The following is a 226,615-nucleotide window of genomic DNA, read 5'->3' as shown; positions in this document are numbered from 1 at the left end:
CTACCTCGAACGCAAACGCGCCGAGGAACCCGAACGCGCCCGCCAGGCGCTGGAGAAGAAGAAGCAGTACCCCGACCCCGAGCGCAACGACACCAGCGACCCGCGCAACTACAACGCGCCGGACTGGGCCGACGACCTCGACAGCCGCACCTACGGCGACGCCGACGCCGGCGACGGCTTCTGGGCGAGCCGCGACCGCAACCCCGCTCCCAACTGGCGCAACGAGTCCTGGCTGCGCTACCAGGAACAGATCACCGGCACCCAGCGCGGACACGAGTACGTCGTCCCGCACACCGACCCGGACGTCCCGGACGTCGAGTTCGACGGCTGGGACTCCTCCCGCCAGACCTATCTGGAGGCCAAGAACGGCTACGACAGCTTCCTGAGCGCCGACCGCACCGAACTCACCCCCTCGGGCAAGGAACGGCTTCTCGCCGAGGCACGCAGGCAGACCGAGGCGGCACGCGGCAAGGACGTCGAGTGGCACTTCTCCAACGAGGAGGTCGCAGACGCGGCCCGCGACGCGTTCGAGGACGCAGGCCTGGACATCGAGGTCGTCCACACCACCCCCGAACCGATCGCGGGCGACCGCCGCCCCGAGGCCTTCGACTGACGGGGCGGCGGGGCACGTACGACCTAGGGTGTGAAGCCGGACACGGGCGGCGGAGAGCGGGAGAGAGGGAACGGGACATGCGACGCGTGGTGCGGGGTTTCTGGGGCCCCCGGCAGGAGTCGGCGGCGGAACTCGCCGCACGATGGAGCATGACACTGGACCGGTTCGCCAGGCTGCTGCCGGAGCTGACGGGCACCTGGCACACCGTGCCCGCCTCCGGATCCGGCGAGACGATCCGGCCGGACGAAGCGTCCCTGCTCGCCGCCCTGCGTACGGCCCAGGCGGCCGACGACTGGTCGGCGGCGGACGGCACCTCGCTGCGCCTCCTCGCCGACACCGCCGCCCCCGGCTGGAAGGTGGAGCTCGCCGCACTCGCGGGCGGAACCCCGCAGTACCTGCTCCAGTCGCTGGTGGCCACGATCGTGTCCCCCGACGACGCGCCCGGCCTCCCGGACGCCGAACTTCTCGCGGCCGTCGCGGAGTCATGGGATCCGGACCACGGCGACGTCGGCGACCGGGCGGTGACGTCCGCGCTGAAGAAGGAAGCGGGCTACAGGATCGGGACACCGTCGGTCGGCTGGGTGGGCTGTCTGTCCGCAGGACGTGTGGCCCGTACGCCGTCCGAAGCGCTGCCCGAGCGCAGGGAACTCCCCACCGGCGGCACCCTCTTCACCATCGCGGCCCCCGGAGACACGGCGAGCGTCGTCAAGGCGTACCAGACCCTGAAGGCGTCGGGCGCACTCGAGCCGCTGCCCCAGCCGATGACCCGGCCGGCGCTGTGACCGCCCGCGAGGGCGAGCCCTTCGACCTGCCCCGCGCGGTGTCCGCCGTCGAGTCCGCGCTGTCCGCCGCACTCCCGGCTTCCGGACCGACAACCGATCAGGGGGAACCGGGGACCGGCGCATGGGCGTCGACGCACGGTGAGGGGTTCCTGCTCCTCCCCGTCTGGGAGAGCGAAGCCCTCACGGGCGTGTACGGCCGCGAATGGAACGAGGCGGAGGAGAGGGCGGAGATGCACCTGACGGCACTGGCGGCGCATCTGGACGCCCGCTTCGGCCCGCACCGCACACTGGTCATGCGCCCGACGGGAGTTGCCCGCCCGGAACCCTTCCGCACCCTCCTGGCCAAGGACTGTCTCGGGGACCTGAAAGTCTGGGGCCCCTCGCCGTCCGGCCGTTGGACCGCGCTCTCCCTCAACCAGTCCGACGGGGACGCCCCGATGATCCTCACGGCCCTCATCACGGACCGCCCGCTCAGTTGACCCCAGCCACTCTGGTGCCTGTACTCACCCAGCCGATAGCTTTGGATTCGCTGAAGAGAAGCCTCGCCCTCCCGGGAGCCGACTGTGAACCGCCGCCCCACCCTGCTCGCAGCGCTCGCGCTGACCGCCACCGCGGCCCTGACGCTGTCCGCGTGCGGTAGCGACGACAGCCCGTCCAAGGACAAGGACAACGACAAGATCGCGGGAGCGGACACGGGGGGTGAGAAGTCGGCGTCCCCGAGCGCCGACGCCCCGGACTCCGGGGGACGCCCGAAGATCACGTTCCCTTCCGACGCGAAGAACGTCTTCGAGGGCGACAAGACAGGCGATCCGGTGAAGGACGCCGTTCTCGCCGACAACGCTCTCGGCGTCAATGCCGTCGACGAGGCGATTTTCCAGGGCAGTACGGACACCAAGGCGCTCGGCTTCTACAACACGGAGAAAGCCCTGGAATCCTCGATCACCTACGCGCAGCGCTATATCGACGGCAACGACACGTGGACGGGCGTGACGCGGTACTTCAACCGCAAGGCGACGCTGGACGGCGCCGACAAGGCCTATGTCACGTACTGCTCCGACGAGAGCAAGTCGTTCATCAAGAGCAAGAAGACCGGCAAGGTCGACAAGTCGGCGGCCACCTCGGACAGTTACGTGCTGTACAACACCGCGCTCAAGAGGAACGCCGACGGCGTCTGGCAGACCACCAACATCGTGTCCGAGAGGGGGGCCGACGAATGCCAGCCGTAAGGAACGTTCGGCGGGCGGCGGCGACGGTTCTGGCTACCGTGTGTGTTTCCGCCCTCTTGTCCCAAGCGGCGTACGCCGGCCGGGACAAGTACGGAAACAACGGCGACAAGCAACAGACCGCCAACGCCGACGACAAGGGCAACCTCTCCGTCCAAGTGGGCGGCGTCAAATTCGACTACTCCAAGAACGGCACCGGTGACAAGGCCGGCGCCCTGGCCTCCTCCACCTCCTGGAGTCCTCCCCCCTGCTGGTACGCCCCCATGTTCACCCCCGAGCAGCTGCAGAACTACCTGGAGCCGATCTGGGAAGCCGGCTCCACGGGATACGAGTGGGACGCCAAGCAGCGGGAGAAGTACGACGCGGACGACGAGAAGAAGGGCTTCAACAAGGACAAGTCCGGCAAGGGCTACTGGTGGGGGTCGTACGTCGACCGGAGCTTCCCGCCGGGCTGGGACTCCTGCACGAAGGACTACTTCTGGGTGGACACGGGCGACGCCCCGCCCGCCGACGTGGAGAACGCCGTCACCCCCGAGATCCTCGCCGAACTCGCCTACGCCCAGATCCGTGTTCCGGGTACGGAGGTGACGCTGGCCCCCGCCGAGGAGACCAAGGTGAACCTTCCGACGTGGGCGTGGCTGGACGGCGCGGAGTTCAAGCCGGTGTCGGTCACCGCGTCCGTCCCGGTGCTGGGTATGAACGCGACGGCCACGGCGGAACCGGTCTCCCTGGAGATCAAGGCGGGCACCCCCGACGCGGAGACCTATCCGGCGTCCGGCGTGTGCGAGATCAACGACGGCCGGATCGGCGAGAAGTACGAGAAGGGCAACGCGGACCGGACCCCGCCGTGCGGCGTGAAGTACCTGCGCTCCTCGGGCGAGGGCACGTTCCCCCTCCAGGCGACGGTCACGTGGGAGATCCACTGGACCGGCTCCGGAGGCGCGGGCGGCGACCTCCCGGACGGCCAGTTCGGCGCGACCCAGGACGTCACGGTCCAGGAGATCCAGGCCATCAACCGCTGACCCGTCCGGCCCGTTTGAGCCCGTGGCCGTACGTGGGTAGGAACCCCGCATGACCACACTCGGCGCAGTCTTCCGCCCCCAGCTCGCTCCCGAGCGGCTCCGTTCCGTCGCCCGGCTCGCCGATGACAGCGGGCTCGAGGAACTCTGGCTGTGGGAGGACTGTTTCCGGGAAGGCGGGATCTCCACGGCCGCCGCCGCGCTGGCGTGGACCGAGCGGGTGCGGGTGGGCGTCGGGCTGCTGCCCGTGCCGCTGCGGAACGTGGCGGTCACGGGCATGGAGGCCGCCGGGCTGTACCGGATGTTCCCGGGGCGCCCGATCCTCGCCGTGGGGCACGGCGTACAGGACTGGATGGGGCAGGTCGGGGCGCGGGCCGAATCGCCGCTGACCCTGCTGCGCGAGCATCTCGCCGCGCTGCGGGCCCTGTTGCGTGGTGAGCGCGTCACCACCGAGGGGCGGTACGTCCGGCTCGACGACGTCGCCCTCGACTGGCCGCCGCAGGAACCGGTGCAGGTGCTGGCCGGCGGCACCGGACCCAGGACCGTGCGGCTCACCGGTGAGGCCGCCGACGGGACCGTCCTCACCGCCAACACCTCACCCGAGGGCGTGCGACAGGCGCGCCGGCTCGTCGAGGAGGGGCGCGCCGCCGCGGGACGTACCGCCGAACCCCACCGAACCGTCGTCTACCTCCTCGCCGCCACCGGGCCCGGCGCGGCCGCGCGGCTGCGCGCCGAACTGGTCGCCGAGGGCGTCGGCGGGGAACCGGAGATCGGGGTCGCCGGGGACGCGGAGGCCGTCGCCAAGGCCGTACAGCGGCTTGCCGAAGCCGGGGCGGACTCCGTCGTCCTTCAGCCGACCGGTGACGAACCCGACCCGGAGGGCTTCGTGCGGTTCGTGGCGGAGGAAGTGCGCCCACTGGTGCCGTCATAACGGAGAAGACAGCACGCGGCCGCTCCCGGCATGATCGGTGCATGACCGACAAGGCGAGCGGGCGGACCTTCGAGGACCTCGTCGAGGAGGGCGCCTCCGTGCCCACCGAGGGGTGGGACTTCTCCTGGTTCGAGGGGCGGGCGAGCGAGGCCCGGCCCTCCTGGGGGTACGCCACGGCGGTGGCCGCCCGGCTGGGCGCGGCCGAGGCCGTACTCGACATCCAGACCGGGGGAGGGGAGGTGCTGGACTTCGCCCTCGCCCACGCTCCCCGGCGGCCCGGGCTCGCCGTCGCCACCGAGGGCTGGCCGCCCAACGTCGCCAAGGCCACGGCCGTACTCCGGCCGCGCGGTGTCGCCGTCGTCGCCTCGCCCGAGGACGCGTCCCTGCCCTTCGCGGACGGCGCCTTCGACCTCGTCGTCAGCCGGCATCCCGTGGAGGCCCGGTGGCAGGAGATCGCGCGGGTGCTCGCCGACGGCGGCGTGTACTTCGCCCAGCACGTCGGACCCGGCAGCGTCCACGAACTCGTCGAGTACTTCCTCGGCCCCCAGCCGGACGAGCGGCGCGACGCGCGGCACCCGGACCGTGAACGGCGCGCGGCCGAGGCCGCCGGACTGGAGATCGTCGACCTGCGGGCCGAACGGCTGCGCATCGAGTTCTACGACATCGCCGCCGTCGTCCACTTCCTGCGCAAGGTGATCTGGATGGTCCCCGGGTTCACCGTCGACGCGTATCTGCCGCGGCTGCGCGCCCTGCACGAACGGATCGCAGCCGAGGGGCCCTTCGTGGCCCACAGCACCCGGCATCTCTTCCACGCCCGCAAGGGCACGGGCGCCCGCTCCGGACAGGTGTGAGTTTCCGCATCGTTATCGGATGCGGCTGGTCTCCGGAGCGGGCCGTCGCATAGGTTCGGACCAAGTTGATTCGCGTCAGCAAAGCTGCGCGGGATGGCGGTACCGCGCGGTGGAGGGGGCTGCGCGGTGCCCCGATTCACGTCTCCTCGCACCCTCCCGGGTCAACCCGGTGACCCTGCCCGGGTCGTCCGTCGGAGGGAAGGCCGAAAGTGCGGTCACCCGGTCGGCGGCAGGTGTCCCATCCGGCACAGAGCCCCCTCACCGCACGCTTTTCACGCGATTCAGCCGGTTTTCGGCCACCTCGAACCCCGGAATGATGCCTTCCGTGCCCCTCTGCGCGTCGCCGGGCGACTTCGGAGAGTAGTTGTGTCGCGCCAATGTACGCAGCATCACTTACGAAGGGTTATGGTGGAAACCCCCCCTCGGGCCGGTCCGTATCCCCCCCCCACGGACCGGCCCGTTTTTTCTTGCCCCGAACCGGGGCCCCGCCCAGCCGCACGCAGCAACCCGCCCAGCCGCGGGCAATCGTGCCGCTGGGGCGGCACGGGTGGGCGCGGCGGCACCCGGCAAACCCCCTCGGCCCCCGTACGCCCGACGGCCACCCCCGCCCCGGACGTTGAGGACCCCTGCCCCCGCGGGGGTAGGCTTCGCCTTCGGGGACCGCCAACGGACAGGGGCCGCCCGCGGCCGAGACCGGGCCGCTTGCCGCGTGAGGCGGCGGGGAGCGCCGAGCCTGTCCGATCCGTACGGAGGGGCTGACGATCACGTGAACCTGCGCGACAAGCTGCGTGGCCTGCTGGTCAGGCTGTACGCACGCCGGGTGGAAGGCCACCTGGACACCGCTCAGGTGCCGGGGCACATCGGCGTCATCATGGACGGCAACCGCCGCTGGGCGAAGGCCTCGGGTTCCAGTACCGTCCACGGCCACCGGGCCGGCGCGGACAAGATCGGCGAGTTCCTGGGCTGGTGCAGCGAGGCGGACGTCGAGGTCGTCACCCTCTGGCTGCTGTCGACGGACAACTTCGACCGGCCCAAGGACGAACTCGTCCCCCTCCTCGGCATCATCGAGGACGTGGTCCGCACCCTTGCCGCCGACGGACGCTGGCGGGTCCACCACGTCGGCACGCGCGATCTCCTGCCCTCGGGGATGCAGACCACCCTCAAGGAGGCCGAACAGGCGACCGCGGACGTCAAAGGGATAGTGGTCAACGTCGCCATCGGCTACGGCGGCCGCCAGGAGATCGCCGACGCCGTACGGTCCATGCTGCTGGACGCCCAGGAACGGGGCACCTCGATGGACGAGCTCGCCGAGGCCGTCGACATCGACATGATCGGGCGTCACCTCTACACCCGCGCCCAGCCCGACCCGGACCTCGTCATCCGCACCAGCGGCGAACAGCGGCTGTCCGGATTCATGCTCTGGCAGACCGCGCACTCGGAGTACTACTTCTGCGACGTGTTCTGGCCGGCCTTCCGCAAGGTCGACTTCCTGCGCGCACTGCGCGACTACGCCGCCCGCCACCGGCGCTACGGCGGCTGAGCACCCGCTTTCCCACCGCGCACCCATCGCGCGTCACACGGAGTTCACCGGCGCGCCGTCATATGCCGTGGCATGGCGGCGCCTGTTCGAGGGCATAAGCCAGACAGGTCGACACCCGAACCACGGGTGTCGGATCTCAGCGGGCGGCGCAGAGCCGTCCGCCCGGGAGGCCCTTTGCACCAGCCCGACCGTGCGGTCACGGCACGGAAGAAGCGGCGGAGGGCCGGTTCCCGGCCCGCTGTGCAAGCGGGCCGTCGACCGGTCCAGTCCCGCCTCGTCGCTCCCCGACCTCATCCGAGGGGGTACGTCCTTCCGTGGTGACCAGCGCAAAGCGCCACAAGCCAGACCGGCGCACCTACGTTCTCGACACCAGCGTCCTGCTGGCCGACCCCAACGCCCTCACCCGCTTCGACGAGCACGAAGTCGTGCTCCCCGTCGTCGTGGTGACCGAGCTGGAGGCCAAGCGGAACCACCCCGAACTCGGCTACTTCGCCCGCCAGGCACTGCGCCTGCTGGACGACTACCGGGTGCGGTACGGCCGTCTCGACGCCCCCATTCCGACCGGGGACGTCGGCGGGACCCTGCGGGTCGAGCTCAACCACTCGGACCCCAGCGTGCTGCCCAGCGGCTACCGCCTGGGGGACAACGACTCCCGCATCCTCGCGGTCGCCCGCAATCTGCAGGCCGAGGGGTTCGACGTCACCGTGGTGTCGAAGGACCTCCCGCTCAGGATCAAGGCGTCCTCCGTGGGCCTCCTCGCCGAGGAGTACCGGGCGGAGCTCGCCATCACGGACTCCTCCGGCTGGACCGGAATGTCCGAACTGACCCTGCCCGGCGAGCAGGTGGACATCCTCTTCGAGGAGGGGCACGTGTATGTGCCCGAAGCCGCCGGCCTGCCCGTGCACACCGGGCTGACCATCCAGTCGGAGCGCGGCAAGGCGCTCGGCCGGGTCACGGCCGACGGCAGCGTCCGGCTGGTGCGCGGCGACCGGGAGGCGTTCGGCATCAAGGGCCGCAGCGCCGAGCAGCGCATCGCGCTCGACCTGCTGCTCGACCCGGACGTCGGGATCGTGTCCATGGGCGGCCGGGCCGGCACCGGCAAGTCGGCGCTGGCCCTGTGCGCGGGCCTGGAGGCGGTGCTGGAGCGCCGTCAGCACCAGAAGGTGATGGTCTTCCGTCCGCTGTACGCGGTGGGCGGCCAGGAGCTCGGCTATCTGCCCGGCTCCGAGGCGGAGAAGATGAGCCCCTGGGCGCAGGCCGTGTTCGACACCCTGTCGGCGGTCACGAGCCGGGAGGTCATCGAGGAGGTCACCGCGCGCGGCATGCTGGAGGTCCTGCCGCTCACCCACATCCGGGGCCGCTCGCTGCACGACGCGTTCGTCATCGTGGACGAGGCCCAGTCACTGGAGCGGAACGTCCTGCTGACCGTTCTGTCGCGGATCGGGGCCAATTCGCGGGTCGTTCTGACCCACGATGTCGCCCAGCGGGACAATCTGAGGGTCGGTCGGTACGACGGTGTGGTCGCCGTCGTCGAAAAGCTGAAGGGGCATCCGCTGTTCGCGCATGTCACCCTGACGCGGTCCGAGAGGTCCCAGATCGCCGCGCTTGTGACCGAAATGCTCGAGGACGGGCAGATCTGACCCCCGGAATCCAACAAGGGTCGGTTACGCGGTAGTTGGCGCCGTCCGGAAAGGCGTAGAGCCTAGCCGGGCGGCGTCGGCGTGTGTGGGGATTTCCGGGATTCCCTGGGGCCAAACGAGATGTGAGCTTTCACACGCAACGGAGAATTGCCTTGCGCCGCCGTGTTACGGCAGAGTCTCACTCCTGTCAGGCCCCGCATACGACACAGCTGTGCCCCTGGGGGTGCCGCCCACGCCCTTAAGGCAGTGGGGGAGGTACGGCGCCTCAGTTTTAACTCCATAGCGTCGTCGTATGCCGCCCGAGCACCACGCGGCGCTCCTTCCGCAGGAGTTGCCCACCGGGCCCGTGCCTCCCGTGACCAGTAGTGGGGGAGGCCAGTGGCAAGGGGCACGATTGCGTCCGCGAGGGTCACCGAAGCGGGCGATGCTGGAAGGAAACCGTGTGAGCCGGATGTCGGTCCGGGGATTCGCAGTGGCCTCGGCCACGGCGGTCACCGCTGTCGGAAGCGTCGTCGGTGTTGCCTCGGGCAGCGTCGCGCAGAACAACGACGCCGAAGCGACGGCAAGCGGCACCACGCTGCTCGCGGACATCCCCGCGGGCCAGCAGGCCCAGGTGCAGACCGCGTCCCTGACGCAGCAGGCCGAGACGATGGCCATCGCGGCGGACGCCAGCGCGAAGAAGGACGCGGAGGAGGCCGCCCGCAAGGCCGCCGCCGAGACCGCGGTCGCGAAGAAGCAGGAAGCGGCCGAGAAGGCCGAGCAGGAGGCCAAGGAGCGCGCCGAGGCCAAGGCCGCCGCCAGCCGCTCCGCCACCCGTGACGCGTCCAGCTTCGCTGTCCAGTCGTCCTACACCATCGCCGAAGTGCAGGCGATGGCCCGGCAGATCGTGCCGGCGGACCAGTTCCAGTGCTTCAGCACCATCGTGGACCACGAGTCCAGCTGGAACTACCAGGCCGACAACCCCACCTCCGACGCCTTCGGCCTGATGCAGGCGCTCCCCGGTTCCAAGATGGCCTCGGCCGGAGCCGACTGGGCGACCAACCCGGCCACCCAGATCAAGTGGGGCCTCGGCTACATGAACGACCGCTACGGCAGCCCGTGCGACGCGTGGAACTTCTGGCAGGCGAACCACTACTACTAGAAGTACCCGAGCCGGCCGCCTCACCGCCCCGCTCAACCCTGGCGCAGCCCCGCACCGTCCTACGGTGCGGGGCTTTCGCCATGTACGGTCTGACCGACGACTCCAGGGGTGAGTGGTGGGGAGAAACGGGGGAAGAGGACGGATCATGTCGCGAGTGCCAGGATGGCTCGGCCGGGTCGGAGCCGGACTGACCGAGGTCAGCAAGCGGTTGGAGGAGCGCCGCGCGGAGGTGGAGGGGGAGCGCCGTCCGGACCCGGCTCCCGAACCCGAACCCGTAGCCGGACCCGTACCGGAGGACGCGCCGCCGTCCGGCCAGGAGCCGGCCCCGCGCGAGTACGCGGCCGCCCCGGTGATCCCGGTCCGCCCGGATCCGGCGCAGGCCGTGCCCTGGGGCGTACGGGTCGCCGCCGAGGCCGGCTGGCGGCTGCTGGTGCTGGCGGGCACGGTCTGGGTCCTCATGCGGGTCATCAGCGCCGTACAGCTGGTCGTGCTGGCGTTCGTCGCCGCGCTGCTGATCACCGCGCTGCTGCAGCCGACGGTGACCCGGCTGAAGCGGATCGGCGTGCCGCGCGGCGCGGCCACCGCGCTGACGGCGCTGTTCGGGTTCGTCGTGATCGGCCTCATCGGCTGGTTCGTGACCTGGCAGGTCATGGAGAACATCGACCATCTCTCCGACCAGATCCAGGACGGCATCGACGAACTGCGCAACTGGCTGCTGAACAGCCCCTTCCACGTCACCGACAAACAGATCAACGAGATCGCCAAGAACCTGCGGGAAGCGGTCGGCGCCAACACCGAGCAGATCACCTCGGCGGGCCTGGAGGGCGTGACCGTCGTGGTCGAGGCGCTCACCGGCATCCTGCTCGCGGTCTTCTCGACGCTGTTCCTGCTCTACGACGGCAAGCGGATCTGGGAGTGGTCGCTGAAGCTCGTGCCCGCGGCGGCGCGTCCGGGGGTCGCCGGGGCGGGTCCGGCGGCGTGGCGGACGCTCACGGCGTATGTGCGCGGCACGGTGATAGTGGCTCTGATCGACGCGATCTTCATCGGGCTCGGGATCTACTTCCTCGATGTGCCGATGGCGGTGCCGCTGGCCGTGTTCATCTTCCTGTTCTCGTTCATCCCGCTCGTGGGCGCGGTGGTGTCGGGGGCGCTGGCGGTGGTCGTCGGGCTGGTCACGCAGGGCGTGTTCACCGGCGTGATGGTGCTGGTGGTGGTGCTCGCGGTGCAGCAGATCGAGGGGCACATCCTGCAGCCGTTCATCCTGGGACGGGCGGTGCGGGTGCATCCGCTGGCGGTGGTGCTGGCGGTGGCGTCGGGCGGGATGGTGGCGGGGATCGGCGGTGCGGTGGTCGCGGTACCGCTGGTCGCGGTCACGAACACGGTCGTCGGCTACCTGCGGCGCTACGCCCACGACAGCGCGCTGTCCCACACCCCACGCCCCCATGGCGCAACGGCCCTCTCAGCAGCGCGAACCCCCACACCCCCCGAGGACGAACCCCCGCCCCCCACCGAAAAGTAGCGCCGCGGTCCGCGCGGCTGCGGCCAGTCGTGCCGCTGGGGCGGCACGGGTGGGCGCAGCGGCACCCGGCAAGCGCCGGCGAGTGAGTCCACCCCCGCACTCCGCCGCAGCTGCGGGCAGTCGTGCCGCTGGGGCGGCACGGGTGGGCGCAGCGGCACCCGGCAAACGCCGGCGAGTGAACCCACCCCCGCCCCGCACGGGTCAACGGTGTGGGTGCGGGACGGGGGGGAGCCGCGCGGCCCGGCGCTGACGGGGTGCCGTCGCGCCCACCCGTGCCGCCCTGCGGCACGCCTGCCCGCGGATCGGCGGGGGCACCTGCCCGCGGATCGGCGGGCTGGCCTGCCCGCGGATGGGCGGGGACGCCTGCCCGCGGATCGGCGGCACGCCTGCCCGCGGATGGGCGGGGGCGCCTGCCCGCGGATCGGGCGGCGGAGTGTGGCGGCATGCGCGTGGGCCCGCTCACCGAGTGGTGGGCGGGCCCGGGGGAAGCGGGGCGGAGCTAGTCCGCCAGCGCCGCCTCCGCGTCCAGCGTTGCCGCGACCGCCTGGATCACCGCGGCGATCTTGAACGCCTCCTGCACGACCTCGCGCGACACGTCGGCCTTGCGCAGCACCTGCTCGTGCGAGTCGAGGCACATCCCGCAGCCGTTGATCGCGGAGACGGCGAACGACCAGAACTCGAAGTCGACCTTGTCGACGCCCGGGTTGCCGATGACGTTCATCCGCAGCCCCGCGCGGAGCGTGCCGTACTCGTGGTCCGACAGCAGATGACGCGTCCGGTAGAACACGTTGTTCATCGCCATCACCGCGGCCGCGGCCTTCGCCGCCGTGTACGCCTCCGGCGACAGATTCGCCTTGGCCTCGGGCTCCAGCTCACGCAGCACGATGGGCGAGCGCGAGGCGATCGCGGTCGACAGCACCGTGCCCCACAGCAGCTGGGCCGGCAGGTCGGAGTTGCCGATGACCGAGCCCAGGTTGAGCTTCAGGTCCTTGGCGTAGTCCGGTATACGGGACTTCAGGGAGTCGAGGGACATCCGCGTTCACTCCCCCGACAGCAGCGCGACCGGGTCAAGGGTCTCGTCACCCTTGCTCCAGTTGCACGGGCAGAGCTCGTCGGTCTGCAGGGCGTCCAGGACCCGCAGGACCTCCTTGGGGTTACGGCCGACGGAACCGGCGGTCACCATGGAGAACTGGATCTCGTTGTTCTGGTCCACGATGAACACCGCACGCTTGGCGAAGCCGTCCTCGCCCTCGATGCCGAGGTCGCGCATCAGCTCGTGCCGGGAGTCCGCCATCATCGGGAACGGCAGGTCGCGCAGGTCGTCGTGGTCCTTGCGCCAGGCGTGGTGGACGAACTCGGAGTCGCCGGAGAAGCCGAGGACCTGGGCGTCACGGTCGGCGAACTCGTCGTTCAGCTTGCCGAAGGCGGCGATCTCGGTCGGGCACACGAAGGTGAAGTCCTTGGGCCACGCGAACACGATCTTCCACTTGCCCTCGTAGGTCTTGTGGTCGATCGTCTCGAACTCCTTGCCCTTCTCCAGCGAGACACAGGCCGTCAGTTCGAACTCGGGGAACTTGTCACCGACAGTGAGCACAGGCTCTCCTTGCAGCGAGGAAAACCCCAGGATCGTGGGGATTTCCCATGGGTTGGACTGGAAATGATGTTGGCACACCGTGCATTGATTAGTGAAATAGCTACACTCGGTCGTGTTGATCGGAGGTAGCTATCAGTGACGGTGGGTAACAGGCGTAGACAGCCGAGCCTGGCGCAGCTCCGCGCGTTCGCCGCGGTGGCCGAGCATCTGCACTTCCGGGACGCCGCCGGGGCGATAGGGATGAGCCAGCCGGCGCTGTCCGGGGCCGTGTCGGCGCTGGAGGAGACGCTCGGGGTCACGCTCGTGGAGCGTACGACGCGCAAGGTGCTGCTCTCACCGGCCGGTGAACGGCTCGCCGCCCGCGCCAAGGCCGTACTCGCGGAGGTCGGGGCGCTGATGGAGGAGGCGGACGCGTTGCGTGCGCCGTTCACGGGGGTGCTGCGGCTCGGGGTGATCCCGACCGTGGCGCCGTATCTGCTGCCTACGGTGCTGGGGCTCGTTCATGACCGGTATCCGCGACTGGATCTTCAGGTGCATGAGGAGCAGACCGCGAATCTGCTGGACGGGCTCGCCGGGGGGCGGCTGGATCTGCTGCTGCTCGCGGTGCCGCTGAGGGTGCCCGGGGTCACCGAACTGCCGCTGTTCGACGAGGACTTCGTGCTGGTCACTCCGCTCGAGCATGAGCTCGGGGGGCGGGTGGGGGTGCCTCGGGCGGTGTTGCGGGAGCTGAATCTGCTGTTGCTCGATGAGGGGCATTGCCTGCGGGACCAGGCGCTTGACATCTGCCGGGAGGCGGGGCGGGCGGGGGTGCCGGCGACGACGACCGCGGCGGGATTGTCGACGTTGGTGCAGTTGGTCGCCGGTGGGTTGGGGGTGACGTTGCTGCCGCGGACGGCGGTGCGGGTGGAGACGGCCCGGTCGGTGGGGTTGTTGACCGCGTCGTTCGCGGAGCCGGCGCCGAGTCGGCGGGTCGCGTTGGCGATGCGGACGGGGGCGGCGCGGGGGGAGGAGTACGCGGAGCTTGCTGTGGCGTTGCGGGAGTCGATGCGGGGATTGCCGGTGCGGACGGTGGGGTGACGGGGGAGTTTTCCGCCCCTGTCACCCCTTCCCGTCCCCGGGGGGGGCGATGCCCCCCGGATCCCCGCTCCTCAGAACGCCGGAGGGGCTGAACTCACTCCGTCCGCAAGCCGTCCGGGCGCATCATCCGCAACAGGGGCGGGAGGCTCAGCAGCGTGACCGCCAGGACCACCCCCGCTCCGATGCCCGTCATCTGGAGCACGCTCGTCCAGTCCACCGTGACCGGGGTCGAGGTCATGCGGAGCAGGACCGTGCCCAGGGTCGTGCCCACCGTCGCGGCCAGGAGCAGGCCCAGGCCGATCGGGATCGCCGTCTGCCACAGGACCGACAGGCTCAGGGTGCGCCGGCGGGTGCCGAAGGCGACCAGGGCCGACAACAGCTTGCGGCGTTCACGCAGTTGCTCCAGCTGGGAGACGAGCAGGCTCGCCCCGATCAGCGCCAGCACCGCCACCGCGCCCGCGAACAGGCCCGTACGGATGGAGTCGAAACGCTCGGAGCGTTCCGTGGCGGACCACGTCATCGGCTGGGACATCGGATCGATCTCCGCGGCCGTGTTGCGTACGTGCTCACGCGCGTCCGGCACCGACTCGTCGAGCGCCAGATACAACTGCCCGCGGACCTCCCGCTCGACGGCCGGCGGTACCGATGCCGGGGTCATCAGGAAGCCGCCGCGCTTCGATCCCGTCGGGTCGTCGACGGAGTCGGCCGGGGTCAGGATCTTCGGGAGGGTCCAGACGACGTCCTCACCCCTGTCGCCACCGGGGACGGTGGTCTCCAGATACAGCTTCCGGCCCGGCTTGCTCAGCGCGGGGGTGTCGGTGTCGTACTCGCCGCCGCTGACGGTGAACACGTCCCCGTCCTCGCACCTGGGCAGCTTCGCCACCTCGCGCAGGGCCGAGCAGCCCCCGATGGTCAGCTGGGCGCCGCGTTCCGGCTCGTCCTTCCAGGGTTCGTCGGCGAGGTAGCCCTCGGACAGCGCGTACACCTCGCGTACGCCCTTGGTCTTCTCGAACTTCGCGGCGGTGGACGCCATGTCGGTGCCCTCGGGGACCTGCATCTGCATCTGGGCGCGTGTGGTGTCGTAGCCGGTCGACTTGGTGTAGTCGCCGTCGACGCCGGCGAACAGCATCTGCAGCGCGATCGCGCCGGCCACCGCCACCGCGATGCCGTTGACCATCCGGGCCGCCGCGCCACTGCTCAACTGCAGGCGTCGTACCGCCAGTTGCCAGGAGAGGCTGCCGGCGCCGAGCCGGGCGACGACCGCCTCCACGATCCACGGCAGCAGCGCGGTGATGCCGACGAGGAGGCACATGACGCCGCTGACGACGAGATACTGGTTGAAGTCCCCGCCGTCCCGGCCCTGGCCGATCATCGGCAGCAGCAGGCCGACCCCCGCCAGCGGCAGCAGCAGCCGCCACCAGAGGCGACGCCGTGCGGGCCGTGCCGTACGGACCACGCCCAGGGGCTCGATGACCACGCCGCGCAGTGCGAACAGCGTCACCAGCACCGCGGCCGCCGGTACCGCCACCGCGACGAGGAGCGCCAGCAGCGGGGAGGGGTTGAGATAGCTCGGGAAGACACTGATCCCGAAGACCTCGACCGAGGCCGCCGCCTCCCGCCCGGCCAGGAAGAAGCCGGTGCCGAACACCAGCCCCAGCAGCGCCCCGGCCAGTGCCTCACCGGCGGCGATCCGCCGGGTCATACGGCTGTCGGAGCCGACCAGCCGCAGTGCCGCCAGCCGGCGGTCCCGCCGCTCGCCGCCGAACCGTACGGCCGCGGCGATGAACACGGCGACCGGCATCAGCAGCACCACGAAGACGACCAGTACCAGCAGTACCAGGACCGGGTCCGTCTCCTGCTCCATGGGGTTGGGATTGCCGAAGGCGTCGATACGGGCGGTCAGGGCGTTGTCGATGTGCGGCGCGAGGTCGTCGACGCCCGCGTAGTAGGCGAGTTCCCGGGAGCCGATCAGGCCCTGCTCGCCGATCGTGCCCACGACGTCGTACGGCAGCCGCTCCCGCAGCAGCCGTCCCCCGTCCGAGTCGAGGAGTTCCTTCAGCGCGGGGGAGACCACCATCTCGCCCGGCGCCGGATACTCCCGCAGGCCCGGCGGCAGCGGGGCCTTGTCGCCCTCGGGCTGCACCAGCCGGCCGCGCACCTCCTGGTCCCGGTAGTCGGTGTCGAGATCGGAGATGACCAGGGTGTCGTCGGCCTTCTCGGGGGTCTCCGCGCTGTACGTGTAGTCGAGGCGGGCGTCCCCGCGCCGGTCGCGTTCCGCCAGCGCGCCCGGCAGGGCGGTGGTGAGCAGCAGCAGCGCCACGCCCAGGCCGACGCCGACGGCGGTGAGCAGCGCCCTGATCCAGCCCTCGCGTCCGCCCGAGAAGGCGAACCGGGTGCCCATCGCGAGATCCCGCGCCCACTGCGTCCCGCTCGTACGACCGCTCATACGACGCGCTCCATGTCCCGGGACTTGCCGTCGCGCACGACGACCTCGCGGTCCGAGTACGCGGCCACCCGCGCCTCGTGCGTGACCAGGACGACGGCGGCGTTCGAGGACCGGGCGGCGTCGGTGAGCAGCTCCATCACCCGCTCGCCGTTGAGCGAGTCCAGCGCGCCGGTCGGCTCGTCGGCGAACAGCACACGGGGTCCGGTGACCAGCGCCCGCGCCACGGCGACCCGCTGTCCCTGACCGCCGGAGACCTCGCCGGGCCGCTTGGCGCGGACGTCGTCGACCTCCAGCCGCTCCATCCAGGTCAGCGCGGCCCGCTCGGCCTCCTTGCGGGAGGTGCCGCTCAGCCGCAGGGGGAGGGCGACGTTCTCCACACAGGTGAGCTCCGGGACGAGCTGCCCGAACTGGAAGACGAAGCCGAACTCCGAGCGGCGCAGCGCACTGCGCTCGCCGTCGCTCATGGTGGTCAGCTCACGCCCGTTGTACGTGATCGATCCGGAGTCGGGGGTGACGATGCCGGCGAGACAGTGCAGCAGCGTCGACTTGCCGGACCCGGAGGGGCCCATCACGGCGACGACCTCGCCCGGGTGGATGGAGAACGCGGCGCCGTCGAGGGCGGTGGTCGGGCCGTAGGCCTTGCGCAGGTCCTGTGCCGTCAGCAGGGAACCGGGCGGAATGGGTGTGGTCATCGGATTACCGCCTCACGGAGCTTGTCGAGGCGCGCGGCGGTCAGTTCCAGCCAGCGCAGATCGGCCTCGAGGTGGAACAGGGCGTGGTCGCAGATGAGCTGGTCGGCGAGATCGCCCTTGCGCTTGCGGTCGGTGAGGATCCGCATGCTGCGCAGATGCTCCGAGCGCTGCGTGTCGAGGATGTCGGCGGCGTCCCGGCTGGTGAGCAGGGCGAGGACGACCTTGGTGTAGAGCGTCGACTGGAGGTACGGCTCCGGCTTCTCCGGTGTGGCGAGCCAGCGCTCGACATCCGTGATGCCGGCCTCGGTGATCGCGTACCGCTTGCGCTCGGGGCCGCCGCCGGCCTCGATGCCGTCGACTTCGACGAGGCCGTTCTTGAGGAGGCGGGACATCGTCGAATAGACCTGGCCGTAGTGCAGGGGCCGGTCGTGACCGAACTTCTCGTCGAAGGCGCGCTTCAGGTCGTAGCCGTGGCGTGGGCCGGACTCCAGGAGCCCCAGGAGGGTGTGACCGATGGACATGAGCTGCACTCTACACACGGTGTATACGCGGTGTGTATACGCGGGGTGCGCGGGTGGGTTCGGGGCGTGCGACGCCGCTGGTGGGGCGCGATTGTCACGGTTCTGCTACCGCATATCGATACGGCCCCGCGCCCCTGGGCGGGCTGCTGTGCCGGAGCGGAGGGTCATGGGGTCAGGGTGATGGGGGCCGGGGGCCGCCCTCGGAGTCGCCACGCCCTCCGGGGGCGCCGGGGCCGCCGGGGGTCCCTGGGCCTCCGGCGGCCCGAGGTGGCCGCCCCCTGCGGGGGATCGGGGGTGTGTCGCCGGGGAGGCGGCCCGACTCCGACAGGGCTCGGCGCAGCAGGAACTCGATCTGGGCGTTCGCCGAGCGGAGTTCGTCGTTGGCCCAGCGGGCCAGGGCCTCGTACACCGACGGGTCGAGCCGCAGCAGTACCTGCTTGCGCTGCGGCCGACCCCGGGGGGAGGACGCCGTCACTGGTAGAGCGTCCCGGTGTTGAGGACCGGCTGCGCCGAGCGGTCGCCGCACAGCACCACCATCAGGTTGGACACCATCGCCGCCTTCCGCTCCGGGTCCAGCTCCACGATGTCCTGCTCCTGGATCCGGGCGAGCGCCGACTCGACCATGCCCACCGCGCCCTCGACGATCTGCTGCCGCGCCGCCACGACCGCGCCCGCCTGCTGCCGCTGGAGCATCGCCGACGCGATCTCGGGGGCGTAGGCGAGGTGCGTGAACCGGGACTCGATGATCTGCACGCCGGCCGCCTCCACGCGCGCGTGCAGTTCGACCGCGAGCTTCTCGGTGATCTCCTCGGCGTTGCCGCGCAGCGAGAGGCCGTCCTCGTCATGGGCGTCGTACGGGTACTCGATGGCGATGTGCCGCACGGCCGCCTCGGTCTGGGTGGAGACGAACTCGATGTAGTCGTCCACCTCGAAGGTGGCCTGCGCGGTGTCCTCCACCCGCCACACCACGACCGCGGCCAGCTCGATCGGGTTGCCGTAGGCGTCGTTCACCTTCAGGACGGCGGTCTCGTGGTTGCGTACCCGCGTCGAGATCTTGGTACGCGAGGTGAACGGGTTCACCCAGCGCAGCCCGTCCTGCCGGATCGTGCCCCGGTAGCGGCCGAAGAGCTGCACCACGCGTGCCTCGCCCGGCGCCACCATGTTCAGCCCGCACATCGCGAGGAACGCGGCGATGGCGACCAGGATGCCGGCGATGATCAGCGCGGCCTTGGCGCCCGCCCCGTCGACCGCGCCCGAGGCGGCGATCAGCGCCGCGCCGATGAGCAGCCCGACCATGCCGAGCAGCAGTGCGAGCCCGCCGCCGATGCTGTGCGCCGTGACCTCCCGCACGCGCGGGGCCGGCATCTCCGGCACATCGGCCGTGACCTGCGTGTCGTGAGTGGACATGGGTGATCCCCCGCTCCTCCGGGCGCCTGCCGAACGGCTAGCGCCTTCCTAGCTAAGTGATATCAGATTACCCTCTCCCGGCAACCTTGAACCCCCTTCGAACGTCGGTTCCAGTGGTGCGGGTGCTGATTGTCACGCCCGTAAAGGCCGGATCGGACGCCCTTTGTCACAGCCACCGGTGTTAGCTTTCCAAGCTGACCTCGGCGGCGAACTGGTGTGGCGGCTGAGCACACACGAACGAAGCGGAGCGGAACGGACGCATGGGACGAGCGGAAGAAAGACGCGCACGACAGCGCGGTGGGCGCCGAGCGGCACCCAAGGGCCGCTCCTCGGACGGGACCGGCCGCAGCGGCATACGCCGCCTCTTCACCTGGAAGAAGATCCTCGGCACGTTCTTCGGCCTCTGCCTGCTCGGCATGGGCGCCTTCATCGTGCTGTACATGGTGATCGACATCCCCGAGGGGAACGCCGACGCCGAACTCCAGGGCAACGTCTACAAGTACAGCGACGGCTCGATCATGGCCCGCCGGGGCTACAACCGCGAGATCGTCGACCTCGCCAAGGTGCCCAAGGAAGTCCAGCGCACCTTCGTCGCCGCCGAGAACAAGTCCTTCTACAAGGACTCCGGCGTCGACCTCAGGGGCACCACGCGCGGTCTGCTCAACACGGTCTCCGGCAAGGGCGCGCAGGGCGGTTCGACGATCACCCAGCAGTACGTCAAGAACTACTACCTGACGCAGGAACAGACCGTCACCCGCAAGCTCAAGGAACTGGTCATCTCCCTGAAGCTGGACCGGGAGAAGTCCAAGGACTACATCCTCGCCGGCTACATCAACACCAGCTACTACGGCCGCGGCGCCTATGGAATCCAGGCCGCCGCGCAGGCCTACTACCGTGTCGACGCCGAGGACCTGAACGTCCAGCAGGGCGCGTACCTCGCCGCACTGCTCCAGGCGCCGAACCAGTACGACTGGGCGATCGCCAGCGACACCGGCAAGCGGCTCGTCCAGGAGCGCTGGAACTACGTCCTGGACAACATGGTCGAGCAGGACTGGCTGGACGGGGCCGACCGCCGGGGCCTGAAGTTCCCGGTTCCCAAGGAGCCGAAGGCCGCCCCCGGTCTCGAGGGCCAGACCGGTTACCTGGTCGAGGCCGCCAACGCCGCGCTCAAGCAGCAGCTCGTCGAGCAGGGCACCGCCGAGGACCTGGAACAGGCCAAGGCCATGGTCGACCTCGGCGGCTACACCATCACGCTGAACATCGACAAGAAGAAGCAGAAGGCGCTGGAGCAGGCGGTCAAGGAGAAGCTCACCAGCAAGCTCGACCCGAAGAAGCGCGACGTCGACGCCGACGTCCAGGCCGGTGCCGCCTCCGTCGACCCGAAGACGGGCGCGGTCGTGGCGATGTACGGCGGTGTGGACTACGTCAAGCACTACCGCAACAACGCCACCCGCGACGACTACCAGCCCGCCTCCACCTTCAAGCCGGTGATCCTCGCCGCGGCCGTGGACCAGGACGCCGAGACCCAGGACGGCGTGCCGATCACGGCGAACACGCTGTACGACGGCACCAGCGGGCGCCCCGTGATGGACGGCACCAGGAAGGTCGGCTTCTCACCGCCCAACGAGGACGACCGGGACTACGGCGACATCGACGTGCAGGAGTCGATGAACAAGTCCGTCAACTCGGTCTTCGCGCAGATGGGCATCGACGTCGGCATGACCGAGGTGGTGAAGGTCGCGGGCGAACTCGGCATGGAGACCGAGGGCATGGCCCCGCTGCCCGCGCAGACCCTCGGCACCATGGGCGCGAGCCCGCTGGAGATGGCCGGCGTCTACGCCACCCTCGACAACCACGGCAAGAAGGTCACCCCGGCGGTCGTGAAGTCGGTCGAACACAAGGACCGCCAGGTCGAGTTCCCGGACCCGATCGGCGACCAGGTGATCAGCCGCGAGGCCGCCGACACGGTGACCTCCGTACTGACCGGTGTGGTCGACGACGGTACGGCCCGGGTGTCCGTGAAGGAGAACCCGCTGCGCGACGGCCAGGTGGTCGCCGGCAAGACGGGCACGTCCGACAACAACAAGTCGGCCTGGTTCACCGGCTTCACCCCCGGACTGGTCACCTCGGTCGGCCTGTTCGGCGAGGACCCCAAGAGCGGCAAGCAGGTCCCGATGTACGAGGCGGCCGGCGTCGACTACCGCGTCAACGGCGGTGGCCCCCCGGCGGAGATCTGGGCCGCGTACACCTTCGGTGTCATGGACGAGGTCACCAAGTTCGACCTGGACACCAAGCAGGGCGCCGCGGTGAAGCCGAGCAAGTCCCCGTCGGTGTCGCAGTCGCCGTCCCAGACGCCGAGCAACGAGCCGACGAGCGAGGCACCGACCACCGAGGCGCCGCCGGAGACCTCCGCACCGCCGACGTCCGAGGCACCGAGCCCGCCGCCGACGTCGGAGGCGCCGCCGACCCCGCCCACCTCCGGACCGCCGACCACCGAGGCCCCGGGTGGCGACGACGACCCGGAGAACGCCGACGCGGAACGGTAGACAACGAAAAAGGGGCGCCCGGTGTGACCAGCACACCGGGCGCCCCTTCTCGTACGCCCGTTCAGCCGCGGTTCAGCTCGAACCACACCACCTTGCCCGTGCTCAGCCGGGTCGCGCCCCAGCGCCGGGCCAGCCGGTTCACCAGGTACAGCCCGCGCCCGCCCTCGTCCGTGGCGCGCGCCTGCCGCAGCCGGGGCAGCTGCGGCACGTCGTCACCGACCTCGCAGCGCAGCACGTCGGTACGCAGCAGCCGCAGCGTGACCGGCCGCGTCGCATACCGCACCGCGTTCGTCACCACCTCACTGACCAGCAGCTCCACCGAGTCGCTCAGCTCCTCCATGCCCCAGCGGGACAGCGCCCGCCGGGCGAGACGGCGGGCCCGGCCGGGGGCCGCGTCCTCCGGCTCCAGGAACCAGTACGCCACATCGCTCGGCGCGATCCCGTCGAAACGGGCGGCGAGCAGCGCGATGTCGTCGTCCCGGTCGCCCGGACCGAGCATGTCGAGCACCTCGTCGCACAGCGCCTCGAGCGGCGGCGGATGGTCGGGGCCGGTCAGCTGCGCGGTCGCGGCGAGCTTCTCCCGCAGCTGCTCGATCCCGGTCCACACGTCCCGCAGCCGGGACTCCACCAGACCGTCCGTGTACAGCAGCAGGGTCGCCCCGGCGGGCGCGTCCAGCTCCACGGCCTCGAAGTCCACCCCGCCCACACCGATCGGCGCGCCCGCGGGCACCCGCAGCACCTCGGCGCGGCCGCCCAGCTCCAGCAGGACCGGCGGCGGATGTCCGGCGTTGGCGATGGTGATGCGGTGCGCTACCGGGTCGTACACCGCGTAGAGGCAGGTCGCCATGCGGTCCACGCCGAGCCGCTGCGCCTGTTCGTCGAGGTGGTGCAGCACCTCCTGCGGCGGCAGGTCGAGCCCGGCGAGGGTCTGCGCGGTGGTACGCAGCTGGCCCATGATCGCCGCCGAGGTCATGGAGTGCCCCATGACGTCACCGACGACCAGCGCGACCCTGCTGCCGGGCAGCGGGATCGCGTCGTACCAGTCGCCGCCCACCCGCGCGGTCTCGGCGGCCGGCAGATACCGGGACGCCAGCCGTACGCCGGTGCAGCGCGGCAGGTTCTCCGGCAGCATCGTGCGCTGCAGCTCGTCCGCGATGTACGCCTCCCGCCCGTACAGCACCGCCTTGTCGATGCCGAGGGCGCTGTGCGTGGCGAGCTGGGCCGCGACCAGCAGATCGTCGGCCTCGAACGGGATGCGCTCCGGACGGCGCAGGAACAGCGCCGCGCCGATCACCCGCCGCCGCCCGCGCAGCGGCGCGAGGACCGCCCGCTGCCCGTCCGGTACGGCCGACGCGCCCTCCTCGCCGAGGAGCTCGGGCAGCGCGGCCCGCGCGGCGGGCGCGTCCGTGAACACCGGCCGCACCCCGCGCAGCACCTCGGCGAGCGCACTGCCGGGCCGTACGGTGCACAGCTCCGCGCCGACCGAGTCCAGCTCGGACGGCTGCTCCGGCGGGGCGATCGGGGCGAACCCGCCGTCGGTGTCCCGCTCGGCCGGGATCCGGTCGGTGCGGCGCAGCCGCAGCACCAGCGGGCCCGTGGGCCGCTCGTCGCCGACCGGCAGCGGATCACGCAGATAGACCAGGATCGCGTCGGAGAAGGTGGGCACGGTGGCCCGGCACAGCCCCATCACGATCTCGTCCAGGTCGATGCCGCGGGCGATCCGCCGGGTCGCGGCGCCCACGAACCGCAGCCGGTCCCCGTCCCGCCGCATCGGCGTGGGCCGCCCCGGCTGGGCGATCTGCCCGGTGCGGCGCTCCCTGCCGTCGGGCCGCCCGTGATCGGCGGCCGGCTGCACCGGGATGCCCTCGGGCGCCGGACGCGGCCGGTGGGTGTCGGGGCCCGCGCCCTGGCCGGCACCCGGCTGGGAGTGCTCGGAGCCGGGCTCCGTCGCCGGGTCCTGCCCCGTACCGCCGGGTGTCACGGTGTCCGGCGAGGCGGGAGGCTCACCGCCGGAACGGCTCTGCAGAGGTAAAGCGGCTCCGGCGCCCGGCACACGCAGGAGCGCCCCGCGAGGATCCGCGGGGTCGGCGCCCGGCTGCGGGCGCTCGAAGGAGGTCGGCTGCTCCGTCACGCGTGTCGAGTCCATCCGTCCGGCGCACGCCGTGCGCGCGGTTCGTCCCGCCGAAACTCCGATACCCGGAATACCTGCCCCCGGAACGGATTTCCCGCGTGGTCAGAGGTTGTGCCTGCTGCGCCGGCCGGCCGATGCCCGCCGGCGCCGGTGTTTCCGTACCCCTCGCTCACGTCCTGCCGCCCCTCGGTGACGATCGGTCAAGCCCGTTCTGCTCTCCGGTGGTTGCTGCCCCGCGCCTTGCGGAGGACGATCCTACGTTTCCCGCCCGGGGGTGCAGCAAGGGTCTCACGAGGACACTTGCGCGGGAGTGCGGTCCCAGTCCTGTGGCAGTGACGGTACCGCCCATGACGGATCGGGGCGCCAGTTCTCCCACCCGTCCGAGAACGGCGGCCCCCAGGCCTCGATCACCGCCACCGCGGCCCGCCCGGCCTCCCGCACCCTTTTGGCCAGCGCGGAGTCCACCAGACCGTCCCGCCGGGCCTGCGCGAACTCGTCCTCGTCGAGCCAGCGCCAGCTGCGGTCCGGGTGCACGGAGATGTCCAGGAAATGATCCTCGGAGTCCACCCCGCCCGCCCAGCGGACCATCGGCTCCTCCAGATTCACGTACCAGTTCTTGAAGCGCCAGCCCGGATTCCAGAACAGCCACACCGACCAGGGCTCGCCGGGCCGGACCAGCTTCAGCACACCGGTGCCGGACCAGCGGTCCCGCCGTACCGTGCGCGGCTTGGTGTACCGGGTGCCCAGCGGCTCCTGGTGCACCGGCGACCCGTCGGCGAGCACCGGCTTCACACACTCGGTCCCGGGCGCCATCCACACCGCGAGCAGCCCGTCGTCGTCGCGCACGACCGTGACGGGGCGCGCGATGTGGACGCGCGGGCCGCCGTTCTCCCGGTACCGCCACAGGATCCGTGTCCCGGGCGCCCAGTGGCCCGTCGTGCCGTCGGTGTCCTCGCGCACAGTTGCTCCGTCCTCCGCCATGGCCAGATATGAGAGTGCCATGGCCATACGACGCCGCTTTCCCCGTCACGGTTCACACGCACCGGGGAGCCGTTTCACGGCCTTGTCATCCGCAGGACGTCCAGCGCCGCGTCGAGCTGCTCGACGGTGAGGTCGCCGCGTTCGACGTAGCCCCCCTCCAGGACCACCTGACGAATGGTCCTCCGCTCGGCCAGCGACTTCTTGGCGACCTTGGCGGCCTCCTCGTAGCCGATGTACTTGTTGAGCGGGGTGACCACCGACGGCGAGGACTCGGCGTACTCCCGGGCGCGTTCGCGGTCCGCGACGACGCCGTCGACCGTGCGGTCGGCCAGCAGCCGGGAGACGTTCGCGAGCAGCCGCACCGACTCCAGCACGTTCTTCGCGATGACCGGCAGCATGACGTTGAGCTCGAAGTTCCCGGAGGCGCCCGCCGCGGCGACCGTCGCGTCGTTGCCGGTGACCTGCGCGCAGACCATGAGCACGGCCTCCGGGATCACCGGGTTGACCTTGCCGGGCATGATCGAGGAGCCGGGCTGCAGGTCGGGCAGGCTGATCTCCGCGAGGCCGGTGCGCGGCCCGGACGCCATCCAGCGCAGATCGTTGGCGATCTTCGTCAGCCCGACGGCGATGGTCCGCAGCTGCCCGCTGGTCTCCACGATGCCGTCCCGGGCGCCCTGCGCCTCGAAGTGGTCGCGTGCCTCGGTCAGCGGCAGCCCGGTCGCGCGGGCGACCTCCTCGATCACGGCGGCGGAGAACCCGGGCGGGGTGTTGATACCGGTACCGACGGCGGTCCCGCCCAAGGGCAGCTCGGCGAGGCGGGGCAGGGAGGCGTTCAGACGCTCGATCCCGTACCGCACCTGGGCCGCGTACCCGCCGAACTCCTGGCCCAGCGTGACCGGTGTGGCGTCCATCAGATGCGTACGCCCGGACTTCACGACGTCGGCGAACTCCTCCGACTTGCGCTCCAGGGACGCGGCGAGATGGCCGAGCGCCGGGATCAGATCACGGGTGACGGCGGCGGTCGCGGCGATGTGGAGCGACGACGGGAAGACGTCGTTGGACGACTGCGAGGCGTTGACGTGGTCGTTCGGGTGCACGTCCCGTCCCAGCCGCTCGGTGGCGAGCGTGGCGACGACCTCGTTGGTGTTCATGTTGGACGAGGTCCCGGAGCCGGTCTGGAACACGTCCACGGGGAAGTGCTCGTCCCAGCGCCCCTCGGCGACCTCACCGGCCGCCTCCTGGATCGCCTCCGCGATGTCCTCGTCCAGCACCCCCAGCCGGGCGTTCACCTTCGCGGCGGCGCCCTTGATCCGGGCGAGGGCCTCGATGTGGGCGCGCTCCAGGCGCTGCCCGGAGACGGGGAAGTTCTCCACGGCGCGCTGCGTCTGCGCGCGCCACTTGGCGTCGGCCGGTACCCGTACCTCCCCCATGGAGTCGTGCTCGACGCGGTAGTGCCGGTCGTCGTCCGTGGTCGTCATCGTCGTACCTCCGAAGAGCACAGCAGCGGTCCCCGACGAGCGTATTCCCGTACGAAGGCCGCCGCCCCGCCGCAGAGGGATCACGGCGGGGCGGAGCACCCGTGGGGGGTGGTCAGTCGCTCTCCAGCGTGACGTCGTCCACGACGAAGCCCGTCTGCAGAGAGGAGTCCTCGGTGCCGGTGAAGGTCAGGGTGACCGTCTGGCCCGCGTACGCCGACAGGTCCACCGACCGCTGCGCGTAACCGCTGCCGGCGTCGGCGTTGGACAGCGTGGCGAGCGTGGTGGAACCGGCCTTCACGGTGAACCGGTCGTACGGCGTCGAGCCGGTCTCGTCGGTGTCGATGTGCAGCCAGTAGCGCAGCTCGGCCCGCGCGCACCCGGCCGGCACGGTCACCGACTGGCTGATCGACTCGGTACGGGTCGAGCCGTACCCCGACAGCCAGGCGAACCGGGTGCCGGTGTGCGCGGACTGGCCCGAGTGCGCGCCGATGGCTCCGGTACTCCCGGTCCACGGCGAAGTCCCGCTCTCGAAACCGCCGTTGGCGACCACTCCGGCGGTGTCGCAGGTGCTGCCGGTGCCGGTGTCCACGGCCCGCTGCCACAGGGTGTACGCGATGCCGTCGGACGCGCGGTCCAGGCCGGTGGTGTTGATGTTGGTGAGCGTGTCGCAGGAGGAGTGGTAGCAGGGGTCGTACGCCCGGCTCGCCGTCCCGCCCCACTTGGCGGCCTGCGCGGAGGTCTTCCGCGCGCTGGCTCCCATCGCGTAACCGGAGGTGGGGATGGAGTACTGCTCGAACGAGTAGTCGTCGCTGCGGCCGGCGCCCTCGGTGTTCTCCTCGGGCTGGAGGCCCAGCGAGTCCCAGTACGCCTTCATCGGCGCGGCGGCCGAGGAGGTGATGTGGTTGATGAAGTAGCCGCCGTTGGTGGAGGCGATCATGTCGAAGTTGTAGTACGCCTTGATCTTCGAACGCTCGGTCGAGGACAGTGAACGCACATAGAAGTCGGACCCGTTGAGCCCCTGCTCCTCGTCGGTCCACCAGGCGAAGCGGACCCGGTTGCGCATGGCCGGGTTCTGCTGGGCGAGCGTCAGGGCGTTCTCGAGCAGGGCGGCGGAGCCGGAGCCGTTGTCGTTCATACCGGGGCCGGCCGAGACGCTGTCGAGGTGGGCGCCGAACATGTACACGTTGTTGGCGTCGCCCTTGAGCCACTCGGCGATCAGGTTGGGCCCGGCGCCGCTGGTGCAGCCGGAGGTGCAGGGCTGCTCGGTGACGGTGTAGCCGGCGGCCTGAAGCCTGCCCTTCACATAGGCGACGGAGTCGTCGTAACCCTGGTTCGTGGAGCGGCGGTTGCCGCCGTTCCTGGAGGCTATGGCGCTGAGTTCGGTGAGGTGCGCCTTCACCTTGTTCACGTCGACGTCGGGTGCGGCGAGGGTGTCCGCGGTGGGGGTGGTGGCCGCGGCGGGGAGTGTGCCGCTGCCGAGCACGACGGCGAGGGCGATGCCCGCGATGGCGAGTCTTCGGTTCACCTGGTCTCCTCGGGGATTGACATGGCATGTGCATGTCGGAGCGCCGAGAAGACTCACAGTGTTGGTTGAGCGAGTCAACGGAACGGGCGGGCTGACAACGAGGTTGTCCGAAAGCGGTACTCGAAGTCCGCTATGCGGAGAGGTGGAGTCCTCAACCCCGTCCGGCGAAGATCAGCCCCTCCGGCGTTTGAGGAGCGGGGTCCGGGGCGGAGCCCCGGGGTGGGACGGGAAAGGGCGGCGGGGGCGGAGAACCACCCCAGCCGCCCCGCGGGAGCGAACGCGCGCTACACCAGCCCGGGCCCCCGCACGGGAATCGACGTGAACGTCGGCTGCTGCGGCGAAGGATCCTGGAAGAAGTCATTCCCCTTGTCGTCGACGACGATGAACGCGGGGAAGTCCTCCACCTCGATCCTCCACACCGCCTCCATCCCCAGCTCCTCGTACTCGACGACCTCCACCTTCTTGATGCAGTCCTGGGCCAGCCGGGCCGCGGGCCCACCGATGGACCCCAGATAGAACCCGCCGTGCGCGTCACACGCGGACGTGACCTGCTGGGACCGGTTCCCCTTCGCCAGCATCACCTTGGACCCGCCCGCCGCCTGGAACTGCTCGACGTACGAGTCCATCCGCCCGGCCGTCGTCGGCCCGAACGACCCCGACGCGTACCCCTCGGGCGTCTTGGCGGGCCCGGCGTAGTACACGGGATGGTCCTTCAGGTACTGCGGCATGGACTCACCCGCGTCCAGCCGCTCCTTGATCTTCGCGTGCGCGATGTCCCGCGCCACGACCAGCGGCCCGCTCAGCGACAGCCGCGTCTTGACCGGGTACTTGGTCAGTTCGGCGAGGATGTCGTCCATCGGCTGGTTGAGATCGATCCTGACGACGTCGCCCTCGGACTCCAGCTGCTCGTCCGTCGTCTCCGGCAGGAACCGCGCCGGATCCGTCTCCAGCTGCTCCAGGAACACACCCTCGGCGGTGATCTTCGCGACGGCCTGCCGGTCCGCCGAGCAGGACACCGCGATGGCGACCGGACACGACGCCCCGTGCCGGGGCAGCCGCACCACCCGCACGTCGTGGCAGAAGTACTTGCCGCCGAACTGCGCCCCGATCCCGATCCGCTGGGTCAGCTCGAAGACCTTCTCCTCCAGCTCCTTGTCCCGGAAGCCGTGCCCGAGCTCCGACCCCTCGGAGGGGATCTCGTCCAGGTAGTGCGCGGAGGCGTACTTCGCGGTCTTCAGCGCGTACTCGGCCGACGTACCGCCGACGACGATCGCCAGGTGGTACGGCGGACAGGCGGCCGTGCCCAGCGAACGGATCTTCTCCTCCAGGAACTTCATCATGGAGGCCTCGTTCAGGACGGCCTTCGTCTCCTGGTACAGGAACGACTTGTTGGCCGAGCCGCCGCCCTTCGCCATGAAGAGGAACTTGTAGGCGCCGCCGTCGGTGGCGTACAGCTCGATCTGCGCCGGGAGGTTGGAACCGGTGTTCTTCTCCTCCCACATGGTGAGCGGAGCCATCTGGGAGTAGCGCAGGTTCAGGTTCTTGTAGGCGTCGTAGATGCCCTTGCTCAGGGCCTCCTCGTCGCGCCCGGACGTCAGCACGTTCTGCCCGCGCTTGCCCATGACGATCGCCGTACCGGTGTCCTGGCACATCGGCAGCACGCCCGCCGCCGCGATGTTCGCGTTCTTCAGCAGGTCCAGCGCCACGAACTTGTCGTTGGACGACGCCTCGGGGTCGTCGATGATGCGGCGCAGCTGCGCCAGGTGGGCGGGGCGCAGATAGTGCTGGATGTCGTGGACGGCCTCCTCGGCGAGCTTGCGCAGCGCCTCCGGCTCCACCCTGAGGAACGTCCGTCCGTCGGCCTCGAAGGTGGAGACACCTTCGGAGGTCACCAGCCGGTAGGGGGTGGTGTCCTCTCCCATGGGGAGCAGATCGGCGTACTCGAACTCAGGCATCTCGCCCATTCCTCACTCGACGGAAGACCGCCCGCCTCCATCGGCGGGCGCTCACCAGCGTAGGACCTGCCGCCGGCGGTGAACTTGTGAGGTTGTCCTCAGTTGTCCCCGCCGGGGGGTAGTCGCGATCTATCGCGTTTGGGTACGCTGCTGTCGTGGACCTTCAGAAGCACGCCCAGCAGCCGGACACGGCACCGCGGACGGCCGAGCTGCGCGCCTCCGACGCCGACCGGGACCGTATCGCCGACCTCCTGCGCGAGGCCCTCGCCGAGGGCAGGCTCACCGCCGACGAGCACGCCGAGCGCGTCGAGGGCGTGCTGGCCGCCAAGACGGTCGGCGAGCTGGACGTGTTCGTCCGGGACCTGCCGATAGCCCACGAGCGGCGCACGGCCCCCGCCTCCGCGCCCAGCCGCCCCACGACGGGCGCGATACCGATGGACGCGGATGACAACGTCGTCGCGGTGTTCAGCGCCGCCGCCCGCAAGGGCCGCTGGCGCACGGGCCGCCGTATCCACGCGTACGCGATCTTCGGCAGTGTCGACATCGACCTCAGCGAGGCGCTGTTCGACCACCAGCAGGTCATGATCAAGTCGTACGCCGTCTTCGGCAGCGTCGACATCCGCGTCCCGGAGAACGTGTCGCTGCGCGGCATGGGCGGCGGTGTGCTCGGCTCCTTCGAGGTGGACACACTCAACGCGACCGATGACGAGGCCCCGGTGGTCTTCGTCGACGGCTGGGCGGTGCTGGGCAGCATCGAGGCGCGGCCCAGGCGCGGCCGGCTGGTGGCGGACATCCTGGACCGGGTGCAGCGCAAGGTCGACAAGAGCATGCGCAGGCATCTGGGCCACTGAGGGCTGCCCTACGGCCGTGGCGCCGCCGGGAGTTCGACCGTGACGCGGAGTCCGCCGGCGGGGTGCGGGACGAGGGTGAGCGTTCCGCCGTGTGCCCGGGTGATGGACCTGACGATGGCCAGGCCGAGGCCGACACCCGCGTGATCGGTGTGGACGCGCTCGGTGCCGCGCTGGAAGGGCTCGGTGAGGGTCGGGACCCGCTCCGGGGCGACCGGCTCGCCGGTGTTCTCCACGGTGAGCACCACGCTCGTCGGGCGGATCCAGGTGCTCACCCACACGCCGCCCCCGTCCGGCAGGTTGTGGACGATCGCGTTGTGCATGAGGTTCGTGGTCAGCTGGAGCAGGAGCGCCGGCGAGCCGATCGTGGGCGTGATGTCGCCGTCGGCCGCCAGGGTGACGCCGTGCTTCTCGGCGAGGGGGAGGAGTGTCTCCGCGGCCTCCTCCGCGACGAGGGACAGATCGACGTGTTCCCGGGTGAAGGACTGCCGGTTGGCCCGGCTGAGCAGGAGCAGCGCCTCGGTGAGGTCGATGGCCCGGGTGTTGACGGTCTGGAGGCGGTCCAGGATCGCGTCGGTGTCCTGTGACGGATCGGTGCGGGCCACGTCGAGGAGCGACTTCGAGATGGCCAGCGGGGTGCGCAGTTCGTGCGAGGCGTTGGCCGCGAACCTCTGCTGCTCGGCGAGGTGTGCCTCCAGCCGGGCGAGCATCGTGTCGAAGGCGTCGGCGAGTTCGCGGAACTCGTCCTGGCGGCCCGGCAGCCGGATGCGGTGCGAGAGCGACCCCATGGCGGCCGTGCGGGTGGCGTCGGTGATACGGGCCAGCGGCGCGAGCATGCGCCCGGAGAGGATCCAGCCCCCGAGGAGGCCGAACACCAGCAGGAACAGCATGAGCCAGGCCGCCACGGGCGTGAAACCGCGGATGAAGCTGGTGCCCGGTCCGGCTTGCCACGCGCCCTGCTCGTTGGTCCGCAGCCATCCCTGCCGCACCAGGAACACACCCACGGCGGCGAGCAGCAGCGCCCCGGCGAGCATGAGGAACCCGGCATAGCTGAGGGTGAGCTTGAGGCGGACGCTCAGCCCGGGCGGCCTACCCACCGCCCTCTCCCTCGTCCGTGACGTTCCTGGTGTCGATGCGGTAGCCGACGCCGGGCACGGTGGCGATGAGCCAGGGTTCGCCGAGCCGCTTGCGCAGCGCGGAGACCGTGATGCGTACGGCGTTGGTGAACGGGTCGGCGTTCTCGTCCCAGGCCCGCTCCAGGAGCTTCTCGGCGCTGACGACACCGCCGTTCGCGGCGACGAGGACCTCGAGCACCGCGAACTGCTTACGCGTGAGCGCCACATAGCGCCCGTCCCGGTAGACCTCGCGGCGGAACGGGTCCACGCGCAGCCCCGCGATCTCCCGCACCGGGGGCCGGGCGTGCGCACGCCTGCGGTCGAGCGCCCTGAGCCTCAGCGCGAGCTCCCGCAGTTCGAAGGGTTTCGTGAGGTAGTCGTCGGCGCCGAGGCCGAACCCGGACGCCTTGTCGTCGAGACGGTCGGCCGCGGTGAGCATCAGGATCGGCATACCGCTGCCGGAGGCGACGATGCCCTTGGCGATCTCGTCACCGGAGGGGCCGGGGACGTCGCGGTCGAGGACGGCGATGTCGTAGGTGTTGACGCTCAGCAGCTCCAGCGCGGTGTCGCCGTCGCCCGCGATGTCGGCGGCGATCGCCTCCAGCCGCAGACCGTCGCGGATGGCTTCCGCCATATAGGGCTCGTCCTCGACGATCAGCACACGCATGGCTCCCAGGCTACGAGCGGTCGCATATCGCCGGCGTATCGAAAACCACATACGCGCCGGCAACACGGGACCGCCTTGACTGGCGGCATGCATCCACCCGCACCAGTGAACGAACAGGGGCCTGCGGCAGTCCGGCCCGTCCGGCCTTCCGCCGGCGAAGCACCGTCCGCCCCGCGCCGGGCGGTGCGCGCCCTCGCCACGCCCGGCCCATGGAAGCGCGGCCTGGTGCTCGCGGTGTGCGCGGTGCTGCTGGGTCTGCTCCTGTCGCTGCACGCGTCGGTCACGGACCGCGCGGGCCTCGGCAGCCTGGTGGAGACCTTCCTGCCGTGGTTCGGCCTGCTCGTCCCCCTGCTGCTGGCAGGGGCGCTGTGGCGGCGCTCCGCCTCCGCGGTGGTCGCGCTGCTGCTGCCCGCCGTGACCTGGCTGACCCTCTTCGGCGGACTGCTCGTCGACAAGTCCCACCCGGCCGGGGACACGGACCTCACCGTGGTGGGGCACAACGTCGGCGCGGGCAACCCCGATCCGGCCGGCACCGCCCGCGACCTGGCCGGCTCCGGGGCGGACGTGCTCGCCCTGGTGGAGCTGACCCCGGAGGCCGTGGAGACGTACGAGAAGGGCCTGGCGGAGGCGTACCCGTACCACACGGTGCAGGGGACGGTCGGGGTCTGGAGCAGGCTGCCGCTGTCGGAGACCCGGCCGATCGACATCCTGAACGCCGGGCCGCTGGCCGCCACCAAACTCGCCGACGAGGTCTGGGATTTCAACCGGGCCCTGCGCACCACGGTGACCACGGACCGGGGACCGCTGGCGGTGTACGTGGCCCATCTGGGATCCGTACGGCTGATGCCCCGAGACGGTTTCTGGACGGTAAGCCGGGACCGCAACGCGGGTGAGTTCGCCGAGGCCGTCGCCGCCGAGCGCAACGAGCGGATGGTGCTGCTCGGCGACCTGAACGGCACGACGGACGACCGCGCGCTCGACGGCGTCACCTCGGGCCTCCGCTCGGTCCAGACCGAGGCCGGGGACGGCTTCGGCTTCACCTGGCCGGCCCGGTTCCCGGTGGCGCGGATCGACCACATCCTGGTCCGCGGGGTGACGGCGACGAGCTCCCGGGTACTGCCGGCCACCGGCAGCGACCACCTGCCGGTGGCGGCCGGCATCGGCTGGTGATCCCGCGCGGACCCGGGCCATGGCTCAGTGCATAGGCGCGCGTACATCGGGTAAGCCTTGCTGCATCGTGTCTCGCTTGCGAAGCCGTCGTCAGGAGTAGACCGTGCTGCAACCGCCGCATTCGTCCCTGCAGATAGCCGCCGTTCCGGCCCGGCGAGCGGCAGCGCCGGACAGGGACCAGGACGCCCCCTGGCACACCGAGGCGGTGTGCCGGCGCGACGAGGCGGGTCTGTTCTTCGCACCCTCGAAGGAACCCACGGCCGCCCGGCTCTCCCGCGAGGAGGCGGCGAAGCGCGTCTGCGCCCGCTGTCCCGTGATGGTCGAGTGCCGCGAGCACGCCCTGCTCCAGCCCGAGCCGTACGGCGTCTGGGGCGGCCTTACCGCCGCGGAACGCCGGGTGGTCCTGGCCCGCCGCAGGCGCCGCGAGATAGAACTGAAGAAGTCCCCCCGCCAGGGCCCCATAGCGGCAGCGGGCTGACCCCCACCCCCACCAGGGCACCCCCTCCGCACAGGGGGCGCCCGGTCACGCCCGGCCGGGACCACCTACCCAGGCGCGCGAGCGCTCCCCCGCACAAGGGAGCGCCTTACAACGCCGGCCGGCATCAGCCCCCTAGGGGCGCGGGGCCGTGACATCTGCGGCTCCGCCGCGCCGGCGCGACAAGCCCCACCACACCCCCACTCACCAACAAGCGGCGCCTCACTTCGCGCGATCGAAATCAACCGCGCTATAGGCCCGCAGCTTGGACAGCCGGTGCTCGGAATCAATCCTCCGCACCGTGCCCGACTTCGACCGCATCACGATGGAATCGGTCGTAGCCGTCTCCGGCCGGTACCGGACCCCCCGCAGCAGCTCCCCGTCCGTGATCCCCGTAGCCACGAAGAACACGTTCTCCCCCGCGACGAGGTCGTCGGTGGTCAGCACCCGGTCCAGATCGTGCCCCGCGTCCAGCGCCCGCTGCCGCTCCTCCTCGTCCTTCGGCCACAGCTTCCCCTGGATCGTCCCGCCCAGGCACTTCACCGCGCACGCCGAGATGATGCCCTCCGGCGTCCCGCCGATACCGAGCAGCAGATCGATGCCCGTCCCCTCGCGCAGCGCGAGGATCGAGCCCGCCACATCCCCGTCGGAGATCAGCTTGATCCGCGCCCCGGTCTCCCGGATCTCCTTGATGATCCCCTCGTGCCGGGGCCGGTCCAGGATCACCACGGTGACGTCCTCCGGCGTGACCCGCTTCGCCTTCGCGACCCGCCGGATGTTCACATTCACCGGCGCGTTGATGTCGACGAAGTCGGCCGCCTCCGGCCCGGTGACCAGCTTGTCCATGTAGAAGACGGCCGACGGGTCGAACATCGACCCGCGCTCCGCGGCCGCCAGCACCGCGATCGCGTTCGTCATGCCCTTGGCCGTCAGCGTCGTACCGTCGATCGGGTCGACCGCGATGTCGCACTCGGGCCCGGTCCCGTCCCCCACGCGCTCCCCGTTGAAGAGCATCGGGGCCTCGTCCTTCTCACCCTCGCCGATGACGACGACGCCGTTCATCGAGACGGTGGAGACGAGGGTGCGCATGGCGCGCACCGCGGCGCCGTCCGCGCCGTTCTTGTCCCCGCGTCCCACCCAGCGCCCGGCGGCCATGGCCGCGGCCTCGGTCACCCGTACCAGCTCCAGGGCGAGGTTGCGGTCGGGGGCCTCGGAGGGGACATCGAGCTCGGACGGCAGGTGATGGTGTTCGGTCATCGGAGCGCACCTTTCTGTACGACGACGGCCGGATGAGGGTCGGAGCACGACTCTATCGCCAGTCCGACAATATGAGCAGGGCCCCCCACGGATGAGCGCCCCGGCGGCCTGCGACGATAGGAGGCGTGGCAGGAACGAACAGCATGCAGAAGACCGCCCGGGACATGATCTTTTCCATGGTCCTGATCGTGCTCGCCGCGGGAGTGATCTGGCTGTTCATCCCGCACGAGGACGGCGAACCCGACATCAAGCGGGTCGACTACCGGGTCGACCTGCTCACGGCCCGCCGGGCCGCCTCCTACCCCGTGGCCGCGCCCGAGGGCCTGCCGGAGGCGTGGAAGCCCACCTCCGTCCGCTACAAGGGCGCCGAGTCCGAGGCCTGGCACCTCGGCTACCGCACCCCGGAGGGGGAGTACGTGGCGGTCGAGCAGTCCACCGGCAAGCGGTCGGCGTTCATCGAGGACAAGACGCAGGGCGCCGAGAAGACCGACGCCACGCAGCGGATCGACGGGCGGACCTGGACGCGCTACGAGGGCGACCACTACGACGCGCTGGTGCTGGAGGGCACCGACGGCGCGACCACCGTGGTCACCGGCACGGCATCGCCCGGCGAGCTGACGGCGATGGCGGAGGCGCTCCGCACGGAGTGAACGACACGGAGTGAACGAAAAGGGGCCCCGCCATCCGGCGGGGCCCCTTTTCCTGTTCGTCCGTCCGGACTCAGACGGACGTCACGACCTGCTCGTACTCCAGTCGCGGAGAGCGCGGGTACCACGCGTCCGGACCGGGGCGGCCGATGTTGACGATCATCAGCGGGGTGTGGTCGTCGTCGAGGAACTCCTTGCGGACGCCCTCGTGGTCGAAGCCGGACATCGGGCCGGCGGCCAGACCGGCGGCGCGCACGCCGACGATGAAGTAGGCGGCCTGGAGGCCGGCGTTCATCGCCGCGGAGCTCTCCCGGACCGGGCGCTCGCCGAAGACGGCGTCCTTGGCCTGCGGGAAGTGCGGGAAGAGGTGCGGCAGCTCCTCGTGGAACTCGTTGTCCGCGGAGAGGATCGCGACCAGCGGGGCGGTGGCCGTCTTGGCCCGGTTGCCCTCGGCCATGTGCGGGACGAGGCGCTCACGGGCCTCGGCGGAGCGGACCAGCGTGACGCGCAGCGGCGACTGGTTCATGGCGGTGGGACCGTACTTGACCAGCTCGTAGATCGCCCGCACCTGCTCATCGGTCACCGGTTCGTCGGTGAACGTGTTGGCGGTGCGCGCCTCACGGAACAGCAGGTCCTGGGCGGCGGGGTCAAGGGCGAGAGGCATGCGGGAACCTTCTTGGGGATACGTCGGCCCGTCTGTCCGTGTAGGAACCACGGACCGGTTGACAGGTCCGACCGTACGCCTATGAAGTTCAACTCTCAACTAAATCTGGACCCTGGTGATCCGCTTCACAGCGCCTTGCCGTCTCCTTCCTCTTCCTCCTCCGCGAGCGCCGCGTCCAGCCGCGCCCGCGCCCCGTCCAGCCAGCGCCGGCACACCCTGGCCAGCTCCTCGCCCCGCTCCCAGAGCGCGAGGGACTCCTCCAGCGTCGTCCCGCCCGCCTCCAGCCGCCGTACGACCTCGATCAGCTCGTCCCGCGCCTGCTCGTACCCGAGCGCCCCGGCCGCCGCCGTCTGCTCCGTCTTGCTGGTCATCCGCCCACCCTAAACATCGACTCGGACAGTGAACTCGCCCTCGGACACCCGCGCCCGCAACGCCTCACCGGCCTCCACCTCGTCCGGCCCGCGCACCGCGTGCCCGTCCGCCCGCTGCAGCACCGCGTACCCCCGCTTCAGCGTCGCGGCGGGGGAGAGGGCCACCACCCGCGCGTGGGTGTGCGTCAGCTCGGAGTCGGCCCGGTCCAGCTGATGCCGCAGGGTGCGCCGGCCCCGCTCCAGCAGCGCCGTCACCTCCTCCGCGCGGGCGTCCAGCATCCGGTGCGGGTCCTGTATCGAGGGCCGGGCCAGCGCGTGCGCCAGCCCCCGCTCCTCCCGGTCCAGCAGCCCCTGGACACAGCGCCGGGCACGGTCGCGCAGCATCCGTACCCGCTCGTACTCCTCGCCCACGTCCGGCACCACCTTCTTGGCGGCGTCGGTCGGCGTGGAGGCGCGCAGGTCGGCGACATGGTCGAGGAGCGGATTGTCCGGCTCGTGCCCGATCGCCGAGACGACCGGCGTACGGCACGCCGCCACCGCCCGCACCAGCTGCTCGTCGGAGAACGGCAGCAGATCCTCCACGCTGCCGCCGCCGCGCGCGACGATGATCACGTCCACGTCGTCGAGCGCGTCGAGCTCCTTCACGGCCTGCACGACCTGCGGTACCGCGTGCACCCCCTGCACGGGCACATTGCGCACCTCGAAGCGCACGGCAGGCCACCGGTGCCGCGCGTTCTCCAGCACATCCCGCTCCGCCGCCGACGCCCGCCCGCACACCAGCCCGATCAGCTGCGGCAGGAACGGCAGCGGCTTCTTGCGCTCCGGCGCGAACAGGCCCTCCCGCGCGAGCGACTTCTTCAGCTGCTCGAGCCGCGCCAGCAGCTCCCCGACCCCCACCGGCTTGATCTCGGCGGCCCTCAGCGACAGCTGCCCGCGCGGCGCGTACCACTCCGGCTTGCAGTGCACCACCACCCGCGCGCCCTCGCTCACCACGTCCGCGACGGCGTCGAACACCTGCCGGTAGCAGGTCACGCCCACGGAGATGTCGTGCGACGGGTCGCGCAGCGTCAGGAACACCACCCCGGCGCCCGGCCGCCGGGACAGCTGGGTGATCTGCCCCTCGACCCATACCGCGCCGAGCCGGTCGATCCAGCCGCCGATCAGCCGTGACACCTCGCCGACGGGCAGCGGCGCTTCCGCGGACGTGTTGAGAGCCATGTCCGCGAGAGTAGTGCGCCCCACTGACAACGCACCGTGACCGGGCCCCGGGGGGCGGCCTTACGATGGGACGCATGACCGCTTCGTCTGGCCGCCGTGTCCTGCTCGCCGCCCCCCGTGGCTACTGCGCGGGTGTGGACCGCGCCGTGATCGCCGTCGAGAAGGCCCTGGAGCAGTACGGGGCCCCCGTCTACGTCCGGCACGAGATCGTGCACAACAAATACGTCGTGCAGACCCTGGAGAGGAAGGGCGCGATCTTCGTCGAACAGACGGAGGAGGTGCCGCCGGGCAACATCGTGATGTTCTCCGCGCACGGCGTCGCCCCCGTCGTCCACGAGGAGGCCGAGCGCGGGAAGCTCGCCACCATCGACGCCACCTGCCCGCTCGTCACCAAGGTCCACAAGGAAGCCGTCCGCTTCGCCGACGACGACTACGACATCCTCCTGATCGGCCACGAGGGCCACGAGGAGGTCATCGGCACCTCCGGCGAGGCCCCCGACCACATCCAGCTGGTCGACGGCCCCGGCGACGTGGCCAAGGTCGAGGTCCGCGACCCCTCCAAGGTCGTCTGGCTCTCCCAGACCACCCTCTCCGTCGACGAGACCATGGAGACCGTCGACGCCCTCAAGGAGAAGTTCCCCCAGCTCATCTCCCCGCCCAGCGACGACATCTGCTACGCCACGCAGAACCGCCAGCTCGCGGTCAAGCAGATGGGCGCCGAGGCGGAGCTGGTGATCGTGGTCGGCTCCCGCAACTCCTCCAACTCCGTGCGGCTCGTCGAGGTCGCCAAGCTGGCCGGCGCCCGTGAGGCGTACCTGGTCGACTTCGCCGACGAGATCGACGAGAGCTGGCTCGAGGGCGTCGGCACGGTCGGTGTCACCTCGGGCGCCTCCGTGCCCGACATCCTGGTCGAGCAGGTGCTCGAATGGCTGTCGGCGCGCGGCTTCGAGGACGTCGAGATCGTCAAGGCCGCCGAGGAGTCCATCGTGTTCTCGCTGCCCAAGGAGCTCCGCCGCGACCTGCGCGAGGAGGCGGCCACCCTGGTCGCCGAGCGCGGCGGCGCCGGGACCGACTCCGCGAAGTGACCGTGGAGCGACGGTGACGGTCACGCGGACTGCCTCGCGTGACCGTCCGTCGTTCGTCGTAACGTAGGGCCATGCAGATCTTCGGTGTGGACATCGGCGGTTCCGGGATCAAGGGTGCCCCGGTGGACCTGGACAAGGGGGACCTGGCGCAGGAGCGCTGCAAGGTGCTCACCCCGCACCCCTCGACGCCCGACGCGGTGGCCGACGGCGTGAAGGAGGTCGTCGACCACTTCGGCTGGACCGGACCGGTCGGGGTCACCTTCCCGGGCGTCGTCACCGACGGCTCCATGATCCGTACGGCGGCCAACGTCGACAAGAGCTGGGTCGACACCGACGCGCGCGTGCTGCTCGGCGACCGGCTGGGCGGCCTGCCGGTGACGGTGGTGAACGACGCGGACGCGGCGGGCGTCGCCGAGATGCACTTCGGCGCCGGACGCCACCACCGGGGCACGGTGATCCTGCTGACCTTCGGCACCGGTATCGGCAGCGCCCTGTTCGTGGACGGCGTCCTCGTCCCCAACAGCGAACTGGGCCATCTGGAGCTGCACGGTCACGAGGCCGAGAAGCGGGCCTCCAGCAGGGCCAAGGAGGACCACGACCTGTCGTGGGAGGAGTGGGCGCACCGGGTGCGGAAGTACCTGGCCCATGTGGAGATGCTGTTCTCGCCCGAGCTGTTCATCATCGGCGGCGGTGTCAGCCGCAAGTCCCACAAGTTCCTGGACCAGCTCCACGGCATCAAGGCCGAGATCGTCCCGGCCCAGTTGCAGAACAACGCCGGCATCGTCGGCGCGGCGATGCGCGCGGCCAGCGGCGCCTGAGCGCCGTCAGGGACGGGGACGGTTCCGCGCGGCGCGCCGGTTGGCCATACGCACCCGGCGCACCCTGCGGACCAGCACGATCACTCCCGCGGTCAGCGTCCCGCCGTAGAGCCAGCCGGCCTGGGTGGCGAGACCCGTCACCATCCCCATCAGCCCCTCGAGGGTGCCGCTGCCGAGGTCGGCGACCGGGACCAGCCCCACGGCGAAGGCGATCGGCACGACGACGGGCGCGATGAGCAGGTCCCCGTCCCTCGCCCACAGCGCGGTCAGCGCGCACACCGGCAGGAAGAGCACGCCGTACACGGTCGGGGACGAGCCGAACAGCGCCCCGGTCAGCAGACCGAGGACGAGCATCACCAGCCCGCAGAAGAGGCCCGAGCCCAGTCCGGTGAGCCGGGGGCCGGGCAGCCGCCGGGCGGCCGCGCGCGGGGGAGCGGGCCGGCGCTGAGGCACCCGCGCGGGGCGCGCCGGGTGCGCGGCCCCGCCGCCCTTTGCCCGCCTCGCCTGCGGAGGCAGCGGCGGCCCCTCACCGCGGGGTCCGTACCGTCCGTGCTGCGTGGGTCGCGTCCTGTGTTGCTCCACTGGACCAACCTAGGTCGTTTTATGTGCCGAACGGCCTGTCAGACACGCCGGTGATCGGTACGGGTCCGGACGTCCGGCGCATCGCCGGGGCGCGAGCGGACACGCCGTAGACTGGTGGATCGGTCCTCGTCCCCCATCCTCATGTACGGGAAGTCGCAACGTGTCGCTCACGATCGGAATCGTCGGTCTGCCGAATGTCGGCAAGTCGACCCTGTTCAACGCCCTGACCAAGAACGACGTGCTGGCGGCCAACTACCCGTTCGCCACGATCGAGCCGAACGTCGGCGTGGTCGGCGTCCCCGACCCCCGCCTCACCAAGCTGGCGGAGATCTTCGGCTCCCAGCGGATCCTCCCCGCCACGGTCGACTTCGTCGACATCGCCGGCATCGTGCGCGGCGCGTCGGAGGGCGAGGGCCTCGGCAACAAGTTCCTCGCGAACATCCGCGAGTCCGACGCGATCTGCCAGGTCATCCGCGCCTTCCAGGACGAGAACGTCGTCCACGTCGACGGCAAGGTCTCGCCCAAGGACGACATCGAGACGATCAACACCGAGCTGATCCTCGCCGACCTCCAGACCATCGAGAAGGTCCTCCCGCGCCTGCAGAAGGAGTCGCGGATCAAGAAGGACATCGCGCCGAAGGTCAAGGCGGTCGAGGAGGCCAAGGAGATCCTCGAGAAGGGCGACACCCTCTTCTCCCAGGGCATCGTCCAGAACACCGAGCGCGCGGAGCCCCTCCACGACCTGCACCTCCTGACGACGAAGCCGTTCCTCTACGTCTTCAACGTCGACGAGGACGAGCTGACCGACGAGGACTTCAAGAACGAGCAGCGGGCCCTGGTCGCCCCCGCCGAGGCGATCTTCCTCAACGCCAAGCTGGAGGCGGACCTCGCCGAGCTGGACGAGGAGGACGCGATGGAACTCCTGGAGTCGGTCGGCGCCGAGGAGCCCGGCCTCGCCACCCTCGCCCACGTCGGCTTCCGCACCCTCGGCCTGCAGACCTACCTCACGGCCGGCCCCAAGGAATCCCGCGCCTGGACCATCAAGAAGGGCGCCACCGCCCCCGAGGCCGCCGGCGTCATCCACACGGACTTCCAGAAGGGCTTCATCAAGGCGGAGGTCATCTCCTTCACCGACCTGGTCGAAACGGGCTCGGTGCCGGAGGCCCGCGCCAAGGGCAAGGCCCGCATGGAGGGCAAGGACTACGTGATGCAGGACGGCGACGTGGTGGAGTTCCGCTTCAACGTCTGACGCACCCGGCGAAAGGCCGTCGGGCCTGCTGCGGAGCAGGGCGGTCGCGGTTGCTCATTCGCGCAGTCTCGTGGGAGGGGCGGCCGGTGTGCCATTGAATTCGGTACCGCCTTCCCGCGGTCTTGCTGCTCCGGAAACGCGGGTCGCGTGGTGGTTCCGGTGTGACAGGGTGTGGGCATGGCATCGATCCAGACGCTCAGTGATGCGGACCGGCGGGTGCTTGCGCGTTGGGCGGCGGGTTGTGCGGAGCGGGTGCTTCCGCTGTTCGATGCCGATGCCGGCGCGGTGCGGGAGATCCTGGACGCGGTGGAGCGCACGCGACGGTACAGCCGTGGGGACAGCAGCGCCGCCGACGAGATCGGCAGGCGCATGGTGGCGGTGAAGGCGGCGAAGGCCGCCACCACGGCCGCGGGAGCCGCAGCGGCGAGGTCGGTCGCTCAGGCCGCGGCGGTCGCGCACATGGGCGCTCACGCGCTGGGCGCGGCCGCGTACGCGACGAAGGCGGTCTCGCTGGCGAGCGAGGGTCGCCCGGGTGCTGTCGCGGAGGAGATCCGGTGGCAGCTGGGGCAGTTGAGTGACCGTGAGCGAGCGGCCTTGCGCCTTCTGCCGCCGCTGGGTGCCGACTCCTCCGGACCGCTCTGCGAAGGCCTGTTGTCGCGGGGCATCCTGGGGGCGACGATCCGCGAGATCCAGGTGGATGTCGGATCGACGCCGACGCCGGGAGTCGCGTAACCACTGAAGGAGCACCAGGGCGTCTTCGGCTGCTGCTGCCCGGGCTGTGTCAACGGGCCCGAAAATCAGGCGGGTTCGGGCTGTGGCTTGCGTCGTGGCGGTGGTACGGCGGTCGATTCCCACTGGGCCGTGGTGCGCAGGTAGGCGTGGATCACCGAGGCCGTCGACAGGAGGAGCAGGGGGCCGAAGAGCCAGGGGCGGGCGGCCATCTCCGTCGGCAGCCAGCGGTACGACAGGAGCAGCGCGGTGAGGACCGTCGTACCGTAGGCGACCAGCAGGCCCGCCGGACGGTCCCAGCCGCGGGCGAACGCGCGCATCCCCGCCTCGACCGTGAGGGCGAACACCACGCCGGCGAGGAGGTCGACGCCGTAGTGGTAGCCGAAGCCGAGCGTCGCCGAGAGGGTGGCGACCAGCCAGAACGTGCCCGCGCAGCGCATCGCCCGGGAGCCTTCGCGGGAGTGGATGAAGAGCGTGGTGGCCCACGCCGTGTGCAGACTGGGCATGCAGTTGCGCGGGGTGATCCCGTCGAAGGGGATCGGGAGCGGGACGCCGATCGTCGGCAGGGTGTCCGGCCACACCGGGGCCGCCGCCCAGGCGCCGCCCTCGGCGCCGTAGGCGTAGACCGGGCCCACGACCGGGAAGAGCAGGTAGCAGGCCGGTCCGAGCAGGCCGATCACCAGGAAGGTGCGCACCAGGTGGTGGGCCGGGAAGCGGCGTTCGACCGCCACGCGGCGCAGCTGGTAGAGGCCGACGAGTGCCGCCGCCAGCGGGAGCTGGCCGTAGACCAGGTGCAGGACGAACGGCCCGACCGGTTCCGTCGCCTCGACGATCCGGCCGGCCAGCCACGACGGGTCGCCCAGCGCGTGGTCGGCGGTCGCCACATAGGGGTCGAGCACGGTCGGGCGGGTCTTCGACGTGATGAGCAGCCAGGTGTCGCCCGTCTTGTGACCTGCCACCAGGAGCAGGCCGAGGCCGGTGCCCTTGAGCAGGAGCAGGCGCTCCGCCCCGGTACGGCGGGTGACGGCGACGACCGCGATACCGAGGACCACCCACAGCGCGCCGTTGCCGAAGTTCTGTTCCGCGCCGGCCGCCCACCGCACCAGCAGGAAGACGACGTCGACGCCGACCGCGGCGCCCGCCGCGACGAGTCGCTGCCGCCAGGTGAGCACCACCATCGACAGCGCCAGGCCGCCGTACAGCAGCGGCCCCGAGTCGGGGGCGAGGAGCAGCTCGCGCGCCTGGTGGGTGACCGGTCCCGGCACGCCGTAGCGGCGCGCGGCCCCTTCCAGCGCGATGAGGAAGCCGAGGGTCGCCACGCCCGCCGCCGCCCACAGCATGGCTCGCGGCCGGCGTATGCGCGCCGGTATTCGACTCGGTCTGGTGTCCACTGCCTGGTCTTAAGGGTGAAGATCGGATGATCTGGTCGTTGTCATGGGTCCGCACATGCTAACCGGACGCTGTGCGTTTGATGTGCGTCGGACCCGATTCGCGGTGGTCGGCGGCGGTGGGGACGGCGATGCCGGGGTCCTGGGATGTCCCGACCCGCCCGTACGATGCGGCGGTGTCCATACCTCCGCCGCCCCACGGCCCTTCGCAGGAACCCCCGGTCCCGCCGGGGCAGCACCCCGCCGCCCCGGGCCAAGGGCCGTACGCGCCGCCGCAGTTCACCTACGGCGGACAGCCCGGGTTCGCGCCGTACGGGCTCTACGGGCCGTACGGCCCCCGGCCCCCGGCCGCCGTCAACGGTCTCGCCGTCGCCGCGCTCGTGTTCGGCGTGCTGTGTGTGGTGCCGGCCGTCGGACTGGTGCTGGGGCTGGTCGCGCTGTGGCAGATCAAGCGGCGCGGGGAGCGGGGGCGGGGGATGGCGATCGCCGGAACGGTGCTGTCGTCGCTCGGGCTCGCGCTGTGGGCGGCGGCACTCGCCACCGGTGCCGTGGCCGGCTTCTGGGAGGACGTCAAGGACGCGACGCGCTCCGGCGGTGTCCTCACGCTGGACAAGGGCGACTGCTTCGACTCGCCCGGCGGGCTGGAGGGCTGGACCGTCGACGTGGACCGGATGCCCTGCGCGCGGCCGCACAACGGCGAGGTCTTCGCCGTCGTCATGCTCCCCGACGGCCGCTATCCGGGCGAGGACGGCCTCACCGACACCGCCGAGGAGCGGTGCTACGACCTCCAGGACACGTACGTCATGGACACCTGGGCGCTGCCCGCCGAGGTGGACGTCTACTACCTGCTCCCGTCCCGGCAGAGCTGGAACGTGGGCGACCGCGAGATCACCTGCATCTTCTTCGGTGAGGACGCCCGCGGCACCCTCACCGGGTCGCTGCGCCGGGACGCGACCACGCTCGACGCGCATCAGCTGGCCTATCTGGAGGCCGTGGGGGAGCTCAACCCCGTGCTGGGTGACGCGCCCGGCATGGAGTACCCCGACGAGGACCTGACGGACGACAGGGAATGGGCGGGACGGGTCGAGAAGGCCCTCACCGAACAGGTGAGGCTGTTGCGCGCGCACACGTGGCCGGCCGGCGCGGAACGGGAGCTGAGGGACCTGGTCGCCCAGCTGGACAAGGCCCGCGTGGAGTGGGGGAAGGCGGCCGACGCCGCCGACGTGGGCGCCTACTACCAGCACGAGGCGAAGGGCTGGGAGCTGATCGACCCCCTCGAGTCCGTCACCGCCCGCGAAGCTCTGGGGCTGGCCACCACACCGCCGGCGTACGAGGAGCGGCCCGAGCGCGACACCGGAGGCGGAGAGCTGAAGGTGTGAGGGCCGCCATAGCGGGGAGAAAGTGCCTGGGTAAAGCCCTCACCGCGCCATTGTCATCACATCGAGTGAATCTTTGGCCTTCGCTTGCCCGGTACAACCTACGGTTGCCACGCTGTTGCTGTCTGTACAACCTGATGGGAGCGGCCCGTGACATTCGGTGAGCAGCCGGCGTACCTGCGCGTCGCGGGTGATCTCCGCAAGAAGATCGTCGACGGCCGGTTGCCGCCGCATACGCGGCTTCCCTCGCAGGCGAGAATCCGCGAGGAGTACGGCGTCTCGGACACGGTCGCGCTGGAGGCGCGCAAGGTGCTCATGGCCGAGGGGCTGGTCGAGGGCCGCTCCGGTTCGGGGACGTATGTGCGTGAGCGGCCGGTGCCCCGGCGGGTCGCCCGTTCCGGGTTCCGTCCGGAGCGCGGGGCCACGCCGTTCCGTCAGGAGCAGGCCGACGCCGGTGTCCGGGGCACCTGGGAGTCGAGCAGTGAGCAGGCCGAGGCGGGCGGTGCCGTCGCCGAGCGGCTCGGCATCGAGCCCGGCGGCCGCGTGATGCGTACCCGGTATCTCTTCCGGGAGGCCGGCGAGCCGATGATGCTCTCCACCTCCTGGGAGCCGCTCGCCCTCACCGGCCGCACCCCCGTGATGCTCCCCGAGGAGGGCCCGCTGGGCGGTATGGGGGTCGTCGAGCGCATGCGCGCCATCGACGTGATCGTGGACAACGTGACGGAGGAGGTGGGCGCCCGCCCCGGACTCGCCGAGGAGCTGGTGCTGCTGGGCGGTGTTCCCGGACATGTCGTCCTGGTCATCCAGCGCACCTACTTCGCCTCGGGGCAGCCCGTCGAGACGGCGGACGTGGTCATCCCGGCGGACCGGTACCGGGCCGCCTATCACCTGCCGGTGAAGTAGCGGCCGGGGCGGGGTCCGCGTCCCCGCCCCGGGCAGCCACGCCCCCCCGCCGAGACCCGCTCCGGATGATCCTCGCGCGCCTTCGCGCGCCGTTCCACGCCCCCGCCCCGCCCCCGCTCCGGCGCACCGCCCACCGTGCCCGCGCCCCCGATGCCGTAGCAATCTGGCCGTTCTCCCAGGTCGCCCCCGGAGCGCGGCGTATCCGGCGGTATGCCGCTGACCGGACGCGTCAGCCTCCCCGCACGGCGCATCCGTCACCGCGCGCCCCCTGGGTTCTGGCTGGTTGCGTGCCTCTTTGTGAAAAGCCGTATTCGCTCAGTGAAGGTAAGGCGTAGGCTCGGGCATATGCGGACTGGGGTTTCGTTATCGGGCGGGGCGCGGCACCGGCCGCGGACGGGAAGCGGAGGGGAGCGATGAACGACGGCACGGTGACTCTTCCCTGGCTCGTCGTGCGCCAGGACGACAACGGCAACCGCTACCGGGTGGGCCGGTACGCGACCCGTGCCGAGGCCGAGAAGATCGCGGACAGCCTCGACGGGCGCGGACACAAGCAGCTCTACTGGGTCGAGCGGATCGGCCAGAACGGAACGGCCGCGGACTGACCCGGTCCGTTTCGCCCGCCTCCCGTAGGCTCCGGCGCATGAGGAGACGGATCGTGGTGGTCGGCGCCGCCCTGTGGCACGAGGGACGGCTGCTCGCGGCCCGCCGGAGCGCACCCGCCGAACTGGCCGGGCGCTGGGAGCTGCCCGGCGGCAAGGTCGAGCCCGGAGAGGCCCCCGACGCCGCCGTCGTACGGGAGTTGCGCGAGGAACTCGGCGTCGACGCCGAGGCCGTGGAGCGCGTACCGGGGGAGTGGCCGCTGCGGACGCCGTACGTGATGCGGGTGTGGAGCGCGCGGCTGCGCCCCGGATCCCCCGCCCCCCGGCCGCTCGAGGACCACGACGAACTGCGCTGGCTCACCCCCGACCGGATCTGGGACGTCGACTGGCTCGACCACGATGTGCCGGCCGTCCGGGACGCCCTTGTCCTCGGTCCGGGGGAGCACGCCCGAGGCGCGACTCCGGCGCACGGAGGCAAGGGTGACGGAATGTGGGCACCCTAAGAGCGCCCTCCGGGCGCCTGTCGAGCGCCGTCCCGCGCTGTGTGTGCCACCGTGCGCTGCCGAGTGCGGTAATCCGTCCGGGATATCGGGTATGTGCCCAATGACCCCATGAAACCGGACATGGGTGGAATCCTTCGGCCGGGACGTGATCCGCGTGATCGACACCGACGGCGACTACGCCGCGTGGACCTTCTCCGCCGACCCCGGGACCGTGCGCGGCGCCCGCTCCGCGGTCCGGGACCAGCTGCGCCTGTGGGGCCTCGACAGTGTCGGTGATCTCGCCGCGCTGCTGGTCAGCGAGCTGGTGACCAATGCCCTGCGGCACGCCGCCGGCCCCATCGGCGTACGCCTGACCCGTCCCGCCGACCACACCGGTGTCCTCCTGGTCGAGGTCTCCGACCCGCTCCCCGACCCGCCGCACGAGCGTGCCGCCCGGCCCGAGGACGAGAGCGGACGCGGATTGCAGCTGCTGGCGTCCGCGTCGCGCCGCTGGGGCACCCGGCCGGGGGCCGCAGGGAAGACCGTATGGTTCGAACTCGCGGTGCCGAGATGAGCCCTCGCACGCCCGTTCACGGTGTACGCGCCCGCCGTTTCCGTCGAGTGACCCGTGACCGGTCCGGGAGGTTGTCGAAGAGGGGGGTTCGACGACGTGTCCGCTGGTTAGAAGACTGGAAGTGTTCTCACGGCGCGGACCGAAAAGCATCGGGACCGTGCTGTGATCGTGAACACCGTGTTGTGCGGCACCGTAGTGCTGGATACTGCGGGCAGCCGCCCCCGGTGACCGGTGCCGGACGCGGTGAGCTGGAGGGGACGGTTCGCGTGAGCGAGATACCAGCGAAGGCCACGGAGTCCGAGGACTCGTCGGGTGGCACGAGGCGAGAGGCCGCGGACGGCCTCTTCTCAGGCGATGCTCCGTCCGCCGACGCGATGTGGCAGAGCAGTCCGCCCGGCTCCATCTACGACTACATCAAGGTGGCATCCTTCTCCATCGGCCCGGACGGGCTGGTCGACCAGTGGAGCCTGCGCGCGGAGCAGATCTTCGGCATCCCCGCCGAGCGCGCCCTCGGCATGGATCCCATCGAGGCGTTCATCGAACCCGTCCGCCGGGAGCGCGGCCAGCGCAAGATGGCCGAGATCCTCGACGGCCGTGAATGGACCGGGGTGGTGCCGTTCCGGCTGCCGGCCGGACTGGCGGCGGACGAGCGCGACCGGGACGGCCTCGCCGAGGTCTACGTCATGCCGACGCGCACCGAGGAGGGCGAGAAGGCCGCCGTCTGCATCGTCGTCGACGTCCGTACGCTGCGCCGGATCGAGACCGACCTCGCCGCCTCACAGGCGATTTTCGGCCAATCTCCGTTCGGTTTCCTGCTGATCGACCCCGACCTGCGGGTACGCCGCGCCAACCAGCGGTTCGCGTCCATCTTCGGCGGCTCCCCCGACGACCACCGCGGCAAGGGGGTGCACGACTATCTGCCGCGCGGCGAGGCCGACCGGGTCGCCGCGACCCTGCGCCGGGTGCTGGAGACCGGCGACTCCATCACGGACATGCACGTCACCGGCTTCGTGCCGGGTTCCGACGAGCGCCGTCACTGGTCCGTCAACCTGTACCGCGTGCACAGCGGCAGCGGCCGGCCCATCGGCGTCGCCTGGCTCGGAACCGACATCACCGCCCGCCGCGCCGCCGCCCGCGAGGCCGCCGCCGCACGGCGCAATCTCGCCCTCCTCAACGACGCGGGCGCCCGGATCGGCAACTCCCTCGATCTGGAGACCACCGCCCGCGAACTCCTGGACGTCGTCGTCCCCGGCTTCTGCGATCTGGCCACCGTCGACCTCTACCAGGGGCTGCTGGCCGGCGACGAGACCCCGCCGGGCCTCGCCGACGGCAGCGCGGAGGTACGCCGTGTCGCCTTCGCCAGCGCCGTGTCCGACGCGCCGTTCAGCGTCACCGGGGAGCCGGTGAAGCTGGGCGCCGTCCACCACTACCCGTTCAACTCGCCCTGCGCGGACGCCCTGCGCACGGCCCGCCCGCAGAGCGTCCCCGGCGGCGAGGGCGGTCTGGTGCAGTCCACGCTCGCCGTGCCGATGGTCGCCCACGACACGGTCGTGGGACTGGCCCAGTTCGCCCGTACCAAGGGCAGTGAGCCGTTCGGCGACCGCGACCGCGATCTCGCGGTGGAGCTGGCCGCGCGCGCCGCCGTCTGTATCGACAACGCGCGTCTCTACCGGCGTGAGCACGAACGCGCGTTGATATTGCAGCGGTCCCTGCTGCCGCCCGGCGATCCCGAGGCGTCCGGTCTGGACATCGCCTGCCGCTATCTGCCCGGCAATGTGGCCACCGGCCGGCCCAGTGAGGTCGGCGGCGACTGGTTCGACGTCATCGAACTGCCCGGCCACCGCACCGCGCTGGTCGTCGGCGACGTCATGGGGCGCGGACTGCGTGCCGCCGTCGCCATGGGCGAACTGCGCACCGCCGTACGGACGCTGGCCCAGCTCGATCTGGAACCCGCCGAGGTGCTCTCCCAGTTGGACGAGATCGCCCGCGGTCTCGGCGCGCCCGGAGGCGTCCAGCAGGCCACCAGGGCCGCCCGGCGCCCCCGTGAGGCCGACCTGTCCGAGGTGTACCTGGCGACCTGTGTGTACGCCGTCTACGACTCGGTGACCAGGCGCTGCACGTTCGCCAACGCGGGCCATCTGCCGCCCGTCCTGGTCGAACCGGGCGAGCCCGCGCTGATGCTCGACGTACCCCCGGGGATGCCGCTCGGTGTCGGCGGCGAACCCTTCGAGGAGGTGGAGGTCGAACTGCCCGAAGGTGCCCTTCTCGCGCTCTACACGGATGGACTGGTCGAAAGCCGCGACCACCCCCTCGACGAGGGCCTCCAGGCGTTCGTGAACGCCCTCACGGACCCCTCCGCGCCCCTGGAGGACGTCTGCGACCACGTCCTCAACACCCTCGACACGCACCACGGCGAGGACGACATCGCCCTGCTGATGGCCCGCGTCCAGGGACTGCCCGCCGAGTCCGTCGGCGACTGGACCCTGCCCCGCGAGCCCCGCAGCGTGGGCCGGGCCCGTGAGTACGCCCGCGCACAGCTGCTGGCCTGGGACCTGGAGCCGCTGGTCGACACCACGGAGCTGCTGGTCAGCGAGCTGGTCACCAACGCGCTGCGGTACGGCGAGGGCGAGATCAGACTCCGTCTCCTCCTCGACCGCACCCTGGTCTGCGAGGTCTGGGACTCCGGCCTGGTCCAGCCCCGCCGCCGGCGTGCCCGGGACACCGACGAGGGCGGCCGCGGCCTCCAGCTCGTCGGCCTGCTCAGCGCCGCCTGGGGTTCCCGCCGCACCCCCCGCGGCAAGACGGTCTGGTTCGAACTCCCCCTCCCCGGCCCCGACACCACCCTCACCGACCCGGCGGAGGCCCTGCTGAGCCTGTTCTGACCGCCGTCGGCGCGGACGTGCGTACGCTCGCGCCATGCATACCGTCCCGATCACCCCGGTCCGTCTGACGGCCGGTCCGCTCATCCTGCGCCCCTGGGCGCCCGAGGACGCGGCCGTGCTGGCGGCGCTGTACGACGACGCGGCCCTGCGCCGCTGGGCGAGCGCGCCCGTGCACGACGGGCCGAGCGCGGCGCGCTGGCTGGCGGAGCAGCGGCACGGCTGGGAGACCGGCGAACGCCTCGCGTTCGCCGTGGAGGAGGACGCCCGGCCGGCGGGCCATGTCGTACTCAAACGGCCGGCCTCGACCGCCGCCACGGCCGAGGTCGGCTACTGGACGGCGGCCCACGCGCGGGGCAGGGGAGTGGCCCCGCGCGCCCTGAGGGCGCTGGCCGACTGGGCCTTCACCACCTTCGCCCGGGACGGCCTGACCCGCCTGGACCTGCTGCACCAGGTCGACAACACGGCCTCCTGCCGGGTCGCGGAGAAGAGCGGGTTCGCGCTGTTGGGCCTGCTCCCCGCCGCACCGCCGGACTTCCCCCTGGACGGCCACCTGCACATACGGGAGGCACCCCGCGCCACATGATCGCAACCGGAACGCCTGTTCCCCTCGTCCTCCCCCTCAACATCGAACACGCGGCTGCCCCGAGGGAGTCGACGGGCGAAGGGGAGCCGGCATGGAACGCGCGGAACCGCAGGAACCGGTGACCGAGGCGGACGCCGCCACCCCGGAACCGGACCCCGAGGAGCAGCCCGGCACACGCCGCAGACCCTGGGTCCGGTGGGTCCGGCGCGGCGCCCTCGGGGTCGTGCTCCTCCTGGTCGTGCCGCTCCTCGCCATCGAGACCGCCCTGCGGATCAACTACATGGGAGACCCGGCGGACACCGCGTACAGCCGCGACCGGGACGCCATGTGGCTCGGGCATGCCTGGGTCGACGGGCGGAAGAAGGACGCGGACGTCACCGCGCTCGCCCGCCGGCTCGAGGACACCGGCATCCGCGACCTGTACGTCCACTCCGGGCCGCTGGAGCACGACGGCACCCTGCCGAAGTCCAAGTACCCCCGCGCCCGTTGGCTGATCGACGCCGTGCACCGGGAGCTGCCCGGCGTCCGGGTCCAGGCCTTCCTCGGCGATGTCCTCGCCACCGAGGGTCCCGACGGCATGCGTCTGGACCGCGCCGCCACCCGCGCCGCCGTCGTCACCTCCGCCCGCCAGGTGCTCGACGCCGGCTACGAGGGCGTCCACCTCGACCTGGAGCCCCTGCACTCCGACGACCAGGACTACCTCGCCCTCCTGGACGGCCTGCGCGCCGTCACCCGCGCCCAGGACGCCCAACTGTCCGTCGCCGCACACCAGATCGACCCGCTGCCCGGCCTCCACACCGTCGCCGGTCTCTTCGCCGACCACCCCAAGTGGTGGTCCCAGAAGTTCTTCGGCCAGGTCGCCCGGCGCGTCGACCAGATCGCCGTGATGTCGTACGACACCGCGCGTCCCCTGGAGAGCACCTACGGCGGCTACGTGGCCCAGCAGACCTCCCTCGCCCTGGAGGTCACCCCGCCCACCACCCACCTGCTGATGGGGCTGCCCTTCTACTACGAGAGCGACTTCAGCCACTGGGGCCACGCCGAGACCGTCGCCGCCGCCGTCCGGGGCGCCCGCCTCGGCCTCTCCCGGACCGACCCCGACCGCACACTCTTCGGCCTCGCCCCCTACATCGACTTCGCGGCATCGGAGACCAACTGGAAGGAGTACAAGGAGGGCTGGCGACGCCCTACCGCCTCCTGATCTTCGAGCCCAGCCATACCAGCGGGTCGTACTTGCGGTCTGCCGCGCGTTCCTTCAGGGGGATCAGGGCGTTGTCCGTGATGTGGATGCCCTCGGGGCAGACCTCCGTGCAGCACTTGGTGATGTTGCAGTAGCCGAGGCCGTGTTCGTCCTGGGCCGTGCGTTTGCGGTCCAGGCCGGTTTCGTCGGCCGCGTCCAGGGGGTGCATGTCGAGTTCCGCGACCCGCATCAGGAAGCGGGGGCCCGCGAACGCCGGCTTGTTCTCCTCGTGGTCGCGGACCACATGGCAGGTGTCCTGGCACAGGAAGCACTCGATGCACTTGCGGAACTCCTGCGAGCGGTCCACGTCCTCCTGCATCATCCGGTACTCGCCCGCCGCGACCCCCTCGGGCGGTACGAAGGAGGGGACCTCGCGGGCCTTGGTGTAGTTGAAGCCGACGTCCGTCACCAGGTCCCGGATCACCGGGAAGGCCCGCAGCGGCGTCACGGTGATCGTCTCCGCGCGGTCGAACACCGACATGCGGGTCATGCACAGCAGCCGGGGGCGCCCGTTGATCTCCGCCGAGCACGAACCGCACTTGCCCGCCTTGCAGTTCCAGCGGACGGCGAGATCGGGGGCCTGGGTGGCCTGGAGGCGGTGGATGATGTCCAGGACCACCTCGCCGTCGTTCACCTCGACCCCGAAGTCCTCCAGGCCGCCGCCCTGCACGTCCCCCCGCCACACCTTGAAGCGGGCCTCGTAGCTGCTCACTCGTAGAGCTCCTCTTCGGCGAGGTATTTGACCAGCTCATCCTTCTCGAAGAGGGCGAGCAGGTCGGGGCGGACGGGTTCGGTGGTCTCACGGGTGAGGGCGATCTGGCCGCGCACCGAGTCGGTGCCGGCGAGACCGCCGGTGGGGTCGGTGAGCGCGCACAGCAGGTTCACGTTGCGCCAGGAACGCTCCATCGCGGAGTGGTCCTCACGCGTGTGCCCGCCGCGCGACTCGGTGCGCTCCAGCGCGGCCCGGGCCACGCACTCGCTGACCAGCAGCATGTTCCGCAGGTCCAGGGCGAGGTGCCAGCCCGGGTTGAACTGCCGGTGCCCCTCGACACCGGCCCGCCGGGCCCGTACCCGCAGCTCGGCGAGCTTGGCCAGGGCCTGTTCCATCTCGTGCTCGCGGCGGATGATGCCGACCAGGTCGTTCATCGTCTGCTGGAGCTCCTGGTGCACGCTGTACGGGTTCTCCGGCGGCCCCTCCACGGGTTCCTCGCCCTCCGCCGAGAACGGGCGCAGCGCCTCCGCGGCGGCCGTGTCGACCTGGGCGTCGTCCACCCGGGGCCGTGCCGCCCCGCCCGCGTACTCGGCCGCGTGCCATCCCGCCCGGCGCCCGAACACCAGCAGGTCGGACAGGGAGTTGCCGCCGAGCCGGTTGGAGCCGTGCATCCCGCCGGCCACCTCACCGGCCGCGAACAGCCCCGGCACCCCGCGCGCCGCCGCCGAGTCGGAGTCGACGGCGATGCCGCCCATCACGTAGTGGCAGGTCGGCCCCACCTCCATCGCCTCCGCCGTGATGTCGACGTCCGCCAGCTCCTTGAACTGGTGGTACATGGAGGGCAGCCGGCGTTTGATGACCTCGGCGGGCATCCGTGTGGACACGTCCAGGAACACCCCGCCGTGCGGCGAGCCGCGGCCCGCCTTGACCTCGGCGTTGATCGCGCGGGCCACCTCGTCGCGGGGGAGCAGTTCGGGCGGGCGCCGGTTGCGGTCGGGGTCGTCGTACCAGCGGTCGCCCTCGTCCTCGGACTCGGCGTACTTCTCCTTGAAGACGTCCGGGATGTAGTCGAACATGAACCGCTTGCCCTCGGAGTTGCGCAGCACCCCGCCGTCCCCGCGCACCGACTCGGTGACGAGGATGCCCTTCACCGACGGCGGCCAGACCATCCCCGTCGGGTGGAACTGCACGAACTCCATGTTCAGCAGCGGGGCCCCGGCCAGCAGCGCCAGCGCGTGCCCGTCGCCGGTGTACTCCCACGAGTTCGACGTCACCTTGAACGACTTGCCGATCCCGCCGGTCGCGACGACGACGGCGGGCGCCTCCATGACGAAGAAGCGGCCGGACTCGCGCTCGTAGCCGAAGACGCCCGAGACCCGCGGCCCGTCCTTCAGCACGCGCGTGACCGTGCACTCCTGGAAGACCTTCAGCCGGGACTCGTAGTCCCCGGTCTCGCGGAAGTCCTCCTGCTGCAGCGAGACGATCTTCTGCTGGAGGGTGCGGATCAGCTCCAGGCCCGTACGGTCGCCGACGTGCGCGAGGCGCGGGTACTCGTGGCCGCCGAAGTTGCGCTGCGAGATCCGGCCGTCCTTCGTACGGTCGAACAGCGCGCCCCAGGTCTCCAGCTCCCACACCCGCTGCGGCGCCTCCTGGGCGTGCAGCTCGGCCATCCGCCACTGGTTGAGGAACTTCCCGCCGCGCATGGTGTCGCGGAAGTGGACCTTCCAGTCGTCGCCGGAGTTGACGTTCCCCATCGCCGCCGCGATGCCGCCCTCCGCCATCACGGTGTGCGCCTTGCCGAACAGCGACTTGCAGATCACCGCCGTACGGGCGCCCCGTGCGCGTGCCTCGATCGCGGCGCGCAGACCGGCGCCGCCGGCCCCGACCACGACGACGTCCCACTCCTGTCGGTCGACCACGGACATCAGTCAAAGCCCCCAGCTAGAAGAAGCGCGGATCGTCGAAGACACCGGACGCGACGAGGTAGACGTAGAAGTCGGCGAGCGCCACGCTCAGCAGCGACGCCCAGGCGAGCTGCATGTGCCGGGCGTTCAGCCGCCCCACCCACTGCCACATCCGGTAGCGCACCGGATGCTTCGAGAAGTGCTTCAGCTTGCCGCCGACGATGTGCCGGCAGGAGTGGCAGGAGAGGGTGTACGCCCAGATCAGCGCGATGTTCAGCAGGAAGACCAGGGTGCCCAGACCCATGTGGCCCCACGCGTAGTGCTCGTCGCGGAAGGCGAGCACGGTGTCGTAGGTCAGGATGCCGGCGACGAGGATCGCCGCGTAGAAGAAGTACCGGTGGATGTTCTGCAGGATGAGCGGGAAGCGGGTCTCCCCCGTGTACGTGGCATGCGGTTCGGCCACCGCGCAGGCCGGCGGGGAGGCCCAGAAGCCCCGGTAGTACGCCTTGCGGTAGTAGTAGCAGGTCAGCCGGAAACCGAGCGGGAAGATCAGGATGATGATCGCCGGTGAGATGCCCCACCAGCTCCCGAACAGCTCCCAGTTCGGCCCGGACCGCATCGGCTCGCAGTTCTCCGCGAGGCACGGCGAGTAGAACGGCGAGACGTACGGCGCCGCGTAGTAGTCGGTGTTCGCGAAGGCCCGCCAGGTCGAGTAGACGATGAAGGCGAGCAGCCCGGCCGCGGTGGCGGCCGGGGCCAGCCACCAGCGGTCGGTCCGCAGATGCGGGGCGGCGATCGCGGCGCGCGTGCCGTCACGCACGCCGCCGGTTCGGGGACGGGGTTCGGTGGCAGGAGGTTCCGTGCCTGTGGCCACTGGTCCACTCCGGTAGGGGTCGGGGGGAGACCGCGTTCGGCGGGGGTCAGGGAGCGCGACGGTCGCGGGCGCCGAGCCCCTCGTCGTCCGTGTCCACCCACAGCGAGGGGTCGTACGGCGTGTCGGAGATGGTCACGAGGTCCGGGCGCCGCTGCGGGGCCGACGGGGCGGGGGCCGCCTCCCGCAGCAGCGCGATGCTCTCGCGCAGATGGTTGGTGTCGGAGCGGACGCGGCGCATCTCCAGTCCGCCGCTGCCCATTTCCTTCTCCAGGCGCCCCACCGACCGGATCAGGTCGTCGAGACAGCGCTGGACCGATGTCAGTTCGTCGTGCACGGACATGACTTGCCCTCACTTCCACGGGTCCTTCGAGGCCCAAGGCGGCAACGTTCATGCGCCTGCGAGTGTTGCGCGTCACACCTTGCGCTGTGAAGGGATGTGCATCGATTGATCGGGGCGTACGAGTGCTCCGTTCGACACTTTGCGCCGCACGGGTGGGCTTGCCGTCCGTGAACGCCGTGTCGCCCGGAGTTGCCGAACCCTTTCCTCTTCAGTGGGCCGCATACATCGGATGAGCTCCAAATACCACCAAAAGTGATCGTAACGCCCGCCGCTTCCCGGAGGTACCCAGAGATGTCCTACGACGGCGTCGGCCCGCGCGCCGCTCTGCGCTCGGTCGCCTTCCTCACGGCGGGCGTGCTCACGGTGCCCGCGTTGGCCGGATGCGGTTCCGACGACGACCCGGCGGGCAAGCCCCTCGCACGAGCGGACATCGCACGCGCGGACCGGGCCCGGATCACCGACGGAGGCACCCTGCGCTGGGCCGTGGACACCGTCCCCGACACCCTGAACACCTTCCAGGCGGACGCCGACACCACCACCGCCCGGATCGCCCAGGCCGTGCTGCCGTCGATGTACCGGATGGACAGCCGCGGCCGGCCGGTGCGCGACCCCCACTATCTGGACTCCGCCGAGGTCGTCGACACCGAGCCGAAACAGGTGGTGCTCTACCAGCTCAGCCAGCAGGCCGTCTGGAGCGACGGCCGCGAGATCGGCGCCGCCGACTTCGCCGCCCAGTGGCGCGCCCTGTCCGGCAGGGACACCGCCTACTGGACCGCCCGCAACGCCGGCTACGACCGCATCGAGAAGATCGAACGCGGCAAGGGGAACCTCGAGGTCAAGGTCACCTTCAGCCGCCCCTACGCCGACTGGAAGTCGCTGTTCACGCCCCTGTACCCGAAGGAGGTCATGGGCACCCCGGACGCCTTCAACGACGGCGCCCGCAAGAAGCTCAAGGTCACCGCCGGGCCCTTCACGGTGAAGAAGGTCGACACCGAGGAGGACGAGGTCACCCTCGTCCGCAACGCGCGCTGGTGGGGCGACCCGGTGAAGCTGTCGAAGATCGTGCTGCGGGAGGTGCCCCGCGACAAGCGGGTCTCCGCGCTCAGCGCCGGCACCGTCGATCTGGCCGAGATCGATCCCTCCGCCGCCGACCGCGTCACCGCCGCCGCGCTGCCGCACAGCGAGAGCAGCCCGCTGGCCGGCCCCGGCGCCCACCGGTCCGCCGCGGACGCGCTGCGCTCCTGGGCCGTCGCCAACGGCTCCGACGAGGAGGCCGCCGACGAGGAGCTCTCCGCCCGCAAGAAGCTGCGCAGGAAGGCCGAGAAGTACGCCCGTCAGCAGAAGGCCCTCAGCGGCTTCGAGGTACGCAAGTCACTGGAGCCCGCCTACACCCAGCTCGCCCTCAACGGCTCCGAGGGCCCCCTCGCCGACGAGCGGGTCCGCCGTGCCGTGGCCCGCGCCCTGGACCGGCAGGACATCGCCGAGACGGTCCTGAAGCCGCTGGGCCTGCCCGCCGAGCCCCTCGGCAGCCACCTCGCGCTGGCGGGGCAGGCCGCCTACGCCGACGGCAGCGGCGCCCTCGGCAAGCAGGACGCCAAGGAGGCGCGGGCGCTCCTCACGGACGCGGGCTGGGTGCCCGGCGGGCCGGTGAAGGAGAAGAAGAAGGAGACGGAGGAGGAGGCGGCCGGCCCGGAGGGCGAGTCCGAGTCCGATTCCGAGGGCGGCGACGACGGTACGTACATCGTCGGCGAGGACAACCGCAACGGCGACGACAAGGGCCCGCGGGACTCCGGCACCGGCACCCGGCAGGGCGGCGCCCCCGGCGCCTACGCCCCCAAGGGCACCGCCGCCCCGGCCCGCGCGGGCGGCGCCCGCCTCGCGAAGGACGGCAAGGCGCTCACCCTCCGCTTCGTGCTCCCCTCGGGGCCGGGCTCGGACACCCTGCGCACCGTGGCCGACCGCATCGCGGGGATGCTGGACCGGATCGGCATCGGCACGGAGATCACCAAGGTCGACGACGAGAGCTACTTCAAGGACCACATCGCCTCCGGCGACTACGACCTCGCCCTGTACTCCTGGCCCGCCACCGCCTACCCCGCCACCGACGCCCGCCCCGTCTACGCCAAGCCCGTCCCGGCCGCCGACGGCTCACTGAACGTGGAGCAGAACTACACCCGCGTGGGCACCGACCAGGTCGACCAGCTCTTCGACCAGGCCATGACCACGCTGGACGCCTCCGAGCGCAGCGCCCTGCTCCGCAAGGCCGACTCCCGCATCTGGGCGGCGGCCGGCTCCATCCCCCTCTACCAGCGCCCCCAGCTCACCGCCGTCCGCAAGGATCTGGTCAACACGGGAGCGTTCGGTCTGCGGACGCCGGTGTACGAGGACATGGGCTTCCTGAAGAAGTCCGCTCCGGGACCCAAGGGCTCCCCGGGCGCGAAGGGCGGCGCGTCGCCGGACGGGGACTGACGCGCGCACACGAGAGCGGCACACCCCCCGCCGGGGGTGTGCCGCTCTCGTGCGTGCCTCGGATCAGCCGTGCTTGGCGCGGCTCGCGGCGCGGGCGCGCTCGCGGGCGTCCAGGTTCACCTTGCGGATACGGACCGCCTCCGGGGTGACCTCCACGCACTCGTCGTCGCGGCAGAACTCGAGGGACTGCTCCAGCGACAGCTTGCGCGGCGGGACGATCGCCTCGAAGGAGTCGGCCGAGGACGACCGCATGTTGGTGAGCTTCTTCTCCTTGGTGATGTTGACGTCCATGTCGTCGGAGCGGGAGTTCTCACCGACGATCATGCCCTCGTACACCTCGGTGCCGGGGTCGGTGAAGAGCACCCCGCGCTCCTGGAGGTTGGTCATCGCGAACGCGGTGACCGCGCCGGCGCGGTCGGCGACCAGGGAGCCGTTGTTACGGGTGGTGAGGGTCCCGAACCAGGGCTCGTGGCCCTCGTGGATGGAGTGGCCGATGCCCGTGCCGCGGGTCTGCGTCAGGAACTCCGTACGGAAGCCGATCAGACCGCGCGAGGGCACCACGAACTCCATGCGCACCCAGCCGGAGCCGTGGTTGGACATGTTGTCCATCCGGCCCTTGCGGACGCCCATGAGCTGGGTGACCGCGCCCATGTGCTCCTCGGGGACGTCGACGGTCATCCGCTCGACCGGCTCGTGGACCTTGCCGTCGACCTCCTTGGTGACCACCTGCGGCTTGCCGATGGTGAGCTCGAAGCCCTCGCGGCGCATCTGCTCGACCAGGATGGCCAGCGCCAGCTCGCCGCGGCCCTGCACCTCCCAGGCGTCGGGGCGCTCGGTGTCCAGGACGCGCAGCGAGACGTTGCCGATGAGCTCGCGGTCCAGACGGTCCTTGACCTGGCGGGCGGTGACCTTGCGGTCCTTGACGGCCGCCTTGTTGTCGGCGCCCTTGCCGGTGCCGCCGCGGCCGACCAGCGGGGAGGTGTTGGTGCCGATGGTCATGGAGATGGCCGGCTCGTCCACCGTGATCAGGGGCAGCGGGACCGGGTTCTCCGGGTCGGCGAGGGTCTCGCCGATCATGATCTCGGGGATGCCCGCGACGGCGCAGATGTCACCGGGCCCGGCCTTCTCGGCGGGCTTGCGGGTGAGCGCCTCGGTCATCATCAGCTCGGAGATGCGCACGTTGGAGACGGTGCCGTCGCGCTTCATCCAGGCGACCGTCTGCCCCTTCTTCAGCTCGCCCTGGTGCACGCGGAGCAGGGCGATACGGCCGAGGAAGTTGTCGGCGTCGAGGTTGGTGACGTGCGCCTGGAGCGGGGCGTCCTCCTCGTAGGTCGGGGCGGGGATGTGCTGCAGGATCGTGGAGAAGAACGGCTCCAGGCTGGTGGAGTCCGCCGGCACCGTGCCGTCCTCGGGCTTGGTGAGGGAGGCCACACCGTCACGGCCGCAGGCGTAGACGATCGGGAACTCGATCTGCTCCTCGTCGGCGTCCAGGTCGAGGAACAGGTCGTACGTCTCGTTGACGACCTCGTCGATCCGGGCGTCCGGGCGGTCCGTCTTGTTGATGCACAGGATGATCGGCAGCCGCTGCTGCAGCGCCTTGCGCAGCACGAAGCGGGTCTGGGGGAGCGGGCCCTCGGAGGAGTCCACCAGCAGCACCACACCGTCGACCATCGACAGGCCGCGCTCGACCTCGCCGCCGAAGTCGGCGTGGCCGGGGGTGTCGATGATGTTGATCGTGATGGGCTCCCCGCCGTCCTTGGGGTGGTACTTCACCGCCGTGTTCTTGGCGAGGATCGTGATGCCCTTCTCACGCTCCAGGTCGTTCGAGTCCATCATGCGGTCGTCGACCTGGTCGAGCTGGTGCGCGGCGAAGGCGCCGGCCTGCTTGAGCATGCCGTCGACGATGGTGGTCTTGCCGTGGTCGACGTGCGCGACGATGGCGACGTTACGGATGTCGTGACGAGTCAGAGACGGTGCCATAAAAGGCGTACTCCCGGAGTGCTGAGGAATGCCCCGCACGAGCGTCTGTGGTGTGCGGGCCCTGCCGGGCTGAACACCACGGCCTCACTCCATGGTACGGGGCCGCCGAGGGGTACGCCGTCGCGATCCCGGGCGCCCCCCGCGTCACAGGAGGACCGTAAAGTGCTGTTCGGATATCGGTGTGTGCGCGAACACGTTTCGGACATGTAAACAAAAAGGTGTACCTAATTGTCCGAATTGCCGTTTTGTCTCGGAGGGTGTCAAGCGCGCGTAGGTGTCAATCTTTGCAATTTTCGCTCAAAATATGAACGGTAGGGAGATCCCTATGCCTTCCGCCCTTGACGCGCGTTGACTGGGTTGGCGAAAGTTCCCCCAAACCACAGAACCTGCCGGTATCTGTGCTGCGCTCAACTCTCCAACCCCCCGGGGGACGAACACGATGACCAGTCCAATCAAGGCCGAGGACTCCGGGTCCGCGGCTGTCTTGGACCCTGAGCTCGCGGCGACCACCGAAAACACGGTCGCCAAGGGCGTCAAGCAGCCCGAGGGTCGTTCCCCCGGCCAGTTGATGTGGCAGCGCTTCAAGCGCGACCGTACCGGAGTCGTCTCCGCGTGTGTGGTGATTTTCTTCTTCGTGGTATCCGCCTGCGCCCCGCTCATCGCGAAGGTGTACGGCAAGAACCCCTACACGCTGTACGCCCAGGAGCCGGACTTCCCGTTCCTCCTGGACGACTTCGCCATGCCCACCGGTTCCTTCGGTGGCATGTCGGGAGACTTCTGGTTCGGCGTGGAGCCCAAGCTCGGCCGTGATGTGTTCACCATGCTGCTGTACGGCATGCGGACCTCGCTGTACATGGCCGTGGTCGTGACGACACTCTGTGTGGTCACCGGTGTCGTCATCGGCATGGTCAGCGGCTACTTCGGCGGCCGTGTGGACTACTGGCTGGGACGGATCACCGACTTCTTCCTGGCCTTCCCGAGCCAGCTTTTCTTCATCGCCTTCATGCCCGTTGTGACCGCGATGTTCGTCTCTCCCGCGGACGAGACCCCCACCTATCTGCGGGCTCTGGCGATCGTCCTGGTGATGTGGGTCCTGGGCTGGATGGGCCTGGCCCGACTGGTGCGCAGCTCCGTGCTGTCGCTGGCGGACCGGGAGTTCGTCGAGGCGGCCAAGGTGTCCGGTGCCTCTCCCTGGCGCATCGTGCGCAAGGAGATCCTGCCGAACATCGTCACCCCGATCCTGGTGCAGGCCACCTACATCCTGCCGAGCACGATCCTCACCATCGCCTTCCTCTCGTTCATCGGCGTCGGCTTCGTGGAGCCGACCCCCGACTGGGGCCGGATGTTCGCCGTCGGCGCCGACGTGTACGAGCAGGACCCGATGTTCATGTTCTTCCCGGGCCTGGCGCTGGTGACCTTCGTTCTAGCCTTCAACCTTCTCGGAGACTCCGTCCGGGACGCATTCGACCCCAAGACCGGACGCTAAGTCCATTGGTGGTGGGGGAGCTGCCGCCCCCGTGCCGGGTTACCGGACCGTCAGGCAGCACTCGTGGACAACTATCGACAGGTAGGTGCATCGGCATCATGAAGCCCATCAGAACGCGCACCGCGCGTGCCATCGCCGTGGCCATCGTGGCCGGTTCTCTGGCTCTGACCGGCTGCTCCAGCGACAACGGCAGCGGCAGCAAGGGCAAGGACGACTCGAAGCAGCAGAAGGACGCCGCCGAGCAGCAGGACCCTGTCGCCTACGGTGACGCCGCCGCCTCCAACGGCCCGGCCGAGGAGATCGCCGGCGCCAAGTCCGGTGGCTTCATCAACGTCTACATGCAGTCGGACCTGTCCCACATGGACCCGGGTCAGATCTACGTCAGCGACGCCGGCCAGTTCTCCAACCTGGTCCACCGCGGCCTGACGAACTACCAGGAGGACGAGAAGGGCAACCTGACCGTCGTCGGTGACATAGCCACCGACTCCGGCAAGTCCTCCGACGGCGGCAAGACCTGGACGTACACGCTCAAGGACGGCATCAAGGACGAGGACGGCAACGCCATCACCTCGGCCGACGTCCGCCACACCATCGAGCGCCAGTACTCGAAGGTCATCTTCGACGGTCCGACGTACGTCCAGACCTGGCTGTCGGGCTCCGACTACCGCAAGGCGCTGCCGGACGGCCCGTACAAGGGCAAGCACCTGCCGGACTCCGTGCTGGAGACCCCGGACGACAAGACGGTCGTCTTCCACTTCAACCAGCCGCGCCCCGACCTGCCGCAGGCCATGGCCATGGCCGGTTACGCCATCGTGCCCGAGAAGCAGGACACGAAGGAGAAGTACGACGACGCCCCCGCCGCGCTCGGCCCCTACAAGATCGCCGAGTACAAGGCCGGCAAGTCGATGAAGCTGGTCAAGAACGACCAGTGGGACCCGAAGACGGACTCGGTGCGCCACCAGTACGTCGACGGCTACAACTTCACCTCGACGATCGACCAGCCCAGCCAGACCAAGCGTCTGATCGCCGACCAGGGCGAGGCCAAGAACGCCATCCAGTTCACGGACTCGGTCGACCCGGCGCAGCTGTCCACGGTCATCGGTGACGCCGGGGCGAAGAAGCGCACCATCCAGGGCTACCAGCCCTACGTGTGGCAGCTGACCTTCAACCTGGACCGCGTCAAGGACAAGAAGATCCGCGACGCGATCACCTACGCCATCCCGAACCAGTCCATGGTCCAGGCGGACGGTGGCCGCTACGGCGGTGAGGTCGCCGGCGGTCTGCTCGCCCCGACCCTGCCGAACTTCGACCCGACCTACGACCCGTTCGGCAAGCTGAAGAAGCCCAACGGTGACATCGCGAAGGCGAAGGAGCTGCTGAAGGAGGCGGGTGTCAAGGAGGGCACGAAGCTCACCTACGCCTACTCCAACACCCCGCGCGGCCAGGCCCAGCAGGTCATCATCAAGGACGCGCTCGGCAAGATCGGCTTCGACGTCCAGGCCAAGGAGATCGACCGGGCCAGCTTCTACGAGCAGGTCGGCAAGCTGGACAACCCGTACGACATCTACATGACCGGCTGGGGCCAGGACTGGTCCTCGCCGTCCACGGTCATCACGCCCGTCTACGACGGCACGCAGGTCCAGGACGGTGCGTCGAACTACTCGCACATCGACGACGCGCAGGTCAACGAGCTGATCCAGAAGGCCCTGACGCAGGAGCCGGAGGAGGCCGCCAAGACGTGGGAGCAGGCGCACAAGCGCATCGTCGAGGAGATCAACCCGGCTGCCCCGGTCTACTACTCCAAGCAGATCCAGCTCTACGGATCGAACATCGGTGGCGCCCGGTACAGCACGGAGTCGAGCTACATCGACATCAACGACCTGTACCTGAAGCAGCCGTAAGCCGTCAGTTCGGCTGACCGCGGGGGTGTGCGCCAGGCGGAGCGCACCCCCGCGGACGGTTCCCCCTCCCCGCCGCCGCGTTTCGAAGAGAGCATTCACCCGCCATGCTTCAGTTCCTCATCCGCAGGCTGATCGGCGCCGTCGTCATCATGTTCCTGATCGGCGCCTTCACGTTCTTCCTGTTCTATACGGTCCCCCAGGACTTCGCTGCGCTGTCCTGCGGCAAGAACTGCTCGCCCGAGAACCTCGCGGTGATCCGGGAGAACCTGGGCCTGGACAAGCCCATCACCACCCAGTTCTGGGAGTTCATGTCGGGCATCGTGTCCGGCCGCGACTTCCCGCAGGGGCACTGCTCCGCGCCGTGCCTGGGTGTCTCCTTCGACAGCGGCAACTTCGTCTGGGACTCCATCGTCGACCGTTTCCCGCTGACGCTGTCCCTGACCGTCGGCGGCCTGGTGATCTTCCTGACCCTGGGCCTCGGCTCGGGTCTGCTCGCCGCCTGGAAGCGCGGCACCGTGGTCGACAAGCTCGTCTCGGGCGCCTCGATCGTGCTCAGCTCGTTCCAGATCTACCTGCTCGGCCCGATCGTCCTCGGCATCCTGGTGTACAGCAGCGGCATCATGGAGAACCCGAAGTACCACCCGTTCACGGAGAACCCGGGAACCTGGGCACTCGGACTGCTCATCCCCTGGGTCGTGATGGCCACCATCTTCACCGCCCAGTACACGCGTATGTCGCGCTCGACCATGATCGAGCAGCTCCAGGAGGAGCACGTCCGCACCGCCCGCGCCAAGGGCATGTCCCAGCGGTACGTCTTCTTCCGCTACGCCTGGCGCGGCTCCCTCATCCCGATCGTCACCATCCTCGGCATCGACCTCAGCGCCCTGCTGGCGGGCGCCGTCGTCACGGAGTTCACCTTCGACCTGCCCGGCCTCGGCCGGCTCGCGGTCGACTCCTCGCTGACCAAGGACCTGCCGCTCACGATGGGCATCATGCTGTTCGGGGCCTTCTTCATCCTGATCCTGAACATCATCGTTGACCTCGCCTACGCTTACATCGACCCGCGCGTGCGGCTCAGCTAGGAGTAACCCCGTGACCACTCTGACCAAGACCGAAGGGGAGAAGGCCCCGACCGGGCCGGACTCCTTCCTCTCGGTCCGCGACCTGCGGGTGCGGTTCTCCACTGAGGACGGCATCGTCAAGGCGGTCGACGGACTGTCCTTCGACGTCGAACGCGGCAAGACCCTCGGCATCGTGGGCGAGTCGGGCTCCGGCAAGTCCGTGACCAACCTGACCGTGCTCGGGCTGCACAACCCCAAGTCCTCCACCGTCGAGGGCGAGATCCTCCTCGAGGGGCAGGACCTGGTCACCGCCTCCGAGAAGGAGATGGAGAAGCTCCGCGGCAACAAGGTCGCGATGATCTTCCAGGACCCGCTGACGGCGCTCTCGCCGTACTACACGGTGGGCCGGCAGATCGCCGAGCCGTACATGAAGCACACCGGCGCCTCCAAGAAGGAGGCGCGGGCGCGGGCCATCGAGATGCTGACCAAGGTCGGCATCCCGCAGCCCAAGACGCGTGTGGACGACTACCCGCACCAGTTCTCCGGCGGTATGCGCCAGCGCGCCATGATCGCCATGGCGCTGGTCTGCGACCCCGACCTGCTGATCGCCGACGAGCCGACCACGGCCCTCGACGTGACGGTCCAGGCGCAGATCCTCGACCTGCTCAAGGACCTCCAGCAGGAGTTCGGCTCCGCGATCATCTTCATCACCCACGACCTCGGCGTCATCTCCGACATGGCCGACGACCTGCTGGTGATGTACTCGGGCCGGGCCGTGGAGCGCGGCAGCGTCCGCGAGGTGCTGCGCGAGCCCAAGCACCCCTACACCTGGGGCCTGCTCAGCTCGATGCCTCGCCTCGGCGGCGACACCGACCAGGCGCTGAACCCGATCCCCGGGTCCCCGCCCAGCCTGCTGAACCCGCCCTCCGGCTGCCCCTTCCACCCGCGCTGCGCCTTCACGGACCAGGTGTCGGGGGACCGCTGCAGCACCGAGCGCCCGGCGCTCGGCGAGGGCCGCGCCGCCGCCTGTCACCTGACGGCGGAGCAGAAGCAGACCATCTTCTTCGACACGATCCAGCCCCGGCTGCGCTAGGGAGAGATCCGAGACATGAGCGACAACCTCACCCTCCCCGCACAGCAGGGCTCCACCGGGGCGTCCACCGAGACGCTGCTGAAGGTGGAGGGCCTGACCAAACACTTCCCGATTTACGGCGGCTTCCCGATCAAACGGAAGGTCGGCGCCGTCCAGGCCGTCGACAACGTCGACCTGACCGTCGGCGTCGGCGAGAGCGTCGGCCTGGTGGGTGAGTCGGGCTGCGGCAAGTCGACCACGGGCCGGCTCATCACCCGGCTCCTGGAGCCGACCGGCGGCAGGATCGAGTACGCCGGCCAGGACATCACGCACGCCTCGCGGCGGCAGCTGGCGCCCGTGCGGTCCGAGATCCAGATGATCTTCCAGGACCCGTACTCGTCGCTGAACCCGCGGCAGACCGTCGGCACCATCATCAAGTCGCCGATGGAGGTCAACGGGATCGACCCGGCGGGCGGCCGGGAGAAGAAGGTCCGCGAGCTGCTCGAGCTCGTCGGCCTGAACCCGGAGCACTACAACCGCTTCCCGCACGAGTTCTCCGGCGGTCAGCGCCAGCGCATCGGCGTCGCCCGCGCGCTCGCGCTCAACCCGAAGCTGATCGTGGCGGACGAGCCGGTCTCCGCGCTCGACGTGTCGATCCAGGCGCAGGTCGTCAACCTGCTGAAGAAGGTCCAGGACGAGCTGGGCATCGCCTTCCTGTTCATCGCGCACGACCTCGCGGTGGTCCGGCACTTCTCGCATCGCGTGGCCGTGATGTACCTCGGCAAGGTCGTCGAGGTCGGCGACCGGGACTCCATCTACAACCGGCCCCGGCACCCGTACACGCACGCCCTGCTGTCGGCCGTGCCCGAGGTCGCCATGGACGACGAGGAGGAGAACCGGGAGCGCATCCGGCTCTACGGCGACGTCCCCTCGCCGATCTCGCCGCCGTCCGGCTGCCGCTTCCGCACCCGCTGCTGGAAGGCGCAGGACAAGTGCGCGACGGAGGAGCCCCCGCTGCTGCAGATCTCCGGCAACCGGGAGAACCACCTGACGGCCTGCCACTTCCCGGAGGACCCCACCACGGAGGCCCGTGCCGAGGACGTCGTCCTCGACCCGGCGCTGAAGGCCCTGGAGCAGACCTCCGCGAAGAAGGACTGACCCGGCGTCGGACACGGCTGCTGCCGTCCGCCCCTCACAGGGGTGGACGGCAGCAGCCGTTTTCGCGCAAAAGGCTGGAGTCCGCCCCGTACAGGTGCCGTGCGAGTGCGTGCCGCCCCCTTTGCCCCGATATTGGCGTAAAGGATCAGCGCGCGTACTCAGCACACGTACGAGGAGGCACCCATGCGCGGAGCCACACACGCCGGATGGGCCGTCTGCGCGGTGGCGGTCGCCCTGGCCGCGACCGCCTGCGGAGGCGGCGGGGACGGCGGCAGCGGTGACGCCGGTGCCGTACTGAGCGCCTCCTGGGGCGACCCGCAGAACCCGCTCGAGCCGGCCAACACCAACGAGGTCCAGGGCGGCAAGGTCCTCGACATGATCTTCCGGGGGCTGAAGCGGTACGACCCCGTCACCGGCGAGGCCAAGGACATGCTCGCCGAGAAGATCGAGACCTCCGACTCGCAGAACTTCACCGTCACCGTCAAGGACGGCTGGACCTTCAGCAACGGCGAGAAGGTCACCGCCCAGTCCTTCGTCGACGCCTGGAACTACGGCGCGAGCCTGAAGAACAACCAGCGCAACTCGTACTTCTTCGGCTACATCGAGGGCTACGACAAGGTCCACCCCGAGGACGGCAGCGAGCAGACCGCGGACACCCTGTCCGGGCTGAAGGTCACCGGCGACCTCACCTTCACCGTCAAGCTCACCCAGAAGTTCTCGACGTTCCCCGACACCCTCGGCTACAACGCCTTCGCCCCGCTGCCGAAGGCCTTCTTCGACGACCACGACGCCTGGGTGAAGAAGCCCGTCGGCAACGGCCCCTACCTGGTCGACTCGTACAACCGCGGCTCCCAGATGGCGCTGCGCAAGTGGGACGACTACCCGGGCTCCGACAAGGCGCAGAACGGCGGCGTCGACCTCAAGGTCTACACCGACAACAACACCGCCTACACCGATCTGCTGGCCGGCAACCTCGACCTGGTCGACGACGTGCCCGCCGCCCAGCTGAAGAACGTCAAGAACGACCTCGGCGACCGCTACCTCAACACCCCCGCCGGCATCATCCAGACCCTCGCCTTCCCGTTCTACGACGACGCCTGGAACCAGTCCGGCTCGGCGAAGGTCCGCCAGGGCCTGTCCATGGCGATCGACCGGGGGCAGATCACCGACACGATCTTCCAGCAGACCCGCACCCCCGCCACCGACTGGACCTCACCCGTCCTCGGCAAGGACGGCGGCTTCCAGGACGGCCTGTGCGGAAAGTTCTGCGAGTTCAACCCCGACGAGGCGAAGAAGCTCGTCCAGGAGGGCGGCGGGCTGCCCGGCGGCAAGGTGACCATCACCTACAACGCCGACACCGGCTCGCACCGCGAATGGGTCGACGCCGTCTGCAACTCCATCAACAACGCGCTGGACAACGAGCGCGCCTGCACCGGCAACCCGGTCGGCACCTTCGCCGACTTCCGCAACCAGATCACCCAGCAGAAGATGAGCGGCCCCTTCCGCGCCGGCTGGCAGATGGACTACCCGCTCATCCAGAACTTCCTCCAGCCGCTCTACTACACCAACGCCTCCTCCAACGACGGCAAATGGTCCGACGAGAAGTTCGACGGCCTCGTCGACCAGGCCAACCGGGAGACCGATCAGCAGAAGGCCATCAGCCTGTTCCAGCAGGCCGAGGAGGTCGTCCGCGACAACATGGCCGCCATCCCGCTCTGGTACCAGAACGGCAGCGCCGGCTGGTCGGACCGGCTCTCCGACGTCAAGCTCAACCCCTTCAGCGTCCCCGTCTACGACCAGATCAAGGTGAGCTGAGCCGCCATGGGGCGCTATGTCGTCCGGCGGCTGCTCCAGATGATCCCGGTGTTCATCGGGGCCACGCTGCTGATCTTCCTCATGGTCAACGTGATGGGCGACCCCATCGCGGGCCTGTGTGGCGAACGCCGGTGCGACCCGGCCACGGCCGCCCAGCTGGAGAAGGAGTTCGGCCTCGACAAGCCCGTATGGCAGCAATACCTGACCTACATGGGGAACGTCTTCACCGGCGACTTCGGCACCGCCTTCAACGGCCAGGAGGTCACCGAGCTGATGTCGACGGCGTTCCCCGTCACCATCCGGCTCACCCTCATCGCGATCCTCTTCGAGATCGTCATCGGCATCACCCTCGGCGTGGTCACCGGACTGCGCCGGGGCCGCCCGGTCGACACCGGCGTCCTGCTGTTCACCCTCGTCGTCATCTCCGTGCCCACCTTCGTCACCGGTCTGCTGCTGCAACTGCTGCTCGGCGTGAAGTGGGGGTGGATCCGGCCCTCGGTCTCCTCCGAGGCGCCCTTCGACGAGCTGATCCTGCCCGGCCTGGTCCTCGCCTCCGTCTCCCTGGCCTACGTCACCCGGCTGACCCGGACCTCCATCGCCGAGAACCGGCGCTCCGACTACGTCCGTACCGCCATCGCCAAGGGACTGCCCCGGCACCGGGTGGTCGTCCGGCACCTGCTGCGCAACTCCCTCATCCCGGTGGTCACCTTCATCGGCGCCGACATCGGCTTCCTGATGGGCGGCGCCATCGTCACCGAGCGGATCTTCAACATCCACGGCGTGGGCTACCAGCTCTACCAGGGCATCCTGCGGCAGAACACCCAGACCGTCGTCGGCTTCGTCACCGTGCTCGTCCTGGTCTTCCTGGTCGCCAACCTCGTCGTCGACCTGCTCTACGCCGTACTCGACCCGAGGATCCGCTATGCCTGACGGACGTCACGAAGAGGAACAGGCCATCGCGGGCACCGGGATGGGCGGCACCATGGACCTGGGCGTCGACGAGGCCGAGACCCTGGAGAAGCGGCCCGAGGGCCCGGACGGCTCCGGGCCGCAGGACAAGCCCCGCTCGCTGTGGTCCGACGCCTGGCGCGATCTGCGCCGCAACCCCGTCTTCATCCTCTCCGGCCTGGTCATCCTCTTCCTGGTCTTCATCTCCCTGTGGCCCTCGGCGATCACCTCCGGCAGCCCCCTCAAGTGCGACCTGTCCAAGGCCCAGGAGGGCTCCCAGTCAGGCCATCCCTTCGGCTTCGACGGCCAGGGCTGCGACGTCTACACCCGGACCGTCTACGGGGCCCGTACGTCCGTCGCCGTCGGCGTCCTGGCCACCCTGGGCGTGGCGGTCCTCGGGAGCGTCCTGGGGGCTCTGGCGGGCTTCTTCGGGGGCATCTCGGACTCCGTCCTGTCCCGCATCACCGACGTCTTCTTCGCCATCCCCGTCGTCCTCGGCGGACTGGTGCTGCTCTCCGTCATCACCAGCAACACCATCTGGCCCGTCATCGGCTTCATCGTGCTGCTCGGCTGGCCGCAGATCTCCCGCATCGCCCGCGGCGCCGTCATCACCGCCAAACAGAACGACTACGTGCAGGCCGCGCGGGCGCTCGGCGCCTCCAACTCCCGTCTGGTGCTGCGGCACATCGCGCCCAACGCCGTCGCCCCGGTCATCGTCGTCGCGACCATCGCGCTCGGCACCTACATCGCCCTGGAGGCGACCCTGTCGTACCTCGGCGTCGGTCTGAAGCCGCCCAGCGTCTCCTGGGGCATCGACATCTCCGCCGCCTCCCCGTACGTCCGCAACGCCCCGCACGCGCTGCTGTGGCCCTCCGGGGCGCTCGCGATCACCGTCCTGGCGTTCATCATGCTCGGCGACGCGGTGCGCGACGCCCTCGACCCGAAGCTGAGGTGAGCGGCCGTGCTGCTCGAAGTGCGCGACCTGCACGTGGAGTTCCGCACCCGGGACGGGATCGCCAGGGCCGTCAACGGCGTCAGCTACGGCGTCGACGCGGGCGAGACCCTCGCCGTGCTCGGCGAGTCCGGCTCCGGCAAGTCGGTGACCGCGCAGGCCGTCATGGGCATCCTCGACATCCCGCCCGGCCGGATCACCGGCGGCGAGGTGATCTTCCAGGGCCGGGACCTGCTGAAGCTGAAGGAGGAGGAACGCCGGCGGGTCCGGGGCGCCGAGATGGCCATGATCTTCCAGGACGCGCTGTCGTCGCTGAACCCCGTCATCTCCGTCGGCGACCAGCTCGCCGAGATGTTCACCGTGCACCGGGGCATGTCCCGCAAGGACGCGCGGGCCAAGGCCGTCGAGCTGATGGACCGCGTGCGCATCCCGGCCGCGCGGGAGCGGGTCAGGCAGTACCCGCACCAGTTCTCCGGCGGTATGCGCCAGCGCATCATGATCGCCATGGCGCTGGCCCTGGAACCGGCCCTGATCATCGCCGACGAACCGACCACCGCCCTCGACGTCACCGTCCAGGCCCAGGTCATGGAACTGCTCGCGGAACTCCAGCGCGAGCTGCGCATGGGCCTCATCCTCATCACCCACGACCTGGGCGTGGTCGCCGACGTCGCCGACCGCATCGCCGTGATGTACGCGGGCCGGATCGTCGAGTCCGCCCCCGTGCACGACATCTACAAGGCGCCGGCCCACCCGTACACGCGCGGCCTCCTCGACTCCATCCCCCGCCTGGACCAGAAGGGCCAGGAGCTCTACGCCATCAAGGGCCTGCCGCCCAGCCTCACCCACATCCCGCCGGGCTGCGCCTTCCACCCCCGCTGCCCGCTGGCCCGGGACGTCTGCCGCACCGACGAGCCGCCGCTGTACGAGGTCTCGGCGACGCGGGGGAGCGCCTGCCACTTCTGGAGGGAGTGCCTGAATGGCTGAGCCGATCCTGGAGGTCCGTGACCTCGTCAAGCACTACCCGCTGACCCAGGGCATCCTCTTCCGCAAGCAGATCGGCGCCGTACGGGCCGTCGACGGCGTGGACTTCGCCCTCGGCCGGGGCGAGACCCTCGGCATCGTCGGCGAGTCCGGCTGCGGCAAGTCGACGGTCGCGAAGATGCTGGTCAACCTCGAACGCCCGACGGGCGGTTCGATCCGCTACAAGGGCGAGGACATCACCCGTCTCTCGGGCCGTGCGCTGAAGGCCGTACGCCGCAACATCCAGATGGTGTTCCAGGACCCGTACACCTCCCTCAACCCCCGTATGACGGTGGGCGACATCATCGGGGAGCCGTACGACATCCATCCCGAGGTCGCGCCCAAGGGGGACCGGCGGCGGAAGGTGCAGGAGCTGCTGGACGTCGTCGGCCTCAACCCGGAGTACGTCAACCGCTATCCGCACCAGTTCTCCGGCGGTCAGCGCCAGCGCATCGGCATCGCCCGGGGGCTGGCGCTGCGCCCCGAGGTGATCGTCGCCGACGAGCCCGTCTCCGCGCTGGACGTGTCGGTACAGGCCCAGGTCGTCAACCTGATGGACCGGCTGCAGAGCGAGTTCGGTCTCGCCTACGTGTTCATCGCGCACGACCTCTCGATCGTCCGGCACATCTCCGACCGGGTCGCGGTGATGTACCTCGGCCGGATCGTGGAGACCGGCACCGACACCGAGATCTACGAACACCCCACGCACCCCTACACCCAGGCCCTGCTCTCCGCCGTCCCCGTACCGGACCCCGAGGCGCGGGAGCACCGTGAGCGGATCATCCTCACCGGCGACGTCCCGTCCCCGACGAACATCCCCTCCGGCTGCCGCTTCCGCACCCGCTGCTGGAAGGCCCGGGGGACGGACGCGGAGACGGGCCGGTGGAGAAGCACGGCGACGGGCCGGTGGACGGACGCGGAGACGGGCCGGTGGAGAAGCACGGCGACGGGCCGGGGTGACATGGCGGCACCCCGGCCCGTTTACGGCACCCGCACGGCCGTACGCTGATCAGCGTGCCGTGTCCGTATATCGGTACCGCTTCCGTGGGGTTGCGTGTGCGTTAACGCGCTTCGTCCCCGTTCGTGAGCCCCAGCGAGCGCTTCAGGAAGCCGAGTTGGAGCCGGAGCAGGTTCTCGGCGACCTCCTCCTGCGGGGTCATGTGGGTGACGCCGGACAGGGGCAGCACCTCGTGCGGCCGGCCGGCCGCCAGCAGGGCCGAGGACAGCCGCAGTGAGTGGGCGACCACCACGTTGTCGTCCGCGAGCCCGTGGATGACGAGCATGGGGCGGTGCGGTTCGGCGGCGCCGACCAGGCCCGCGTCGTCGATCACCGAGTTGCGGCGGTACACCTCGGGCTGCTCGTCCGGGTGGCCGATGTAACGCTCCTGGTAGTGGGTGTCGTAGAGGCGCAGGTCGGTGACCGGCGCGCCCACCACGGCCGCGTGGAAGACGTCCGGGCGGCGCAGGGCCGCGAGGGCCGCCAGATAGCCGCCGAAGGACCAGCCGCGGACGGCGACCCGGCCCAGGTCGAGGGGGAAGTCGGCGGCGAGCGCCTGGAGCGCGTCCACCTGGTCCTGGACGACGATGTCGGCGAGGTCGTCCCGGACGGACTTCTCCCAGGCGGGCGAACGGCCGGGCGTGCCACGCCCGTCGGCGACGATCACCGCGAACCCCTGGTCCGCGAACCACTGCGAGGTCAGATGCGGGTTGTGCGCGGCGAGCACCCGCTGGCCGTGCGGACCGCCATAGGGGTCCATGAGTACCGGCAGAAGGGTGTCACCGGCGTAGTCCCGAGGCATAAGCACGGCGCACGGAATATTGCGTGCGCCCCCCTGGGTCAGGGTCAGACGAGGGGACATACCGGGGTCTTCGGCGTACGACGGGACAGTCGCCGTCGGTTTCCCGTCACGCAGCACCTGGACCCGCGAACCTGGCCGGTCCGGGGTCGCGGAGACGAGCACGGTCACGCTCCCGGCGCGGATCGCCGAGTGTACGCCGGGCTCCTGGGAGACCCGCTCCACACCGAGTTCGTTCACCCGGTAGACGTGCACCTCGCCGAGTTCCGGATCGGCCGCCTCCGCGCCCGCCGACGCCGAGACCAGCACATCGTCGGCGGTGACGTCGAGCACGGCCCGGATGTGCAACTGCGGTCCGGTGAGCGGTCGTTCACCTACGGCGAGTCGTCGCGCTCCCCCCTCGTCCGCGATCCGTACCAACTGCCCGGAAGGGCTCCAGCAGGGCACCCCGGGGAAAAGTTCCAGCCAAGTTGGATCTTCGTCGGCGTGCACCATCCGAGTCGCCCCGGAGCCCGGGTCCACCGCCAGGATCAGCTGGCCGCGCTGGTCGCGCGCCTGTACGAGCAGCAGCGGTGCACCCGCCGCTGACCAGTGCACACGCGCCAGATACGGGTACCGCGCCCGGTCCCAGGAGACCTCCGTGCGATGGCCGTCGAGGTCGATCACGAACAGCCGTACGTCCGCGTTCGGGGTGCCGGCCGCCGGGTACGGCACCCGCTGCGGCTCCCGGTCCGGATGCGCCGGGTCGGAGATCCACCAGCGCCGTACCGGCGTGTCGTCCACGCGCGCCACCAGCAGCCGGTCCGACTCCGGGGCCCACCAGAAGCCCCGCGAGCGGCCCATCTCCTCGGCCGCGATGAACTCCGCCAGCCCGTAGGTGACGTTCTCCGACTCCGGGGTGGTGAGGGCGCGTTCGCCCGCCCCCTCGGCCTCCACGACCCGCAGCGCACCCCGCGCGACGTAGGCGACGTACCGCCCGTCCGGCGAAGGCCGGGGGTCGATCACCGGTCCGGGGACCCGCAGTTCGCGCGCCGTGCCGGCCCGCAGCTCGGCCGTGAAAAGCCGCCCTGACAAGGCGAAAGACGCCAACTCCACGGCCGCGTCGGTGGCGTAGCCGACGATGCCGGCACCGCCCTCACGGCTGCGCTCGCGGCGTGCCCGCTCCTCCGCGGGGAGGTTCTCGGGGGTCCCGCCCAGGAGGGCGTGCGGGTCGGCCGCCACGCGCTCCCCGCCCCCTTCCGGATCGAGGACCCACAGTGAGTTCGCCCGGTCCGTACCGGAACCGGAGCGCAGGAACACGACACGTGAACCGTCCGGGGCCACGCTGAACGAACGCGGCGCGCCGAGGGTGAAGCGGAGGGTGCGGGCGTGCCGTCGGGGGAAGGAGTCCGTCTCGGTCGTCATGCCTTGACCATATTGGCCATGCGCCCCCTTGTGCGGCCGTGCGCCGATCGATGCGCACGTACGGATAGTTATGATCGTTAGCGCATAGTGGGTATGAACCTGCTGGCTGCTGTGTCGCTCTACCTGCCCCCATGTTCCTACGTCCCCCTTACCCCCGCGCCCTGGGACCTTTGGAGGTGAACCGCCGTGGCACTCTCGATTTCGGCGGTGGTGCTGCTGGCGATCATCGTCTTCCTGCTGATCAAGAAGTCGGGCCTCAAAGCAGGGCACGCGGTCGTGTGCATGCTGCTCGGCTTCTATCTCGCCTCGTCGACGATGGCGCCCACGATCAGCGAGCTGACGACCAACATCGCGGGGATGATCGGCAGCATCAACTTCTGAGCGGCCCGTCTTCCGGCCGGGCCCCGAGGCACGTCCCGGGAGCCGGCCGGAGTCCACGTCCCGCCGCCCCCTCGCGTGTTACCCGTCGGTACGCCATGATGACGGGCACTTGTCCACGCGTTCAGGAGCGGAGCCGACGGTGACGACTTCCGAGGAGCAGAGCGAGGTACGGACCAGGGTGCACGTCTTCCGGGACGACGCCCTGGGCGACCACGACGCGGTCGGTCTGGCCGACGCGATCCGCCGGCGCGAGGTCGGCGCCGCCGAGGCCGCCCGCGACGCCGCCGCCCGCGTCCGCGCCGTGGATGCCCGGCTGCACTCGGTCCAGGTCCACCTCGACGCCCCGGCGTACGGCGGCGACGGCGCGCTGTCGGGCGTGCCGACCTTCGTCAAGGACAACACCGACTACCTGGGCCTGCCCACCGGTCACGGCAGCGCCGCCTTCGCGCCCCGCGCCGCCCGGCGGCACGCCCCCTTCACCCGCCAGTTCCTGAGCACCGGCGTCACGGTGCTCGGCAAGACCCGGCTGCCCGAGTTCGGCTTCAGCCCGAGCACGGAGTACGAGGACGCCGACCCGGTCCGCAATCCGTGGCACACGGACCATTCGGCGGGCGGCTCCTCTGGAGGCAGCGCGGCCCTCGTCGCCGCCGGTGCGGTCCCGATCGCGCACGCCAACGACGGCGGCGGTTCGATCCGTATCCCCGCCGCCTGTTGCGGACTCGTGGGCCTGAAGCCGACCCGCGGCCGGGTGGTGGCGAACGCGCAGGGCCGTCAACTGCCCATCGACCTGGTGACGGACGGCGTCCTGACCCGCTCGGTACGCGACAGCGCGGCGTTCCTGGCGGCGGCCGAACGGCACTGGCGGAACCCGAAGCTGCCGCCCGTCGGCCTGGTCGAGGGCCCCTCCGGCCGCCGCCTGCGCATCGGCCTCCTGGTGGACTCCCCGAACGGCGTCACCTCCGACGCGGACACCCGGCAGGCGGTGACGGAGACGGCCCGACGTCTGAACGGGCTCGGCCACACCGTGGAACCGGTGTCCCTCTCCATCGACCCGCACTTCACCGACGACTTCCTCACCTACTGGGGCCTGCTGTCGTTCCTGATCGGCGTCACCGGCCGCACCCTGGGCACGGACTTCGACCGCCGCCGTATGGACGGGCTGAGCAGGGGCCTGCGCGAGACGTACGTGAGGTCGTGGCGGACGACGCCGACGGTCCTGCGCCGTCTGAAGCGCACCCGCGAGGCATACGCGGCCGGCTTCCGGGGCCTGGACGTGATCCTCTCCCCGGTGCTGGCCCACACCACCCCGCCGCTGGGCCACCTGAGCCCGGCGGTCCCGTACGTCACCCTGATCGAACGCCTCCTGAACTATGTGGCGTTCACCCCGGTGAACAACGTGGTGGGCACTCCTTCCCTCGCCCTCCCGGCCCCCACCACGACGGCCGCCGGCCTTCCCGTCGGCGTGATGCTCTCGGGCCGCCCGGGCGCCGAACGCACGCTGCTGGAGCTGGCGTTCGAGCTGGAGGCGGACCGGCCGTTCCGGCGGCTCCAGGACGTCTGAGGGCCCGGTCTCAGAGCAGGAGCAGCACCGCCGCGCCCCACAGCACCGACAGGGCCGCCAGCGGAGGCCCGACCGGTATGCCCTGCCGCCCCACCGGCGCCTCCTCCCGTGGCCGCAGTTCCGGCAGGAGGAGCAGCGCCCGTAGCTCCTCGGCTACGCGCTCCGCGCCCGGCTCGTGGCCCAGACGGCGCTCCAGCCATGTCCATCCGGCGGGGGAGATGCCGACGGAGGAGTCCTTGGCCCGGCCGATGCGGATGCCGTCGTCGGCGTGCCGTACGGACGTGATCACGTCCCATGGGACCCGTCGCACGCGCCACGCCCCCGTCACCCAGAGCCCGTCCCGGTCGGCGGTGATCCGCCAGGTGAGCGCGGTCGCCACGGCCGTCACCAGCCAGGGCACCCCCACCGCCAGGAGAAGCCAGGTCCACGACGGCCCGTCGGCGAGCGACGCCCAGATCCCGCCGCCCTGCACCAGCAGCAGAAAGAGGCCCACAGCCCGCGAGAAGCCGTGCGCCCGCCACACCCGCGGGCCCGCCGTGGGCGTCATCCCGGCGGCGACCTCGTCGGCGGCCCGCGACGGTCGCTCCCGTCGGCCGCTTTGCGGCCCGCGCCTCCGCCGCCCCGCGACCGCAGGCCTCACCTCGCTGACGCTGCACTCCACCGCCACCTCGTCGTCGTCCTCGTCGTCGCGGGCGACGAACGCGACTTCGGCACCGGCGTAGGGGACGCCGTACAGGACCGCCTCCCGCAGCGGCGGGGTGGGGGCCCCGCCCTGGAAGACCTCCTTGAGCCTGTCGACGACGGCCATGGAGTCGTCGTCCGTCTCGGGGTGGTCCTCGCGCTCGTCGTCGTCCTCGAAGGCGTACAGCGAGTGGAAGTGCAGGACCGGCCGCAGGCCCCCCGGGTCGTCGGCCGCGTACACCCAGGTGCGGCTGTCCTCCGGGTCCTCCCGCACCAGCACACGCAGCACCGGCAGCGGTCCGCGCCGCAGCCTTCCCGAACGCACCCGCCCGGCCACGCCGTTGGCGAGGAACGCCAGCCCCGCGACGGAGCCGCCCAGCACCAGCGTCTCCCAGCCGAAGACGTCGTACGGCTCCGCGACCAGCACCGCCCGGTCGCCGTCCACGAGGATGTCGACCCGGCTGCCCACGGGGAAGTCCTCGGGGTACGCCGTGTCCAGGCGGTGGGTACGCCCGTCGGCCGTCACCGTGAGGACGTCGGCGTCCTCGTCGCCCTGGTCTAGGGCCGTCACCCGTCCGGACAGCTTGGTGGCGTCCGCGGCACGCTCCTCGTACGCGTCCACGACCCGTTGGGCCTGCCAGAAGCCGAACCCGGCGCAGGCCAGCGCCAACGCGGCCAGGATCAAGGAGAGCCGGCCGCGGCGGAACGTCCGCGCGGCGGCGGGCAGCGGCTGTACGGCCGGCCCGGCCGCCTCCACGGCCAGCGACCGCTGCCGTCCGGCGACGGCCAGCCGGTGGACGATCCCCGCGGTGGTGAACGCGACGGCCAGGACGAAGCCGAGGGCGGACGGCCGGCCGAAGGTGCTGAAACCTTCCTCCATGGCAAGCGTCGCCAGCCCGATCGCGAGCCCCGCGACCGCGAGCCTCGGCTGCCGCCACACCCAGTACGGGGTCAGCAGGAGCACGGCGGCCACCATGAGGCCCGGCCAGTCGGTACCGCACGGCGCGGCGGACGTGCAGGCGGCGACGGGGCCAGCCTCCAGTTCCCACACGATGGCGACGACCAACGCCAGGACCGCCCACAGGGGATGAGCCCACTTGGCGGGTACGGCGGCGAGCCAGCGCTGGGCGTCGGGAGTCCGCCAGTCGGCGGTGCCGGGCGGTATCCGCTCGGCAGGCAACGGCACGGGAGGTGTGGTCACCCGCGCATTATGATCACACGCCGCTGACCGGCGGGATCAGCCCTCGACGAGGTAGGGCAGGAACCCGGCCCAGGTGGCGGGAGCGAAGGCGAGCCGGGGGCCGTCGAGGTTCTTCGAGTCGCGGACGTGGACGGTGGCGGGGGCGGTGGCGATCTCGACGCAGGAGTCGCCCTCGCTGCTGCTGCTGTAGCTGCTCTTGAACCAAGCTCCCGCAACTTCGACGCAGGAGTCGATCTCCGGCCCGCTGCTGTAGCTGCTCTTGAACCAGGCCCCTGCCACTTCGACGCACGAGTCGCCCTCATTGCCGTCGCTGTAGCTGCTCTTGAACCACGCGAGGCCCGAAGTGTGGCGGTCGGAGACCTTGCGGATCATGTTTCCCCCAGCAGTTCCTCGATGAATGCCAGCGACTCCCGAGGTGGGAGAGCCTGCGCGCGGATGGTGCCATATCGTAGTTCGGCGATGCGGAGTTGCCGGGTGTCCGAGACCGGGCGGCTGTTGAAGACTCCCTCGCAACGTGCCACTGCTGAGCCGTCCTCGAACTTCAGCAACTCGATCTTCCCGTCCAGGCCGGGATGCGTCTCGCAGTGCGTCGGCATCACCTGAAGCGTCACGCAACGCAGTTTGCCCATATCGAGCAGATGCTCCAACTGCCCGCGCCACACCATTGTGCCTCCAAGCGGCCGCCTCAGCGGGGCCTCCTCCAGGACGAAACTGAGTGTGGGCGCCGGGTCTTTCTGGAAGATGGCCTGGCGATCCATGCGGGCGGCCACCATGCGCTCGATCTCGTCCTGAGAGTAGGCGGGTTGCCGTGACTCGAATGCCGCCCTCGCGTGGTCGGCCGTCTGGAGAAGCCCGCTGATGCTGTGGCAGACGTAGAGGCCGATCTCGACCGCCCGCCCTTCCAACTGTGCGAGATCCCGAACCTTCTTCGGATACCGGACCTTCTTCACGTCCTCCTGCATCGCCGCGATGAGCCCCCCGGCGTTGAGTACCTCGTCCGCCGTGTCCAAGTACTCGGGGCGAGGAATCCGCTTCCCCGTCTCGATCTTGTAGACGAGATCCGCCCCGTACCCGGCCGCCACCGCGAAGTCGTTGACCCGCATTCCCGCCGCTTCCCGGCGCAGCCTCAACTGCCGTCCCACCGTGGCCACGACGGCCAGGGCCCAGTCGTCGTCCGGGTCGACCTCCCACCCCGGCTCGTCCGTCTGGTCCGCTTCGGTCCCGACCCGCACCGCCTCATCGCTCACCGACATGCGTGCCCCTCCGTAGTGCAGCGACGTACTGTTCCGACCTGTTCGCAGGAGCTACTTCGACAGCGTGGACAAGGCCCGTCGACACGTGGACCGTAGCTCTACGTAACAGCTCAATTACCCGTCTCAGTATCTCCGGTCCGCCACGCTCGGTGATGTGAATCAGCAAACTCAGGGAATCGCCGAACACGGGCCGGGACCCGAACCCCACGCCGGCGTACGCAACGTCAGCATGCTGCTGTCGTCGACCCCGCGCGGTGCCCGGCTGGCCCGGCTGCTCGCCGTGGACACGCTCCGGAGCTGGGGGCTTCCGCACGAGAGGGCGAGCCACGTCATCGCCGAACTGGCGGCCAACGCGGCCACCCACGGCCGCCTCCCCGGCCGCAGTTTCCGGCTCACGCTCTACGTGGTCCGGGCCACGCTCCGTATCGAGGTCACGGACACACGCGGTGACGAGATGCCCGTGCCGCAAGTGCCGGACGCGGGGGCGGAGTCGGGCCGGGGCCTGCTGCTCGTGGAGGCGCTGGCCGATCGCTGGGGAGTGACCGAGGGGCGGTTCCCCCGGAAGACGGTCTGGGCCGAACTGGACTTCTCTCCACCGGAACCCGAGTCCTCGCGCTGCGGTGACGGCGGCGACTAAAGACAAAGAACTCCGAGGGAAAGCACCTCCACCAAACCCGTCCCTCCCGCCCGTGGCCGTACTCACTCGGGCGGGTGAACATCGCCGTTCCGGCTGGATTTTCGGACCTCGCAGGCCCGACGCTCAGCGCAAGGAACGACCACACGACTGCGGACATGAGTCGGCCCCCGCCGGGACCTGCAATCCCACTGCGAGGGCCTGACCACCGAGGAAGAAGCACCTTCCAGATGGATACCCAGAACCCTAGCGCGCCCCCGCGCGCACAGGCCCGAAACGCGGGCAGCAACACCCCGCACCGCCCCCACCGCACCACCACCGGCGGGCTGCACCACGACAACTCCCCGCACACCGCCCGCTTCACGGTGATCGGCAACCACCTCGCCCAGCACGGCCGTCTCTCGCTGCTCGCAATCGGGCTCGGTGTGCACCTCCAGTCGCTGCCCAAGGGCGCCCCGGCCGACATCAAGAGCCTGACCGCGCGGTTCCCGGAGGGTGCGACCCGTATCGCCGCCGCCCTGCGCGAACTGGAAGGCCACGGCTATCTGCGCCGCGAGCGCCACCGCACGCCCTCCGGCTGCATCGTCAGCCGTACGGTCTCCTGCAACCAGCCGACGGCGGCCCGCCCCCACCCCGAGCCCCCGGCGGCACCGGAACCACGCGAAGAGCCCGAGCGTGAGCCCGAGAACACCTGCGAGCAACCGCGCGCCCGCAAACCCCTCCCCGCCGTACCGCGCCCGGAGTGCACCGTCCCCGCGGTGTTCAAGGCCGCCGCCGACCTCCTCGCGGGCCTGCACCGCCACAACCCCCAGCTGCTCCTCTCCACCGCCGACGCGGCCCACCTGGCCCCCGGGGTCGCCGCCTGGCTGGAGCGCGACGTGACCCCCGCCGCCGTACGCCGCGCCCTGACCACCGACCTGCCCCCCGACGGCGTACGACGCCCCGCCGCGTTCCTGGCCCACCGTCTGGCCGCCCAGCTCCCGCCCCCGGCCCCGTACGTCCGCGAGCCCGCAGCCCTGCCGTCACCCGCACGCCTCCGGCACTCCGTGCAGGAATGCGACGGCTGCGACCGAGCCTTCCGTGGCCCCGCCCCCGGCCGCTGCCGCGCCTGCCGAACACAGAGCGCGTGATTCACTGACCGCATGGTGGAGGACAGCACATGTCTGGGGCCGTTGGAACTGAGCGGTGGGCGTTGGAGGGTCGGGGACGCCACGCGGCCCGATACCCACTGGGTGGAGTTCCGGCCGGACGGGTTCTTTCAGCACGAGCCGGAGTCCGAGGGGCAGTTGGTCCCGTGGTCCCGGATCATGGACGGCATCCGGATCACCTGGGGCAAGCGCTCCTGGAGCACGAACAGCAGAGGCCTGTACACGGTCAGGGGCATGGTCGCCACCCGCGACGGCGGCTGGCTGCACATGACACTGCGTCACCCGTATGAGGACCACCCACTGCGCTTCGACCAGCACACGCGCCCGTACCGGGCGGTGGACGCGCTGCGGCTGGAGTACCTGCTGCGGCAGCTCACCACCGAGGGGATGCTCCAGCTGCTCGGCGACCCGGACTGGGTGGGCCGTGCCGTGGCGTACCTGGGCGGCGGGAAGAACCGCTGGATCACCACCCGTGCACTGCGGCAGGCGGCTGCGGAGGCCCTGGCGGCAGCAGGCCCCGGCAGCCCCTGACAGGCGCCACCGCTGTGGGCGGACGGCCGGTCTCTCAGCTGTCCGGGCTGCCCGTGGGCCCGGAGCCGGGCGGGGGGCCGTCGGTCGGGGCTCCGCTCGGGGGTTGGCCGCCGCCGGGGCCGCCTCCGGGGGCGTTGCCGGCGGTGGGTTCGGTGGTGGTGTCGATCGGGACCGTCAGTTTCGCCGTGTAGCCCGCCTTCGCCGAGCCGGTCGTGGTGGCGACCTGGTGGACCCCGCCGTCGTCGCCGAAGACGTTGTCGGTCTTGAGGGTCAGCTTCGAGAGGTTCTCGACGGAGGACTCGTATCCGTCGGTGGCGAAGACGGTGTCGCTGACGTCCTTCGGGAGCGCCATCTGGGACGTCGACAGGCGCTTGTCGTAGTCGGTGATCGAGTCGAGGCCGGGGTAGACCTCGAAGTGCACGTGCGGCCAGCGGCCCGGGTAGCAGGCGGGGAAGACGCTGACGAACCTCACCCGGCCGTCGTCGTCGGCGACCTGTACGCCGCGCAGGTAGTTCTCGTTCTCAATGGCGTCGGAGTACAGGGAGTAGTTGCCGTCCCGGTCGCACTGCCAGGCGTAGACGGCCGCGCCGGCGAGCGGCTTGCCGTCGTTGACGATGTCCAGCACCGTGAGTTCGAAGGTGAGGGGGATGCCCGGGGCGGTCGTCGTCGAGTCGCCGAAGCTCGAGCGGATGTCCTGGCGGACGATGCCGTCCTTGTCCAGGACGTTGATCCCGTTGGTGCCGTCCGCTGGGTAGGGGCCGTTGGTCTCGTCGGGGATCTCGGTGAGGCCGGACGACGACGCGGCGGAGGCGGTGCCCTCGCCCGCGGTCGTGCCGCCGGAGCCCGAGCCGCATGCCGCCAGCGCCGCCATGCCGCCGACCCCTCCGAGGAAGGACAGAGCCCGCCGCCGGGACAGGGTGCCCAGGTCGAAGCCGAGTCCCTGGTCCACGACCTCCTCCCCGGGGTTCGGAAGCAGCCGCCCCTGGTAGGCGGGGCCGTCGGGTGTCTGATGGGCTTTCGGCTTGCGCATCGGGTGCCTTCCGTCAGTGGGGTGACTGGTCCGTGGTCCACGCCGGGCCCGGGAGAGGCGGGGCGCCGTCGCCGGTCCGGGGTCAGCTTGACGCCGTAATCCATGACCCGGCTCGGTGTTGCCTGTGAGCCGCCTGAGAAGGGCGGGCCGAGGGGCGGCCGGGCCCGGCATCCACCCCCGTGGACGGTCTTCCGCGTTACCGGGACGAGGACGCGGCCTCATAGGGTGAACCCATGACGGAACTGCCCGACCGACGGATGCTGCTGGTCCACGCACACCCGGACGACGAGTCGATCAACAACGGCGCGACCATGGCCCGGTACGCCGCCGAGGGCGCCCGTGTGACGCTGGTCACCTGCACGCTCGGTGAGCGGGGGGAGGTCATTCCGGCGGAGCTGCGGCATCTGAGCGGCGCCGCTCTCGGCGGGCACCGGCTCGGGGAGCTCAAGGACGCCATGCGGGCGCTCGGGGTCGAGGACTTCCGGCTGCTCGGCGGGGCCGGACGGTACTGCGACTCCGGGATGATGGGGCTGCCCGACAACGACGACCCCGGATGCTTCTGGCAGGCCGACGTCGATCAGGCCGCCGGGGCGCTCGCCGACGTGATCCTCGAGACCCGGCCCCAGGTGCTCGTCACCTACGACGAGAACGGGGGCTACGGGCACCCCGACCACATCCAGGCCCACCGCGTCGCCATGCGAGCCGTCGAGCTCGCCGCCGGGCAGGGGTGGGACATCCCCAAGGTCTACTGGAACCGCGTGCCCCGGTCCGTCGGCGAGGAGGCGTTCGCGCGGCTCGGCGAGGATCTCGCCGGGCTGCCGTTCGAGAAGGCGGGCGTCCTCGACGACGTACCCGGGGTCGTCGACGACGGGCGCGTCACCACCGCGATCGACGGCACCGCCCACGCCGCCGCCAAGGCCGCCGCCATGCGGGCGCACGCCACCCAGATCACCGTGGCGGAGCCGTACTTCGTGCTCTCCAACGACCTCGCCCAGCCGCTCTTCACCACCGAGTACTACGAGCTGGTACGCGGTGAACGTCCCCAGAAGCCGGAGAACGATCTGTTCGCCGGGGTCGGGGAGGCGTCGTGAGCGGCCGGCCGGCCTCCGCGCTCGCCCAGCCGCTGCGGCCGCCGTCCGCCGGACGCGTCGTCGCCTGCCTGGCGTTCTTCCTGCTCGGCGCCGTGGTGGGGGTGGCCGGGGCGCTGGTGCAGCCGGCCTGGTTCCCCGGCGGGCTGCTGCTCGCCCTCGCCGGTGAGGCCGGGCTGGTGCTGGGCGCCACCCGGGTCCTGCGCAGCCGGGCCGGGGGTGCCTGGGCCGCAGGCGGGTGGATGCTCGTCGTCATCCTGCTCACCGCCAGCCGCCCGGAAGGCGACTTCCTGTTCGCCGCGGGAGGCGGCTCCTATCTCTTCCTCCTCGGCGGCATCGCCGTGGCTGTGATCTGTGCCACGCTCGCCTCCGCGAGGCAACCGGACGGCGCTCCCGCCCGACTTGGCAAGTGACGTACCACTTCGCCGTGCGACGGGCGTGCGGGTCCGGTGTGGGTTTCCCCGGCGGTACTGGGATACGGGCCGGATATGGCCAGTAAGGTGGTGCGCGCCGCCGAGCCTCCCTCGAACCCTCGGCTTCGCCCGAGCTGGGAGGACTCCCACCGTGAGGTCGTGACGGGCGGCGGAGCCAACCGGGAGAACCTGCCTTGAGTCGTGAAACTGACACTCCGTCCTCCGGGCCCAACGGGCGCGGCGGAGCCGCCTACCCGTCGGGCACCCCGCCCTACGGGATTCCGGCGATTCCGGACGAGGGTACGGACGCGGGCCGTCCGGCCACGCGGCCGGAGGAACGCAAGACCGAGACCACGCTGACGACGCGGATCCGCATCAACATCCCGGGATCCAGGCCCATTCCGCCGGTCGTCGTGCGCAAGCCCGTCGCGGACGCGGACAAGGGCACGGAGAGCAAGAGAGCCGCGGAGCCCGAGGCTCCGGCGCCGGCCCCGTCTCCCGCCCCGCCCGCCGCCGCGGCCGAGCCCTCCGCTCCGGCCGCCCCGCAGGCGGCCGAGGAGAAGCCGGCCAGCGACTGGTTCGCGCCGCGCAAGTCGGGTGCGGGCAAGGGCGGTCAGCCCGGCGGCCCGGCCAACGGCACGGGCGCGCCCGGCGGTTCGGGTGCCGCCGCGGGCGGTCCCCCGCAACTCCCCGCCGGTCCCGCCGGTGGCGCGCGGCCGGGCGCCGGACGCCCCGGTGGCTCCACGGGAGCGCCCGGCGGTGCCCTCCCCGGCGGTACGAAGGGGCCCACCGGCGCCACCGGTGCGACCGGCGGGCCCGTGGCCCCCGGGCACGGCGGCGGTACGGGCTCCTTCGACGTGACCGAGGCGCTGGCCGGCGGCCCGGCGGGCAACGGCGGCCGTCCGGGCGCCGCGCCCGGCGGTGAGCCGCGCCGCGACGATCTGCCGTACTTCACCGACGAGGCTCCCGGTGGCCGCGAGGGCCGGCCCGGACGAACCCCTCCGCCCGCCATCCCCGGCCGGCCGGGCCCCTCGGGCCCGACCGCCGGCCCGGCGACCGGCTCGAGCCCGGTCGCCCCCGGCGCGGGCAGGGGCCCCGGCGCTCCCGGCCGCCCCGGCGGCCAGGCGGTCCCCGGCATCCCCGGCGGCGGACTGAGCGACGACACGGCCATCCTCACCCCGCAGAAGCTCGCCGAACCGGGCGCCCCGGGGTACGGGCCGCGCCACGACAACGTCTCCGGGCACACCGTCACCAGCGGCATCCCGGTCATCCCGCCGGGCGCGGACTTCACCGCCCCCGGCTCCCCGGCCGACGGCCCGCGGACGCACACGCCCCCCAAGCTGCCCGAGCCCGTGTCCCCGCCCCCGGCGAACTCCTCGAAGCCGGCGAAGAAGAAGGGCCGCAGCAAGCTCGTCCTGCTCTGCGGCTGCGTCGTCTTCCTCGCCGGTGTCGCCTACGGCGCCGGTCTGCTGATGAACCGTTCCGACGTGCCCAAGGGCACCACCGTGCTCGGCGTCGACATCGGCGGCAGCACCCGCGACCAGGCGGTGAACAAGCTCGACGACGCCCTCGGGAAGCGGCTGGGCCAGCCGCTGAAGCTGTCCGTCGACGGCAAGAGCGTGGAGCTGGACCCGGACAAGGCGGGCCTGCAGTTCGACACCGACGCCACCGTCGGCAAGGCCGCCACCAGCGACTACAACCCGGTCAACGTCATCGGCTCCCTCATCGGCAACGAGCGGGTCGTCGAGCCCGAGATGCCCGTCGACGAGGAGAAGCTGCAGGCCGCCCTGGAGGACGCCGCCGGCGGTGCGGGCTCGGTGACCGAGGGCTCGATCACCTTCAAGTCCGGCAAGGCCGTCCCGGTCTACCCCAAGGGCGGCCAGGGCATCGACGTCGCCAACGCGACCGACGTGGTGACGGCGGCGTACCGCACCCAGGTCGAGACCGGCAAGCCCGCCACGGTGAACGTCCCGACGGCCGACCAGCAGCCGAAGGTCACCAAGGCCGAGGTCGACCGGATGATGAAGGAGTTCGCCGAACCGGCGATGTCCGGCATCGTGACCGTGCAGACCGACGCGGCGCACTCCGTCCCGATGAGCCCGGAGAACTCCCTCTGGAAGTTCCTCGGCGTCCAGGCCGTCAACGGCAAACTGGTCGAGAAGCCCGACCTGAAGGCCCTGGAGGAGCTGTACGGCCAGGCCTTCGACGGCGTCCTCATCGTCCGCGGCAACGGCAAGAAGACGGCCGTGACCCCGCAGGACGTCTACGGCGCCCTCCGCCTCGCCCTGGTGAACAAGACCGACCGCCTGGCAGTGATCGACACCAACCCCAGCTGACCGGCACCAACACGCGAAGGGGGCACCCACCACCGGGTGCCCCCTTCGCGCCCAGCAGCACCCGCCGCACCCTGTGCGCCCAGCACACCCGCCGCGCCCTCTGCGGCTGGCAGTGCCCGCCCCGCCGCCCCGCCCTTTGCGCCCAGCACACCCGCCGCGCCCTCCGCGGCTGGCAGTGCCCGCCCCGCCGTCCCGCCCTCTGCGGCTGGCAGTGTCCGCCCCGCCGTCCCGCCCTCTGCGCCCAGCACACCCGCCGCGCTCTCTACGGCTGGCAGTGCCCGCCCCGCCGCCCCGCCCTCTGCGGCTGGCAGTGCCCGCCCCGCCGTCCCGCCCTCTGCGGGCAGCAGTGCCGCTGGGGCGGCACGGGTGGGCGCAGGCGGCGCCTCGTGAGCGCCGAGCGGCGCACCACCCCCCGGCCCACCGCAGCGGACGTTCAGCCCTCCGCCCACAGCGGCGAACCGCTCAGTTCAACATGGCCCGGGCGGCCAGAGCCTCACCCCGCACCCGCTCCCCGGCACCCGCGTCCACCGCCCCCACCACCTCCGCGTACGCCTCCAACTCCCCGGCCCCCGCCAGGAACTCCCCCCGCCGCACCAGCAGAACCGCCCGCTCGTACCGCAACCGCGCGGGATGCGAGGGCAACAGCAGCGACAGATCCAGCGCCCACAACCCCACCCCCGACTCCTCGGGCCGGGCCTCCGCCCACGCCCGCACGTTGTTCAGCACCCGCGACACCACGTCCAGCACCCCCGCCGGCGCCAGCGACGACGCGTCCAACGGCACCCCCGTAGCCCCCGCGACCAGCACAGACGCGTCGGCCCCACTCAGCACCCGCCCCCCGCCGAACGGATCGGCCAGCACCTGCGCCTCCACCTCCCCGACCCCGACCACGAAATGCCCCGGCAGCGCGACGCCGTACACCGGCGCCCCCGCCCGCCGGGCCACCTCCATCCACACCACCGACAGCAGGATCGGCAGCCCCCGCCGACGCCGTACGACCGCGTGCAGCAGCGACGACTCCAGCCGCTGATAGTCATCGGACACGCCACCGAACCCGTACCGCTCACCCAGCAGATCCCGCAGCGCCAGCGCCCACGCGCGCGGCGAACCCGGCCGGTAGGGCAGCTCACCGGCCAGCCGGTCCAGCTCCACCTCGACCGCGTCCATGCCCGCCTCGTCCAGCGAGCCGTCCGCCACCGCCCCGATCAGCAGGCACAGCGTGGTCAGGTCCGGCCGCTCGCAGCGGGCCTCCTCGGCGAACCGCCGACGCAGTTCGGCGGAGCGCTCGGGCGGCGGGGGATGCGGCGCGCGCATACCCGGTTCGTGCCCGCTCACGGCGCCGCCTCACCCGCCGGAGCGGACGATTCCGGAGCGCGGTGGTGGTGATACGCGTGGTGCGCGGCGAACCCCAGGCGCGTGTACAGCGCCCGCGCCCCCGCGTTGTCGTCCTCCACCTGCAGCCACGCCGCCGAAGCACCCTCCTCCAGCGCCCGCCGGGCCAGCGCCGCCATCACGGTGGTCGCCAGCCCCCGCCGCCGCAGCGCCGGATCGACCTCGACCGCCGCGAACCCGGCCCACCGCCCGTCCACGACACACCGCCCGATCGCGGCCGGAGCGCCCGTACCGCCGTCGCCCGGCACGGTGGCGAACCACACCGAGGCCCCGCTCCCCAGCACCCGCAGCGCCACCCCGCTCACGCCCTTGCGCTGGTACCGCGCCAGCCACGCCTCGTCGGCCTCCCGCGACAGCGTCACCCCGGACGGCTCCCCGCCCAGGTCGGCGACGGGCGCCAGCGCGCCCGTCCACAGCTCGGCGGTCACCTCCCGCACCCAGCCCCGCCGCTCCAGCTCCGCACAGAGCGGCTCCTGCGCCCCCTCGGCGCCGGTCGCGGTCTGCACGTAGGCGGGCAGCCCGCGCGCCGTGTACCAGGCGCGTACGGCCGTCAGTGCCTCGTCCAGCGGCACGCCCGGGTCACCGAGCGGCAGGACGGAGTTGGCCCGCCGGGTGAACCCGTCGGCCGCCCGCAGCTCCCAGTCGCCGAGCCGCTCGCTCTCCACGGGCCGCCACGCCCGCGCGGAGACCCGCGCCAGCTCCTCGTACGAGGCCGCCGGACCTCGGCGCCGCGCCGGAGCCGACGGAACCACCTTGCCCGCGACCAGCGCGGACTCCGGAATACGGACACCCTCGCCGTTCTTCCTTGTGATCCGCAGCACACCGTCGTCCCATGATGTGAGAACCCCGACCGTGTCGGTGAACTTCTCACCCGGGCGACCATGTTCGATCAAGCTCCTTACGGAGACCCGTTTTCCCACGTCAGCAGTGGTGATACGGACCTCGAGGCGTCCGGCGGCAGAGATTTCCACAGGTCAGTTCACCCCTCCTGTTCGGATCGTGCCCAAGAACGGAGATACTAGGGGCGGGCATCGACGACGCCGCGCTCCCGCGCGCCAGGCGGCGGAGCCTGAGGAGGCCCGCCAGCGCCCTATCGAGGAGGAACGACAGCGTGACCTACGTCATCGCGCAGCCTTGTGTCGACGTGAAGGACAAGGCGTGCATCGAGGAGTGCCCGGTCGACTGCATCTACGAGGGCCAGCGGTCCTTGTACATCCACCCGGACGAATGCGTCGACTGTGGTGCCTGTGAGCCGGTCTGCCCGGTCGAGGCGATCTTCTACGAGGACGACACTCCGGAGGAGTGGAAGGACTACTACAAGGCGAACGTCGAGTTCTTCGACGAGCTCGGCTCGCCCGGCGGCGCCAGCAAGCTGGGGCTGATCGAGCGGGACCACCCGTTCATCGCCGCGCTGCCGCCGCAGGCGTAGCCGTTCCGCGAGAAGCGGCCCCGCAACGACGTGCCGCCTCGGTCCCGTACGGCCCGATCCTCCCGATCGCCGTACGGGACCGAGGTGTTTGCCGGACCAGAAAGTGAGCCCGTACGTGTCCGCAGTCTCCGACCGGCTGCCCGCCTTCCCCTGGGACAAGCTGGAGCCGTACAAGAAGACGGCCGCCGCGCACCCCGACGGCATCGTCGACCTCTCGGTCGGCACGCCCGTCGACCCGGTGCCCGAGCCGGTTCAGAAGGCCCTGATCGCCGCGGCGGACTCGCCGGGCTATCCCACGGTCTGGGGCACGCCGGAACTGCGCGACGCGCTCACCCGCTGGGTGGAGCGCCGGCTGGGCGCCCGCGGGGCCACGCACCACCACGTCCTGCCGGTCGTCGGCTCCAAGGAACTCGTCGCCTGGCTCCCCACCCAGCTCGGGCTCGGCCCCGGCGACAGGGTCGCCTTCCCGCGCCTCGCCTACCCGACCTACGAGGTCGGCGCGCGCCTCGCCCGCGCGGATCATGTCGCGTACGACGATCCGACCGAGCTGGACCCGGCCGGTCTGAAGCTGCTCTGGCTGAACTCCCCGTCCAACCCGACGGGCCGGGTGCTGTCCAAGGAGGAGCTGACGCGGATCGTCGCGTGGGCGCGTGAGCACGGGGTGCTCGTCTTCTCCGACGAGTGCTACATCGAGCTGGGCTGGGAGGCCGACCCGGTCTCGGTGCTGCACCCCGACGTCAACGGCGGCTCGTACGACGGCATCGTCTCGGTGCACTCGCTGTCCAAGCGGTCCAACCTCGCCGGTTACCGTGCCGCGTTCCTGGCCGGTGACCCGGCGGTGCTCGGTCCGCTGCTGCAGATCCGCAAGCACGGCGGGATGATGACCTCCGCGCCGACGCAGGCGGCGGTGGTGGCGGCCCTCGGCGACGACGAGCACGTCCGCGTCCAGCGGGAGCGCTACGCGGCCCGCCGCACGGCCCTGCGCCAGGCTCTCCTCGCCCACGGCTTCCGCATCGAACACAGCGAGGCCAGCCTCTACCTCTGGGCCACGAGGGACGAGTCCTGCTGGACGACGGTCGCCCACCTGGCCGACCTGGGCATCCTGGCCGCCCCGGGCGACTTCTACGGCCCCGCAGGCGCGAACTTCGTAAGAGTGGCCCTGACAGCCACAGACGCCCGAGTCCAGGCAGCGGTAACCCGCCTCACCCCCTGACCCACCCCCGACACCCCCCACCCGGCTGCGCACCCGGCTGCGCCACCCCGCCCGGCTGTGGGCAGTCGTTCCGCAGGGCGGAACGGGTGGGCACAGCCAGCAACGCCGGGTGACCGGTCAACCCACGGCCACCGCACCCGCGTAGAAACGGCGACGGGGCCTGGGGGAGCACCCCAGACCCCGTCGCCGTACAACACGGGCCTCAGCCCACCGGCAGCCCCTTCACAGGCGCACCCTTCGTGAGGGAACCCGCCGTCTTCTTCACGGTCTTGCCGACCGGCGCCACCTTCGAGGCCGCACCCGTGGACTGGGCGACATCGTCCACGGCGGACCCGTCCAGCGCGGTCACCCCGCCGAGGTTGGGCGCGGCCGGCAGCTCCGGCGCCGCGCTCGCGGTACCGGCCGCACCGACCCCGGCGGCCGCTCCCGCAGCGACGAGCAGCGCGGCACGGGCGATCCGACGGGTCAGGGGGAGGGACATGGTGCTCCTTCGGCGGAGAGGACGCTGACGCAGTGACTACCGCTCGACCACCGAGAAGGTTGCGGCGAGGCAACGCAAAGAGTTGGCAATGCGTCGCATTATCGGCCGCGTACAACCCCTGCGAGTGACACCCCGCACCCCTGCACGATCACCCCCGCACACCCCTACGGCTTCGTCGTGATCGTGACGACCTCCGCGCCACGCCCTGAACCCGAAGCGTTCTTCCCGTCCGTCGGCCGCCACTGACTGTCGGTGTTCCCGGCGGTCCACTCCCGCCCCGCGTACGACACCCGCTTTATGTGCAGCTCGGACGCGTTCGCCACGGCCCAGTGCGCCAACTGCCACCCCCGCGCCCCGCTGCCGGCGCCCTCGACATCGGTGACCGGAACCCGCACGACCCCCGCCGAAGCGTCCACGGAGGCCGAAACAGAAGGCGAAACGGAGGGCGACGGCGACGGCGTACCGCCCACCTCCGCCCCCGCCGGCTCCAGCGCGTCCCGCCCGAAGTCCCGCGCCAGCGCGGCCCGTACCGCGTCGGCCCCCGCCGGCGGCGTCGCCGCGGGCCGCCCCGCACAGGTCAGCGTGGCCGCCGAACGCCCCGTGAGGGCGGCCGCCAGCAGCGCCGCGTCCGGCTCGTGCTTGGCGTACGCCTGAGGGAACCCGCTGCGCTGCACCTTCTGCGCCGCGACGGTGAGCGGCAGCCGGGTGTAGCCGGGCACCTCCTCGAGATGCTCGTAGAACTTCTCCGCCGCGTACGCCGGGTCCATGATCTCCTTCGGCGTGCCCCACCCCTGCGAGGGACGCTGCTGGAACAGGCCCAGCGAGTCACGGTCGCCGTAGTCGATGTTGCGCAGCGCCGACTCCTGCAGAGCGGTCGCCAGCGCGATCGTCACGGCCCGCTCGGGCAGTTCGCGCGCGGTGCCCACCGCGGTGATCGTCGCCGCGTTCACCGCCTGCTCGGGTGTGAACTCGTACGTGGCGCCGTCCCCCTTCCCGGAGACGACCTTGCAGTCCGGCCCGCCGGTACCCCCGGTGACGTACTGCACCACCAGGTATCCGGCGACCGCGGACAATACGACGAAGGCCGCCCCGCAACGGAGAAGGCGGCCGCGACGTTTGCGCTGAGGAGTGAGGGACGGCTCTGGCACGCCTACAAGGTACTGGAGAGTACGGTTCCTTGTGTGCCGGGTGTGAACAGTGGCCCGCGAACCGGCGCGCTAGGGTCGACGCCATGGCCGACACCCCGCTTGACCTCACGCTGGACGCCGCGCGCCTGACCGCGCGGCTCGTCGACTTTCCCTCCGTCAGCGGCACCGAGAAGCCGCTCGCGGACGCGATCGAGGGCGCGCTGCGCACCCTGCCGCACCTCACGGTCGACCGGTTCGGCAACAACGTCGTCGCCCGTACGGAGCTGGGGCGGGACGAGCGGGTGATCCTGGCCGGCCACATCGACACCGTGCCGATCGCGGACAACGTGCCCTCCCGGCTCGACGCCGACGGGGTGCTCTGGGGCTGCGGCACCTGCGACATGAAGTCCGGGGTCGCCGTCCAGCTGCGCATCGCGGCCACGGTCCCGGCCCCCAACCGCGACCTGACCTTCGTCTTCTACGACAACGAGGAGGTCGCCGCCGACCTCAACGGGCTGAAGCACGTCGTCGAGGCGCACCCCGAGTGGCTGGAGGGCGACTTCGCGGTGCTGCTGGAACCCTCCGACGGCCAGGTGGAGGGCGGCTGCCAGGGCACCCTGCGGGTGCTGCTGAAGACGGCCGGCGAGCGCGCCCACTCCGCGCGCGGCTGGATGGGCGCCAACGCGATCCACGCCGCCGCCCCGATCCTCGCCCGCCTCGCCGCCTACGAGCCGCGCTACCCGGTGATCGACGGCCTGGAGTACCGCGAGGGCCTGAACGCGGTCGGCATCACCGGGGGAGTGGCCGGCAACGTCATCCCCGACGAGTGCGTCGTCACCGTCAACTTCCGCTACGCGCCGGACCGCAGCGAGGAGGAGGCCCTGGCCCATGTGCACGAGGTGTTCGCGGACTGCGGGGTGACGGAGTTCGTCGTCGACGACCACAGCGGCGCGGCGCTGCCCGGCCTGTCCCACCCGGCCGCGGCGGCCTTCATTGAGGCGGTCGGCGGCACCCCGCAGCCCAAGTACGGCTGGACGGACGTCTCCCGCTTCTCGTCACTCGGCGTCCCCGCGGTCAACTACGGCCCCGGCAACCCGCACTTGGCGCACAAGCGGGACGAACGCGTGGACACGGCGAAGATCCTCGCGGGGGAGGAGCGGCTGCGCTCCTGGCTGACGGCGTGACGCGCGCCGGGTTTGGGCCGCTGTGTGCCGGACATGCTGAGGTCCCTCGTACGTAACCCGAGTGGATCTACGCTGAGGTGGAACGACTGGCACGACGGAGGGAGCGCACATGGCGACCGGTAACCCCGTGGGGAAGAAGCAGCCGCCGGACGAACAGCGGCTCGGGCCGGTCCTCCGCCGGCGGGGCCAGGTGCAGGCGAGCACCACCGACCAGCGGCTGCTGGACGAGCGCGCGCCCACGGACTGGGTCCACACGGACCCGTGGCGGGTGCTGCGCATCCAGTCGGAGTTCATCGAGGGCTTCGGCACGCTCGCCGAACTCCCGCCGGCGATCAGCGTCTTCGGCTCGGCGCGTACGCCGGTGGACTCCCCGGAGTACGCGGCGGGTGTCGAGCTCGGCCGGGGCCTGGTCGAGGCGGGCTTCGCGGTGATCACCGGCGGCGGCCCCGGCGCGATGGAGGCGGCCAACAAGGGCGCGCTGGAGGCGGAGGGCCTCTCGGTCGGCCTGGGCATCGAGCTGCCGTTCGAGCAGGGGCTGAACCGCTATGTCGACATCGGCCTGAACTTCCGGTACTTCTTCGTCCGCAAGATGATGTTCGTGAAGTACGCGCAGGGCTTCGTGGTCCTGCCCGGCGGCCTGGGCACCCTGGACGAACTCTTCGAGGCCCTGACCCTGGTCCAGACGCAGAAGGTCACCCAGTTCCCCATCGTCCTGTTCGGCACGGAGTACTGGGGCGGCCTGGTCGACTGGCTCCGCCACACGGTCATCGCCCAGGGCAAGGCGGCCGAGAAGGACCTCCTCCTGTTCCACGTCACGGACGACGTGGACGAGGCAGTGGCCCTGGTCTCGAAGGAGGCGGGCCGCTAGAGGGGCTGTGGAAGGGCGCTCGCAGGGCGCCTTTTCGACTCCCCAGCCGGGCGGCGGGCGGGCCAGGGCCGAGGGCCGGGGGCGGGAGCCCCCGGAAGGGGCGGCGGGAACCCCCTACGCCAGCCCTCTGCGCCCCACAGCCGGCCCCCGCTCCCCGGCGATCGCGGACACCATGTCCAGCACCTGCCGAGTCTCGGCGACCTCATGCACCCGGTACACCCGCGCCCCCAGCCACGCGGACACGGCGGTCGTGGCCAGCGTCCCCACCACCCGCTCCTTGACCGGCCGGTCCAGGCTCTCCCCCACGAAGTCCTTGTTGGACAAGGACACCAACACCGGCCACCCCGTGGAGACCATCTCCCCCAACCGCCGGGTCGCCTCCAGACTGTGCCGCGTGTTCTTCCCGAAGTCGTGCCCCGGATCGATCATCACCGACTCCCGCGGCACCCCCAGCGACACCGCCCGCTCCGCCAGCCCCACGGTCACCCGGAGAATGTCCGCCATGACGTCGTCGTACGACACCCGGTGCGGCCGGGTCCGCGGCCGCGCCCCGCCCGCGTGGGTGCACACCAGCCCCGCGCCGTACCGCGCGGCGACCTCAGCGAGCCGTGGGTCGACCCCGCCCCACGCGTCGTTCAGGACGTCCGCGCCCGCCTCGCACACCGCCTCGCCGACATCGTGCCGCCAGGTGTCCACGCTGATCACGACGTCCGGGAAGCGCCGCCGCACCTCGGCGACGAAACCGACGGTCCGCCGCGCCTCCTCCTCGGCGGTGACCTCCTCGCCGGGGCCGGCCTTCACGCCGCCGATGTCGATGATCGCGGCGCCGTCCGCCACCGCCTGTTCCACACGCATGAGCGCGGGCTCGTCGCGGAACGTGGCGCCCTGGTCGTAGAAGGAGTCAGGGGTCCGGTTCACGATCGCCATGATCACCCGCTCCTGCGGCCCGAATTCCCGCTTGCCCAGCCTGAGCATCCCCTGTGACCTCTTCCTCGTACGATCCCGTCCTGAGCCACCCGTGACACGTCCGGCGGCCTCGCCTGTCAGACTCGCATGGCACGATCGGAGCCACACATCCGACTCCGACCGATCCGACACCGACTCATCCGACCGTGGGGGCCCCGGCGATGGTTATGTTCCTGTTCCTGGTCGTCGCGCTCGCCGTCGTGGTCACCGCGGTGACGCTCGCCGTGGTGAGCGGCGGCGAGAACGGCCCGCTGCCCGATGCCGCGCCCGAGCGGCTCTGGGACGCCCTGCCGCCGGACCGGCCGGTCAGCCGGGCGGACGTGGACGGACTGCGCTTCCCGCTCGCCGCCCGCGGCTACCGCATGGCCGAGGTGGACGACGCGCTCGGCAGGCTGGGCGCGGAGCTGTCCGAGCGCGACGCCCGGATCGCCGACCTGGAGTCCGCGCTGGCCGGGGTGCGTGCCGCCGCGGCGCACCTCTCCATGGACAAGCCGGCCACGCACCCGGAGGACGGGCACCTGTGAGCAAGGAAGCGGCGGCCGGACCGGACGGCGTCCCGCGCTGCCCGTGGGCGCTGTCCACCCCGGACTATGTGACGTACCACGACGAGGAGTGGGGCCGCCCGGTCCACGGCGACGACGCGCTCTTCGAGCGCCTCAGCCTGGAGGCGTTCCAGTCCGGGCTGTCCTGGATCACCATCCTGCGGCGGCGCCCCGGCTTCCGTGCCGCCTTCGCCGGCTTCAAGATCGCCGAGGTTGCGAAGTTCACCGACACCGACCGCGAGCGCCTGCTGGCCGACACGGGCATCATCCGCAACCGCGCCAAGATCGACGCGACGCTCGCCAACGCCCGCGAGCTGGCCACGTGGGCGCCCGGCGACCTGGACACCCTGATCTGGTCCCACGCCCCGGACCCGGACGGCCGCCCGGTCCCGAAAACCATCGCCGACGTCCCGGCGGTGACCCCGGAGTCGACAACTCTGTCGAAGACCCTGAAGAAGCAGGGCCTGCGTTTCGTGGGCCCGACAACGGCGTACGCCCTGATGCAGGCCTGTGGCCTGGTCAACGACCACTTGGAAACCTGCGGGGCGAGAAATGTTCCGTCAGGAGTGCGGGGCCCTGTCCGCTAGCGGCTCCTCCGCGGGGCGCGACGAACCACCACGCACCCGCACCTCCGAGCTCACCGGAATCTCACCGGCCCACATACCGAGGCGTCGCCTTGTTCACGAACGCCTCGACCGCGATCACATGGTCCTCGGAGGACCCCGCGCGGGTCTGCAGCTCGTCCTCCTTCTCCAGCGCCTCCTCCAGCGAGCGGCTCAGCCCGTACGCGACGGACTCCTTCAACGCCGCGTACGCCACCGTCGGCCCCTGGGCCAGGGCCCGCGCCACCTTCTCCGCCTCCGCCCGCAGCTCCGCCGCCGGAACCACCCGGTTCGCGATCCCCAGCTCGTACGCCTCCCGCGCCGGGACGTTGCGCGGGAACAGCAGCAGATCCATGGCCCGCCCGGAGCCGATCACGCGCGGCAGCGTCCAGGAGATCCCGGAGTCCGCGGTCAGCGCCACCCCGGCGAACGAGGTGTTGAACGCGGCCGTCTCCGCGACGATCCGGTAGTCCGCGGCCAGCGCGAACCCGAAGCCGGCGCCCGCCGCGACCCCGTTCACCGCCGCGACCACCGGCTTGGCGGCCCCGGCGATCGCCCTCACGATCGGGTTGTAGTGCTCGCGCACCGTGCTCATCGTCTGCCCCGAACCGCTCTCCCGGTCGGCGGCCAGCAGCCCGATGTGCTCCTTGAGGTCCTGCCCGACACAGAACGCCCGGTCCCCGGCCGCGGTCAGCAGCACGGCCCGTACGGCGTCGTCGTCCGCGGCGGACCGGAGCGCGTCCCGGAGGGCGGCCTTCGCCGCGACGTTCAGCGCGTTCATCGCCTCCGGGCGGTTCAGCGTGATCGTCGCGAGTCCGTCGCTCACCTCGTAGAGCACGGTGTCGGCCATGGCGTATCCCTCCGTACGGCGGCTCGGGACGTACCGGCGAGTACATCCCCGTCTGCCAGACAGCATGACGGAGATCACCGGCCGTGGCGGATGACCGGTGTGTGACCTGCGTCAAACAATTTCCGCGGGTTTCCGGCCGCCGGGAGTCCGTGGGGCGGCGCAGTATCGCAGTCACATCGCCGAATTGGGTGGTTTTGCTCGCGCGCGTTGCCCAAGCGATGCCGACTGATGTTGGTCATCGGGTCCCGCCATGCGGGATAATGGCCTGGAAGCAATGTGTTCGATGCCGGTGGCGTGTGTCCTGCTTCGAGGACCGCAGGTGCCCTTCAGTGGGCCGTCGGCTCTGACGTTTCAGCCGGGTTTCAGGAAGGGGAACGAGCATGGCGGCCATGAAGCCGCGGACGGGTGATGGCCCGCTCGAGGTGACCAAGGAGGGGCGGGGCATCGTCATGCGCGTTCCGCTCGAAGGCGGCGGTCGGCTCGTCGTCGAGCTGACCCCGGACGAGGCCGACGCGCTCGGCGACGCCCTCAAGAAGGTCGTCGGCTGACGCGCAAGCGACCATACCCTTTCAGCCGCCCCGGTGCCGCACGCGGTGCCGGGGCGGCTGTTTCACGTACGGGCGCGGGGCGTAGAACGGGTGCGCCGGTCAGCGCTTGACGGCGCAGAGGAGCCCGTCTCCCACCGGCAGCAGCGACGACACCAGTTCCGTGCTCTCGCGTACGGCCCGCACCAGTTCCCGCAGGCGCAGCACCTCCGTGGGCTGCGGACCCGAGTCCACCGTGCGGCCGTTCGCGAAGACGCCTTCGAAGGCGACCAGGCCTCCCGGGCGCAGCAGACGCAACGATTCGGCGAGATAGTCCTGGTACTCCTGCCGGTCGCCGTCGCAGAACACCAGGTCGTAGCCGGCGTCCGCGAGACGGGGCAGGACGTCCAGCGCGCTGCCGGGGATGAAGCGGGCCCGGTTGCCGGCGAAACCGGCGTCACGGAAGGCCTGGCGGGCCGACTGCTGGTGCTCCGGCTCCTGGTCGACCGTGGTCAGCACCCCGTCCGGCCGCATCCCGTGCAGCAGATGGATCCCGGAGACGCCGCAGCCGGTGCCGATCTCCGCGACCGCCTTGGCGTCCACGCTCGCGGCGAGCAGCCGCAGCGCCGCGCCCGTGCCGGGCGACACCGAGCGCAGCCCCGCGTCACGGGCCCGGTCACGGGCCCAGTGCAGTGCTTCGTCCTCGGCGACATAGGCGTCGGCGAACGCCCAGCTCGTCTGCCGGTTGGCGGTAATGACCCTCTCCTGTCCCCGTGGATGCCTGGGCGTGACTGTATCCGTTGGCGTCGGGAACCTGCTGATGGGACCGGTCGTTCCAAGAGGTGAGGAAGTGGCGTGTGCCATGACGGGGGGCAGGCAGTGGACGAGGACGCCGAGCAAGTGCTGACGCAGCCGTACGAGCCGTGGCAGCCCAGATCAAATTCTCGTAAAACCGCTTATCCGGAGCTAACGGGCGAGGTGGCTATGGTAGGGGCTCCACTGGACACCACCAGAGCCGATAGGGGAGGTGCGGCTGCGCCTGTGGATCGCGGAGGAGTGCTGCGGCGCTTCCTCGGATCGGCGGGCAGGCCGAAATCCGTGAACGACACCGCTGCTGACCACCACCGCGCCGGCGACCCGGCCCAGACCGCGACCTTCTCCAGCGACGCGGACGGGCAGGCGTGGACTCCGCCCACCTGGGAGGAGATCGTCAGCATGCACAGCGGCCGGGTCTACCGGCTCGCGTACCGCCTCACCGGCAACCAGCACGACGCGGAGGACCTCACCCAGGAGGTCTTCGTCCGCGTCTTCCGCTCCCTGTCGACGTACACGCCGGGCACCTTCGAGGGCTGGCTGCACCGCATCACCACCAACCTGTTCCTGGACATGGTCCGCAGGAAGCAGCGCATCCGCTTCGACGCGCTCGGTGAGGACGCGGCCGAGCGGCTGCCCAGCAAGGAGCCCTCGCCCCAGCAGGTCTTCAACGACGCCCACTTCGACGCGGACGTCCAGCAGGCCCTCGACACCCTCGCCCCCGAATTCCGTGCCGCCGTCGTCCTGTGCGACATCGAAGGACTGTCGTACGAGGAGATCGCGGCCACTCTGGGCGTCAAGCTCGGCACCGTCCGGTCCCGGATCCACCGGGGCCGTTCCCAGCTGCGCAAGGCCCTGGCGCACCGCTCGCCGCAGGCGCGCGCGGAGCGCCGCTCCTTCGTGCCGCGTGTTCCCGCACTGGGAGGAGGGGGCGCGAGCGCGTGAGCGGTTCACAGCCGAAGTCGTCCGAGGGACGCCTCGCAGAGCAGCACCTGGGAGACCGACTCTCCGCCCTGGTGGACGGGGAGCTCGGTCATGACGCGCGTGAGCGCGTACTGGCGCATGTCGCCACCTGCGCGAAGTGCAAGACGGAGGTGGACGCGCAGCGCCGGCTGAAGAACGTGTTCGCGGAGGCGGCGCCCCCGCCGCCCTCCGAGAGCTTCCTGGCCCGCCTCCAGGGCCTGCCGGCCGGGGGAGACCTCGGCGACGGCGGCTCCCCGCTGAGCGGCGGAGGACTGCCGGGCGGCACGCCGGGGCGGCTCGGCGGTGGTCTCGGGGTCTTCGGGGCCCGGCGCGGCGAGCGCTTCGAGTTCGCGTACACGCCCGTCCGGCGGCACGAGCCGGCGGCCGCGGCGAACAGCGGTGGCTTCGCCGTGCATGACGTCGGCCGCCATGACACCGACCGGCCGTCCTCCCGCGGGCTGCGGTTCGCGTTCGTCGCCGCCGGAGCGGTGTCGCTGGCCGCGATCGCGCTCGGCGGGGTCACCACGGTCACGCCCGCCGACGCGGAGGCGCGCGGCGCGGGCAAGGGCAGCAATGTCACGCCGATGCGTACGCAGGGGACGGGAGCCGCGCTGCCCGACTCCCAGCGGCGCCGTGGCGCGGGTCCGCTGCTGGGGCAGCTGACGGGGCAGAGCGCGCTCGCGGACGCCCCGGCCGCCCCGGTCATGGTCTCGGCCCCGCTGCTGCCCGGAAACCCGGCGCCGACGGAGCACCACCCCACGACGGGCACGCCGGTGACGGGAGGTGCGACGGCCCTGTCCCCGCTGATACGGCCGCTCGCCTCGACCCCGCCGCTCACGCTCACCACGTGGGCCCTCTCCGCCGGTCTCAAGGAGCCCGGCCTCGTCACCGCCGGTACGACACCGGCACCCACGGCGACATCCCGCTGAGCCGTCCAGTGCGCAGGGGCGCGCGAACCTGATTGAATCCAGGGGGCGCGCCCCGGCCCAGCCGGGTGCGGCCACCGCCGTGTCCAGCCGTGGGGAGAGCATGAACGAGGGGAAGCCGGGCCCATCGGGGGAGGAGCCGACGACGCGTCCGCAGGGACGCGACGGCGACTTCGAACTGGCCCACCCGGCCCGCGACCGGGCCACCGAGCCCGCCGACGAGGGCGACTACGAACTCGACCGCCCACAGGAACCCGCCGGTCCCGTGCCACCCGGCGCCCCCGCCCACGGTTCCGACACGCCCCAGCACCCGGCCGAGCCCGCGCCCGGGGGTTCCGGGGCGCGGGCATCCGACTCGCTGCCGGGGCCCGTCGGTGAACGGCGTGGGCCGCTGCACGACCCGGACCCCTACAGCACCCCGCCGTACGGTGAGCCGGGCCCCTGGGCGCCCGCGCCGCCCGTGCAGCACCCGGCGGCGACACCGGCGCACGGGATGGCCGAAACGGCCCCTCCCACGGCCCCGGAGACGCCACCCCAGGGCACCACACCCCCGGCCCCCGCCCCGGACCCGACCGCGCCGCCACAGCAGGGCGCCACCCCGGCGCACGGTGCGGCGCCGCACCAGGGCGCGGCCCCGGCCCCCGCCCCGGCGCACGGCGTGCCGCCGGTGCCCGCCCCGGACCTGGTCAAAGCTCCGCATGGAGCGGCCCCGGCCCCGGCCCCGGCTCCGGTCCCCGCCCCGCACCCGGACGCGGTACCCCCCGGCGCATCCACGGCGCCCCACATCCCCGCGCAGGCGCGTCCGGACGCCGATCCCTGGGGGCGTTACGACCCCTGGGCGGCGGCCGCCGCCGCGCCGTTGCAGCAGGCCGAGCCCGCCCTCGTCAGTGAGAAGCAGCAGCGGCGCCGGGGACGGCGGGTGCTCATCGGGGCCGCGCTCGTGCTCGCGCTCGTCTCCGGCGGCGTCGGCGGAGCCATCGGCACCTATCTGGAGCGCAACGGCGGCGTCGACACCGTGGAACTGCCGCAGGCCGGGAAGGAGGACGTCGCGCGCGACCCCGGCAGCGTCGCCGGAATCGCCGCACAGGCCCTGCCCAGCGTCGTCACCCTGCACGTCAGCGGCGCCGACGAGGCCGGTACCGGCACCGGGTTCGTGCTCGACGGCCGTGGCCACATCCTCACCAACAACCACGTCGTCGAACCCGCCGGCGACCGCGGCGAGATCACCGTCACCTTCAACAGCGGAGACACCGCCGAAGCCACCGTCGTGGGCCGCGACAGCGGCTACGACCTCGCCGTCGTCAAGGTGAAGGGCGTCAGCGGCCTCACCCCCCTGCCGCTCGGCAACTCCGACAACGTGCGCGTCGGCGACCCCGTCGTCGCCATCGGCGCCCCCTTCGACCTGGCCGGCACGGTCACCTCCGGCATCATCAGCGCCCGGGAGCGGCCCATCACGGCCGGCGGCGAGAAGGGCGACGGCAGCGACGTGTCGTACGTCGACGCCCTGCAGACCGACGCGCCGATCAACCCCGGCAACTCCGGCGGCCCCCTGCTCGACGCCAAGGGCCATGTGATCGGCATCAACTCGGCCATCCGCTCCGCCGCGGGCGGCGCCGACCCGGAGGGCGGTCAGGCCGGTTCCATAGGGCTCGGCTTCGCCATCCCCATCAACCAGGGCAAGCGCGTCGCCGAGGAGCTGATCAACACCGGGAAGGCGTCCCACCCGGTGATCGGCATCACCCTCGACATGGAGTACGGCGGCGACGGCGCCCGTGTCGCCGCCAAGGGCAGTGACGGCGGGCCCCCGGTCAGCACCGGCGGCCCCGGCGCCAAGGCCGGGATCAAGGCCGGCGACGTCATCACGCAGGTCGACGGACAGCGCGTCCACTCAGGTGAGGAGCTCATCGTCAAGACCCGCGCCCACCGCCCCGGCGACCGCCTGGAGCTCACCCTGGAGCGGGACGGCGAGGAGCGGACGCTCACCCTGACGCTCGGCTCGTCGGGAGGCGGCTGAGGCGCGAGGGGGCCCGGGACGGTACCGGTCGCACGGGGCGGCCGGGTACCGTGGACGCGGCCCGGACCACGGAAGACCGCAGGCCGCCCCGAGGACCGAGGACCGAAGGCATCGCGAGGAGCTTCAGGTGTTCAATGACATAGGTTCGTTCGAGCTGGTGACGCTCATCGTCCTCGCCGTGCTCGTCTTCGGTCCGGACAAGCTCCCCAAGGTCATCCAGGACGTGACCCGCACGATCCGGAGGATCAAGGAGTTCTCGGAGGGTGCCAAGCAGGACATCCGCCAGGAGCTCGGGCCGGAGTTCAAGGACTTCGAGTTCGAGGACCTCAACCCCAAGACGTTCATCCGCAAGCAGCTGGACAACGAGGACCTGGGGCTCAAGGAGATCCGTAACGGCTTCGACCTGAAGAAGGAGATGGCCGAGGTCACGGACGCCGTCAACGGCCACGACACCGACGCCGCCCCGGCCGCGGCCCCGGCGACGTCCGGTGGCCGCGTGGACATGACCAAGAAGCCCGAGCCTCCGGCGGCCGACACCCGTCCGCCGTTCGACGCGGACGCCACCTGAGCGGAGGACCCGGGGCGCACGCCTCGGCGTACGTGACGCGTTTCATACTCCACCCGGGCTCCGTACGGCCTGATCAGGGCGTCCGTGCGGCCCAAGAGCCGGGCGGTTTCCCGGGCCGCGCCGTCAAGGTGGCTATGCTGCCGAGTTGTTGTGCGGAACGGACGAGTACGCCCGAAGGGGGGCGGGCCGCCCGCTCCGACGAGAGCGAGGAGGCGTCCGGCCATGGAGACGACGAGTTCGGCAGTCGCGCAAGCGCCGGCCGCGGAGGACGGAGAACCCGTACCCTCCGCCCGGCGGACCGTCGACGGCTATCTGCGCGCGCCCTTCCCCTGGTACGGCCTGGACGAGGCCTTCACGGGCCGGCGCTGGCTGATGCAGGTCGGACAGGCGGCCGCCGGAGCCGTCGAACACGGATCGGTCGGGCACGGTGACGAGCCCTCGGTGCGCAGCGAGTACACGGCCGGGAGCGACCAGGAGGCCAAGGAGAAGTTCGCGGTCGTGGTGACCGTGGCCGCCAACCCGGTACGCCGCAGCGCGGACGGCACCGGACTGCTGGAGGCCACCTCGGTCTCCTCCGCCGCCTGGCTCGCCGGGGTGGGGCTGCTGTCCTTCACCTGGCCCGGCCAGATGGACCACTCCCTGCGCGACGACTGGCTGGACCAGCAGACCGAGACGGCCTGGGTGCTCGCGGACGACCTGGCGGGGGAGGACTGGTCGACGCTGTCCCTGCCCGTGGACGGGGTGCCGACGCCGTTCCACTACCGGGAGTCCGAGTTCGGCTGGGTGCTCGCCGGTTCCACGGCGGCGGGCGTGCACGTGGGGGCGTACGGCAGGGGGATGAGCGCGTACGGCCTCGGCTTCGCCGTGGTCAAGGACATCGCCGCGTACCAGGCCTGAGCGCGTACCGGGCCCGAGCGGGTACGCGGAAGGGCGCCGTCCGCTGTGGACGGCGCCCTTCGCTGTGGAGAACCTCAGAACTTGTTGCGCGGGGTGATCCCCAGCGACATGCCGGACAGGCCGCGCTGCCGGCCGCCCAGCTTGCCGGCGATGGAGCGCAGCGCCGAGCCCGCCGGGGAGTCCGGGTCGGTCAGCACCACGGGCCTGCCCTCGTCGCCGCCCTCGCGCAGCCGGACGTCGATCGGGATGGCGCCGAGCACGGGGACGGTCGCCCCGGTCGTACGGGTCAGGCCGTCGGCGACCGACTGGCCGCCGCCCGTGCCGAACACGTCGACCATCTCGCCGCAGTGCGGGCAGGGCAGCCCCGACATGTTCTCGACCACGCCGACGATCTTCTGGTGCGTCTGCACGGCGATGGAACCGGCCCGCTCGGCGACCTCGGCCGCCGCCTGCTGGGGCGTGGTGACGACGAGGATCTCCGCGTTCGGCACCAGCTGGGCCACGGAGATCGCGATGTCGCCCGTGCCGGGCGGCAGGTCGAGCAGCAGCACGTCCAGGTCGCCCCAGTACACGTCCGCGAGGAACTGCTGCAGCGCGCGGTGCAGCATCGGGCCGCGCCACACCACCGGCGCGTTGCCCGGGGTGAACATGCCGATGGAGATGACCTTCACGCCGTTCGCCGACGGCGGCATGATCATGTTCTCGACCTGGGTGGGCCGCCCGTCGGCGCCCAGCATGCGGGGCACCGAGTGGCCGTAGATGTCGGCGTCCACGACACCGACCTTCAGACCGTCGGCCGCCATCGCCGCCGCCAGGTTCACCGTCACCGACGACTTGCCGACACCGCCCTTGCCGGACGCCACCGCGTAGACCCGGGTGAGGCTGCCCGGTTTGGCGAAGGGCACCTCGCGCTCGGTCTGGCCGCCGCGCAGGGCGGTCGCCAGCTCCTTGCGCTGCTCGTCGCTCATGACGTCCAGCGTCACGTCGACCCGGGTGACGCCGTCGACCCCGGAGACCGCGTCCGTCACGCGCTGCGTGATCGTGTCCCGCATGGGGCAGCCGGAGACCGTCAGGTACACGGTGACCGCGACCGCCCCGTCCGCCCCGATCTCCACCGATTTGACCATGCCGAGTTCGGTGATCGGCCGGTTGATCTCGGGGTCGTTCACCGTCGCCAGTGCCTCGCGCACCGCGTCTTCCGTAGCCATAGGGACGATGGTACGGCGCCGGGTACACCCGCCGGTAAGAACGTCAGTGGTCGTCTGCGTCACGTCCCGGCGGGTGTTCCGCGCGCATCGCCGGGAAAGGACCCTGATGGTCCTTGTGCCCGTTCTGCCGGCCCTCCATCTCCTTGGCCATGTCCTGGAGCTCCGAGCGGATCCAGTCCCGGGTGGCGACCTCGCCGAGCCCGATCCGCAGGGCGGCGATCTCCCGGGTCAGATACTCGGTGTCCGCGATCGACCGCTCGTTCTGCTTGCGGTCCTGCTCCAGATTGACCCGGTCCCGGTCGTCCTGCCTGTTCTGCGCGAGCAGGATCAGCGGGGCCGCGTAGGAGGCCTGGAGGGACAGCATCAGCGTCAGGAAGATGAACGGGTACTCGTCGAAGCGCAGCTCCTTCGGCGCGGACACGTTCCACACCACCCACAGGATGATGACGAACGTCATCCAGACGATGAACCGCCCGGTGCCCAGGAACCGCGCGACGCTCTCCGAGAGCCGTCCGAAGGCCTCCGGGTCCCACTCGGGCAGGATCCGCCGCCTGGGCGGGCGCGGCTGGTCCAGACGGGGCGCACGCGGCCGCCCGGCCGCCGTGGCGCCCGCCGGTACGCGCTCCCGCACGCCCTCACGCTCCGGAGCCACCGGTCCCCACCCCCTCGTCGAGGTGGAACTCGGTCTCCCGCCAGTCGTCGGGCAGCATGTGGTCGAGGACGTCGTCCACCGTCACCGCGCCCAGCAGCGACCCCGACTCGTCCACCACGGGCGCCGCCACCATGTCGTACGTGGCGAAGAACCCGGCGACCACGGGCAGTGCCGCGTCCGGGTCCAGGGGCTGGAGGTCGTCGTCCAGGATCGACCCGACCAGCGTGTACGGGGGATCGCGCAGCAGCCGCTGGAAGTGCACCGTGCCCAGGTACTTGCCGGTGGGGGTCTCCTCCGGCGGACGGCAGACGTAGACCTGCGCGGCGTGCGCGGGGGACAGGTCGGGCTCGCGGATCCGGGCGAGGGCGTCCGCGACGGTCGCGTCCGGCCGCAGCACGATCGGCTCGGTCGTCATCAGACCGCCGGCCGTGTGCTCCTCGTACGCCATCAGGCGCCGCATGTCGGCGGCGTCGGCGGGCTGCATCAGGCTCAGCAGCCGCTCCTTGTCCGCCTCCGGCAGCTCGCCCAGCAGGTCGGCCGCGTCGTCGGGGTCCATGGCCTCCAGGACGTCGGCGGCGCGCTCCTCCTTCAGCTTGCCGAGGATCTCGATCTGGTCGTCCTCGGGCAGCTCCTCCAGGACGTCGGCGAGCCGGTCGTCGTCGAGGGCGGCGGCCACTTCCGCGCGGCGCTTGGGGGAGAGGTGGTGCAGGACGTTGGCGAGGTCGGCGGGGCGCAGCTGCTCGAAGGTGGCGAGCAGGTTCTCGGCGCCCTGCCCCTGCTCCTCGAGGGAGAACCCGGTGACGGCGGACCACTCGACGGTCAGTGCCTCGCCCTTGCCGCGCCGGAACGCGCCGCCCTTCTTCCCCTTGCGCACGAACACGCGGTCGATCTCCCACTCGCGGCGGGCGGGCAGTTGATGCACCGACAGGTCGAGGACGGTGACCTCCTCGTCACTCCCCACCAGCGTCACCCGCCGGTCCAGCAGTTCGCCGAAGACGAGCCGCTCGGTGGGCCGCTGCTCGAACCGCCGCACATTGAGCACCCCGGTGGTGATGACCTGGCCGGACTGCACGGCGGTCACCCGGTTCATGGGCAGGAAGATACGGCGGCGGGTGGAGAGTTCGACCACCAGGCCGAGCAGCCGCGGCGGACGCCGTCCGGGCCGCAGGATGACGACCAGATCGCGCACGCGCCCCACCTGGTCGCCCGCCGGATCGAAGACGGCGACGCCGGAGACATGTGAGACGAAGAACCGGGGAGCGCCCCCTGCCATGGCCGCCACTCCTTTCCCCGCGGGGTGTTTCGTTGCCGTGTACCGCCTGCTGCGTCTGTTGTTCGGATTGCCCGCTCGGGTGGGCTTCAGGCTAGCCCGTACCGATCATCCGTGCGTCGGTGGCCGGTCCGGACGGACTGGCTCCGCTCGGGTCTCCCGGCCCCGGTACTCTGCGGTACGCCGTTCAGGTCCCCCGTCAGAGAGGCAGCCCACCTGTGATTCCGATCTCCCAGGGCCGTTCCCGCAGGGCCACGCTGGCCGGCGCCGTGTGCGCACTGCTCGTGACGGGAACGGCGCTCACGGGATGCTCCGAGGATCCGAACGAGGGCACCAACGGGGTCGGCAGACTGTCCGCCGACGAGATCCAGGGCAGAGCCCAGAAGGCCGCCACATCGGCCGGCACCGTACGGCTGCACGGCACCGTGGTCGCCGGCGAGCGTACCTACACGCTGGACATGCGGCTGAAGGAGCAGGGCGGTGTCGGCTCGCTCAGTGCCAAGGGGGAGACGTTCCGTCTGCTGCGCGTCGACGACGAGCTGTATCTGAAGGCCGGAGCCGAGTTCTGGGGTCACGCGGACGACGAGTCCGACGGCAAGACCGACGGCAAGACGGACGCGGCGGCGGCCGGCAAGCTCGCCGAGAAGTATGTGAAGGTGCCGCAGGCCGACCCCTCGTACAAGAAGTTCATCGGCTTCACGGACAAGAACGTTCTCCTCGACGGTCTGCTGACCCTGCACGGCAAGCTGGCCACGGACGGCCACCACGAGCAGTCGGGCGTCCGCACCATCCGCGTCACCGGCGACGACGGTTCCGGCGGCACCCTGGACGTCTCGCTCGAGGGCCTGCCGTATCCGGTCCGGCTGGTACGCGCCGGCAAGGCGGGCACCCTCACCTTCTCCGACTGGGGCACCGACTTCGACGTGAAGAAGCCGGCCGAGGACGAGACCCTGGACTACGGCGGTCAGCTCCCGACGTCCTGACCCCGCCGCTTCCTCTTCCTGAACAGCAGCCGGGGCAGGCCCGCCGGGACGGGGTGCCGGGTCGTGGCCGGGGTGGGCAGCGGAGCCTCGGCCAGGGAGTCGTCGGGGAGCGGGGCCGTCGTCCCGGTCGGCTCCAGGCGCAGGACGCGGCACTCGCGGGCCCAGCGGCCGGTCATCGCCTCGCCGTCGGGCGCGTTGAGCCGCTTGCCCTTCAGCTCGGCCACCGCCGCCGTCCACCGCTCGGAGCCGGACGGCAGCTCGACGACCCGCGCGGTCCAGGAGACCAGCCGGCCGCCCTTGTCCTTGCTGCGGACCGTGACCTCGGCGGACGCGCCGTCGGCCAGCCCCGGCAGCGGCTGCTCGCCGGGCCCGTCGCCGATCACGCACGCGGCGCCCTCGTGCCACACGTGCCACAGCGCGCGGGCCGCCGCGCCGGGCCCCCTGACCCAGACGAGGCCGGACTTCTTCGTGGCCTCCTCGATGAGGGCCCGGTCGAGCAGCGCACGTGTCATGGGCCCAGCCTATCCAGGGACCCTCAGAGCCAGCCGTTGCGCTTCAGTGTCCGGTGGATGCCCAGGCACATGCCCACGGTGATGCTGAGGACCAGCGGATAGCCGTACCTCCAGTGGGTCTCGGGCATGTGGTCGAAGTTCATCCCGTACACCCCGCACACCATGGTCGGTACGGCGATGATGGCGGCCCACGAGGTGATCTTCCGCATGTCCTCGTTCTGTGCCACGGACGCCTGCGCGAGGTTGGCCTGGAGGATGGAGTTCAGCAGTTCGTCGAAGCCGATGACCTGCTCCTGCACTCGCGCCAGATGGTCGGCGACATCCCGGAAGTACTTCTGGATCTCCGGGTCGATCAGCCGCATCGGCCGCTCGCTCAGCAGCTGCATCGGCCGCAGCAGCGGCGCCACGGCCCGCTTGAAGTCCAGTACCTCACGCTTGAGTTGGTAGATCTGGCCGGCGTCCGTACCGCGCGGGGTGCCCTTGCGGCCCGGCGAGAAGACTTCCGTCTCGACCTCGTCGATGTCGTCCTGCACCGCGTCGGCCACCGCGATGTAGCCGTCCACCACATGGTCGGCGATGGCGTGCAGCACGGCCGAGGGGCCTTTGGCCAGCAGTTCGGGGTCGTCCTGGAGGCGGTGCCGCAGGGCCCGCAGGGAGCCCTGTCCGCCGTGCCGGACGGTGATGAAGAAGTCCCGGCCGGTGAAGCACATGACCTCGCCGGTCTCGACGACCTCGCTGGTGGAGGAGAGCCGGTCGTGGTCGATGTAGTGGACGGTCTTGAACACCGTGAACAACGAGTCGTCGTAGCGCTCCAGCTTGGGCCGCTGATGGGCCTGGACGGCATCCTCCACGGCCAGCGGGTGCAGCCCGAACTCCCGGGCGATACCGGCGAATTCGGCCTCGTTCGGCTCGTGCAGACCGATCCACACGAAGCCTCCGTCGCGGCGCACCTGCCGCATCGCCTCGTGCGGGGTGAGCGGGCCGGCCTCGGACGGGAGGCGGCGGCCGTCGCGGTAGACGGCGCAGTCGACGACGGCGGTGGTCGTCGCGGGGTCGCGGGTGGTGTCGTACGGGCCGCTCTCCTTGCGCAGCGAGATGCGGGAGGCGGGACGGACCACGGCGCGCAGGTCGCGGATCATCGACATGGCGGGCTCCTTCGCGGACAGGCAACGAAAGGCGCCGGTACGACGGATGGAACAACCCGGAATGAGGACGTCCTGGACTGCGGATGTTTGGCACGTCCACAAAGCGGGGAGCACCGCACCGTCGCGGTGGCGAGGTTCGTCGCTGATACAGCTACTGGGGCAGATCAGGCGGAACGAAACAAAGTGCTCTTCCGATGAAGACGCGCGGACGAAAGGCGGGAGCCAGACAGGAGCAGCTGCCTCAGCGGGCGGAAGAGCGGGTGCTACTGCACGGTCGACTTCGGTCCATGCCAGCCCCACCTCCTCCGGTCGGTCCCTCGTAAGGGACGATCCACGATCCCTTCAAGGGATCGACCCCTTGGAGCAGGGGTCCTTACAGCGTTCGGGACGACCGGACGCTTCTGCGTGCTGCCCGAACCACCGGCCAAGCGTATCAGCCGACTGCCGTGTCAAGGCTCCGCTTTGCCCGCCGCTGACGAGTTCTATGCTCGCCGCATGGCTGATGTTCTTCCTCTGGTCGAGGCCCGGTTGCTCACGGCGCTGGGCGAACCGGACGCCCGCGCGGCGGTCACCTTCCTCGGCACCGACCGCATCGAGGTACTGCGCTTCCACGAGGGCGACATCGTGCGCTACGCCACCCTCGGTATGTCCGCGCAGCCCATGGCCGACCCCACGTCGGTGATCGCCGACCCGGTCGAGGGTCCGCGCGTGGAGCTGCTGCTCTCCGTCCGGGCCGGCGCGGCCGACACCGACAAGGTGCTGCGCCCGCTCGCCGTACTCGCCGCCTCCCCGCAGGTCGAGGGTGTGGTCGTGGCCCCCGGCGCCTCGCTCGACGTGGGGGAACCGCTGTGGCCCGGTGCCCCGTTCACCTCGGTGCTGGTCGCCGAGCCGGGCGGACTGGTGGAGGACCTGGAGCTCGACCGCCCCCTCGATCCCGTACGGTTCCTGCCGCTGCTGCCGATGACCCCGAACGAGGCCGCCTGGAAGCGGGTGCACGGCGCCCAGGCCCTCCAGGAACGCTGGCTGGACCAGGGCACGGATCTGCGGGATCCGTTCCGGCGGCCGGTCCCGCTGGACTGATGTCCATGGCCGGATGTCGCCGCCCCGTGGGCCCGTGACGTCGGCGGACAGGCGCGCCGGGCGGGTGATCGTCCTTGACGTGGCGCGGTACGGGTAGGACCGTGGGGCCCTATGAGGGGCGAACCCAGTTGCCCGAAGTGCGGTGGCCGGGTCAGGGCTCCCGGCCTCTTCTCGGATGCCTGGCAGTGCGCCGTGCACGGCACGGTGCACCCGGTGCAGCCCGTGATACCGCCGAGCGTCGAAGCCCTCGAAGTCGTCGTGCACCGCACGAAGGTGCCGGTGTGGATGCCGTGGCCGCTGCCGGTGGGCTGGCTGTTCACGGGTGTGGCCTGCGCGGGTGACGACCGCAGCGGGGGCCGGGCGACCGCCGTCGCGTGCACCGGGCCCGGACCGCTCGGCGGCATGGGCGAGCTGATCCTGGTCGCCGAGGAACTCGGCGTGGGCCTCGGCGCGCGGTACGCGGGCCTCGACGCCCCGGACCCGGGACCGTACATGAACGTCGAGAAGCCGCCGCAGGCCAAGGTGCTGGCGGCGGGCCGGCCGACCCCGCTCTGGCATGTCGCCCAGACACCGGACGACCGCGCCGTCTTCGCCGGCGAGGCGCTCGGGATGTGGCTGTGGGCGGTGGTGTGGCCCGAGCAGTCCGGGCTGCTGATGTACGACGAACTGGTCCTCACCGACCTACGGGACGCCGGCGCCGAGGTGGAACTGGTGCCCTGCGGAGCGCTGTCCCCACGTCTGCTGGAGACCTAGGGGGTGTCGTTCGGATCTTGCCGGGGTCGCGGGGTCTGGCTTGATCCGCCGGACACGCCCTGGCCGCGGTAGGGGGCGCACAGGGGGTTCGGGTGTGACAAGGAGCGTCCGGGGATCCGGTTATCCTGGAGCGTCCCCGTCCGCCCGTCATCGCTTGGAGTCATGCGTCGTGCGTATCGATCTGCACACCCACTCCACCGCGTCCGACGGCACGGACACCCCGGCCGAGCTCGTCCGCAAGGCGGCCGCCGCCGGTCTCGACGCCGTGGCCCTGACCGACCACGACACCACCCGCGGGCACGCCGAGGCGCTCTCCGCGCTCCCGGCGGGGCTCACCCTGGTCACCGGGGCGGAACTCTCCTGCCGGCTCGACGGCATCAGCATGCACATGCTGGCCTACCTCTTCGACCCGGCGGAGCCCGCGTTCCTCGCCGAGCGCGAGCTGGTCCGGGACGACCGGGTCCCGCGCGCCCAGGGCATGATCGCCAGGCTGAACGAGCTGGGCGTGCCCATCACCTGGGAGCAGGTCGCCCGGATCGCGGGCGACGGCTCGGTGGGCCGCCCGCACATCGCCAGCGCGCTCGTCGAGCTCGGCGTCGTACCGACGGTGAACGACGCCTTCACCCCGCAGTGGCTGGCCGACGGCGGCCGGGCGCACATGCCGAAGCACGAGACCGACCCCTTCGAGGCACTGCGGCTGGTCAGGAACGCGGGCGGCGTCGCCGTCTTCGCCCACCCCGCCGCGAGCAAGCGCGGCAGGACCGTGCCGGAGTCCGCGATCGCCGAACTGGCCGTGGCCGGACTCGACGGCATCGAGGTCGACCACATGGACCACGACCCCGACACCCGGGCGAGGCTGCGCGGCCTGGCGAAGGAGCTGGGCCTCCTGACGACCGGCTCCAGCGACTACCACGGCAGCCGGAAGACCTGCGTCCTCGGCGAGTTCCTGACGGACCCCGAGGTGTACGGCGAGATCACGCGGCGCGCGACCGGCGCGTTCCCGGTCCCGGGGGCCGGCGGGGCCTGAGGCCCCAACTCCGCGCCGCCCCTTCCCCTCCGTACCTCCAGCAAGGCAGTCATGCTCGACGTCGCCGTCTTCGGCTCTCTCTTCCTGACCCTTTTTGTCATCATGGATCCCCCTGGGATCACCCCGATCTTCCTCGCCCTGACCGCGGGCCGGCCCGCCAAGATGCAGAAGCGGATGGCCTTCCAGGCCGTCTGTGTGGCCGGTGGTGTGATCACCGTGTTCGGCCTGCTCGGCCACCAGATCCTCGCCTATCTGCATGTGTCGGTGCCCGCCCTGATGATCGCGGGCGGGCTGCTGCTCCTGCTGATCGCGCTCGACCTGCTCACCGGCAAGACCGACGAGCCCCAGCAGACGAAGGACGTCAACGTCGCGCTGGTCCCGCTGGGTATGCCGCTGCTCGCAGGGCCGGGCGCCATCGTGTCGGTCATCCTCGCCGTGCAGAAGGCCGACGGTGTCGGCGGGCAGCTCTCGGTGTGGTCGGCGATCCTCGCCATCCATGTGGTGCTGTGGCTGGTGATGCGGTACTCGCTGCTCATCATCCGGGTCATCAAGGACGGCGGCGTGGTCCTGGTGACGCGCCTGGCCGGCATGATGCTCTCCGCGATCGCCGTGCAGCAGATCATCAACGGCGTGACCCAGGTGATCCGGGCCGGCTGACCCGCACGTGCGCGGAGCCCCCGTACCGATGGCGGTACGGGGGCTCCGGGACGTACGCGATCGAGCGCCGGCCCGTGTGGCCGGCGTCCCGCGTGCTGCGCGTTATGAGGCCGGTGTGTCGGCCGGGCGGATCCACAGGCGCTGTCCGATGGCGGCGGCCTGCTGAACGATGCGGTTGACGGAGGCGGCGTCTACGACGGTCGAGTCCACGGGTGTGCCGTCGACGTCGTCGAGTCGCATGATTTCGAAGCGCAAGGGGCTTCTCCCTTCGTCTGGTCATCCTCCTGAGGAGAACTACTCGGTGGGTGGCGCACCGGCCACTCGGGCCCGTGTTCCATCGATATCAACGGGATGCGGGAGGCAATCATTCCCTACGCTAAGGAAATTTTTCGATCGACTAAATACTGACCAGTAAGGGTTTCGAAGGAGACCGACCGGGACCGGTTGTGTTCGTAGCGTGACCAACGGGAGAATGGAGGCGATGAACGAAGACCTCACGGCCCTGCAAGCCCGTATCGACCGCACGAACGAGCTGCTCCAGCGCATGCTCGCCGAGGTGGCGAAGACGCCCTCGACGCACGCCATCTTCGTCGACGCGGGCTATCTGTACGCCGCCGCGGGGCGCCTCGTGGCCGGGACGGAGGACCGCCGGGCCGTCGACCTCGACGCCGAGGGACTCATCGACGCGCTCATCGACCGTGCCCGCACCATCTTCGCGGACAGCAGGCTGCTGCGGGTCTACTGGTACGACGGCGCCAGGCGCCGCATCCACACCGCCGAGCAGCAGACCATCGCCGAACTCCCCGACGTCAAGGTCCGCCTCGGCAACCTCAACGCCAACAATCAGCAGAAGGGCGTCGACTCCCTGATCCGCACCGATCTGGAGTCACTGGCCCGGCACCGCGCCATCAGCGACGCGGCCCTGCTCGGCGGCGACGAGGACCTGGTCTCGGCGGTCGAGGCGGCCCAGGGGTACGGCGCCCGGGTCCACCTCTGGGGCATCGAGGCGCCCGAGGGCCGCAACCAGGCGGAGCCGCTGCTCTGGGAGGTCGACAGCCAGCGCACCCTCGACCTGGACTTCTTCAAGCCGTACGTCTCCCGGCGCACGGCGCCGCCGTACGAACCCGCGTCGGGCCGGCCCACCCGCGAGGACGTACGGTTCGTCGGCGCGCAGATCGCCGCGAAGTGGCTGGCGGCGCGGGGCCGGGACACGCTGGTCGAGCTGCTGCCCGGCCATCCCTATCTGCCCGGCTCCGTCGACCAGGACCTGCTGGTGGAGGCGGAGGGGCTGCTGCAGTACTCCCTGCGCGGCCAGGCCGACCTGCGGCGCGCCCTGCGGGACGGATTCTGGGACCACTTGCAGGCGCAGTACTAAAGGGTGTCGTTCGGGGTTGCCGCGAGGCCGTCCCAGAAGTCGGCGAGGGCGTGGGCGGTGGGCCCGGGGCGGTCGGCGTTGGGGGAGTGCTCGGCGCCTTCGACGACGGTGCGGTGTGCCTCCAGGCGCCGGGCCATCTCGTCGAGGTCCGGTACCGGCCAGGTGTCGTCGCGCTCTCCCGAGAGCACGTGGAACGGCAGGGGTACGGCGGCCAGTTCGGCGACCCGGTCGGGCTCCGTGCACAACTGGCGTCCGGTGGCCAGTAGTTGCGCGGGCCTGGTGCCCAACCAGCGGCGGCGCAGATGCTCGTGTCCGCCGAGCCCACGTGCCGGACCGCCCACCTCCTCCGGCGGGCCCATGGCCAGGACCGCCTCCCAGCACTCCGCCATCGACAGCACCGCGAGCGCGTCCCGCAGCAGCTTCACGCGCTGTTCCTGGGAGTCGGAGATCCGTGCGGGGCCGGAGGAGACGAGCGTGAGCGAGCGGAAGGGGGAGTGGTCGAGGAGGGCGGCGGCACGGGCGATCTGGCCGCCGAGGGAGTGCCCGACGAGGTGCACGGGCGCCCCGATCGCATGCGTCTGTGCGAGCACGTCCAGCGCCAACTCGCCCTGCGCGTAGGCGGCTTCGTCGTGTTCCGGGCCGTCCGACTCGTACTGGCCGCGTCCGTCCACGGCGACGGTGCGGTAGCCGCGTGCGGCGAGCGGCGCGTGCAGCAGCGCGAAGTCCTCCTTGCTGCCGGTGTATCCGGGCAGCAGCAGCGCGACCCCTTTCGCCGCGCCGGAGGCGGCGGCCGGAACGTCCACGACGGCGAACTCCCCGCGTGAGGTGTGGAGTCGAGTGGAAGAGGAGGAGGGGGTCACGGGGTGAGGGTAGCGGGTGCGCGGACGCCGACGGCCCGGCCCCCACGGGTGGGGACCGGGCCGTCGGCGGTTCGTCGCGTCAGCCCTCCGCGGACTCCGCGGCGGCTGCCGTCTTCCGGGTGCGGCGGGGCTTCGACTCCGCCTCCGGCTCGGCGGCGACCGCCGCCTTGCGGGTACGGCGGACCTTCGGCTTGGCCTCCTCCGCGACCTGCGCGGGGATCTCGGCGGCGACCTCGGTCTTCTTGACCGCGGTCTTCCGCGTACGGCGCGGCTTGGCCTCGGCCTCCGGGGAGGTCTGCGCCGGGATCGCGACGGCGACGGCCGCTTCCGGCTCCGCCTCGGCGACCTTGCGCGTCCGGCGACGGGGCGTGACCTCGGCGGCCTCGGCGGTGTCGACGGCGGCTTCGGCCTTCTTCGCGGCGGCCGTCTTCCGGGTGCGGCGGGGCTTGGGCTCCGTCGCCTCGACCTGCTCGGTGCTGCCTTCGGCGGTGTCGACGGCGGCTTCGGCCTTCTTCGCGGCGGCGGTCTTGCGGGTGCGGCGGGGCTTGGCCTCGACGGCCTCCTCCACCGTGTCCACCGCTGCCGCTTCCGCCGTCTCCACCGGCTGCGTGGTCTCCGCGGCCTTGCGGGTGCGGCGGCGACGCGGCTCGGCGACCGGGGCCTCGGGCTCCGTGACCACGGGGGCCTCGGCGACCACCGTCGTCTCCTCGGCGACGGGCGTCACCGGCGCCGTGTCCGTCGCGCCCTTGCGCGTACGGCGGCGACGCGGCTTGTCGGACGCCTCGGACGCCGCCTCGGGGGCGTCCACCGCCGTGCTCTTCGCCGTGCCTTCCGCCGTGTCGACGGCGGTCTCCGCCGCCTCCACCGCGGCCGGTGCACCGGCAGGCACTCCGCCGCGCATACGGCGACGTCGGCGCGGGGTGCGGACGGCGGCCGTGTCGGTCTCCGCCTCGCCGGCGCCTTCGGCGGCCGGGCTCACGGGCTGCTGCGCGGCCTCGTCCGGCGCGGCGCCACTGCGCGTACGGCGACGACGGCGCGGCGTACGCGTCGAGGTCTCCCGCTCCGCGGAACGGGAGGCGTCGCGTCCGCCCCGGCCACCGCGCCCACGCGGTCCGCCGCGTCCGCCCGGCTCGCCCAGGTCCTCGAGCTCCTCCGCGTCCAGCCCGGCGCGCGTACGCTCCGAGCGCGGCAGGACGCCCTTGGTGCCCTCGGGGATACCGAGGTCGGAGAACAGGTGCGGGGAGGTGGAGTACGTCTCCGGCGGGTCGCTGAAGCCCAGGTCCAGCGCCTTGTTGATCAGCTGCCAGCGCGGGATGTCGTCCCAGTCGACCAGCGTGATCGCCGTACCCTTCGCCCCCGCGCGGCCGGTGCGGCCGATGCGGTGCAGATACGTCTTCTCGTCCTCGGGGGACTGGTAGTTGATGACGTGCGTCACGCCTTCGACGTCGATGCCGCGGGCGGCGACGTCGGTGCAGACGAGCACGTCCACCTTGCCGTTGCGGAACGCGCGCAGCGCCTGCTCACGGGCGCCCTGACCGAGGTCGCCGTGGACCGCGCCGGAGGCGAAGCCGCGCTGCTTGAGCTGGTCGGCGAGGTCGGCGGCGGTGCGCTTGGTGCGGCAGAAGACCATGGCCAGGCCCCGGCCGTCGGACTGCAGTATCCGCGCGACCAGTTCGGGCTTGTCCATGTTGTGGGCGCGGTAGATGAACTGCGTGGTGTTCGCGACCGTCGCGCCCTCGTCGTCGGGGGACGTGGCGTTGATGTGCGTCGGCTGCGACATGTAACGCCGGGCCAGACTAATCACCGCGCCCGGCATCGTGGCCGAGAACAGCATGGTCTGGCGCCGGGCCGGAAGGAAGTTGATGATCTTCTCGACGTCGGGCAGGAAGCCCAGGTCGAGCATCTCGTCGGCCTCGTCGAGGACGAGGGCCTTCACGTGCTTGAGGTCGAGCTTCTTCTGCCCGGCGAGGTCGAGCAGCCGGCCCGGGGTGCCGACGACCACGTCGACGCCCTTCCTCAGCGCCTCGACCTGCGGCTCGTAGGCCCGGCCGCCGTAGATCGCGGTGACGCGCACATTGCGCACCTTGCCGGCGGTGAGCAGGTCGTTGGTGACCTGCGTGCACAGTTCGCGGGTGGGGACGACGACCAGCGCCTGCGGCGCGTCGGTGAGGTCCTCGGGCTTCGCGCGTCCGGCCTCGACGTCGGCGGGGACGGTGACGCGCTCGAGGAGCGGAAGGCCGAAGCCGAGCGTCTTTCCGGTGCCGGTCTTGGCCTGGCCGATGACGTCCGTGCCCGACAGGGCCACGGGGAGCGTCATCTCCTGGATGGGGAAGGCGGTGATGATGCCGACGGCCTCCAGGGCCTCGGCGGTCTCGGGGAGGATCCCGAGCTCTCGGAACGTCGTAGTCAGGGTGCTGCCTCTTCTGTGTACGCGGTGCGAGGCGAGCGCGGGGGTCGAGTAGGGACCGTGCCGGGGACGTCGGCTGCCAGATGGGCCATGCCGTAGGACACGGGACCACTGCCGACGCTCGAGCGCTCGTACCGCTGAGGGTCCCCCTCCGGAATCCGTACGCAGCGTGGCGTACGGCAGGGAGGGCTGTCGGGTCGGAGCCGATCGGGCTTACGACCGGGCATCCTCATACATGCGGCCCGTCGAGAACGTCAGAGTGCTCAGCAGGCGCATTACCACCATACCCCGGATTGGCGCACACGCCATGGCCGATTTGGTCACGTAGTCGTCGTCACACTGATCGGTCAGGGCCTTCCGGGGCCTGACGGGCGGGCTATTGTGCGCTCCATGACGAGCTCTGACACGCCTGACAACGCCTCCACCGGACACACCGGCGTCGCCGCCATGGACTGGTCGGCGGCCTCCGCCGATCCCCAGTACCGCGCCGCCGTCGTGGATCTGCTCGGCGCGCTCGCGTACGGGGAGCTGGCGGCGTTCGAGCGGCTCGCGGAGGACGCCAAACTGGCGCCCACGCTGGCGGACAAGGCGGAGCTGGCGAAGATGGCGTCGGCCGAGTTCCACCACTTCGAGCGGCTGCGCGACCGGCTCGCCGAGATCGGCGAGGAGCCGACGCTCGCGATGGACCCGTTCGTCGCCGCGTACGACGGCTTCCACAAGCAGACGGCGCCCTCCGACTGGCTGGAGGGGCTGGTCAAGGCGTACGTCGGCGACTCCATCGCCAGTGACTTCTACCGGGAGGTCGCGGCCCGCCTGGACGCCGACACCCGCGCCCTGGTGCTGGCCGTCCTCGACGACACGGGCCACGGCGGCTTCGCCGTCGAGAAGGTGCGCGCGGCGATCGACGCGGAGCCCCGAGTGGGCGGCCGCCTCGCCCTGTGGGCCCGCCGCCTGATGGGCGAGGCCCTCTCCCAGTCCCAACGCGTCGTAGCCGACCGGGACGCCCTGTCGACGATGCTCGTGGGCGGTGTGGCGGACGGCTTCGACCTGGCCGAGGTGGGCAGGATGTTCTCCCGCATCACGGAGGCCCACACAAAGCGCATGGCAGCCCTGGGCCTGGCGGCATAGGGGGCGCGGGGCTCAAGGGGCGCGGCTCAAGGGGCGCGGGGCTGTACCGATGTGCGGCTCCGCCGCGTGGGCGCGAACGGGGGTCTGGGGGCAGAGCCCCCAGGGACGGGACGGGAAGGGGCGGCGGGGGCGAAAAACCAAGCCGCCCCCAAGCACCGAGGGCCGCGCAACCAAGGGGGCGCCCCACGACACGCCGCAAGACGGGGCCGCAGGCCAGGACAAACGCCCGCCGACAACGACCGCTCACGCGGTAGCGGACCGCCCCAGCCTCCCCGCCGGCCGCACCAGCAAGGACAGAGACGCCACAGACACCACCGCGGCCCCCACCAGCACCGCCACCAGACTCCCCGCATCCACCGCCGTATTCACCAGAAACGCCCCGAACAGCGCCCCCGCCACCCCCGTGGGCACCACCAGCACCCGCGCAGGCAACCGGTGCGGCAGTCGACGCACGGCCGCCCAAGACAGAACCAGGCCGACGATCGCGGAGCTGAGCGCTTCGAGGAGCACGGGGTCCCTCCCAATGTGGCCGGCCATGTCGGTCGTACCCCGTCTTACCCCTGACCTGCGGAATCCAATCCCCCCTGTGGACGATCTGTGCGCCGTCCGTGAACACGCGAAGGGCCCGGCGGTACGAGACCGCCGGGCCCTTCGACATCCGGTCTTCGCTACAGCGCGCCGAAGCCCACCTTGCGCGGGGCCGGCTCGCCGATCTCGATGTAGGCGAGACGGTCGGCCGGGACCAGGATCTTGCGGCCGTGCTCGTCCACGAGGCTCAGCAGCTGCGACTTCCCGGCCAGCGCCTCGGCCACCACGCGCTCGACCTCCTCCGCGCTCTGACCGCTCTCCAGAACGATCTCGCGGGGCGCGTGCTGCACGCCGATCTTGACCTCCACGGCTATGTCCCTCCGACGGTCAGTGAAGTGCGCGACCTTCCGCGCCGTACCAGCACACATTAGCCCGGTGAAGGGACGTACACGTTGCGTCCCCTCAACGCCAGAAGCGAACAGCCGACGGGAACAAACGGCCGCCGACGGATCAGTGGTGCTGTTCGTTGCCGTGCAGCGGGAAACCGGCGATACCGCGCCAGGCCAGCGAGGCCAGCAGCTGCACCGCCTGATCGCGCGGGACGCTGCGGTCGCTGTGCAGCCAGGACCGCGCCACCACCTGGGCGAGGCCGCCGAGCCCCGAGGCGAGCAGCATCGACTCCGCCCGCGACAGGCCCGTGTCCTCGGCGATCACATCGCAGATCGCCTCCGCGCAGTCGTTGGTCACCTTGTCGACGCGCTCCCGAACGGCCGGCTCGTTCGTCAGGTCCGACTCGAAGACCAGACGGAACGCGCCGCCGTCGTCCTCCACGTACGTGAAGTAGGCGTCCATGGTGGCCCGGACGCGCTGCTTGTTGTCCGTCGTCGACGCCAGAGCGTGGCGCACTGACTGGATCAGGGCCTCGCAGTGCTGGTCCAGCAGCGCGAGATACAGATCGAGCTTGCCCGGGAAGTGCTGGTACAGCACCGGCTTGCTGACGCCCGCGCGCTCGGCGATGTCGTCCATCGCGGCCGAGTGATAGCCCTGTGCGACGAAAACCTCCTGGGCGGCGCCCAGCAGCTGGTTCCGCCGGGCCCGGCGCGGCAGGCGTGTACCCCTCGGGCGTACCGCGTCTGTCTGCTCGATGGCTGTCACGCCGCCTCCCATTGTCGTCCTCATGCGGTGTGAGCCGCGCCGCCATCGTACTTTTCGGTAACCGTGGTGTGCGCGGTGAGAGCGCAGAATTTCACGGACCGGACGGCGGCGAAAGCCATACGGACGGTTTCAAAAGATGTCAGAGCGGGCAAGAAGTGCCCTCCTCACGGTTCGGCGACATCGCTCCACGACGTCCCGGCCCGCGCGTCCGTCACCGGTAGTCGTCCTCGTCGAGGGAGACGATCCGGGCCTGTTCCGCCAGGTCCGCCTCGTTGGCGCGGTCCGCGTCGGCTCCCGTCAGCGGGTCGTCGCGGTCCGGCCGCACCTCCGCGCGCTGCTCGGCCGTATCGACCTGGGGCGCCTCGACGTCGTACTCGTCGCCCTCGTGTACGTCCTCGTCCTCCGCGAACGTCTCGGGGTCGGTCGGATCCACGGCCATGCTGGGCTCCCTTCCTGCGAACGTCCCCGGAGCATGCAGGGACTCTGTACGGGTGCCCTGTCTACGAGCCTAGGAGACACCCGATCCGGACGCCATGCGATCCGCGACCGGAACGTGACGGGGAGCGCACGCCGGAACCCGCCCACCCGGGGGCACGCGCCCCAGGAGTGCCGCTCCTGAAGGAACCCGCGCCCGGGCACGACGCCCCGTGACGCCTTGTGACAGCGAACACATGAACCCGTACGTGATCGTCTCGTAACATTGCCGCATGTCTTCGACCGAGCAGCCGCCCGTGCCGCCCGCAACAGTGCTCCCCAGGGTCGCGCCGGTCAGGATCGCGGAGGGTGAGCGGCTCGGCTCGGTGGAGCTGCCCGGGGTCACGCTGTCGGTGCGGTCGCGGCCGCCCGCGCGGGAGGGCCTGCCACCCGCCCTCTACATCCACGGGCTCGGCGGTTCCTCGCTGAACTGGTCGGCGCTGATGCCGCTGCTGGACGACGTCGTCGACAGCGAGGCCGTCGACCTGCCGGGGTTCGGCGACTCCCCGCCGCCCGACGACGGCGACTACTCCATCACCGCGCACGCACGCGCGGTGATCCGCTATCTCGACGCGACCGGCCGCGGCCCGGTGCACCTCTTCGGCAACTCGCTCGGCGGCGCGATCACCACCCGCGTCGCCGCCGTACGCCCCGATCTCGTCCGCACCCTCACGCTCGTGTCACCGGCCCTGCCGGAACTGCGGGTGCAGCGCACCGCCGTCCCCACCGGACTGCTCGCGGTGCCCGGCATCGCCCCCCTGTTCACCCGGATCACCCGGGAGTGGACGGCGGAACAGCGCGTCCGGGGCGTCATGCAGCTCTGCTACGGGGACCCCGCGCGGGTGACGCCGGAAGGGTTCCGCCATGCCGTGCAGGAGATGGAGCGGCGGCTGCGGCTGCCGTACTTCTGGGACGCGATGGCACGCTCCGCGCGGGGGCTCGTCAGCGCGTATCTCCTGGGGGGCCAGCAGGGACTGTGGCGCCAGGCCGAGCGGGTGCTCGCGCCGACCCTGCTCGTCTACGGCGGCCGGGACCAGCTCGTCGGCTTCCGCATGGCCCGGCGTTCGGCGCGCGCCTTCCGGGACTGCCGGCTGGTGACACTCCCGGACGCGGGACACGTCGCGATGATGGAATACCCCGGGACGGTGGCCCTCGCGTTCCGTGAACTCCTCGCGGATGCAACGGAATCGGTGGTTGAGGGGGATACTGGTGTGCCGGGCGCGCAGGGCGCTCCGGGTCCGCCCGCCGGTACCGGTGGGGGGACCACCGCCGAGAACTTGAGGGGCTGAGGCGCGACGTGGGACGCCACAGCCGCCGCGGACCCGCCCCGAAGGGCGACAGCGCGGACAAGAGCGGCCGTCCGGCACCGGGCGGCTCGTCGGGGTCCGCGCAGGCCGGCAGGCCGCCGCAGCGGACCGGCGGGCTCCCGCCGCAGCAGCAGCGGCCGCCCCAGGGGTACGGGCCCCCTCCGGTACACGGCAACGGGGGGTACGGGACACCCGCGGGCGGAGTACCGCGTCACCCGGACGGGACTCCCGCCCACGGCATCCCCCGCCTCCCCGACGGCTGGCTTCCGGACGGAACCCCGGCGCACGGCTTCCCCCGGCTTCCGGACGGGACTCCCGCGGGTGGTGTGCCCCGGCTGCCCGACGGAACCCCGGCGCACGGCGTGCCCCGGGCCCGTGGCGGCCATCCCGAGCAGCGGGAACCGGGGGGCGGCTGGGGGGCGTTGAACGGTCGTACGGCCGGCGGGGCCGGGTACGGCACGCCGGCGGGCCCGACCGCGCCCCTCCCGCGACAGCGGCAGGCGCCCGCCGGAGCACCGCGCCAGGACTACGTCGACGCCTTCGGCGACGACACGGACCTCTTCTCACCCCGCACTCCCGCCGCCCCGGACCCCTACACCGCCGTCACCGACTGGAGCGGTGCCCCGTCCACCGGCATCGCCTCCGACCGGGACGACGACGACACGCCGCCGACCGGCGACCCCGCTCCGGCCAAGGGCGGCAAGGGGCGCGCCTTCACCGGGATCGCGGCCGCCGCCGTCACCACCGTGCTGGCCGTCGTCGTCGCCGGCCAGGTCGCCGACGAACGCGGCGGCACCGACGTACAGGCACAGTCCACCGGCGACCAGGCACGCGACGTACGGGATCCCGCCTCGCGCGGGGACGACCGCGAGACACCGTCCGCGCCGGGCGCCGCGCCCCTGACGTACGCGCAGAAGATGGACCGGACGTATCCCGTCGACGCCGCGCGTGGCGGCACGGGGAGGTTCGACGCCATCCCCGGCATCGCCAAGGCACCGGGCAAGGGCGAGAAGATCACCTACCGGGTGGACGTGGAACAGGGACTGGACCTCGACGGCGCGCTCTTCGCCGAGGCGGTCCAGAAGACGCTCAACGACAACCGGAGCTGGGCGCACAACGGCGCGCGCGCCTTCGAGCGCATCCACTCCGGACAGCCCGATTTCGTCATCACCCTGGCGAGCCCGGACACCACCGCCGAGTGGTGCGCCAAGTCCGGTCTGGACACCACCGAGGACAACGTCTCCTGCGACTCGGCGGCCACCGAACGCGTGATGATCAACGCGGACCGCTGGGCACGGGGTTCGGAGACGTACGGCGACGAGATCCACGCCTACCGCCAGATGCTGATCAACCACGAGATCGGCCACCGCCTGGGGTTCAACCACGTCACCTGCGACAAGGACGGCGACCTGGCCCCGGTCATGCAGCAGCAGACCAAGTTCCTCGACCACGACGGAATCACCTGCCGCCCGAACCCATGGGCGTACCCCAAGAGCTGATCGCCTAGCGCGGCGAAACGCGCCCCGCGCGGGAAAGTCACGCGCGTTCACCCCTTTTGGTGGCGTGATGGACAACCGTCCATCACGCCACCCCCTTGTCCGCATACGTTCGTACCGATGTGAGCCGTCGGACCAACGGCGGCTCCCCACACGGGAGATCGGGGGTGCACACGTGCGCATCGGACTGCTTACGGAGGGTGGCTATCCGTACGTGGGCGGTGAGGGCGGGCTCTGGTGCGACCGCCTGGTACGCGGACTGGACCGGCACGAGTTCGACGTCTACGCGTTCAGCGGCGACGAGGCCCAGGAGGACGCGGGCTGGGTCCCGCTGCCTCCCCAGGTGAGCAGGGTCCACACCGCCCCGCTGTGGACCGCCGAGGACGACGGGGTGGTGTACGGCCGCCGCGCACGCCGGCGCTTCTCGGAGCACTACGGCGAACTCGCCGCCGTCCTCTGCGCCGCGAGGGACCTCATCACCCCCGGCACTCGGCCCGCGACGTCCGAGGCGGACCGTTTCGCCACCGCCCTGCGGGGCCTCGCCGAACTCGCCCGCGACGAAGGCGGTCTGGTGGCCGCACTCCGCTCCGAGACGGCCGTACGCGCCCTGGAGCGCGCCTGTCGTACGCCGGGCGCCCAGCGCGCCGCGCGCGAGGCGCGCGTGCCGGATCTGCTGTCCGTCGCCGCGCATCTGGAGCGCGCCCTGCGCCCCCTTTCGCTCGACTGGTACGAGGAGGACGGACTCGGCGCGGTGGACCTGTGCCACGCCACCGCCGGCGGACTGACCGCCCTTCCGGGCCTGCTCGCCCACCACTTCTTCGGCATCCCCCTCCTCGTCACCGAATACGGCGTACGCCTGCGCACGCACTACCTCACCCGACCCGACGCCTCACCCGCGGTCCGCTCCCTGCTCGCCGCCTTCCACGGCAGGCTCGCCGCCGAGACCTACCGCCGGGCCGCGTTCGTCACACCGGGCAACACCCACGCCCGCCGCTGGCAGGAGCGCTGCGGCGCCGACCGGGAGAAGCTGCGCACGGTGTACCCCGGCATGGACGCCGCGCCCTTCGCGGAGGCCGGGGAGTCCCCGGGGCGCGCGGACCCGCACACCCTCGTCTGGGTCGGCCGGGTGGAGCCCGCCAAGGACCTGGTCTCCCTGCTGCACGCCTTCGCGGAGATCCGCAAGGAGGAGCCCGGGACCCGGCTGCGGATCGTCGGCAGTCCCTCGGATCCGGAGGGCACCGCCTACCTCGGCCACTGCAGGGCACTGGCCGCACAGCTCTTCCCGGACGAGGCCGACGGCCCGCACTCCGTCGGCGCGAACCCGGTGTCCTTCGAGGAACTCGGCGGCCCGGGCCTGGACACACCCGCCGACGCGTACGCCTCCGGCGCGGTGACCGTCCTGTCCAGCGTCGTCGAGGGCTTCCCGGCCGGCCTCGTCGAGGCCATGTTCTGCGCTCGCGCGACGGTCTCCACGGACGTCGGTGCCGTCGTGGAGGCCATCGGCGGCACCGGTCTCGTCGTACCGCCGCGCAATCCGCGGGCGCTCGCCGAGGCGTGCGTCTCCCTGCTGCGCGACCCCGAGCGCCGTGCACGCCTCGGTGCCGCCGCGCGCGCCCGCGCACTCGAGCTCTTCACCGTCGAGCAGAACGTCTCCGCCTTCCGCGGCATCTACCTGGAGATCGTCGCCCGGACCCCGGTCCGCCGTCTCCTCCTCGACGGCACCGGCGACCCCCTGCCCTTCGCCACACCCGCCGAGGCCCACGTGCCCGGCCACTGGACCGACCCCACCCCGCGCGCCGTCCCCGGGTGGGCGGCCATGGACACCCCCGTACCCGCGACGGAGACAGCCCGATGAACGACCTCGGCGCACTGCACCACAGCACTCCGCCGGGCGCGGCGGACCCGGTCAAGGCGCTGCTGCACCGGCACCGCGACCTGTGCGAGCAGGCGGTGGACCCGCTGGAGATCGCGGCGGGCCTGGAGGCCCACGGCATCACCGACCGCACCGCGGCCCGCTTCCGCCACCGCGACGTGTTCTCCCTCGCCGAGGAGCTCTACGCCCGCGTGTCCCGCGACGACGCCGCCCCCAGGCCCGCCCCGGCCACGACGACCGCCCGGGCCGGCGCCGCCCGGACCGTCCTCGTCCTCCTTCCCGGCCTTCCCGGCGCTCTCTGCGCCGCGTCGGCCGTCGCCCTGCGCCTCACCCACGGCGAGGCCCGCGTCTACACGGCGGCGGCCGGTGTCCTCGCCGTCACCCTCGCCCTGCACGCGGCCCTGCGCCGGGGCCCGCTGAGCGCCCGGACCGAGATCCCGGCCCACTCCTCGGCGGCGTCCTGGACCTGCTGGCTCATCGCCTACACCCTGCTGGGCGACGGCCTGCTCCGTACGGCGGTCACCGGCGGCCCCGACGGCCTGCCCGACGGTACGGCGGCGGGGGACTGGCCCCTCACCGTCGCCCCGGTCGTGGCGCTCGCCTTGTCCTGCGCCCCCGCCGCCTGGACGGCCCACGTCCTCGCCGCCCGGGTCCGCCGAAGGCTGGAGTCGAGCCGTGGCCTGGAGGACTTCGCGGCATCCGTACGGCCCCTGCTCATCGCCCTGTTCGCCCTGTTCCTGGGGACGGTGGCCGTACTGGTCACGGCGACCTCCGCGCTTCTCGACGAGCCCCTCGCCCTCCCCTCGACGCTCGCCCTGGGCGGCCTCCTGTTCCTGGCCCGCCTCCTCACGATCCACGGCTTCACCCACGCCCCGAAGGTGATCCTCACCCTCACCGCCGCCGCCCAGCTGACGGCCCTGGCCACACTCTTCGCGGCCCGCCTCCCCGGCTGCGACGCCCTGGCCACCCCGCTCCAGACCCTGACCACCTACTGGAGCCCAGCCGCCCTCCCCACCCTCACCTGCGGAGCAGCGTCCCTGCTCCTCCTGATCCACACCACCCGAAAACTCCCCCAAGCCTCAACCCACATCCCCCCGGAACCACCCCGGTGAGAACCACACCCCTACCCCTACGGTCAGCCGCACCGCGCCCGCACCCCGCCCCCGCACCCCGCCCCCGCACTCCGCCGTCGCACCCGCGCTCCCTGCCCTCCGCCCTTCGCGGGCAGTCGTGCCGCTGGGGCGGCACGGGTGGGCGCGACGGCACCCCGCAAACGCCGGGCTGCGACACCCCCCCGGGGTCCACACCAGCGCATCGGCAACCCCGCAATCGCCCGGCCGCGCAACACCCCCCGGCCCGCCCTCATGAGGGGGCACCCCGCAAACCCCGGGCCGCGGTCACCGACGACCCGGCCCCGCCCCCGACATCAGGCCCTCGCGCCACAAGCCCGCACACGAAGGAGAACCCCGCGATGACCACCCCGGACGCCGAAGGAGCCGCCCGATGAGAGTCCTCCTGATCGGAGCCAACGGCTACCTCGGCCGCTTCGTAGCCGACCGCCTCCTCGCCGACCCCGCAGTCCAGCTCACCGCCCTCGGACGAGGCGACGACGCCGACGTCCGCTTCGACCTCGCCACCGGCAGCCCCGGCGCCCTCACCCGCTTCCTCGACGCCGTCCATCCCGGCGTAGTCGTCAACTGCGCCGGCACCACCCGAGGCGGCGCCCGCGAACTCACCCGCCACAACACCGTCGCCGTCGCCACCGTCTGCGAGGCCCTCCGCCGCAGCGGCTGCGGCGCACGGCTCGTACAGATCGGCTGCGGCTCCGAGTACGGCCCCAGCCAACCCGGCTCGTCCACCGCCGAGGACGCCGTCCCCCGCCCCGGTGGCCCGTACGGCGTCAGCAAACTCGCCGCCACCGAACTCGTCCTCGGTTCCGGCCTGGACGCCGTGGTCCTGCGGGTCTTCTCACCCGTCGGCCCCGGTACCCCCGCCGGCTCCCCTCTCGGCCGCCTCGCCGAGGCGATGCGCCGCGCCATGCAGTCCGGCGACGCCGAACTGAAACTCGGCGGCCTCGGCGCACAGCGGGACTTCGTCGACGTACGCGACGTCGCCCGCGCCGTCCACGCCGCCTCCCTCTCCGCCGCGCAGGGCGTCATCAACATCGGCTCGGGACGGGCCGTCCGCCTCCGCGACGCCGCCGGAATCCTCGCCCGAGTGGCCGGCTACGGCGGCGCCCTCAACGAACTGGACGGCCCCCCGCACTCGCACGCACCCCACGCCGCCCTCCACGCCACCTCCCACCCCGCCCCCACCCTCCGCGCCACGATCGGGCACCCCCGCCAGGACTCCGACCACCACCCCGGTACCGCTCCCGTCGCCTTCCCGTACCCCGACGGCTGCGGCAGCTGGCAGCAGGCCGACGTCCGCACCGCGCGCGACCGCCTCGGCTGGCGCCCCCGGATCAATCTCGAGGAGTCCCTCGCCGACATCTGGATGGAGGCGGCATGCCGTATCTGACGAGCGTCAAACCCGGCACCGCCACCACCGGCGTCCGCACCGGCGTCGGTGTCCCCGGCCTCGCCCACCCCCTCGTCGCCCCGGCCGAGTGGAACGAACTCACCCGCCCGGGCACCCCGCTGCACTGGGTCGTCCTCGATGTGGCCGACGGCCCCGGCTGCCGGCCCGACCCGCACTGCCTGGAAGCGGCCGGCCGCCTCCGCAACACCGGTGTCCGCGTCCTCGGCCGCCTCGACACCGCCTACGGGATGCGCACCTTCGCCGAGGTGATCGCGGACGCCCACCGCTTCATCGACTGGTACCAGGTCGACGGCTTCCTCCTGGACCGCTGTCCCGCCGACCGCGCCGCACTCCCCGAAGTCCGGAGCACCGTCACCGCACTCCGGGCCCTCCACGACGCCCACATCGTCCTCGGCCACGGCACCCATCCGTACCCCGGATACGCCGAGCACGCCGACCAACTGGTCACCTTCTCCGGCCCGTGGAGCGACTACCGCTTCTCGCAGACGGCGGAATGGACCGCCGACCACCCGCCCGAACGCTTCTGCCACTTCGTGCACGGCATGCCCCGCCCGCACCTCGACGAGGCCCTGCGCATCGCCCGCTGGCACGGTGCCGCGACGATCTACTTCACGGACCGCACCCACGACGCGAACCACCGGGCCCGCACAGCCCCGTGGGAACCCCTGCCCGGCTACTGGGACGACATCGTCTCGCGGATCGGAACAGGTGTCTCGGAATGAAAAAGGCCATGGCACTGTTAAGCGGAGAACAACCGTAGTGATCGTCCGACCAACGGAGTCCCCGTGTCGTTGCCACCCCTGGTCGAGCCGGCCCCCGAGCTCACCGTAGACGAGGTCCGCCGGTACTCCCGCCACCTGATCATCCCCGATGTGGGCATGGACGGGCAGAAGCGGCTGAAGAACGCCAAGGTGCTCTTTGTGGGCGCCGGCGGCCTGGGCTCGCCCGGTCTGATGTACATGGCCGCGGCGGGCGTGGGCACACTCGGCATCGTGGAGTTCGACGAGGTCGACGAGTCGAACCTGCAGCGCCAGGTCATCCACAGCCAGGCCGACATCGGCCGCCCCAAGGCCGAGTCCGCGCGTGACACGATCAAGGGCATCAACCCGTACGTGAACGTGGTCCTGCACGAGGAGCGGCTCGAAGCCGACAACGTGAAGGACATCTTCAGCCAGTACGACCTGATCGTCGACGGCACGGACAACTTCGCCACCCGCTACCTGGTCAACGACGCCTGCGTGCTGCTGAACAAGCCGTACGTGTGGGGCTCGATCTACCGCTTCGACGGCCAGGCGTCGGTCTTCTGGTCCGAGCACGGCCCCTGCTACCGCTGCCTCTACCCGGAGCCCCCGCCCCCCGGCATGGTCCCCTCCTGCGCCGAGGGCGGCGTCCTGGGCGTGCTGTGCGCGTCCATCGGCTCCATCCAGGCCAACGAGGCCATCAAGCTCCTCGCCGGCATCGGCGAGCCGCTGGTCGGCCGGCTCATGATCTACGACGCCCTGGAGATGCAGTACCGCCAGGTCAAGGTCCGCAAGGACCCCGACTGCGCGATCTGCGGCGACAACCCGACCGTCACCGAGCTCATCGACTACGAGGCCTTCTGCGGCGTCGTGTCCGAGGAGGCCCAGGCGGCGGCCATCGACTCCACGATCACTCCCAAGCAGCTCAAGGAGTGGATCGACGAGGGCGAGAGCATCGAACTCATCGACGTCCGCGAGCCGAACGAGTTCGAGATCGTGTCCATCCCGGGCGCCCGCCTGATCCCCAAGAACGAGTTCCTCATGGGCAACGCCCTGGAGAGCCTGCCGCAGGACAAGAAGATCGTCTTGAACTGCAAGACGGGCGTCCGCAGTGCGGAAGTCCTGGCCGTCCTGAAGTCCGCGGGCTTCGCCGACGCCGTCCACGTGGGCGGCGGCGTGATCGGCTGGGTCAACCAGATCGAGCCGGAGAAGCCGGTCTACTGACCGAACCGGGCACGACCACGGGCCGACGCGGGGGCTCCGGGCACCACGAGTGCGCGGAGCCCCCGCGGTCGTCAGGAGCAGACCTTGCCGTCCTTCGGCACCGTGCCGTCCAGCAGATACGCGTTCACCGTGGAGTCGACGCAGTCGCTCCCACTGCCGTACGCGCCATGGCCCTCGCCCTTCCAGGTGAGCAGCACGCCCACGCCCAGCTCGTCCGCCATCTTCCGGGCGCCCTCGTACGGCGTCGCCGGGTCGCCGGTGTTGCCCACGACCAGGACCGGCGCCGCGCCCGGGGCGCTCACCTCCGGGGTGTCGAACTGGCCCGGGACCGGCCAGTCGTGGCACCAGCCTGCCGTGTCCCAGCCGAGGAAGGACCCGAACACGGCCGAGATCTCCGCGAATTCGGGCAGCAGCCTCTTCGTCTCCTCCAGGGTCGGCCGCTGCTTGTCGTCCAGGCACGATATGACCCGCTGTGAGTGGCCCGTCGTGCCGTAGTGCCCCGACTCGTCCCGTTCGTTGTAGCCGTCGGCCAGCGCCAGCAGCTCCGTGCCGTCGCCCTCCTCGGCAGCCTCCAGCGCGCTGGTCAGCACGGGCCAGCTGGTCTTGCTGTACAGCGGCAGGACGATGCCGGTCAGGGCCAGCGTTTGCGTCAGCTCGCGCCCGGACGACGACGTCGGCAGCGGCTCGGAGTCGATCCGCTCCAGCAGCTCCGCGATCTCCCGTGAACCCTGTCCGGGGTCCCGCCCGGTGGACTTCAGATAGTTGTCCAGGGCCGTCTGGAAGCCCCGGGTCTGGTTCTTGGCGTGGCCCACGGTGTCGGCGGTCGGGTCGACCACCGCGTCGAGCGTCATCCGGCCCACCTTCTTCGGGAACAGATGGGCGTAGACACCGCCGAGTTCGGTGCCGTAGGAGATGCCGAAGTAGTTCAGCCGGTCGTCGCCGAGGACCTGCCGGATGCGGTCCATGTCGCGAGCGGTGTCGGTGGTCGAGACATGGGCCATCAGCTTCCCGGCCGCGTCCGCGCAGCCCTTGCCGAAGCCGACGGCGTCCTGGAGGAACGCCTGTTCCTCCGCCGGGGTGTCCGGGGTGCCGTCCACCGACGACTCGGCGGCCCGGATGTCCTCGTCGTCGCGGCAGCGGACGCCCTCGCTGGCCGCGACGCCGCGCGGGTCCCAGCTCACCAGGTCGTAGCGCTCGCGCAGCTTGGCGGCCGTGGCGCCGTAGGACGGCATCATGTCCACGCCCGAGCCGCCGGGGCCGCCGAAGTTGAACAGCAGTGAGCCGAGGCGGTCGTCGCCCGTGGCCTCGGCCCGGATCAGGGCGAGCCCGATCGTGGAGCCTTCCGGCTTCGACCAGTCCAGCGGCACCTGGAGCGTGGCGCACTGCCAGTCCTCGCCCGGTGCGGGGGCGTCCTCGGTTGCCTTGCAGCGCTCCCAGTCGAGCGCCGTCCCGCCGTTCTCACCGTTCTTGTCGTCGCCGCCGGAGCCGTCGTCCGGTGAACCGCCGCCGCTGCAGCCGGCGGTCAGGAGCGCGGCGGCGACCGTCAGGGCCGTCCACCGTGTGAAACGGGTCATGCGTCAATTCCCCCCTCGCTGGCCGTCCGCACCGTGCCACGGATGGCGGTCAGGCCATGGTAGGCAGATCCGCCGCTCGCCGGGGCAGCCTGTGGATAACGCTCTGACCTGGTATTTCGTAGGGGTGCAGGTCTGGATCACGAACAGACGGTTCCGGCTTTCGGCACCTTTCCGTCCAGGAGATAGCCGCGCACCGCGTCCTGCACACACCTGTTACCGCTGTTGTAGGCCCCGTGCCCCTGTCCCTCGTACGTCAGCTCCACACCGACGCCCTCGCCGAGGGCCTGCACCATCCTGCGTGCCCCCTCGTACGGTGTGGCCGGGTCGCCGGTGTTGCCGATCACCAGGATCGGGGCCGCGCCGGGGGCGTGGACGTCCGGATGCCCGGCGGCCCCGGCCACCGCCCAGTCGGTGCAGCCGACCATTCCCCATGCCAGATACTCCCCGAACAGCCCGGAGGCTGCCCGGAACTCCGGAAGGAGGCGCTCCACGTCCCCGACCGTGTAGCGGGGTTCGTCGTCGGCGCAGTTGATGGCGATGTTGGCCGCGAGGAGGTTGCTGTACTCGCCGTTCTCGCCGCGGCCGTTCATCGAGTCGGACAGCGCCATCAGAATCGTTCCGTCACCGTCGTACGCCTGGTCGAGGCCCTCGGTGAGGAACTCCCAGAACTCCTGGGAGTACAGCGCCTGGAGGATCCCGCCGGCGGCCGCGGTCTGGGTCAGCTCCCGGGGGAAGATGCCGGGGAGGGGCTTGTCGTCCAGGTCGCTCAACAGCCGGGCGATACGGTCCTTCACGTCCTTCGCGCTGTCGCCCACGGGGCATTCCCCGGCCTGGGAGACGCAGTTCTCCGCGTAGTTGTCGAGGGCGAGCTGGAATCCCCGTGCCTGTCCGAGTGAGCCCTGTTCCGCGGTCTGTGTGGGGTCCACGACCGCGTCGAACACCGCGCGGCCCACCTTCTTCGGGAACAGATGGGCGTAGACGCCGCCGAGTTCGGTGCCGTAGGAGATGCCGAAGTAGTGCAGCGTGTCGTCGCCGAGGACCTGGCGCATCAGGTTCAGGTCGCGGGCGGCGTCCGTGGTGCGTACGTGGGGGAGCACCCGTTCGGAGTTCTTCTCGCAGGCCGCGTTGAACTTCTCGGTGCCGTCCACGAGTTCGGTTCGCTCGGCGGCGTCGTCGGGTGTGGCGTCCTGCTGGAGGTACGCGTCGAGCTGCTCGTCGTCCAGGCAGGTCACGGGCGCGCTGCGGCCCACCCCGCGCGGATCGAAGCTCACCAGGTCGTAGCGGGTACGCAGGGCCGCGTAGTCCTGGCCGAACGCGGGCAGGGTGGTGACGCCGGAGCCGCCCGGGCCCCCGAAGTTGAAGATCAGGGAGCCGATGCGCCGGTCCGCGGGACCGCTCGACCTAACCCGGATCAGCGCGACGCCGATGGTGTCGCCGTCGGGTTCGTCCCAGTCCAGCGGGGCCTTCATGCGGGCGCAGCTCCATTCGCCCCGGCCGCCCGGCAGCGGCGACGGGGCGGCGCCGCCGCCCTGTGCCTCGGACGGAGCCGGGCAGTCCTGCCAGTCGAGCTGCTGCTCCGTCAGGTCCTCGCCCCTGTCGTCGTCCTCACCGCAGCCCGTCAGCAGCGCGGGCAGCAGGACGGCGCAGACGGTCAGGGCGGCGGCACGCAGACGGAAGGGGCGGGACATGGTCCCATCCTGCGGTCGCCCGGAGCGGGACGCGCGGGACACGGGCCGTACGAGGGAGGGCGCCGCTCACAGGGCCGCTTTGCGGGTGAGGTGGTTGAAGGCCAGCCAGCCCGGCAGCACCGGCAGCCACAGCGTCAGCAGCCGGAAGAGCAGCACCGCCGGCGCGGCGACCTCCTTGGGGAGCCCGACCGCGATGAGACCGACCGTCAGGGTCGCCTCGACCGCGCCGACACCGCCCGGCGTCGGGGCCGCCGACCCCAGTGCGTTGCCCGCGAGGAAGACGACCGCGACGCTGGCGATGCTGACCGAGGTCGTCTCGTCGCCGAACGCCCGGATCGAGGCGTCCAGACACATCACGAAGCAGGCCGTCAGCAGCAGCATGCCGCCGATGCCGGTGACCAGCTTCTGCGGCCGCTGCAGTACATCGAGCATGCGCGGTACGACACCGGCGAAGAGCGACCGCACGCGCGTGACGACGAATTTCCGCAGGAACGGCACCGAGGTCACGACGAGCACCAGCACCGCCACCGTCAGCAGGCCCCCGATCACCGTGCGGGACGGGGACAGGGAGGGCGTCTTCTCGGTGCCGGTGAGATAGCCGAAGGACAGCAGCATCAGGATGTGGCAGCCGAGCCCGAAGAGCTGCGACGCGCCGACGCTCGCCACCGCGAGCCCCGGCCGCACCCCCGCGCGCTGCAGGAACCGGGTGTTCAGGGCGACACCGCCCACGGCCGCCGGGGCGACGATCTTCACGAAGGACGCGGCGACCTGCGCCGCCACGGTCCGCAGGAACGGCACCCGCTCCGGGACGAATCCGAGCAGGGCCATGGCCGCGGCGACGTAGCTGGCGGCCGCGAACAGGACCGCCGCGATCACCCAGCCCCATTCCGCGTTGGCGATCAGCGGGCCGAACTCGATGTGGGTGAGCTGCGTCAGCAGGAAGTACGCGCCGATCGCGCCGGCGATGAAACTGATCAGGGTCCGCGGCCGCACCCGCTCCAGGCGGGCCGGTTCGACCGGCGCCTGCGGTCTGATCCGCAGCACCTCGTGCCGGATCTGGGTGAGCAGATCCTCCTCGCGCGCCTCTTCCATGGCCTCGTCGATGGCCCGCTTCTCGGCCCGCTGCTCCGCGCGTACGGCCTTCTTGTCGACCTTCTCGAGCGCGGTGTCGGCGGCGTCGTGGGCGCCGTGCTCCGCGCGGGCCGGCTTGGACTGCCGGTAGGCCTCCAGGACGGCCTCACGCTCGCGTTCCGCCCGCTCGCGGGCCAGCTGCCGCAGCGTCCCGCGCGTGGAACGGCTCAGCGCGATGGGCTGGAGCATCGGCAGACAGTCCGCCACCGTGTCGGGGCCGAGGACGCTCAACGCGGAGGCCACCGCGCGTTCGGCGCCCACCCGCAGCCCGAGGGTCACCAGCAGCTGGGAGGTGTCCATGCGCAGCAGCAGATCGCCGGCCGCGATCTCGCCGCCGCGCAGATCGGTGAGGATCACCGTGCCGGAACGATCCACCAGGATGGCGTCGCCCACCAGCCTGCGGTGCGCGATCCGGCGGGACTGCAAAGCCCGTACCTGGTGCCAGGTGTCGCGCAGCAGATCGTCGGTGATCTCCTCGTCCGCCAGTGAGTCGAGGGTGCGCCCGCCCGTGTGCTCGTACACGAGCATGACCGCGTCGGGGCCGAGTTCGGAGGTCGCGATCAGCTTGGGCGCGTTGGCGCCGGCCGCGATGGCCGCGTACGCCAGCAGTGCCTCCTGCTCCAGCGCCTGGCGCAGCGACTGCAGGCTGCGTCGGGTCGCGAAGCCGCGCAGCGCCAGATTGCGCCACGCGCGGTAGAAGAACCCCTGCGCCTGCTGTTCCCGGTCGACCACCGTGACGTCCAGCGGTGGACCGTCCTCCAGGGTGACGAAGTAGCGGCGCCCCCGGTCCCCGGCCTCGGCGGCGTCTCCCGACTCCACCCGGGAGGCGGTCACGGGCCGGAAACCGACGGTGCGCAGGCCCGCCATCAGGGTGCGGCCGGTGGGGCGCACATTGGGCGAACCGACCGCGTAGAGGGTGCCGTAGGCGACGGTCCAGCCGATCAAAACCGTCAGGATGATCGAGAACGGTGTGGTGTACCCGGTGACGAGCATCGAGAAGGCGTCGAGGAGCAGCACCACCCAGAGCACCGCGCGCCACCGGGGTCTGCGGGACATCCCGACGGCCGTCATGTACGCGATCACCGGCGCGAGATAGCCGTGCACCGGGTCCGTGAGGGCGTGGATGTCGCCGGGGGAGGGCTGGGTGAGCGCCTCCTGGATCGAGCCGGGTGCGGCACGCGCGACCCACAGGTCGGTGGCGAGCGTCACACCGTGCGCGAGGACGGCGGCGAGCACGCCGTCGGCGATCCGCAGCCCGTCCCGTTTGATCAGCCGCTCGATGGCGAAGGCCACCGGCACCAGGAGGATCGCGATGCTGGAGGCCAGGCCCGCGATCTTGATGAGCAGGTCGGGCGCCTGCCCGGTGCCCTTGTTGATGTCCTGTTCCAGGCCCGAGGTGGTGCCGTGGGCGAACGCGGCGATCGCCAGCAGCACCACGACGGCGAGTACGCCCGCCAGGAGCCGCATGAGGTCGGACGGCCGGTGCACCCGCGCGGGGAGCAGCGGTTCGTCGCCCTCCACCTCGTCGATGTGCGCCGTCTCGGGCTCCGCGGTGTCCGGGCGCGATGAGGCGTCAGGGGTGCCCTCCGTATCGTCGGGGTGCGCGCCCTGCTGCTTCATCGTCTCTTCTCGATCTTGTATCACCGGTCACCGCCCGCACGATGGTGGCATGCCGTACCGCCAGAAGGGGGCATCAGGGTCCGAACACGGGCGGCACAGTCTGCCCGACGCGCCGCTCCGGGGCGAGCCGCGCGCACACGCGCGAGCGCGTCGCGTTGTCGGTGGGGTGCGGCAGGATGGGCCGGATGAGCCAGGAGAGCCTTCCGTCCGACGGGGGTCCGGAGCACCCGGACGCCCTGCCCGAGTACGCCGAGCGCGTACTCGAGGTGGCCGAGCTGATTCCGCCGGGACATGTCATGACGTACGGGGACGTGTGCGAGTGGCTGGGGGAGGGCGGTCCGCGGCAGGTCGGGCGGGTGATGGCCCTGTACGGGGGCGCCGTCCCGTGGTGGCGTGTCGTCCGCGCGGACGGCGTGCTGCTGCCGGGACACGAGCTCAGGGCCCTCGGGCACTACCGCGTGGAGGGCACGCCGCTGAAGGAGGCGAGCCGGGCCGCGGAGGGCCATGTGCCGCGCGTCGACATGAGACGCGCGCGCTGGGACGGCGGCGGGCACACCGAGGGTCACACCTGACAGCCTCCGCCATGACGCACGCCGCCGTGTGACCTGTGAGCCCTCAGGGTGAGATGGGGCACATTCGTGGCATGACGTACGTTCGTGAGGCAAGGGACATGTGCGGCCCGAGTGGCCGGAGGGAAGAAGCGGAAAGCCTGCTTCCGTACTTTTCACCGGCGTAGCGTCGGCCGCGCGTACCCCCTTCACCCCGCGCCCACCGCCCCGCACGCGCGGCGAACGGCCCCACAGCACACCCACCAGGACCGGCCAACCACGTGAGCTCCTCTTCCTCCACCAGCGGCCTGCCGCACCCCCAGGTGCGGCGGGGGAACCGTGGTGCTCATCGTCTGGTGCGTACCCCGCCGGCTCGCCGGAATCCCCCTCGTCTGGACGCCGCACAGCGCTCCGTGGTTGAGCACGAGACCGGTCCGCTGCTCGTTCTCGCAGGTCCGGGCACCGGGAAGACCACCACGCTGGTCGAGTCGGTGGCCGCGAGGATCGCCCGCGGCGGGAACCCCGAGCGGGTCCTGGTCCTGACCTTCAGCCGCAAGGCCGCCGTCGAACTGCGGGACCGCATGGCCCTGCGCATGGGCGCCGCGCGCGCCCCGCAGGCGACCACCTTCCACTCGTTCTGCTACGCCCTGATCCGTGCCCACCAGGACAACGACCTCTTCGTCGAGCCGCTGCGGCTGCTGTCGGGCCCCGAGCAGGACGTCACCGTCCGGGAGCTGCTCGCCGGCCAGGTGGACCTGGAGCGGCTCGGCCTCGCCCACGTGCGCTGGCCGGACGAACTGCGCGCCTGCCTGACCACCCGCGGCTTCGCCGACGAGGTCCGCGCGGTACTCGCCCGCAGCCGCGAACTGGGCCTCGGCCCCGAGGCCCTGGACGCCTTCGCCCGCCGCATCGGACGCCCCGACTGGCGCGCGGCCTCGGCCTTCCTCGCCGAGTACCTCGACGTACTCGATCTGCAGGGCGTCCTCGACTACGCCGAACTGGTCCACCGCGCGGTGCTCCTCGCCGGCCGGCCGGAGATCGCCGGACGGCTGGCCGCGCGGTACGACGCCGTCTACGTCGACGAGTACCAGGACACCGATCCCGCCCAGGTACGGCTGCTGCAGGCCCTGGCCGGCGGACGCACCCTCGTCGCCTTCGGCGACCCCGACCAGTCGATCTACGCCTTCCGGGGCGCGGACGTGGGCGGCATCCTGGAGTTCCCCCACGCGTTCGCGCGCGCGGACGGCCGCCCCGCCCCGGTCGAGGTGCTGCGCACCTCCCGGCGCTCCGGCGCCGCCCTGCTGGAGGCCACCCGGCGGGTGACCCGGCGCATGCCACTGCCCCGGCTGCCCGCCGAGAAGGTCCGCGCCCACCGGGAACTCGCCCCGGACCGGGACGGCGGCCGCGTCGAGGTGTACACCTACCCGACCTCCGGCACGGAACTGGACAACATCGCCGACATCCTGCGCCGGGCACACCTGGAGGACGGCGTGCCCTGGAACGAGATGGCCGTCCTGGTCCGGGCCGGCGCCCGCACCCTGCCCACGGTCCGCCGCGCGCTGACCTCGGCGGGCGTCCCCGTGGACGTCGACGGCAACGACCTGCCCCTGCGCCACGAACCCGCGGTGGCCCCGCTGCTGACGGCCCTGCGGGCGGTGGCGACGGCGGAGGCGGGCGAACGGGAGGACACCGGAAACGGTGCCGACGCGTGCTGGCTCGACACCGAGACCGCCCTCACCCTGCTCACCTCCCCCCTCGCCGGCATGGACACCGCAGATCTGCGCCGCCTCGGACGGGCCCTGCGCGAGGAGGAGCGGGCCGCCGGCAACCCGCTGCCGCCGCCCTCGGACGAACTCCTCACGCGTGCGCTCGCCGAGCCGGAGCGGCTCGCCGTGCACGACCCCGCCTACGCGCGGGGCGCCCAGCGGCTCGGCGACCTGCTGCGCCGGGCCCGCGCAGGGCTCTCGGGCGGCGGCACCGCCGAAGAGGCCCTGTGGGACCTGTGGAACGACACGGACTGGCCACGGCGTCTGGAGCGCTCCGCCCGGCGCGGCGGCGCCGCCGGCCGCAATGCCGACCGGGACCTCGACGCCGTATGCGCCCTGTTCGCGACCGCCGCCCGCGCGGAGGAACGCACCGGCGGCCGGGGAGCCCTGAACTTCCTGGAGGAGATCGAGGCCCAGGACATCGCCGCCGACACCCTCACGCGGCGCGCCGCCCGCCCCGACGCCGTACGTCTGATGACCGCGCACCGCGCCAAGGGCCTGGAGTGGCGCCTGGTCGTCGTGGCCGGCGTGCAGGAGGGCCTGTGGCCGGACCTGCGCCGCCGCGGCTCCCTGCTGGAGGCCGACCGCATCGGCCGTGACGGACTCGCCGAGCCCCTCACCCCCGGCGCGCTGCTCGCCGAGGAACGCCGCCTGTTCTACGTCGCGGCCACCCGCGCGCGGGAACGCCTCGTGGTGACGGCCGTGAAGGCACCCGCCGACGACGGCGACCAGCCCTCCCGCTTCCTGGCCGAACTCGGCGTCGACCCCCAGGACGTCACCGGCCGCCCCCGGCGCCCCCTGTCCGTCGCCGCGCTCGTCGCCGAACTGCGCGCCACGACGGTCGACCCCCGGGTCTCCGACACCCTGCGGGAGGCAGCCGCCCGGCGGCTGGCCCGGCTCGCCGCGCTCGCCGACGAGGACGGCCGCCCCCTGGTGCCGTCCGCGCACCCGTACCGCTGGTGGGGCATGTTCGAACCCACGGAGAGCAAGGTGCCGCTGCGCGACCGCGACCAGCCCGTCGTGCTCTCCGGAAGCGCCCTCGACCAGCTCGCCAACACCTGCGCCCTGCAGTGGTTCCTGGGCCGCGAGGTGAAGGCCGACGCGCCCGCGACCGCCGCCCAGGGCTTCGGCAACGTCGTGCACGTCCTCGCCGACGAGGTGGCCTCCGGGCACACCCCCGCCGACCTCGACGTCCTCATGGGGCGCCTCGACTCCGTGTGGAACGCGCTCGCCTTCGACGCGCCGTGGAAGTCGGACCAGGAGAAGGAGAACGCGCGCGTGGCGCTCGAACGCTTCCTCGAGTGGCATGTCATGGACCGCGCCGGACGCACCCCGGTGGCCAGCGAGCACGACTTCGACGTCACCCTCGAAGCGGGCGACTACGAGGTCCGCATCCGCGGCCAGATGGACCGCGTGGAGACCGACGGCGACGGACGCGCGTACGTCGTCGACTTCAAGACCGGCAAACAGGCGCCCAGCGCCAAGGAGGTGGAACGCCACCCCCAGCTCGCCGTCTACCAGCTCGCCGTCGCCGAGGGCGCGGTCGACGACGTCTTCGACGGCACACGCCCCGAACCGGGCGGCGCCGAACTGGTCCAGCTGCGCCAGGGCGCCGCCAAGCGGGACGGCGGCGAGACGCTGCCCAAGGTGCAGGCCCAGGAGCCGCCCGAGGGGGAGTGGGTCGGCGACCTGCTGGCCACGGCCGCCGGGAAGGTCCTCGACGAACGGTTCGGGCCGACCGCGGGCCAGCACTGCGCCCACTGCGCCTTCCGGGCCTCGTGCAGCGCCCGGCCCGAGGGCCGGCACGTCGTCGAATGACCGGCGTGACGCATCGCACCACCGGCGCCGACCTGCGGTTCTTGACCCCCGGGGCACTGTGACGGCATCCGTTGTCAGTGCCCGCCGTTAGATTCTCCGTGTGCCCGCCCCCCTCACCGATCCCGATCAGCTCAAGGAACTCCTCGGGATCCCGTTCACCCCGGAGCAGACGGCCTGCATCATCGCGCCGCCCGCCCCGCAGGTGATCGTGGCCGGAGCCGGGTCGGGCAAGACCACGGTGATGGCGGCACGCGTGGTCTGGCTCGTCGGCACCGGTCAGGTCGCCCCCGAGCAGGTACTCGGCCTCACCTTCACCAACAAGGCCGCCGGTGAACTCGCCGAACGCGTCCGCAAGGCACTGATCAAGGCCGGCGTCACCGACCCCGACGCCATCGACCCGGACAACCCCCCGGGCGAGCCGGTGATCTCCACGTACCACGCCTTCGCCGGCCGTCTCCTGACCGACCACGGCCTGCGCATCGGCCTCGAACCGACCTCCCGCCTTCTCGCCGACGCCACCCGCTACCAGCTCGCCGCGCGGGTGCTCCGCGAGGCACCCGGCCTCTATCCGGCGCTCACCCGCTCCTTCCCCGACCTGGTCGGCGACCTCCTCACCCTCGACTCCGAGCTGTCCGAACACCTCGTACGGCCCGAGGACCTGCGCGCCCACGACGCCGAACTGCTGCACACCCTGGAACACACCAGGCTCACCAACGCCGACCTGCGCAAGGTCCCCGACGCGGCCGCCGCCCGGCGCGAGCTCGCCGACCTCGTGCTGCGCTACCGGACCGCCAAACGCGAACGCGACCTGCTCGACTTCGGCGACCAGATCGCCCTGTCCGCCCGGCTCGCCGCCCTCCCCGAGGTGGGCCGCGTCCTGCGCGACGAGTTCCGTGTGGTCCTCCTCGACGAGTACCAGGACACCTCCGTCGCCCAGCGCGTCCTGCTGGCCGGACTGTTCGGCGGCGGCACCGGACACCCCGTGACCGCCGTCGGCGACCCCTGCCAGGCGATCTACGGCTGGCGCGGCGCCTCCGTCGCCAACCTCGACGACTTCCCCGAGCACTTCGCCCGCGCCGACGGCCGGCCCGCCACCCGGCAGTCCCTCAGCGAGAACCGCCGCAGCGGCGGCCGCCTCCTCGACCTCGCCAACGGCCTCGCCGAACCGCTGCGCGCCATGCACGCGGGCGTGGAGGCCCTCCGCCCGGCCCCCGGCGCCGAACGCGACGGCACCGTGCGCTGCGCCCTGCTGCCCACCCACGCGGAGGAGATCGACTGGATCGCCGACTCCGTCGCCCACCTGGTGAACACCGGCAAGGCACCCGGCGAGATCGCCGTGCTGTGCCGCACGGCCGGCGACTTCGCCGAGATCCAGGGCGCCCTCGTCGCCCGGGACGTCCCCGTTGAGGTCGTCGGCCTGTCCGGGCTGCTGCACCTGCCCGAGATCGCCGACCTCGTCGCCGTCTGCGAGGTCCTCCAGGACCCCGGCGCCAACGCCTCCCTCGTCCGCCTGCTGACCGGTCCGCGCTGGCGCATCGGCCCCCGCGACCTCGCCCTGCTGGGACGGCGCGCACGGCTGCTCGTCTCCCACGCGCGCGTCGACGGCGACGACCCCGACCGGCGGCTCGCCGAGGCCGTCGAGGGCACCGACCCGGCCGAGGTGATCTCCCTCGCCGACGCCCTCGACACCTTCCTGGGAGTCTCCCTCGACGGCCCCGGCGACGACGGACTGCCCTTCTCACCGGACGCGCGCGTGCGCTTCGCCCGCCTCGCCACCGAACTGCGCGACCTGCGCCTCTCCCTGTCCGGCCCCCTCATGGACGTCCTGCACCGCGTCCTCGCCGTCACCGGCCTGGAGGTCGAGCTCTCCGCCTCCCCCCACGCCCTCGCCGCCCGCCGCCGCGAAACGCTCTCCAACTTCCTCGACGTCGCCGCCTCCTTCGCCGCGGGCGACGGCGAGGCCACCCTCCTGGCCTTCCTCGGCTTCCTGCGCACCGCCGCCCAGTACGAGAAGGGCCTCGACAACGCGCTGCCCGGCGGCGAGAACACCGTCAAGGTCCTCACCGCGCACAAGTCCAAGGGCCTCGAATGGGACGTCGTCGCCGTCCCCGGACTGGTCACCGGCACCTTCCCCAGCAGCCAGGGACGCGAGAAGTGGACCGCGCAGGGCAAGGTGCTGCCGCACGCGCTGCGCGGCGACGCCGACACCCTGCCCGACGTCGAATCGTGGGACTCCCGGGGCCTGAAGGCCTTCCACGAGGCCATGAAGGACCACCAGCACACCGAGGAACTCCGCCTCGGCTACGTCACCTTCACCCGCCCCCGCACCCTGCTCCTCGGCTCCGGCCACTGGTGGGGCCCCAGCCAGAAGAAGCCGCGCGGCCCCTCCGATTTCCTCCACGCCCTCTACGAGCACTGCGCCGCCGGACACGGCGAGATCGAGGCGTGGGCGGACGAGCCCGCCGAGGGCGAGGAGAACCCCGCCCTGCACCGGGCCGGCGACGACCAGGTGTGGCCCCTGCCCCTCGACGCCGCCGCCCTCACCCGCCGCCGCGCGGCCGCCGACACCGTCCTCGCCCACCTCGACCGCATCGCCGCCCACCCGGACGGCCCCGCCACGGCCGTACACGACCCCGACACCTACGAGGACCCGGACTGGCCGCCACCGCCCGACGACGAGGACCCCCTCCCCGGGGAGGACGACCCCTTCGCCGGCCCGGACGACTGGGACTCCTGGACCGCCGACCGCCCCGCCGTTCCCCACCAGGCGACCGCCCCGGAAGCCGCCACGCGCGCCCCCGCGGCGGAGGCGGAACCGGCCCACCCGCCGCGCCCCCGGCTCACCCCCGAGGAGGCCCGCACCGTCGCCTCCTGGGACCGCGACCTCGACGCCCTCACCGGAGAACTGCTGCGCACACGCGAGAGCGTCACCGAGGTCGCGCTGCCCGCCTCCCTGACCGCCTCCCAGCTGCTCCGCCTGGCCGCCGACCCCGACGGCTTCGCCCAGGAACTGGCCCGCCCCATGCCCCGCCCGCCCCAGCCGGCCGCGCGCCGCGGCACCCGGTTCCACGCCTGGGTCGAAGCCCGCTTCGAGGCACTGACCCTCCCCATGCTCGACCCGGACGACCTGCCCGGCAGCGACGCCGAGATCGCCGACGAACGCGACCTGGAAGCCCTCAAGGAGGCCTTCGAACGCACCGAGTACGCCCACCGCACCCCCCACCGCGTGGAAGCGCCCTTCCAGCTGACGCTCGCCGGCCGTGTCGTCCGCGGCCGCATCGACGCCGTCTACAAGGAGGACGACGGGGACACGACGACGTACGAGATCGTCGACTGGAAGACCGGCCGGGGCCGCGACGCCGACCCGCTCCAGCTCGCCGTCTACCGGCTCGCGTGGGCCGAACAGCAGGGCGTCCCCCCGCAGAGCGTCAGGGCCGCGTTCCTGTACGTACGCACGGGCGAGGTCGTCCGGCACGACGCCCTGCCCGGCCGCGCCGAGCTGGAACGGCTGATCCTCGAAGAGCCGTCCGGTGAGATACCGCACTCCGAGGACACCCGCGCGGGCCGATAGGCTCGAGGACATGAGCCAGCCCGTTGACACTGCCGTCAGCGCCGTCCGTACGTACATCGCACAGCACCGCGTCGCCTTCCTCGACGACCTCACCGAGTGGCTGCGCATCCCGTCCGTCTCGGCCCAGCCCGACCACGCGCCCGACGTGCGCCGCAGCGCCGACTGGCTCGCCGCGAAACTCGAGGAGACCGGCTTCCCCACCGTCGAGGTCTGGCCCACCCCCGGCGCCCCGGCCGTCTACGCCGAGTGGCCCTCCGACGACCCCGCAGCACCCACCGTGCTGGTCTACGGCCACCACGACGTGCAGCCCGCCGCCCGCGAGGACGGCTGGGACAGCGAGCCCTTCGCCCCCGTCGTCCGCGACGGCCGCCTCTACGCGCGCGGCGCCGCCGACGACAAGGGCCAGGTGTTCTTCCACACCCTCGGCGTCCGCGCCCACCTCGCCGCCACCGGCCGCACCGCCCCGGCCGTCCATCTGAAACTGCTGATCGAGGGCGAGGAGGAGTCCGGCTCCCCGCACTTCCGCGCCCTCGTCGAACAGCACGTGGACCGGCTCACCGCCGACGCCGTGATCGTCTCCGACACCGGCATGTGGTCCGAGGACACCCCCACCGTGTGCACCGGCATGCGCGGCCTCGCCGAGTGCGAGATCCGGCTGTACGGCCCCGACCAGGACATCCACTCCGGGTCCTTCGGCGGCGCGGTGCCCAACCCGGCCACCGCCGTCGCCCGCCTCGTCGCCGCCCTGCACGACGAGCACGCGCGCGTGGCGATCCCCGGCTTCTACGACGGTGTCGTCGAGCTCACCGGCCGCGAACGCGAACTCTTCGCCGAGCTGCCCTTCGACGAGGAGCGCTGGCTGCGCACCGCCAAGTCCCACGGCACGCGGGGCGAAGCCGGCTACAGCACCCTGGAGCGCGTCTGGGCCCGCCCCACCGCCGAGGTCAACGGCATCGGCGGCGGCTACCAGGGACCCGGCAGCAAGACGATCATCCCGTCCTCCGCCATGGTGAAGCTGTCCTTCCGCCTGGTCGCCGGCCAGGACCCCGAACACGTACGCAAGGCCGTCGGCGACTGGGTTCCCGCACAGCTTCCCGACGGCATCCGCCACGAGATCACCTTCAGCCCGGCCACGCGCCCCTGCCTGACCCCACTGGACCACCCGGCCCTGCGGTCCGTGGTCCGCGCGATGGGCCGCGCCTTCGGCACCCCCGTCCGCTTCACCCGCGAGGGCGGCTCCGGACCGGCCGCCGACCTCCAGGACGTCCTCGGCGCACCGGTCCTGTTCCTCGGCATCTCCGTCCCGTCCGACGGCTGGCACGCCCCGAACGAGAAGGTCGACCTGGACCTGCTCCTCAAAGGCGTCGAGACCAGCGCGTACCTGTGGGGCGACCTCGCCGAGCACTGGCGGCACGCCCCCTGATCTCCCGCGCCGCCCGAACCGGAGCCCCGCGCGGGGCACACTGGAAGAGCCCCGCCACCGCGCGGGCCCCGGTGCCCCCGCCGTCCGTACCGCCGAACCAATCCCATCCACCGGGGGAGTTGGAAGCACCTGTGACCACCTGGACCGACCACACCGCCGACCGACCCATCTCGCTCACCCTCCCGAGCGGCATCGACCGCGCCGCCCACCACCGGCTCGACGAGGCATGGCTCGCGGCGGCGTGGAGCCACCCCTCGACGCGCTGCTTCGTGGTCTCCGGCGGCCAGGTCCTCATCGACGAGACCGCGGACGGGCGTACCGAACTCGTCATGACGCCGTCCTTCGAGGCCCCGCTCACCGAGGCCCACCGCTACTTCCTGGGCAACGACGAGGACGGCGTCAGCTACTTCGCCCTCCAGAAGGACTCCCTGCCCGGCCGCATGGACGACTCCGCCCGCCCGGCGGGCCTGCGCGAGGCCGGACTGCTCCTGTCGCCGCGCGAGGCCGGCCTGATGGTGCACGCGGTCGCCCTGGAGAACTGGCAGCGGCTGCACCGTTTCTGCTCCCGCTGCGGCGAGCGCACCGTCATCGCCGCCGCCGGCCACATCCGCCGCTGCCCCGCCTGCGGTGCCGAGCACTACCCGCGCACCGACCCCGCGGTGATCATGGCCGTCGTCGACGACCAGGACCGCATCCTGCTCGGCCGCCAGATGCACTGGCCCGAGGGCCGCTTCTCCACGCTCGCCGGATTCGTCGAGCCGGGCGAGTCCATCGAGCAGTCGGTGCGCCGCGAGGTCCACGAGGAGGTCGGCATCGGCATCGGCGAGGTCGAGTACATCGCCAGCCAGCCCTGGCCCTTCCCCTCCAGCCTCATGCTGGGCTTCACCGCCCGCGCCACCTCGACCGAGATCAACGTCGACGGCGACGAGATCCACGAGGCCCGCTGGTTCTCCCGCGACGCGCTCGGCGCCGCCTTCGAGTCCGGCGAGGTCCTGCCGCCGTACGGCATCTCCATCGCGGCCCGTCTGATCGAACGCTGGTACGGCAAGGAACTGCCGACCCGCAGCGCCTTCTGAACCCGGGCACGACAGAGCGGGGTGGCCCCCTCCCGATGAGGATGAGGGGGCCACCCCGCTCCGTGCGAACCGCTCAGACGCCGACCTTCTGCTTCACCTGCGCCAGTGACGGGTTGGTGAGCGTCGAACCGTCGGGGAAGAGGACGGTGGGCACCGTCTGGTTTCCGCCGTTCGCCTTCTCCACGAAGGCCGCGGACTCCGGGTCCTGCTCGATGTTGATCTCGGTGTACGCGATGCCCTCACGGTCCATCTGGCTCTTCAGCCGACGGCAGTAACCGCACCACGTGGTGCTGTACATCGTCACAGTGCCCTGCATGCCTCTCGCGCTCCTTCGGCGGCTCGGGGAAGTCCTCGGTGCTCAGAGAACGTACTTGAAAGCGCAGACATTCCCACCGGGCGCCCCACGGCTCCCGCGTGACGGCCGCCGCGTCGGTCCGTGTGATGCCCGCCGCGTCGACTCGCGTGATGCCCGCCGCATCAGTACGACTGCGAGGGCCTCCCTGTGGACAACCGGCTCACCCGACTCCGGCGACCTGGCAGCATGGCTGTGTGACAGCAGCAACGCACTCCACCCTCTTCCCACAGGTACCGGACTCGGCCGACGCGGTGCTCGACGGGCTCGACCCCGAGCAGCGCGCCGTGGCCACCGCCCTGCAGGGCCCGGTGTGCGTGCTGGCCGGCGCCGGTACGGGCAAGACCCGGGCGATCACCCACCGGATCGCCTACGGCGTACGCGCCGGGATCCTCCAGCCGTCCAGCGTCCTCGCCGTCACCTTCACCAACCGCGCCGCCGGGGAGATGCGTGGCCGGCTGCGGCAGCTCGGCGCGGTGGGGGTCCAGGCCCGTACCTTCCACTCGGCGGCGCTGCGCCAGCTCCAGTACTTCTGGCCGAAGGCGATCGGCGGTTCCCTGCCCCGGCTCGTCGACCGGAAGATACAACTGGTCGCCGACGCGGCCGCGGCCTGCCGCATCCGGCTCGACCGGGGAGAGCTGCGGGACGTCACCGCGGAGATCGAATGGTCCAAGGTCACTCAGACCGTCCCGGGCGACTACGCGGCAGCCGCGGCCAAGGCCGGCCGGGACGTTCCCCGCGACCCCGCCGAGATCGCCCAGCTGTACTCCGCCTACGAGGAGCTCAAGCGGGAGCGCGTCGTCATCGACTTCGAGGACGTGCTGCTCCTGACCGTCGCCGTCCTGCAGGACCGCCGCGACATCGCCGAGCAGGTCCGCGCCCAGTACCAGCACTTCGTCGTCGACGAGTACCAGGACGTCAGCCCGCTCCAGCAGCGCCTGCTGGAGCTGTGGCTCGGCGAGCGGGAGAACCTGTGCGTGGTCGGCGACGCCAGCCAGACGATCTACTCGTTCACGGGCGCAACCCCCGACCATCTGCTCGACTTCCGCATGCGCCATCCCGGGGCCACCGTCGTCAAGCTGGTCCGCGACTACCGCTCCACCCCGCAGGTCGTCCACCTGGCGAACGGCCTGCTCGCCCAGGCCCGCGGCCGCGCCGCCGACCACCGGCTGGAACTCGTCTCGCAGCGTGCCGCGGGGACCGAGCCGGTCTTCACCGAGTACCCCGACGAGCCCGCCGAGGCGGAGGGTGCCGCCCGCCGTATCCGTGAGCTGATCGACGCGGGGGTCCCGGCGAGCGAGATCGCCGTCCTGTTCCGGACGAACGGCCAGTCCGAGACCTATGAGCAGGCCCTCGCCGATGCCGGGGTGCCCTACCAGCTGCGCGGCGCCGAACGGTTCTTCGACCGTCCCGAGGTGCGCAAGGCCGGTATCGCCCTGCGCGGCGCGGCCCGCTTCGGCGGCAACGACGCGCTCCTCGACGACGCCCCCGACCTGCCCTCCCAGGTGCGTGCCGTGCTCTCCGGCGAGGGCTGGACGCCGCAGCCGCCGGCCGGTTCGGGAGCGGTCCGCGAGCGCTGGGAGTCACTGGCCGCGCTGGTGCACCTCGCCCAGGACTTCGCCGCCGCGCGACCGGGCGTGACCCTCGCCGACCTCGTCGCCGAACTCGACGAGCGGGCCGGCGCCCAGCACGCCCCGACGGTGCAGGGCGTCACCCTCGCCTCCCTGCACTCGGCCAAGGGACTGGAGTGGGACGTCGTCTTCCTGGTCGGCGTCGCCGAGGGCATGATGCCGATCACCTACGCAAAGACCGACGAACAGATAGAGGAGGAGCGCCGCCTCCTCTATGTCGGTGTCACCCGCGCTCGTGAGCGTCTCCATCTCTCCTGGGCGCTCTCCCGCTCACCCGGCAGCCGGCCGAACCGCCGGCCCAGCCGCTTCCTCGACGGACTGCGCCCCGGCTCCAGCGGTGCCGCGGGCCGTGGCGGCACGTCCGGCGCGGGAGGTGTGGAGCGCGGCTCGGCCGCGACGGCGTCCGCCCCGGTGGCCCCGGGCCCGCGGCGCAGACAGCGCAGTCCCGCCCGCTGCCGGGTGTGCGGCCGCACGCTGACCGACGCGGGCGAGATGAAGCTGATGCGCTGCGAGGACTGCCCCTCCGACATGGACGAGGGTCTGTACGAGCGGCTCCGGGACTGGCGCGCCGGACAGGCGGAGCGCAGCGGGCAGCCGGCCTTCTGCGTCTTCACCGACAAGACGCTGATGGCCATCGCGGAGACGGTCCCCGACGAGGAGCACGCGCTGGCCAGGATCCCCGGGGTGGGGATGCGCAAGCTGGGCCGCTACGGGGCCGATGTTCTGGCCATCTGCGCAGGTCGCGACCTCGACGAGGACCGAGGCCTGAACTGATCCGAACTCGTCGGAAAAATAGTTTGCGCATGCCCCGGCAATCCCCATAGGTTCTTAGGCACGGGGACAGCGGCCTTCTCCGAGGCCCTGATTCCGTGTTGTACTTGCATATCCGCGGATCGGTTCACACCGGTCCCCTAGACGCCGAGAGGAGGCGAGTCCAGTGATCAGCATCAACAGCAGCTCCGTCGTCAAACTGACCGATCGCTCGGCCGTCTCCGCGTGCATGCTCGGCGCCTCGAACCAGGGCACCGGTCTGTCCGGCATCCGTGCCGCGCACCTGGTGTCCTCCCTCGCTCCCGCGGCTCCTGCCGTCCGTGAGCGCGATGAGCGACCGACCAAGGCACTGGAAGCGGTAGTGGCACAGGCGAAGGCCTATGCCTTTGCGGCAGCCGGTGCCGGATTCCGGAAGCAGACGACGCAGCACCACCTGATGTGGGCCTTCCGTGGGCCAGAACCCTGGAGTGATCCAGCCTGATTCGATCAGGCCGGCGCCTTCAGGGCCGCGGAACCCCACCCGGGATCCGCGGCCCTTCTGTTTTCCCCGAACGGGGAGAGCGAAGCGCCTCGGGGCAAGAAAGAACCCGGTACCAGCCGCCACCCGGCCAACAGGCCGGAACGACCAGACGAGGAAGACGAACCGTGCAACTCGAAGCGCACGTCCCGTCCGTACCGCCTTCCGACACGATCCCCAAGCCCTGCTCCACGGAGGACCCGACCTTGACTCCGCTCACGGCGCTCACCGCGCTCGACGACGCCATCGAGAACCTCGGCGTACCCGTCCCGTGCCGTTCCTACGACCCGGAGGTCTTCTTCGCCGAGTCGCCGGCGGACGTCGAGTACGCCAAGTCCCTCTGCCGCACCTGCCCGCTGATCGAGGCCTGCCTCGCCGGCGCCAAGGAGCGGCGTGAGCCCTGGGGCGTCTGGGGTGGCGAGCTGTTCGTCCAGGGCATCGTCGTCGCCCGGAAGCGGCCGCGTGGCCGCCCGCGCAAGAACCCGGTCACGGCATGAACACCCCCGGAACGATCGACCGACCCTTCACGCACGACCCCCAGAAGCAGGCCCCGATGATGCCGTCCGCCCACGAGCCCGCAGGCTCCGCGACCGAAGACTTCACCACCAGTGGTGCGAACGACTCGCGCCAGAACAGGACCCGAGAGATGCAACTCATCCCAGAAGCCCTGGCCCGTGCGCATATGCACGAGCGACTGCGAGAGGCGCAGCGGGAGCGCCAGGCCGCCAGCCTGGTGACCGCTCGCCGGATGCAGCGCCGGGCAGAGCGCGCCTCCCGGCGCGCCCGCCGCGCGCTCGCCATGGCGGTCATGCAGTAACCGATCCGAAGCGACGGCCTCCCCATCCGGAGGCCCCGCCCTGCTCGCGGGGGGCCGGTCCGTTCACACGGGCCGGCCCCCGCGGTGCGTGGTGCGGGCGGGCCGCCGGGAACGGCGTTATCGTCGCCGGGTGACGAGTCATCACGGTGACAGCGGCGACGACGGCACCATGGCGGAGCCGGAGCCGCTGGTGTGTGCCCGCTGCGGCACCCGCGCCGAAGGACCGCAGCCGACCTGGACCTTCTCCGTGGAGAACGGCGCCGCCCGGCACTACTGCGAGCCGTGCTCGCGCGACAACCTGCGGGCGATCGAGGGCCGCCTGGACGCGCGGTGGTGGTAGCGGCGACGGCCGGTACCCGGGGTGTCCGCCGGGCGTGTCACGCCTGCGCCGCCGGCTCCTCCTCCACCGGTTCCTCCGGGACGAAGCCCGGCAGCCACTCCTCCAGTTCGGCCCGCAGCCGCACCGTCGCACCCAGCTGACAGAGCACGCCGATCGTGCTCAGGGTCACCCGGTGGATCAGCAGATAGGCCGGGGGGAGGTTGAGCTGCTTGGCCAGCTGGGAGGCGGGGGAGCGCGGGTCGGCTATCCGGGTCGCCTGACTCCGCATCCAGCTTCGGGTGAAGGTGAACTCGTCGGCCGCGGCGGGCTCGATGATCGGCAGCAGATAGTCGAGGACGGAGTCGGGGTCCAGCTCGATCGACTCCTTGACGAAGCCCTCGGCGCAGAGCATCTCGTAGACGGCCTCGGCCTCGCCGTCCAGAGTCATCCGCAGGGCCTCGCCGATCGGTTCGGGAAGTCCGCCGGGGAGCCGGTCGACCGTGCCGAAGTCCAGTACGCCCAGCCGCCAGTCGTCCTCGCCCTCCGGACCGCCCGGCAGCAGACGGAAGTTGCCGGGGTGCGGGTCGGCGTGCAGCAGACCGGTGCGGGCGGGGCCGGAGAACAGGAAGCGGGCCAGGAGCTGGCCGGCCCGGTCGCGCTGCGCCTCGGTGCCGTCCGAGATGATCTCCGACAGCGGTATGCCGTCCATCCACTCGGTGACCAGCACCTGCTCGCACTGGTGGACCACGCCCGGCACGACCACGTCGGGGTCCTCGGTGAACTCCTCGGCGTGGGCCCGCTGGGCCTGGGCCTCGAGACCGTAGTCCAGTTCCTCGGAGACCCGGTCCTTGAGCTCCGCGATCAGCGGTTTGACGTCCATGCCCGGAATGAGCGGACCCAGCAGACGGGCGAAGCGGCTCAGCTGGTTCAGGTCGGACAGCAGGGCCTCGCCCGCGCCCGGATACTGCACCTTGACCGCCACCTCGCGGCCGTCGTGCCACACACCCCGGTGCACCTGGCCGATCGAGGCCGCGGCGGACGGTTTGTCCTCGAACTCCAGGAACAGCTCCTGCCAGTCCTCGCCCAGCCGCTCCCGGAGCACCCCGTGCACCGTACGGGTCGGCATCGGCGGGGCCGCCTCCTGGAGCTTGGTCAGCGCCGCGCGGTAGGGGCCGGCGATCTCCTCCGGCAGGGCCGACTCGAACACGGACAGGGCCTGGCCGAACTTCATCGCGCCGCCCTTGAGCTCGCCGAGCACCTTGAAGAGCTGCTCGGCGGTCCGCTGCTGGAGCTCGCGGCCGACCAGCTCCGCGGACTCGCCCACGATCCGCTTGCCGAGACCCCAGGTCGCCCGCCCGGCGAAGCCGAGCGGGAGCGCGGCCAGCTTGGCGGTCCGGGTGACCGCCTTCCGGGGAAGATCAGACATGCGCCCTCCAAGTCCCTGCCGGCCGCTTCGCGTCCGCCTTGCGGCGCCACTCGTCCGACGGCCCGTGCACGGCCATTGTCTCGTGCGACGGCTCCTCTCCGGGGGTGTGTTCTCCCTTACGTTTTTCCGGATCCCCCAGGGCGGCCCCGCACGGACACTCCGCATGCGGCCGGACCGGCCGCGTCCGCCACTCCAGCCCGGGGACGGCGGCCTCCCAGCGTGCGCCGGCGCTGGACGGAAGCCGGCCGTCGAGGAACATGAGCGCGTGGGCGGCCGCCAGTCCGGCCACCGTCGTGGCCAGCGTCAGATCGCAGGCACCCACCCGGCGCTGCCGGCCGGAGCGCCACTGAGCCACCAGCCGCGGCCAGGCCGGGTCCCGGTCGGTGCGGTCCTGCTGGAGGCAGCCCGCGCAGCCCGTCTCCCCGGGCAGGACCAGCGGGCCCACCACACCGGTCCCCTCCACGACACCGGCGTAGAGATGAGGAGTGCCCGAGGACAGCAGGGTCTGGGCGGACGCCGGGTCGGGCGCGTGCACGGCGACGTCGTCCCGCGGGGCGAGCACCACCAGGGAGAAGCCGGGGTCGCCCTCGTCCAGCGGGGACCGGCCGGTACGGCGAGGCGGCCGGTCCGGAGCGGCGCGGCGCGCGGTCCGGCGTGCCGCCTCGTCCCTGCGGTCGCCGACGGACTCGGCGGGCAGCCCGCCCGGCGCCACGTCCCACGGTTCGACCCGCCCGACGTCCCGCACGTCGACCTCGCCCACCCCGGCCCCCGACAGCAGCGCCGCGAGCGCGGCGCCCACCCTGCCCGCACCCCTCACCTGCACACGCATGCTGCGGCGCGCCGCCAGCAGGCGGAGCGGATCGCCGGGTTCGGAGGTGGTCAGGGAGAGCGACGCCAGGTCCGGACGGAGCCGGTCGAGCACCTCGGTCCTCTCGCGCAGCGCCTCCGCGGCCGGCCCGCCGCCGCGGGAGTCGTCGAGCAGCCCGGCCCGCGACAGCCGGCGCACCAGCCGGTCGACGTGCCCCTCGGACAGATCCATGCGCCGGGCCTCCTCCCGCAGGAGCTCCCGGCCGCGCGTGCCGTTGAGCAGGTCGAGGAAGCTGCCCGTCGCCGTGTCCATCGGGCCCAGCGTCAACGCGTGTGCCGGCGTCATCCCGAACTGCACGGTGTTGAGATCACGCCAGCCGCGCCGCAGCGCGGGCTTGACCATCGGATGCATGACAGAACCCCCGTATGTCCTGGAACGTCCCCGTCGAGCGGGCGAGTCCGTCGCGGCTCACCCGACGCATGCCAGCATGCCGGGACCCGCCGAAGGCTGCCGAAAGTTGTCCACAGGGAGTGGGACTCATCGTACAAATCCGGCGCCCGGAGGGGGTATCGCCGGAGAACCGTCCAGGAGCCAAGACTTCCCCGTGTCCAGCGGGTACGGTCGGTGCGTGCCCGCCGACCCACTGCACCGCGCCGGAAAGTCACAGCGCAGCACGACGAGCCAGCCGACGAACGGCTCACGGGCGAGCGCGATCGAGGTCCGCAGGAGCACCCGCCGCCGCAGAACGGTCTCCGCGTACCGCGAGGGCGATCGCACCGTCGTGCTCATCCCCGCCCGGATGTCCGAGGCGGAGGAGCAGCGCTGGGTGACCGTCATGCTCGACAAGCTGGCCGCCCAGGAGAGCAAGCGGGCACTCGGCGACACCGAGCTGGCCGAGCGCGCCCGGCGGCTGTCCGGCCAGTACTTCGACGGGCGGGCCAGACCCGCCTCGGTGCGCTGGGTGACGAACCAGAACACCCGCTGGGGCTCGTGCACCCCGTCCGAGGGGAGCATCCGGCTGTCGCACCGGCTGCAGGGCATGCCGGAGTACGTCGTCGACTACGTCCTCTGCCATGAGCTGGCGCATCTGCTGGTACCCGGGCACGGCCCGCGTTTCTGGCGGCTGCTCGAGGCGTATCCCAGGACCGAGCGGGCCCGCGGCTATCTCGAGGGAGTGGTCGCGGCGGAGCGGCTGCCGCATGTTCCCGGCGCGCGCGACGTGTGAGCCACCGCCCGAGGTGAGCGCGGCGCGGGCCCGCCATTGCGTTGTGTACCGGGTCTGTACCGACTTCATCCGGTGTCGGAGTTTGCGGTTAGCCTGGCGCGACGCACTCACATTCGGGATGGGGGACGGTCGTACGTATGGCCAGGGAATTCCAACGCGGCCACAAGGCCAGGATCAGTGACCTGACGGCAGGGACGGATCTGTACGTAGGTGTGCAGATCTCCGGCCCGGGGCTGACCTTCGACATCAGCTGCTTCGGTCTCGACGCCGACGAACGGCTCTCGGACGACCGGTACTTCATCTTCTACAACCAGCCGAAGTCCCCCGAGGAGTCCGTTCAGCTCCTGGGTGCGCAGGCGGGCGACACCGAGTCCTTCCGCGTGACGCTCGACCGGATCCCGCAGCAGATCAGGAAGCTGTCCTTCACGGCGACCCTCGACGGTGCCGGCCAGATGTCGCAGGTGGGCCCCGGTTACATCCGTATCGTCGCGGGTGGCGAGGAAGTGGCCCGGTATCCGTTCAGCGGCTCGGAGTTCTCCACCGAGCGGGCCGTGATGCTGGGTGACTTCTACTTCAAGGACGTCTGGCGGTTCGCCGCCGTCGGACAGGGTTTCGACGGCGGGCTCGACGCGCTGCTGAAGAACTTCGGCGGCGAGGTGGCCGAGGACGAGCCGGCCGCCGCCCCACCGCAGCAGCCGGCGGCCGGCGGTGCCGCGCCCGGTTTCGCGCCGCCCGCCCAGGCCGCCGCACCGCCCGCGTTCGGAGCGCCCGGCGGTGGCCCGGCACCCGTGCCCGCTCCCGCGCCGCCGGCTCCCGTGCCCCAGCCCGCCGCACCGGGCTTCACGCCGCCGCCGGCCCCCGCACCGGCCGCGCCGCCGGTGCACACCGCGCCGACCATCGTCGCCCCACTGCACACCCCGCCCGGCGGATCCCCCGTACCTCCCCCGGCGCCGGCACCCGCTCCCTTCGGCCAGCCGGGCCAGCAGCCGCCGTACGGCCAGCCCGCCCCGCCGCCGGGCTACGGACAGCCGCCGGCCCCGCAGGCACCGCCCGGCTACGGCCAGCCGGCACCCCCTCCGGGCTACGGACACCAGCCGCCGCCCGGACAGCCGCCCGCCCCGCAGGCCCCCTACGGGGCACCGCAGGGCGCTCCCCACGGTGCTCCGCAGGGCGCACCGCAGGGCCCCGGTGTCCTCGGCGCGCTCCAGCAGTTCAAGGAGACGCCCACCGGCCAGCGCTGGACGCAGCAGAACAAGAAACTCGTCCGCGCGGACCTCGGCATCGGCGGGCAGCCCGTGCTCGCCCGGCAGGGCAGCATGGTGCTCTACCAGGGCAAGGTCGACTTCAGCTACAAGGGCGCCGGTTTCTCCGGCCGCATCGTCGGCAACGCCACCGGCCAGGAGATGCAGCTGATGCGCTGCACCGGCCAGGGCCAGGTGTTCTTCGCCGAGAACTCCACGATGCTGCACCCGATCGAGCTTCAGGGCGACGCCGTCTGCGTCTCCGCCGAGAACGTGCTCGCCTTCGACGAGGGCCTCCAGTACGAGGTCCGCCGTATCGAGGGGCACGGCATCCCGGGCGGCGCGCTGTTCACGATGCAGTTCCAGGGCACCGGCACCATCGTCGTGAAGACCCACGGCGTGCCCGTGGTGCTGCCGGTCACACCGACGACGTTCGCCGACTGCAACGCCGTGGTCGCCTGGTCCGCCGCCTCCCAGGTGGTCGTCTCCAGCCAGGTGCGGATGCGCCGCAACTCCTACCCCGGTGACACGGGGGAGAGCGTGAACCTGCAGTTCCGGGGCGCACCCGGGAACTTCATCGTCGTCCAGCCGTACGAGATCTGAGGGAGCCCGTCATGAACCAGCCACTCGCGGGCTTCGCTCCCGCACCCGTCACCGCCCGCATGGAGAACCACGGCAATCACATGCTGAAGGTCGCCATGCAGACCGGCAACGACCTCCTCGCGCGGGTGGGGTCGATGGTCGCCTACGAAGGGTTCGTCCAGTACGAGCCCAACCCGCCCGCCGTGCGCCAGATCGCCAAGGACTGGCTCACCGGTGAGGGCGCGCCCCTGATGAAGTGCTCCGGCGACGGTCTGCTGTACCTCGCCGACTACGGCGCCAACGTCGTCGTGATCAACCTCAACGGCGACGGCATCTCCGTCAACGCCACCAATCTGCTCGCCTTCGACGCCCATCTCACATGGGGCGTGGAGCGGGTCAAGGGCCTGGCGAAGTTCGCCGGACAGGGCCTGTGGAACACCAAGATCTCCGGGCAGGGCTGGGTCGCGCTGACCTCGCGCGGCAAGCCGATCGTCGTCGACTGCGGAGGAGGCGACGACGAGACGTACGTCGATCCGGACGCCCTCGTCGCCTGGTCCCCGAACCTCAAGGTGAAGGGCAAGCGCAGCTTCCGGGCACAGTCGCTGATCGGCCGCGGCAGCGGGGAGGCCTACCAGATGGCCTTCTCCGGCCAGGGCATCGTCGTCGTCCAGCCCAGTGAGGACAGCACCGACCGTCTCCGGGTCCGGGGCTGAGGGGGAGCAACCACACCATGCAGAGCCCGCTTTTCGCGTACAACGACCAGCAGTCCCAGGACCGCTGGAGTCTGCAGAACCAGCAGATGCTCCGTGTCGCCCTGGAGGGTCACGACGACATCCTCGCCCGCAAGGGCGCCATGGTCGCCTATCAGGGACTCGTCGAGTTCGACGCCGAGTACCAGAGCAACAGCGCCTCACGCGCGCGTGCGCACACCGGTGAGGGACTCGACCTGATGCGCTGCCACGGGCAGGGCACCGTCTATCTCGCCAACCTCGCCCAGCGCATCCACGTCATGGAGGTGGAGCAGGACGGGCTGACGGTCGACAGCAGCTATGTGCTCGCGATGGACTCCTCACTGCACCACGAGGTCATCGCCGTCGACAGCCTGTACGGCATCTCCGGCTCCGGGAAGTACCAGCTCAACATCACCGGCCAGGGCAGGGTCGCGCTGATGACCTCCGGTATGCCGCTGCTGATGCAGGTGACGCCGGACAAGTACGTCAACTGCGACGCGGACGCGATCGTCGCCTGGTCCACATCCCTGCGCGTGCAGATGCAGGCGCAGACCCACTCCTCCGGGGTGTGGCGGCGCCGCGGCAGCACCGGCGAGGGCTGGGAGCTCAGCTTCATGGGCACCGGCTTCGCGCTGGTGCAGCCCAGCGAGCTGCTGCCGCCGCAGAACGCCCAGATCGGCTCCGGCCTCTCCGCCCAGTACGGCATGGGACAACAGGGGGCCCGCGGCCAGAACCAGGGCAACGTCTGGAGCTGAGTCCACGGGTAAGGGGCGGCCGCAATGGCGGCCGCCCCTTACCCGTGTCTCAGACGCCCAGTCTCGTCCGGGTCGCTTCGACCAGACGGGTGACCGAGGTGTCGGCCACGTCCGCCACCTCGTCGTACGGGAACCAGCGCAGGTCGAGGGACTCCTCGCTGATCGCCTCGGTGGCCCCGGAGGGGGCCAGCGCCGCGTACTGGACGTCCAGGTGCCAGGCACACGGCGTGTGATGACGGTCCAGCCGCACCGGGCCCCCGGGCGCCAACGTCAGTCCGGTGATGCCGGACTCCTCCGTCGCCTCCCGCAGGGCCGCCGCCTCGAGCGAGACGTCGCCCGGCTCACAGTGCCCGCCCATCTGGAGCCACATGCGCAGCTTCCGGTGCAGGGTCAGCAGCACCCGGCCCCGCTCGGGGTCGATCACCAGGCCGCTCGCCGTGATGTGACCGTCCGTACAGGCCTTCCACATGCCGTCCGGATGCGCCGCGAGGTGGTCCAGATAGGTCTGGCGCAGGTCGGGCTGATCCTCGTACCGCTTGAGCACGAGGACCGCGTCGTCGTGAAGGGTCACTCGGTGTCGTCGCCCTTGCTCTTGTCCTCGCCGTCGTCCTTCTTCCTGAGGTCGGGCGTGCCGCCGGCGGCCTCGCCGAGCATCTTGTCCAGCTCGGAGAAGTCGATCTGCTCGCGGTGCACGAAACCGTCCGGGTCGTCCAGGTCGGTCGCCGTCGGCAGCATGTCCGGGTGCGCCCACAGCGCGTCCCGGCCGTCGACCCCGCGCGCGTCGGTGAGCGACGCCCACAGCCGCGAGGCGTCGCGCAGCCGGCGCGGGCGCAGCTCCAGACCGATCAGCGTGGCGAACGTCTGCTCCGCCGGACCGCCCGAGGCGCGGCGGCGGCGCAGCGTCTCGCGCAGCGCGTCCGCCGACGACAGCCGCGGCTTGGCGGCGGCGTGCACCACCGCGTCCACCCAGCCCTCGACGAGCGCCAGCGCCGTCTCCAGACGGGCCAGGGCCGCCTTCTGCTCCGGCGTGTCCTCCGGCTGGAACATGCCTTGCTGAAGGGCCTCCTGCAGCTGCTCGGGGTTCTGCGGGTCGAACTGCCCGACGACGTCCTCGAGCTTGCCGGTGTCGACCTTGATCCCGCGCGCGTAGCCGTCCACGGCGCCGAACAGATGCGAGCGCAGCCACGGCACGTGGGCGAAAAGACGCTGGTGGGCGGCCTCGCGCAAGGCGATGTACAGCCGCACCTCCTCCTGGGGGACGCCCAGGTCCTTGCCGAACGTCTCGATGTTCAGCGGCAGCAGCGCGGCCTTGCCGGCGGGACCGAGCGGAAGGCCGATGTCGGACGAGCCGACGACCTCACCGGCGAGAACGCCGACGGCCTGCCCGATCTGCGTGCCGAACATGGCGCCGCCCATGGAGCGCATCATGCCGATCAGCGGGCCGGCCATGGCCTGCATCTCCTCCGGCAGGACATCGCCCATCGCGTTCCCGACGCGCTCGGCGACCGGGTCGACCAGTTCGCGCCAGGCGGGCAGGGTCGCCTCGACCCACTCCGCGCGGCTCCAGGCCACGGAGGAGTGGGCGCCCGACGGCAGCGAGGTCGCGTCGTCCAGCCACAGATCGGCCAGACGGACCGCTTCCTCCACGGCCTTGCGGTCGGAGGCCCCGACGCTCGCGTCCTTCGACCCGTCCGCGGTGCCCTGCGCGACGGTCTGCCGCGCGATCTGCTTGGCCATGTCCCAGTTCACCGGCCCGCCCTCGTACGAGAGCATCTGGCCGAGCTGCTGGAACGCCGCGCCCAGGTCGGTGGGGTTCAGCGACCCGAACATCGCCGCGAACGGATTGTCCGCGCCCGGGCCGCCAAATCCTCCTGCTCCGGACATGCCGAAGCCGAACGGGTTGGCCGGGCCCTGACCACCACCGCTCTGCGGGTCCTTCTTCTTGCCCTCGTCGCCGTCGTCCGGCTCCTCCGGCGGAAGGCCGAATCCGAATGGGGTGTCACTCACGGGTTTCCTCGGCTGGTAGGGCCACCGGTTCTTTCCGGCGGCACGGCTGCCCGACAACACCACCCAGCGTAGACACCTGAAGCGGTTCGGGCCTCGGTGCTTCGCCGACAGATCGCCTGCGGCAGGATGGATGCCACCTGGTACGTACGCGTCGCTTGCGCCCGTACTGAAGACAACCACTGGAGACGCCCGGTGAGTTCCCCAGATCCACAGGTTCGCGCAGCGCGAAACAACTCAACCAGTGCCGCCCCGCGCGGGCCCGTCGTCGCGGTCACCGGAGCCGCTTCCGGCGTCGGCGCCCTGCTCACCGCGCGGCTCGCCGCCTCGGAGGAGATCAAGCAGGTCATCGCCATCGACGAGCGGCGCGGCGAGTGCGACGACGCGCGCTGGCACATCCTGGACGTACGGGATCCGGCGATCGCGGACAAGCTGCGCGGGGCCGACGTCGTGGTCCACCTCGCGCTCGACCTCGACCTTGAGACCGACGCGGCCGCCCGGACGGCCTACAACGTACGGGGCACCCAGACGGTGCTGACGGCCGCCGCGGCCGCCGGGGTGCACCGCGTGGTGCTGTGCACCTCGACGATGGTCTACGGGGCCCTGCCGGACAACGAGCTGCCGCTGTCCGAGGACGCGGAACTGCGGGCCACGGCGGAGGCCACGGGTGTCGGAGACCTCCTGGAGATCGAGCGCCTCGCGCGCCGGGCACCCAGGGCACACCCCGGCCTCAATGTCACCGTCGTACGCCCAGCCCTGCTGGTCGGCGGCACCGACACCGCGCTGACCAGGTACTTCGAGTCCCCCCGGCTGCTCGTGGTGGCCGGGTCGCGGCCCGCGTGGCAGTTCTGCCACGTCGACGACCTGTGCAGCGCCCTCGAGTACACCGTGCTGGAGAAGGCCGACGGCGAGCTGGCCGTCGGCTGCGACGGCTGGCTCGAGCAGGAGGAGGTCGAGGAGCTCACCGGCATCCGGCGGATGGAGCTGCCGTCGGCGGTCGCGCTCGGCGCGGCGGCCCGCCTGCACCGGATCGGGCTCACCCCGTCCCCGGCCGGGGACCTGGCGTACACGATGTACCCCTGGGTGGTGAGCGGCAGCAGGCTGCACGACGCCGGGTGGCGGCCCGCGCACACCAACGAGGAGGTGCTCGCCCAGCTCCTCGAGGAGGTGTCCGGCCGGCACACGGTCGCCGGACGGCGGCTGGGACGCAAGGACGCGACGGCGGCGGGCGCCGCGGGAGCGACGGTCGCCCTGCTGGGCGCGGCGGCGGTGGTACGCCGGGCCCGGAAGGCACGCCGCCGCATCTGAGACGCCACGGCGGCACCACGCGTGTGCCGGTCGCCCTACCGCCCATGGCGTCCGGCGGACGCGCACGCGTGTGTGCCGGGTCTGTTCCGGGTCGCCCCCGGGGTGGGGCACGATGGGGGCATGGCATCCACGCACGATCACCCCGGTGAGCAGGCCGCGCAGGACCCGATCAAGCTGATCGCGATCCGCGACACACCGCTGTCCGTGGACGAGGTGCTGCGCGCGGTCGGCGACGACGCGGCGGGCGGGACGGCGCTGTTCGTGGGGACCGTTCGCAACCACGACGGGGGCGCCGACGTCGACGAGCTCGGCTATTCGTGCCACCCCAGCGCCGAGGACCGGATGCGGCGGATCGCCGAGAAGGTCGCCGCCGATCACCCCGTCCGCGCGCTGGCCGCCGTGCACCGTGTGGGCGACCTCAGGGTCGGGGACCTCGCGGTCGTCGTCGGCGTGTCGTGTCCGCACCGGGGGGAGGCCTTCGAGGCCTGCCGGAAGCTGATCGACGACCTCAAGCACGAGGTGCCGATCTGGAAGCACCAGAGGTTCTCGGACGGCACAGAGGAGTGGGTCGGCGCGTAGCGCCGTCGTTCGGGGGTGGTGGTCGGGCGACGGGAGGGCGGGTCGGCGCCTGCTGAGGCGCGCCCAGGGCTCCGGTTGCGTAACCCCACCCCGGGCGTGAGCGTTGTCACTGCGGATGGTTAATCTGCTGATCAGTCAGTTGCGGACGCTCATGGGGTTGGGAGGTCGGCATGGCAGCGCTTGCCTGGTTGCTGATTCCGCTTGTGGCCGCGATCGGAGCGGGGCTGTGGGGCAGTTGGGCCAATCGCACGCGCAAGGTGCGCGGCGACGGCCCGGAGGTCATCGGTTACGCCCGCTTCCGCGAGGCCATGGAAAAGCCGCGCTCAGGTAGCTGAAAGCCGTAGAACAGCAGGTCACGGCGTACAGAGCGAGCAGGGCCGCCCGTCCGGGCGGCCCTGACGGTGTGCTGACAGGTCTGTCCCGTACTGTCGATACATGCCACGCCGCACCGCGACGATGCTCGCCTCCACCTTGATGCTGATCGCGCTCCTGTGTGCGGGAGTGTTCTTCCCGGTGCCCTACTCGGAGATGTCGCCGGGCCCGACGGTGAACACGCTGGGCGAGCACGACGGCGAGCCGGTGCTGCAGATCGACGGGCGCAAGACCTATCCGACGGACGGCCATCTCAACATGACCACGGTGCGGGTCACCGGCGCCGACTACCGGATGAACCTCGTCGAGGCCGTCTACGGCTGGCTCGCGCACGACAACAAGGTCGTGCCGCACGAGACCCTCTATCCCGACGGCAAGACGGAGGAGCAGTCCACCCAGGAGAACGCCGAGGAGTTCAGCCAGTCGCAGGAGAGTGCCAAGGTCGCGGCGCTGAAGCAGCTCGACGTCCCGGTGAAGTCCTGGGTGATCGTCGCCACGGTCGTCAAGGGGTCCCCGTCCGAGGGCAGGCTGCACGCGGGCGACGTGATCAAGACCGTCGACGGCAAGACGGTGAAGGAGCCGGCCGACGTCGCCGAGCTGGTCACCGAGCACAAGCCGGGCGAGGACGTCGTCTTCACGATCGTGCCGGCCAAGGAGCAGGCCGCCGCCGAGAAGGCGAACCGGGAGCCGACGAAGACCGAGAAGGTCACGATCACCACCACGGACTCCGACGACGGCGGCGAGAAGCGCGCGATCGTCGGCATCTCCGCCGGGACCGACCACACCTTCCCGTTCAGCATCGACATCAAGCTGGCGGACGTCGGCGGGCCGAGCGCGGGACTGATGTTCGCGCTCGGCATCTACGACAAGCTCACCCCCGGCAGCCTCACCGGCGGCAAGTTCGTCGCCGGCACCGGCACCATCGACGACGACGGCAAGGTCGGGCCGATCGGCGGGATCGAGATGAAGACCGTCGGCGCGCGCAGCAAGGGCGCCCAGTACTTCCTCACGCCCGCCGACAACTGCGCGTCCGCCGCCCAGGACACCCCCGACGGGCTGACCCTGGTGAAGGTGGACACCATCGACGACGCCCTGGGCGCCCTGGAGGATATCCGCTCCGGGGACACCGCGGACCTGCCGAAGTGCGCGGTGTCCTGACCGGCCTCGCTACTCCTCGAACGTCGCGGTGAGCGCCTGGGCCAGGCCCGGCACCAGGTCGGAGCCGGTGAGGACCTCCGTGGGGGAGTCCTTTTCACGCAGCCGCAGCGCCGACTCGCGGGTTCCGTCGCGCAGCACCGCGACCGTCATCCGGACCTCCTGGCGCTCCGGGTGCCGCGCCACCCACTTCGTCAGCGCGGCCTCGTCCAGGTCCTTCGGGACCTGGGCCTCGGCCGACGGAGGCAGCATCAGCCGCTCCACGGCCAGGGCGCAGCCGGTCACCGAGCCGGGCCAGGCGATGGTGCCCAGGAACTCGTCGAGCGGCTTGCCCGTTGGAACCTCGTCCTGCTCGATCGGGGTGAGAGCGGTTGTCTCCTGTTCGTCGCCCAGACCGAGCCGGTCCGCGAGCGAGGGCTGTTCTGCCCGCAGCCGGGCGGTGTCGACGAGGGCGAAGAGGCGGGCGGGCTGGTCCCAGCCGAGGCCGGAGACGTACTCGTCGATCTCGAGCACGGCCCGGGTGAGCGGGTTGGCCGCCATGGGTGTGTTGGACATGGTCACAATCCTCTCTCGTTCCTCACCGGAATCGGGAACCGAGTAAAGCGTGAGTAAGTTGCATAGGTGTGGGCCCTCGAACACAGGGGCCCGCACACGGTCCGTGAAGACGCGGGCCTGACGAATCAACAGCGAACTTCGAGGTGCCTACCTTGGCTTTCCAGATGCCGGACCGAGGCGGAGGCCCGACGGGGCCACGGATCAGAGTGGGCCGCCCGTCCCGGCGGGTCCGGACCCTGCTCATGACACTGGGCGTCCTGGCCGTCCTCGGCATGGTGTTCACCATGTTCGCGGGCTTCTGGACCGACTGGCTGTGGTACCGCTCGGTCGACTACTCGTCGGTGTTCACCACGACCCTGTCGACCAAGATCGGACTGTTCTTCGTCTTCGGTCTGCTGATGGCCCTCGCGGTCGGCTTCAACGTCTGGCTGGCCCACCGCATGCGGCCGCCGCTGAGCGCCATGTCGATGGAGCAGCAGAACCTCGACCGGTACCGGATGGGCATCGCCCCCTACAAGAAGTGGCTGCTGCTCGGCATCACCGCGCTGGTCGGCCTGATCGCCGGCGCCTCGGCGTCGAGCCAGTGGCGGACCTGGCTGATGTGGGTCAACGGCGTGCCGTTCGGCCAGAAGGACCCGCAGTTCAAGCTCGACGTCTCCTTCTACGCCTTCGACCTGCCCTGGTACCGGTTCCTGCTCGGCTTCGGCTTCGCCGCCACCATCCTGGCGCTGATCGCCGCCGCGCTCACCCACTACCTGTACGGCGGGCTGCGCATCACCAGCCCCGGCGCGCGTGCCACGGCCGCCGCCACCGGACACCTCTCGGTGCTCCTCGGCATCTTCGTCGCCCTGAAGGCGGTCGCCTACTGGCTCGACCGGTACGGACTGGCGGTGAAGTCCAGCGATTTCAAGGCCACCGACAGCTGGACGGGCCTGCGGTACGTCGACGCCAACGCCTATCTGCCGGCCAAGACGATCCTGTTCTGCATCGCCGTGATCTGCGCGCTGCTGTTCTTCGCCACCCTGTGGCGGCGCACCTGGCAGCTGCCCGTGATCGGCTTCGGTCTGATGGTGCTGTCGGCGATCCTCATCGGCGGCCTGTACCCGGCGATCGTGCAGAAGTTCCAGGTCCAGCCGAACGAGCAGGCCAAGGAAGCGCCGTACGTCGAGAAGAACCTCAAGGCCACGCGTGAGGCCTACGGCATCGACGACTCCCAGGTGACCGAGTACCCGGGCACCAGTCAGACCCAGGACAAGACGCGGCTGCGGGACGACGTCGATGACACGGCGAGCATCCGGATCATGGACCCGAACATCGTCTCGCCGACGTTCCAGCAGCTCCAGCAGATCAGGAACTACTACGCGTTCCCGACCAACCTGGACGTCGACCGCTACAACAAGGACGGCAAGGACCAGGACACCGTCATCGGTCTGCGCGAGCTGAACCTCAGCGGCATCCCGAAGCGGAACTGGATCAACGACCACTTCCGGTACACGCACGGATACGGGGTCGTCGCCGCCGAGGGCACCAGCGCCGACGCCGGCGGCCGTCCCGAGTTCACCGAGTCCGACCTGCCCTCCAAGGGCGACCTGGGGTCGTACGAGCAGCGCGTCTACTACGGCGAGCGCACGACGACGTACTCGATCGTCGGCGGTCCGCAGAAGGAGATCGACTACTCCGACGACAACGGCGAGAAGACGTACAGCTACAAGGGCGACAGCGGGGTCAACCTCGCCAACCCGGTCAACCGGGCCGCCTACGCGGTGGCGTTCAGCGAGCCGCAGATCCTCTACTCGGGTGCGATCGGCGAGGGTTCAAGGATCCTCTACAACCGCACGCCCAAGGAGCGCGTCGAGGCGATCGCCCCCTGGCTGACCATCGACGGCGACGCCTACCCGGCGGTCGTGGACGGCCGCATCCAGTGGATCGTCGACGCCTACACGACCACCAACGGCTATCCGTACGCGTCGCGGACGACCCTCGGTGACACCACGGCCGACTCGCTGACCGCCACCAACGACCAGCGCGCGGTGGTGGCCCAGCAGAACCAGGTCAACTACATCCGCAACTCGGTGAAGGCGACCGTCGACGCGTACAGCGGCGAGGTCAAGCTCTACCAGTGGGACACCCAGGACCCGGTCCTGAAGACCTGGATGAAGGCCTTCCCGGACACGGTGCAGCCGAAGACGGAGATCTCCGGCGATCTGATGGCCCATCTGCGGTATCCGCAGGACCTGTTCAAGGTGCAGCGCGAACTGCTGACCCGCTACCACGTGAAGGACGCCACCACGTTCCTCTCGGGCAGCGAGGTGTGGCAGGTGCCGGACGACCCGACCAACAAGACGGGCGACGCGGTTCCGCCGTACTACCTGAGCATGAAGATGCCCGACCAGTCGGAGCAGACCTTCTCGCTCACCACGACGTTCACACCGAACGGCCGTGACAACCTCAGTGCCTTCATGGCGGTGAACGCCGATCCGGGCACCGACGACTACGGCAAGATCAGAGTCCTGAAGCTGCCGACCAGCACCACGGCCGCCGGACCCAAACAGGTCCAGAGCCAGTTCAACTCCGAACAGAACATCGCCGAGTCCATCAGGCTGCTGAGAGGCGGTGACTCGGAGGTCGAGTACGGCAACCTGCTCGCCGTCCCGCTCGACGGGGGACTGCTCTATGTGGAGCCGGTCTATGTGCGCGGTGGCGGGCTGAAGTATCCGCTGCTGCGGAAGGTGCTGGTGACCTACGGGGGCCAGACGGCCTTCGAGGACACCCTCGACGAGGCCCTGAACAAGGTCTTCGCCGGTGAGGGCACGCCCACCGAGCCACCACCGGGCGAGGACGAGGGCGCCGGTGAGGACGAGGGCACGACACCACCGCCGGCGTCCGACAACCCGACGGTCCAGGAGGCGCTGAACGACGCCCAGAAGGCCTTCGACGCCGGCCAGGAAGCCCTGAAGAAGAACGACTGGGAGGCCTACGGCAAGGCACAGAAGGACCTGGAGGACGCGCTGCGCAAGGCCGAGGCGGCCCAGTCGTCCGAAGGGGGTGGCGGAGCCGGGGGCGGGGAGAGCGAGCCCAGTCCCGACGCGAGCCCGAGCAGTTAGCGACCGGCCTGGTCAAACGCCCCTCCCGCGCCGTGCTACGGTTGCAACACAACGGCGCGGGGTGGAGCAGCTCGGTAGCTCGCTGGGCTCATAACCCAGAGGTCGCAGGTTCAAATCCTGTCCCCGCTACTCACGTCACCGACAGGTGACACCAAAGGCCCGGATTCCTCAAGGAATCCGGGCCTTTGTGATGGGCGAACGCATGTACCTGGCCTGGCTACGGCCGTGCCGCCGACGGGAGTTGGCAGATCTGTGTTTGACTTGTCTCTCTGTGGGCATGTCGACAAAACGCTGTAGTGACCTCACTGACTGCGGTATACCAGGTGTACCCAGGTTGCAGGTGGTGCGACGATGGATGGTATGGGGGACAAGGCAACTCTGTTCGAGACAGGGCGTTTTGTGAAGTCCTCCGTTCAGGAGGAACCCCGCGACGCGGGGGAGGCCGCCGACGAGGCGGCGGAGGAGCTGCGCCGGCGGCTCGCCGCCGAGACCGGCGACGTGGAAGCGATGAGTGTCCTCGGCGCCATGCTGCTGCGCCGGGGTGATCTCGACGGAGCCGAACCCCATCTGCGCGCCGCCACCGCCGCGGGCGACCGCGCCGCCGCCAACAACCTGGGCGTCCTGCTGCACCAGCGGGGCTACGCCGACGAGGCCGCAGGCTGGTGGCGCATCGCCGCCGTCGCCGGCTCCACCGCGGCCGCCCACGCGCTGGGCCGCCACCACCGGGAGCGAGGGGACGAACCGGCCGCCGAGTACTGGCTGCGCCAGTCCGCCGAGCAGGGCCACACCCTGGGCGCGTACGCCCTCGCCGACCTGCTGGAACACCGCGGGGACACGGCGGGGGCCGAGCGCTGGATGCGGGCCGCCGCCGAACGGGGGCACCGGGAAGGGGCGTACCGGCTGGCCCGCGCGCTGGAGGGCAGGGCCGCCGTACCGGAGAGCGACGACGGTACGGCGCTGGTCGGGGAGGCCGAGCAGTGGTACCGGCAGGCCGCCGCGCGCGGACACCGCCGGGCCGCGCTGCACCTCGGGACGATCCTGGAGAGACGCGGCGACCTCAAGGAGGCCGGCCGCTGGTATCTGACCTCCGCCAAGGACGGCGAGGCCCGTGCCGCCTGTGCCCTCGGCTTCCTGCTGCGCGACGCCGGGGACAGCGAGAGCGCCGCAGTGTGGTGGCTGCGGGCCGCCCAGGACGGTGACGGCAACGCGGCCAACGCGCTGGGCGCGCTGCACGCCGAGCGCGGCGAGACCCAGACCGCCGAGCGCTGGTACCGGGCCGCGATGGACGCCGGTGACATCAACGGCGCGTACAACCTCGGGCTGCTCTGCGCCGACCAGGGCCGGACCGGCCAGGCCGAGCAGTGGTACCGCCGGGCCGCGTACGCCGGCCACCGCGAGGCGGCGAACGCGCTGGCGATCCTGCTGCTGCGGGCCGGTGACGAGACCGGCGCGGAGCCGTGGTTCTCCAAGGCGGCGGAGACCGGCAGCGTGGACGCCGCCTTCAACCTCGGCATCCTGCACGCGGGCCGGGGCGAGGAGCGGTCCGCGCTGCGCTGGTACGAGCGGGCGGCGGCCGCCGGGCACATGGAGGCGGCGCTGCAGGTCGGCATGGCGCGGCTGCGGGAGGGCGAGGAGAACGAGGCGGAGCGGTTCCTGCGGTGCGCGGCGGGAGGCGGCAGCGCGGAGGCCGCCTACCGGCTGGCGACGTTGCTGGACGCGCGTCGGCCGCCGGAGCCCGAGCATGAGCTGGGGGAGCCGGTGAACCGGCGCAGCGAATGCGAGGAGTGGTACGAGCGAGCCGCCTCGCAGGGGCATCGACGGGCGCAGGTGCGGGTCGGGATGCTCGCGGCGGCGCGGGGGGACGTGGTCGAGGCGGCGCGGTGGTACCGGGAAGCGGCGGAGGCGGGGTCGCGGAACGGCGCGTTCAATCTGGGGCTGCTGTTGGCCCGGGAGGGGAGTGAGCCGGAGGCGGCGGTGTGGTGGACGCGGGCGGCCGATGCGGGGCATGGGCGGGCGGCGCTGCGGCTTGCGCTGGTGTATGCGCGGCGGGGGGAGCTGGCGGAGGGGCAGCGGTGGGCCGAGCGGGCGGTGGGGCTGGGGCCGGTCGCCGTGGCGGAGCGGGCGACGCGGTTGCGGGACGCGCTGCGGGAGGAACTGTCGGCGTGAGGCTGCGCCGGCTGGGCGGGGGGTGTTGCGCAGCCCGGCGTTGCGGGGTGCCGCTGCGCCCACCCGTGCCGCCCCGGCGGCACGACTGCCCGCAGCTGTGCGAGGGAACGGATTTGCTTCTGTTGGATGGGTTGACGTAGTGTTTCATTCATCGACGCGGGGTGGAGCAGCTCGGTAGCTCGCTGGGCTCATAACCCAGAGGTCGCAGGTTCAAATCCTGTCCCCGCTACTGAAGGCCGAGGGCCGGAATCCGAATGGATTCCGGCCCTCGGTCGTATGTGCGGCCCCGGGCACTCAGAGGTGCCGGGGCTTTCGGCTACGCGGACGCGCAGTTCGGGCAGACCCCGCGGTACGTCACCTCGACGTCGGAGACCGTGAAACCGAAACGCTCCGTGTCGGGCAGGTCCGCCAGCGGATTGCCGGTCGGGTGGACGTCGCGTATCGCGCCGCAGCGCGCACACACCAGGTGGTGGTGCGGACGGTGGGCGTTCGGGTCGTACCGCTTGGCCCGCTTGTCCGTGGCGACCTCGAGCACCTCACCCAGCGAGACCAGCTCGCCCAGGGTGTTGTAGACGGTCGCCCGGGAGATCTCCGGCAGCTTGACGACGGCCCTGGCGTGCACCTCGTCGGCCGTCAGGTGGACATGTTCGCCGTCGAGGACCTCGGCCACGACACGGCGCTGCGCGGTCATCCGCCATCCACGTCCACGGAGCCGTTCCAGAAGGTCACTCATAGGCACCAGCCTAACAGCAGGGGGATCGGAGTCCCGAACGGGTGTGACTTTGGAGCTTAACTTGACTTAGACATTGTCCATTGTAGGATCGAGATCGGCTTTGGCCAAGGAACAGGGTTGGTCGGAAATGACGCAGGAGGCGTACGTGACGCAGGGACCGCTTACGACGGAGGCCGGGGCTCCGGTTGCCGACAACCAGAACAGCGAGACCGCGGGCGTCGGTGGCCCGGTCCTCGTCCAGGACCAGCTCCTCCTGGAGAAGCTGGCCCACTTCAACCGTGAGCGCATCCCGGAGCGCGTGGTGCACGCCCGCGGCGCCGGCGCGTACGGCACCTTCACGGTGACCGCCGATGTCACGAAGTACACGCGCGCCAAGTTCCTCTCCGAGGTCGGCAAGCAGACGGAGACCTTCCTGCGCTTCTCGACGGTGGCCGGCAACCTGGGCGCCCCGGACGCCGTGCGCGACCCGCGCGGTTTCGCGCTGAAGTTCTACACCGAGGAGGGCAACTACGACCTCGTCGGCAACAACACCCCGGTGTTCTTCATCCGGGACGCCATCAAGTTCCCCGACTTCATCCACACCCAGAAGCGCGACCCGTACACCGGCTCGCAGGAGGCGGACAACGTCTTCGACTTCTGGGGTCTGTCGCCCGAGTCCACGCACCAGGTGACCTGGCTGTTCGGAGACCGCGGCATTCCGGCGTCGTACCGCCACATGGACGGCTTCGGCTCGCACACCTACCAGTGGAACAACGAGGCGGGCGAGGCCTTCTGGGTCAAGTACCACTTCAAGACGGACCAGGGCATCAAGACCCTGACCGCCGAGGAGGCCGAGGTCCTCGCGGGCAAGGACCCCGACTCCCACCAGCGGGACCTGCGCGAGGCCATCGAGCGCGGCGACTTCCCGTCCTGGACCGTCTCCGTCCAGGTGATGCCGGCGTCCGAGGCGGCGACGTACCGGTTCAACCCGTTCGACCTGACCAAGGTCTGGCCGCACGCGGACTACCCGCTGATCGAGTTCGGCAAGCTGGAGCTCAACCGCAACCCGGAGAACATCTTCGCCGAGGTCGAGCAGTCCATCTTCAGCCCCGCCCACTTCGTGCCGGGCATCGGTCCCTCCCCGGACAAGATGCTCCAGGGCCGCCTCTTCGCCTACGGCGACGCCCACCGCTACCGCGTCGGCATCAACGCCGATCACCTGCCGGTGAACCGCCCGCACGCCACCGAGGCGCGCACCCACTCCCGTGACGGCTACCTGTACGACGGCCGCCACAAGGGCGCGAAGAACTACGAACCGAACAGCTTCGGCGGCCCGTTCCAGACGGACCGTTCGCCGTGGCAGCCCGTCGCGGTCACCGGGGTCACCGGCGAGACGGTCACGCCCGTGCACGCCGAGGACAACGACTTCGTGCAGGCCGGCAACCTCTACCGGCTGATGACGGAGGAGGAGAAGGAGCGCCTGGTGAACAACCTGGCGGGCGCCATCTCCGGGGTCACGCGTGACGAGATCGCCGACCGCGCGATCAACAACTTCCGCCAGGCGGACGAGGACTTCGGCAAGCGGCTGGAGGCCGCCGTCCAGGCGCTGCGCGGCTGACGCCGGCGCTGGACCGCCGGCCGGCGGACGGGCCGGACTCCCTCGGGGGTCCGGCCCGTTTCGCGTTACGCCGGTACCTGCTGGGCCCGCTGCCGCCGAGGCGCCCAGCAGCGGATGATGTCGCGGACCGAGACGATGCCCGCGGGCTCGCCCCGTTCCAGGACGATCAGATGGCGGAAACCGCCGTGGGTCATGGCCGCGGCGGCCTCCTCCAGGGTCCAGGACGGGGCGGCGAACACGACGTCGGTGGTGGTGTGGGCGTGGGCGCGCTCGGCGTCGGGGTCCTGGCCGAGCCCCAGGGAGTTGAGGACGTCCCGTTCGGTGAGGATGCCGATGCCGGTCCCGTCGGGATCGAGGACCACGGCCGCGCCCACCCGGCGGGTGGACATGAGGGCGGCGGCCTGGCGGAGGGTGTGGGCGGGGCCGATGGTGAGGACCACGGTGCTCATGGCGTCACGGACGAGCATGGATGGAGCCACCTCCTACCGGAAACCGCGTGGTCACGGGCGCGGAAGCCCGCTCGTTCACGGTTTCACAAGTTCACAAGTGGGGGGACTCTCAGAGTGGCAGGCAAAGCGGGGGTCAACAAGGGGGCGCGTGCGGCCGATCGGGGGCGCGCACGCTCGCCCCGTGCCGCTCAGTAACGCTGGTTCAGATACCCCAGCAGCTCGTCGTGCAGCAGCCCGTTCGACGCGGCCGCGTTGCCGCTGTGCGGTCCGGGACGGCCGTCGAGCCCGGTGAAGGCGCCCCCGGCCTCCGTGACGACGATCGCGGTGGCCGCCATGTCCCACAGCGACAGCTCGGGCTCGGCGCACATGTCGACCGACCCCTCGGCGACCATCATGTACGGCCAGAAGTCGCCGTACGCGCGGGTGCGCCACACCTCGCGCGTGAGGTCGAGGAAGCCGTCGAGACGCCCCTGCTCCTCCCAGCCGCTGAGCGAGGAGTACGCGAGGGAGGCGTCGGACAGCTTCGAGACGCGCGAGACGTGCAGCCGGGAGGCCGAGGACAGACTGCGGCCGGCGAAGGCGCCGTGTCCCCGCGCGGCCCACCAGCGGCGGCTGAGGGCGGGCGCCGAGACCACCCCGACGACCGGCTGGAAGCCCCCCTCACCGGCCTCCATGAGGGAGATCAGCGTCGCCCACACGGGGACGCCGCGCACGTAGTTCTTGGTGCCGTCGATCGGGTCGATCACCCAGCGCCGCGGCCCCGTGCCCTCGACGCCGTACTCCTCGCCCAGGACCGCGTCCCTCGGGCGGGCGCGCTTGAGGTGATTGCGGATCAGCTCCTCGGCGGCCTTGTCCGCCTCACTCACCGGCGTCATGTCCGGTTTGGTCTCCACCTTGAGGTCGAGAGCCTTGAACCGTTCCATCGTCGCGGCGTCGGCGGCGTCCGCGAGGACATGGGCGAGACGCAGGTCGTCGAGGTAGTCGGGCATGTGACGAACGGTATCTGCCGAGGTCGGTGCGGGGCCAGCGGGGGGCGGGGCCCGAGAACCCTTGACAGTGCCCGACGGCGCGTCAAATCTAACCGCAGGGTCGGCCGCTCGCCCCGAGGGAGGCGAAGATGCCTGCAGCGCGGGAATCTCTGCTGGACGCCGCCGGCACGGCACTGGCACGCCGCCCGTGGTCCGCGGTGCGGATGGTGGACGTGGCCGCCGCGGCCGGTGTCTCCCGCCAGACGCTGTACAACGAGTTCGGCAGCAAGGACGGCCTCGCCCGGGCCCTCGTACGCCGGGAGGCCGACGGCTATCTCGCGGGCGTCGACCGCGCCCTCACGGGTCACTCCGACCCGCGCGAGCGGCTGACCGCGACCGCCGAGTGGATCACCGCGAGCGCCCGCGGCAACGCCCTGGTGCGCGCCCTGCTCACCGGTTTCTGGAGCGAGCGCCTGCCCACCCCCGGTCTCGCGGCCGTGGCGTCCGGCTCCGCCGTGCCGGCACAGCGCCGCGCCGACGGCCCGCTGCCCTCACCCGCCGACTTCGTCGCCCTCGTCCGGGACCGCGCCGTCGCCGTCCTGGCCGGCACCGGCATCCCCGGGCAGGCGCCCGCCGAACTGGCCCGGTCCTGTGAACTCGTGGTCCGCCTCGCCCTGTCCTGCGTCGCCGCGCCGCCGCCCGGCGACGGCGTCACCGACCTGGTGCGCGGCGCCCTGCACCGGCACACCGCCGTTCCGTAGCACTCCCTCAGTGCGCGGACCCCGACAGCTGCAGTCCGATCACGCCGACGATCACGAACGTGATCGACACGATCTTCAGCGTCGACACCAGGTCCCCGAGGAACACCATCCCGTAGATCGCCGTCCCCGCCGCGCCGATACCGGTCCACACCGCGTACGCGGGCCCCACGTCGAGCTTCTTCAGCGCCATGGTCAGCAGCCCGAAGCTGCCCAGCGCGAACGCGCAGAACGCGACGGTCGGCCACAGCCGGGTGAAGCCGTGCGACAGCTTCAGACACACGGCGAAACCGGTCTCGAGAACCCCGGCCACCACGACCAGCAGCCACGCCATGTGTCGTCCTCCCGCATCGCCCAGTTCGGTGACCGCTTCGCCACGTTCGGGTCCGGCTCGGTGCGATTATGCACTTACCGTCCGCGGGCCACGACAAACAACCCGGAGGTCAGTCGCCCTCCGTGCGCTCCCGCGTCGCCAGCAGCCGCCGCAGCGAGTACAGCCGCGCCTGGTCCGCGTGGCCTTCGGCCACCCAGGCGTCCAGCGCGCAGTCCGGCTCGTCGTGACTGCACGCGCGCGGACAGCCCTCCGTGCCCGGCTCCAGATCGGGGAAGGCGTGGATCACCCGGGACGGGTCGACATGGGCGAGCCCGAACGACCGCACCCCCGGGGTGTCGATCACCCAGCCCTCCGCCCCCGCGAGGGGCAGCGCCAGCGCGGACGTCGTGGTGTGCCGCCCCCGGCCCGTCACCGCGTTGACATGGCCGGTCGTACGGCGTCGTTCCTCCGGCACCAGCGCGTTGACCAGCGTCGTCTTGCCGACCCCGGAGTGCCCCACGAACGCCGTGATCCGGCCGTCCAGCTGCTCCCGCACCCGGTCCGCCGCCTCGCCGCTCTCCAGCTCGGCACGGCTGGTCACGACGTACGGGATGTCGAGGTCGCCGTACAGCTCCAGCATCTTGTCCGGCGGCGCGAGGTCCGACTTGGTCAGCACCAGCAGCGGTTCGAGGCCGCCGTCGTACGCCGCGACCAGACAGCGGTCGATCAGCCGCGGACGGGGTTCGGGATCGGCGAGGGCGGTGACGACGGCGAGCTGGTCGGCGTTGGCGACGACGACCCGCTCGTAGGGGTCGTCGTCGTCCGCGGTACGGCGCAGTACCGACGCGCGCTCCCCGATCCGCACGATCCGCGCGAGGGTGTCCTTCTTCCCGGACAGGTCGCCCACGATCGCCACCCGGTCGCCGACCACCGCCGCTTTGCGGCCCAGCTCACGGGCCTTCATGGCCATCACGGTCCGGTCGTCGACGAGGCAGGTCAGCCGGCCCCGGTCGACGGTGAGGACCAGGCCCTCGGCGGCGTCCTCGTGCTTGGGCCGGATGTGGGTGCGCGGCCGGTTGCCCTTGCGGTTGGGGCGGGAGCGGATGTCGTCCTCGTCGGTGTGCTTGCCGTAGCGGCGCATGGTGAACCCCTACGCCCCGAGCATCCCGGTCCACAGGTCGGGGAAGTCCGGCAGGGTCTTCGCCGTCGTCGCCACGTTCTCGATCTGCACGCCCTCGACCGCGAGGCCGAGGATCGCGCCCGCGGTGGCCATCCGGTGGTCCTCGTAGGTGTGGAAGACCCCGCCGTGCAGCCGGCGCGGGCGGATGTGCAGACCGTCGGCGGTCTCGGTGACGTCGCCGCCGAGCTCGTTGATCTCCTTGGTCAGCGCGGCGAGCCGGTCCGTCTCGTGCAGCCGCAGATGGGCCACGCCGCGCAGGGTGGACGGGGAGTCCGCGAGCGCCGCCACGGCCGCGATGCCGGGCGTCAGCTCGCCGACCTCGCCGAGGTCCACGTCGACGCCGTGGACCGATCCGGAACCGGTGAAGACCAGACCGAACTCGGTCAGCTCACAGGAACCGCCCATCTCGGTGAAGATCTCCCGCAACCGGTCACCGGGCTGGGTCGTACGGGCCGGCCAGTCCGGGATCACGACCTTGCCGCCGGTCACCAGCGCCGCCGCCAGGAACGGCTGGGCGTTGGACAGATCCGGCTCGATGGTCAGGTCCCGGCCCAGCAGGGCGCCGGGCGTGACCCGCCAGACGTTGGGCTCGCCGCCCGACTCGGGGGTGTCCACCTGGGCGCCCACCGCGCGGAGCATGTCGACGGTCATCCGGATGTGCGGCAGCGACGGCAGCGTCGTGCCCGTGTGCCGTACCTCGACGCCCTGGTTGAAGCGCGGCGCGGACAGCAGCAGGGCGCTGACGAACTGGGAGGACGACGACGCGTCGACCTCCACCGTGCCGCCGTCCAGGGCGCCGCCGCCGTGCACCGTCATCGGCAGCGCGCCGCGGTCCTCGTCGTCGATCCGCGCACCGAGGTCCCGCAGCGCGTCGATGACGCCGTTCAGGGGACGCTCGTACGACCGCGGATCGCCGTCGAAGCGGACGGGGCCGTCGGCCAGCGTGGCGACCGGGGGCAGGAACCGCATCACCGTGCCGGCGTTGCCGACGTCGACGGTGGCCTGGCCGCGCAGGCCCGTGGGGAGCACCCGCCAGGCCTCGCCGGTGCCGTCGGGGCCCACGCCCTCCTCGATCTCCACACCCATCGCACGCAGCGCGCCCGCCATCAGCAGCGTGTCGCGCGAGCGCAGCGGGCGGCGCAGCCAGCCCGGCTCGGAGGCGAGCGCGGCGAGGACGAGGGCACGGTTGGTGACGGACTTCGACCCGGGCACGTGGACCGTCGCGTCGACGGCTCCGCTCGCGTGCGGGGCGGGCCAGAGGGCGGTGTCTGCGGGGTTTCGGGCCATGGGGCCCACTCTATAAGGAGGGGGGTGTGCGGGCCCCGCTTGTCGGCTGCGCGTTCGTTGTGGCTGGTCGCGCGCCGTGTACCCCTGCGGTCCATGAGCCCAGCACAGGGTGTCGTGGACCGCTACAGGCCCAGGAGCCACCTGCCGCCACCCAGCAGTGAGCACAGCGACACCGCGTGGAACAGGAACAGCCACAGGCCCGGTGGGACGTGGGTCAGGCGGGAGAGCTGGTCCGCGTCCGAGTCGCCGGCGCCGCCGCGGGAGCGTTTGGCCTGGAGTTCGAAGGCCGGGCGTACGCCGCCGAGCAGCAGGAACCACACCACGGCGTACGCGAACGCCGCCTGCACCTGGGGGCCGGTCAGCCAGGACACCAGGACGAACGTGGCGCCCGTGACCAGCACCGACATCGCCCCGTACGCGTTGCGGATCATCACCAGCATCGCCACCAGCAGCCCCGTCGCCAGCCACAGCAGCAGCGTGATGCGCCCGGCGCCGAGCAGCGCGGCGCCGCCCAGGCCCAGCAGCGGGGGAGCGGTGTAGCCGGAGGCGGCCGTGAGGATCATGCCGATGCCGTCCGGTTTGCCGCGGCTGACGGTCAGGCCGCTGGTGTCCGAATGCAGGCGTATCCCCGTCAGCGTGCGCCCGGTGAGCAGCGCCACCAGTCCGTGCCCGCCCTCGTGCGCGATCGTGATCGCGTTCCGGGACAGCCGCCAGGGCCCCTGCGGTACGACGACGGCGGCCGCGGCGACCAGGGTGGCGACGACCACCCAGATGTCCGGGTCGGGCTGGGTGCCGGAGACCTCGTCCCAGAGGGAGGCGAGTGAGGCGGACGCGGTACTGACCATGCTTTCCATCTGTGTGCGGGTGCTCCCTCTGCGCGTACGGAGTCTGGCAGTGTTGCACGTATGTGCGGACGGTATGCAGCGAGTCGAAGGCCCGAGGATCTCGCGGGAATCTTTGAAATCGAGAAGTGGGAGCCGGAGGAGACCCTGGAGCCCGACTACAACGTGGCGCCGACCAAGGAGGTCTTCGCCGTTCTCGACCGTGCCCTCAAAGACGTGACGGAACCGCGTCCGGTTCGGCAGCTGCGGAAGCTGAAGTGGGGCCTGGTCCCCTCCTGGTCCAAGACCCCCGAGGGCGCCGCCCGGATGATCAACGCCCGCGCGGAGACCGTCCACGAGAAGCCGTCGTACCGCCGTGCCTTCTCCTCCCGGCGCTGCATCCTGCCCGCCGACGGCTACTACGAGTGGGTCACCGGGCAGCAGGAGCGGGACCTGGAGGTCGAAGGGAAGAAGAAGCGGCCCCGCAAGCAGCCCTACTTCGTCACGCCCGCCGACGGCTCGGTGTTCGCGATGGCGGGACTGTACGAGTTCTGGCGGGACAAGACGCTGCCGGACGACCACCCCCGCGCCTGGTGGGTGACCTGCTCCGTCATCACCACCGAGGCCGAGACCGGCCCCCTCGCCGTGTCCCCGGCGGACGGCCCGCACGCCCTCGCCGAGATCCACCCGCGGATGCCGCTGATGCTCACCCCGGACCGCTGGGACGCCTGGCTGGACCCCGCCCGCACCGACGTCGACGAGCTGCGCGAACTGCTCGCCCCGCCGCCCACCGGTCTGATGCGCGCCTTCCCGGTCGCCACGGCCGTCAGCAACGTCCGCAACAACGGACCGGAGCTGCTGAAGGAGCTGGACGGGCCCGAAGAGGGCACACTCTTCTGACGTGACCCCCGACACCCCGGCCGCGACGGCCGCCACCGAGACCGTCGAGACGGACGCGGGCCCCGCCCGCGTCACCTGGCACCGCGCACCCGGCCGGGCCCGGCTCGTCCTCGCGGTGAGCCACGGCGCGGGCGGCGGCATCGACGCCCGGGACCTGCGGGCGCTCGCCGCCGCGCTGCCCGCCCACGGAGTCACCGTCGCGCTGGTCGAACAGCCCTGGCGGGTGGCCGGCAAGAAGGTGGCCCCCGCGCCCAGGACCCTCGACGTCGGCTGGCGGGGCGTGTGGCCCGCGCTGGCGAAGCCGGGCCTGCCGGTGATCTCGGCAGGGCGCAGCGCCGGTGCCCGCGTCGCCTGCCGCACCGCCACGGAACTCGGCGCCCGTGCCGTCCTCGCCCTGAGCTTCCCCCTGCACCCGCCGGGCAGGCCGGAGAAGTCCCGCGCGGGCGAACTGCTCGGCGCCGGCGTGCCCACGCTCGTCGTCCAGGGCGGCAACGACCCGTTCGGCAGGCCGCGGGAATTCCCCGAGGGGCCCTACGAACTGGTCGAGGTGCCCCACGCGGACCACGGCCTCGCCGTCCCCAAACGGGCCGGCCTCACCCAGGACGAGGCCGTGGCGCTGGTCACGGACGCGGTCGTGCGGTGGGCCGGCCCACTCGGCTGAGCCGCCGGGAATGCCGGACCGGCTCCCGCTGTTGTGGCGGACGTATGTGCCGGTCAACGGCATCACCGTCGTAGGAGAGGAAGTCCGCCCCATGGGTTCGACCTTCTGCCCACCCGCCACCCGTCACCACCCCGTGGACGGGCTGCGCCCGGCAGAGTCTGATTCGAGCCGCAGTGCCCGCGTCGCCCTGGACTGGACGGTGCTGCACGCGGCCAGGACCGTCCCCGTTCGGGCGGCGGGCGGACCGGATCGTCGTCTATCCTCCGATTCGGGTGAGACCGGTCCCGGTCTCATCAAAACTCTGGAGGAGGTGGGTCAGGTTCCCGGTACCGACGCAGGGACCGAACACGGCCAGGCGGAGCAGCCCGAGGGCCAGGGCAGCACGAGCGCGGAGTCGACCACGGAGCGCAGCGCGCGCTTCGAGCGGGACGCGCTCGAGTTCCTCGACCAGATGTACTCGGCCGCCCTGCGCATGACGCGCAACCCGGCCGACGCGGAGGACCTGGTCCAGGAGACGTACGCCAAGGCGTACGCGTCCTTCCACCAGTTCCGTGAGGGCACCAACCTCAAGGCGTGGCTGTACCGGATCCTCACCAACACCTTCATCAACTCGTACCGCAAGAAGCAGCGCGAACCCCAGCGCAGCGCGGCCGAGGAGATCGAGGACTGGCAGCTCGCGCGCGCCGAGTCGCACATGTCCACGGGTCTGCGCTCCGCGGAGTCGCAGGCGCTGGACCACCTGCCCGACTCGGACGTCAAGGAAGCGCTGCAGGCGATTCCCGAGGAGTTCCGCATCGCGGTGTATCTCGCCGACGTAGAGGGCTTTGCCTACAAGGAGATCGCGGACATCATGGGGACACCCATCGGTACGGTGATGTCCCGGCTGCACCGCGGTCGCCGTCAGCTGCGCGGCATGCTGGAGGACTACGCGCGTGAGCGCGGACTGGTCCCGGCCGGCGCCGGAGAGTCGAACGAAGCGAAAGGCTCGGGGTCATGAGCTGCGGAGAGCCGCACGAGACGGATTGCAGCGAAATCCTCGATCATCTCTACGAGTTCCTCGACCGTGAGATGCCGGATTCCGACTGTGTGAAGTTCGAGCACCACTTCGAGGAATGCTCGCCCTGCCTGGAGAAGTACGGGCTCGAGCAGGCCGTGAAGAAGCTCGTCAAGCGCTGCTGCGGGCAGGACGACGTGCCGGGCGACCTGCGCTCCAAGGTGATGGGGCGGATCGATCTGATCCGCTCCGGCCAGACCGTCCCCGACCAGGACGTCGCCGCCTCCCCGGCGACCCCCCAGGAGTCCTGACACCGGGCCGCCCCCCGGCCCTCATGTCACTCGAACGTGCTAATCCGCGGGTTATCGGCCCGTGGAGGCACCCCTAGCCGTCCTAGGCTCCGGAGCCAGGCATGGTGGCGGGGTCGAGTGCCGGCGGGCACGGTCGGGGGAGGGGGCTCCATGGAGGCGTTACCGGCACGGGCCCGCGCGTACGTCGTCTGCGTCACCGTGGCGGCCCTGCTCTGTCTGCTGCCCCTGATCCCCGGCGCGCCCGTGTCCCAGCCGGGCGGTGACCACATCTCCTGGTGGGCGGCCGCCCTGCTCGCCGCCCTGTACGCCGGCTGCGAGCGCCTCGCCCGGTCACGTACGGTCGCCGCCCCGCACCCGGGCGGCATCTTCCACCCCGTCCTGCTCGCCGCGGCGTTCCTGCTGCCACCGTCCGCCGCGGCGCTGGTCGCGCTCCCCGGCGCGCTGCTGCTTCCCGTGGAGCAGCGGCCGTATCTGGCGCGCAGACTCTGGCGGGCCGGACGGCTGGTGCTCGCCGTATGGGCCGCGAGCCGCGTCCATCTGGCCGTCGGCGGCCGGGACGCGGTGGCGGACTGCGCCGTGCCGGGAGCCCTCGGCACGGCCGGGGCGGCGGTGCTGGTCTTCTGCCTGGTGCTCACCCTGCTCGAGGGAGGCATCCTGGCGCTCACCTCCGGCGCGCTCCCGCGCGGGAGGCGCACTTCGGCGCCGGCCGCCTGGTGGCGGCTGTTCCTCGGCTCGCTGGCACCCCTCACCGTGCACGGCCTCGCCGGGCTCATGATGGCGCTGCTGTGGCGCAGCACCTACGGCCCCGTCGCCGCGCTGCTCGTGCTGCTGCCGATGGGCGTCTCATGGTGGGCGTTCGCCCAGTACCACCGGGAGCGGGCCGCCCACCAGGCCACGATCCGTGCCCTCGTCCAGGCCGTCGACATCAAGGACGGCTACACGCGCGGTCACAGCGAACGCGTCGGACGGGCGTCCATGATGATCGCGCGCGAGCTCGGCATGGACGACGAACGCGTCGAGCTGCTCCGCTTCGCGGGCATCCTGCACGACGTCGGCAAGCTCGGCGTGCCCACCCGGCTGCTCACCAAGAACGGCCCGCTGACCCCCGAGGAGCGCCGGGTGATCGAACTGCACCCCGAGTACGGGCACGAGATGGTGCGGGGCATCTCCTTCCTCGGCGAGGCCCGCGCGGCGGTGCTCCACCACCACGAACGGCTGGACGGCAGCGGCTACCCCTACGGGCTGGCGGGCGGTCAGATCCCGGAGTCCGCGCGCGTGGTCGCCGTCGCCGACGCCTTCGACGCGATGACCTCCAACCGCTCGTACAGCAGGGCCCGGCCCGTGCAGGCGGCACTCGACGAACTGCGCCGTTGCGCGGGCGCCCACTTCGACCCCCGGATGGTGGCCGCACTGGTCCGGGCGATCACCCACTCCGGCTGGCACCCGGCGGTGACCGCCGACGACCCCCGGTCCGCCACGGGCGGCACCCGACGCGCCGACGGTGACATGCGGCCGGCCGACGGCGGTACGCCCTCCGTGCCCGGGCCCGCCGCACCCGGGGCCCGGCGATGAGGCCGCGGCTCCATACCGTCGTGCACGTGTGCGCCGCCGTCCTCGCCGTCGGCTCCCTCGGCGCGACCCTCTACGACGGAGTCGAGGGGCGTGGTGCCGCGCTCGCCTTCGGGGTGCTCATCGCCGTCGGCGAGCTCAGCCGGCGCACCGGGACCGGCATCCGGGAGGCCGCGCCGCTCGCCGCCGCCGGCTCACTGTCGTACGCGCTGCTCGGCGAGATCGCGGGGCGGCCCACCCAGCACGGCGCGGCCCAGGTCGTCACCGTGGTGCTCGCGGCCTCCCTGCTCGGCAGCGTGCCGTACGTCGGTCGCGGGGACGGTCCCGCCCTCGACCCGTCGGCGCGCAGGGTGCTGACCGTCGGTTTCGTCGCCCTGTGCTTCCAGCCGCTGTACAACCGGGGCACCATCGACGGCTGGGGCGGCCCCGCCCACGCGGTACTGCTGCTCGCCCTGCTGTCCCTCACCGCCCTGTGCGACGCCGTCCTCGCCGCCGCGCTCGCCCACTCCCGCACCGGATGGCCCTTCCTGCCGACCCTGCGCGACGAACTGCGGGCCCTGCCCGGCATCGGGGCCGCCGTCATCGCCACGGGCGCGGTGATGGCGCTCGGCGTCGCGGTCGTAGGGCTGTGGGCACTGCCCGTCTTCTCCGTACCGCTGCTGCTCGCCCAGCTGTCCTACCGGCGGTACGCCGCCGTGCGCGCCACCTACCGGCAGACCATCACCTCCCTCGCGCGAGCCACCGAGATCGCGGGCTGCACCCCGGCCGGACACGCCCGCCGGGTCGCCGCACTCGGCCAGGCGGTGGGCCGGGATCTCGGACTGAGCGAACCCGAGCTGACCGTGCTGGAGTACGCCGCCCTGATGCACGACATCGGCCAGCTCAGCCTCGTCGACCCGGTCCCCGCGGGCGCCACCGCCGAACTGCCCGTCGAGGAGCAGCGGCGGATCGCCCTCCTCGGCGGCGCCGTCGTACGCCAGACCGGCGTGGACCCGCGCGTGGCCGCGATCGTCGAACGCCAGGCCGACCCGCACCGGGAGCAGCCGCTCGCCGCGCGGATCGTCCGGGTGGTCAACGCGTACGAGGAGAAGTCGCGGGAAGGAGGGCCCGGCGGGCCGCTCACCGCGCTGGAGGAACTGCGCCTGGGCACCTCCGGCGCGTACGCGCCGGAGGTGGTGGAGGCACTGGCCCGGGTGCTGTCACGGAACACGGAGGGGACGCGTGAACACCAGGGCCGACCGTGGCGAGGACCACGTACGGGACTGTCTGACCCCGGCCGGGGCTGGGTAACCCATGGGTAATGAGCGCCCTTGTGGCCGTACGTGGTTGGATGCGAAGGAGAGGGAGTCCGGGGGCGCGGACAGGTACAGCCAGCCCACCGACGGAACTGGCAGGCGGGAATCGTGAGGATCTTCGGCAAGGGACGGCACCGGCCCTCCGCCTCCTGGCGGCAGGCCACGGACCGCGCGTTCACGCTCATCGGCGACGGCCGGTACGAGGACGCGGGCGCGCTCCTGACACGTGCCGCCGATCTGGAACCCTGGCTGTCGGAGTCCTGGTTCAACCTGGCGCTGCTGCACAAGTTCCGGCACGACTGGGAGCAGGCGCGCGCGGCCGGACTGCGCGCCGTCGCCCTGCTCGACCGCGACACCGGGGCTCCCGACTGGTGGAACGTCGGCATCTCCGCCACCGCCCTCCAGGACTGGCCGCTGGCCCGGCGGGCCTGGCAGGCTTACGGACTCAAGGTGCCCGGCCCGCCCACCGACTCCGGCGAGCCCCTCGGCATGGACCTGGGCAGCGCGGCCGTACGGCTCTCCCCGGAGGGGGAGGCCGAGGTGGTGTGGGGGCGGCGGCTCGACCCCGCCCGGATCGAGGTGCTGTCCATTCCGCTGCCGTCGTCCGGGCGCCGCTGGGGCGAGGTCGTCCTGCACGACGGTGTGCCGCACGGCGAGCGGAGCACCGCCGCCGGTCACACGTACCCGGTGTTCGACGAGATCGAGTTGTGGGCGCCCTCGCCGGTGCCGACCTGGGTGGTGCTGCTGGAGGCCGCGACCGAGGCCGACCGGGACGCGCTGGAGCAGCTGGCCTCCGACGCCGGTTTCGCGGCCGAGGACTGGTCGTCGTCCGTGCGGCTGCTGTGCCGGATGTGCTCGGAGTCCCGGATGCCGTCGGACGAGGGGGAGGGCGAGCATCTGGATCCGCACGATCACAGTGAGCCCGGGCATCCGGGGCCGCTGGGGCACCGTACGGACGGGCAGCTGTGGGTACCGGAACGCGAATGCGGCGTCGCCGCGCCCGCTTCCCTCGTCCGGGGGCTGCTGGACGGGTGGGTAGCGGACAGCCCGGAGTCCCGCGACTGGCGGGACCTCGAAGAGGTGTGCTGAGACCGTGGAGTCCCGCGCCCCTGCCGGGGCACGGTTCCCCGTACCCTTGTCAGATCACAACCCCGGTCTTACTCAGGAAGGCGTACGTCGGTCATGGCTCAGCAGGACACCGATCAGCAGCACGCGGGGGTGCTCCCCGTCGACGGCGAGGGGTATGTCATCGACACGGAGGACTGCGAGGAGCGCGAGGCTGCGTGGCGGGAGCGCGGCACCTCGCGCCCGATCACCGTGGTCGGCAACCCCGTGCTGCACCAGGAGTGCGCGGACGTCACCGACTTCGGCGACGAGTTCCAGCAGCTGGTGGCCGACATGTTCACGAGCCAGCGCACCGCCGAGGGCGTGGGCCTGGCCGCCAACCAGATCGGTGTGGGCAAGAAGGTCTTCGTCTACGACTGCCCCGACGACGACGGCGTCCGGCACGTCGGTGTGATCTGCAACCCCAAGCTGGTCGAACTGCCCGCCGAGCAGCGCCGGCTGGACGACAGCAACGAGGGCTGCCTGTCCGTGCCCACCGCCTACATGCCGCTGGCCCGCCCCGACTACGCCGAAGTGACCGGGCAGGACGAGCGGGGCAACCCCGTCCGGGTACGCGGCACGGGCTATTTCGCACGGTGTTTGCAGCACGAGACCGACCACCTGTACGGCTACCTCTACATCGACCGGCTGTCCAAGCGTGAACGCAAGGACGCGCTGCGGCAGATGGCCGAGAACGAGCCGCGCTACCCCGTGGTCGCCAACGGCTGACGGGCTCCCCCGGAGTCCCGCGTCTCCTCAACGAACGGCGTTCGATCGAGCACTTCTTCGATCGGACGCCGTTCGTCTGTGGGCCCCAATGGTAGTGAAAGAAGCAAATCCGTTCCCATAGCGGTCAGTTGTGGTGCTGAATGGAGGTGTGGGATACGCACGGCGTGCGCCCGGCACGGGGGTGGGAGCACGCCGACTGGCGGCGAGAGGGGATTGTTCGTGCATGCTTTGTCACACGGCACCACATCGACACCGACCACCATCGCAGTTCCACCGGCGCTGTCTCTTCCGGTGATCGAGACGGCGTTTCCCCGGCAACTCCACCCGTTTTGGCCGAAGCTCCAGGAGAGGACCAGGGCGTGGCTGCTCGAAATGCGGCTGATGCCGCCGGACAAGGTGGAGGAATATGCCGACGGCCTGTGCTACACCGACCTTATGGCGGGGTACTACATAGGCGCCCCCGAGGACGTCCTGCAGGCGATCGCGGACTACAGCGCCTGGTTCTTCGTCTGGGACGACCGGCACGACCGCGACATCGTGCACGACCGGCCCGCCGCCTGGTCACGGCTCAGGAAGCGGCTGCACAGGGCCCTCGACAGCCCCGGTGACCACAGAGGGCACGAGGATCCGGTGGTGGCGGGCCTCGCGGACAGCGTGCAGCGGCTCTACGCCTTCCTGCCGGGCGGCTGGAACGCCCGGTTCGCCCGGCACTTCCACGAGGTGATCGAGGCGTACGACCGGGAATTCCACAACCGTACGGAGGGGATCGTCCCCACCGTCGAGGAATATCTGGAACTGCGCCGGCTCACCTTCGCGCACTGGATCTGGACCGATCTCCTGGAGCCGAGCGCGGGAAGTGAACTCCCGGACGCGGTTCGGCACAACCACGCCTATCGGAAGGCGGCACTGTTCAGTCAGGAATTCGCCGCCTGGTACAACGACCTGTGTTCACTGCCGAAAGAATTAGCGGGCAGTGAGGTGCACAATCTCGGCATCAGTCTCATCACCCACGAGAAACTGACCCTCGAAGAGGCGATCGCCGAAGTGAGGCGTCGCGTCGAGGAATGCATCAGCGAATTCCTGGACGCCGAACAGGATGCGCTGCGTCTCGCCGACACCCTCGACGACGGCACGGTGGGAGGAAAGGAGACGAGTGCCGCCGTACGCGCCTGCGTCGGCAATATGCGGAACTGGTTCAGCTCCGTCTACTGGTTCCACCACGAGTCCGGCCGGTACCGGGTGGACAGCTGGGACGACCGGTCCACGCCCCCGTACGTCAACAACGAAGCGGCAGGTGAGTCATGACCGTCGAGTCGGTGAGGCCCGGCACGTCCGAGACCCCACTGCGCGAGCCGCCGGTGGCCGGCGGCGGGGTCCCCCTCCTCGGCCACGGCTGGAAACTGGTCCGCGACCCGCTGGCCTTCCTGGGCCAACTGCGCGACCACGGCGACGTCGTGCGCCTGAAACTCGGACCCAAGACGGTGTACGCCGTCACCACCCCCGCCCTCACCGGGACGGTGGCGCTCAGCCCCGACTACATCATCGCCGGGCCGCTGTGGGAGTCCCTGGAGAGCCTCCTCGGAAAGGAGGGCGTGGCCACCGCGAACGGCCCGCTGCACCGGCGTCAGCGGCGCACCATCCAGCCCGCCTTCAAGCTCGACGCGATCCCCGCGTACGGGCCGATCATGGCGGAGGAGTCGTACGCGGTGGTGGAGCGCTGGCGCTCGGGGGAGGTCCTGGACGTGACGGCGGAGTCCTTCCGTGTGGCCGTCCGGATCGCCGCCCGCTGTCTGATGCGCGGCGGCTACATGGACGCCCGCGCGGACCGCATCTGCACCGACCTCGCCACGCTGTTCAGCGGCATGTACCAGCGCATGGTGGTGCCCCTCGGCCCCCTTTATAAGGTGCCGCTCCCGGCCAACCGGGAATTCAACCGGGCGCTGGCCGATTTGCACGTCCTGGTCGACGAGATCGTCGCCGACCGACGCGCGAGCGGTCAAAAACCGGACGATTTGCTGACGGCTTTGCTGGAGGCGAAGGACGAGAATGGCGACCCCATCGGGGAACAGGAGATCCACGACCAGGTCATCGCCATACTCACCCCCGGCAGCGAAACCGTCGGGGCCACGGTCATGTCGCTCCTCCTGGTTCTCACCGAGCACCCGGAACTCGGCGACAAGATCCGCGAGGAGGTGAAAACCGTCGTGGGTGACCGCCCGGTCGCATTCGAGGACGTGCGCAAGCTGACGTACACCGCGAATGTCGTCACGGAGACCCTGCGGCTGTATCCGGCCGTATGGATATTGACGCGCCGTGCGGTGACGGACACGGAACTCGGCGGATACCGTATTCCCGAGGGGGCCGACCTCATCTACAGTCCGTACGCGGTCCAGCGCGACGGCCGGTCGTACGAGCGGCACGAGGAGTTCGACCCCGACCGCTGGCTCCCGGAGCGCTCGGGGGACGTGCCCAAGTACGCGATGAGCCCGTTCAGCGTGGGCAACCGGAAGTGTCCCAGCGACCACTTCTCGATGGCCGAACTCACGCTCCTCACCGCGGTGATCGCCTCCGCCCACCGCTTCGAGCACGCGGGCGGCTCCGACCCCCGGCCCCGGATCGGCATCACGCTCCGGCCGCGCCGGCTGATGCTGCGGGCACTGCCCCGCTGACCGGGCGCGCGGCACACGTTCAGGCGGCCTCCGGGCCCCTGAACGTGCGCCGGTAGACCTGCGGAGTCGTACCGACGGCCCGTACGAAGTGGTGGCGCAGCGCCGCCGCGTTGCCGAAGCCGGTACGGCCCGCGATCGCGTCCACCGTCTCGTCCGTGGCCTCCAGCAGCCGCTGTGCCAGCAGCACCCGCTGGCGCAGGATCCAGCGGTAGGGCGTGGTGCCGGTCTCCTGCTGGAAGCGCCGGGCGAAGGTACGCGGCGACATATGGGCGCGGGCGGCGAGCTGTTCGACGGTGGTCTCCTCGTCGAGGTGCCGCTCCATCCACACCAGCACCTCGGAGACGGTGTCACCGCCGGGCTCCGGCAGCGGGCGCTCGATGTACTGGGCTTGCCCGCCGTCGCGGTGCGGGGGCACCACCATGCGCCGGGCGATCCTGTTGGCGACGTCCGGGCCCTGCTCCTTGCGCACCAGATGCAGACAGGCGTCGATGCCGGCGGCGGTCCCCGCGGAGGTGATCACCGGGTCCTCGTCGACGTAGAGCACGTCCGGTTCGACCGTCAGATGGGGGTACCGCCTGGTCAGCTCCTCCGCGTGCTTCCAGTGGACGGCGGCGCGGCGGCCCTCGAGCAGTCCGGCGGCGGCGAGCACGAACACCCCGGAGCAGACGCTGAGCACCCGGGCACCCCGGTCCACCGCCCGCCGCAGGGCGTCCAGCAGCTCGGGCGGGAACTCCCGGGAGACGTAGGAGGAACCGGCGGGTACGGCGATGAGGTCCGCCGTCTCCAGCCGCCGCAGGCCGTGCTCGACCTGGAGGGAGAATCCGGTGTTGGCGCGCACGGTGGGACCGTCGGCCGAGGCGACGGCGAAGTCGTACACGGGCAGCCCGTCGTCACTGCGGTCGACGCCGAACACCTCGCAGACGACGCCGAGTTCGAAGGGGTTCACACCGTCGAGGAGGACGGCGGCCACGTTCTGGAGCATGACCCCAGTGTGCCTCGTTGTTGGCAGTAAATCGAGGGTGTACGGCAGTCCTGCCACTGCCGGTAAGGAGTATCCGGCGCGACAGTGGTGTCATGGAAACGACGCAGATACACGCACTGACCGCGCTGGTGGCCGTTCTCGGCCTGTTCGTCTTCATGACCTGGCCCGCCCTGCTCGGCATCGCACGGGAGCGGCGCATCGACCGGCAGATCGAACGGGCCGAGGCAGCCCGGGCCGCGGCCGCAGGCCACGACACGCCGGCGGCCCCGCGCCCGGCGAAGAACGCCGCCCCGCGCCGCACCGCACACGCGGCGTGACGTGGGGCGGCACACCCCCTAGAAGTCCTCGTCCAGGTCGACCGTGCCCTCCACGGCGACCTGGTACGCGGACGGACGCCGCTCGAAGAAGTTCGTCAGCTCCTGGACGCCCTGCAGCTCCATGAACGAGAACGGGTTCTCCGAGCCGTACACCGGCGCGAAGCCCAGCCGCACCAGCCGCTGGTCGGCGACGCACTCCAGGTACTGCCGCATCGACTCGGTGTTCATGCCCGGCAGCCCCTCCCCGCACAGGTCACGGGCGAACTGCAGCTCCGCCTCGACCGCCTCGCGCAGCATGTCGGTGACCTGCTGCCCGAGTTCCTCGTCGAACAGCTCCGGCTCCTCCTTGCGCACGGTGTCGACCACGTCGAAGGCGAACGACATGTGCATCGTCTCGTCCCGGAACACCCAGTTGGTGCCGGTCGCCAGACCGTGCAGCAGACCCCGGCCGCGGAACCAGTAGACGTAGGCGAAGGCGCCGTAGAAGAACAGGCCCTCGATGCACGCGGCGAAGCAGATCAGGTTCAGCAGGAAGCGGCGCCGGTCGGCCTTGCTCTCCAGCCGGTCCATCTTCTCGACCGAGTCCATCCACGTGAAGCAGAACTCGGCCTTCTCCCGGATGGACGGGATGTTCTCCACCGCCGCGAAGGCCGCCGCCCGGTCGTCCGGATCGGGCAGATAGGTGTCGAGGAGCGTCAGATAGAACTGGACGTGCACGGCCTCCTCGAACAGCTGCCGGGACAGGTACAGCCGCGCCTCGGGGGAGTTGATGTGCTTGTACAGGGTCAGCACCAGGTTGTTCGCCACGATCGAGTCGCCCGTCGCGAAGAACGCGACCAGCCGCCCGATCAGGTGCTGCTCCTCGGGGCTGAGCTTCGCGAGGTCGGTCACGTCCGAGTGGAGGTCGACCTCCTCCACGTGCCAGGTGTTCTTGATGGCGTCCCGGTAGCGCTCGTAGAAGTCGGGGTAGCGCATGGGGCGCAGAGTCAGCTCGAAGCCGGGGTCGAGCAGGTTCTTGGTGGTCATCACTGACAGGCCTCGCAGGACTCGGGGTTTTCCAGGGAGCAGGCGACCGCGTCGGGGTCGGCCTGCTGCGGGACGGGGACGGTGGTCCGGGCCGCCGCGCGGGCGATCCGGGTGGCGGGGCGGGAGCGCAGGTAATAGGTGGTCTTCAGGCCCTGCTTCCACGCGTACGCGTACATCGAGGAGAGCTTGCCGATGGTCGGCGTCTCCAGGAACAGGTTCAGCGACTGCGCCTGGTCCAGGAACGGGGTGCGGGCAGCGGCCATGTCGATCAGACCGCGCTGCGGGATCTCCCACGCCGTGCGGTACAGCCGCCGTACCTCGTCGGGGATCCAGGCGAAGTCCTGCACCGAGCCGTTGGCCTCGCGCAGCGCCTCGCGCGTCCGCGCGTCCCACACGCCCAGCCGCTTCAGATCGTCCACCAGATACGAGTTGACCTGGAGGAACTCCCCGGACAGCGTCTCGCGCTTGAACAGGTTGGACACCTGCGGCTCGATGCACTCGTACACGCCGGCGATGGACGCGATGGTGGCGGTGGGCGCGATCGCCAGGAGCAGCGCGTTGCGCATCCCCACGGCGGCGATCCGCTCGCGCAGCGCCGCCCAGCGCTCCGGCCAGACGAGGTCCGTGTCGTAGTGGTCGGGGTGCAGCACGCCCCGCGCGGTGCGGGTCTGCTCCCAGGCGGGCAGCGGGCCGCTCCGCTCGGCGAGATCCGCGGAGGTCTCGTACGCGGCGAGCATGATCCGCTCGGCGATCCTCGTGGACAGCGCCTTCGCCTCGGGCGAGTCGAACGGCAGCCGCAGCTGGAAGAAGACGTCCTGGAGACCCATGGCGCCCAGACCGACCGGGCGCCAGCGGGCGTTGGAGCGGCCCGCCTGCTCGGTCGGGTAGTAGTTGATGTCCACCACCCGGTCGAGGAAGGTGACGGCCGTGCGGACGGTCTCGTCCAGGCGCTCCCAGTCGATGTCCCCGCCGGTCACGAAGGCACCGAGGTTGACCGAGCCCAGGTTGCAGACGGCGGTCTCCCCGTCGTCGGTGACCTCGAGGATCTCCGTGCACAGGTTGGAGGAGTGGACGACGTGGCCGGGCGTCGCCGTCTGGTTGGCCGTGCGGTTGGCGGCGTCCTTGAAGGTCATCCAGGCGTTGCCGGTCTGCGCGAGGGTGCGCATCATACGGCCGTACAGCTCACGGGCCGGGAGGGTCTTCCGCGCCAGCCCCTTCGCCTCGGCCGCGCGGTACGCCGCGTCGAAGTCCCCGCCCCACAGGTCGACGAGTTCCGGCACGTCCGCCGGGGAGAACAGCGACCAGGGCGCGTCGGCGTTCACCCGGCGCATGAACTCGTCCGGCACCCAGTGCGCGAGGTTCAGATTGTGCGTACGGCGGGCGTCCTCACCGGTGTTGTCGCGCAGTTCCAGGAACTCCTCGATGTCGGAGTGCCAGGTCTCCAGGTAGACGGCCGCGGCTCCCTTGCGCCGCCCGCCCTGGTTCACGGCGGCGACGGAGGCGTCGAGCGTCTTCAGGAACGGCACGATGCCGTTGGAGTGCCCGTTGGTGCCGCGGATCAGCGAACCCCGGGCGCGGACACGAGAGTACGACAGGCCGATGCCGCCGGCGTGCTTGGAGAGCCGGGCGACCTGGTGGTAGCGGTCGTAGATCGAGTCCAGCTCGTCCAGCGGGGAGTCGAGGAGGTAGCAGGACGACATCTGGGGGTGCCGGGTGCCGGAGTTGAACAGGGTGGGGGAGGAGGGCAGGTAGTCCAGGCGGCTCATCAGCGCGTACAGCGCGGCGACCTCGTCCACCGACCGCGCGGAGTCGTCCTCGGCGAGACCGGCGGCGACCCGCAGCAGGAAGTGCTGGGGGGTCTCGACGACCTTGCGGGTGACCGGGTGCCGCAGCAGATAGCGGCTGTGCAGGGTGCGCAGGCCGAAGTAGCCGAAGCGGTCGTCGGCGCCCGTGTCGATCAGCGCGTCCAGGCGGGCGGCGTGCAGCCCGACGAACGCGGCGGTCCGGTCGGCGATCAGACCCTCGCGGTGCCCGGTCGCGACGGACCCGGTGAACGACGTGACGCCCTGCGAGGCGGCCTCGGCACGGATACCGAGGGTGAGCAGCCGGGCGGCGAGCCGGGAGTAGGCCGGGTCCTCGGAGATCAGCCCGGCCGCGGCCTCGGTGGCCAGCTCCCGCAGCTCCGCCAGGTCCGCGGCCGCGGACCGGCCGCGCAGCGCGGCGGCGGCGACCCGTCCGGGGTCGGCGTCCGGCAGGTCGGCGGTCAGCTCGGTCAGGATCCGCAGCAGCGCGGCACCGGGGCCGTCGCTCTCCTCGGTCACACCGATCGCTGAAACCGGATCGGCTGGCGCGATGGTCACGTGTGGCTCTCCCTCGCTCGGCACGGGGCCTCGAAGAGCGCAGGGGGCGGTACACGAGCGCACACGGCGTCGCGTCCACCGGCCCATTCCGCGAGGCCCGGACGTCAGGCACCCGGACCGGACGGCCGGGCGCACTGTCGGCAGGTCCTCGGACTGACCCCCATGGCCACGCGGGCATGGGTACACCGTTGCGGGACAGTTCCGGATTCACACCGGATTCCCCTGCGGCGACAGCGAGCATGAGCATACATCTTGTGCCGGGTGTCGCCAGCAGCCCCATATCTTGTGTCGCGAAGGTGTCAGAGTGTCAGCTCGTAGGTGAGCAGGGTGATGTCGTCCAGCTCCGGGAGGGGGTTCCAGTCGCGCTCCGGGGTGCGGGTGAAGCCCAGCCGTTCGTAGATGCGGTGGGCGGCGCGCATGGTGCTCTGGGTCGACAGCACGACCCGTACGCACCCCTCGGCGGCCCGTGCCCGGTCGACGCAGGCACGCACCAGGGCCTCCCCGGCACCCCGCCCCCGGCCCGCTCGGGCGACCGCGAGCATCCGGATCTCCGCCTCGCCCGGCCCCGCGATGTCGGCCATCGGACCGGGGCCCGGCACGAACGTCACCCCGCCCAGCAGCGCCCCGTCCGCCACGGCGACGAGCACCTCGGCGGCCGACGCCCGCTTCGCCACGTTCCTGAGCTCGTGCAGGTACGCGTCGTCCTCCCCGAAGTCGAGCAGCCCGTCCAGGAGATAGGCCCGCGCGGTGATCTCGCCCAGTTCCCCGTGCTCGCCGGACTCCACCGGCCGGATGACGATGTCCATGAGCCGAGTGTGCCGGACGGGTACGGCGACGGGCCGCCGGTTTTCCTCCGGCGGCCCGCTGCCCGAAACGTACGGCGTCAGTGCGAACTGCCCGCCGTGGCCGGCGGAAGCTCCACCTGGACACCGGCGTCACCGGCGTCCGCCGTGTAGTCCTGCGGCCGGGTCTCGTCGACGCCCTCGGGCGCCTTGACGGCCCGGAAGACGAACGTCAGGACGACCGTGACCAGGACGTTGAGCACGAACGCGGTGAGGCCGATGTAGCCGATCTCGCCGATGCCCGGGATCTCCTTGGACGATCCGCCGAAGTGCTTCTGCGTCGGCGAGGCCACCCCGTACGCGGCGACGGTGCCGTAGATCATGCCGACCGCCCAGCCGCCGATCAGCGCCCAGCGGTGGAACCAGCGGGTGAACAGGCCGCCCACCAGCGCCGGGAAGGTCTGCAGGATCCAGATCCCGCCGAGCAGCTGGAAGTTGATCGCGACCGTCTTGTCCATGGTCAGGACGAAGACCAGCGCGCCCACCTTCACCAGCAGGGACACGATCTTGGAGACCTGGGTCTCCTGCTTCGGCGTCGCGTCCGGCTTGATGAAGTCCTTGTAGATGTTGCGGGTGAACAGGTTCGCCGCCGCGATCGACATGATCGCCGCCGGCACCAGCGCGCCGATGCCGATCGCCGCGAAGGCCACGCCCGCGAACCAGTCCGGGAACATGTCCTCGAACAGCTGGGGGATCGCCAGTTGGCCGTTGCTGACCTTGACCCCGGCCGCGATCGCCATGAAGCCGAGCAGCGCCAGCAGACCCAGCATCAGGGAGTACAGCGGCAGGATCGTGGTGTTGCGGCGGATCACCTCACGGCTGCGCGAGGACAGCGTCGCCGTGATCGAGTGCGGGTACATGAACAGCGCGAGCGCGGAGCCGAGCGCCAGCGTGGCGTACGTCCACTGGCCCGCCTCACTCGGTACCAGCGCACCGCGCGGCGCGCCCGTGGCCGGGTTGGTCTGGCTGTACGCCTCGCTCGCCTTGGCGAAGATCTCGTCGAAGCCGCCCAGCTTGATCGGGATGTAGATGATCGCCACCGCGATGACGATGTAGATCAGCGTGTCCTTGACGAACGCGATCAGTGCGGGGGCCCGCAGCCCCGACGAGTACGTGTACGCCGCCAGCACACCGAAGGCGATCAGCAGCGGCAGGTCCTTGACGAACCAGTTGGTGTTCTCGCCGCCGCCGACACCCATCACGTCGAGCACGGCCTGGATGCCGACCAGTTGGAGCGCGATGTACGGCATCGTCGCCAGGATGCCCGTGACCGCGACGGCCAGCGACAGGCCCTTCGAGCCGAACCGGCCGCGCACGAAGTCGGACGTCGTCACATAGCCGTGCTTGTGCGAGACCGACCACAGCCGGGGCAGGAAGGTGAAGATCAGCGGGTACACCAGGATCGTGTACGGCACCGCGAAGAAGCCGGCCGCGCCCGCCGCGTAGATCGCCGCCGGTACGGCCACGAAGGTGTACGCGGTGTACAGGTCGCCGCCGAGCAGGAACCAGGTCACCCAGGTGCCGAAGGACCGGCCGCCCAGACCCCACTCGTCGAGGCTGTGCTCGTTCTCGGCCTTGCGCCAGCGCGCGGCCAGGAAGCCCATCGCCGTGACCAGCAGGAAGAAGAAGATGAAGACGGCGAGTGCCACGCCGTTGACGCCGTCGTTCACCGCGACGCACCGCCCTTCGAGGCCGAGCGGGCGCGCTGGTCACGCTGCCACAGCTTGTACGCGGTCATGGTCAGGACGGTGGAGAGCAGCACCCACAGCATCTGGTACCAGTAGAAGAACGGGATGCCGATGAACTGCGGGTCGGTCTTCGCGTAGGACCCGACCCACAGCATGGCCACGAACGGTGCGACGAGACAGAGGGCGATGACGACGCGGGTGGGCGTCACCACCGGCCCTTCTCTGGTTTCTGGGGCTTGTGACATCAGACGGTTCCCGTCCCCTCACTGATCACCGGCGGTAGTGCGCGGAAATGTAGGTCAGGGCACTGTCCGGCCGTAACCCCTCGTCCGCACAGCGGTACCCAGGCGCCGCGCAACCGAGAGGCAACAGCAACGAAAACCTTGTCAACCACCCGTTTTCGACGCTTTTGCGGGACGCGTCGAAGGTGAGTGCGAGACGGGTCCGGGGTCAGTCCTGGGGGCGCTTCAGGCGCGCGACGAACTTGTACCGGTCGCCGCGGTACACCGACCGCACCCACTCCACCGGCAGTCCGCCGCGGTCCCGCGAGTGCCGGGACAGCATCAGCATCGGCAGGCCGACGTCGGTGCCGAGCAGGCCGGCCTCGCGCGGGGTGGCCAGGGACGTCTCGATGGTCTCCTCGGCCTCCGCGAGATGGACGTCGTACACCTCGGCGAGGGCGGTGTAGAGCGACGTGTACTTCGTCAGGCTGCGCCGCAGTGCGGGGAAGCGCTTCGCGCTCAGATGGGTGGTCTCGATGGCCATGGGCTCGCCGTTGGCCATGCGCAGCCGCTCGATGCGCAGCACGCGTCCGCCGGCCGTGATGTCGAGCAGCTCGGCGAGCCGGTCGTCGGCCGTGATGTAGCCGAGGTCCAGCAGCTGCGAGGTGGGCTCCAGGCCCTGGGCGCGCATGTCCTCGGTGTACGAGGTGAGCTGGAGCGCCTGGGAGACCTTGGGCTTGGCCACGAAGGTGCCTTTGCCCTGGATGCGCTCCAGGCGCCCCTCGACGACCAGCTCCTGGAGCGCCTGGCGCACGGTGGTGCGCGAGGTGTCGAACTCCGCCGCCAGGGTGCGCTCGGGCGGGACCGGCGTCCCGGGCGGGGCCGTCTCCGTCATGTCGAGCAAATGCTTCTTCAGCCGGTAGTACTTAGGCACACGCGCGGTACGGACCGTGGTCCCACCCTCGTTCTCCGCACTGCTGACGTCGGTGCTCATGCTCTGCCTTCCCGGCTCCGGGTGCCGAAGCGGCCGACATCCCCATCGGCCGCGGCTGACATCGTGGCACGGCTCGGGGCGGGGGTGTGCCCCGCACGCTCCGTGATCCCCTTTGTATACCCCTGGGGCGGGGGCTGGTCCAGACCACGGGCGGCGGTCAGATCCCCTGCCACTCCGGCTTGTTGGCGTAGGTGTGCCGGAAGTAGTCGGCGAGCTTCAGCTTGGAGGCGGCGGCCTCGTCGACGACCACCGTGGCATGCGCGTGCAACTGCAGCGCGGACGCGGGGCACAGCGCCGCGACCGGTCCCTCGACGGTCGCGGCGACCGCGTCCGCCTTACCCTCGCCGGTGGCCAGCAGGACCAGGTGACGGGCCTCCAGGATGGTGCCGATGCCTTGGGTGATGACGTGGTGCGGGACCTGGTCGATGTCACCGTCGAAGAAGCGGGCGTTGTCCACCCGGGTCTGCTCGGTGAGTGTCTTGATCCGGGTACGGGAGACGAGGGAGGAGCACGGCTCGTTGAACCCGATGTGCCCGTCCGTGCCGATCCCGAGCAGCTGGAGATCCACGCCGCCGGCCTCGGCCAGCTCCCTGTCGTACCTCTCGCACGCGCCCTGGACGTCGTCGGCGGTGCCGTCGGGACCCATGAAGGCGTCCATGCCGATCCCGAGAGGCTCCAGCACCTCGCGCCGCAGCACCGAGCGGTAGGACTCGGGGTGCTCCGCGGGCAGTCCGACGTACTCGTCGAGCTGGGCGATCCGGGCCCGCGAGGCGTCCACGGCACCGGAGCGCATCCGCGTGGCCAGCGACTGGTAGACGGGCAGCGGTGTCGATCCGGTGGCCACGCCCAGCAGGGCGTCGGGCTTGCGCCGCAGCAGCCGCGCCATGGACTCGGCGATGAGCTCGCCGCCCGCCTTGGCGTCCGCAACGATGACAACTTCCACGGTGGGCCTGCCGATCTTCAGGAGGACTCGACTGGGACGGGACCCCGGGTCCGCGGGTCCGGGTGATGCAATGTGGTTTAGACCAATCTCAATCTAACAGAGGCGGTACGGGGTCCGCGCGGCCGAATTGCGCGACGGCCCGTCCCGTGCGGGGGCCGTACGGGTTAGGCTGCCTCGCGGACGCCCGCGTCCGGAGGACGGCGGGGCGACAGCAAAGAACGGCGTTCCACGCATTTACAGGGACAGTGGTCTAGTCCACAATGCGTAGCAGGGCGAAACACAAGCCTGCCTTCCCCGCACAGGAAGGCGGAACCGAGGAACCGGAGCTCTCTGCCCTGACTGCCCCGGCTCCTCGTCCCTCGGCCGACCGGGACCGCACACCCCACGGCCGATGTTGCTCCGGGCTGCGGTGCCGAGGAGGGTTGAGGGTCCCTCTCAGGCGCCGCGGCCCGCGGGTGTTCTCGGGAGCGGCACCGACCCCCGGGTACGCTCGCTGACGTGCCCTCCATGAACGAACTCGTACGCCAGCACACCGCCCTCGACGACACCGATCTCGAGTGGCTCCATCTGCTGGTCTCGGAGTGGCAGCTGCTCTCCGACCTCTCCTTCGCCGACCTCGTCCTGTGGGTCCCCACCCGCGACGGCACCCGCTATGTCTCCGTCGCCCAGATGCGGCCCAACACCGGCCCGACCTCCTACCAGGACGACATGGTCGGCCATCTCGTCCCGCGTGGACGCCGTCCCATGCTGGACGCGGCCCTGGACGAGGGCCGGATCGTGCGCGAGGGAGACCCGGAGTGGCGCGAGGAGGTTCCCGTACGGGTCGAGTCCATCCCCGTACGGCGTGAGGGGCGCGTCCTCGGGGTGATCGCGCGCAACACCAACCTGCTCACCGTGCGCACCCCGAGCCGGCTGGAGCTCACCTATCTGCAGAGCGCCTCCGACCTCGCGCAGATGATCGCGGCCGGCTCCTTTCCGTTCGCCAACCAGCAGCTGGAGATGGACGCCTCGCCCCGGGTCGGTGACGGGCTGATCCGGCTCGACGCCGACGGCATCGTCCAGTACGCCTCACCGAACGCCCTGTCCGCGTACCACCGGATGGGTCTCGCGGCCGACCTGGTGGGGCATCACCTCGGGCAGACCACCGCCGAACTGGCGCCGTCCCGCGGGCCGGTGGACGAGGCGATGGTCAAGGTGGCCAGCGGCTGGGCGCCGCGCGAGTTCGAGATCGAGGCGCGCGACGGGGTGATCCAGTTCCGGGCGATCCCGCTGAAGCCGAAGGGGACGCGCATCGGTTCGCTGGTGCTGCTCCGTGACGTCACGGAACTCCGCCGCCGCGAGCGCGAGTTGATCACCAAGGACGCGACCATCCGGGAGATCCACCACCGGGTGAAGAACAACCTCCAGACGGTGGCGGCGCTGTTGCGGCTGCAGGCCCGGCGCATCGGGTCCGAGCGGGGCCGTGCCGCGCTGGAGGAGGCGGTGCGCCGGGTGGGATCCATCGCCATCGTGCACGAGACGCTGTCCCAGAACCTGGACGAGCGCGTGGAGTTCGACGAGATCGCCGACCGGGTGCTCGCGATGGTCGCGGAGATCTCGCCGGGCAAGGTCACCGGCCGGCGCTCGGGCCGCTTCGGGATACTCGACGCCGAGGTCGCCACTCCGCTGTCGATGGTGCTGACCGAGGTGCTGCAGAACGCCCTGGAGCACGGCTTCACGGAGAGTGAGACCGGCACCGTCGAGGTGTCGGCGGTCCGCGGCGGCACCTCGAAGGAGTCCCGTCTGCTGGTCACCGTGCAGGACGACGGCGTGGGGCTGCCCGAGGGATTCGACCCGCACACCGCGGGCAACCTGGGCCTGCAGATCGTACGGACCCTGGTGGAGGGCGAGTTGGGCGGCACGTTCGACATGGTGAGGGCACCGGAGCGGGGGACCAGGGTGATCCTGGACATCCCGGTGCAGTCGGACAAGTAGCGGGCGGCCCCGGATCGGTGGCCGGCGCAGACGGCGAAGAGCCCCGGACCGCTGAATGCGGCCGGGGCTCTTGCTCAACTGCGCGCTGCGGCTCGGGGGCGGGAGATGCGTACGCGCTGTACGCGCCGCCAAGCTCAGGCTGTCAGCAGGGGTGGGTTGTCAGGCGGAGGCCTGACGGGCCCGGTTGCGGGCGGCACGGCGCTTCATTGCGCGACGCTCGTCCTCGCTGAGACCACCCCAGACGCCGCTGTCCTGACCGGACTCGAGCGCCCACTGAAGGCAGCTCTCGATCACCGGGCAGCGACGGCAGACGGCCTTGGCTTCCTCGATCTGCAGCAGCGCAGGACCGGTGTTGCCGATGGGGAAGAAGAGCTCGGGGTCTTCCTCGCGGCAAACGGCGTTGTGACGCCAGTCCATGGCTGCTACCTCTCCTAGGTATGTAATGCGATTGCTTGTGAATGTGAACGCTTTCACGAATCCCTCAACAAGGGAAGGGCCGACCGCCAGGTTCGCTGGCGTGGTCCTTGGATGTGAAGAGGGGTTCCGGTGATCTGTGGAGGCCGGTCTTGCGGGCCGTCCCGATCGCCAAGAAGAGACTCGCAAACCTCGGCGGCGGATACAACCCCTTCCGGAAAGTTTTTTTTGATTCTTCGGTGTCGACTAGGTCACAGCCGTACTTCCATGGGGTGGATCCTGGCCTAAACGTTCGACTGCAAGGACTTTGGCCCTTTCTGCTCACACAATCACACGCAGTGCACGGCGTACGCCTGTGAACGTCACGCTGGTTCGCAGCCCCAGGTGGTCACCGTCCATCTGGAGGGGCAGCGGCACCTTCGAATGCAAGGTGAAGCGTGTCAGATCGTGCCGGGAGACCACATGCCTCCCATGGGGTCCGCGCTCCGGGGACGAAGTGAGCAACTGCGTGCCATACCGGGCAACCGCGCCGGTGGACATGCGGCTGAGACCGAAGAGGTCGAGGCCGGTATCGAACGAGGCCTTAGGCGACGCGTAGATCGGGCGATTGCCGAGAAACGTCCACGGCGACGTGTTCGAGACTATGGACAGCGCCAGATCGGTGACCGGTTCGTCGCCCGGGTGCTCCAGGGTGATCACCCCGCGCCGGCGGTGCGGGTCGCCGAGCAGCTGACGGACGACCTGGCGCATGTACAGCGCGTGGGTCGACTTCCTGCCGCGCTCCCGCTGCTGCTCCACCCGGCCGACCACACCGGCGTCGAAGCCCAGCCCCGCGTTGAAGGTGAACCAGCGGGCCGGTACGGCCTCGTCGTCCGAGCCCGGCGTGCCGGAGGTCAGCCCCAGGCCGACCGTACGCTCACGGCCCTCGCGCAGCGCGTCCAGCAGGACGCCGGTCGCCTCCACGGGATGGTTGGGCAGACCGAGCGCGCGGGCGAAGACGTTGGTGGAGCCGCCGGGGACCACGGCGAGACCGGGCAGGTGCTCCGGATCGGGTCCCGCGTGCAGCAGACCGTTGACGACCTCGTTGACCGTGCCGTCGCCGCCGAGCGCCACCACGAGGTCTATGTCGTCGCTCTCCGCGGCCTGCCGGCCCAGGTCGCGCCCGTGGCCGCGGTACTCGGTGGTGACCGCCTCCAGCTTCATCTCGCTGGCGAGCGCGTGGATCAGCACATCGCGCGTGCGCGCACTGGTGGTGGTTGCCGCCGGGTTGACCACGAGAAGTGCACGCATGACGTGCAGGGTACCTACTCAGGGGTACCGGGCCCAGACCGAGTCCGTGCGGACCGGTGCGCGGGGGCGTGAACCTCGGCACGGACGGTGCCCGCGGCGAGGGCTACCCTTCAGGGGTGAGCAGTGAGCAGACCCCCACCACCACACCGGACGCCACCGGGCCCCGCCCGCGCCGGCTGACGTACGCCGCCGCGCTGGCCGCCCTGGAGGGGGCCGCGCTCGTGGCCGGAGGCGTGTGGATGTCGGTCCTCGCCCTCACGGGTGAACCGGACGACCGGCGGCAGGCCGTCACCGGCGGGGTGACGCTGATCGTCCTCGCCCTGCTCCCGCTGCTCGCCGCGCGCGGGCTGTTCGGACTGCGGAGCTGGAGCCGCGGCCCCGCCGTCATCACGCAGATCATCGCACTGCCGGTGGCCTACAACCTGCTCCGCTCCGACAGCGTGGCCATCCCCGCCGGGATCGTCCTCGCCGTCGTCGCCGTCACCGCGCTCGTGCTGCTGATCAACCCCGAGACGACCCGGGCCCTCGGCATCCGGGGACCCGGGCGCGCCGAGAAGTAGCGGCCCCGGCCCGCTCACTCCTCCACGAGCAGCTTCTCCCGCAGCTGGGCAAGGGTGCGAGCCAGCAGCCGGGAGACGTGCATCTGCGAGATGCCGACCTCCTGGGCGATCTGCGACTGGGTCATGTTGCCGAAGAAGCGCAGCAGCAGGATGCGCTTCTCGCGCGGCGGGAGGTCCTCCAGCAGCGGCTTGAGCGACTCCCGGTACTCCACGCCCTCCAGCGCCTCGTCCTCGGCGCCCAGGGTGTCGGCGACCGCCGGCGACTCGTCGTCCGTGTCGGGGACGTCCAGGGACAGCGTGGAGTACGCGTTCGCGGACTCCAGGCCCTCCAGGACCTCCTCCTCGGAGATGGCCAGCTTCTCGGCCAGCTCGTGCACCGTGGGCGAGCGGCCGTGCAGCTGGGACAGCTCCGCCGTGGCCGTGGTCAGCGCCAGCCGCAGCTCCTGGAGACGGCGCGGCACGCGCACCGCCCAGCCCTTGTCGCGGAAGTGCCGCTTGATCTCGCCGACGACCGTCGGGGTCGCGTACGTCGAGAACTCCACGCCCCGGTCGGGGTCGAACCGGTCGACCGACTTGATCAGGCCGATGGTGGCGACCTGGGTGAGGTCGTCCAGCGGCTCACCGCGGTTGCGGAAGCGTCGGGCGAGATGCTCCACCAGCGGCAGGTGCATGCGCACCAGCCGGTTGCGCAGCTCCGCGTACTCGGGAGTGGTGTCCTGCAGTGTGCGCAGCTCGATGAACATGGCCCGCGCCCCGCTGCGGTCCTGCGGGTTGTGGTGCGCGTGCCCGCCCTGGGCGCCGGGGGTGCTCCGCGCGCCCCGCGCGGCGGGCGCCCGCGGCCCCTCGTCCTCGGCGTGTCGCTCGTGCTCGCTCATCGTCCCGCCCGTCGCCCTTCCCCGAGCGCTCGCCTCGTCCCCCGCCGCCGGCCTGGCCTCGGCGGGAGCGCCCCCTCGGCCGGGAGCGGCCCCGGCCGGTCCGGCCGCGGATGCGCTCCGCACGGCGCCGCCGGGCTGCCCGCCGCCCGGCGGGCCGGCCTCCGCGGAGTCGTCCACCGGATGCGGCCGGGCCTGCTCGGGGATGCCGTCGATGCCGTCCGGCATCCGCTCGGCCGGCAGCTCCCGTGTGCCGCGTTCTTCGTCCCGCACCGGCCCGTCCTCGCTCCTCACGCCGGCCCGGGTCCCGCGCCGCGCTGTTTGTAGAGGCTGATCGACACGGTCTTGTCCTCGTCCACGGCGGAGGAGACCTTGCCCGCGAGCGCGGACAGCACGGTCCAGGCGAAGGTGTCCCGTGACGGTGCGTGACCGTCCGTGGTCGGCGCCGAGACGGTCACCTCGAGCGAGTCGTCGACGAGCCGGAAGACACAGCTGAGCACCGAACCCGGCACGGCCTGCTGGAGCAGGATCGCGCAGGCCTCGTCGACCGCGATGCGCAGGTCCTCGATCTCGTCGAGGGTGAAGTCCAAACGGGCCGCGAGGCCGGCCGTGGCCGTACGCAGCACCGACAGGTAGGCCCCCGCGGCCGGCAGCCGGACTTCCACGAAGTCCTGGGTCGCGGGCTCGCCTGCGATCTGGGACACCCTCACCTCCAAGGTGGTACAAGCGTTTCAGGGCCTGGTTCGCCCCCGGGTAACGCGCTACGTGGTTCAGCGGTGACGCTATCGCGCTCTTGACGGTCCTGTCCCCGGGACCCCGAGCCGGGCTGTCACTCATAGTAAAACTATGAATACGCTCCGTGGCTAGGGGTCTGCGGCTCCCAAATGGGAAGAGCGCGCGCCGCATTGACGTACCCAGACGTCAGACGGTCGAACCGTCCGGCACCGGAGTCACGCCGGGTCACACCAGTACGTGGTCCACGAAGCACCAGCGCCAGTCCTCGCCGGGCTCATGGGTCCGCATCACGGGATGGCCGGTTTCCCTGTGGTGCTCCGTGGCGTGCCGGTTCGGCGAGGAGTCGCAGCACCCGACGTGACCGCAGGTGAGGCAGAGGCGCAGCTGCACCGGATCCGTGCCGTCCCGCAGGCACTCCGGACACGTCTCACCGAGCGGGACGGGTTCCGGGTGCGGCAGCGCGTCGGCGTGCGTGCACTGTTTCATGATTGCCAGATTACGACGCCCGCGCGGGGAGTCGCGCGGAAAAACGAGGGTGGGCCCGACATGGATGTGATGCCCCTGCTGTTGCTGGTGGCGGGCAGCGCCGCGATCGCCGCGGCCGCGCGGCGCACCCCGGTGCCGCCCCCGCTGCTGCTCGTCGCCGCCGGGCTGGCGGTGAGCTACCTCCCCGGCGTGCCCGAGTACACGCTCGATCCGCACATCGTCCTGCCGCTCATCCTCCCCCCGCTGCTGCACACGGCCGCCACCGACAGCTCCTACCTCGACCTGCGGGCCCAGCTGCGTCCGGTGGCGCTGCTGTCGGTGGGGTACGTGCTGTTCGCGACGTTCGCCGTCGGCTGGGTGCTGTATCTGATCGTGCCGGGCCTGCCGCTCACCGCGGCGCTGGTCTTCGGCGCCGTGGTGGCCCCGCCGGACGCCGTCGCGGCGACGGCGGTGGCGCGCAGGGTCGGCCTGCCGTCCCGGATCACCACCATCCTCCAGGGCGAGTCCCTCCTGAACGACGCCACCGCGATCACCGCGTTCCGGGTCGCCGTGGCGGCCGCGGTCGGCGAGGGCGCCACCTGGGCCGGGGGAGTCGGCGAGTTCCTGCTCGCGGCGGTCGGCGGTGTCGCGGTCGGCCTGGTGCTGATGGCGCCGCTGCACTGGCTGCGCGTCCACGTGAAGGAGGCGCTGCTGCAGAACACGCTCTCCCTGCTGATCCCGTTCGCCGCGTACGCCGCCGCCGAGCAGGTGCACGCCTCCGGTGTCATCGCCGTCGTGGTCGTCGCGCTCTACCTGGGACACCGCGCGTGGGAGGTCGACTTCGCCACGCGTCTCCAGGAGGACGCGGTGTGGAAGATGGTCGCGTTCGTCCTGGAGTCCGCGGTGTTCGCGCTGATCGGACTGCAGCTCCCCGTGGTCCTGAAGGGGCTCGGCGAGTACGAGGGCGTCGACGCCGCCTGGTACGCGGTCGCCGTGTTCGCGGTGGTCGTCGTCGTCCGGTTCGTCTGGGTGTACCCGGCGACCTGGCTGCCGCCGCTGCTGTCGGCGAGGATCCGGGAACGCGAGGGGAGACCCGGCTGGAAGGCGCCGTTCGTCATCGCGTGGGCCGGCATGCGCGGCGTGGTCTCGCTGGCCATCGCCTTCTCGATCCCGGTCACCGCCGAGAGCGAGAACTTCCCGCAGCGCAACCTGCTGCTCTTCCTGACCTTCACCACCGTCATCGGCACCCTGGTCGTGCAGGGCCTGACACTGCCCCCGCTGATCCGGATCCTGAAGCTCCCCGGACGCGACGCACGGGCCGAGACGCTGGCCGAGGCCAACGCCCAGGCGCAGGCCTCCCGGACCGCGGAGGAGCGACTGGACGAACTCCTGGCCGACGAGCGCAACGCGCTGCCCGCACCGCTCGCCGAACGGCTGCGCAGCGTCCTGGAACGCCGCCGCAACGCCGTCTGGGAACGGCTCGGGCAGGTCAACCCGGTCACCGGGGAGTCGGTGGACGACACCTACCGGCGGCTGTCCCGGGAGATGATCAGCGCGGAGCGCGAGGTCTTCGTCCGGCTGCGCGACGCCCGCTACATCGACGACGAGATGCTCCGCACCCTGCTGCGCCGCCTGGACCTGGAGGAGGCGGCGGCCTACCGGGAGGCGACGTAGCCGCTCACGGGAACGGCCGCCCGGTGATCACCGCGGCGAGCGTGCTCCCGCGCGGGAACGCGTTTTCCTCCGCCAGGGCGACAAGGGCGTAGAGCGACTTGGCGACATAGAGACGTTCGACCGGGATGCCGTGGCGGCGTTCGAAGTCCTCGGCGAACGCGTCGAGTTCCGGGGTGGTACGGGCGTATCCGCCGAAGTGGAAGCGGTCGTCGAGGCTCCAGTCGCCGCGCGGACCGCCGAACGCCGCCGTCTGCAGGGCCCGTATCTCCGCGCCCAGGAAACCGCCCTTCAGCACGGGTACGCCCAGCGCGCGGGTGCCGTCGCCGAGCCCGGCGGCCAGTCCGGCGAGCGTGCCGCCGGTGCCGCAGGGCACCGTCACCACGTCGGCGCGGCCGGCCAGTTCCTCCCCGAGCGCCCGGCAGCCGCGTACGGCTGCGGCGTTGCTGCCGCCCTCGGGCACGACGTACGCGTCCTCGGCGTCCGCCGCGCGGAGCACGGCCGCCAAAGTCTCCGGCTCGTGCTTGCGGCGGTACACCGACCGGTCGACGAAGCACAGCCGCATACCGTCGGCCGCGCACCGGGCCAGCGAGGGGTTGAGCGGGCGGCCGGCGAGTTCCTGCCCGCGCACCACGCCGACCGTGCGCAGACCGAGGAGGCGGCCGGCGGCGGCGGTGGCCCGCAGATGGTTGGAGTACGCGCCGCCGAAGGTGAGCACGGTCCGCCCGGCCGCCCCGGCGAGGTTCGGCGCGAGCTTGCGCCACTTGTTGCCGACCAGCTCGGGGTGGATCAGATCGTCCCGCTTCAGCAGCAGCCGTATCCCGCGCCGCTCGAACCGCTCGTCCACGACCTCCTGCAGCACGGACGGCAGCCGCGGACGCAGGCCCGCGAGGGCGCCGCGGGGGTCGGGGGTGTCGGAGCCGGTCACAGGACCATTGTCGCCCGCGCCTCCTCGCGGCCCCGGCGGCGCCCTCGCACCATGCCGATCAGGGAGGGGCCGCCCCGTAGGCACCACAGCGCGATCACCGGGTCGCAGATCGCGCAGCCCAGGGACGAGGTGTGGGCGAACGGGATGATCGGGTTGCCCTTGAGGTGGTGGACGACGTCCCACGCGGTGTGCAGCAGCCAGCCGACGCCGATGAACGTCCAGGAGTCCAGACCGCGGAAGGCGACATAGGTGACCAGCGCCGTGAAGGCGAACTCCCAGCCGCCCAGCCCGCCGCCGCTGAGATAGGCGGCGCCCGCACCGGCGACCATGATCGCGTTCAGGCGCCGCCGGTGCGGTTCGCGGACGAGGGACATCAGCAGGGCGTAGAGGAGACCGATGCCGACCGGGGCGACGTACTGCATGACTGGGCCTTTTCCTGGGACCGACGGGGACGGTTCACCACGCTAGGAGCGGGCCGTCCGGAGCCCCAGGGGAGCGAACGACAGTTTCCAACGGGTTGTCGCCGCCCGGGCCGTGCGCCGTCGCGCCCGCCCGTCACTTCAGCCGGTCGCCGATGCGTTTCCTCATCGAGCCCATCGTGAATCCGCGCGGGTCCACCTTCCCCGGCTGCCACTCCCTGTGCCCGATCACCGACCGCTCGTTCCAGCCGTGGTACCGGCACACGGCGGCCGCCGCCTTCTCGATGGCCTCCAGCTGCGCCGCCGGCCAGGGGTCGTCGCCGTCGCCCAGGTTCTCGCACTCGAAGCCGTAGAAGTGCCGGTTGCCGTCGGTGTTCGCCTCGTTGTCCGTCGGCAGCCCCTTCTCGGCGATCACCGCGCGGAGCACGTCGTCGTCGCCGAGCCCCGCGTGGTTGGCCCTGCCGTAGCCGACGAGGTGGACCCGGCCGTCCTTGGTGATGACGCCGTGGCACAGGGGCCCGGGCAGCCCCTCGTAGCCCTTGCGGCAGATGTCGACCGTGCGGGCGCTGCCCTTGGTCACCGTGTGGTGGATCATCACGCCGTGGACCGGGCCCCAGGGGCCCTTGTGGTTGCGGTTGTGGTCGCGCCAGTCGCCGACCTCGACGACGGTGAGTCCTTCCGCCTTGAGAGCGCGCAGGAACGCGCTCGCGGACATGGGTGGGGCCATGACCGCCCTCCTTCGTGCCGGGCGGCGGCCGCCGTTCGCAACCGCCTGCTACCCCGGCGTATACCTAAATGGAGCGGGCTCAACTACTTGTCAGTCTTCTGTGCGAGCCGATCCGGACAATCTTCTTCCGCTCCGCCGCCGTTGAGGCAAGCGCCCATCTCTGCCCAGCTCTCCCAAGATCCAACCCCGCTCGATCGTGTAATGGTGCGCGCACGCTGCGTGAGGAAGGCTTGATCGCGCAAGGCCACCCCCGGCGCGGCCGGGAGTGGGATCACCATTGGGGAGGGCGATTCTCTATGTCGGTAGGCGAACAGGTCGGCGCGGAGCAGGCCGGGCAGCAGCAGAGCCTCGGCACCGCGGCGGCGCGGAACCTGGCCACCACGACCAAGTCCGTGCCGCAGATGCAGGAGATCAGTTCCCGCTGGCTGCTGCGCATGCTGCCCTGGGTCGACGTACAGGGCGGTACATACCGTGTCAACAGGCGGCTCACCTACGCCGTCGGGGATGGCCGGATGACGTTCGTCAAGACCGGCGACCGCGTCGAGATCATCCCGGCGGAACTGGGCGAGCTGCCGGTGCTGCGGTCCTACGAGGACGAGGAGGTGCTGACCGAGCTGGCCGCCCGCTGCCGGCAGCGGGAGATCGAGGCCGGCCAGGTCATCGCCTCCTTCGGCAGTCCGGCCGACGAGGTGTACCTGCTGGCGCACGGCAGGGTGGAGCGCGTCGGCACCGGCCCCTACGGCGAGGACGAGTCCCTCGGAGTCCTCGCCGGCGGCGCCTACTTCGGCGAGCAGGCGCTGCTGAGCGACGACGCCATCTGGGAGTACACCGCCCGCACCCTCACCGCCTGCACCGTGCTGGTGCTGCCGCGGGACGCCGTCCAGCAGGTCGCCGAGCGGTCGGAGAGCCTGCGCGACCACCTGCGCCGGCCGCTCACGGTCCCCGGGCAGCGCACCAACAAGTTCGGTGAGAAGGAGATCGACCTCGCCGCCGGCCACAGCGGCGAGCCGGACATCCCGCACACCTTCGTCGACTACGAGGCCAGGCCCCGCGAGTACGAACTCAGCGTCGCCCAGACCGTGCTGCGCATCCACACCCGCGTGGCCGACCTCTACAACCAGCCCATGAACCAGACGGAACAGCAGATCAGGCTGACCGTCGAGGCGCTGAGGGAGCGCCAGGAGCACGAACTCGTCAACAACCGCGACTTCGGCCTGCTCCACAACTGCGAGTACGACCAGCGGATCCAGCCGCACGCCGGCGTACCGAGCCCCGACGACCTGGACGAACTGCTCAGCAGGCGGCGCGGGACCAGGATGCTGCTCGCCCACCCCCGCGCGATCGCCGCGTTCGGGCGTGAGCTCAACAAGCGGGGACTCGTGCCGGAGACCGTCGACATGGGCGGCAACCGCATCCCCACCTGGCGGGGTGTGCCCCTCTACCCGTGCAACAAGATCCCGGTGACCGAGGCCCGTACGACCTCCATCATCGCCCTGCGTACCGGGGAGGAGGACCAGGGCGTCATCGGGCTGCGGGCCGCCGGCATCCCCGACGAGATCGAGCCGGGTCTGTCCGTGCGGTTCATGGGCATCAACGAACAGGCCATCATCAAGTACCTGGTCACGGCCTACCACTCGGCCGCGGTCCTGGTCCCGGACGCGCTCGGCGTCCTGGAGAACGTCGAGATCGGCCGTTGGCGGTGACTCCCGGCCCGCTCCCGCACCGCACGCCGTGTCCCCGCCCGTCGGGGCGGGTACATCAGGGGGGTACGCGCTCGAAGGGTGCGGAAGCGCCATCCCTCCGTTCCTCCAGCGAGCCGGTCCCAGGGGGAAGCCGATGACGGAGTCCATCACGGAGCCGAAGACGGGGCTTACGACGCACAGCACGGCCGACACACCGGCGGTACCGGAGCAGCGGCCCGGTGACGGGCACGAGGCGGCGATGCTGCTGGAGCGGGCGCGGGCCGCGGTCGACCCGGTGCTGCGGGCCGCCATGGATTCGCTGCCCGCCCCGATGCGCCGCGTTGCGCTCTACCACTTCGGCTGGGAACAGGCCGACGGCACTCCGGCCGGGGGTGGTTCGGGCAAGGCGATCCGTCCCGGTCTGGTGCTCGCCGCGGCGTCCGCCCTGGGCGGGTCCGCGGCCCGCGCGGCCGCGGTCCGGGCGGCGGCCGCCGTGGAACTGGTCCACAACTTCACGCTGTTGCACGACGACGTGATGGACCGGGACGCGACGCGCCGTCACCGCCCCACCGCGTGGACGGTGTTCGGGGACGCCGACGCGATCCTCGCCGGGGACGCCCTTCAGGCGCTGGCCCTGCGACTGCTCGCCGAGGACCCCCATCCGGCGGCCTCGGCGGCGGCCGCCCGGCTCGCCGACTGCGTCATCGAACTGTGCGCGGGGCAGCACTCCGACACGGCCATGGAGCAGCGGGGCCCCGGCGAGGTCACCCTCGCCGAGACCCTCGCCATGGCCGAGGCCAAGACCGGCGCGCTGCTGGGCTGCGCCTGCGCGATCGGGGCGCTGTACGCGGACGCCGGCGACGCGGACGTGACGGCGATGGACGCGTTCGGCCGGGAGGCGGGACTGGCGTTCCAGCTCATCGACGACGTGATCGGCATATGGGGTGACCCCCGGCACACCGGCAAACCGGCCGGCGCGGACCTGGCCGCCCGCAAGAAGTCGCTGCCGGTCGTCGCGGCGCTCACCTCCGGTACCCCGCAGGCCGCGGAACTCGCCGCCCTGTACGCGGTCCCGCGTCAGCAGGGGGAGGACCTGGACCGGATGGCCCTGGCCGTGGAGCGGGCGGGCGGCAGGGACTGGGCGCAGACCCAGGCGGCCGACCGTATGGCCCGGGCCATGCAGGAGGTGGCCCGCGCGGTGCCCGACCCGGAGCGGGCGGGCGGCCTCCTTGCCCTGGCCGAGTTCGTGACCCGGCGCAGTACCTGACGGCCCGCCGGCCGTCTCCCCGGTCCCGGAACCACGGTGTGCCGTGCGGCCCCTGACTCCGCACGGTCCCCGTGGCTCCGGCCGGCGGGTCCCGCACTTCCCCACGGTGTGCGGGACCCGCCGTCTCCCAGCCGACCCCGCACTAGGCTCAACGTCCGTACGTTCGACGACGGTTGAGGCGAAGGGGCGGACATGGGTGTGGCGATCCGGACGGCTGGGGACGGGGACCGGGAGCTGATCGTCCGGCTGCTGGACGAGGCGTTCCAGGACGACCCGGTCAGCGGCTGGGTGTTCCCCGGCGAGGAGTACCGCCGTACGACACACCACCGGCTCATGGCCGCGTTCACCGACGTCGTGCTCGCCGAGGGGCGGGTCGACCTCGCCGAGGACGGCTCGGCGTGCGCGCTCTGGCTGTCCGTACCGGCACACGATCCGGCGCACGGCGGGGAACAGCCGGAGAGCGACGAGTTCGCGCGGATGCGCCGGACCGTCGATCCGGAGAACGAGCGCGTGGAGCTGATCGGCAGGCTCACCGCGGGCATTCATCCTGCGGGGCGGGCCCACGAGTACCTGTGGATGATCGGTGTGGCACCCGGCCGGCAGGGCGAGGGGCTCGGTACCGCGCTGATCGGCTCCGTCCTCGACCGCTGCGACCGGGACGGGCTGGCGGCGTATCTGGAGGCGAGCAGCGAACGCAGCGTCCGGCTGTACCGGCGCCTCGGCTTCGAGCCGGCCCGTGAGCCGCTGGCCCTCCCGGACGGCCCGCACATGTGGCCCATGTGGCGCGAACCCCGCACCACCGGCTGACGGGCCGGCAGGCCGCCGGAGGTCCGGGACCTCGAAAGGGACCTTCGGCCCTGCCCGTCGGCGCCCGCCCGGAGTTCACTGGCTCGCGGTAGCGCCCGTCGCCCGCATCGAGGGACCCGGCGGGTGTCGGACGACGAGGCCGGCGGGTGAGTATGAGGACAGCGGAGGACGACGACAGCGGGACGGGCGGGAACATCGCGGTGGTGGGGCACGCGGATCTGGCCCCGGACACGCTCCCGCTGGTGGAGTTCGCGCTGCGGACCCGGCTGGGGCGATGGCTCGCCCCGGTCAGGGCCATGGTGCGGACCGGCGCGGGAACACCCCTGGCGTTCGGCCGGGCCGCGCGGGCGGCGGGATGGCCGCTGGCCCTGGTGATCCCCACGCGTACCGGGATGCCCGCCATGCCGCCCCCGGGGGACCGGAGGGCGACCGGTGAACTGCTGACCCTCGCCGACCGGGTGCGCCTGCTGGCCTACGACCCGATGGACCGCGACTCCTGCATCGGCGCGGACGAGCGGCTGGTCGCCTCCAGCCGCCTCCTTCTGGCCGTCTGGGACGGTTCCCCGTCCGACGGCCGCGACGCCACCGCCCACCTGGTGACCTACGCCCGCGCACGAGGTGTCCCCGTGGAGATCGTGTGGCCCGCGGGGGCCACCAGGGCCGTGCTGCCCGTACCCGATCGGGCGGGCTGAACGACGAGAACAGGGACCTCTCCGGTCCGTGCCCCGGGACGTATGCGGGACCTTCCGACCCGAGCGGACGCCCCGCCGTACCGCGGCGATCGCTTGTCTGACCGGGTGTACGGCACATCCGTAGGGTCCGCCGTGCGACGACGGGCCGCGTCCACCACAAGCCCTGACCGCCGGGCCCCCGCTATGCGGAACCTCCTCACCCACTTGCCCTCGAACCGATGAATCCCCTTGCACCACTACAGTTGGAGTACTACAAATGGAGTTGTTCGGAAGGGCAGTCCACGGAAAGAGACCGCGTTGCGCAAGCTCACGTACTACATCGCCTGCTCCATCGACGGGTTCATCGGCGACCCGCAGGGTGACGCGTCGGCGATGTTCGCCTTCGTCGACGAGGAGTTCTTCGGGTTCCTCGCGGCGGAGTACCCCGAGACGATCCCGACCCCCGGCCGCCGGCAGATGAACATCGACCACCTGCCGAACAAGCGGTTCGACACGATCGTCCAGGGCCGGGCCAGCTACGACCTGGCGCTGCGGGAGGGCGTCACCAGCCCCTACGCCCACCTGCGCGAATACGTCGCCTCCCGCACGCTCGGGGAGTCGCCCGACCCCAATGTCGAGATCATCGCGGACGATCTGCCCGGCCGGGTGCGCGCGCTGAAGGCGGAGGACAGCGCGTACGGCGTCTATCTGTGCGGCGGGGCGGAGATCGCCGGCGAACTGCTCGACGAGATCGACGAGCTGATCATCAAGACCTATCCCATCGTGCAGGGCTCCGGCATGCCGATGTTCGCCGCCGGCTTCTCGATCACGCAGTTCGCGCTGGAGTCGGTGCGCACGTTCGGCAACGGCGCGCTGGTGCGGACGTACAGCAGGAAGCGCTGAACCGGCTCCGGGCCTACCCTGAGGGCATGGACAGTGAACAGCCCGTCTGTCCCGCCTGCGGACAGCCTGTGGAGACGGTGGTCCGGCGCCACAAGACGCTCGGCGCATGGGTGCCGGTGTGGGAGCACGGCCCCTGCCACAACCCGAAGTGCGAGAAGTCGCCGGACCTCGAGGCGGAGGAACCCGCGCCCACGGAAGCGGCCGCCACCGAGCGCTAGCGTGGTCGCATGGCATGGCGTTGGGGCGTGGGCATCTGGACGGCCGTCGTGATCGTCGGGGGCGGACTGATCCTGTGGCTGCAGGAGGAGACGGAACCTGCGGCGCCGCTGGTCTGGGAGCGGACGGACCCGAGCCCGGCCGCCCCCCTCCCGCGCTGCCCGGTCCCCGAGATCCCGCCGGACGCCGAGGACGGCGTGATCGCCACCGCCTGCCCGGGTCAGGGACCTGCCCGGCGCGGAAGGCCGCCCGTATCCGGATCCCGGCCCGTCAGACAGTACGTACCGCCCGCCGGGTCCCGCATCACCGTCCAGTGGCCGAACGCGGCCACGAACACGGCGCCGGACTCCTCGTGCCGCGTCCGGGTGGCACGGATGTCGGCGCAGGCGAGGTCCAGATGCGCGGAGACCGGCCGCTCCGCCGCCAGCCGCTGGAGCAGGATGCGCACGGGCAGCCCGGCCGGCGGCTTGACCACATGGAACTCCGGGAGCGAACCGGGTACGGAGTCCCAGTCGGACAACAGCTCGCTCCAGAAGGCGACTTCGGCGTCGTACGCGGACGGCGGGACATCGAGGCACACCTGGTCGAGGCGGCTGCCGTAGGTGACGGGCGGCCGCACCGACTCCCCGCGCCAGGGCAACGCACAGAACGGCTGCCCCGCCGGGGACCGCAGTACGGCCCACCCCTCGTGCTCGGCGACCGTCTCCGCGCCCAGCCGCGACGCGTGCGCGACGAACCCCGGTATGTCGTCCACGGAGAAGTCGAGATGAGCGCCGCCCGGCCCGGACACGATCCGCTGCATCCCCACGCAGGCGTCCGCACCCTCCGCCAGCAGGGTCGTGAACTCCCCGTGATCACCGCTGGGTTCGGACAGCCGCGTCCCCGTGACAGCCGTCCAGAACCCACCCGCCCGACCGGCCCCGGAAGCCGGCCGGTCGATGAACGCGTACGTCCAGCGGACGTTCACCGACGGGGCCGTTCCATGAAGCGCAGCATGTTCCCGGCCGGGTCGCGGAACGCGCAGTCACGTACCCCGTACGGCTGGTCCACCGGCTCCTGGAGCACATCCACACCGGCCTCACGGACGCGCTCGAAGAGGGCGTCGCAGTCGGTGGTGGTGAAGTTGACCCCGCGCAGCATGCCCTTGGCCAGCAGCTCGGCCATCGCCTGCCGGTCGCCGGGGGAGGCGTCCGGGTTCGCGGCGGGCGGCTCCAGGACGATCTCCACGTCCGGCTGCTCCGGCGAGGCGACCGTCACCCAGCGCATCCCCTCGAACCCCACGTCGTTACGGACCTCGAGCCCCAGCACGTCACGGTAGAAGGCCAGCGCCTTGTCGTGGTCGTCGACGGCGATGAAACACTGCGCGAGCCGTACATCGTTTCCTGTGTCCATGGACCCACGCTAAAAGGTTTCGCTCGGATCGACCCGCGGCTTGCCCCGGACAGGCCGGGTGTACATCCGCGCCACGCACGGCGGAATGACCGCGCTCTCCTCGTGCGACCGCGCCCGGTACGCGCTCGGCGTCTCCCCGACCAGCTCGGTGAACCGCGAGCTGAACGACCCCAGCGACGTGCACCCCACCGCGAGGCACACCTCCGTCACCGAGAGATCCCCCCGCCGCAGCAACGCCTTGGCCCGCTCGATACGCCGGGTCATCAGATAGGCGTACGGCGTCTGTCCGTACGCCGCCCGGAAACTCCGCTGGAAGTGCCCGGCCGACATCAACGCGGTCCGCGCCAGCTCCGCGACATCGAGCGGCTCGGCGTACTCCCGGTCCATCCGGTCCCGGGCCCGCCGCAACCGCACCAGATCCTCCAGCTCCATCCGTCCAGCCTCCCACGGCCGTGTGACAGGGGAGCCGTCCGGCAGACGCCGAAGGGCCCCGGCCGCACGATGCGGCACGGGACCCTTCGGGATGTCCGCGGACCCGCGATGGTGCACCGATCGCCGGTCGTGGCGCGGATCAGGCCTTCTTCGTCTCCCAGAAGATCTTGTCGACCTGGGCGATGTAGTCCAGGGCCTTCTGGCCGGTCGCCGGGTCCGTCGACGCCTTGGCGGCCGAGAGGGCCTTCAGGGTGTCGTTGACCAGCTGATGCAGCTCCGGGTACTTCTCGAAGTGCGGGGGCTTGAAGTAGTCGCTCCACAGCACGGAGACGTGGTGCTTCGCCAGCTCGGCGCGCTGCTCCTTGATGACCGTGGCGCGGGCCTGGAAGTGCGGGTCGTCGTTGCCGGCCATCTTCTCCTGGACGGCCTTCACCGACTCCGCCTCGATGCGGGCCTGGGCCGGGTCGTACACGCCGCAGGGCAGGTCGCAGTGGGCGCTGACCTTGACCTTGGGGGCAAACAGGCGGGAAAGCATGGAGCGTTTCCTTCCTCGTGATCGTCTTCTCACACTGGACATTACTCCGTGGCGGACGGCTTTTCGCGGGTGCCCCCGCGGGCTTAGGACAAAAGTCCGGGGTGAGACTGAGACTGGTGGAGGACGAACCGGGGAGGTGCCGGGTGATGCCGGAGCTGTCGCAGGACGCCGAACGGGCGAGGGCGCCGCTGCCCTTCGGGGTGGCCGAGGTGACCGGGCCGTCCATGGTGCCCACGCTGCACCACGGGGACCGGCTCCTGGTGCACTACGGGGCCCGGGTGAAGAGCGGGGACGTGATCGTGCTGCGGCATCCGTTCCAGCAGGACCTGCTCGTCGTCAAGCGGGCCGCCGAGCGGCGCGACGGAGGATGGTGGGTGCTCGGGGACAACAGGTTCGCGGGCGGCGACAGCACCGACTACGGGGTGGTGCCGGACGAGCTGGTGCTCGGCCGGGTCCGCTTCCGCTACCGGCCGCGCGGCTCCGGGAGGCGTTCACCGCTGGCCGTGGCCGGCTGGGTGCTGTCCTCGGCCCGGCCCGTGCTCTCCCTCTCCGGCCGGTCGGCCTCCAGGCGTTTGCGGGCGCGGTAGGCGGCCACGTTGGCGCGGGTGGCGCAGCGGTCGGAGCAGTAGCGGCGGGAGCGGTTGGTCGAGGTGTCCAGGTAGGCGTTGCGGCACGGCGCCGCCTCGCACAGACCGAGGCGGTCGACGCCGAACTCGGTGAGGTGGAAGGCCAGGCCCATCGCGGCGATGGCGGCATAGCCGGCGGTCGCGTTGGACGGGTGGTCGGCGAGGTGCATGTGCCACAGCGGGCGGCCGTCGTCGTCACGGAAGTCGTGGCCGGAGATCTGCGGGCTGACCGGGAACTCCAGCAGCAGGGAGTTCAGCAGGTCGACCGCGAGGGTCTCGTCGCCGCCGTCCGCCGCCTCGAACACCGAGCGCAGCCGGGCCCGGACCGAGCGGAACCGGGTCACATCGGCGTCGGCGGCGCGCCGGGCGGCCGACTGGTTCGAGCCGAACAGATCCCGTACGGCCTCCACCGAGGTCAGCGCGTCCTTCCCCCGGGCCGGTTCCTCGGTGTTGACGAGGCGTACGGCGTAATCGGAGTAATAGGCCAGTTCCACTTGTAGTCCTTACGCAGGGGATCTATCGTCAGGAGCGCGGTCTTGTAATGGACGATTCCGCACCCAGGGTATTACGGGACGTTTGCGAGGGAGGCGCTCCATGACGGACGCGGACACCACCACGGCGGCCACCGACTGGCAGGCCTGGCAGGAGAGCTGGGACCGGCAGCAGGAGTGGTACATGCCGGACCGTGAGGAACGCTTCCGGATCATGCTCGACATGGTGGAGGCCCTCGTCGGCACCGCGCCGCGCGTGCTCGACCTCGCCTGCGGCACGGGCAGCATCACCGCCCGGCTGTTCGACCGGTTCCCGGACGCCACCAGCACCGGCGTCGACCTGGACCCGGCGCTGCTCGCCATCGCCGAGGGCACCTTCGCGGGGGACGACCGGGTCTCCTTCGTGACGGCCGACCTCAAGGACCCCGAGTGGCCGGCGAAGCTGCCGTACGACTCCTACGACGCCGTCCTGACCGCGACCGCCCTCCACTGGCTGCACCGGGAACCTCTCGCGGACCTCTACGGGCACATCGCGGGGCTCGTCCGCGACGGCGGTGTCTTCATGAACGCGGACCACATGATCGACGACACCACGCCCCGGATCAACGCGGCGGAACGGGCGCTGCGCCACGCGCACATGGACCGGGCCAGGGCGGACGGCGCCGTCGACTGGGCCGACTGGTGGCAGCTCGCCGCGCAGGACCCGGTCCTCGCCGGGCCCACGGCCCGCCGCTTCGAGATCTACGGCGAGCACGCCGACGGCGACATGCCGGCCCCGGCGTGGCATGCGCGCGTGCTGCGCGAGAAGGGGTTCGGCGAGGCACGGCCGGTGTGGTGCTCGCCGTCGGACACCCTGCTGCTGGCACTGAAGTAGCACATGGGCGAGGGGCGGTACGGGGAATCCGTACCGCCCCTCGCCCATGTGCGGGACCGCGCTCAGAGCACCTTGGACAGGAACGCCTTCGTGCGCTCGTGCTGCGGGTCGGTCAGCACGTCGCGCGGGTTGCCCGACTCGACCACCACACCGCCGTCCATGAAGACCAGGCTGTCGCCCACCTCGCGCGCGAAGCCCATCTCGTGGGTGACGACGACCATCGTCATACCGGACTCGGCGAGGTCGCGCATGACGTCGAGGACGTCACCGACCAGCTCCGGGTCGAGCGCCGAGGTCGGCTCGTCGAAGAGCATCAGCTTCGGGTCCATGGCGAGCGCCCGCGCGATCGCGACGCGCTGCTGCTGGCCGCCGGAGAGCTGCGAGGGGTAGTTCCGGGCCTTGTCGCCGAGGCCCACGCGCTCCAGGAGCCGCATCGCCCGCTCCTTGGCCTGTGCCTTGCTCACGCCTTTGACCTGGACCGGCGCCTCCATGACGTTCTCGACGGCCGTCATGTGCGGGAACAGGTTGAAGCGCTGGAAGACCATGCCGATGTCCCGGCGCTTGAGGGCGACCTCACTGTCCTTCAGCTCGTAGAGCTTGTCACCCTTCTGGCGGTAGCCGACCAGATCACCGTCGACGTAAAGACGCCCGGCGTTGATCTTCTCGAGGTGGTTGATACACCTGAGGAAGGTGGACTTGCCGGAGCCGGAGGGGCCGATGAGGCAGAACACCTCGCCGGACTTCACCTCCAGGTCGATGCCCTGGAGGACCTCCACGGCGCCGAAGGACTTGTGGACGCCCTCCGCCTTGACCATGGGGACGGAGGAGTCCCGCACGCGGGCACCGTCGGTCTTGCTCGGCTTCTCGGTCATGCGATGCCTCCCTTCGGGCGGCGCGTCGGGAGGAAGGCGGCCTTCAGCCGCTGCAGGGGCGTCGGCGGCAGCGTACGGACCGCTCCGCGGGCGTAGTGACGCTCGACGTAGTACTGGCCCACGCTCAGGATGGAGGTCATGATCAGGTACCAGGCGGCGGCGAGGAAGTACATCTCCACCGGTGAGCCCGAGTTCTGGCCGATGTCCTTGGCTTCCTGGAAGAGGTCGGCGAACTGCACTGCCGAGACGAGCGAGGTCGTCTTCAGCATGTTGATGACCTCGTTGCCGGTGGGCGGCACGATCACCCGCATCGCCTGCGGAACGACGATCCGGCGCAGCGTCTTGGTGTGGCTCATGCCGAGGGCGTGCGACGCCTCGGTCTGGCCCTCGTCGACCGAGAGCAGGCCGGCCCGGCAGATCTCGGACATGTAGGCGGCCTCGTTGAGACCCAGGCCGAGCAGCGCCGTCAGCAACGGCGTCATGAACGACGCCCAGTAGTCCTTGTAGATCGGGCCGAGGTTGATGTACTCGAAGACCAGGCCGAGGTTGAACCAGACGAAGAGCTGGACCAGGACCGGGGTGCCGCGGAAGAACCAGATGTAGAACCAGGCGAGTGACGAGGTCACCGGGTTCTTCGACAGGCGCATCACGGCGAGCAGGATGCCGCCGGCGATGCCGATCACCATCGACAGGACGGTCAAGAGCAGGGTGTTGCCGACACCGTGCAGGATCCGGTCGTCGAAGAAGTAGTCGGGGATCGCGCCCCAGTTGATCTTGGCCTGCGCGAAGGCGTAGACGACCGCGCCCAGCAGGGCGAGTGCGACGGCCGCCGACACGTACCGCCCGGGGTGCCGGACCGGAATGGCCTTGATGGCCTCCGGCCCGGCAGCGGGCGTCGCGCCGGGACCGTCCGTCTTGTTGACGTCAACAGTCACGGGTGGAGCCTTTCAGAGCCGAGTCGAACCGGGGGTTCAGGAACCGCCGTTGATCTTGGCCTCGGTGATCGCGCCGTCCGCGACGCCCCACTTCTCGACGATCTTCTGGTACTCGCCGTTGTCGATGATGGCCTGGACGGCGGCCTGCAGCGCGTCGCGCAGTTCGTCGTTGCCCTTGGCGACGGCGATGCCGTACGGGCCCGCCTCGACCTGGTCGCCGACGACCTCGAAGTACTTGCCGCCGCCGGAGTTCTTCACGGAGTACGCGGCGATCGGGAAGTCGGCGGAGACGACGTCCGCGCCCTTGGAGCGCATCCGGGTCTCGGCCTCGGGGTTGGTGTCGAAGGGCTCGATCTTGAGGGTCTGCTCGCCGGCGTCCGTGCACTTCTTCGCCTGGTCCTTGGCGAGGTCGTGCGAGAAGGTGTTGCGCTGTACGGCCATGGTCTTGCCGCAGAGGTCGTCCCAGGTCTTGATCCCCTGGTCCTCGCCCTTGTTGGTGTACAGCGAGACGCCCGCGGTGAAGTAGTCGACGAAGTCGACACCCGCGCCGACCTTCTTGCCGGTGTCGCCGTCGATGCCTTCCTGCCGGTCCTTGGTGTCGGTCATCGCCGACATCGCCACGTTGTAGCGCTTGGAGGCGAGACCGCCGACGAGCGTGTCGAAGGTGGCGTTCTCGAACTCGAAGGTCACGCCGAGCTGCTTGCCCATCGCGGCCGCGATGTCGGGGTCGATGCCGACCACCTTGCCGGAGTCGTCCTTGAACTCGACCGGCGCGTAGGCGATGTCCGAACCGACCTTGATGACGCCCTTGTCGCGGATCGCCTGGGGAAGCTTGTCGGCCAGCGGGGCCTTGCTCTCGGACGTCGAGTCGCCGGCGCCCTTGTCCTTCGTCTGGTCACCGCAGCCGGTGAGAAGCAGTGTGCCTGCGACCGCGATCGCGCCGACCGCCGCAAGACGGGAGCGCGCGGCGGTGGTACGACGGGTGGTGCTTGCGGTCATGGTGGGTTCCTCCGGCGGATGGGTGGAGATGCCGATGGGTGGGCCGCCGATGGGTACCGGCGGCGCCGCAGGTCGACGGGAACACACGCCTTCGAGTGTCGCGACCTCGTGCGATTACGGCATCTTGCCATTCGGTCTGAGCCATTCAGGGGGCCCGTGATGTCAAAATCGGATAACGGGTCGTACCCGAACCACACCACTCCGGGACATCCGGCCGAAGAGTCTGCGGGATTCGGCCGCTCTGGCCGGAAGATCTGCGGCTCATTCCAGGATGTGGACGCACCTGCCGAGGTTTTTGTCGTTTTTGTGGGCTTGCTCGTAGCCCCTCGGTCCCTTGTCCTGATATGGAGCGACAATTCAGAGCGGCGGCATGTGACCTTCGCGTTATGGACTCGTCGCCGACGGCGTCCGTCCGGTAAGAAGGTTCCTCACACCCCTCATCCGGGGCACAGGGCGCGTGTGCGGCGTGCCCGTCGTGTTCGGCCCGTACGCATCATCCCTCCGGGCCTTGCGCGGTCCCGCCCACCCCTCACCAGGAGTGGCAACCCTCAAACCATGAACACTTAAGGGGTAAAACCAAGTGGCAGCGGAGATTGTCAATCCTCGCAGCGACAGCGAAAGCCGGACCGGTCGTACGGAGCAGGGTGACGGGGCAGAGCCCCTTGACTCCTTCGACCCGGCGTTCGCGCTGCACCGCGGCGGCAAGATGGCTGTGCAGGCCACCGTGCCGATCCGCGACAAGGACGATCTGTCCCTGGCGTACACGCCCGGCGTCGCGAAGGTGTGCAGCGCGATCGCCGAGCAGCCGGACCTCGTCCACGACTACACGTGGAAGTCGCAGGTCGTCGCCGTCGTGACGGACGGTACGGCCGTGCTGGGCCTCGGTGACATCGGACCCGAGGCGTCCCTCCCGGTGATGGAGGGCAAGGCCATCCTCTTCAAGCAGTTCGGCGGTGTGGACGCGGTCCCGATCGCGCTGGCCTGCACCGATGTGGACGAGATCGTCGAGACCGTGGTCCGGCTCGCCCCGTCCTTCGGCGGGGTGAACCTGGAGGACATCTCGGCGCCCCGCTGCTTCGAGATCGAGAAGCGGCTGCAGGAGCGGCTGGACATCCCGGTCTTCCACGACGACCAGCACGGCACGGCGGTCGTGACGCTGGCGGCGCTGCGGAACGCGGCGCGGCTGAGCGGGCGGCCGCTCGGTGATCTGCGGGCCGTGATCTCGGGCGCGGGAGCGGCGGGTGTCGCCATCGCCAAGATGCTGATCGAGGCCGGTATCGGCGATGTCGCCGTGGCCGACCGCAAGGGCGTCGTCTCGCGGGACCGCGGGGACCTCACGCCGATCAAGACGGAACTGGCGTCCTTCACCAACAAGGCCGGAATCTCCGGTTCGCTGGAGTCGGCTCTGTCCGGCGCCGACGTCTTCATCGGCGTCTCCGGCGGTACGGTGCCGGAGCCGGCGGTGGCGTCGATGGCCGAGGGCGCGTTCGTCTTCGCCATGGCCAACCCGAACCCCGAGGTGCACCCGGAGATCGCGCACAAGTACGCGGCGGTCGTGGCCACCGGGCGGTCGGACTTCCCGAACCAGATCAACAACGTCCTGGCGTTCCCCGGCATCTTCGCGGGCGCGCTGCAGGTGCGCGCCTCCCGGATCACCGAGGGGATGAAGCTGGCGGCGGCCGAGGCGCTGGCCTCGGTGGTGGGCGACGATCTCGCCGCCGACTACGTCATCCCGTCCCCGTTCGACGAGCGGGTCGCCCCCGCGGTGACGGCCGCGGTGGCCGCGGCCGCCCGTGCGGAGGGTGTCGCCCGCCGCTGAAGCGCGTGGACCGCCGGCCGGCCCCGTCCCCCCGGTGGGGCGGGGCCGGCCGTCTTTCGCCGGTGTGCCCGGTGGCAAGAGGGCGTGTCTCACAGTGGGGCCTGGTTCCTTCGGCGGGGCGGGGAACCTATCGTCAAGGTCATGTTCGCCGTCTACGCCGCCCGAATCGACCGCGACCAGCCGCTCACGGGTCTGGAGTCGGGAGAGCGTCCCGCTCCCGAGTCCCGGCCCGGCTGGAGCACCGTCACGGTCAAGGCCGCCTCCCTCAACCACCATGACCTCTGGTCCCTGCGGGGCGTCGGCCTCGCGGAGGACAAGCTGCCGATGATCCTCGGCTGCGACGCCGCAGGCGTCGACGAGGACGGCAACGAGGTCGTCCTGCACTCCGTGATCGGCCAGAGCGGGCACGGCGTGGGTCCCCGTGAGCCCCGGTCCATCCTCACCGAGCGCTATCCGGGCACCTTCGCCGAGCAGGTCGCCGTGCCCACCTGGAACCTGCTGCCCAAGCCGAAGGAGCTCTCCTTCGAGGAGGCCGCCTGTCTGCCGACCGCCTGGCTGACCGCGTACCGGATGCTGTTCACCAACGCCGGGGTACGGCCCGGGGACTCGGTGCTGGTGCAGGGAGCCGGGGGCGGTGTCGCCACCGCCGCGATCGTGCTCGGCAAGGCGGCGGGGCTGCGGGTCTTCGCCACCAGCCGGGACGAGGCCAAGCGCAAGCGCGCGCTCGAACTCGGGGCCGTGGAGGCCGTGGAGACCGGGGCGAGGCTGCCACAGCGGGTCGACGCGGTCATCGAGACCGTGGGCGCCGCCACCTGGTCCCACTCGGTGAAGTCGCTGCGTCCCGGCGGCACGCTGGTGATCTCCGGCGCCACCAGCGGTGACCGGCCCCCGCACGCCGAGCTGACCCGGATCTTCTTCCTGGAGCTCAAGGTCGTCGGGTCGACCATGGGCACCAAGGACGAGCTGGAGGACCTCCTCTCCTTCTGCGCCGCCACGGGCGTACGTCCCGTCATCGACGAGGTGCTGCCCCTGGACCGGGCACGGGAGGGCTTCGAACGGATGGAGTCCGGCGGGCAGTTCGGCAAGATCGTGCTCACCAGTCCCTGACGGAGGGGCCGAGAAGGCTCGCACGGCCGGTCCGGGTCTCCGGGCCGGCCGTCGGCATGTCAACTGGGGTTGACATGCCGCCCTCGTCAACTTACGTTGACATCATGACTGAGGCAACCGACCTCGCCGAGCGCGCGGGCGACCGTGACCCACGGGTCGGCCTGCGGGCCGTCGCCGCCCTGCGCCGGCTGCTGGAGCAACTGGAGACCGTGCAGGTGCGCAACGCGCGCCATCAGGGCTGGTCGTGGCAGGAGATCGCGACCGAACTCGGGGTCAGCAGGCAGGCCGTGCACAAGAAGTACGGGAGGCATTGATGTTCGAGCGGTTCACGAAGGACGCCCGTGATGTGGTGAAGGGGGCGGTCGAGTACGCCGACGGGGCGCGGACGGGGACCGTCGACGCCGAGCATCTCCTGCGCGCCCTGCTGGAGCGCCGGGCGAGCCGCGCGTCCTTCGCGCTGGCGGCGCTCGGTGTGGACGAGCGGGGGGAGTCCGTACGGCGGGCGCTGGACGAGGCCCGGCGCCGGGCCGGTCTGTCGCAGGCCGAGTCCGACGCCCTCGCCGGACTGGGGATCGACGTCTCGGAGATCGTCGCCAGGGTGGAGGAGACCCATGGCGTCGGGGCGATGTCCGGCGACCGCGGGGACAAGGGCCGGTGGTCGGGGCGCCGCAGCTTCGGCCGGGGCGCCAAGGACGTACTCGAAAGGGCCCTGCGGGTCGCCGTGGCCCGCAGGGACCGCCATATCGGCGACGAGCACATCCTGCTCGCCCTCACCGCCCGCCCCGGTGTGCCCGCCGAGGTCCTCGCCGACCACGGGGTGACCTATGAGTCCGTCACCCGCGTGCTGTACGGGAGCGGCGACGCCAAGGCGGGCTGACGCCGGATCAGTCCTTCCCGGTGGGCGGCCCCGCGTGCGGGGCGCGGAGTATCACCCCGATGTGGGCCGCCGCCGTGGACAGATGGCGACGGGCGTCGCGGAGCTGGGCGGTGGTGACTCCCTGGTCGCGGGCCGCGTCCCGGATGTCGTCCCGGAAGCGGTCCAGCAGCCGGTCCAGGTCACGGGCCGGGTCACCGGTGGACTCCGCGGCGTCCTCGTGCGCCCAGGCCGGGGTGTAGCCGGCGGGGAAGTCCTCGGGCGTGTCGGAGTATGACGGCCCGGACGTCTTGCCGGGGCTTCCCGTGCCGGTGCCTGCCGTTCCGGGGCTTCCCGTGCCGGTGCGGCCGAAGGCGAAGTCCTTGCCGAACTCGCTCATCTCCTTGGCCAGTTCGCCCAGGCCCTCACGCAGTCCGGTCGGCCAGTCGCCCCGGGCGAAGTGGCCCTGCACCTGTTCCTGGACCTGCCGCACGACGCGCTGCACCTCCTCCTGCGCCCTGTCCTGGGCCTCCTTGGCCTGGCGGCGGGCGCGCTGGGCCTCCTCGCGGGAGCGGCGGCTCTCGTCCTTGGCGCGCCGGGCCTGTTCCTTCCACTCCTGCTTGGCTCGGCGCATCTCCTCCTTGGCGGCGCGCCAGGCGTCCTTGTCGCCGAACATCGTGAAGTCGCCGAAGGCACCCTCCTCAGCGCCGGACGTCCCGCCCGTACGGCTCTGGCGGGCCTGGCCGGCGGCGGCCCGCATCTCGCGGCGCAGATCGCCCGCCGCCCCGCTGACGTCGGCGCGGATCTCCGCGGCCAGTTCGGCGACGGACTCCCGGATCTCCAGTTCCAGATCGGCCAGTTCGCCGCTGCGGTCGGCCAGTTCGGCGCGGCCGGCGTCGGTGATGGAGTACACCTTGCGGCCGCCCTCGGTGGTGTGGGTGACCAGACCCTCCGCCTCCAGCTTGGCCAGGCGCGGGTAGACCGTGCCCGCCGAGGGCGCGTACAGCCCCTGGAAGCGCTCCTCCAGGAGGCGGATCACCTCGTAGCCGTGGCGCGGGGCCTCGTCCAGCAGCTTCAGCAGGTACAGGCGGAGGCGTCCGTGGGCGAAGACGGGGGGCATGTCAGAGCACCTTCTTGTCGGTCGTACCGGCATTGTCTCCCGAGCCGGGCCGCGGTTCGGGCTCCCCGGCTGCCGCGGCCGGGCGGCGCAGCAGGGCGATGGAGCCCGAGACGGTGGTGGCGCGCAGTTTGCCGCTGCCGGTGCCCAGGCGGCCGGTGAGCTTGTGGGCGCCCCACTGGCCCTGGACCCGGAGGTCGTCGAAGGCGTTGGAGATGGCGCCGCTCGCGGTGTTGGCCTCGACCTCGGCGTCGGCCGGGTCCGGCAGGCGAATGGCTATCTCACCCGAGACGCTGGTCAGCCGGACGTCGGTGGGGCCGCCGGGGTCGAGGTCCACGATCATCGATCCGCTGACGGTGTCCGCCCGTACGGAGGAGCCGGAGCCCTCGACGACGGTGAGGTCGCCGGAGACGGAGGCGAAGCGCAGGTCGCCCGTGACGGACTGGGCCTCCACGCTGCCGGACACGGTGTCCGCGCGGACCGGGCCGGAGAGGGCGACGAGGGTGGTGTCGCCGGCGACCCCCTTCACCGCGGCGGGGGCCTGGATGCCGGAGAGGACGGCGGCGGCGCCGACCACGCCCACCTCTACGCGGGTCTGGGCGGGGACGGCGAGGGAGACCACCGCGCTGCGGCGCCAGCCCTTGCGGTCGAGCCACTTGAGGAAGCCCTTCCAGGGGAGGTCTTCGTAGGCGACCGTGAGGGTGCCGCTGTGGTGGGTGACGGTGAGGGGCGGGCCGTCTATGTCGGAGACCTGGAGGTGGGCCTCGGGGGCGTCGGTGCCGACGATGTTCACCGTGCCGTTGACGACGCGGACGTGGAGGTCCGTGACGGGGGTGTCGAAGGTGAGCTTTGTGGGGTGCGCGACGGTCCACTCGGTCATGGGGGCCTCCTGCTGAGGACGCGGCATATCGCGTCTGTACGTGATTCACGATATATCGCGGGAGGGGAAAGTCAAGACACTCGATGGGGTGAAGCGGGGGGTTTGTGGCCGGTGTCGGCCGACGCTTGTGCGGGTGCCGACGCGCTTGTGTTGCCCCGGGGTGCGGTCGCCCTGCGGGGGCGCGGGTGCTGGGCGGGGGGTGTTCGCGCGGCCCGGCGCTTACGGGGTGCCGTCGCGCCCACCCGTGCCGCCCTGCGGCACGATTGCCCGCGGAGGGCGGAGGGCGGAGGGCGGAGGGCGG

The 226,615-nt window shown here is 71.3% G+C and carries 212 protein-coding genes, 2 tRNA genes, 1 pseudogene and 1 riboswitch (1 of these 216 cut by a window edge); of the genes and pseudogenes, 124 read left to right on the top strand and 91 right to left on the bottom strand.

Translation table 11 applies throughout. The features are described from left to right. The 11 genes from IF28_RS0116800 to IF28_RS0116750 form a co-directional block, all read left to right on the top strand. On the top strand, positions 1-613 hold the 3' end of the coding sequence (locus IF28_RS0116800; protein WP_030220398.1) for a Tox-REase-5 domain-containing protein. The gene continues 1,622 nt to the left of window position 1, outside the view; the window shows 613 of its 2,235 coding nt (coding positions 1,623-2,235); the start codon falls outside the window, past its left edge; it ends in the stop codon at positions 611-613. Between the two features lie 77 nt (positions 614-690). Beyond that, positions 691-1,395: a hypothetical protein gene (locus IF28_RS0116795; protein WP_030220394.1), complete on the top strand. Its 705-nt coding sequence runs from the start codon at positions 691-693 to the stop codon at positions 1,393-1,395. Further along, on the top strand, positions 1,392-1,874 hold the full coding sequence (locus IF28_RS0116790) for a hypothetical protein (RefSeq protein ID WP_030220391.1): 483 nt from the start codon (positions 1,392-1,394) through the stop codon (positions 1,872-1,874). Before IF28_RS0116795 ends, IF28_RS0116790 begins: the two co-directional genes overlap by 4 nt. An 84-nt stretch (positions 1,875-1,958) precedes the next feature. Continuing rightward, entirely contained in the window at positions 1,959-2,621 is a 663-nt protein-coding gene (locus IF28_RS0116785; protein ID WP_030220389.1) for a hypothetical protein, read from the top strand. Next, positions 2,609-3,640 (top strand): hypothetical protein, encoded by a 1,032-nt coding sequence (locus IF28_RS0116780; RefSeq protein WP_030220387.1) that lies wholly within the window; start codon positions 2,609-2,611, stop codon positions 3,638-3,640. Before IF28_RS0116785 ends, IF28_RS0116780 begins: the two co-directional genes overlap by 13 nt. A 49-nt stretch (positions 3,641-3,689) precedes the next feature. After that, positions 3,690-4,568 carry an LLM class flavin-dependent oxidoreductase gene (locus IF28_RS0116775; protein WP_030220384.1) on the top strand — a complete coding sequence of 293 codons (879 nt, stop codon included), beginning with the start codon at positions 3,690-3,692 and terminating at the stop codon, positions 4,566-4,568. Positions 4,569-4,609: 41 nt separating this feature from the next. Continuing rightward, positions 4,610-5,419 (top strand): class I SAM-dependent methyltransferase, encoded by an 810-nt coding sequence (locus IF28_RS0116770; RefSeq protein ID WP_030220381.1) that lies wholly within the window; start codon positions 4,610-4,612, stop codon positions 5,417-5,419. A 766-nt stretch (positions 5,420-6,185) separates the two neighbouring features. Further along, positions 6,186-6,959 carry an isoprenyl transferase gene (locus IF28_RS0116765; protein WP_030220377.1) on the top strand — a complete coding sequence of 258 codons (774 nt, stop codon included), beginning with the start codon at positions 6,186-6,188 and terminating at the stop codon, positions 6,957-6,959. A gap of 314 nt (positions 6,960-7,273) precedes the next feature. After that, a complete protein-coding gene (locus IF28_RS0116760; protein ID WP_030220374.1) occupies positions 7,274-8,599 on the top strand; it encodes a PhoH family protein in 1,326 nt (441 codons plus the stop codon). 442 nt (positions 8,600-9,041) lie between these two features. Next, positions 9,042-9,740, top strand: coding sequence for a transglycosylase SLT domain-containing protein (locus IF28_RS0116755; RefSeq protein ID WP_030220371.1), 699 nt, complete (start codon positions 9,042-9,044; stop codon positions 9,738-9,740). Between the two features lie 145 nt (positions 9,741-9,885). After that, entirely contained in the window at positions 9,886-11,259 is a 1,374-nt protein-coding gene (locus tag IF28_RS0116750; RefSeq protein ID WP_030220368.1) for an AI-2E family transporter, read from the top strand. Between the two features lie 499 nt (positions 11,260-11,758). Here the strand turns inward: IF28_RS0116750 and IF28_RS0116745 are convergent, their stop codons facing one another. Together IF28_RS0116745 and IF28_RS0116740 are read right to left on the bottom strand one after the other, a co-directional pair. Then, the gene (locus IF28_RS0116745) at positions 11,759-12,292 is read right to left on the bottom strand and encodes an alkyl hydroperoxide reductase (RefSeq protein WP_030220364.1); all 534 of its coding nucleotides are present in this window, start codon (positions 12,290-12,292) and stop codon (positions 11,759-11,761) included. A gap of 6 nt (positions 12,293-12,298) precedes the next feature. Continuing rightward, positions 12,299-12,853, bottom strand: a complete 555-nt coding sequence (locus IF28_RS0116740; RefSeq protein WP_030220361.1) for a peroxiredoxin — start codon at positions 12,851-12,853, stop codon at positions 12,299-12,301. A 135-nt stretch (positions 12,854-12,988) separates the two neighbouring features. Between IF28_RS0116740 and IF28_RS0116735 the strand changes: the two genes are divergently transcribed. Then, on the top strand, positions 12,989-13,930 hold the full coding sequence (locus tag IF28_RS0116735; RefSeq protein ID WP_078621213.1) for a LysR substrate-binding domain-containing protein: 942 nt from the start codon (positions 12,989-12,991) through the stop codon (positions 13,928-13,930). Between the two features lie 94 nt (positions 13,931-14,024). On the opposite strand, the gene IF28_RS0116730 is transcribed toward IF28_RS0116735, so the two are convergent. The 5 genes from IF28_RS0116730 to IF28_RS0116715 all read right to left on the bottom strand — a co-directional run bounded on the left by IF28_RS0116730 (position 14,025) and on the right by IF28_RS0116715 (position 18,996). Beyond that, complete coding sequence (locus tag IF28_RS0116730; RefSeq protein ID WP_037893420.1) at positions 14,025-16,376, bottom strand: ABC transporter permease; 2,352 nt, start codon at positions 16,374-16,376, stop codon at positions 14,025-14,027. Then, positions 16,373-17,068, bottom strand: coding sequence for an ABC transporter ATP-binding protein (locus IF28_RS0116725; RefSeq protein WP_030220352.1), 696 nt, complete (start codon positions 17,066-17,068; stop codon positions 16,373-16,375). Before IF28_RS0116725 ends, IF28_RS0116730 begins: the two co-directional genes overlap by 4 nt. Beyond that, positions 17,065-17,589, bottom strand: coding sequence for a PadR family transcriptional regulator (locus IF28_RS0116720; RefSeq protein ID WP_030220349.1), 525 nt, complete (start codon positions 17,587-17,589; stop codon positions 17,065-17,067). The genes IF28_RS0116725 and IF28_RS0116720 overlap by 4 nt, the downstream gene beginning before the upstream one ends. Before the next feature lie 172 nt (positions 17,590-17,761). Then, positions 17,762-18,064, bottom strand: coding sequence for a hypothetical protein (locus tag IF28_RS37810; RefSeq protein WP_078621211.1), 303 nt, complete (start codon positions 18,062-18,064; stop codon positions 17,762-17,764). Beyond that, positions 18,061-18,996 (bottom strand): SPFH domain-containing protein, encoded by a 936-nt coding sequence (locus IF28_RS0116715; protein ID WP_030220347.1) that lies wholly within the window; start codon positions 18,994-18,996, stop codon positions 18,061-18,063. Before IF28_RS0116715 ends, IF28_RS37810 begins: the two co-directional genes overlap by 4 nt. A gap of 260 nt (positions 18,997-19,256) precedes the next feature. Here IF28_RS0116715 and IF28_RS0116710 point away from each other — a divergent pair, with 260 nt between their 5' ends. After that, the gene (locus IF28_RS0116710; RefSeq protein ID WP_030220344.1) at positions 19,257-21,542 is read left to right on the top strand and encodes a transglycosylase domain-containing protein; all 2,286 of its coding nucleotides are present in this window, start codon (positions 19,257-19,259) and stop codon (positions 21,540-21,542) included. 61 nt (positions 21,543-21,603) lie between these two features. Here the strand turns inward: IF28_RS0116710 and IF28_RS0116705 are convergent, their stop codons facing one another. The 5 genes from IF28_RS0116705 to IF28_RS0116685 all read right to left on the bottom strand — a co-directional run bounded on the left by IF28_RS0116705 (position 21,604) and on the right by IF28_RS0116685 (position 29,621). Beyond that, positions 21,604-23,688 carry a SpoIIE family protein phosphatase gene (locus IF28_RS0116705; protein ID WP_030220342.1) on the bottom strand — a complete coding sequence of 695 codons (2,085 nt, stop codon included), beginning with the start codon at positions 23,686-23,688 and terminating at the stop codon, positions 21,604-21,606. 273 nt (positions 23,689-23,961) lie between these two features. Continuing rightward, complete coding sequence (locus IF28_RS0116700; RefSeq protein WP_030220340.1) at positions 23,962-24,654, bottom strand: DUF402 domain-containing protein; 693 nt, start codon at positions 24,652-24,654, stop codon at positions 23,962-23,964. A 74-nt stretch (positions 24,655-24,728) separates the two neighbouring features. Then, positions 24,729-26,132 (bottom strand): class II fumarate hydratase, encoded by a 1,404-nt coding sequence (locus tag IF28_RS0116695; RefSeq protein ID WP_030220338.1) that lies wholly within the window; start codon positions 26,130-26,132, stop codon positions 24,729-24,731. A 112-nt stretch (positions 26,133-26,244) separates the two neighbouring features. Further along, a complete protein-coding gene (locus tag IF28_RS0116690; RefSeq protein WP_030220336.1) occupies positions 26,245-27,657 on the bottom strand; it encodes a M28 family peptidase in 1,413 nt (470 codons plus the stop codon). A 284-nt stretch (positions 27,658-27,941) separates the two neighbouring features. Beyond that, entirely contained in the window at positions 27,942-29,621 is a 1,680-nt protein-coding gene (locus IF28_RS0116685) for a fumarate hydratase (protein ID WP_030220334.1), read from the bottom strand. A gap of 146 nt (positions 29,622-29,767) precedes the next feature. On the opposite strand from IF28_RS0116685, the gene IF28_RS0116680 reads away from it, so the two are divergent. Continuing rightward, positions 29,768-30,463, top strand: coding sequence for a DUF1707 SHOCT-like domain-containing protein (locus IF28_RS0116680; protein WP_030220332.1), 696 nt, complete (start codon positions 29,768-29,770; stop codon positions 30,461-30,463). Between the two features lie 8 nt (positions 30,464-30,471). Here IF28_RS0116680 and IF28_RS0116675 read toward each other — a convergent pair whose 3' ends face one another. Then, positions 30,472-31,557: a sensor histidine kinase gene (locus IF28_RS0116675; RefSeq protein ID WP_030220330.1), complete on the bottom strand. Its 1,086-nt coding sequence runs from the start codon at positions 31,555-31,557 to the stop codon at positions 30,472-30,474. Beyond that, positions 31,550-32,242: a response regulator transcription factor gene (locus tag IF28_RS0116670; protein ID WP_030220328.1), complete on the bottom strand. Its 693-nt coding sequence runs from the start codon at positions 32,240-32,242 to the stop codon at positions 31,550-31,552. Before IF28_RS0116670 ends, IF28_RS0116675 begins: the two co-directional genes overlap by 8 nt. Before the next feature lie 87 nt (positions 32,243-32,329). Between IF28_RS0116670 and IF28_RS0116665 the strand changes: the two genes are divergently transcribed. Together IF28_RS0116665 and IF28_RS0116660 are read left to right on the top strand one after the other, a co-directional pair. Next, positions 32,330-33,412, top strand: a complete 1,083-nt coding sequence (locus tag IF28_RS0116665; RefSeq protein ID WP_078621209.1) for an endonuclease/exonuclease/phosphatase family protein — start codon at positions 32,330-32,332, stop codon at positions 33,410-33,412. A 103-nt stretch (positions 33,413-33,515) separates the two neighbouring features. Then, positions 33,516-33,890 (top strand): WhiB family transcriptional regulator, encoded by a 375-nt coding sequence (locus IF28_RS0116660; RefSeq protein ID WP_030220323.1) that lies wholly within the window; start codon positions 33,516-33,518, stop codon positions 33,888-33,890. 219 nt (positions 33,891-34,109) lie between these two features. On the opposite strand, the gene glpX is transcribed toward IF28_RS0116660, so the two are convergent. Continuing rightward, the gene (glpX, locus tag IF28_RS0116655; RefSeq protein WP_030220320.1) at positions 34,110-35,144 is read right to left on the bottom strand and encodes a class II fructose-bisphosphatase; all 1,035 of its coding nucleotides are present in this window, start codon (positions 35,142-35,144) and stop codon (positions 34,110-34,112) included. Between the two features lie 143 nt (positions 35,145-35,287). On the opposite strand from glpX, the gene IF28_RS0116650 reads away from it, so the two are divergent. Beyond that, positions 35,288-35,794, top strand: coding sequence for a DUF4245 domain-containing protein (locus IF28_RS0116650; protein WP_030220317.1), 507 nt, complete (start codon positions 35,288-35,290; stop codon positions 35,792-35,794). A gap of 70 nt (positions 35,795-35,864) precedes the next feature. Here the strand turns inward: IF28_RS0116650 and IF28_RS0116645 are convergent, their stop codons facing one another. The 3 genes from IF28_RS0116645 to xseA form a co-directional block, all read right to left on the bottom strand. Next, positions 35,865-36,455 (bottom strand): malonic semialdehyde reductase, encoded by a 591-nt coding sequence (locus IF28_RS0116645; protein ID WP_030220313.1) that lies wholly within the window; start codon positions 36,453-36,455, stop codon positions 35,865-35,867. Between the two features lie 125 nt (positions 36,456-36,580). Beyond that, a complete protein-coding gene (locus IF28_RS0116640) occupies positions 36,581-36,826 on the bottom strand; it encodes an exodeoxyribonuclease VII small subunit (RefSeq protein ID WP_030220310.1) in 246 nt (81 codons plus the stop codon). 9 nt (positions 36,827-36,835) lie between these two features. Then, on the bottom strand, positions 36,836-38,044 hold the full coding sequence (xseA, locus tag IF28_RS0116635; protein ID WP_030220308.1) for an exodeoxyribonuclease VII large subunit: 1,209 nt from the start codon (positions 38,042-38,044) through the stop codon (positions 36,836-36,838). A gap of 65 nt (positions 38,045-38,109) precedes the next feature. Between xseA and IF28_RS0116630 the strand changes: the two genes are divergently transcribed. Further along, positions 38,110-39,129, top strand: coding sequence for a 4-hydroxy-3-methylbut-2-enyl diphosphate reductase (locus IF28_RS0116630; protein ID WP_030220304.1), 1,020 nt, complete (start codon positions 38,110-38,112; stop codon positions 39,127-39,129). 71 nt (positions 39,130-39,200) lie between these two features. After that, the gene (ppgK, locus tag IF28_RS0116625; protein ID WP_030220301.1) at positions 39,201-39,947 is read left to right on the top strand and encodes a polyphosphate--glucose phosphotransferase; all 747 of its coding nucleotides are present in this window, start codon (positions 39,201-39,203) and stop codon (positions 39,945-39,947) included. Between the two features lie 6 nt (positions 39,948-39,953). On the opposite strand, the gene IF28_RS36405 is transcribed toward ppgK, so the two are convergent. Further along, positions 39,954-40,529: a DUF6542 domain-containing protein gene (locus IF28_RS36405; protein ID WP_030220298.1), complete on the bottom strand. Its 576-nt coding sequence runs from the start codon at positions 40,527-40,529 to the stop codon at positions 39,954-39,956. 160 nt (positions 40,530-40,689) lie between these two features. Here IF28_RS36405 and ychF point away from each other — a divergent pair, with 160 nt between their 5' ends. Continuing rightward, on the top strand, positions 40,690-41,778 hold the full coding sequence (gene ychF / locus IF28_RS0116615; protein WP_030220295.1) for a redox-regulated ATPase YchF: 1,089 nt from the start codon (positions 40,690-40,692) through the stop codon (positions 41,776-41,778). A gap of 177 nt (positions 41,779-41,955) precedes the next feature. Then, positions 41,956-42,510 (top strand): putative immunity protein, encoded by a 555-nt coding sequence (locus tag IF28_RS0116610; protein ID WP_199809002.1) that lies wholly within the window; start codon positions 41,956-41,958, stop codon positions 42,508-42,510. A 65-nt stretch (positions 42,511-42,575) separates the two neighbouring features. On the opposite strand, the gene IF28_RS0116605 is transcribed toward IF28_RS0116610, so the two are convergent. Further along, on the bottom strand, positions 42,576-43,847 hold the full coding sequence (locus IF28_RS0116605; RefSeq protein WP_030220289.1) for a phosphatase PAP2 family protein: 1,272 nt from the start codon (positions 43,845-43,847) through the stop codon (positions 42,576-42,578). 224 nt (positions 43,848-44,071) lie between these two features. On the opposite strand from IF28_RS0116605, the gene IF28_RS0116600 reads away from it, so the two are divergent. The 8 genes from IF28_RS0116600 (at position 44,072) to IF28_RS0116565 (ending at position 52,495) form a co-directional block, all read left to right on the top strand. Beyond that, positions 44,072-45,274 (top strand): DUF4190 domain-containing protein, encoded by a 1,203-nt coding sequence (locus tag IF28_RS0116600; RefSeq protein ID WP_030220286.1) that lies wholly within the window; start codon positions 44,072-44,074, stop codon positions 45,272-45,274. Between the two features lie 147 nt (positions 45,275-45,421). Further along, positions 45,422-46,174, top strand: coding sequence for a GntR family transcriptional regulator (locus IF28_RS0116595; RefSeq protein WP_030220283.1), 753 nt, complete (start codon positions 45,422-45,424; stop codon positions 46,172-46,174). Between the two features lie 413 nt (positions 46,175-46,587). Then, complete coding sequence (locus tag IF28_RS0116590) at positions 46,588-46,776, top strand: SPOR domain-containing protein (protein WP_030220279.1); 189 nt, start codon at positions 46,588-46,590, stop codon at positions 46,774-46,776. A gap of 38 nt (positions 46,777-46,814) precedes the next feature. Then, complete coding sequence (locus IF28_RS0116585) at positions 46,815-47,276, top strand: (deoxy)nucleoside triphosphate pyrophosphohydrolase (protein WP_030220276.1); 462 nt, start codon at positions 46,815-46,817, stop codon at positions 47,274-47,276. A 124-nt stretch (positions 47,277-47,400) separates the two neighbouring features. Further along, positions 47,401-47,829: an ATP-binding protein gene (locus IF28_RS0116580; RefSeq protein ID WP_030220273.1), complete on the top strand. Its 429-nt coding sequence runs from the start codon at positions 47,401-47,403 to the stop codon at positions 47,827-47,829. A gap of 266 nt (positions 47,830-48,095) precedes the next feature. Continuing rightward, positions 48,096-50,711, top strand: a complete 2,616-nt coding sequence (locus IF28_RS0116575) for a SpoIIE family protein phosphatase (RefSeq protein WP_030220270.1) — start codon at positions 48,096-48,098, stop codon at positions 50,709-50,711. A gap of 34 nt (positions 50,712-50,745) precedes the next feature. Beyond that, positions 50,746-51,294, top strand: a complete 549-nt coding sequence (locus IF28_RS0116570) for a GNAT family N-acetyltransferase (RefSeq protein WP_030220268.1) — start codon at positions 50,746-50,748, stop codon at positions 51,292-51,294. 91 nt (positions 51,295-51,385) lie between these two features. Beyond that, positions 51,386-52,495, top strand: coding sequence for a glycoside hydrolase family 18 protein (locus tag IF28_RS0116565; protein ID WP_037893413.1), 1,110 nt, complete (start codon positions 51,386-51,388; stop codon positions 52,493-52,495). Here the strand turns inward: IF28_RS0116565 and IF28_RS0116560 are convergent. The 4 genes from IF28_RS0116560 to IF28_RS0116545 are packed head-to-tail and all read right to left on the bottom strand — an operon-like array spanning position 52,482 to position 56,364. Further along, positions 52,482-53,246, bottom strand: a complete 765-nt coding sequence (locus IF28_RS0116560; protein ID WP_030220262.1) for a succinate dehydrogenase/fumarate reductase iron-sulfur subunit — start codon at positions 53,244-53,246, stop codon at positions 52,482-52,484. The two genes, IF28_RS0116565 and IF28_RS0116560, sit on opposite strands and share 14 nt — an antisense overlap. Beyond that, positions 53,243-55,171, bottom strand: a complete 1,929-nt coding sequence (locus IF28_RS0116555) for a fumarate reductase/succinate dehydrogenase flavoprotein subunit (RefSeq protein ID WP_030220260.1) — start codon at positions 55,169-55,171, stop codon at positions 53,243-53,245. The genes IF28_RS0116560 and IF28_RS0116555 overlap by 4 nt, the downstream gene beginning before the upstream one ends. Positions 55,172-55,187: 16 nt before the next feature. Beyond that, positions 55,188-56,024, bottom strand: coding sequence for a hypothetical protein (locus tag IF28_RS0116550; protein ID WP_030220255.1), 837 nt, complete (start codon positions 56,022-56,024; stop codon positions 55,188-55,190). 46 nt (positions 56,025-56,070) lie between these two features. Further along, positions 56,071-56,364, bottom strand: a complete 294-nt coding sequence (locus tag IF28_RS0116545; RefSeq protein ID WP_030220253.1) for a hypothetical protein — start codon at positions 56,362-56,364, stop codon at positions 56,071-56,073. Positions 56,365-56,655: 291 nt separating this feature from the next. Here IF28_RS0116545 and IF28_RS0116540 point away from each other — a divergent pair, with 291 nt between their 5' ends. Then, positions 56,656-58,833, top strand: coding sequence for an ABC transporter family substrate-binding protein (locus tag IF28_RS0116540; protein ID WP_030220252.1), 2,178 nt, complete (start codon positions 56,656-56,658; stop codon positions 58,831-58,833). 63 nt (positions 58,834-58,896) lie between these two features. Here the strand turns inward: IF28_RS0116540 and typA are convergent, their stop codons facing one another. Continuing rightward, positions 58,897-60,813 carry a translational GTPase TypA gene (gene typA, locus IF28_RS0116535; RefSeq protein WP_030220251.1) on the bottom strand — a complete coding sequence of 639 codons (1,917 nt, stop codon included), beginning with the start codon at positions 60,811-60,813 and terminating at the stop codon, positions 58,897-58,899. A gap of 439 nt (positions 60,814-61,252) precedes the next feature. Between typA and IF28_RS0116530 the strand changes: the two genes are divergently transcribed. From IF28_RS0116530 to IF28_RS0116485, 10 genes are all read left to right on the top strand, one after another. After that, positions 61,253-62,299 carry an ABC transporter permease gene (locus IF28_RS0116530; protein WP_030220250.1) on the top strand — a complete coding sequence of 349 codons (1,047 nt, stop codon included), beginning with the start codon at positions 61,253-61,255 and terminating at the stop codon, positions 62,297-62,299. Positions 62,300-62,397: 98 nt separating this feature from the next. Then, positions 62,398-64,200: an ABC transporter substrate-binding protein gene (locus tag IF28_RS0116525; protein WP_030220249.1), complete on the top strand. Its 1,803-nt coding sequence runs from the start codon at positions 62,398-62,400 to the stop codon at positions 64,198-64,200. A 104-nt stretch (positions 64,201-64,304) separates the two neighbouring features. Then, on the top strand, positions 64,305-65,282 hold the full coding sequence (locus IF28_RS0116520; protein ID WP_030220246.1) for an ABC transporter permease: 978 nt from the start codon (positions 64,305-64,307) through the stop codon (positions 65,280-65,282). A gap of 10 nt (positions 65,283-65,292) precedes the next feature. Continuing rightward, positions 65,293-66,354: an ABC transporter ATP-binding protein gene (locus tag IF28_RS0116515; protein ID WP_030220243.1), complete on the top strand. Its 1,062-nt coding sequence runs from the start codon at positions 65,293-65,295 to the stop codon at positions 66,352-66,354. A gap of 15 nt (positions 66,355-66,369) precedes the next feature. Then, entirely contained in the window at positions 66,370-67,491 is a 1,122-nt protein-coding gene (locus IF28_RS0116510; RefSeq protein WP_030220224.1) for an ABC transporter ATP-binding protein, read from the top strand. A gap of 183 nt (positions 67,492-67,674) precedes the next feature. Continuing rightward, positions 67,675-69,306: a peptide ABC transporter substrate-binding protein gene (locus IF28_RS0116505; protein WP_030220222.1), complete on the top strand. Its 1,632-nt coding sequence runs from the start codon at positions 67,675-67,677 to the stop codon at positions 69,304-69,306. 6 nt (positions 69,307-69,312) lie between these two features. Continuing rightward, entirely contained in the window at positions 69,313-70,236 is a 924-nt protein-coding gene (locus IF28_RS0116500; RefSeq protein ID WP_030220208.1) for an ABC transporter permease, read from the top strand. Then, entirely contained in the window at positions 70,229-71,209 is a 981-nt protein-coding gene (locus IF28_RS0116495; RefSeq protein WP_030220206.1) for an ABC transporter permease, read from the top strand. Before IF28_RS0116500 ends, IF28_RS0116495 begins: the two co-directional genes overlap by 8 nt. A 6-nt stretch (positions 71,210-71,215) precedes the next feature. After that, on the top strand, positions 71,216-72,190 hold the full coding sequence (locus tag IF28_RS0116490) for an ABC transporter ATP-binding protein (protein ID WP_030220204.1): 975 nt from the start codon (positions 71,216-71,218) through the stop codon (positions 72,188-72,190). Then, positions 72,183-73,235 (top strand): dipeptide ABC transporter ATP-binding protein, encoded by a 1,053-nt coding sequence (locus IF28_RS0116485; protein WP_324616051.1) that lies wholly within the window; start codon positions 72,183-72,185, stop codon positions 73,233-73,235. The genes IF28_RS0116490 and IF28_RS0116485 overlap by 8 nt, the downstream gene beginning before the upstream one ends. A 52-nt stretch (positions 73,236-73,287) precedes the next feature. Here the strand turns inward: IF28_RS0116485 and IF28_RS0116480 are convergent, their stop codons facing one another. Continuing rightward, on the bottom strand, positions 73,288-75,426 hold the full coding sequence (locus IF28_RS0116480) for a S9 family peptidase (protein ID WP_030220200.1): 2,139 nt from the start codon (positions 75,424-75,426) through the stop codon (positions 73,288-73,290). A gap of 186 nt (positions 75,427-75,612) precedes the next feature. Between IF28_RS0116480 and IF28_RS0116475 the strand changes: the two genes are divergently transcribed. Both IF28_RS0116475 and IF28_RS0116470 read left to right on the top strand, forming a co-directional pair. Continuing rightward, positions 75,613-75,807, top strand: a complete 195-nt coding sequence (locus IF28_RS0116475) for a hypothetical protein (protein ID WP_030220198.1) — start codon at positions 75,613-75,615, stop codon at positions 75,805-75,807. A 139-nt stretch (positions 75,808-75,946) separates the two neighbouring features. Then, positions 75,947-77,368: an amidase gene (locus IF28_RS0116470; RefSeq protein WP_030220196.1), complete on the top strand. Its 1,422-nt coding sequence runs from the start codon at positions 75,947-75,949 to the stop codon at positions 77,366-77,368. A gap of 10 nt (positions 77,369-77,378) precedes the next feature. Here IF28_RS0116470 and IF28_RS0116465 read toward each other — a convergent pair whose 3' ends face one another. From IF28_RS0116465 to IF28_RS0116455, 3 genes are read right to left on the bottom strand one after another with little or no spacing between them, the layout of a single operon-like run. Next, positions 77,379-79,250, bottom strand: coding sequence for a hypothetical protein (locus tag IF28_RS0116465; RefSeq protein ID WP_234325215.1), 1,872 nt, complete (start codon positions 79,248-79,250; stop codon positions 77,379-77,381). A gap of 36 nt (positions 79,251-79,286) precedes the next feature. Further along, positions 79,287-79,622, bottom strand: coding sequence for a DUF397 domain-containing protein (locus IF28_RS0116460; RefSeq protein ID WP_030220192.1), 336 nt, complete (start codon positions 79,620-79,622; stop codon positions 79,287-79,289). After that, positions 79,619-80,503, bottom strand: a complete 885-nt coding sequence (locus tag IF28_RS0116455) for a helix-turn-helix domain-containing protein (protein ID WP_030220189.1) — start codon at positions 80,501-80,503, stop codon at positions 79,619-79,621. The genes IF28_RS0116460 and IF28_RS0116455 overlap by 4 nt, the downstream gene beginning before the upstream one ends. Positions 80,504-80,657: 154 nt before the next feature. On the opposite strand from IF28_RS0116455, the gene IF28_RS0116450 reads away from it, so the two are divergent. The 3 genes from IF28_RS0116450 to IF28_RS0116440 all read left to right on the top strand — a co-directional run bounded on the left by IF28_RS0116450 (position 80,658) and on the right by IF28_RS0116440 (position 82,816). Continuing rightward, positions 80,658-81,140: an ATP-binding protein gene (locus IF28_RS0116450; protein ID WP_030220186.1), complete on the top strand. Its 483-nt coding sequence runs from the start codon at positions 80,658-80,660 to the stop codon at positions 81,138-81,140. 227 nt (positions 81,141-81,367) lie between these two features. After that, positions 81,368-82,267 carry a hypothetical protein gene (locus IF28_RS0116445; RefSeq protein ID WP_030220183.1) on the top strand — a complete coding sequence of 300 codons (900 nt, stop codon included), beginning with the start codon at positions 81,368-81,370 and terminating at the stop codon, positions 82,265-82,267. Between the two features lie 12 nt (positions 82,268-82,279). Then, positions 82,280-82,816 (top strand): hypothetical protein, encoded by a 537-nt coding sequence (locus tag IF28_RS0116440; RefSeq protein ID WP_030220180.1) that lies wholly within the window; start codon positions 82,280-82,282, stop codon positions 82,814-82,816. 34 nt (positions 82,817-82,850) lie between these two features. On the opposite strand, the gene IF28_RS0116435 is transcribed toward IF28_RS0116440, so the two are convergent. Further along, on the bottom strand, positions 82,851-83,846 hold the full coding sequence (locus IF28_RS0116435; protein ID WP_030220177.1) for an intradiol ring-cleavage dioxygenase: 996 nt from the start codon (positions 83,844-83,846) through the stop codon (positions 82,851-82,853). Positions 83,847-84,079: 233 nt separating this feature from the next. Here IF28_RS0116435 and mshB point away from each other — a divergent pair, with 233 nt between their 5' ends. The 3 genes from mshB (at position 84,080) to IF28_RS0116420 (ending at position 87,683) form a co-directional block, all read left to right on the top strand. Further along, positions 84,080-84,937 carry an N-acetyl-1-D-myo-inositol-2-amino-2-deoxy-alpha-D-glucopyranoside deacetylase gene (mshB, locus tag IF28_RS0116430; protein ID WP_030220174.1) on the top strand — a complete coding sequence of 286 codons (858 nt, stop codon included), beginning with the start codon at positions 84,080-84,082 and terminating at the stop codon, positions 84,935-84,937. Continuing rightward, positions 84,934-85,347, top strand: a complete 414-nt coding sequence (locus IF28_RS0116425) for a DUF6113 family protein (RefSeq protein WP_030220170.1) — start codon at positions 84,934-84,936, stop codon at positions 85,345-85,347. The genes mshB and IF28_RS0116425 overlap by 4 nt, the downstream gene beginning before the upstream one ends. 194 nt (positions 85,348-85,541) lie before the next feature. Next, the gene (locus IF28_RS0116420) at positions 85,542-87,683 is read left to right on the top strand and encodes a hypothetical protein (RefSeq protein WP_030220166.1); all 2,142 of its coding nucleotides are present in this window, start codon (positions 85,542-85,544) and stop codon (positions 87,681-87,683) included. 462 nt (positions 87,684-88,145) lie between these two features. Here the strand turns inward: IF28_RS0116420 and IF28_RS0116415 are convergent, their stop codons facing one another. Next, a complete protein-coding gene (locus tag IF28_RS0116415) occupies positions 88,146-88,997 on the bottom strand; it encodes a transglutaminase-like domain-containing protein (protein WP_030220164.1) in 852 nt (283 codons plus the stop codon). Positions 88,998-89,014: 17 nt separating this feature from the next. After that, entirely contained in the window at positions 89,015-90,046 is a 1,032-nt protein-coding gene (locus tag IF28_RS0116410; protein ID WP_030220161.1) for a GNAT family N-acetyltransferase, read from the bottom strand. A 140-nt stretch (positions 90,047-90,186) separates the two neighbouring features. On the opposite strand from IF28_RS0116410, the gene fdxA reads away from it, so the two are divergent. After that, entirely contained in the window at positions 90,187-90,504 is a 318-nt protein-coding gene (fdxA, locus tag IF28_RS0116405) for a ferredoxin (protein WP_004926152.1), read from the top strand. Positions 90,505-90,619: 115 nt separating this feature from the next. Further along, positions 90,620-91,717, top strand: a complete 1,098-nt coding sequence (locus IF28_RS0116400; protein WP_030220157.1) for a bifunctional succinyldiaminopimelate transaminase/glutamate-prephenate aminotransferase — start codon at positions 90,620-90,622, stop codon at positions 91,715-91,717. Positions 91,718-91,919: 202 nt separating this feature from the next. On the opposite strand, the gene IF28_RS0116395 is transcribed toward IF28_RS0116400, so the two are convergent. Beyond that, on the bottom strand, positions 91,920-92,198 hold the full coding sequence (locus IF28_RS0116395) for a hypothetical protein (RefSeq protein ID WP_030220154.1): 279 nt from the start codon (positions 92,196-92,198) through the stop codon (positions 91,920-91,922). A 164-nt stretch (positions 92,199-92,362) separates the two neighbouring features. Next, on the bottom strand, positions 92,363-93,346 hold the full coding sequence (locus IF28_RS0116390) for a hypothetical protein (protein WP_030220150.1): 984 nt from the start codon (positions 93,344-93,346) through the stop codon (positions 92,363-92,365). An 83-nt stretch (positions 93,347-93,429) separates the two neighbouring features. Here IF28_RS0116390 and dapE point away from each other — a divergent pair, with 83 nt between their 5' ends. Together dapE and IF28_RS0116380 are read left to right on the top strand one after the other, a co-directional pair. Beyond that, positions 93,430-94,509, top strand: a complete 1,080-nt coding sequence (dapE, locus tag IF28_RS0116385) for a succinyl-diaminopimelate desuccinylase (RefSeq protein WP_030220147.1) — start codon at positions 93,430-93,432, stop codon at positions 94,507-94,509. 109 nt (positions 94,510-94,618) lie between these two features. Then, positions 94,619-95,377 carry a TIGR00730 family Rossman fold protein gene (locus tag IF28_RS0116380; RefSeq protein ID WP_030220144.1) on the top strand — a complete coding sequence of 253 codons (759 nt, stop codon included), beginning with the start codon at positions 94,619-94,621 and terminating at the stop codon, positions 95,375-95,377. 114 nt (positions 95,378-95,491) lie between these two features. Here the strand turns inward: IF28_RS0116380 and folP are convergent, their stop codons facing one another. Then, a complete protein-coding gene (gene folP / locus IF28_RS0116375; protein ID WP_030220141.1) occupies positions 95,492-96,352 on the bottom strand; it encodes a dihydropteroate synthase in 861 nt (286 codons plus the stop codon). Positions 96,353-96,510: 158 nt separating this feature from the next. On the opposite strand from folP, the gene IF28_RS0116370 reads away from it, so the two are divergent. Together IF28_RS0116370 and IF28_RS0116365 are read left to right on the top strand one after the other, a co-directional pair. Then, on the top strand, positions 96,511-96,867 hold the full coding sequence (locus IF28_RS0116370; RefSeq protein ID WP_030220137.1) for a DivIVA domain-containing protein: 357 nt from the start codon (positions 96,511-96,513) through the stop codon (positions 96,865-96,867). Beyond that, positions 96,864-97,472, top strand: coding sequence for a DNA-3-methyladenine glycosylase I (locus IF28_RS0116365; protein WP_030220135.1), 609 nt, complete (start codon positions 96,864-96,866; stop codon positions 97,470-97,472). The genes IF28_RS0116370 and IF28_RS0116365 overlap by 4 nt, the downstream gene beginning before the upstream one ends. Before the next feature lie 61 nt (positions 97,473-97,533). Here IF28_RS0116365 and IF28_RS0116360 read toward each other — a convergent pair whose 3' ends face one another. Continuing rightward, positions 97,534-98,337, bottom strand: coding sequence for an enoyl-CoA hydratase/isomerase family protein (locus tag IF28_RS0116360; protein WP_030220132.1), 804 nt, complete (start codon positions 98,335-98,337; stop codon positions 97,534-97,536). A 380-nt stretch (positions 98,338-98,717) separates the two neighbouring features. Between IF28_RS0116360 and IF28_RS37805 the strand changes: the two genes are divergently transcribed. Further along, complete coding sequence (locus IF28_RS37805) at positions 98,718-98,885, top strand: DUF3117 domain-containing protein (protein ID WP_003966491.1); 168 nt, start codon at positions 98,718-98,720, stop codon at positions 98,883-98,885. A gap of 99 nt (positions 98,886-98,984) precedes the next feature. Here the strand turns inward: IF28_RS37805 and IF28_RS0116350 are convergent, their stop codons facing one another. Continuing rightward, a complete protein-coding gene (locus IF28_RS0116350; protein WP_311709098.1) occupies positions 98,985-99,725 on the bottom strand; it encodes an O-methyltransferase in 741 nt (246 codons plus the stop codon). 234 nt (positions 99,726-99,959) lie between these two features. On the opposite strand from IF28_RS0116350, the gene sigE reads away from it, so the two are divergent. From sigE to IF28_RS0116325, 5 genes are all read left to right on the top strand, one after another. Next, positions 99,960-100,619 carry an RNA polymerase sigma factor SigE gene (sigE, locus tag IF28_RS0116345; RefSeq protein WP_030220125.1) on the top strand — a complete coding sequence of 220 codons (660 nt, stop codon included), beginning with the start codon at positions 99,960-99,962 and terminating at the stop codon, positions 100,617-100,619. Next, positions 100,616-101,566, top strand: coding sequence for an anti-sigma factor family protein (locus tag IF28_RS0116340; RefSeq protein ID WP_030220121.1), 951 nt, complete (start codon positions 100,616-100,618; stop codon positions 101,564-101,566). The genes sigE and IF28_RS0116340 overlap by 4 nt, the downstream gene beginning before the upstream one ends. A gap of 100 nt (positions 101,567-101,666) precedes the next feature. Further along, positions 101,667-103,577, top strand: coding sequence for a trypsin-like peptidase domain-containing protein (locus tag IF28_RS0116335; protein WP_030220118.1), 1,911 nt, complete (start codon positions 101,667-101,669; stop codon positions 103,575-103,577). Between the two features lie 127 nt (positions 103,578-103,704). Next, on the top strand, positions 103,705-104,145 hold the full coding sequence (locus IF28_RS0116330; RefSeq protein ID WP_030220115.1) for a sec-independent translocase: 441 nt from the start codon (positions 103,705-103,707) through the stop codon (positions 104,143-104,145). A gap of 222 nt (positions 104,146-104,367) precedes the next feature. Continuing rightward, positions 104,368-105,042: a hypothetical protein gene (locus IF28_RS0116325; RefSeq protein WP_030220112.1), complete on the top strand. Its 675-nt coding sequence runs from the start codon at positions 104,368-104,370 to the stop codon at positions 105,040-105,042. A 74-nt stretch (positions 105,043-105,116) separates the two neighbouring features. Here IF28_RS0116325 and IF28_RS0116320 read toward each other — a convergent pair whose 3' ends face one another. Genes IF28_RS0116320 through IF28_RS0116310 form a run of 3 tightly spaced genes read right to left on the bottom strand, consistent with a single transcriptional unit; the run spans position 105,117 to position 108,175 of the window. Then, complete coding sequence (locus tag IF28_RS0116320) at positions 105,117-106,250, bottom strand: Mrp/NBP35 family ATP-binding protein (protein ID WP_030220109.1); 1,134 nt, start codon at positions 106,248-106,250, stop codon at positions 105,117-105,119. 43 nt (positions 106,251-106,293) lie between these two features. Then, entirely contained in the window at positions 106,294-106,902 is a 609-nt protein-coding gene (locus IF28_RS0116315; RefSeq protein WP_030220106.1) for a DUF1003 domain-containing protein, read from the bottom strand. Further along, on the bottom strand, positions 106,886-108,175 hold the full coding sequence (locus tag IF28_RS0116310) for a magnesium transporter MgtE N-terminal domain-containing protein (protein ID WP_030220103.1): 1,290 nt from the start codon (positions 108,173-108,175) through the stop codon (positions 106,886-106,888). The genes IF28_RS0116315 and IF28_RS0116310 overlap by 17 nt, the downstream gene beginning before the upstream one ends. 215 nt (positions 108,176-108,390) lie before the next feature. Here IF28_RS0116310 and IF28_RS0116305 point away from each other — a divergent pair, with 215 nt between their 5' ends. Next, positions 108,391-109,155: a hypothetical protein gene (locus IF28_RS0116305; protein WP_030220100.1), complete on the top strand. Its 765-nt coding sequence runs from the start codon at positions 108,391-108,393 to the stop codon at positions 109,153-109,155. Here the strand turns inward: IF28_RS0116305 and IF28_RS0116300 are convergent. After that, complete coding sequence (locus IF28_RS0116300) at positions 109,137-109,667, bottom strand: hypothetical protein (protein ID WP_030220097.1); 531 nt, start codon at positions 109,665-109,667, stop codon at positions 109,137-109,139. The two genes, IF28_RS0116305 and IF28_RS0116300, sit on opposite strands and share 19 nt — an antisense overlap. A 23-nt stretch (positions 109,668-109,690) precedes the next feature. After that, positions 109,691-110,812, bottom strand: a complete 1,122-nt coding sequence (locus tag IF28_RS0116295) for a magnesium and cobalt transport protein CorA (RefSeq protein WP_030220094.1) — start codon at positions 110,810-110,812, stop codon at positions 109,691-109,693. Positions 110,813-111,307: 495 nt separating this feature from the next. Between IF28_RS0116295 and IF28_RS0116290 the strand changes: the two genes are divergently transcribed. The 4 genes from IF28_RS0116290 to IF28_RS0116275 all read left to right on the top strand — a co-directional run bounded on the left by IF28_RS0116290 (position 111,308) and on the right by IF28_RS0116275 (position 114,329). Then, the gene (locus tag IF28_RS0116290) at positions 111,308-111,892 is read left to right on the top strand and encodes a suppressor of fused domain protein (protein WP_030220092.1); all 585 of its coding nucleotides are present in this window, start codon (positions 111,308-111,310) and stop codon (positions 111,890-111,892) included. A gap of 111 nt (positions 111,893-112,003) precedes the next feature. Beyond that, the gene (locus IF28_RS0116285) at positions 112,004-112,645 is read left to right on the top strand and encodes a DUF6758 family protein (protein WP_030220090.1); all 642 of its coding nucleotides are present in this window, start codon (positions 112,004-112,006) and stop codon (positions 112,643-112,645) included. 169 nt (positions 112,646-112,814) lie between these two features. Continuing rightward, positions 112,815-113,672, top strand: a complete 858-nt coding sequence (locus IF28_RS0116280) for a PHP domain-containing protein (protein WP_030220088.1) — start codon at positions 112,815-112,817, stop codon at positions 113,670-113,672. A gap of 51 nt (positions 113,673-113,723) precedes the next feature. Then, the gene (locus IF28_RS0116275) at positions 113,724-114,329 is read left to right on the top strand and encodes a MarC family protein (RefSeq protein WP_030220086.1); all 606 of its coding nucleotides are present in this window, start codon (positions 113,724-113,726) and stop codon (positions 114,327-114,329) included. Between the two features lie 102 nt (positions 114,330-114,431). Here the strand turns inward: IF28_RS0116275 and IF28_RS38655 are convergent, their stop codons facing one another. Next, positions 114,432-114,584, bottom strand: coding sequence for a hypothetical protein (locus tag IF28_RS38655; RefSeq protein ID WP_106982064.1), 153 nt, complete (start codon positions 114,582-114,584; stop codon positions 114,432-114,434). 217 nt (positions 114,585-114,801) lie between these two features. Here IF28_RS38655 and IF28_RS0116265 point away from each other — a divergent pair, with 217 nt between their 5' ends. Continuing rightward, positions 114,802-115,704, top strand: coding sequence for an NYN domain-containing protein (locus IF28_RS0116265; protein WP_030220083.1), 903 nt, complete (start codon positions 114,802-114,804; stop codon positions 115,702-115,704). Here IF28_RS0116265 and IF28_RS0116260 read toward each other — a convergent pair. Both IF28_RS0116260 and IF28_RS39455 read right to left on the bottom strand, forming a co-directional pair. Further along, the gene (locus IF28_RS0116260; RefSeq protein WP_030220079.1) at positions 115,701-116,564 is read right to left on the bottom strand and encodes an alpha/beta fold hydrolase; all 864 of its coding nucleotides are present in this window, start codon (positions 116,562-116,564) and stop codon (positions 115,701-115,703) included. The two genes, IF28_RS0116265 and IF28_RS0116260, sit on opposite strands and share 4 nt — an antisense overlap. Before the next feature lie 79 nt (positions 116,565-116,643). Next, entirely contained in the window at positions 116,644-118,881 is a 2,238-nt protein-coding gene (locus IF28_RS39455) for a DEAD/DEAH box helicase (RefSeq protein ID WP_051713765.1), read from the bottom strand. 480 nt (positions 118,882-119,361) lie between these two features. Here IF28_RS39455 and IF28_RS0116245 point away from each other — a divergent pair, with 480 nt between their 5' ends. Further along, complete coding sequence (locus IF28_RS0116245) at positions 119,362-120,099, top strand: ferritin-like fold-containing protein (protein ID WP_030220068.1); 738 nt, start codon at positions 119,362-119,364, stop codon at positions 120,097-120,099. Between the two features lie 243 nt (positions 120,100-120,342). Here IF28_RS0116245 and IF28_RS0116240 read toward each other — a convergent pair whose 3' ends face one another. The 4 genes from IF28_RS0116240 to IF28_RS0116225 all read right to left on the bottom strand — a co-directional run bounded on the left by IF28_RS0116240 (position 120,343) and on the right by IF28_RS0116225 (position 122,221). Continuing rightward, on the bottom strand, positions 120,343-120,609 hold the full coding sequence (locus IF28_RS0116240; RefSeq protein ID WP_030220065.1) for a hypothetical protein: 267 nt from the start codon (positions 120,607-120,609) through the stop codon (positions 120,343-120,345). Positions 120,610-120,767: 158 nt separating this feature from the next. Continuing rightward, the gene (locus IF28_RS0116235) at positions 120,768-120,995 is read right to left on the bottom strand and encodes a DUF3107 domain-containing protein (RefSeq protein ID WP_030220063.1); all 228 of its coding nucleotides are present in this window, start codon (positions 120,993-120,995) and stop codon (positions 120,768-120,770) included. Positions 120,996-121,137: 142 nt separating this feature from the next. Next, on the bottom strand, positions 121,138-121,782 hold the full coding sequence (locus tag IF28_RS0116230) for a TetR/AcrR family transcriptional regulator (protein ID WP_030220059.1): 645 nt from the start codon (positions 121,780-121,782) through the stop codon (positions 121,138-121,140). Between the two features lie 211 nt (positions 121,783-121,993). Next, positions 121,994-122,221, bottom strand: a complete 228-nt coding sequence (locus IF28_RS0116225) for a hypothetical protein (protein WP_030220057.1) — start codon at positions 122,219-122,221, stop codon at positions 121,994-121,996. Between the two features lie 268 nt (positions 122,222-122,489). On the opposite strand from IF28_RS0116225, the gene IF28_RS0116220 reads away from it, so the two are divergent. From IF28_RS0116220 to moeZ, 7 genes are all read left to right on the top strand, one after another. Beyond that, positions 122,490-123,545 carry an alpha/beta fold hydrolase gene (locus IF28_RS0116220; RefSeq protein ID WP_030220054.1) on the top strand — a complete coding sequence of 352 codons (1,056 nt, stop codon included), beginning with the start codon at positions 122,490-122,492 and terminating at the stop codon, positions 123,543-123,545. Between the two features lie 8 nt (positions 123,546-123,553). Next, entirely contained in the window at positions 123,554-125,062 is a 1,509-nt protein-coding gene (locus tag IF28_RS0116215) for a DUF3152 domain-containing protein (protein ID WP_030220051.1), read from the top strand. Positions 125,063-125,234: 172 nt separating this feature from the next. Further along, positions 125,235-126,914 (top strand): DUF3492 domain-containing protein, encoded by a 1,680-nt coding sequence (locus tag IF28_RS0116210; protein ID WP_037893395.1) that lies wholly within the window; start codon positions 125,235-125,237, stop codon positions 126,912-126,914. Next, on the top strand, positions 126,911-128,044 hold the full coding sequence (locus IF28_RS0116205) for a hypothetical protein (RefSeq protein WP_030220047.1): 1,134 nt from the start codon (positions 126,911-126,913) through the stop codon (positions 128,042-128,044). The genes IF28_RS0116210 and IF28_RS0116205 overlap by 4 nt, the downstream gene beginning before the upstream one ends. 391 nt (positions 128,045-128,435) lie before the next feature. Then, on the top strand, positions 128,436-129,452 hold the full coding sequence (locus IF28_RS0116200; protein WP_030220044.1) for an NAD-dependent epimerase/dehydratase family protein: 1,017 nt from the start codon (positions 128,436-128,438) through the stop codon (positions 129,450-129,452). Beyond that, the gene (locus IF28_RS0116195; RefSeq protein ID WP_030220040.1) at positions 129,440-130,195 is read left to right on the top strand and encodes a spherulation-specific family 4 protein; all 756 of its coding nucleotides are present in this window, start codon (positions 129,440-129,442) and stop codon (positions 130,193-130,195) included. Before IF28_RS0116200 ends, IF28_RS0116195 begins: the two co-directional genes overlap by 13 nt. 63 nt (positions 130,196-130,258) lie before the next feature. Beyond that, complete coding sequence (gene moeZ / locus IF28_RS0116190; RefSeq protein WP_030220037.1) at positions 130,259-131,437, top strand: adenylyltransferase/sulfurtransferase MoeZ; 1,179 nt, start codon at positions 130,259-130,261, stop codon at positions 131,435-131,437. 71 nt (positions 131,438-131,508) lie between these two features. On the opposite strand, the gene IF28_RS0116185 is transcribed toward moeZ, so the two are convergent. From IF28_RS0116185 to IF28_RS0116175, 3 genes are all read right to left on the bottom strand, one after another. Then, positions 131,509-133,011 carry an alpha/beta hydrolase gene (locus IF28_RS0116185; protein ID WP_030220034.1) on the bottom strand — a complete coding sequence of 501 codons (1,503 nt, stop codon included), beginning with the start codon at positions 133,009-133,011 and terminating at the stop codon, positions 131,509-131,511. Between the two features lie 137 nt (positions 133,012-133,148). Then, positions 133,149-134,699: an alpha/beta hydrolase gene (locus IF28_RS0116180; RefSeq protein ID WP_030220031.1), complete on the bottom strand. Its 1,551-nt coding sequence runs from the start codon at positions 134,697-134,699 to the stop codon at positions 133,149-133,151. Between the two features lie 66 nt (positions 134,700-134,765). Next, positions 134,766-137,450: a lysylphosphatidylglycerol synthase transmembrane domain-containing protein gene (locus tag IF28_RS0116175; protein WP_030220029.1), complete on the bottom strand. Its 2,685-nt coding sequence runs from the start codon at positions 137,448-137,450 to the stop codon at positions 134,766-134,768. A 185-nt stretch (positions 137,451-137,635) separates the two neighbouring features. On the opposite strand from IF28_RS0116175, the gene IF28_RS0116170 reads away from it, so the two are divergent. The 5 genes from IF28_RS0116170 (at position 137,636) to nudC (ending at position 147,652) form a co-directional block, all read left to right on the top strand. Continuing rightward, a complete protein-coding gene (locus IF28_RS0116170) occupies positions 137,636-138,022 on the top strand; it encodes an MGMT family protein (RefSeq protein WP_030220027.1) in 387 nt (128 codons plus the stop codon). 257 nt (positions 138,023-138,279) lie between these two features. Next, positions 138,280-141,582 carry an ATP-dependent helicase gene (locus IF28_RS0116165; protein ID WP_078621205.1) on the top strand — a complete coding sequence of 1,101 codons (3,303 nt, stop codon included), beginning with the start codon at positions 138,280-138,282 and terminating at the stop codon, positions 141,580-141,582. A gap of 100 nt (positions 141,583-141,682) precedes the next feature. Then, positions 141,683-145,153: an ATP-dependent helicase gene (locus tag IF28_RS0116160; RefSeq protein WP_030220022.1), complete on the top strand. Its 3,471-nt coding sequence runs from the start codon at positions 141,683-141,685 to the stop codon at positions 145,151-145,153. Positions 145,154-145,163: 10 nt separating this feature from the next. Further along, on the top strand, positions 145,164-146,576 hold the full coding sequence (locus IF28_RS0116155; RefSeq protein ID WP_030220021.1) for a dipeptidase: 1,413 nt from the start codon (positions 145,164-145,166) through the stop codon (positions 146,574-146,576). A gap of 131 nt (positions 146,577-146,707) precedes the next feature. After that, positions 146,708-147,652: an NAD(+) diphosphatase gene (gene nudC, locus IF28_RS0116150; protein ID WP_030220020.1), complete on the top strand. Its 945-nt coding sequence runs from the start codon at positions 146,708-146,710 to the stop codon at positions 147,650-147,652. Positions 147,653-147,725: 73 nt separating this feature from the next. Here nudC and IF28_RS0116145 read toward each other — a convergent pair whose 3' ends face one another. Then, positions 147,726-147,968: a mycoredoxin gene (locus IF28_RS0116145; protein ID WP_005312266.1), complete on the bottom strand. Its 243-nt coding sequence runs from the start codon at positions 147,966-147,968 to the stop codon at positions 147,726-147,728. A 125-nt stretch (positions 147,969-148,093) separates the two neighbouring features. Between IF28_RS0116145 and IF28_RS0116140 the strand changes: the two genes are divergently transcribed. The 5 genes from IF28_RS0116140 to IF28_RS0116120 all read left to right on the top strand — a co-directional run bounded on the left by IF28_RS0116140 (position 148,094) and on the right by IF28_RS0116120 (position 152,080). Then, positions 148,094-150,409 carry an ATP-dependent DNA helicase UvrD2 gene (locus IF28_RS0116140; protein WP_030220019.1) on the top strand — a complete coding sequence of 772 codons (2,316 nt, stop codon included), beginning with the start codon at positions 148,094-148,096 and terminating at the stop codon, positions 150,407-150,409. Between the two features lie 163 nt (positions 150,410-150,572). After that, a complete protein-coding gene (locus IF28_RS0116135) occupies positions 150,573-150,887 on the top strand; it encodes a hypothetical protein (protein ID WP_030220017.1) in 315 nt (104 codons plus the stop codon). Between the two features lie 164 nt (positions 150,888-151,051). Then, a complete protein-coding gene (locus tag IF28_RS0116130) occupies positions 151,052-151,420 on the top strand; it encodes a WhiB family transcriptional regulator (RefSeq protein ID WP_030220015.1) in 369 nt (122 codons plus the stop codon). Next, positions 151,417-151,740, top strand: a complete 324-nt coding sequence (locus IF28_RS0116125) for a hypothetical protein (protein ID WP_030220013.1) — start codon at positions 151,417-151,419, stop codon at positions 151,738-151,740. The genes IF28_RS0116130 and IF28_RS0116125 overlap by 4 nt, the downstream gene beginning before the upstream one ends. Before the next feature lie 130 nt (positions 151,741-151,870). Further along, the gene (locus tag IF28_RS0116120) at positions 151,871-152,080 is read left to right on the top strand and encodes a hypothetical protein (protein WP_030220011.1); all 210 of its coding nucleotides are present in this window, start codon (positions 151,871-151,873) and stop codon (positions 152,078-152,080) included. Positions 152,081-152,117: 37 nt separating this feature from the next. On the opposite strand, the gene IF28_RS0116115 is transcribed toward IF28_RS0116120, so the two are convergent. Further along, on the bottom strand, positions 152,118-153,485 hold the full coding sequence (locus tag IF28_RS0116115; RefSeq protein WP_030220008.1) for an ABC1 kinase family protein: 1,368 nt from the start codon (positions 153,483-153,485) through the stop codon (positions 152,118-152,120). Then, complete coding sequence (locus tag IF28_RS0116110) at positions 153,478-154,704, bottom strand: TOMM precursor leader peptide-binding protein (protein ID WP_030220004.1); 1,227 nt, start codon at positions 154,702-154,704, stop codon at positions 153,478-153,480. Before IF28_RS0116110 ends, IF28_RS0116115 begins: the two co-directional genes overlap by 8 nt. Before the next feature lie 217 nt (positions 154,705-154,921). On the opposite strand from IF28_RS0116110, the gene IF28_RS0116105 reads away from it, so the two are divergent. The 4 genes from IF28_RS0116105 to IF28_RS0116090 all read left to right on the top strand — a co-directional run bounded on the left by IF28_RS0116105 (position 154,922) and on the right by IF28_RS0116090 (position 158,827). After that, positions 154,922-155,518, top strand: a complete 597-nt coding sequence (locus IF28_RS0116105) for a M48 family metallopeptidase (RefSeq protein ID WP_030220002.1) — start codon at positions 154,922-154,924, stop codon at positions 155,516-155,518. Between the two features lie 137 nt (positions 155,519-155,655). Further along, positions 155,656-157,362 carry a TerD family protein gene (locus tag IF28_RS0116100; protein ID WP_030219999.1) on the top strand — a complete coding sequence of 569 codons (1,707 nt, stop codon included), beginning with the start codon at positions 155,656-155,658 and terminating at the stop codon, positions 157,360-157,362. Between the two features lie 11 nt (positions 157,363-157,373). Further along, entirely contained in the window at positions 157,374-158,054 is a 681-nt protein-coding gene (locus tag IF28_RS0116095) for an AIM24 family protein (RefSeq protein ID WP_030219997.1), read from the top strand. Positions 158,055-158,071: 17 nt separating this feature from the next. Further along, positions 158,072-158,827 carry an AIM24 family protein gene (locus tag IF28_RS0116090; RefSeq protein WP_030219994.1) on the top strand — a complete coding sequence of 252 codons (756 nt, stop codon included), beginning with the start codon at positions 158,072-158,074 and terminating at the stop codon, positions 158,825-158,827. A gap of 49 nt (positions 158,828-158,876) precedes the next feature. On the opposite strand, the gene IF28_RS0116085 is transcribed toward IF28_RS0116090, so the two are convergent. Both IF28_RS0116085 and IF28_RS0116080 read right to left on the bottom strand, forming a co-directional pair. After that, the gene (locus tag IF28_RS0116085) at positions 158,877-159,398 is read right to left on the bottom strand and encodes an NUDIX hydrolase (protein ID WP_030219992.1); all 522 of its coding nucleotides are present in this window, start codon (positions 159,396-159,398) and stop codon (positions 158,877-158,879) included. Continuing rightward, positions 159,395-160,834, bottom strand: a complete 1,440-nt coding sequence (locus IF28_RS0116080) for a zinc-dependent metalloprotease (RefSeq protein ID WP_030219990.1) — start codon at positions 160,832-160,834, stop codon at positions 159,395-159,397. Before IF28_RS0116080 ends, IF28_RS0116085 begins: the two co-directional genes overlap by 4 nt. A gap of 192 nt (positions 160,835-161,026) precedes the next feature. Between IF28_RS0116080 and IF28_RS0116075 the strand changes: the two genes are divergently transcribed. From IF28_RS0116075 to IF28_RS0116065, 4 genes are all read left to right on the top strand, one after another. After that, positions 161,027-162,139: an SDR family oxidoreductase gene (locus IF28_RS0116075; protein ID WP_030219988.1), complete on the top strand. Its 1,113-nt coding sequence runs from the start codon at positions 161,027-161,029 to the stop codon at positions 162,137-162,139. Positions 162,140-162,259: 120 nt separating this feature from the next. Continuing rightward, positions 162,260-162,718, top strand: coding sequence for a molybdenum cofactor biosynthesis protein MoaE (locus tag IF28_RS0116070; RefSeq protein WP_030219985.1), 459 nt, complete (start codon positions 162,260-162,262; stop codon positions 162,716-162,718). Between the two features lie 170 nt (positions 162,719-162,888). Then, positions 162,889-163,053: a hypothetical protein gene (locus IF28_RS39450; RefSeq protein WP_199808999.1), complete on the top strand. Its 165-nt coding sequence runs from the start codon at positions 162,889-162,891 to the stop codon at positions 163,051-163,053. A 100-nt stretch (positions 163,054-163,153) separates the two neighbouring features. After that, a complete protein-coding gene (locus IF28_RS0116065; protein ID WP_030219982.1) occupies positions 163,154-164,248 on the top strand; it encodes a PDZ domain-containing protein in 1,095 nt (364 codons plus the stop codon). A gap of 9 nt (positions 164,249-164,257) precedes the next feature. On the opposite strand, the gene IF28_RS0116060 is transcribed toward IF28_RS0116065, so the two are convergent. Next, the gene (locus tag IF28_RS0116060) at positions 164,258-164,800 is read right to left on the bottom strand and encodes a PPA1309 family protein (protein WP_030219979.1); all 543 of its coding nucleotides are present in this window, start codon (positions 164,798-164,800) and stop codon (positions 164,258-164,260) included. A gap of 164 nt (positions 164,801-164,964) precedes the next feature. Between IF28_RS0116060 and IF28_RS0116055 the strand changes: the two genes are divergently transcribed. The 4 genes from IF28_RS0116055 (at position 164,965) to IF28_RS0116040 (ending at position 170,299) form a co-directional block, all read left to right on the top strand. Further along, positions 164,965-167,904, top strand: coding sequence for a UPF0182 family protein (locus tag IF28_RS0116055; protein WP_234325221.1), 2,940 nt, complete (start codon positions 164,965-164,967; stop codon positions 167,902-167,904). 55 nt (positions 167,905-167,959) lie between these two features. Continuing rightward, positions 167,960-168,033: transfer RNA gene (locus tag IF28_RS0116050), tRNA-Met, on the top strand. 222 nt (positions 168,034-168,255) lie between these two features. Continuing rightward, positions 168,256-170,070, top strand: a complete 1,815-nt coding sequence (locus IF28_RS0116045; protein ID WP_199808998.1) for a tetratricopeptide repeat protein — start codon at positions 168,256-168,258, stop codon at positions 170,068-170,070. A 155-nt stretch (positions 170,071-170,225) separates the two neighbouring features. Then, a tRNA-Met gene (locus tag IF28_RS0116040) sits at positions 170,226-170,299 on the top strand. Positions 170,300-170,386: 87 nt separating this feature from the next. Here IF28_RS0116040 and IF28_RS0116035 read toward each other — a convergent pair. After that, complete coding sequence (locus tag IF28_RS0116035; protein ID WP_030219971.1) at positions 170,387-170,803, bottom strand: Fur family transcriptional regulator; 417 nt, start codon at positions 170,801-170,803, stop codon at positions 170,387-170,389. Between the two features lie 145 nt (positions 170,804-170,948). Here IF28_RS0116035 and IF28_RS0116030 point away from each other — a divergent pair, with 145 nt between their 5' ends. Further along, entirely contained in the window at positions 170,949-172,400 is a 1,452-nt protein-coding gene (locus tag IF28_RS0116030; protein ID WP_030219967.1) for a catalase, read from the top strand. Positions 172,401-172,465: 65 nt separating this feature from the next. Here IF28_RS0116030 and IF28_RS0116025 read toward each other — a convergent pair whose 3' ends face one another. Both IF28_RS0116025 and hisN read right to left on the bottom strand, forming a co-directional pair. After that, on the bottom strand, positions 172,466-172,867 hold the full coding sequence (locus IF28_RS0116025) for a cyclic nucleotide-binding/CBS domain-containing protein (RefSeq protein ID WP_030219966.1): 402 nt from the start codon (positions 172,865-172,867) through the stop codon (positions 172,466-172,468). A gap of 170 nt (positions 172,868-173,037) precedes the next feature. Further along, positions 173,038-173,838 (bottom strand): histidinol-phosphatase, encoded by an 801-nt coding sequence (hisN, locus tag IF28_RS0116020; protein WP_030219964.1) that lies wholly within the window; start codon positions 173,836-173,838, stop codon positions 173,038-173,040. A gap of 128 nt (positions 173,839-173,966) precedes the next feature. Here hisN and IF28_RS0116015 point away from each other — a divergent pair, with 128 nt between their 5' ends. Further along, entirely contained in the window at positions 173,967-174,578 is a 612-nt protein-coding gene (locus tag IF28_RS0116015; RefSeq protein WP_030219962.1) for a TetR/AcrR family transcriptional regulator, read from the top strand. Positions 174,579-174,585: 7 nt separating this feature from the next. Here the strand turns inward: IF28_RS0116015 and IF28_RS0116010 are convergent, their stop codons facing one another. The 4 genes from IF28_RS0116010 to IF28_RS0115995 all read right to left on the bottom strand — a co-directional run bounded on the left by IF28_RS0116010 (position 174,586) and on the right by IF28_RS0115995 (position 178,200). Then, positions 174,586-174,909, bottom strand: a complete 324-nt coding sequence (locus tag IF28_RS0116010) for a DMT family transporter (RefSeq protein WP_030219960.1) — start codon at positions 174,907-174,909, stop codon at positions 174,586-174,588. A 109-nt stretch (positions 174,910-175,018) separates the two neighbouring features. Beyond that, positions 175,019-176,029 (bottom strand): ribosome small subunit-dependent GTPase A, encoded by a 1,011-nt coding sequence (gene rsgA, locus IF28_RS0116005; protein ID WP_030219957.1) that lies wholly within the window; start codon positions 176,027-176,029, stop codon positions 175,019-175,021. A gap of 9 nt (positions 176,030-176,038) precedes the next feature. Further along, positions 176,039-177,355 (bottom strand): 3-phosphoshikimate 1-carboxyvinyltransferase, encoded by a 1,317-nt coding sequence (aroA, locus tag IF28_RS0116000; RefSeq protein ID WP_030219954.1) that lies wholly within the window; start codon positions 177,353-177,355, stop codon positions 176,039-176,041. A gap of 122 nt (positions 177,356-177,477) precedes the next feature. Continuing rightward, the gene (locus IF28_RS0115995; RefSeq protein ID WP_030219952.1) at positions 177,478-178,200 is read right to left on the bottom strand and encodes a M50 family metallopeptidase; all 723 of its coding nucleotides are present in this window, start codon (positions 178,198-178,200) and stop codon (positions 177,478-177,480) included. A gap of 60 nt (positions 178,201-178,260) precedes the next feature. On the opposite strand from IF28_RS0115995, the gene IF28_RS0115990 reads away from it, so the two are divergent. The 10 genes from IF28_RS0115990 (at position 178,261) to IF28_RS0115945 (ending at position 188,408) form a co-directional block, all read left to right on the top strand. Then, positions 178,261-179,076, top strand: a complete 816-nt coding sequence (locus tag IF28_RS0115990; RefSeq protein ID WP_078621203.1) for an SOS response-associated peptidase — start codon at positions 178,261-178,263, stop codon at positions 179,074-179,076. 1 nt (position 179,077) lies between these two features. Further along, complete coding sequence (locus IF28_RS0115985; RefSeq protein WP_030219947.1) at positions 179,078-179,737, top strand: alpha/beta family hydrolase; 660 nt, start codon at positions 179,078-179,080, stop codon at positions 179,735-179,737. Positions 179,738-180,047: 310 nt separating this feature from the next. Next, positions 180,048-180,734 carry an RNA polymerase sigma factor SigR gene (sigR, locus tag IF28_RS0115980; protein WP_030219944.1) on the top strand — a complete coding sequence of 229 codons (687 nt, stop codon included), beginning with the start codon at positions 180,048-180,050 and terminating at the stop codon, positions 180,732-180,734. Beyond that, positions 180,731-181,042, top strand: a complete 312-nt coding sequence (gene rsrA / locus IF28_RS0115975) for a mycothiol system anti-sigma-R factor (protein ID WP_030219942.1) — start codon at positions 180,731-180,733, stop codon at positions 181,040-181,042. Before sigR ends, rsrA begins: the two co-directional genes overlap by 4 nt. 150 nt (positions 181,043-181,192) lie before the next feature. After that, positions 181,193-182,614 carry an HD-GYP domain-containing protein gene (locus IF28_RS0115970; protein ID WP_078621201.1) on the top strand — a complete coding sequence of 474 codons (1,422 nt, stop codon included), beginning with the start codon at positions 181,193-181,195 and terminating at the stop codon, positions 182,612-182,614. After that, entirely contained in the window at positions 182,611-183,912 is a 1,302-nt protein-coding gene (locus tag IF28_RS0115965) for an HD-GYP domain-containing protein (RefSeq protein ID WP_078621199.1), read from the top strand. Before IF28_RS0115970 ends, IF28_RS0115965 begins: the two co-directional genes overlap by 4 nt. Before the next feature lie 102 nt (positions 183,913-184,014). Beyond that, a complete protein-coding gene (locus IF28_RS0115960; protein ID WP_030219930.1) occupies positions 184,015-184,995 on the top strand; it encodes a tetratricopeptide repeat protein in 981 nt (326 codons plus the stop codon). A gap of 93 nt (positions 184,996-185,088) precedes the next feature. Further along, a complete protein-coding gene (gene def, locus IF28_RS0115955) occupies positions 185,089-185,739 on the top strand; it encodes a peptide deformylase (protein WP_030219928.1) in 651 nt (216 codons plus the stop codon). A 219-nt stretch (positions 185,740-185,958) separates the two neighbouring features. Then, positions 185,959-187,044 (top strand): epi-isozizaene synthase, encoded by a 1,086-nt coding sequence (cyc1, locus tag IF28_RS0115950; protein WP_030219919.1) that lies wholly within the window; start codon positions 185,959-185,961, stop codon positions 187,042-187,044. Continuing rightward, positions 187,041-188,408 carry a cytochrome P450 gene (locus tag IF28_RS0115945; protein ID WP_030219917.1) on the top strand — a complete coding sequence of 456 codons (1,368 nt, stop codon included), beginning with the start codon at positions 187,041-187,043 and terminating at the stop codon, positions 188,406-188,408. Before cyc1 ends, IF28_RS0115945 begins: the two co-directional genes overlap by 4 nt. Before the next feature lie 19 nt (positions 188,409-188,427). Here the strand turns inward: IF28_RS0115945 and IF28_RS0115940 are convergent, their stop codons facing one another. Beyond that, positions 188,428-189,390 (bottom strand): GlxA family transcriptional regulator, encoded by a 963-nt coding sequence (locus IF28_RS0115940; RefSeq protein ID WP_030219915.1) that lies wholly within the window; start codon positions 189,388-189,390, stop codon positions 188,428-188,430. A gap of 92 nt (positions 189,391-189,482) precedes the next feature. Here IF28_RS0115940 and IF28_RS0115935 point away from each other — a divergent pair, with 92 nt between their 5' ends. Continuing rightward, the gene (locus tag IF28_RS0115935; protein WP_030219912.1) at positions 189,483-189,707 is read left to right on the top strand and encodes a hypothetical protein; all 225 of its coding nucleotides are present in this window, start codon (positions 189,483-189,485) and stop codon (positions 189,705-189,707) included. An 18-nt stretch (positions 189,708-189,725) separates the two neighbouring features. On the opposite strand, the gene IF28_RS0115930 is transcribed toward IF28_RS0115935, so the two are convergent. The 7 genes from IF28_RS0115930 to nagB form a co-directional block, all read right to left on the bottom strand. Beyond that, positions 189,726-190,733 carry a ribonucleotide-diphosphate reductase subunit beta gene (locus IF28_RS0115930; RefSeq protein ID WP_030219909.1) on the bottom strand — a complete coding sequence of 336 codons (1,008 nt, stop codon included), beginning with the start codon at positions 190,731-190,733 and terminating at the stop codon, positions 189,726-189,728. Next, positions 190,733-193,093, bottom strand: coding sequence for a ribonucleoside-diphosphate reductase subunit alpha (locus IF28_RS0115925; RefSeq protein ID WP_030219907.1), 2,361 nt, complete (start codon positions 193,091-193,093; stop codon positions 190,733-190,735). The genes IF28_RS0115930 and IF28_RS0115925 overlap by 1 nt, the downstream gene beginning before the upstream one ends. 143 nt (positions 193,094-193,236) lie before the next feature. Continuing rightward, positions 193,237-193,315, bottom strand: a riboswitch (cobalamin riboswitch). A gap of 77 nt (positions 193,316-193,392) precedes the next feature. Continuing rightward, a complete protein-coding gene (locus IF28_RS0115920) occupies positions 193,393-193,899 on the bottom strand; it encodes a GNAT family N-acetyltransferase (RefSeq protein ID WP_030219905.1) in 507 nt (168 codons plus the stop codon). A 77-nt stretch (positions 193,900-193,976) separates the two neighbouring features. Then, entirely contained in the window at positions 193,977-195,605 is a 1,629-nt protein-coding gene (gene mctP / locus IF28_RS0115915; RefSeq protein WP_030219900.1) for a monocarboxylate uptake permease MctP, read from the bottom strand. Further along, complete coding sequence (locus tag IF28_RS0115910; RefSeq protein ID WP_030219897.1) at positions 195,602-195,868, bottom strand: DUF3311 domain-containing protein; 267 nt, start codon at positions 195,866-195,868, stop codon at positions 195,602-195,604. The genes mctP and IF28_RS0115910 overlap by 4 nt, the downstream gene beginning before the upstream one ends. A 205-nt stretch (positions 195,869-196,073) precedes the next feature. Further along, positions 196,074-196,838, bottom strand: coding sequence for a GntR family transcriptional regulator (locus tag IF28_RS0115905; protein ID WP_030219895.1), 765 nt, complete (start codon positions 196,836-196,838; stop codon positions 196,074-196,076). Between the two features lie 157 nt (positions 196,839-196,995). Then, a complete protein-coding gene (gene nagB / locus IF28_RS0115900; protein WP_030219892.1) occupies positions 196,996-197,781 on the bottom strand; it encodes a glucosamine-6-phosphate deaminase in 786 nt (261 codons plus the stop codon). A 498-nt stretch (positions 197,782-198,279) separates the two neighbouring features. Between nagB and IF28_RS0115895 the strand changes: the two genes are divergently transcribed. Continuing rightward, on the top strand, positions 198,280-199,755 hold the full coding sequence (locus IF28_RS0115895) for a sensor histidine kinase (protein WP_037893373.1): 1,476 nt from the start codon (positions 198,280-198,282) through the stop codon (positions 199,753-199,755). Positions 199,756-199,914: 159 nt separating this feature from the next. On the opposite strand, the gene IF28_RS0115890 is transcribed toward IF28_RS0115895, so the two are convergent. Next, positions 199,915-200,172, bottom strand: a complete 258-nt coding sequence (locus tag IF28_RS0115890; RefSeq protein WP_030219886.1) for a WhiB family transcriptional regulator — start codon at positions 200,170-200,172, stop codon at positions 199,915-199,917. 318 nt (positions 200,173-200,490) lie between these two features. Further along, entirely contained in the window at positions 200,491-201,459 is a 969-nt protein-coding gene (locus tag IF28_RS0115885) for a diacylglycerol/lipid kinase family protein (protein ID WP_030219883.1), read from the bottom strand. Between the two features lie 116 nt (positions 201,460-201,575). Here IF28_RS0115885 and IF28_RS0115880 point away from each other — a divergent pair, with 116 nt between their 5' ends. Then, positions 201,576-202,019 (top strand): hypothetical protein, encoded by a 444-nt coding sequence (locus IF28_RS0115880; RefSeq protein ID WP_030219879.1) that lies wholly within the window; start codon positions 201,576-201,578, stop codon positions 202,017-202,019. Between the two features lie 14 nt (positions 202,020-202,033). On the opposite strand, the gene IF28_RS0115875 is transcribed toward IF28_RS0115880, so the two are convergent. The 3 genes from IF28_RS0115875 to IF28_RS0115865 form a co-directional block, all read right to left on the bottom strand. Beyond that, positions 202,034-203,164, bottom strand: coding sequence for an RNA polymerase sigma factor SigF (locus IF28_RS0115875; protein WP_078621197.1), 1,131 nt, complete (start codon positions 203,162-203,164; stop codon positions 202,034-202,036). Between the two features lie 17 nt (positions 203,165-203,181). After that, the gene (locus IF28_RS0115870) at positions 203,182-203,595 is read right to left on the bottom strand and encodes an anti-sigma regulatory factor (protein WP_004925829.1); all 414 of its coding nucleotides are present in this window, start codon (positions 203,593-203,595) and stop codon (positions 203,182-203,184) included. Positions 203,596-203,851: 256 nt separating this feature from the next. Next, positions 203,852-204,112 carry a UBP-type zinc finger domain-containing protein gene (locus tag IF28_RS0115865; RefSeq protein ID WP_030219872.1) on the bottom strand — a complete coding sequence of 87 codons (261 nt, stop codon included), beginning with the start codon at positions 204,110-204,112 and terminating at the stop codon, positions 203,852-203,854. A 60-nt stretch (positions 204,113-204,172) separates the two neighbouring features. On the opposite strand from IF28_RS0115865, the gene IF28_RS0115860 reads away from it, so the two are divergent. Beyond that, the gene (locus IF28_RS0115860; RefSeq protein ID WP_030219870.1) at positions 204,173-205,765 is read left to right on the top strand and encodes a Na+/H+ antiporter; all 1,593 of its coding nucleotides are present in this window, start codon (positions 204,173-204,175) and stop codon (positions 205,763-205,765) included. A gap of 4 nt (positions 205,766-205,769) precedes the next feature. Here IF28_RS0115860 and IF28_RS0115855 read toward each other — a convergent pair whose 3' ends face one another. From IF28_RS0115855 to IF28_RS0115845, 3 genes are all read right to left on the bottom strand, one after another. Beyond that, positions 205,770-206,690, bottom strand: coding sequence for a 1-aminocyclopropane-1-carboxylate deaminase/D-cysteine desulfhydrase (locus tag IF28_RS0115855; protein WP_030219867.1), 921 nt, complete (start codon positions 206,688-206,690; stop codon positions 205,770-205,772). Beyond that, positions 206,687-207,112, bottom strand: coding sequence for a DUF6010 family protein (locus tag IF28_RS0115850; protein ID WP_030219864.1), 426 nt, complete (start codon positions 207,110-207,112; stop codon positions 206,687-206,689). Before IF28_RS0115850 ends, IF28_RS0115855 begins: the two co-directional genes overlap by 4 nt. A 133-nt stretch (positions 207,113-207,245) precedes the next feature. After that, positions 207,246-207,836, bottom strand: coding sequence for an N-acetylmuramoyl-L-alanine amidase (locus tag IF28_RS0115845; protein ID WP_030219862.1), 591 nt, complete (start codon positions 207,834-207,836; stop codon positions 207,246-207,248). A gap of 296 nt (positions 207,837-208,132) precedes the next feature. On the opposite strand from IF28_RS0115845, the gene IF28_RS0115840 reads away from it, so the two are divergent. From IF28_RS0115840 to IF28_RS0115815, 6 genes are all read left to right on the top strand, one after another. After that, complete coding sequence (locus IF28_RS0115840) at positions 208,133-209,539, top strand: family 2B encapsulin nanocompartment shell protein (protein ID WP_030219858.1); 1,407 nt, start codon at positions 208,133-208,135, stop codon at positions 209,537-209,539. 133 nt (positions 209,540-209,672) lie between these two features. Next, on the top strand, positions 209,673-210,785 hold the full coding sequence (locus IF28_RS0115835; RefSeq protein WP_030219854.1) for a family 2 encapsulin nanocompartment cargo protein polyprenyl transferase: 1,113 nt from the start codon (positions 209,673-209,675) through the stop codon (positions 210,783-210,785). Positions 210,786-210,977: 192 nt separating this feature from the next. Further along, a complete protein-coding gene (locus IF28_RS0115830; protein WP_030219851.1) occupies positions 210,978-211,592 on the top strand; it encodes a GNAT family N-acetyltransferase in 615 nt (204 codons plus the stop codon). A gap of 152 nt (positions 211,593-211,744) precedes the next feature. Further along, positions 211,745-212,284 (top strand): hypothetical protein, encoded by a 540-nt coding sequence (locus IF28_RS0115825; protein ID WP_051713764.1) that lies wholly within the window; start codon positions 211,745-211,747, stop codon positions 212,282-212,284. 297 nt (positions 212,285-212,581) lie between these two features. Beyond that, positions 212,582-213,166 (top strand): dihydrofolate reductase family protein, encoded by a 585-nt coding sequence (locus tag IF28_RS0115820; RefSeq protein ID WP_030219845.1) that lies wholly within the window; start codon positions 212,582-212,584, stop codon positions 213,164-213,166. 26 nt (positions 213,167-213,192) lie between these two features. Continuing rightward, positions 213,193-213,384 carry a hypothetical protein gene (locus IF28_RS0115815; RefSeq protein ID WP_030219842.1) on the top strand — a complete coding sequence of 64 codons (192 nt, stop codon included), beginning with the start codon at positions 213,193-213,195 and terminating at the stop codon, positions 213,382-213,384. Positions 213,385-213,602: 218 nt separating this feature from the next. On the opposite strand, the gene IF28_RS0115810 is transcribed toward IF28_RS0115815, so the two are convergent. The 4 genes from IF28_RS0115810 to sodN form a co-directional block, all read right to left on the bottom strand. Then, positions 213,603-214,349: a VOC family protein gene (locus IF28_RS0115810; protein ID WP_030219839.1), complete on the bottom strand. Its 747-nt coding sequence runs from the start codon at positions 214,347-214,349 to the stop codon at positions 213,603-213,605. Further along, positions 214,346-214,774: a VOC family protein gene (locus IF28_RS0115805; protein ID WP_030219836.1), complete on the bottom strand. Its 429-nt coding sequence runs from the start codon at positions 214,772-214,774 to the stop codon at positions 214,346-214,348. Before IF28_RS0115805 ends, IF28_RS0115810 begins: the two co-directional genes overlap by 4 nt. 9 nt (positions 214,775-214,783) lie before the next feature. After that, a complete protein-coding gene (locus tag IF28_RS0115800) occupies positions 214,784-215,206 on the bottom strand; it encodes a helix-turn-helix domain-containing protein (protein WP_030219833.1) in 423 nt (140 codons plus the stop codon). Positions 215,207-215,345: 139 nt separating this feature from the next. Continuing rightward, positions 215,346-215,741, bottom strand: a complete 396-nt coding sequence (sodN, locus tag IF28_RS0115795; RefSeq protein ID WP_030219831.1) for a superoxide dismutase, Ni — start codon at positions 215,739-215,741, stop codon at positions 215,346-215,348. Between the two features lie 146 nt (positions 215,742-215,887). On the opposite strand from sodN, the pseudogene sodX reads away from it, so the two are divergent. Then, positions 215,888-216,139, top strand: a pseudogene (gene sodX, locus IF28_RS39855) (nickel-type superoxide dismutase maturation protease); the annotation flags it as partial. Between the two features lie 65 nt (positions 216,140-216,204). On the opposite strand, the gene IF28_RS0115790 reads toward sodX, so the two are convergent. After that, a complete protein-coding gene (locus tag IF28_RS0115790) occupies positions 216,205-216,861 on the bottom strand; it encodes a CGNR zinc finger domain-containing protein (protein WP_030219828.1) in 657 nt (218 codons plus the stop codon). Positions 216,862-216,961: 100 nt separating this feature from the next. On the opposite strand from IF28_RS0115790, the gene IF28_RS0115785 reads away from it, so the two are divergent. Continuing rightward, positions 216,962-217,732: a class I SAM-dependent methyltransferase gene (locus IF28_RS0115785; RefSeq protein WP_030219819.1), complete on the top strand. Its 771-nt coding sequence runs from the start codon at positions 216,962-216,964 to the stop codon at positions 217,730-217,732. A gap of 62 nt (positions 217,733-217,794) precedes the next feature. Here the strand turns inward: IF28_RS0115785 and IF28_RS0115780 are convergent, their stop codons facing one another. The 3 genes from IF28_RS0115780 to IF28_RS0115770 are packed head-to-tail and all read right to left on the bottom strand — an operon-like array spanning position 217,795 to position 220,538. Beyond that, positions 217,795-218,604: an amino acid ABC transporter ATP-binding protein gene (locus tag IF28_RS0115780; RefSeq protein WP_051713763.1), complete on the bottom strand. Its 810-nt coding sequence runs from the start codon at positions 218,602-218,604 to the stop codon at positions 217,795-217,797. Next, complete coding sequence (locus IF28_RS0115775) at positions 218,601-219,539, bottom strand: amino acid ABC transporter permease (protein WP_030219814.1); 939 nt, start codon at positions 219,537-219,539, stop codon at positions 218,601-218,603. Before IF28_RS0115775 ends, IF28_RS0115780 begins: the two co-directional genes overlap by 4 nt. Before the next feature lie 36 nt (positions 219,540-219,575). After that, a complete protein-coding gene (locus IF28_RS0115770; protein ID WP_030219811.1) occupies positions 219,576-220,538 on the bottom strand; it encodes an ABC transporter substrate-binding protein in 963 nt (320 codons plus the stop codon). A gap of 580 nt (positions 220,539-221,118) precedes the next feature. On the opposite strand from IF28_RS0115770, the gene IF28_RS0115765 reads away from it, so the two are divergent. The 4 genes from IF28_RS0115765 (at position 221,119) to IF28_RS0115750 (ending at position 224,341) form a co-directional block, all read left to right on the top strand. Then, positions 221,119-222,357: an NAD(P)-dependent malic enzyme gene (locus tag IF28_RS0115765; protein WP_030219808.1), complete on the top strand. Its 1,239-nt coding sequence runs from the start codon at positions 221,119-221,121 to the stop codon at positions 222,355-222,357. A gap of 141 nt (positions 222,358-222,498) precedes the next feature. Continuing rightward, positions 222,499-223,464: a zinc-binding dehydrogenase gene (locus IF28_RS0115760; protein ID WP_030219805.1), complete on the top strand. Its 966-nt coding sequence runs from the start codon at positions 222,499-222,501 to the stop codon at positions 223,462-223,464. A gap of 104 nt (positions 223,465-223,568) precedes the next feature. Further along, positions 223,569-223,778, top strand: coding sequence for an HTH domain-containing protein (locus IF28_RS0115755; protein WP_030219802.1), 210 nt, complete (start codon positions 223,569-223,571; stop codon positions 223,776-223,778). After that, positions 223,778-224,341, top strand: coding sequence for a Clp protease N-terminal domain-containing protein (locus IF28_RS0115750; protein ID WP_030219799.1), 564 nt, complete (start codon positions 223,778-223,780; stop codon positions 224,339-224,341). Before IF28_RS0115755 ends, IF28_RS0115750 begins: the two co-directional genes overlap by 1 nt. 7 nt (positions 224,342-224,348) lie before the next feature. Here the strand turns inward: IF28_RS0115750 and IF28_RS0115745 are convergent, their stop codons facing one another. Continuing rightward, the gene (locus IF28_RS0115745) at positions 224,349-225,437 is read right to left on the bottom strand and encodes a PadR family transcriptional regulator (protein WP_030219796.1); all 1,089 of its coding nucleotides are present in this window, start codon (positions 225,435-225,437) and stop codon (positions 224,349-224,351) included. A 1-nt stretch (position 225,438) separates the two neighbouring features. Continuing rightward, a complete protein-coding gene (locus IF28_RS0115740; protein WP_030219793.1) occupies positions 225,439-226,314 on the bottom strand; it encodes a DUF4097 family beta strand repeat-containing protein in 876 nt (291 codons plus the stop codon). Between the last annotated feature and the right edge of the window lie 301 nt (positions 226,315-226,615).

The sequence above is a fragment of the Streptomyces sp. NRRL WC-3626 genome, from assembly GCF_000718785.1.
Classification (GTDB): domain Bacteria; phylum Actinomycetota; class Actinomycetes; order Streptomycetales; family Streptomycetaceae; genus Streptomyces; species Streptomyces edwardsiae.
Note: the sequence above shows the minus strand (reverse complement) of the source record. Positions and strands in the feature narration are given on the sequence as shown.

Coding starts and splice junctions, on each gene's coding strand:
- IF28_RS0116795 (WP_030220394.1), top strand. CDS start 691: ATGCGACGCGTGGTGCGGGGTTTCTGGGGCCCCCGGCAGGAGTCGGCG.
- IF28_RS0116780 (WP_030220387.1), top strand. CDS start 2,609: ATGCCAGCCGTAAGGAACGTTCGGCGGGCGGCGGCGACGGTTCTGGCT.
- IF28_RS0116775 (WP_030220384.1), top strand. CDS start 3,690: ATGACCACACTCGGCGCAGTCTTCCGCCCCCAGCTCGCTCCCGAGCGG.
- IF28_RS0116770 (WP_030220381.1), top strand. CDS start 4,610: ATGACCGACAAGGCGAGCGGGCGGACCTTCGAGGACCTCGTCGAGGAG.
- IF28_RS0116750 (WP_030220368.1), top strand. CDS start 9,886: ATGTCGCGAGTGCCAGGATGGCTCGGCCGGGTCGGAGCCGGACTGACC.
- IF28_RS0116745 (WP_030220364.1), bottom strand. CDS start 12,292: ATGTCCCTCGACTCCCTGAAGTCCCGTATACCGGACTACGCCAAGGAC.
- IF28_RS0116730 (WP_037893420.1), bottom strand. CDS start 16,376: ATGAGCGGTCGTACGAGCGGGACGCAGTGGGCGCGGGATCTCGCGATG.
- IF28_RS0116725 (WP_030220352.1), bottom strand. CDS start 17,068: ATGACCACACCCATTCCGCCCGGTTCCCTGCTGACGGCACAGGACCTG.
- IF28_RS0116720 (WP_030220349.1), bottom strand. CDS start 17,589: ATGTCCATCGGTCACACCCTCCTGGGGCTCCTGGAGTCCGGCCCACGC.
- IF28_RS0116715 (WP_030220347.1), bottom strand. CDS start 18,996: ATGTCCACTCACGACACGCAGGTCACGGCCGATGTGCCGGAGATGCCG.
- IF28_RS0116710 (WP_030220344.1), top strand. CDS start 19,257: ATGGGACGAGCGGAAGAAAGACGCGCACGACAGCGCGGTGGGCGCCGA.
- IF28_RS0116705 (WP_030220342.1), bottom strand. CDS start 23,688: ATGGACTCGACACGCGTGACGGAGCAGCCGACCTCCTTCGAGCGCCCG.
- IF28_RS0116700 (WP_030220340.1), bottom strand. CDS start 24,654: ATGGCGGAGGACGGAGCAACTGTGCGCGAGGACACCGACGGCACGACG.
- IF28_RS0116695 (WP_030220338.1), bottom strand. CDS start 26,132: ATGACGACCACGGACGACGACCGGCACTACCGCGTCGAGCACGACTCC.
- IF28_RS0116685 (WP_030220334.1), bottom strand. CDS start 29,621: ATGGGCGAGATGCCTGAGTTCGAGTACGCCGATCTGCTCCCCATGGGA.
- IF28_RS0116670 (WP_030220328.1), bottom strand. CDS start 32,242: ATGCGTGTGCTGATCGTCGAGGACGAGCCCTATATGGCGGAAGCCATC.
- IF28_RS0116665 (WP_078621209.1), top strand. CDS start 32,330: ATGCATCCACCCGCACCAGTGAACGAACAGGGGCCTGCGGCAGTCCGG.
- glpX (WP_030220320.1), bottom strand. CDS start 35,144: ATGACCGAACACCATCACCTGCCGTCCGAGCTCGATGTCCCCTCCGAG.
- IF28_RS0116650 (WP_030220317.1), top strand. CDS start 35,288: ATGCAGAAGACCGCCCGGGACATGATCTTTTCCATGGTCCTGATCGTG.
- IF28_RS0116645 (WP_030220313.1), bottom strand. CDS start 36,455: ATGCCTCTCGCCCTTGACCCCGCCGCCCAGGACCTGCTGTTCCGTGAG.
- IF28_RS0116640 (WP_030220310.1), bottom strand. CDS start 36,826: ATGACCAGCAAGACGGAGCAGACGGCGGCGGCCGGGGCGCTCGGGTAC.
- xseA (WP_030220308.1), bottom strand. CDS start 38,044: ATGGCTCTCAACACGTCCGCGGAAGCGCCGCTGCCCGTCGGCGAGGTG.
- IF28_RS0116630 (WP_030220304.1), top strand. CDS start 38,110: ATGGGACGCATGACCGCTTCGTCTGGCCGCCGTGTCCTGCTCGCCGCC.
- ppgK (WP_030220301.1), top strand. CDS start 39,201: ATGCAGATCTTCGGTGTGGACATCGGCGGTTCCGGGATCAAGGGTGCC.
- IF28_RS0116610 (WP_199809002.1), top strand. CDS start 41,956: ATGGCATCGATCCAGACGCTCAGTGATGCGGACCGGCGGGTGCTTGCG.
- IF28_RS0116605 (WP_030220289.1), bottom strand. CDS start 43,847: ATGCTGTGGGCGGCGGCGGGCGTGGCGACCCTCGGCTTCCTCATCGCG.
- IF28_RS0116590 (WP_030220279.1), top strand. CDS start 46,588: ATGAACGACGGCACGGTGACTCTTCCCTGGCTCGTCGTGCGCCAGGAC.
- IF28_RS0116585 (WP_030220276.1), top strand. CDS start 46,815: ATGAGGAGACGGATCGTGGTGGTCGGCGCCGCCCTGTGGCACGAGGGA.
- IF28_RS0116570 (WP_030220268.1), top strand. CDS start 50,746: ATGCATACCGTCCCGATCACCCCGGTCCGTCTGACGGCCGGTCCGCTC.
- IF28_RS0116565 (WP_037893413.1), top strand. CDS start 51,386: ATGGAACGCGCGGAACCGCAGGAACCGGTGACCGAGGCGGACGCCGCC.
- IF28_RS0116555 (WP_030220260.1), bottom strand. CDS start 55,171: ATGTCCGTGGTCGACCGACAGGAGTGGGACGTCGTCGTGGTCGGGGCC.
- IF28_RS0116545 (WP_030220253.1), bottom strand. CDS start 56,364: ATGTCCGTGCACGACGAACTGACATCGGTCCAGCGCTGTCTCGACGAC.
- IF28_RS0116540 (WP_030220252.1), top strand. CDS start 56,656: ATGTCCTACGACGGCGTCGGCCCGCGCGCCGCTCTGCGCTCGGTCGCC.
- typA (WP_030220251.1), bottom strand. CDS start 60,813: ATGGCACCGTCTCTGACTCGTCACGACATCCGTAACGTCGCCATCGTC.
- IF28_RS0116530 (WP_030220250.1), top strand. CDS start 61,253: ATGACCAGTCCAATCAAGGCCGAGGACTCCGGGTCCGCGGCTGTCTTG.
- IF28_RS0116525 (WP_030220249.1), top strand. CDS start 62,398: ATGAAGCCCATCAGAACGCGCACCGCGCGTGCCATCGCCGTGGCCATC.
- IF28_RS0116520 (WP_030220246.1), top strand. CDS start 64,305: ATGCTTCAGTTCCTCATCCGCAGGCTGATCGGCGCCGTCGTCATCATG.
- IF28_RS0116510 (WP_030220224.1), top strand. CDS start 66,370: ATGAGCGACAACCTCACCCTCCCCGCACAGCAGGGCTCCACCGGGGCG.
- IF28_RS0116505 (WP_030220222.1), top strand. CDS start 67,675: ATGCGCGGAGCCACACACGCCGGATGGGCCGTCTGCGCGGTGGCGGTC.
- IF28_RS0116500 (WP_030220208.1), top strand. CDS start 69,313: ATGGGGCGCTATGTCGTCCGGCGGCTGCTCCAGATGATCCCGGTGTTC.
- IF28_RS0116495 (WP_030220206.1), top strand. CDS start 70,229: ATGCCTGACGGACGTCACGAAGAGGAACAGGCCATCGCGGGCACCGGG.
- IF28_RS0116485 (WP_324616051.1), top strand. CDS start 72,183: ATGGCTGAGCCGATCCTGGAGGTCCGTGACCTCGTCAAGCACTACCCG.
- IF28_RS0116480 (WP_030220200.1), bottom strand. CDS start 75,426: ATGACGACCGAGACGGACTCCTTCCCCCGACGGCACGCCCGCACCCTC.
- IF28_RS0116460 (WP_030220192.1), bottom strand. CDS start 79,622: ATGATCCGCAAGGTCTCCGACCGCCACACTTCGGGCCTCGCGTGGTTC.
- IF28_RS0116455 (WP_030220189.1), bottom strand. CDS start 80,503: ATGTCGGTGAGCGATGAGGCGGTGCGGGTCGGGACCGAAGCGGACCAG.
- IF28_RS0116445 (WP_030220183.1), top strand. CDS start 81,368: ATGGATACCCAGAACCCTAGCGCGCCCCCGCGCGCACAGGCCCGAAAC.
- IF28_RS0116440 (WP_030220180.1), top strand. CDS start 82,280: ATGGTGGAGGACAGCACATGTCTGGGGCCGTTGGAACTGAGCGGTGGG.
- IF28_RS0116435 (WP_030220177.1), bottom strand. CDS start 83,846: ATGCGCAAGCCGAAAGCCCATCAGACACCCGACGGCCCCGCCTACCAG.
- mshB (WP_030220174.1), top strand. CDS start 84,080: ATGACGGAACTGCCCGACCGACGGATGCTGCTGGTCCACGCACACCCG.
- IF28_RS0116415 (WP_030220164.1), bottom strand. CDS start 88,997: ATGCGCGCGCCGCATCCCCCGCCGCCCGAGCGCTCCGCCGAACTGCGT.
- IF28_RS0116395 (WP_030220154.1), bottom strand. CDS start 92,198: ATGTCCCTCCCCCTGACCCGTCGGATCGCCCGTGCCGCGCTGCTCGTC.
- dapE (WP_030220147.1), top strand. CDS start 93,430: ATGGCCGACACCCCGCTTGACCTCACGCTGGACGCCGCGCGCCTGACC.
- IF28_RS0116380 (WP_030220144.1), top strand. CDS start 94,619: ATGGCGACCGGTAACCCCGTGGGGAAGAAGCAGCCGCCGGACGAACAG.
- folP (WP_030220141.1), bottom strand. CDS start 96,352: ATGCTCAGGCTGGGCAAGCGGGAATTCGGGCCGCAGGAGCGGGTGATC.
- IF28_RS0116370 (WP_030220137.1), top strand. CDS start 96,511: ATGTTCCTGTTCCTGGTCGTCGCGCTCGCCGTCGTGGTCACCGCGGTG.
- IF28_RS0116360 (WP_030220132.1), bottom strand. CDS start 98,337: ATGGCCGACACCGTGCTCTACGAGGTGAGCGACGGACTCGCGACGATC.
- IF28_RS37805 (WP_003966491.1), top strand. CDS start 98,718: ATGGCGGCCATGAAGCCGCGGACGGGTGATGGCCCGCTCGAGGTGACC.
- IF28_RS0116350 (WP_311709098.1), bottom strand. CDS start 99,725: ATGGCACACGCCACTTCCTCACCTCTTGGAACGACCGGTCCCATCAGC.
- IF28_RS0116335 (WP_030220118.1), top strand. CDS start 101,667: ATGAACGAGGGGAAGCCGGGCCCATCGGGGGAGGAGCCGACGACGCGT.
- IF28_RS0116325 (WP_030220112.1), top strand. CDS start 104,368: ATGGAGACGACGAGTTCGGCAGTCGCGCAAGCGCCGGCCGCGGAGGAC.
- IF28_RS0116320 (WP_030220109.1), bottom strand. CDS start 106,250: ATGGCTACGGAAGACGCGGTGCGCGAGGCACTGGCGACGGTGAACGAC.
- IF28_RS0116310 (WP_030220103.1), bottom strand. CDS start 108,175: ATGGCAGGGGGCGCTCCCCGGTTCTTCGTCTCACATGTCTCCGGCGTC.
- IF28_RS0116300 (WP_030220097.1), bottom strand. CDS start 109,667: ATGACACGTGCGCTGCTCGACCGGGCCCTCATCGAGGAGGCCACGAAG.
- IF28_RS0116295 (WP_030220094.1), bottom strand. CDS start 110,812: ATGTCGATGATCCGCGACCTGCGCGCCGTGGTCCGTCCCGCCTCCCGC.
- IF28_RS0116290 (WP_030220092.1), top strand. CDS start 111,308: ATGGCTGATGTTCTTCCTCTGGTCGAGGCCCGGTTGCTCACGGCGCTG.
- IF28_RS0116285 (WP_030220090.1), top strand. CDS start 112,004: ATGAGGGGCGAACCCAGTTGCCCGAAGTGCGGTGGCCGGGTCAGGGCT.
- IF28_RS0116275 (WP_030220086.1), top strand. CDS start 113,724: ATGCTCGACGTCGCCGTCTTCGGCTCTCTCTTCCTGACCCTTTTTGTC.
- IF28_RS0116265 (WP_030220083.1), top strand. CDS start 114,802: ATGGAGGCGATGAACGAAGACCTCACGGCCCTGCAAGCCCGTATCGAC.
- IF28_RS39455 (WP_051713765.1), bottom strand. CDS start 118,881: ATGACGCTCCCCGTGGCCCTGTCGGGCACGGACGTCATCGGCCAGGCC.
- IF28_RS0116245 (WP_030220068.1), top strand. CDS start 119,362: ATGACGAGCTCTGACACGCCTGACAACGCCTCCACCGGACACACCGGC.
- IF28_RS0116225 (WP_030220057.1), bottom strand. CDS start 122,221: ATGGCCGTGGATCCGACCGACCCCGAGACGTTCGCGGAGGACGAGGAC.
- IF28_RS0116220 (WP_030220054.1), top strand. CDS start 122,490: ATGTCTTCGACCGAGCAGCCGCCCGTGCCGCCCGCAACAGTGCTCCCC.
- IF28_RS0116205 (WP_030220047.1), top strand. CDS start 126,911: ATGAACGACCTCGGCGCACTGCACCACAGCACTCCGCCGGGCGCGGCG.
- IF28_RS0116200 (WP_030220044.1), top strand. CDS start 128,436: ATGAGAGTCCTCCTGATCGGAGCCAACGGCTACCTCGGCCGCTTCGTA.
- IF28_RS0116195 (WP_030220040.1), top strand. CDS start 129,440: ATGCCGTATCTGACGAGCGTCAAACCCGGCACCGCCACCACCGGCGTC.
- IF28_RS0116185 (WP_030220034.1), bottom strand. CDS start 133,011: ATGACCCGTTTCACACGGTGGACGGCCCTGACGGTCGCCGCCGCGCTC.
- IF28_RS0116180 (WP_030220031.1), bottom strand. CDS start 134,699: ATGTCCCGCCCCTTCCGTCTGCGTGCCGCCGCCCTGACCGTCTGCGCC.
- IF28_RS0116175 (WP_030220029.1), bottom strand. CDS start 137,450: ATGAAGCAGCAGGGCGCGCACCCCGACGATACGGAGGGCACCCCTGAC.
- IF28_RS0116170 (WP_030220027.1), top strand. CDS start 137,636: ATGAGCCAGGAGAGCCTTCCGTCCGACGGGGGTCCGGAGCACCCGGAC.
- IF28_RS0116155 (WP_030220021.1), top strand. CDS start 145,164: ATGAGCCAGCCCGTTGACACTGCCGTCAGCGCCGTCCGTACGTACATC.
- IF28_RS0116145 (WP_005312266.1), bottom strand. CDS start 147,968: ATGCAGGGCACTGTGACGATGTACAGCACCACGTGGTGCGGTTACTGC.
- IF28_RS0116140 (WP_030220019.1), top strand. CDS start 148,094: ATGCCCGCCGCGTCGACTCGCGTGATGCCCGCCGCATCAGTACGACTG.
- IF28_RS0116125 (WP_030220013.1), top strand. CDS start 151,417: ATGAACACCCCCGGAACGATCGACCGACCCTTCACGCACGACCCCCAG.
- IF28_RS0116115 (WP_030220008.1), bottom strand. CDS start 153,485: ATGTCTGATCTTCCCCGGAAGGCGGTCACCCGGACCGCCAAGCTGGCC.
- IF28_RS0116110 (WP_030220004.1), bottom strand. CDS start 154,704: ATGCATCCGATGGTCAAGCCCGCGCTGCGGCGCGGCTGGCGTGATCTC.
- IF28_RS0116100 (WP_030219999.1), top strand. CDS start 155,656: ATGGCCAGGGAATTCCAACGCGGCCACAAGGCCAGGATCAGTGACCTG.
- IF28_RS0116095 (WP_030219997.1), top strand. CDS start 157,374: ATGAACCAGCCACTCGCGGGCTTCGCTCCCGCACCCGTCACCGCCCGC.
- IF28_RS0116090 (WP_030219994.1), top strand. CDS start 158,072: ATGCAGAGCCCGCTTTTCGCGTACAACGACCAGCAGTCCCAGGACCGC.
- IF28_RS0116070 (WP_030219985.1), top strand. CDS start 162,260: ATGGCATCCACGCACGATCACCCCGGTGAGCAGGCCGCGCAGGACCCG.
- IF28_RS39450 (WP_199808999.1), top strand. CDS start 162,889: ATGGCAGCGCTTGCCTGGTTGCTGATTCCGCTTGTGGCCGCGATCGGA.
- IF28_RS0116065 (WP_030219982.1), top strand. CDS start 163,154: ATGCCACGCCGCACCGCGACGATGCTCGCCTCCACCTTGATGCTGATC.
- IF28_RS0116060 (WP_030219979.1), bottom strand. CDS start 164,800: ATGTCCAACACACCCATGGCGGCCAACCCGCTCACCCGGGCCGTGCTC.
- IF28_RS0116055 (WP_234325221.1), top strand. CDS start 164,965: ATGCCGGACCGAGGCGGAGGCCCGACGGGGCCACGGATCAGAGTGGGC.
- IF28_RS0116045 (WP_199808998.1), top strand. CDS start 168,256: ATGGATGGTATGGGGGACAAGGCAACTCTGTTCGAGACAGGGCGTTTT.
- IF28_RS0116035 (WP_030219971.1), bottom strand. CDS start 170,803: ATGAGTGACCTTCTGGAACGGCTCCGTGGACGTGGATGGCGGATGACC.
- IF28_RS0116025 (WP_030219966.1), bottom strand. CDS start 172,867: ATGCTCGTCCGTGACGCCATGAGCACCGTGGTCCTCACCATCGGCCCC.
- hisN (WP_030219964.1), bottom strand. CDS start 173,838: ATGCCCGACTACCTCGACGACCTGCGTCTCGCCCATGTCCTCGCGGAC.
- IF28_RS0116015 (WP_030219962.1), top strand. CDS start 173,967: ATGCCTGCAGCGCGGGAATCTCTGCTGGACGCCGCCGGCACGGCACTG.
- IF28_RS0116010 (WP_030219960.1), bottom strand. CDS start 174,909: ATGGCGTGGCTGCTGGTCGTGGTGGCCGGGGTTCTCGAGACCGGTTTC.
- rsgA (WP_030219957.1), bottom strand. CDS start 176,029: ATGCGCCGCTACGGCAAGCACACCGACGAGGACGACATCCGCTCCCGC.
- aroA (WP_030219954.1), bottom strand. CDS start 177,355: ATGGCCCGAAACCCCGCAGACACCGCCCTCTGGCCCGCCCCGCACGCG.
- IF28_RS0115995 (WP_030219952.1), bottom strand. CDS start 178,200: ATGGTCAGTACCGCGTCCGCCTCACTCGCCTCCCTCTGGGACGAGGTC.
- IF28_RS0115990 (WP_078621203.1), top strand. CDS start 178,261: ATGTGCGGACGGTATGCAGCGAGTCGAAGGCCCGAGGATCTCGCGGGA.
- rsrA (WP_030219942.1), top strand. CDS start 180,731: ATGAGCTGCGGAGAGCCGCACGAGACGGATTGCAGCGAAATCCTCGAT.
- IF28_RS0115970 (WP_078621201.1), top strand. CDS start 181,193: ATGGAGGCGTTACCGGCACGGGCCCGCGCGTACGTCGTCTGCGTCACC.
- IF28_RS0115965 (WP_078621199.1), top strand. CDS start 182,611: ATGAGGCCGCGGCTCCATACCGTCGTGCACGTGTGCGCCGCCGTCCTC.
- def (WP_030219928.1), top strand. CDS start 185,089: ATGGCTCAGCAGGACACCGATCAGCAGCACGCGGGGGTGCTCCCCGTC.
- IF28_RS0115945 (WP_030219917.1), top strand. CDS start 187,041: ATGACCGTCGAGTCGGTGAGGCCCGGCACGTCCGAGACCCCACTGCGC.
- IF28_RS0115940 (WP_030219915.1), bottom strand. CDS start 189,390: ATGCTCCAGAACGTGGCCGCCGTCCTCCTCGACGGTGTGAACCCCTTC.
- IF28_RS0115935 (WP_030219912.1), top strand. CDS start 189,483: ATGGAAACGACGCAGATACACGCACTGACCGCGCTGGTGGCCGTTCTC.
- IF28_RS0115930 (WP_030219909.1), bottom strand. CDS start 190,733: ATGACCACCAAGAACCTGCTCGACCCCGGCTTCGAGCTGACTCTGCGC.
- IF28_RS0115920 (WP_030219905.1), bottom strand. CDS start 193,899: ATGGACATCGTCATCCGGCCGGTGGAGTCCGGCGAGCACGGGGAACTG.
- IF28_RS0115910 (WP_030219897.1), bottom strand. CDS start 195,868: ATGTCACAAGCCCCAGAAACCAGAGAAGGGCCGGTGGTGACGCCCACC.
- IF28_RS0115905 (WP_030219895.1), bottom strand. CDS start 196,838: ATGAGCACCGACGTCAGCAGTGCGGAGAACGAGGGTGGGACCACGGTC.
- IF28_RS0115890 (WP_030219886.1), bottom strand. CDS start 200,172: ATGGACTGGCGTCACAACGCCGTTTGCCGCGAGGAAGACCCCGAGCTC.
- IF28_RS0115885 (WP_030219883.1), bottom strand. CDS start 201,459: ATGCGTGCACTTCTCGTGGTCAACCCGGCGGCAACCACCACCAGTGCG.
- IF28_RS0115865 (WP_030219872.1), bottom strand. CDS start 204,112: ATGAAACAGTGCACGCACGCCGACGCGCTGCCGCACCCGGAACCCGTC.
- IF28_RS0115860 (WP_030219870.1), top strand. CDS start 204,173: ATGGATGTGATGCCCCTGCTGTTGCTGGTGGCGGGCAGCGCCGCGATC.
- IF28_RS0115850 (WP_030219864.1), bottom strand. CDS start 207,112: ATGCAGTACGTCGCCCCGGTCGGCATCGGTCTCCTCTACGCCCTGCTG.
- IF28_RS0115845 (WP_030219862.1), bottom strand. CDS start 207,836: ATGGCCCCACCCATGTCCGCGAGCGCGTTCCTGCGCGCTCTCAAGGCG.
- IF28_RS0115840 (WP_030219858.1), top strand. CDS start 208,133: ATGTCGGTAGGCGAACAGGTCGGCGCGGAGCAGGCCGGGCAGCAGCAG.
- IF28_RS0115835 (WP_030219854.1), top strand. CDS start 209,673: ATGACGGAGTCCATCACGGAGCCGAAGACGGGGCTTACGACGCACAGC.
- IF28_RS0115830 (WP_030219851.1), top strand. CDS start 210,978: ATGGGTGTGGCGATCCGGACGGCTGGGGACGGGGACCGGGAGCTGATC.
- IF28_RS0115825 (WP_051713764.1), top strand. CDS start 211,745: ATGAGGACAGCGGAGGACGACGACAGCGGGACGGGCGGGAACATCGCG.
- IF28_RS0115815 (WP_030219842.1), top strand. CDS start 213,193: ATGGACAGTGAACAGCCCGTCTGTCCCGCCTGCGGACAGCCTGTGGAG.
- IF28_RS0115805 (WP_030219836.1), bottom strand. CDS start 214,774: ATGGACACAGGAAACGATGTACGGCTCGCGCAGTGTTTCATCGCCGTC.
- IF28_RS0115800 (WP_030219833.1), bottom strand. CDS start 215,206: ATGGAGCTGGAGGATCTGGTGCGGTTGCGGCGGGCCCGGGACCGGATG.
- sodN (WP_030219831.1), bottom strand. CDS start 215,741: ATGCTTTCCCGCCTGTTTGCCCCCAAGGTCAAGGTCAGCGCCCACTGC.
- IF28_RS0115785 (WP_030219819.1), top strand. CDS start 216,962: ATGACGGACGCGGACACCACCACGGCGGCCACCGACTGGCAGGCCTGG.
- IF28_RS0115780 (WP_051713763.1), bottom strand. CDS start 218,604: ATGACCGAGAAGCCGAGCAAGACCGACGGTGCCCGCGTGCGGGACTCC.
- IF28_RS0115770 (WP_030219811.1), bottom strand. CDS start 220,538: ATGACCGCAAGCACCACCCGTCGTACCACCGCCGCGCGCTCCCGTCTT.
- IF28_RS0115760 (WP_030219805.1), top strand. CDS start 222,499: ATGTTCGCCGTCTACGCCGCCCGAATCGACCGCGACCAGCCGCTCACG.
- IF28_RS0115755 (WP_030219802.1), top strand. CDS start 223,569: ATGACTGAGGCAACCGACCTCGCCGAGCGCGCGGGCGACCGTGACCCA.
- IF28_RS0115750 (WP_030219799.1), top strand. CDS start 223,778: ATGTTCGAGCGGTTCACGAAGGACGCCCGTGATGTGGTGAAGGGGGCG.
- IF28_RS0115745 (WP_030219796.1), bottom strand. CDS start 225,437: ATGCCCCCCGTCTTCGCCCACGGACGCCTCCGCCTGTACCTGCTGAAG.
- IF28_RS0115740 (WP_030219793.1), bottom strand. CDS start 226,314: ATGACCGAGTGGACCGTCGCGCACCCCACAAAGCTCACCTTCGACACC.